Source organism: Prosthecobacter sp. (assembly GCF_044227185.1).
Lineage (GTDB): Bacteria > Verrucomicrobiota > Verrucomicrobiia > Verrucomicrobiales > Verrucomicrobiaceae > Prosthecobacter.
This window is the reverse complement of sequence record NZ_JBGAFO010000003.1, coordinates 1-226,797: the sequence shown is the minus strand read 5'-3', so window position 1 is coordinate 226,797 and position 226,797 is coordinate 1. Positions and strand designations below refer to the sequence as shown.

205 protein-coding genes (1 of these 205 only partly in view) are annotated in these 226,797 nt (G+C 62.1%); 94 read left to right on the top strand and 111 right to left on the bottom strand.

Annotated features, from left to right (window positions below; all coding sequences use genetic code 11):
* The 4 genes from ACILSQ_RS08730 to ACILSQ_RS08715 form a co-directional block, all read left to right on the top strand.
* Positions 1-757: the 3' end of a VIT domain-containing protein gene (locus ACILSQ_RS08730; RefSeq protein ID WP_395743217.1), read on the top strand. It extends 1,385 nt beyond the left edge of the window; 757 of the gene's 2,142 nt are visible here — the last part of the coding sequence; its start codon lies beyond the left edge, outside the window; the stop codon is at positions 755-757.
* Positions 758-793: 36 nt separating this feature from the next.
* Positions 794-1,957, top strand: coding sequence for a VWA domain-containing protein (locus ACILSQ_RS08725; RefSeq protein WP_395743216.1), 1,164 nt, complete (start codon positions 794-796; stop codon positions 1,955-1,957).
* 156 nt (positions 1,958-2,113) lie between these two features.
* Entirely contained in the window at positions 2,114-2,800 is a 687-nt protein-coding gene (locus tag ACILSQ_RS08720) for a response regulator transcription factor (RefSeq protein ID WP_395743215.1), read from the top strand.
* A 12-nt stretch (positions 2,801-2,812) separates the two neighbouring features.
* Complete coding sequence (locus tag ACILSQ_RS08715) at positions 2,813-5,032, top strand: sensor histidine kinase (protein ID WP_395743214.1); 2,220 nt, start codon at positions 2,813-2,815, stop codon at positions 5,030-5,032.
* On the opposite strand, the gene ACILSQ_RS08710 is transcribed toward ACILSQ_RS08715, so the two are convergent.
* Positions 5,033-5,473 (bottom strand): beta-hydroxyacyl-ACP dehydratase, encoded by a 441-nt coding sequence (locus ACILSQ_RS08710; protein WP_395743213.1) that lies wholly within the window; start codon positions 5,471-5,473, stop codon positions 5,033-5,035.
* 89 nt (positions 5,474-5,562) lie between these two features.
* Here ACILSQ_RS08710 and ACILSQ_RS08705 point away from each other — a divergent pair, with 89 nt between their 5' ends.
* Genes ACILSQ_RS08705 through ACILSQ_RS08695 form a run of 3 tightly spaced genes read left to right on the top strand, consistent with a single transcriptional unit; the run spans position 5,563 to position 8,663 of the window.
* The gene (locus ACILSQ_RS08705) at positions 5,563-6,303 is read left to right on the top strand and encodes a lysophospholipid acyltransferase family protein (RefSeq protein WP_395743212.1); all 741 of its coding nucleotides are present in this window, start codon (positions 5,563-5,565) and stop codon (positions 6,301-6,303) included.
* 31 nt (positions 6,304-6,334) lie between these two features.
* Complete coding sequence (locus ACILSQ_RS08700) at positions 6,335-7,726, top strand: sulfatase-like hydrolase/transferase (protein ID WP_395743211.1); 1,392 nt, start codon at positions 6,335-6,337, stop codon at positions 7,724-7,726.
* A gap of 40 nt (positions 7,727-7,766) precedes the next feature.
* A complete protein-coding gene (locus tag ACILSQ_RS08695) occupies positions 7,767-8,663 on the top strand; it encodes an alpha/beta hydrolase (protein ID WP_395743210.1) in 897 nt (298 codons plus the stop codon).
* Positions 8,664-8,683: 20 nt separating this feature from the next.
* Here ACILSQ_RS08695 and ACILSQ_RS08690 read toward each other — a convergent pair whose 3' ends face one another.
* Complete coding sequence (locus tag ACILSQ_RS08690) at positions 8,684-9,148, bottom strand: L,D-transpeptidase family protein (protein ID WP_395743209.1); 465 nt, start codon at positions 9,146-9,148, stop codon at positions 8,684-8,686.
* Between the two features lie 102 nt (positions 9,149-9,250).
* On the opposite strand from ACILSQ_RS08690, the gene ACILSQ_RS08685 reads away from it, so the two are divergent.
* From ACILSQ_RS08685 to ACILSQ_RS08670, 4 genes are read left to right on the top strand one after another with little or no spacing between them, the layout of a single operon-like run.
* Positions 9,251-9,838 (top strand): TetR/AcrR family transcriptional regulator, encoded by a 588-nt coding sequence (locus tag ACILSQ_RS08685; protein WP_395743208.1) that lies wholly within the window; start codon positions 9,251-9,253, stop codon positions 9,836-9,838.
* 55 nt (positions 9,839-9,893) lie between these two features.
* Positions 9,894-10,208, top strand: a complete 315-nt coding sequence (trxA, locus tag ACILSQ_RS08680) for a thioredoxin (protein ID WP_395743207.1) — start codon at positions 9,894-9,896, stop codon at positions 10,206-10,208.
* A 46-nt stretch (positions 10,209-10,254) separates the two neighbouring features.
* Positions 10,255-10,698 carry a DUF5069 domain-containing protein gene (locus ACILSQ_RS08675; RefSeq protein WP_395743206.1) on the top strand — a complete coding sequence of 148 codons (444 nt, stop codon included), beginning with the start codon at positions 10,255-10,257 and terminating at the stop codon, positions 10,696-10,698.
* A gap of 43 nt (positions 10,699-10,741) precedes the next feature.
* The gene (locus ACILSQ_RS08670; protein ID WP_395743205.1) at positions 10,742-11,500 is read left to right on the top strand and encodes an SDR family oxidoreductase; all 759 of its coding nucleotides are present in this window, start codon (positions 10,742-10,744) and stop codon (positions 11,498-11,500) included.
* Between the two features lie 66 nt (positions 11,501-11,566).
* Here ACILSQ_RS08670 and pncA read toward each other — a convergent pair whose 3' ends face one another.
* The 13 genes from pncA to ACILSQ_RS08605 form a co-directional block, all read right to left on the bottom strand.
* Positions 11,567-12,166, bottom strand: a complete 600-nt coding sequence (gene pncA, locus ACILSQ_RS08665) for a bifunctional nicotinamidase/pyrazinamidase (RefSeq protein ID WP_395743204.1) — start codon at positions 12,164-12,166, stop codon at positions 11,567-11,569.
* Positions 12,163-12,708, bottom strand: coding sequence for an endonuclease V (locus tag ACILSQ_RS08660; protein WP_395743203.1), 546 nt, complete (start codon positions 12,706-12,708; stop codon positions 12,163-12,165). The genes pncA and ACILSQ_RS08660 overlap by 4 nt, the downstream gene beginning before the upstream one ends.
* On the bottom strand, positions 12,705-14,144 hold the full coding sequence (locus tag ACILSQ_RS08655) for a nicotinate phosphoribosyltransferase (RefSeq protein ID WP_395743202.1): 1,440 nt from the start codon (positions 14,142-14,144) through the stop codon (positions 12,705-12,707). Before ACILSQ_RS08655 ends, ACILSQ_RS08660 begins: the two co-directional genes overlap by 4 nt.
* 8 nt (positions 14,145-14,152) lie before the next feature.
* Entirely contained in the window at positions 14,153-14,506 is a 354-nt protein-coding gene (locus tag ACILSQ_RS08650) for a hypothetical protein (RefSeq protein WP_395743201.1), read from the bottom strand.
* 38 nt (positions 14,507-14,544) lie between these two features.
* Positions 14,545-15,066, bottom strand: coding sequence for an O-acetyl-ADP-ribose deacetylase (locus ACILSQ_RS08645; RefSeq protein WP_395743200.1), 522 nt, complete (start codon positions 15,064-15,066; stop codon positions 14,545-14,547).
* Positions 15,063-15,557 carry an Appr-1-p processing protein gene (locus ACILSQ_RS08640; protein WP_395743199.1) on the bottom strand — a complete coding sequence of 165 codons (495 nt, stop codon included), beginning with the start codon at positions 15,555-15,557 and terminating at the stop codon, positions 15,063-15,065. Before ACILSQ_RS08640 ends, ACILSQ_RS08645 begins: the two co-directional genes overlap by 4 nt.
* The gene (locus ACILSQ_RS08635) at positions 15,554-16,099 is read right to left on the bottom strand and encodes an RNA 2'-phosphotransferase (RefSeq protein ID WP_395743198.1); all 546 of its coding nucleotides are present in this window, start codon (positions 16,097-16,099) and stop codon (positions 15,554-15,556) included. The genes ACILSQ_RS08640 and ACILSQ_RS08635 overlap by 4 nt, the downstream gene beginning before the upstream one ends.
* A gap of 7 nt (positions 16,100-16,106) precedes the next feature.
* Positions 16,107-17,048, bottom strand: a complete 942-nt coding sequence (locus ACILSQ_RS08630; protein ID WP_395743197.1) for a DUF1152 domain-containing protein — start codon at positions 17,046-17,048, stop codon at positions 16,107-16,109.
* Positions 17,045-17,977 (bottom strand): ADP-ribosylglycohydrolase family protein, encoded by a 933-nt coding sequence (locus ACILSQ_RS08625; RefSeq protein WP_395743196.1) that lies wholly within the window; start codon positions 17,975-17,977, stop codon positions 17,045-17,047. Before ACILSQ_RS08625 ends, ACILSQ_RS08630 begins: the two co-directional genes overlap by 4 nt.
* Positions 17,978-17,987: 10 nt before the next feature.
* The gene (locus tag ACILSQ_RS08620; RefSeq protein WP_395743195.1) at positions 17,988-19,019 is read right to left on the bottom strand and encodes a hypothetical protein; all 1,032 of its coding nucleotides are present in this window, start codon (positions 19,017-19,019) and stop codon (positions 17,988-17,990) included.
* On the bottom strand, positions 19,016-19,984 hold the full coding sequence (locus tag ACILSQ_RS08615; protein ID WP_395743194.1) for an ADP-ribosylglycohydrolase family protein: 969 nt from the start codon (positions 19,982-19,984) through the stop codon (positions 19,016-19,018). The genes ACILSQ_RS08620 and ACILSQ_RS08615 overlap by 4 nt, the downstream gene beginning before the upstream one ends.
* An 82-nt stretch (positions 19,985-20,066) precedes the next feature.
* Positions 20,067-20,897 carry a TIGR02452 family protein gene (locus ACILSQ_RS08610; protein ID WP_395743193.1) on the bottom strand — a complete coding sequence of 277 codons (831 nt, stop codon included), beginning with the start codon at positions 20,895-20,897 and terminating at the stop codon, positions 20,067-20,069.
* Complete coding sequence (locus tag ACILSQ_RS08605) at positions 20,894-21,589, bottom strand: NUDIX hydrolase (RefSeq protein WP_395743192.1); 696 nt, start codon at positions 21,587-21,589, stop codon at positions 20,894-20,896. The genes ACILSQ_RS08610 and ACILSQ_RS08605 overlap by 4 nt, the downstream gene beginning before the upstream one ends.
* A 340-nt stretch (positions 21,590-21,929) precedes the next feature.
* Here ACILSQ_RS08605 and ACILSQ_RS08600 point away from each other — a divergent pair, with 340 nt between their 5' ends.
* From ACILSQ_RS08600 to ACILSQ_RS08585, 4 genes are all read left to right on the top strand, one after another.
* Complete coding sequence (locus tag ACILSQ_RS08600; RefSeq protein WP_395743191.1) at positions 21,930-22,955, top strand: aspartate-semialdehyde dehydrogenase; 1,026 nt, start codon at positions 21,930-21,932, stop codon at positions 22,953-22,955.
* Between the two features lie 356 nt (positions 22,956-23,311).
* Positions 23,312-24,988 carry a sensor histidine kinase gene (locus ACILSQ_RS08595; RefSeq protein WP_395743190.1) on the top strand — a complete coding sequence of 559 codons (1,677 nt, stop codon included), beginning with the start codon at positions 23,312-23,314 and terminating at the stop codon, positions 24,986-24,988.
* Positions 24,985-25,668 (top strand): response regulator transcription factor, encoded by a 684-nt coding sequence (locus ACILSQ_RS08590; RefSeq protein WP_395743189.1) that lies wholly within the window; start codon positions 24,985-24,987, stop codon positions 25,666-25,668. Before ACILSQ_RS08595 ends, ACILSQ_RS08590 begins: the two co-directional genes overlap by 4 nt.
* Before the next feature lie 117 nt (positions 25,669-25,785).
* A complete protein-coding gene (locus tag ACILSQ_RS08585) occupies positions 25,786-26,862 on the top strand; it encodes a dipeptidase (RefSeq protein ID WP_395743188.1) in 1,077 nt (358 codons plus the stop codon).
* Between the two features lie 14 nt (positions 26,863-26,876).
* On the opposite strand, the gene rtcA is transcribed toward ACILSQ_RS08585, so the two are convergent.
* Positions 26,877-27,905, bottom strand: a complete 1,029-nt coding sequence (gene rtcA / locus ACILSQ_RS08580) for an RNA 3'-terminal phosphate cyclase (RefSeq protein ID WP_395743187.1) — start codon at positions 27,903-27,905, stop codon at positions 26,877-26,879.
* Positions 27,906-27,939: 34 nt separating this feature from the next.
* Here rtcA and ACILSQ_RS08575 point away from each other — a divergent pair, with 34 nt between their 5' ends.
* Entirely contained in the window at positions 27,940-28,131 is a 192-nt protein-coding gene (locus tag ACILSQ_RS08575; protein ID WP_395743186.1) for a hypothetical protein, read from the top strand.
* Positions 28,116-28,622 (top strand): hypothetical protein, encoded by a 507-nt coding sequence (locus ACILSQ_RS08570; protein ID WP_395743185.1) that lies wholly within the window; start codon positions 28,116-28,118, stop codon positions 28,620-28,622. The genes ACILSQ_RS08575 and ACILSQ_RS08570 overlap by 16 nt, the downstream gene beginning before the upstream one ends.
* A gap of 1 nt (position 28,623) precedes the next feature.
* Here the strand turns inward: ACILSQ_RS08570 and ACILSQ_RS08565 are convergent, their stop codons facing one another.
* The gene (locus ACILSQ_RS08565; RefSeq protein ID WP_395743184.1) at positions 28,624-30,114 is read right to left on the bottom strand and encodes an RtcB family protein; all 1,491 of its coding nucleotides are present in this window, start codon (positions 30,112-30,114) and stop codon (positions 28,624-28,626) included.
* Positions 30,115-30,373: 259 nt separating this feature from the next.
* Here ACILSQ_RS08565 and rtcR point away from each other — a divergent pair, with 259 nt between their 5' ends.
* Positions 30,374-31,969: an RNA repair transcriptional activator RtcR gene (rtcR, locus tag ACILSQ_RS08560; RefSeq protein ID WP_395743586.1), complete on the top strand. Its 1,596-nt coding sequence runs from the start codon at positions 30,374-30,376 to the stop codon at positions 31,967-31,969.
* 4 nt (positions 31,970-31,973) lie between these two features.
* Here rtcR and ACILSQ_RS08555 read toward each other — a convergent pair whose 3' ends face one another.
* Genes ACILSQ_RS08555 through ACILSQ_RS08545 form a run of 3 tightly spaced genes read right to left on the bottom strand, consistent with a single transcriptional unit; the run spans position 31,974 to position 35,359 of the window.
* Complete coding sequence (locus ACILSQ_RS08555) at positions 31,974-32,720, bottom strand: pseudouridine synthase (RefSeq protein ID WP_395743183.1); 747 nt, start codon at positions 32,718-32,720, stop codon at positions 31,974-31,976.
* Between the two features lie 9 nt (positions 32,721-32,729).
* The gene (gene rsgA / locus ACILSQ_RS08550; protein WP_395743182.1) at positions 32,730-33,854 is read right to left on the bottom strand and encodes a ribosome small subunit-dependent GTPase A; all 1,125 of its coding nucleotides are present in this window, start codon (positions 33,852-33,854) and stop codon (positions 32,730-32,732) included.
* Positions 33,842-35,359 carry a glucan biosynthesis protein gene (locus ACILSQ_RS08545; RefSeq protein ID WP_395743181.1) on the bottom strand — a complete coding sequence of 506 codons (1,518 nt, stop codon included), beginning with the start codon at positions 35,357-35,359 and terminating at the stop codon, positions 33,842-33,844. Before ACILSQ_RS08545 ends, rsgA begins: the two co-directional genes overlap by 13 nt.
* Positions 35,360-35,458: 99 nt before the next feature.
* On the opposite strand from ACILSQ_RS08545, the gene ACILSQ_RS08540 reads away from it, so the two are divergent.
* Positions 35,459-36,082, top strand: a complete 624-nt coding sequence (locus ACILSQ_RS08540; RefSeq protein WP_395743180.1) for a hypothetical protein — start codon at positions 35,459-35,461, stop codon at positions 36,080-36,082.
* Here ACILSQ_RS08540 and ACILSQ_RS08535 read toward each other — a convergent pair.
* The 5 genes from ACILSQ_RS08535 to ACILSQ_RS08515 form a co-directional block, all read right to left on the bottom strand.
* Entirely contained in the window at positions 36,072-36,677 is a 606-nt protein-coding gene (locus ACILSQ_RS08535) for a family 16 glycoside hydrolase (RefSeq protein ID WP_395743179.1), read from the bottom strand. The genes ACILSQ_RS08540 and ACILSQ_RS08535 overlap by 11 nt on opposite strands.
* The gene (locus ACILSQ_RS08530) at positions 36,674-37,273 is read right to left on the bottom strand and encodes a hypothetical protein (protein ID WP_395743178.1); all 600 of its coding nucleotides are present in this window, start codon (positions 37,271-37,273) and stop codon (positions 36,674-36,676) included. The genes ACILSQ_RS08535 and ACILSQ_RS08530 overlap by 4 nt, the downstream gene beginning before the upstream one ends.
* 10 nt (positions 37,274-37,283) lie before the next feature.
* The gene (locus tag ACILSQ_RS08525) at positions 37,284-38,282 is read right to left on the bottom strand and encodes a C-terminal binding protein (RefSeq protein ID WP_395743177.1); all 999 of its coding nucleotides are present in this window, start codon (positions 38,280-38,282) and stop codon (positions 37,284-37,286) included.
* A 5-nt stretch (positions 38,283-38,287) separates the two neighbouring features.
* The gene (locus tag ACILSQ_RS08520) at positions 38,288-39,778 is read right to left on the bottom strand and encodes a polysaccharide lyase 6 family protein (protein WP_395743176.1); all 1,491 of its coding nucleotides are present in this window, start codon (positions 39,776-39,778) and stop codon (positions 38,288-38,290) included.
* A gap of 62 nt (positions 39,779-39,840) precedes the next feature.
* Entirely contained in the window at positions 39,841-41,295 is a 1,455-nt protein-coding gene (locus ACILSQ_RS08515) for a DUF1501 domain-containing protein (protein WP_395743175.1), read from the bottom strand.
* Between the two features lie 52 nt (positions 41,296-41,347).
* On the opposite strand from ACILSQ_RS08515, the gene ACILSQ_RS08510 reads away from it, so the two are divergent.
* Positions 41,348-41,653 (top strand): type II toxin-antitoxin system Phd/YefM family antitoxin, encoded by a 306-nt coding sequence (locus tag ACILSQ_RS08510; RefSeq protein ID WP_395743174.1) that lies wholly within the window; start codon positions 41,348-41,350, stop codon positions 41,651-41,653.
* A gap of 41 nt (positions 41,654-41,694) precedes the next feature.
* Positions 41,695-41,997, top strand: coding sequence for a type II toxin-antitoxin system RelE/ParE family toxin (locus tag ACILSQ_RS08505; protein ID WP_395743173.1), 303 nt, complete (start codon positions 41,695-41,697; stop codon positions 41,995-41,997).
* Between the two features lie 2 nt (positions 41,998-41,999).
* On the opposite strand, the gene ACILSQ_RS08500 is transcribed toward ACILSQ_RS08505, so the two are convergent.
* Both ACILSQ_RS08500 and ACILSQ_RS08495 read right to left on the bottom strand, forming a co-directional pair.
* Positions 42,000-44,933, bottom strand: a complete 2,934-nt coding sequence (locus ACILSQ_RS08500; RefSeq protein WP_395743172.1) for a DUF1553 domain-containing protein — start codon at positions 44,931-44,933, stop codon at positions 42,000-42,002.
* Positions 44,930-45,631, bottom strand: a complete 702-nt coding sequence (locus ACILSQ_RS08495) for a FadR/GntR family transcriptional regulator (RefSeq protein WP_395743171.1) — start codon at positions 45,629-45,631, stop codon at positions 44,930-44,932. The genes ACILSQ_RS08500 and ACILSQ_RS08495 overlap by 4 nt, the downstream gene beginning before the upstream one ends.
* 161 nt (positions 45,632-45,792) lie before the next feature.
* Between ACILSQ_RS08495 and ACILSQ_RS08490 the strand changes: the two genes are divergently transcribed.
* Entirely contained in the window at positions 45,793-46,485 is a 693-nt protein-coding gene (locus ACILSQ_RS08490; protein WP_395743170.1) for a hypothetical protein, read from the top strand.
* Positions 46,486-46,555: 70 nt separating this feature from the next.
* Complete coding sequence (locus ACILSQ_RS08485; RefSeq protein ID WP_395743169.1) at positions 46,556-47,533, top strand: ArsR/SmtB family transcription factor; 978 nt, start codon at positions 46,556-46,558, stop codon at positions 47,531-47,533.
* On the opposite strand, the gene ACILSQ_RS08480 is transcribed toward ACILSQ_RS08485, so the two are convergent.
* Positions 47,502-49,145 (bottom strand): serine hydrolase, encoded by a 1,644-nt coding sequence (locus ACILSQ_RS08480; RefSeq protein ID WP_395743168.1) that lies wholly within the window; start codon positions 49,143-49,145, stop codon positions 47,502-47,504. The genes ACILSQ_RS08485 and ACILSQ_RS08480 overlap by 32 nt on opposite strands.
* 82 nt (positions 49,146-49,227) lie before the next feature.
* Here ACILSQ_RS08480 and lpxK point away from each other — a divergent pair, with 82 nt between their 5' ends.
* Genes lpxK through ACILSQ_RS08460 form a run of 4 tightly spaced genes read left to right on the top strand, consistent with a single transcriptional unit; the run spans position 49,228 to position 52,815 of the window.
* Positions 49,228-50,451, top strand: a complete 1,224-nt coding sequence (gene lpxK / locus ACILSQ_RS08475; RefSeq protein ID WP_395743167.1) for a tetraacyldisaccharide 4'-kinase — start codon at positions 49,228-49,230, stop codon at positions 50,449-50,451.
* Positions 50,451-51,275 carry a formate dehydrogenase accessory sulfurtransferase FdhD gene (gene fdhD / locus ACILSQ_RS08470; RefSeq protein ID WP_395743166.1) on the top strand — a complete coding sequence of 275 codons (825 nt, stop codon included), beginning with the start codon at positions 50,451-50,453 and terminating at the stop codon, positions 51,273-51,275. The genes lpxK and fdhD overlap by 1 nt, the downstream gene beginning before the upstream one ends.
* Positions 51,272-51,694 carry a hypothetical protein gene (locus ACILSQ_RS08465; protein WP_395743165.1) on the top strand — a complete coding sequence of 141 codons (423 nt, stop codon included), beginning with the start codon at positions 51,272-51,274 and terminating at the stop codon, positions 51,692-51,694. Before fdhD ends, ACILSQ_RS08465 begins: the two co-directional genes overlap by 4 nt.
* On the top strand, positions 51,691-52,815 hold the full coding sequence (locus ACILSQ_RS08460; RefSeq protein ID WP_395743164.1) for a cysteine desulfurase family protein: 1,125 nt from the start codon (positions 51,691-51,693) through the stop codon (positions 52,813-52,815). Before ACILSQ_RS08465 ends, ACILSQ_RS08460 begins: the two co-directional genes overlap by 4 nt.
* A 44-nt stretch (positions 52,816-52,859) precedes the next feature.
* On the opposite strand, the gene ACILSQ_RS08455 is transcribed toward ACILSQ_RS08460, so the two are convergent.
* Positions 52,860-54,059 carry an MFS transporter gene (locus ACILSQ_RS08455; RefSeq protein ID WP_395743163.1) on the bottom strand — a complete coding sequence of 400 codons (1,200 nt, stop codon included), beginning with the start codon at positions 54,057-54,059 and terminating at the stop codon, positions 52,860-52,862.
* Positions 54,060-54,255: 196 nt separating this feature from the next.
* Here ACILSQ_RS08455 and ACILSQ_RS08450 point away from each other — a divergent pair, with 196 nt between their 5' ends.
* Positions 54,256-56,400, top strand: a complete 2,145-nt coding sequence (locus ACILSQ_RS08450; protein ID WP_395743162.1) for a redoxin domain-containing protein — start codon at positions 54,256-54,258, stop codon at positions 56,398-56,400.
* A 5-nt stretch (positions 56,401-56,405) separates the two neighbouring features.
* On the opposite strand, the gene ACILSQ_RS08445 is transcribed toward ACILSQ_RS08450, so the two are convergent.
* From ACILSQ_RS08445 to ACILSQ_RS08370, 16 genes are all read right to left on the bottom strand, one after another.
* Entirely contained in the window at positions 56,406-57,071 is a 666-nt protein-coding gene (locus ACILSQ_RS08445) for a response regulator transcription factor (RefSeq protein ID WP_395743161.1), read from the bottom strand.
* Positions 57,068-58,177: an ATP-binding protein gene (locus ACILSQ_RS08440; protein ID WP_395743160.1), complete on the bottom strand. Its 1,110-nt coding sequence runs from the start codon at positions 58,175-58,177 to the stop codon at positions 57,068-57,070. The genes ACILSQ_RS08445 and ACILSQ_RS08440 overlap by 4 nt, the downstream gene beginning before the upstream one ends.
* An 85-nt stretch (positions 58,178-58,262) precedes the next feature.
* Positions 58,263-58,925 (bottom strand): response regulator, encoded by a 663-nt coding sequence (locus ACILSQ_RS08435; RefSeq protein ID WP_395743159.1) that lies wholly within the window; start codon positions 58,923-58,925, stop codon positions 58,263-58,265.
* The gene (locus ACILSQ_RS08430) at positions 58,922-61,573 is read right to left on the bottom strand and encodes a DUF4118 domain-containing protein (protein WP_395743158.1); all 2,652 of its coding nucleotides are present in this window, start codon (positions 61,571-61,573) and stop codon (positions 58,922-58,924) included. Before ACILSQ_RS08430 ends, ACILSQ_RS08435 begins: the two co-directional genes overlap by 4 nt.
* Positions 61,570-61,764: a hypothetical protein gene (locus ACILSQ_RS08425; protein ID WP_395743157.1), complete on the bottom strand. Its 195-nt coding sequence runs from the start codon at positions 61,762-61,764 to the stop codon at positions 61,570-61,572. The genes ACILSQ_RS08430 and ACILSQ_RS08425 overlap by 4 nt, the downstream gene beginning before the upstream one ends.
* A gap of 52 nt (positions 61,765-61,816) precedes the next feature.
* A complete protein-coding gene (gene kdpC / locus ACILSQ_RS08420) occupies positions 61,817-62,401 on the bottom strand; it encodes a K(+)-transporting ATPase subunit C (RefSeq protein WP_395743156.1) in 585 nt (194 codons plus the stop codon).
* A gap of 4 nt (positions 62,402-62,405) precedes the next feature.
* Entirely contained in the window at positions 62,406-64,427 is a 2,022-nt protein-coding gene (gene kdpB / locus ACILSQ_RS08415) for a potassium-transporting ATPase subunit KdpB (protein ID WP_395743155.1), read from the bottom strand.
* A gap of 49 nt (positions 64,428-64,476) precedes the next feature.
* Positions 64,477-65,535: a porin gene (locus ACILSQ_RS08410; protein ID WP_395743154.1), complete on the bottom strand. Its 1,059-nt coding sequence runs from the start codon at positions 65,533-65,535 to the stop codon at positions 64,477-64,479.
* 31 nt (positions 65,536-65,566) lie between these two features.
* Positions 65,567-67,279 carry a potassium-transporting ATPase subunit KdpA gene (kdpA, locus tag ACILSQ_RS08405; protein ID WP_395743153.1) on the bottom strand — a complete coding sequence of 571 codons (1,713 nt, stop codon included), beginning with the start codon at positions 67,277-67,279 and terminating at the stop codon, positions 65,567-65,569.
* A 14-nt stretch (positions 67,280-67,293) separates the two neighbouring features.
* Positions 67,294-67,377: a K(+)-transporting ATPase subunit F gene (kdpF, locus tag ACILSQ_RS08400; protein ID WP_395743585.1), complete on the bottom strand. Its 84-nt coding sequence runs from the start codon at positions 67,375-67,377 to the stop codon at positions 67,294-67,296.
* Between the two features lie 196 nt (positions 67,378-67,573).
* Positions 67,574-69,538: a potassium transporter Kup gene (locus tag ACILSQ_RS08395; protein ID WP_395743152.1), complete on the bottom strand. Its 1,965-nt coding sequence runs from the start codon at positions 69,536-69,538 to the stop codon at positions 67,574-67,576.
* 84 nt (positions 69,539-69,622) lie between these two features.
* On the bottom strand, positions 69,623-69,952 hold the full coding sequence (locus ACILSQ_RS08390; protein WP_395743151.1) for a pyrimidine/purine nucleoside phosphorylase: 330 nt from the start codon (positions 69,950-69,952) through the stop codon (positions 69,623-69,625).
* 47 nt (positions 69,953-69,999) lie between these two features.
* Complete coding sequence (locus ACILSQ_RS08385) at positions 70,000-71,004, bottom strand: hypothetical protein (protein WP_395743150.1); 1,005 nt, start codon at positions 71,002-71,004, stop codon at positions 70,000-70,002.
* A 53-nt stretch (positions 71,005-71,057) separates the two neighbouring features.
* Entirely contained in the window at positions 71,058-72,539 is a 1,482-nt protein-coding gene (locus ACILSQ_RS08380) for a hypothetical protein (protein ID WP_395743149.1), read from the bottom strand.
* A 13-nt stretch (positions 72,540-72,552) separates the two neighbouring features.
* Positions 72,553-73,245 (bottom strand): hypothetical protein, encoded by a 693-nt coding sequence (locus ACILSQ_RS08375; RefSeq protein ID WP_395743148.1) that lies wholly within the window; start codon positions 73,243-73,245, stop codon positions 72,553-72,555.
* Between the two features lie 68 nt (positions 73,246-73,313).
* Complete coding sequence (locus tag ACILSQ_RS08370; RefSeq protein WP_395743147.1) at positions 73,314-74,039, bottom strand: uracil-DNA glycosylase family protein; 726 nt, start codon at positions 74,037-74,039, stop codon at positions 73,314-73,316.
* Positions 74,040-74,129: 90 nt separating this feature from the next.
* Between ACILSQ_RS08370 and ACILSQ_RS08365 the strand changes: the two genes are divergently transcribed.
* The 4 genes from ACILSQ_RS08365 to ACILSQ_RS08350 all read left to right on the top strand — a co-directional run bounded on the left by ACILSQ_RS08365 (position 74,130) and on the right by ACILSQ_RS08350 (position 80,683).
* Positions 74,130-75,101, top strand: coding sequence for a S1C family serine protease (locus ACILSQ_RS08365; protein WP_395743146.1), 972 nt, complete (start codon positions 74,130-74,132; stop codon positions 75,099-75,101).
* Positions 75,102-75,141: 40 nt separating this feature from the next.
* Complete coding sequence (locus ACILSQ_RS08360) at positions 75,142-76,971, top strand: hypothetical protein (protein ID WP_395743145.1); 1,830 nt, start codon at positions 75,142-75,144, stop codon at positions 76,969-76,971.
* Positions 76,972-76,995: 24 nt separating this feature from the next.
* Entirely contained in the window at positions 76,996-79,251 is a 2,256-nt protein-coding gene (locus ACILSQ_RS08355; protein ID WP_395743144.1) for an FG-GAP repeat domain-containing protein, read from the top strand.
* Between the two features lie 151 nt (positions 79,252-79,402).
* Positions 79,403-80,683 (top strand): dihydroorotase, encoded by a 1,281-nt coding sequence (locus tag ACILSQ_RS08350; RefSeq protein WP_395743143.1) that lies wholly within the window; start codon positions 79,403-79,405, stop codon positions 80,681-80,683.
* Positions 80,684-80,686: 3 nt separating this feature from the next.
* Here the strand turns inward: ACILSQ_RS08350 and ACILSQ_RS08345 are convergent, their stop codons facing one another.
* A complete protein-coding gene (locus tag ACILSQ_RS08345; RefSeq protein WP_395743142.1) occupies positions 80,687-81,349 on the bottom strand; it encodes a response regulator in 663 nt (220 codons plus the stop codon).
* Between the two features lie 4 nt (positions 81,350-81,353).
* Positions 81,354-82,619, bottom strand: a complete 1,266-nt coding sequence (locus tag ACILSQ_RS08340; protein ID WP_395743141.1) for a sensor histidine kinase — start codon at positions 82,617-82,619, stop codon at positions 81,354-81,356.
* 261 nt (positions 82,620-82,880) lie between these two features.
* Between ACILSQ_RS08340 and ACILSQ_RS08335 the strand changes: the two genes are divergently transcribed.
* Complete coding sequence (locus ACILSQ_RS08335) at positions 82,881-83,765, top strand: polyprenyl synthetase family protein (RefSeq protein ID WP_395743140.1); 885 nt, start codon at positions 82,881-82,883, stop codon at positions 83,763-83,765.
* On the opposite strand, the gene ACILSQ_RS08330 is transcribed toward ACILSQ_RS08335, so the two are convergent.
* Both ACILSQ_RS08330 and ACILSQ_RS08325 read right to left on the bottom strand, forming a co-directional pair.
* Complete coding sequence (locus tag ACILSQ_RS08330) at positions 83,759-84,946, bottom strand: hypothetical protein (protein WP_395743139.1); 1,188 nt, start codon at positions 84,944-84,946, stop codon at positions 83,759-83,761. The genes ACILSQ_RS08335 and ACILSQ_RS08330 overlap by 7 nt on opposite strands.
* A gap of 66 nt (positions 84,947-85,012) precedes the next feature.
* On the bottom strand, positions 85,013-85,630 hold the full coding sequence (locus ACILSQ_RS08325; RefSeq protein WP_395743138.1) for an outer membrane lipoprotein carrier protein LolA: 618 nt from the start codon (positions 85,628-85,630) through the stop codon (positions 85,013-85,015).
* 135 nt (positions 85,631-85,765) lie between these two features.
* Here ACILSQ_RS08325 and fabF point away from each other — a divergent pair, with 135 nt between their 5' ends.
* Positions 85,766-87,010, top strand: coding sequence for a beta-ketoacyl-ACP synthase II (gene fabF / locus ACILSQ_RS08320; RefSeq protein ID WP_395743137.1), 1,245 nt, complete (start codon positions 85,766-85,768; stop codon positions 87,008-87,010).
* Positions 87,011-87,125: 115 nt separating this feature from the next.
* Here fabF and ACILSQ_RS08315 read toward each other — a convergent pair whose 3' ends face one another.
* Genes ACILSQ_RS08315 through ACILSQ_RS08305 form a run of 3 tightly spaced genes read right to left on the bottom strand, consistent with a single transcriptional unit; the run spans position 87,126 to position 88,904 of the window.
* The gene (locus tag ACILSQ_RS08315; RefSeq protein WP_395743136.1) at positions 87,126-88,322 is read right to left on the bottom strand and encodes an alpha/beta hydrolase; all 1,197 of its coding nucleotides are present in this window, start codon (positions 88,320-88,322) and stop codon (positions 87,126-87,128) included.
* Between the two features lie 27 nt (positions 88,323-88,349).
* Positions 88,350-88,487, bottom strand: coding sequence for a hypothetical protein (locus ACILSQ_RS08310; protein ID WP_395743135.1), 138 nt, complete (start codon positions 88,485-88,487; stop codon positions 88,350-88,352).
* Positions 88,488-88,523: 36 nt separating this feature from the next.
* Positions 88,524-88,904: a Uma2 family endonuclease gene (locus ACILSQ_RS08305; RefSeq protein ID WP_395743134.1), complete on the bottom strand. Its 381-nt coding sequence runs from the start codon at positions 88,902-88,904 to the stop codon at positions 88,524-88,526.
* A gap of 90 nt (positions 88,905-88,994) precedes the next feature.
* Here ACILSQ_RS08305 and ACILSQ_RS08300 point away from each other — a divergent pair, with 90 nt between their 5' ends.
* The 4 genes from ACILSQ_RS08300 to ACILSQ_RS08285 all read left to right on the top strand — a co-directional run bounded on the left by ACILSQ_RS08300 (position 88,995) and on the right by ACILSQ_RS08285 (position 93,184).
* Positions 88,995-89,915: a sugar phosphate isomerase/epimerase family protein gene (locus ACILSQ_RS08300; protein WP_395743133.1), complete on the top strand. Its 921-nt coding sequence runs from the start codon at positions 88,995-88,997 to the stop codon at positions 89,913-89,915.
* A gap of 94 nt (positions 89,916-90,009) precedes the next feature.
* Entirely contained in the window at positions 90,010-90,387 is a 378-nt protein-coding gene (locus ACILSQ_RS08295) for a four helix bundle protein (RefSeq protein WP_395743132.1), read from the top strand.
* Between the two features lie 49 nt (positions 90,388-90,436).
* A complete protein-coding gene (locus ACILSQ_RS08290; protein ID WP_395743131.1) occupies positions 90,437-92,386 on the top strand; it encodes an alpha-1,4-glucan--maltose-1-phosphate maltosyltransferase in 1,950 nt (649 codons plus the stop codon).
* 6 nt (positions 92,387-92,392) lie between these two features.
* Entirely contained in the window at positions 92,393-93,184 is a 792-nt protein-coding gene (locus tag ACILSQ_RS08285; protein WP_395743130.1) for a phosphodiester glycosidase family protein, read from the top strand.
* Positions 93,185-93,207: 23 nt separating this feature from the next.
* Here ACILSQ_RS08285 and ACILSQ_RS08280 read toward each other — a convergent pair whose 3' ends face one another.
* Complete coding sequence (locus ACILSQ_RS08280; protein WP_395743129.1) at positions 93,208-94,662, bottom strand: hypothetical protein; 1,455 nt, start codon at positions 94,660-94,662, stop codon at positions 93,208-93,210.
* Positions 94,663-94,716: 54 nt separating this feature from the next.
* Positions 94,717-96,051, bottom strand: a complete 1,335-nt coding sequence (locus ACILSQ_RS08275; RefSeq protein ID WP_395743128.1) for a glucose-1-phosphate adenylyltransferase — start codon at positions 96,049-96,051, stop codon at positions 94,717-94,719.
* A gap of 172 nt (positions 96,052-96,223) precedes the next feature.
* On the opposite strand from ACILSQ_RS08275, the gene ACILSQ_RS08270 reads away from it, so the two are divergent.
* The 3 genes from ACILSQ_RS08270 to ACILSQ_RS08260 all read left to right on the top strand — a co-directional run bounded on the left by ACILSQ_RS08270 (position 96,224) and on the right by ACILSQ_RS08260 (position 99,268).
* Complete coding sequence (locus tag ACILSQ_RS08270) at positions 96,224-97,141, top strand: c-type cytochrome domain-containing protein (RefSeq protein WP_395743127.1); 918 nt, start codon at positions 96,224-96,226, stop codon at positions 97,139-97,141.
* A gap of 36 nt (positions 97,142-97,177) precedes the next feature.
* Positions 97,178-97,714: a peroxiredoxin gene (locus ACILSQ_RS08265; RefSeq protein WP_395743126.1), complete on the top strand. Its 537-nt coding sequence runs from the start codon at positions 97,178-97,180 to the stop codon at positions 97,712-97,714.
* A 129-nt stretch (positions 97,715-97,843) separates the two neighbouring features.
* Positions 97,844-99,268, top strand: coding sequence for a class II fumarate hydratase (locus tag ACILSQ_RS08260; RefSeq protein ID WP_395743125.1), 1,425 nt, complete (start codon positions 97,844-97,846; stop codon positions 99,266-99,268).
* 284 nt (positions 99,269-99,552) lie between these two features.
* Here the strand turns inward: ACILSQ_RS08260 and ACILSQ_RS08255 are convergent, their stop codons facing one another.
* Positions 99,553-100,074, bottom strand: coding sequence for a universal stress protein (locus ACILSQ_RS08255; protein WP_395743124.1), 522 nt, complete (start codon positions 100,072-100,074; stop codon positions 99,553-99,555).
* Positions 100,075-100,185: 111 nt separating this feature from the next.
* The gene (locus ACILSQ_RS08250) at positions 100,186-100,641 is read right to left on the bottom strand and encodes a hypothetical protein (RefSeq protein WP_395743123.1); all 456 of its coding nucleotides are present in this window, start codon (positions 100,639-100,641) and stop codon (positions 100,186-100,188) included.
* A gap of 151 nt (positions 100,642-100,792) precedes the next feature.
* Here ACILSQ_RS08250 and ACILSQ_RS08245 point away from each other — a divergent pair, with 151 nt between their 5' ends.
* The 4 genes from ACILSQ_RS08245 to ACILSQ_RS08230 all read left to right on the top strand — a co-directional run bounded on the left by ACILSQ_RS08245 (position 100,793) and on the right by ACILSQ_RS08230 (position 103,425).
* Positions 100,793-101,230, top strand: a complete 438-nt coding sequence (locus tag ACILSQ_RS08245; RefSeq protein ID WP_395743122.1) for a hypothetical protein — start codon at positions 100,793-100,795, stop codon at positions 101,228-101,230.
* Between the two features lie 16 nt (positions 101,231-101,246).
* Positions 101,247-102,098, top strand: a complete 852-nt coding sequence (locus tag ACILSQ_RS08240) for a hypothetical protein (RefSeq protein WP_395743121.1) — start codon at positions 101,247-101,249, stop codon at positions 102,096-102,098.
* A 213-nt stretch (positions 102,099-102,311) separates the two neighbouring features.
* Positions 102,312-102,986, top strand: a complete 675-nt coding sequence (locus ACILSQ_RS08235; RefSeq protein ID WP_395743120.1) for a plastocyanin/azurin family copper-binding protein — start codon at positions 102,312-102,314, stop codon at positions 102,984-102,986.
* A gap of 19 nt (positions 102,987-103,005) precedes the next feature.
* Complete coding sequence (locus ACILSQ_RS08230; protein ID WP_395743119.1) at positions 103,006-103,425, top strand: OsmC family protein; 420 nt, start codon at positions 103,006-103,008, stop codon at positions 103,423-103,425.
* Positions 103,426-103,791: 366 nt separating this feature from the next.
* Here ACILSQ_RS08230 and ACILSQ_RS08225 read toward each other — a convergent pair whose 3' ends face one another.
* Together ACILSQ_RS08225 and ACILSQ_RS08220 are read right to left on the bottom strand one after the other, a co-directional pair.
* Positions 103,792-104,520 carry a hypothetical protein gene (locus ACILSQ_RS08225; RefSeq protein ID WP_395743118.1) on the bottom strand — a complete coding sequence of 243 codons (729 nt, stop codon included), beginning with the start codon at positions 104,518-104,520 and terminating at the stop codon, positions 103,792-103,794.
* Positions 104,521-104,541: 21 nt separating this feature from the next.
* Positions 104,542-105,279 (bottom strand): DUF1080 domain-containing protein, encoded by a 738-nt coding sequence (locus tag ACILSQ_RS08220; RefSeq protein WP_395743117.1) that lies wholly within the window; start codon positions 105,277-105,279, stop codon positions 104,542-104,544.
* A gap of 194 nt (positions 105,280-105,473) precedes the next feature.
* Between ACILSQ_RS08220 and ACILSQ_RS08215 the strand changes: the two genes are divergently transcribed.
* Positions 105,474-105,890, top strand: coding sequence for a VanZ family protein (locus tag ACILSQ_RS08215; protein ID WP_395743116.1), 417 nt, complete (start codon positions 105,474-105,476; stop codon positions 105,888-105,890).
* A 16-nt stretch (positions 105,891-105,906) separates the two neighbouring features.
* Here the strand turns inward: ACILSQ_RS08215 and ACILSQ_RS08210 are convergent, their stop codons facing one another.
* Entirely contained in the window at positions 105,907-107,097 is a 1,191-nt protein-coding gene (locus ACILSQ_RS08210) for an NADH-quinone oxidoreductase subunit H (protein WP_395743115.1), read from the bottom strand.
* Positions 107,098-107,204: 107 nt separating this feature from the next.
* Positions 107,205-107,588 (bottom strand): DUF4282 domain-containing protein, encoded by a 384-nt coding sequence (locus ACILSQ_RS08205; RefSeq protein WP_395743114.1) that lies wholly within the window; start codon positions 107,586-107,588, stop codon positions 107,205-107,207.
* A 193-nt stretch (positions 107,589-107,781) separates the two neighbouring features.
* Here ACILSQ_RS08205 and ACILSQ_RS08200 point away from each other — a divergent pair, with 193 nt between their 5' ends.
* The 7 genes from ACILSQ_RS08200 to ACILSQ_RS08170 all read left to right on the top strand — a co-directional run bounded on the left by ACILSQ_RS08200 (position 107,782) and on the right by ACILSQ_RS08170 (position 113,649).
* Positions 107,782-108,783: a TraR/DksA family transcriptional regulator gene (locus ACILSQ_RS08200; protein WP_395743113.1), complete on the top strand. Its 1,002-nt coding sequence runs from the start codon at positions 107,782-107,784 to the stop codon at positions 108,781-108,783.
* 23 nt (positions 108,784-108,806) lie between these two features.
* Positions 108,807-108,980: a 50S ribosomal protein L33 gene (gene rpmG, locus ACILSQ_RS08195; RefSeq protein WP_395734657.1), complete on the top strand. Its 174-nt coding sequence runs from the start codon at positions 108,807-108,809 to the stop codon at positions 108,978-108,980.
* Positions 108,981-108,998: 18 nt separating this feature from the next.
* Positions 108,999-109,238, top strand: coding sequence for a 30S ribosomal protein S18 (rpsR, locus tag ACILSQ_RS08190; RefSeq protein ID WP_395743112.1), 240 nt, complete (start codon positions 108,999-109,001; stop codon positions 109,236-109,238).
* 90 nt (positions 109,239-109,328) lie between these two features.
* On the top strand, positions 109,329-110,126 hold the full coding sequence (gene folE2 / locus ACILSQ_RS08185; RefSeq protein WP_395743111.1) for a GTP cyclohydrolase FolE2: 798 nt from the start codon (positions 109,329-109,331) through the stop codon (positions 110,124-110,126).
* Positions 110,127-110,326: 200 nt separating this feature from the next.
* Positions 110,327-111,376 (top strand): L-threonylcarbamoyladenylate synthase, encoded by a 1,050-nt coding sequence (locus ACILSQ_RS08180; RefSeq protein ID WP_395743110.1) that lies wholly within the window; start codon positions 110,327-110,329, stop codon positions 111,374-111,376.
* Complete coding sequence (murJ, locus tag ACILSQ_RS08175; RefSeq protein ID WP_395743109.1) at positions 111,373-113,043, top strand: murein biosynthesis integral membrane protein MurJ; 1,671 nt, start codon at positions 111,373-111,375, stop codon at positions 113,041-113,043. Before ACILSQ_RS08180 ends, murJ begins: the two co-directional genes overlap by 4 nt.
* 6 nt (positions 113,044-113,049) lie before the next feature.
* Positions 113,050-113,649: a hypothetical protein gene (locus ACILSQ_RS08170; protein WP_395743108.1), complete on the top strand. Its 600-nt coding sequence runs from the start codon at positions 113,050-113,052 to the stop codon at positions 113,647-113,649.
* A 48-nt stretch (positions 113,650-113,697) separates the two neighbouring features.
* Here ACILSQ_RS08170 and ACILSQ_RS08165 read toward each other — a convergent pair whose 3' ends face one another.
* The 4 genes from ACILSQ_RS08165 to aroC are packed head-to-tail and all read right to left on the bottom strand — an operon-like array spanning position 113,698 to position 119,310.
* Positions 113,698-114,960, bottom strand: a complete 1,263-nt coding sequence (locus tag ACILSQ_RS08165) for a PHP domain-containing protein (protein WP_395743107.1) — start codon at positions 114,958-114,960, stop codon at positions 113,698-113,700.
* 55 nt (positions 114,961-115,015) lie between these two features.
* Complete coding sequence (locus ACILSQ_RS08160) at positions 115,016-117,475, bottom strand: DUF4838 domain-containing protein (protein WP_395743106.1); 2,460 nt, start codon at positions 117,473-117,475, stop codon at positions 115,016-115,018.
* A gap of 49 nt (positions 117,476-117,524) precedes the next feature.
* Positions 117,525-118,220, bottom strand: a complete 696-nt coding sequence (locus ACILSQ_RS08155) for a hypothetical protein (protein WP_395743105.1) — start codon at positions 118,218-118,220, stop codon at positions 117,525-117,527.
* Positions 118,221-118,224: 4 nt separating this feature from the next.
* Entirely contained in the window at positions 118,225-119,310 is a 1,086-nt protein-coding gene (aroC, locus tag ACILSQ_RS08150; protein ID WP_395743104.1) for a chorismate synthase, read from the bottom strand.
* A gap of 74 nt (positions 119,311-119,384) precedes the next feature.
* Here aroC and ACILSQ_RS08145 point away from each other — a divergent pair, with 74 nt between their 5' ends.
* Positions 119,385-120,143 (top strand): phosphodiester glycosidase family protein, encoded by a 759-nt coding sequence (locus ACILSQ_RS08145; protein WP_395743103.1) that lies wholly within the window; start codon positions 119,385-119,387, stop codon positions 120,141-120,143.
* A gap of 6 nt (positions 120,144-120,149) precedes the next feature.
* Here the strand turns inward: ACILSQ_RS08145 and ACILSQ_RS08140 are convergent, their stop codons facing one another.
* On the bottom strand, positions 120,150-121,703 hold the full coding sequence (locus ACILSQ_RS08140; protein WP_395743102.1) for an NAD(P)/FAD-dependent oxidoreductase: 1,554 nt from the start codon (positions 121,701-121,703) through the stop codon (positions 120,150-120,152).
* 146 nt (positions 121,704-121,849) lie between these two features.
* Between ACILSQ_RS08140 and ACILSQ_RS08135 the strand changes: the two genes are divergently transcribed.
* Positions 121,850-122,728 carry a hypothetical protein gene (locus ACILSQ_RS08135; protein WP_395743101.1) on the top strand — a complete coding sequence of 293 codons (879 nt, stop codon included), beginning with the start codon at positions 121,850-121,852 and terminating at the stop codon, positions 122,726-122,728.
* Complete coding sequence (locus ACILSQ_RS08130; protein WP_395743100.1) at positions 122,725-123,540, top strand: polysaccharide deacetylase family protein; 816 nt, start codon at positions 122,725-122,727, stop codon at positions 123,538-123,540. The genes ACILSQ_RS08135 and ACILSQ_RS08130 overlap by 4 nt, the downstream gene beginning before the upstream one ends.
* Here ACILSQ_RS08130 and ACILSQ_RS08125 read toward each other — a convergent pair.
* From ACILSQ_RS08125 to ACILSQ_RS08115, 3 genes are all read right to left on the bottom strand, one after another.
* Positions 123,516-124,325 (bottom strand): hypothetical protein, encoded by an 810-nt coding sequence (locus ACILSQ_RS08125; protein WP_395743099.1) that lies wholly within the window; start codon positions 124,323-124,325, stop codon positions 123,516-123,518. The two genes, ACILSQ_RS08130 and ACILSQ_RS08125, sit on opposite strands and share 25 nt — an antisense overlap.
* A gap of 129 nt (positions 124,326-124,454) precedes the next feature.
* Entirely contained in the window at positions 124,455-125,129 is a 675-nt protein-coding gene (locus ACILSQ_RS08120; RefSeq protein ID WP_395743098.1) for a class I SAM-dependent methyltransferase, read from the bottom strand.
* Entirely contained in the window at positions 125,126-126,388 is a 1,263-nt protein-coding gene (locus tag ACILSQ_RS08115) for an AMP-binding protein (RefSeq protein WP_395743097.1), read from the bottom strand. Before ACILSQ_RS08115 ends, ACILSQ_RS08120 begins: the two co-directional genes overlap by 4 nt.
* Positions 126,389-126,424: 36 nt before the next feature.
* On the opposite strand from ACILSQ_RS08115, the gene ACILSQ_RS08110 reads away from it, so the two are divergent.
* Positions 126,425-127,648 carry a beta-ketoacyl-[acyl-carrier-protein] synthase family protein gene (locus tag ACILSQ_RS08110; RefSeq protein ID WP_395743096.1) on the top strand — a complete coding sequence of 408 codons (1,224 nt, stop codon included), beginning with the start codon at positions 126,425-126,427 and terminating at the stop codon, positions 127,646-127,648.
* Complete coding sequence (locus ACILSQ_RS08105; RefSeq protein WP_395743095.1) at positions 127,645-128,670, top strand: hypothetical protein; 1,026 nt, start codon at positions 127,645-127,647, stop codon at positions 128,668-128,670. The genes ACILSQ_RS08110 and ACILSQ_RS08105 overlap by 4 nt, the downstream gene beginning before the upstream one ends.
* 1 nt (position 128,671) lies before the next feature.
* Here ACILSQ_RS08105 and ACILSQ_RS08100 read toward each other — a convergent pair whose 3' ends face one another.
* Complete coding sequence (locus tag ACILSQ_RS08100) at positions 128,672-129,316, bottom strand: DUF4412 domain-containing protein (RefSeq protein ID WP_395743094.1); 645 nt, start codon at positions 129,314-129,316, stop codon at positions 128,672-128,674.
* 101 nt (positions 129,317-129,417) lie between these two features.
* On the opposite strand from ACILSQ_RS08100, the gene ACILSQ_RS08095 reads away from it, so the two are divergent.
* The 3 genes from ACILSQ_RS08095 to ACILSQ_RS08085 are packed head-to-tail and all read left to right on the top strand — an operon-like array spanning position 129,418 to position 132,348.
* Complete coding sequence (locus tag ACILSQ_RS08095) at positions 129,418-130,716, top strand: ABC transporter permease (RefSeq protein ID WP_395743093.1); 1,299 nt, start codon at positions 129,418-129,420, stop codon at positions 130,714-130,716.
* Positions 130,717-130,729: 13 nt separating this feature from the next.
* Positions 130,730-131,524, top strand: a complete 795-nt coding sequence (locus ACILSQ_RS08090) for a rhomboid family intramembrane serine protease (RefSeq protein ID WP_395743092.1) — start codon at positions 130,730-130,732, stop codon at positions 131,522-131,524.
* Between the two features lie 2 nt (positions 131,525-131,526).
* Positions 131,527-132,348: a phosphodiester glycosidase family protein gene (locus ACILSQ_RS08085; protein WP_395743091.1), complete on the top strand. Its 822-nt coding sequence runs from the start codon at positions 131,527-131,529 to the stop codon at positions 132,346-132,348.
* A gap of 15 nt (positions 132,349-132,363) precedes the next feature.
* On the opposite strand, the gene ACILSQ_RS08080 is transcribed toward ACILSQ_RS08085, so the two are convergent.
* Positions 132,364-132,993: a cyclase family protein gene (locus ACILSQ_RS08080; RefSeq protein ID WP_395743090.1), complete on the bottom strand. Its 630-nt coding sequence runs from the start codon at positions 132,991-132,993 to the stop codon at positions 132,364-132,366.
* Positions 132,994-133,061: 68 nt separating this feature from the next.
* On the opposite strand from ACILSQ_RS08080, the gene ACILSQ_RS08075 reads away from it, so the two are divergent.
* The 3 genes from ACILSQ_RS08075 (at position 133,062) to ACILSQ_RS08065 (ending at position 135,019) form a co-directional block, all read left to right on the top strand.
* On the top strand, positions 133,062-134,408 hold the full coding sequence (locus ACILSQ_RS08075) for a Gfo/Idh/MocA family protein (RefSeq protein ID WP_395743089.1): 1,347 nt from the start codon (positions 133,062-133,064) through the stop codon (positions 134,406-134,408).
* Between the two features lie 157 nt (positions 134,409-134,565).
* Positions 134,566-134,841, top strand: coding sequence for a transposase (locus ACILSQ_RS08070; protein WP_395743088.1), 276 nt, complete (start codon positions 134,566-134,568; stop codon positions 134,839-134,841).
* 34 nt (positions 134,842-134,875) lie between these two features.
* Positions 134,876-135,019: a hypothetical protein gene (locus tag ACILSQ_RS08065; protein ID WP_395743087.1), complete on the top strand. Its 144-nt coding sequence runs from the start codon at positions 134,876-134,878 to the stop codon at positions 135,017-135,019.
* Positions 135,020-135,169: 150 nt separating this feature from the next.
* On the opposite strand, the gene ACILSQ_RS08060 is transcribed toward ACILSQ_RS08065, so the two are convergent.
* Together ACILSQ_RS08060 and ACILSQ_RS08055 are read right to left on the bottom strand one after the other, a co-directional pair.
* Positions 135,170-136,600, bottom strand: coding sequence for a DUF1501 domain-containing protein (locus ACILSQ_RS08060; RefSeq protein WP_395743086.1), 1,431 nt, complete (start codon positions 136,598-136,600; stop codon positions 135,170-135,172).
* A 110-nt stretch (positions 136,601-136,710) separates the two neighbouring features.
* Positions 136,711-137,715 (bottom strand): hypothetical protein, encoded by a 1,005-nt coding sequence (locus ACILSQ_RS08055; RefSeq protein WP_395743085.1) that lies wholly within the window; start codon positions 137,713-137,715, stop codon positions 136,711-136,713.
* Between the two features lie 107 nt (positions 137,716-137,822).
* On the opposite strand from ACILSQ_RS08055, the gene ACILSQ_RS08050 reads away from it, so the two are divergent.
* The gene (locus ACILSQ_RS08050; RefSeq protein ID WP_395743084.1) at positions 137,823-139,805 is read left to right on the top strand and encodes a sulfatase-like hydrolase/transferase; all 1,983 of its coding nucleotides are present in this window, start codon (positions 137,823-137,825) and stop codon (positions 139,803-139,805) included.
* 46 nt (positions 139,806-139,851) lie between these two features.
* On the top strand, positions 139,852-141,336 hold the full coding sequence (locus tag ACILSQ_RS08045) for a sulfatase (RefSeq protein WP_395743083.1): 1,485 nt from the start codon (positions 139,852-139,854) through the stop codon (positions 141,334-141,336).
* A 2-nt stretch (positions 141,337-141,338) separates the two neighbouring features.
* Here ACILSQ_RS08045 and ACILSQ_RS08040 read toward each other — a convergent pair whose 3' ends face one another.
* The 4 genes from ACILSQ_RS08040 to ACILSQ_RS08025 form a co-directional block, all read right to left on the bottom strand.
* Positions 141,339-143,504 (bottom strand): M56 family metallopeptidase, encoded by a 2,166-nt coding sequence (locus tag ACILSQ_RS08040; RefSeq protein ID WP_395743082.1) that lies wholly within the window; start codon positions 143,502-143,504, stop codon positions 141,339-141,341.
* Positions 143,501-143,887: a BlaI/MecI/CopY family transcriptional regulator gene (locus ACILSQ_RS08035; RefSeq protein ID WP_395743081.1), complete on the bottom strand. Its 387-nt coding sequence runs from the start codon at positions 143,885-143,887 to the stop codon at positions 143,501-143,503. The genes ACILSQ_RS08040 and ACILSQ_RS08035 overlap by 4 nt, the downstream gene beginning before the upstream one ends.
* A gap of 115 nt (positions 143,888-144,002) precedes the next feature.
* On the bottom strand, positions 144,003-144,401 hold the full coding sequence (locus tag ACILSQ_RS08030) for a thioredoxin domain-containing protein (RefSeq protein WP_395743080.1): 399 nt from the start codon (positions 144,399-144,401) through the stop codon (positions 144,003-144,005).
* A 46-nt stretch (positions 144,402-144,447) separates the two neighbouring features.
* A complete protein-coding gene (locus tag ACILSQ_RS08025) occupies positions 144,448-145,755 on the bottom strand; it encodes a DUF2314 domain-containing protein (RefSeq protein ID WP_395743079.1) in 1,308 nt (435 codons plus the stop codon).
* Positions 145,756-145,953: 198 nt separating this feature from the next.
* Between ACILSQ_RS08025 and tkt the strand changes: the two genes are divergently transcribed.
* Together tkt and ACILSQ_RS08015 are read left to right on the top strand one after the other, a co-directional pair.
* A complete protein-coding gene (tkt, locus tag ACILSQ_RS08020; RefSeq protein WP_395743078.1) occupies positions 145,954-147,930 on the top strand; it encodes a transketolase in 1,977 nt (658 codons plus the stop codon).
* A gap of 171 nt (positions 147,931-148,101) precedes the next feature.
* Positions 148,102-149,346 carry an MFS transporter gene (locus tag ACILSQ_RS08015; protein ID WP_395743584.1) on the top strand — a complete coding sequence of 415 codons (1,245 nt, stop codon included), beginning with the start codon at positions 148,102-148,104 and terminating at the stop codon, positions 149,344-149,346.
* Between the two features lie 9 nt (positions 149,347-149,355).
* Here the strand turns inward: ACILSQ_RS08015 and ACILSQ_RS08010 are convergent, their stop codons facing one another.
* From ACILSQ_RS08010 to ACILSQ_RS07970, 9 genes are read right to left on the bottom strand one after another with little or no spacing between them, the layout of a single operon-like run.
* The gene (locus ACILSQ_RS08010; RefSeq protein WP_395743077.1) at positions 149,356-150,102 is read right to left on the bottom strand and encodes a hypothetical protein; all 747 of its coding nucleotides are present in this window, start codon (positions 150,100-150,102) and stop codon (positions 149,356-149,358) included.
* Positions 150,099-151,136 carry an SAM-dependent methyltransferase gene (locus tag ACILSQ_RS08005; RefSeq protein WP_395743076.1) on the bottom strand — a complete coding sequence of 346 codons (1,038 nt, stop codon included), beginning with the start codon at positions 151,134-151,136 and terminating at the stop codon, positions 150,099-150,101. The genes ACILSQ_RS08010 and ACILSQ_RS08005 overlap by 4 nt, the downstream gene beginning before the upstream one ends.
* A gap of 39 nt (positions 151,137-151,175) precedes the next feature.
* Complete coding sequence (locus ACILSQ_RS08000; RefSeq protein ID WP_395743075.1) at positions 151,176-151,970, bottom strand: DUF1295 domain-containing protein; 795 nt, start codon at positions 151,968-151,970, stop codon at positions 151,176-151,178.
* Complete coding sequence (locus tag ACILSQ_RS07995; protein WP_395743074.1) at positions 151,960-152,460, bottom strand: DUF2062 domain-containing protein; 501 nt, start codon at positions 152,458-152,460, stop codon at positions 151,960-151,962. Before ACILSQ_RS07995 ends, ACILSQ_RS08000 begins: the two co-directional genes overlap by 11 nt.
* Positions 152,457-152,789, bottom strand: coding sequence for a DUF1475 family protein (locus ACILSQ_RS07990; RefSeq protein ID WP_395743073.1), 333 nt, complete (start codon positions 152,787-152,789; stop codon positions 152,457-152,459). Before ACILSQ_RS07990 ends, ACILSQ_RS07995 begins: the two co-directional genes overlap by 4 nt.
* Before the next feature lie 4 nt (positions 152,790-152,793).
* Positions 152,794-154,074 (bottom strand): class I SAM-dependent methyltransferase, encoded by a 1,281-nt coding sequence (locus ACILSQ_RS07985; protein ID WP_395743072.1) that lies wholly within the window; start codon positions 154,072-154,074, stop codon positions 152,794-152,796.
* The gene (locus ACILSQ_RS07980) at positions 154,071-154,871 is read right to left on the bottom strand and encodes a DUF1365 domain-containing protein (protein WP_395743071.1); all 801 of its coding nucleotides are present in this window, start codon (positions 154,869-154,871) and stop codon (positions 154,071-154,073) included. The genes ACILSQ_RS07985 and ACILSQ_RS07980 overlap by 4 nt, the downstream gene beginning before the upstream one ends.
* Positions 154,871-156,148 (bottom strand): NAD(P)/FAD-dependent oxidoreductase, encoded by a 1,278-nt coding sequence (locus tag ACILSQ_RS07975; protein ID WP_395743070.1) that lies wholly within the window; start codon positions 156,146-156,148, stop codon positions 154,871-154,873. The genes ACILSQ_RS07980 and ACILSQ_RS07975 overlap by 1 nt, the downstream gene beginning before the upstream one ends.
* Positions 156,145-157,086, bottom strand: coding sequence for an acyl-CoA desaturase (locus tag ACILSQ_RS07970; RefSeq protein WP_395743583.1), 942 nt, complete (start codon positions 157,084-157,086; stop codon positions 156,145-156,147). Before ACILSQ_RS07970 ends, ACILSQ_RS07975 begins: the two co-directional genes overlap by 4 nt.
* A gap of 162 nt (positions 157,087-157,248) precedes the next feature.
* Here ACILSQ_RS07970 and ACILSQ_RS07965 point away from each other — a divergent pair, with 162 nt between their 5' ends.
* Together ACILSQ_RS07965 and ACILSQ_RS07960 are read left to right on the top strand one after the other, a co-directional pair.
* A complete protein-coding gene (locus ACILSQ_RS07965) occupies positions 157,249-157,974 on the top strand; it encodes an RNA polymerase sigma factor (RefSeq protein WP_395743069.1) in 726 nt (241 codons plus the stop codon).
* A 65-nt stretch (positions 157,975-158,039) separates the two neighbouring features.
* Positions 158,040-161,063 carry a protein kinase domain-containing protein gene (locus ACILSQ_RS07960; protein ID WP_395743068.1) on the top strand — a complete coding sequence of 1,008 codons (3,024 nt, stop codon included), beginning with the start codon at positions 158,040-158,042 and terminating at the stop codon, positions 161,061-161,063.
* 14 nt (positions 161,064-161,077) lie between these two features.
* Here ACILSQ_RS07960 and galT read toward each other — a convergent pair whose 3' ends face one another.
* A complete protein-coding gene (gene galT / locus ACILSQ_RS07955; RefSeq protein WP_395743067.1) occupies positions 161,078-162,073 on the bottom strand; it encodes a galactose-1-phosphate uridylyltransferase in 996 nt (331 codons plus the stop codon).
* A 152-nt stretch (positions 162,074-162,225) separates the two neighbouring features.
* On the opposite strand from galT, the gene ACILSQ_RS07950 reads away from it, so the two are divergent.
* From ACILSQ_RS07950 to ACILSQ_RS07935, 4 genes are all read left to right on the top strand, one after another.
* Positions 162,226-163,206 (top strand): hypothetical protein, encoded by a 981-nt coding sequence (locus ACILSQ_RS07950; RefSeq protein ID WP_395743066.1) that lies wholly within the window; start codon positions 162,226-162,228, stop codon positions 163,204-163,206.
* 50 nt (positions 163,207-163,256) lie between these two features.
* Positions 163,257-164,339 carry an AAA family ATPase gene (locus ACILSQ_RS07945; RefSeq protein WP_395743065.1) on the top strand — a complete coding sequence of 361 codons (1,083 nt, stop codon included), beginning with the start codon at positions 163,257-163,259 and terminating at the stop codon, positions 164,337-164,339.
* A 35-nt stretch (positions 164,340-164,374) separates the two neighbouring features.
* Positions 164,375-164,941 carry a 3'-5' exonuclease gene (locus ACILSQ_RS07940; protein ID WP_395743064.1) on the top strand — a complete coding sequence of 189 codons (567 nt, stop codon included), beginning with the start codon at positions 164,375-164,377 and terminating at the stop codon, positions 164,939-164,941.
* A 61-nt stretch (positions 164,942-165,002) separates the two neighbouring features.
* Positions 165,003-167,276, top strand: a complete 2,274-nt coding sequence (locus tag ACILSQ_RS07935) for a DUF262 domain-containing protein (protein WP_395743063.1) — start codon at positions 165,003-165,005, stop codon at positions 167,274-167,276.
* Between the two features lie 113 nt (positions 167,277-167,389).
* Here the strand turns inward: ACILSQ_RS07935 and metK are convergent, their stop codons facing one another.
* Positions 167,390-168,610, bottom strand: a complete 1,221-nt coding sequence (metK, locus tag ACILSQ_RS07930) for a methionine adenosyltransferase (RefSeq protein WP_395743062.1) — start codon at positions 168,608-168,610, stop codon at positions 167,390-167,392.
* 184 nt (positions 168,611-168,794) lie between these two features.
* On the opposite strand from metK, the gene ACILSQ_RS07925 reads away from it, so the two are divergent.
* The 5 genes from ACILSQ_RS07925 to ACILSQ_RS07905 all read left to right on the top strand — a co-directional run bounded on the left by ACILSQ_RS07925 (position 168,795) and on the right by ACILSQ_RS07905 (position 175,683).
* Complete coding sequence (locus tag ACILSQ_RS07925; protein ID WP_395743061.1) at positions 168,795-170,132, top strand: sulfatase-like hydrolase/transferase; 1,338 nt, start codon at positions 168,795-168,797, stop codon at positions 170,130-170,132.
* A gap of 68 nt (positions 170,133-170,200) precedes the next feature.
* Positions 170,201-172,705 carry a hypothetical protein gene (locus ACILSQ_RS07920; RefSeq protein WP_395743060.1) on the top strand — a complete coding sequence of 835 codons (2,505 nt, stop codon included), beginning with the start codon at positions 170,201-170,203 and terminating at the stop codon, positions 172,703-172,705.
* A 114-nt stretch (positions 172,706-172,819) separates the two neighbouring features.
* Positions 172,820-173,704: an ATP phosphoribosyltransferase gene (gene hisG, locus ACILSQ_RS07915; protein WP_395743059.1), complete on the top strand. Its 885-nt coding sequence runs from the start codon at positions 172,820-172,822 to the stop codon at positions 173,702-173,704.
* A 33-nt stretch (positions 173,705-173,737) separates the two neighbouring features.
* Positions 173,738-173,842 carry an AURKAIP1/COX24 domain-containing protein gene (locus tag ACILSQ_RS07910; RefSeq protein WP_133796641.1) on the top strand — a complete coding sequence of 35 codons (105 nt, stop codon included), beginning with the start codon at positions 173,738-173,740 and terminating at the stop codon, positions 173,840-173,842.
* A gap of 71 nt (positions 173,843-173,913) precedes the next feature.
* Positions 173,914-175,683: a tetratricopeptide repeat protein gene (locus tag ACILSQ_RS07905; RefSeq protein WP_395743058.1), complete on the top strand. Its 1,770-nt coding sequence runs from the start codon at positions 173,914-173,916 to the stop codon at positions 175,681-175,683.
* Between the two features lie 13 nt (positions 175,684-175,696).
* Here the strand turns inward: ACILSQ_RS07905 and ACILSQ_RS07900 are convergent, their stop codons facing one another.
* Positions 175,697-176,974 (bottom strand): MFS transporter, encoded by a 1,278-nt coding sequence (locus ACILSQ_RS07900; RefSeq protein ID WP_395743057.1) that lies wholly within the window; start codon positions 176,972-176,974, stop codon positions 175,697-175,699.
* A 66-nt stretch (positions 176,975-177,040) separates the two neighbouring features.
* Positions 177,041-177,823 (bottom strand): hypothetical protein, encoded by a 783-nt coding sequence (locus tag ACILSQ_RS07895; RefSeq protein WP_395743056.1) that lies wholly within the window; start codon positions 177,821-177,823, stop codon positions 177,041-177,043.
* Between the two features lie 147 nt (positions 177,824-177,970).
* On the opposite strand from ACILSQ_RS07895, the gene ACILSQ_RS07890 reads away from it, so the two are divergent.
* A complete protein-coding gene (locus ACILSQ_RS07890) occupies positions 177,971-179,389 on the top strand; it encodes a caspase family protein (protein WP_395743055.1) in 1,419 nt (472 codons plus the stop codon).
* Between the two features lie 9 nt (positions 179,390-179,398).
* Positions 179,399-179,806, top strand: a complete 408-nt coding sequence (locus tag ACILSQ_RS07885) for a hypothetical protein (RefSeq protein ID WP_395743054.1) — start codon at positions 179,399-179,401, stop codon at positions 179,804-179,806.
* A 6-nt stretch (positions 179,807-179,812) separates the two neighbouring features.
* Here ACILSQ_RS07885 and ACILSQ_RS07880 read toward each other — a convergent pair whose 3' ends face one another.
* Together ACILSQ_RS07880 and ACILSQ_RS07875 are read right to left on the bottom strand one after the other, a co-directional pair.
* Positions 179,813-180,532: a hypothetical protein gene (locus ACILSQ_RS07880; RefSeq protein ID WP_395743053.1), complete on the bottom strand. Its 720-nt coding sequence runs from the start codon at positions 180,530-180,532 to the stop codon at positions 179,813-179,815.
* A gap of 65 nt (positions 180,533-180,597) precedes the next feature.
* A complete protein-coding gene (locus tag ACILSQ_RS07875; protein WP_395743052.1) occupies positions 180,598-181,419 on the bottom strand; it encodes a TIGR00282 family metallophosphoesterase in 822 nt (273 codons plus the stop codon).
* A 60-nt stretch (positions 181,420-181,479) separates the two neighbouring features.
* On the opposite strand from ACILSQ_RS07875, the gene ACILSQ_RS07870 reads away from it, so the two are divergent.
* On the top strand, positions 181,480-182,997 hold the full coding sequence (locus ACILSQ_RS07870; protein WP_395743051.1) for a hypothetical protein: 1,518 nt from the start codon (positions 181,480-181,482) through the stop codon (positions 182,995-182,997).
* Positions 182,994-184,430 (top strand): shikimate kinase, encoded by a 1,437-nt coding sequence (locus ACILSQ_RS07865; RefSeq protein WP_395743050.1) that lies wholly within the window; start codon positions 182,994-182,996, stop codon positions 184,428-184,430. Before ACILSQ_RS07870 ends, ACILSQ_RS07865 begins: the two co-directional genes overlap by 4 nt.
* Here ACILSQ_RS07865 and ACILSQ_RS07860 read toward each other — a convergent pair whose 3' ends face one another.
* On the bottom strand, positions 184,431-187,106 hold the full coding sequence (locus tag ACILSQ_RS07860; protein ID WP_395743049.1) for an ATP-dependent DNA ligase: 2,676 nt from the start codon (positions 187,104-187,106) through the stop codon (positions 184,431-184,433). It abuts the gene before it with no gap.
* 62 nt (positions 187,107-187,168) lie between these two features.
* On the opposite strand from ACILSQ_RS07860, the gene ACILSQ_RS07855 reads away from it, so the two are divergent.
* Entirely contained in the window at positions 187,169-190,795 is a 3,627-nt protein-coding gene (locus ACILSQ_RS07855; protein ID WP_395743048.1) for an SNF2-related protein, read from the top strand.
* Positions 190,796-190,856: 61 nt separating this feature from the next.
* The gene (locus ACILSQ_RS07850) at positions 190,857-192,230 is read left to right on the top strand and encodes an FAD-binding oxidoreductase (RefSeq protein ID WP_395743047.1); all 1,374 of its coding nucleotides are present in this window, start codon (positions 190,857-190,859) and stop codon (positions 192,228-192,230) included.
* Positions 192,231-192,232: 2 nt separating this feature from the next.
* Here ACILSQ_RS07850 and ACILSQ_RS07845 read toward each other — a convergent pair whose 3' ends face one another.
* Positions 192,233-192,514, bottom strand: a complete 282-nt coding sequence (locus tag ACILSQ_RS07845) for a hypothetical protein (protein ID WP_395743046.1) — start codon at positions 192,512-192,514, stop codon at positions 192,233-192,235.
* A gap of 319 nt (positions 192,515-192,833) precedes the next feature.
* On the opposite strand from ACILSQ_RS07845, the gene ACILSQ_RS07840 reads away from it, so the two are divergent.
* Positions 192,834-194,030, top strand: a complete 1,197-nt coding sequence (locus ACILSQ_RS07840; RefSeq protein WP_395743045.1) for an FG-GAP repeat domain-containing protein — start codon at positions 192,834-192,836, stop codon at positions 194,028-194,030.
* Between the two features lie 5 nt (positions 194,031-194,035).
* Here ACILSQ_RS07840 and fmt read toward each other — a convergent pair whose 3' ends face one another.
* The 4 genes from fmt to ACILSQ_RS07820 all read right to left on the bottom strand — a co-directional run bounded on the left by fmt (position 194,036) and on the right by ACILSQ_RS07820 (position 197,199).
* On the bottom strand, positions 194,036-194,965 hold the full coding sequence (fmt, locus tag ACILSQ_RS07835; RefSeq protein ID WP_395743044.1) for a methionyl-tRNA formyltransferase: 930 nt from the start codon (positions 194,963-194,965) through the stop codon (positions 194,036-194,038).
* 8 nt (positions 194,966-194,973) lie between these two features.
* A complete protein-coding gene (locus ACILSQ_RS07830) occupies positions 194,974-195,612 on the bottom strand; it encodes an adenylate kinase family protein (protein ID WP_395743043.1) in 639 nt (212 codons plus the stop codon).
* Between the two features lie 22 nt (positions 195,613-195,634).
* Positions 195,635-196,528: a glycosyltransferase family 9 protein gene (locus ACILSQ_RS07825; RefSeq protein ID WP_395743042.1), complete on the bottom strand. Its 894-nt coding sequence runs from the start codon at positions 196,526-196,528 to the stop codon at positions 195,635-195,637.
* A gap of 80 nt (positions 196,529-196,608) precedes the next feature.
* The gene (locus ACILSQ_RS07820; RefSeq protein WP_395743041.1) at positions 196,609-197,199 is read right to left on the bottom strand and encodes a hypothetical protein; all 591 of its coding nucleotides are present in this window, start codon (positions 197,197-197,199) and stop codon (positions 196,609-196,611) included.
* Between the two features lie 491 nt (positions 197,200-197,690).
* Between ACILSQ_RS07820 and ACILSQ_RS07815 the strand changes: the two genes are divergently transcribed.
* Positions 197,691-198,245, top strand: a complete 555-nt coding sequence (locus tag ACILSQ_RS07815) for a transcription termination/antitermination protein NusG (RefSeq protein WP_395743040.1) — start codon at positions 197,691-197,693, stop codon at positions 198,243-198,245.
* A gap of 468 nt (positions 198,246-198,713) precedes the next feature.
* Positions 198,714-199,040, top strand: coding sequence for a glycine zipper domain-containing protein (locus tag ACILSQ_RS07810; RefSeq protein ID WP_395743039.1), 327 nt, complete (start codon positions 198,714-198,716; stop codon positions 199,038-199,040).
* A gap of 719 nt (positions 199,041-199,759) precedes the next feature.
* Here the strand turns inward: ACILSQ_RS07810 and ACILSQ_RS07805 are convergent.
* Both ACILSQ_RS07805 and ACILSQ_RS07800 read right to left on the bottom strand, forming a co-directional pair.
* Positions 199,760-200,896: a virulence RhuM family protein gene (locus ACILSQ_RS07805; RefSeq protein ID WP_395743038.1), complete on the bottom strand. Its 1,137-nt coding sequence runs from the start codon at positions 200,894-200,896 to the stop codon at positions 199,760-199,762.
* Positions 200,897-201,114: 218 nt separating this feature from the next.
* Complete coding sequence (locus ACILSQ_RS07800; RefSeq protein WP_395743037.1) at positions 201,115-202,608, bottom strand: hypothetical protein; 1,494 nt, start codon at positions 202,606-202,608, stop codon at positions 201,115-201,117.
* 609 nt (positions 202,609-203,217) lie between these two features.
* Here ACILSQ_RS07800 and ACILSQ_RS07795 point away from each other — a divergent pair.
* On the top strand, positions 203,218-204,828 hold the full coding sequence (locus tag ACILSQ_RS07795) for an ABC-F family ATP-binding cassette domain-containing protein (RefSeq protein WP_395743036.1): 1,611 nt from the start codon (positions 203,218-203,220) through the stop codon (positions 204,826-204,828).
* A gap of 522 nt (positions 204,829-205,350) precedes the next feature.
* Here ACILSQ_RS07795 and ACILSQ_RS07790 read toward each other — a convergent pair.
* The 8 genes from ACILSQ_RS07790 to ACILSQ_RS07755 all read right to left on the bottom strand — a co-directional run bounded on the left by ACILSQ_RS07790 (position 205,351) and on the right by ACILSQ_RS07755 (position 219,171).
* Positions 205,351-209,097, bottom strand: a complete 3,747-nt coding sequence (locus tag ACILSQ_RS07790) for a protein kinase domain-containing protein (RefSeq protein ID WP_395743035.1) — start codon at positions 209,095-209,097, stop codon at positions 205,351-205,353.
* Positions 209,098-209,184: 87 nt separating this feature from the next.
* Positions 209,185-211,389, bottom strand: coding sequence for a copper-transporting P-type ATPase (locus ACILSQ_RS07785; protein WP_395743034.1), 2,205 nt, complete (start codon positions 211,387-211,389; stop codon positions 209,185-209,187).
* A gap of 485 nt (positions 211,390-211,874) precedes the next feature.
* Positions 211,875-214,982, bottom strand: a complete 3,108-nt coding sequence (locus ACILSQ_RS07780) for a DUF1553 domain-containing protein (protein ID WP_395743033.1) — start codon at positions 214,980-214,982, stop codon at positions 211,875-211,877.
* Between the two features lie 362 nt (positions 214,983-215,344).
* The gene (locus tag ACILSQ_RS07775; protein WP_395743032.1) at positions 215,345-215,878 is read right to left on the bottom strand and encodes a hypothetical protein; all 534 of its coding nucleotides are present in this window, start codon (positions 215,876-215,878) and stop codon (positions 215,345-215,347) included.
* 12 nt (positions 215,879-215,890) lie between these two features.
* Positions 215,891-216,220: a hypothetical protein gene (locus tag ACILSQ_RS07770; RefSeq protein WP_395743031.1), complete on the bottom strand. Its 330-nt coding sequence runs from the start codon at positions 216,218-216,220 to the stop codon at positions 215,891-215,893.
* 370 nt (positions 216,221-216,590) lie between these two features.
* Complete coding sequence (gene panC / locus ACILSQ_RS07765) at positions 216,591-217,439, bottom strand: pantoate--beta-alanine ligase (RefSeq protein ID WP_395743030.1); 849 nt, start codon at positions 217,437-217,439, stop codon at positions 216,591-216,593.
* Positions 217,436-218,281: an ABC transporter permease gene (locus ACILSQ_RS07760; RefSeq protein ID WP_395743029.1), complete on the bottom strand. Its 846-nt coding sequence runs from the start codon at positions 218,279-218,281 to the stop codon at positions 217,436-217,438. The genes panC and ACILSQ_RS07760 overlap by 4 nt, the downstream gene beginning before the upstream one ends.
* On the bottom strand, positions 218,278-219,171 hold the full coding sequence (locus ACILSQ_RS07755) for an ABC transporter ATP-binding protein (protein ID WP_395743028.1): 894 nt from the start codon (positions 219,169-219,171) through the stop codon (positions 218,278-218,280). Before ACILSQ_RS07755 ends, ACILSQ_RS07760 begins: the two co-directional genes overlap by 4 nt.
* 221 nt (positions 219,172-219,392) lie before the next feature.
* On the opposite strand from ACILSQ_RS07755, the gene ACILSQ_RS07750 reads away from it, so the two are divergent.
* The 3 genes from ACILSQ_RS07750 to ACILSQ_RS07740 all read left to right on the top strand — a co-directional run bounded on the left by ACILSQ_RS07750 (position 219,393) and on the right by ACILSQ_RS07740 (position 221,799).
* Positions 219,393-220,115, top strand: coding sequence for a sensor histidine kinase (locus ACILSQ_RS07750; RefSeq protein WP_395743027.1), 723 nt, complete (start codon positions 219,393-219,395; stop codon positions 220,113-220,115).
* 112 nt (positions 220,116-220,227) lie between these two features.
* Positions 220,228-220,995 (top strand): hypothetical protein, encoded by a 768-nt coding sequence (locus ACILSQ_RS07745; RefSeq protein WP_395743026.1) that lies wholly within the window; start codon positions 220,228-220,230, stop codon positions 220,993-220,995.
* 72 nt (positions 220,996-221,067) lie between these two features.
* On the top strand, positions 221,068-221,799 hold the full coding sequence (locus ACILSQ_RS07740; RefSeq protein ID WP_395743025.1) for a hypothetical protein: 732 nt from the start codon (positions 221,068-221,070) through the stop codon (positions 221,797-221,799).
* A 195-nt stretch (positions 221,800-221,994) separates the two neighbouring features.
* On the opposite strand, the gene rpmB is transcribed toward ACILSQ_RS07740, so the two are convergent.
* From rpmB to ACILSQ_RS07720, 4 genes are all read right to left on the bottom strand, one after another.
* Entirely contained in the window at positions 221,995-222,258 is a 264-nt protein-coding gene (rpmB, locus tag ACILSQ_RS07735; RefSeq protein ID WP_395743024.1) for a 50S ribosomal protein L28, read from the bottom strand.
* Positions 222,259-222,342: 84 nt separating this feature from the next.
* Positions 222,343-223,587, bottom strand: coding sequence for a hypothetical protein (locus tag ACILSQ_RS07730; RefSeq protein WP_395743023.1), 1,245 nt, complete (start codon positions 223,585-223,587; stop codon positions 222,343-222,345).
* 525 nt (positions 223,588-224,112) lie between these two features.
* Positions 224,113-225,165 (bottom strand): agmatine/peptidylarginine deiminase, encoded by a 1,053-nt coding sequence (locus ACILSQ_RS07725; protein ID WP_395743022.1) that lies wholly within the window; start codon positions 225,163-225,165, stop codon positions 224,113-224,115.
* Positions 225,158-226,024 carry a carbon-nitrogen hydrolase gene (locus ACILSQ_RS07720; protein WP_395743021.1) on the bottom strand — a complete coding sequence of 289 codons (867 nt, stop codon included), beginning with the start codon at positions 226,022-226,024 and terminating at the stop codon, positions 225,158-225,160. Before ACILSQ_RS07720 ends, ACILSQ_RS07725 begins: the two co-directional genes overlap by 8 nt.
* A 108-nt stretch (positions 226,025-226,132) precedes the next feature.
* Between ACILSQ_RS07720 and ACILSQ_RS07715 the strand changes: the two genes are divergently transcribed.
* On the top strand, positions 226,133-226,345 hold the full coding sequence (locus ACILSQ_RS07715; RefSeq protein ID WP_395743020.1) for an antitoxin AF2212-like protein: 213 nt from the start codon (positions 226,133-226,135) through the stop codon (positions 226,343-226,345).
* A complete protein-coding gene (locus ACILSQ_RS07710; protein WP_395743019.1) occupies positions 226,308-226,643 on the top strand; it encodes a type II toxin-antitoxin system PemK/MazF family toxin in 336 nt (111 codons plus the stop codon). The genes ACILSQ_RS07715 and ACILSQ_RS07710 overlap by 38 nt, the downstream gene beginning before the upstream one ends.
* The last annotated feature ends 154 nt before the right edge of the window (positions 226,644-226,797 follow it).

Sequence of the window (226,797 nt, the reverse complement as noted above, 5' to 3'; positions counted from 1 at the left end):
CGATCTGATCCCTTCGCCGCTTCCGGATGTGTTTCAGGGAGAGCAGATTTTGCTCTCCGGCGAGTATCGCGGAGAAGCGCCTCTGCATTTTCTGCTCACCGGCGCAGGGACGGAGGGAGAACGGAAGTTCGACTTCACGTTCAACCTGGACAAGGCGAGCACGGCAAACGCCTTTGTGGCGCGGCTGTGGGCGAGCAACAAGATCGCGGTGCTGAGCGAGGCAATTCGCGACATGGGCGCGGACGGCGGAACGGGAAACACGACCGAGCTTGTCAATGAGATCGTGCGGCTGTCCACGCAGTTTGGCATTCTGACTGAATACACGGCCTTCCTGGCTGAAGAAGGAACCTCCCTGGCGGCGGTGCCGGCGAGTGCGAAGGCGGCGGACAACTACGGAAACAAGGCGATGAAAACGCGCAGCGGGCCGGCGGCGGTGTCGCAGCAGGACAATCTGAAAAAGGGCGTGGAGTCCAAGCAGCTCAATGTGCGCAACCGCTTCCTGGATGAGAAGATGCAGGCGGTCGAAATCACCAGCGTGCAGCAGTGCCAGGCCGGAGCGCTCTTTAACAAGGGCAACCGCTGGATGGATGCGAGCGCGGCGAAGGCCGGGCGCGGGCCGGACCGCACCGTGGAGATCGGCAGCGCGGAGTTTGGCCGGCTGGTCGATGAACTCGCGGCCGACAACCGGCAGGGACTGCTGGCCCTGCGCGGGGAACTGCTGGTGGAGCACCGCGGAGAGCTGGTGCTGATCCGCTGATTTTTTTCGTCAACTCACTCAACCCAACGAATATCCATGAAAACACAACACATTGTTCTGGCCGCGGCTTTGACCGCGTGCCTTGCCCATGCCAAAGACGTGCAGCCGCCCACACCGGTGGTGGAAGTCACGAAAGTCGAACCGGCTTCAGACGCTCCTCTGGTGCAGATCGCCGTGCTGCTGGACACAAGCAGCAGCATGAGCGGCCTGATCGAGCAGGCGAAGACGCAGCTCTGGAAGCTGGTGAATGAATTCATTTCCGCGAAACAAGGCGGCAAAACACCCGTGGTGCAGGTGGCGCTGTATGAATACGGCAAGTCCTCGTTGCGTGCGGAGGAGAACTGGATCCGGCAGATCCAGCCGCTGACGCGCGATCTGGACAAGGTGTCCGAGGAGCTGTTTGCGCTGACAACGAACGGCGGGGAGGAGTACTGTGGCGCCGTGATCCAGCGTGCGACGAAGGACCTGGCGTGGGATGCGAACCCGAAGGTGTACAAGGCCATCTTCATCGCGGGGAACGAGCCGTTCACCCAGGGACCGGTGGATTCCAAGAAGAGCTGCCAGAGCGCCATCGCGAAGGGGATCATCGTGAACACGATTCACTGCGGCAGCGAGGCGCAGGGGATCGCGGAGCACTGGAACGAAGGCGCGCTGCTGGCGGACGGGAAGTATCTGGTGATCGACCAGAACCAGGCGATCGTTCATGTCGAAGCGCCGCAGGACAAGGAGATCGTGAAGCTCAACGAGCAGCTCAACAGCACCTACGTCAACTACGGCAGCGCGGCGCCGGCCGCCAAGGCGCGGCAGATTGCGCAGGATGACAATGCCGCCGCGAAGGCGGAGTCTGGAGCGCAGGTGCAGCGCGTCCTCACGAAATCCAGCGCCAACTACTGCAACAGCGCCTGGGACCTGGTGGACGCGTGCAAGCAGAAGGATTTTGACATCGCGAAGGTCAAGGAGGCCGATCTTCCCGAGGAGATGAAGAAGATGAGCCTGGAGGAGCGCAAGGCCTACCTGGAAAAGAAGACCGCCGAGCGCGAGGAGATCCAGAGGAAGGTGCTGGCGCTGAACAAGGAGCGCGAGGCCTATGTGGCCGCGAAGAAAAAAGAGGCCGCCACGACGGACACGCTGGACACGGCGATGAGCAAGGCGCTGCGGACGCAGGCGGAAAAGAAGGGCATCGTGTGGGAGGAAGAATAAGCTTCGCATCCAGACGAAAAAAGCGCTGTGTCATCACAATGGTGGCGCCGAACAGGCCAATGGCCGCCCGCTTTACAAGCCGTTTACAGACACGTGGCAGGGGCAGCGGCATGATTTTAGGCGTGCATTCTCCCGACCCACCCTCGAAATTACCTCATGCCCTCCACCATTCTCGTTGTTGAAGATGACGCCGCGATCCGGCGCGGCGTTCTGGATGCGCTCAAGTTTGCCGGACACATGACCCTGGAGGCGGGGGATGGTGAGAAGGGCATGAAGCTGGCGCTGGGCTCGACGTTTGACCTCATGCTGCTGGACCTGGTGCTGCCGCATGCGAGCGGTTTTGACATTCTGAAGGCGCTGAGGCGCGAGCGGCCCGGCACGCCGGTGATCATCCTCTCCGCACGAGGAGAGGAGAACGACCGTGTGCGCGGCCTGCGGCTGGGGGCTGATGACTATGTGGTGAAGCCCTTCAGCGTGCGCGAGCTGCTGGCACGGGTGGAGGCGGTGCTGCGGCGCGCCCCGGAAAGACAGCCGGTGAGCGAGACGCTGACGCTCACCGCGGCGACGATTGACTTCGGGCAGAGCGTGGCGCGCTTTGACAATGGCGAGAGCGCGGAGCTTTCCGAGCGCGAGCGGGATGTGCTGCGATACCTGGCTTTGAACCGAGGCAGGGCGGTGTCGCGGGAGGAGCTGCTGCAACGCGTGTGGCACATCGAAAACAAGCAGACGGAGACGCGCACGGTGGACATGCACATCGCGAATCTGCGCCACAAGCTGCGGGATGACGCCGAAGCGCCGCGTGTGATCGTCACGGTGCGGGGAAAGGGCTACCAGCTCGCCTGATTTCAACATTTCATGCGCAAACCCCTCCATATCTGGGTCACCTTCATCGCCTGCCTCGGGCTGCTGCTCGCGGCGATGGCGTGGGTGAGCTGGAACACGCTGGCGCTGGAGAAAGGGCGGGAAATGGCCGCGCGTGAAGCGGACCAGCAGGAACGTGTGCGGCTGGCGCTGTGGCGGCTCGACTTCCAGGCGAGCGCGCTCATGATCCGCGAGAATGCCCGGCCACCGTATGATTTCCGGCCGTTTCATGCGCCGGAGGGGCTGGTGAACAAGACCTATGGCAATGTGGCGAAAGGAGAGGTGCTGGTGCCCTCCCCGCTGCTGGCGGAAGTGCCCGAGAATGTGCTGCTGCATTTCCAGGTGGACTCCCGCGGGCAGGTTTTTTCCCCGCAGGTGCCGCAGAACGGCGAACGCACGCTGGCGCTGGCGCAGTATATCAATGGAGACGACCTCACCCGCAGCGAGCAACGCCTGAGCGGCCTGCGCGAGCTCCTTGCCAGGCCGGTCCATGGGATCAAGCCGCAGACTCCGCGCGAAGCCCGGCCCCACCCCAACGCCCGTGCGGCGGCCGCTGCTCCGTCCTCCCCCCCCATGCTCAACCGGCAGCTCCTGGCTGAGATGGCCTGCGTGGCCCGGTTTGATTTTGATGATTCGAAAGCCGCCGAGACCGGGAATGATGCCAATCTCCCACGCAATCCCGCGTGGAACGCCCAGCAGGACAAGGTGACCACCCAGCAGATGGCTCTGAACAACACTGAAAACCTCTCCCGCAGCCGGGCGGTGAATCTGCAGGCGGAGGAGTCGATCAAGCAACAGGGCGCAATCAAACTGAAGCAGGGGGCGGGCACCCTGGCGCTAAATAGCGAGAAGGAGGGGGAGGCCAAGCCCGCCCCGGCCAAGGCTTTGAAAAAAGAGAAGGAGCCGGAAACGTCCACGACCACCAGCAGAACGGCCTCGGGCATCTCCTCATCTGGTCAGGCTCCAGTGCAGACACCGGCCCTACCGGCCGCCTCGCTGCCCGCCGCGAAGGAGCCAGTGGCGGGCGCTGCCGCGAATTCGCTGGCCGCCGTGCCTTCAGCCGGCGGCATGGCACCGGCCGATCCTTTTGCCGGAGCGCCGCAGCCACCAGCGCCCGCTCTCAAGAGCGCCGCCTCCACGAACAGCTCGCGGCCTTTTCAGGGAGTCTGGCTGGACGGCAACCTGATGCTGACCCGCGAGGCCCTGGTGGATGGTGTGCGCATGGTGCAGGGCGTGTGGCTGGACTGGCCCGCGCTCCGCGAATCCCTGCTGCGGGAGATCACGGACCTGTTTCCCGATGCCAGACTGGAGCCTGCGACAAACGCGACTGCGGGCGCGCGCCCGGAGGACGATCCGCTGCGCTTTGCCACGCTGCCGGTGCGGCTGGTCCCGGGGGCGATCCAACTGCCACCCCTTCCCTTCTGGACGCCGCTGCGCAGGTCGCTCGGCATCGCTCTGGCCTGCGTGCTGCTGGCCGCCGTGGCGGTGGGGCTGGTGCTGTTTGGCACGGTGGCGCTGAGCGAGCGGCGCGCGGACTTCGTCTCCGCAGTCACACATGAGCTGCGGACACCGCTGACCACCTTCCGCCTCTACTCGGAAATGCTGGCGGATGGCATGGTGACGGATGAAGCGCAGCGGAAAACGTATCTGGACACGCTGACCGGAGAGGCGGGACGGCTGAGCCATCTCGTGGAAAATGTGCTGGCCTATGCGCGGCTGGAACGCGGCAGCGCGAAGGCGCGGGCCGAGACCGTCACCATCGGCGATCTGCTGGACCGCATTCTGCCGCGGCTCCAGCAGCGTGCGGACGCCTGCGGAATGACCGTGCGCCTGCAGGCCAGCGATGCTGACCGCAAAACACGGCTGCACGTGGACGCGGCCGCGGTGGAGCAAATTCTCTTCAACCTGGTGGACAACGCCTGCAAATACGCCGCACCGCGCTCGGCCGAGCCGGTGATCCATCTTGAAGCAGACACCAGCGGAAAATTTGCCATGCTGCGGGTGCGCGACCACGGCGGCGGCATCTCCCGCGAGGAGCGGCGGCGGATTTTCCACCCCTTTCACAAAAGCGCGGACCAGGCGGCGCATTCGGCGCCTGGCGTGGGGCTGGGCCTGGCGCTGTGCCGCAGACTGGCCGCGGCGCTGGGCGGGGCGATCATGCTGGACGTCACGCACAAAGACGGCGCGTGCTTCCTGCTGCGGCTGCCGAAGTAATCAGCGCTCCCCGGCTAGCGTGACGGCCCCTGTGAGGATGACATTGCCCGTGTCATCGCGGATTTCGCCGCTGACCTGTCCGAGGGTGTCCAGCATGCCCTGGAGTGTACCGCTTACATGGATCGACTGACCTGGGATGATGCTGCCGAGGATTTTGATCTGGCGCACCGCCGTGAGGCGGAGATTTTTCAGCGGAGCCTCCGCGGGGCGGGTTTGAATGAGGATGCCGCCGAGCTGGGCCAGCGCCTCGATCATCAGCACGCCGGGCATGAGCGGTGAACCGGGAAAATGGCCGCGGAGAAACTCCTCATTTCCTTTGAGCTGCCACACCCCTTTGGCGGAGATTCCCGGGATGAGCTCCACAAGCTCGTCGATGAAGCGAAACTCCGAACCGTGCGGCAGGGAGGAAAGCGCTTGAACTAGGTCGGGGGAAGATGGCATTCTACGGCCTTATTATTCAAGATTCACTGACAGAGCAATCGCCAAGATGCGTCTCAGCGGCGCCGCTGATCTGTCGTCTGCTGATGCAGATGTGGCATGCAGTCGTACTGCTGCTGAGCATGGCCTACTGGGCTGTGGGCGGCCTGCTGTTTGTGCTGGCCGGGGCGCTGCTGGTGCCGGTGCTGCCGGTGGAAAAATCCCGCGCCCTGGGCCAGTGGCTGCTGAGCATGGCCTTCCGCCTCTTCCTGGCGTGCCTACGGGCCTGCGGTGTGTATGAATGCGAATACATCGGCTTTGAGGCGCTGCGCGATGTCAAAGGCGGCCTGATCATCGCGCCGAATCATCCGGCGCTGTGGGACGCGGTCTTCATCCTGTCCAAGGTCCATGGCCTGCGCTGCATTTTGAAGGCGTCGCTGATGCACAACCCGTTTCTGCGGGGCGGCGCCAAGCTGGCGGGCTTTATTCCCAACAAGCCCGCGCACAAGATGCTGCAGCATTCCATCGAGGCGCTGCGCCAGGGAGACAGGCTGCTGTTTTTCCCGGAAGGCACCCGCACGCGCAAAGAGGAGACCTGCATCAATTCTCTTCAGGGCGGGCTGGGCATCATCGCCACGCAATCAAGCGCCCCCGTTTGGCCGGTGTTCATCGAGACCAACAGCGACTACCTCTCCAAAGGCTGGCCGCTGTGGCAGCTTCCGGACAAAAAAATCCGCATGCGCATCACGCTGGGAGAGCCCCTCGCGAGCCCGCCGGATGAAGGCGCGGCGGAGTTTACCAGGCGGCTGCAGGAGGTGTTTGCAGCCACGCTTGGCGGCGGACCGAAAACGTGATGGGAGGGATGATTTGCGGCGTTATGATCCCATGCGCGCGCTGCTTCTTCTCATCCTGACCCTCGGCACCGGTCTTCACGCGGCGCCAAACATTCTGCTGATCGTGGCTGATGACCAGCGGCCTGACACGGTGCATGCGCTCGGCAATGCGCTCATTGAAACCCCCACTCTTGACCGCCTCGCCGCCAGCGGCACTTCTTTCTCGCGGGCGTATGCGGGCTACCCCATCTGCCATGTGAGCCGGGCGCAGATTCTGACTGGCAATCCAGCTTTCAAGGCACTGCCGAAATATCCCGCAGGCGCGATCGATCCCCGCCTGGCCACGCTCGGCGGCACGCTGCAGAAGGCCGGATACCACACCTGCTACACCGGAAAATGGCACAATGACGGGCACCCCACACAGCGCGGTTACACGGCGACGAGCGGGCTCTACTCCAGCGGTGGCGGAAAAGGCGCCACGCAGCCGGACGTGGATGACCGTGGCCGTCCGCTGACGGGCTACCGCGGCTGGACATTCAAGGACGAGAACAACCAGGCGGAACTCGACAAAGGCGTCGGCCTTCAGCGGGACAACAGCCGCCACATCGCGGATGGTGCCATTCACGCGATTCAAACCGCACCGAAAGACAGGCCGCTCTTTCTTCACGTGAATTTTGCCTTTCCGCATGACCCGAGGCAGTGGCCGGAGGGCATGAAGGACCGCTACGCCGCCGCGAAGATGGTGCTGCCGGCCAACTTTGCGCCGCAGCATCCTTTTGATCACGGCAACATCAACGGTCGCGATGAGCTGCTGCTGCCGACGCCCCGCACGGAGAGCGCTGTGCGGGAGGAGCTCGCGATCTACTACGCCATGATCACGGACCTGGACGCCCAGCTCGGCCGCATCCTCGCCGCGCTGCCGGCGCCGGAGGAGACGATCATCATTTTCACCAGTGATCAAGGCCTGGCGCTCGGCAGCCATGGTCTGCTGGGCAAGCAGAACGAGTATGAGCACAGCATCCGCAGCCCGATGATCATCTGCGGCCCCGGTCTGCCAAAAGGTGAGCGCAGTGCTGCGCTGGTGAATCTGAATGACATATTTCCCACGCTGTGCGAGCTGGCCGGCGTGCCGGTTCCAGCGACGGTGCAGTCGAAAAGTCTCGCGCCGCTGCTGCGGCACCAGACGGAGCGCGTGCATGAGTTTGTCACCGGCGTTTTTACGGACACGCAGCGCATGATCTGCGATGAACGCTGGAAATTGGTGCTGTACCCAAAGGCGGGGCGCGAGCAGCTCTTTGATCTGCAAAAGGATCCGGATGAGCTGCATGACCTGAGCGCTGACGCCGCGCATGCGAACAAACGCGATGAACTGAAAGCCAGACTGGCGGAATGGCGGCGCGAACAGGGCGACCCCGACCTGGCGAAGAGCGCTGTACCGCGGTGAAAGGCCGCACGTGACGTGCCGTTCCTAGCAGGCCATGCACATGCCCACGAAATCTCTCTGCCTCGCGCTGTTTCTCACCGCCACCTTGCTGAGCGCCCAAGACGCCGCACCGGGCGTCAAGCCCGCCGCCAGGAAAGCGACGCCGGATGCCACGGATCAGGCGGCCGCCAAGCTCAAACCGACGCGCGTACTGCCCTATAAGAAGATCGGCGACAATGAGCTGCAGCTTCACGTCTTTGAGCCGGAGGGATTCAAAGCCGGTGACGGCCGGGCATGCTTTCTGGTGATCCATGGAGGTGGATGGACAGGCGGCACGCCCCAGCGCATGTATCCCTTCGCCGCGCATTATGCGGAGCTGGGCCTCGTGGGCATCAGCATGCAGTACCGGCTGCACAGCCAGAAGACGGGTGTCAGTGTCTTTGACTGCGTGAAGGACGCGCGCTCCGCCGTGCGCTACATCCGCTCTCACGCGGCGGAGCTGGGGATCGACCCGCAAAAAATCATTGTGAGCGGAGGTTCCGCAGGCGGACATCTTGCGGCGGCCACGGCTCTTTTTGACGGCGTCAATGAAGACACCGATGACCTCAAAGTTTCAGCCTCGCCCAATGCGCTGGTGCTTCTGTTTCCAGTGATCGACACCTCCAAGGAAGGCTATGGCAATGCCAAGATCGGCGAACGCTGGCAGGAGCTGTCCCCGGTGCATCACGTGCGCGCGGGCCTGCCGCCCACGCTCATCTTTCACGGCACGGGAGACACCGTCACGCCCTTTGCCGGCGCCAAGGCATTCCACGAGGCGATGCTGAAGGCGGGCAACCGCTGCGAGCTGGATGTGAACGAGGGTGGAGCCCATGGCTACCTCATGCGGAGCAAGGCGCTGCTCGACGACACGATGCAGAAGACGGATGTTTTTCTGAAGTCGCTGGGACTGCTGAAGTGAAGCGCCGCCGCCGTCCTTATTTATTCCTCGATCCACACCGGAGTGCCCACTGGCACGCGGTCAAAGAGGTCGATCATCTCATGATTCCTCATGCGCACGCAGCCATGGCTGGCGGGGCGGCCGATGCTGGCCTCGTCATTGGTGCCGTGGATGTAGATGTAGCGCTGAAAGGTGTTCTCATTGCGCGGCTCGGTGCCGTGCAGCCAGAGAATGCGGGTGAGCACAAGATCGGAGCTTGTTTCCATCCCCGGCCGCCAGTGTCCGACGGGCTGGCGTGCCTTGAAGATGGTGCCGCTGTCCGCGCCGGCGCCGTGCTTTTCTTTGACGATGAACCGGCCCAGAGGCGTCTTGTTGCTGCCCTCGGTAAAGCCGATGCCAAACTTCGAGGTGCTGCACGGCCACTCATGCACGAGCCGAAGGTCATCAAACAAGCGCAGGCGCTGCGTGCCAATGCTGACTTCGAGGTGGGGATTGCGGAGGCTCATACGGGGAAGATTCACCATGCCGGCCTTTTCTGCACGCTTTTTGGCAGGGGCTGAAAAAAGACTTTGACGAATTAGACCAATCAGTCTAATCATTCTCCCATCATGAGCGACCGAACGACCAAAGAACGCATTCTCGACGCAGCCGAAGGGCTGATGCTCGAGAAGAGCTTTCACTCGGTCGGACTGACTGAAATTCTGGAGGCGGTGAAAGTGCCCAAGGGTTCCTTTTACCACCATTTCAAATCCAAGGAGCAGTTTGGTGTGGAACTGCTGAAGCATTACGTGGCCGATGCCACGGCCTACAAGAAGGAGATGCTGCTTTCTCCCACGCCTGAGCCCGATCCTCTGCGCCGGCTGCTGAGCTTCTTTGAAGGGAACATCTGCCGCGTGCTGGAAACGAAGGGGAAATGCCCCTGTCTGGTGCTCAAGCTGGCGGCCGAGGTGGCGGACATGAGCGAAGGGATGCGCGAGGTGCTCGCGGCTGGAAATCGCGAATGGATCGCCCTCCTGGCGCAGGTGCTGCAGGAGGGCATTGATAAAAAGAAGATCGCCAAAAGCGTGCGCCCTGCTGAAGCAGCCGGCATCATTCACGACCTGTGGAACGGGGCCATGCAGCGCTCCGCTGTCTCCCGTGATGCCACTCCGCCACGCGAGGCGCTGGCCTTCATTCGCAATCTGCTCACGCCGTGATTTTCTTTTTGCCGCCTAATAAACCGACCGGTCTAATCTAAACCTGAACAAACCTATGAAACCCATCGCACTCACTACCGAAACTTTTGATGCCACACTCGCCAGCACTGACCAGCCCGTCCTTGTGGACTTCTGGGCAGAGTGGTGCGGTCCTTGCAAGATGATGTCGCCCGTTCTCGACCAGCTTGCCTCCGAGCAGGCTGGACGCGCCACCATCGCAAAGGTGGACATCGACGCCTATCCCGAACTGCAGGAGCGCTTTGGCATCCGCGCGATCCCCACGCTCATCGTCTTCAAAGACGGCCAGCCCGTGAACACCATCACCGGTGTGAAGAGCAAGGGCGTCCTGGAAGCCGCGCTGACCGCCTGATTTTTTCCCACCCAAAACCAAAACCAAACTCAAACACACCACCCTCATGTCCACCGACCTCACGCAACGTCCCCCACGCAGCCCACGTGTCCGCCTTGGCGGCTATGTGCTCCTGCCCCGCCTGCTCGACAAATGCCGCGCCGAGATCGCCGGCAAAAACGGCGAGTATCACTACAACTGCCCGCTGGATCAGCGCTTTCTCAGCTTCACCGGCATCGACCACGAAGCGCTGAAGACCGAAGCGGCCAAGGGCCTGGGAGACGCCGAGATGTTCTCCTGGCTCGAAAAGAGCGCGCTGTATAAACGCAGCGACTATGAGATCGCCCAGTGGAGCCGTTTCCGCGAAAGCGCAGTGCCGGCTGACAACGAAAGCCGCGAGTACATCAGCGCGCAGATTGCCAAATCAGGCGGCGAGGCGCGTGAAGATATCGGCACCTGGTTCGATTACCTCGACTTTGACGACTATGTCAGCTTCGGCGGCAAAGCTTAAATCCATCTCACTCCCAACATCCATCCCTCAGGACCAAACCCATATGCAAACCTCATTCCAAAACAAAGTTGTTCTCATCACCGGAGCCACCAGCGGCATCGGCAAAACCAGTGCTCTCGCCTTCGGCAAAGCCGGGGCGAAAGTGGTCGTCAGCGGCCGGCGTGAAGCGGAAGGCCAGGCCGTGGTGGCCGAAATCAAAGCCGCGGGTGGCGAGGCCACCTTCGTGAAAGCAGACGTGGCCAAGGAGGCTGACGTGGCGGCGCTCGTGGCTAAAACGGTGGAAACGTATGGCCGCCTCGATGTGGCTTTCAACAACGCGGGCATCGAACTCACCGGCCCGATCGTGGACGTCAACGAGGCGGACTACCGCCGCACCTTTGACATCAATGTGTGGGGTGTGATCACCTCGATGAAGCATGAGATTCCGGTGATGCTGAAGCAGGACGGTGGTGTGATTATCAACACGAGCAGTGTCGCCGGGCATATCGGCATGGGCGGAGCCAGTGTCTATGTCGCCAGCAAGCATGCTGTGGAAGGCCTGACGAAGGCTGCAGCCATGGAATATGCCAAGCAGGGCATCCGAGTGAACGCCGTGGCACCCGCTGTGATCGAGACCGACATGTTCGAACGCTTCACCGGTGGCAACGAAGAAGCGGCCAACTACATGCGCTCCCTGCATCCTATCGGCCGCGGAGGTCGTTCGGAGGAGATCGCCAATCCAGTGCTGTTCCTGGCAAGCGATGCGGCGTCCTTCATCACGGGTGCCTCCCTGAATGTGGATGGCGGCTTCCTGGCGCAATAACACGCCACCCCTCACGCCCGCGCTCCGCAGCCATGCTGAGCGCGGGCTTTTTTGTGGCCAGGTGAATCAACTTTGGATCACGGCACCTGCGGCCCGCATTTCCGCGAGGGCGCGGTCCACATCTCCGGGCTGGAGATTGACGCCGCGGCAGGCGGAGGTGAGGACGGTGACGGCGAAGCCTTCGGCGAGGGCATCGAGGACGGTGAATTTGACGCAGTAGTCGGTGGCGACACCGGCGACGTGGAGCTCGTGGACGCCCTGGGATTTCAGCCACCCTGCCATGCCGGTCGAGGCGCGGTGGCCGTTGTCGTAAAAGCCGCTGTAGCTGTCGATGCGCGGGTTCATGCCTTTGGTGAAGACGCGGGCGATGCTTTGAGTGTCAAGACCTGGAGCGAAGAGCGCGCCGCCCGTGTTTTGCACGCAGTGCACAGGCCAGAGCGTCTGCGGCAGGCCGTCGAGAGTGATTTGGTCAAAGATGTTTTTCCCGGGATGATTGGCGGCAAAGCTGCCGTGATCCGCGGGATGCCAGTCCTGGGTGGCGACAACGAGGTGGAACTGGGGAATGAGCTGGTTGACGATGGGGATGATTTCATCGCCGCCAGTGACGGCGAGAGCGCCTCCGGGCATGAAGTCGTTCTGAATGTCGATGAGGAGGAGGGTTTTCATGGAGGAGGACGTTCGGATTCGGTGCACCCTGTGCGGCACAGGTGGTCAACAAGCTTGAGCAAAGTGGGCATGCGGAAGCTGCCGTGCATGGAGTGAATGTGCTCCACAGCCTCCTGCTGTGGCATGCCGATGGTGGTGACAAACAAGGGACGATGGCTGTCGCCACGCAGGACGTGGGCGGCATGGGGCGAACCATCAAAAGAGGTTTTGGCGACACCGATGACCGGAATACCGGTGGCTTCATGCAGATGCCAGCCCAAGCCGGGCTCGCCAGGGCGAAGCCAGACGTGGCCATCCACCACGATGATGCCGGGTGGCTGAGGCAGGCGTTTGAGGACTTCAAGCAGGCATGGAAGCTCGCGCCGGTAGAAGTGTCCCGGTTCGTATTCTGCCACCTGCGAGATCTGGCACAGCTCCTGGGAGATGGGCCTGTCATCCGCCCACTTCTCAAACAAGACGGCGGCGGCAGTCGCGCCGTGTTCATGGTAGCAAACGTCCAGAGCGGCGATGAGAGGCTGCGTGGTTTGCGCGGGTGTGTTCACGTTCTGGCCTTCTGGATGAGCTGCATCTTTTGCTCGTACAGGGTGCGCTCGATTCCCGCAGGATAGGCATGCGGATGCTGGAGGCGCTTCACCGTGTCATGAAGATGAGCGAGCTGTTCACGGCAGCGTGTTTGGATCTGCGGCAGCGTGGGCAGAGCGGCGATGAGTTTTCCGGCGCGGAAAACTGGCTGCAGCAGGTCTTCGTGGGCGGCTCCTTCAGGGATGTGCTTGCTGCGGGTGGGATCGCTGGGGTGAATGATCTCCACGGATGCGGGGCAGCCGTGCTCTTCATCAAAAATGGCGTCGCCACGAAATTCGCCGTTCAGGGTGAAGCGGCGCACCTGCTGGATGCCGGGATTGCTGACTTTGACGGCTTGCTCGCTGAGTTTGATTTTCGGCTCCCATTCGCCTGACGCATTGCGGATGGCGCCGAGCTTGTAAACGCCGCCAAGCGCGGGCTGCGAACCACCGGTGACCATCTGGGTGCCCACACCCCACACGCCGATCCTGGAGCCCTGATGCTTCAGACTTTCAATGAGGTGCTCGTCGAGGTCATTGCTGGCGACAATGAAGGCATTTGGAAAGCCGCCTTCGTCGAGGATGCGGCGGGCCTCAACGCTGAGCCAGGCGAGATCGCCGGAATCGAGGCGGATGCCGGCGAGTTCATGGCCGCGATCACGCAAATGATGGCCGGCTTCCACGGCGTGGCGCACGCCTTCCAGGGTGTCGTAGGTGTCCACGAGGAAAACGCAGTTGTTCGGCAGGGCCTGCGCGTAGGCCTCAAAGGCTGCGAGCTCGGTGTCGAAGGACATGACCCATGAATGGGCATGCGTACCACGCACCGGAATGCCATGGGTCATGCCAGCGAGAACATTCGACGTGGAGGCACAACCGCCGATGAATGCGGCGCGGCTGGCCATCACCGCGCCATCCGGACCCTGCGCACGCCGCAGGCCAAACTCCAGCACCGGCTCGCCCTGGGCAGCGAGGCAGACGCGTGCCGACTTGGTGGCGATGAGCGTTTGGAAGTTGATCATGTTCAGCAGCGCCGTTTCGACGAGCTGCGCCTGAATGAGGGGCCCTTTGATGCGAATGAGGGGCTCATGGGGAAAGACGACGGTTCCCTCCGGAATCGCATCCACATCGCAGCGCCAGTCGAGCGTGCTGAGGTAGTCGAGAAAGCCGCGCTCAAAGAGCGGCCTGCCATCCCGCCCGGGCAGCGTGGCCAGATAGTCCAGCTCCGCCGCGCTGAAGCGGAAACCCTGCAGCCACTTGACCACATCCCCCAGCCCTGCCGCGACGGCATAGCCGCCTGAGAAGGGCAGCTTGCGAAAGAACAAATGAAACACCGCCTCCTGCTCCGCCTTGCCGCATTTCCAGTATCCGGCGGCCATGGTGAGCTGATAGAGATCGGTGAGGAGGGGGGAGGTGGTCATGTCAGTGATTAAAGTGTGCCGTCGAGGTAGTCAGCAAGGCGCGGATTGATCTGGCGCGCCAAAATACCGTGGTACCATGGCGAACGGATCTGCCAGATAATGACAAGGACCGTGACTGGCAATTGAAACAGCAGCGGCGACAGCCAGTTCAGCCTGCCGAAAGCGAGGTGCGTGGCGACATTGAGCACAAACACTGCGGCCCAGAGAAGCTCCCAGCGGCGCCAAACCAGGAAGACATTGCAGAAGAGAAAGAAGTGGCCTAGCGCCGCAGGCACGATCCACCAGAGCGGGAAGGACTGAGTGGCAAGCCACCAGGATAGGCATGCACCTGCCATGAGAATCACGGCGTCGAGCGGGGACATGCGAAATCCGCAGTTTCGGCTCGCGGGTGGCCTGAAATTCATAACTGTGGTTGGATGAGAGCCTCGTAACGCTGCCGGTCCGCCTCTGCAAAGCAGCAGAAGATGACCTGCTTTAGTGAGGACGGCGTGGCGAGGAAGTCGCGAACTGTCTCCACGGCAATCTGCGCCGCCAGATCGGGTGGGAAGCGATAGACGCCCGTGGAAATGCAGGGAAAGGCGATGCTGGCGAGATGATGCTCCGCCGCGATTCGCAGCGAGTTTGCATAACAACTGCGCAGCTTCTCTGGCTCCCCTTGGGTGCCGCCGTTCCAGACGGGCCCCACCGTGTGAATGATGTGCCGCGCTTTGAGACGGTAGCCTTGAGTCATCTTCGCTTCGCCGGTGCGGCAGCCGTTCAGCATGCGACACTCGGCCAGGAGACCGGGCCCGGCGGCGCGATGGATCGCTCCATCCACACCGCCACCGCCCAGCAGCGAAGTGTTGGCGGCATTGACGATGGCATCCACATCAAGGGTGGTGATGTCTGCCTGGAGGGCTTTCAGAGTGACGGCGGTGTTCATGCTGTTAAATCGTAAATTGTCACAGGAATGCCTCGGCTGCTGAGGCGGGAGAAAATCAGGGGCTCGATCTCGTCCCAGGAACCACCGGCCAGACCGCAGCCGATGCGTGGCATGTGCACACCTGCGTTTTGCCGCGAGGCTTCCTCCGCGACGCGGATCAAAGCCTGATCGATGGCGGCGTATCGAATGGGGGGCTGACCGGCAATGCGACGAATGCCGTGCTGACCGATCATGTTGGCCACGGTGATGTTTTCGCCCACACGGACAAACTGGACTTCGCCGAGTGCAAACGGTGCGGAGCCGGCGGCTCCATCATGGCGCCACTGGCGGTACTGCTGCTCAGGCTGTTTCCAACGCTTTGACAAGGCCAGGACGAATCCTGCTCCCCAGCCACCGGTGTCATTGCAAACATGTGCAACGATCACCTGCCCGATGGCATCTGGTTGTGTGGCATCGCCAACGATGTATTGAACGGGCACGAACTGGCTCATGGAAAGCGGATGAACTGCGGCGGCACGTGGTCCACGAGCCAGACGTTGTTGGTGCTGAGGTAAAAGCTGTGGCCTGCCTTGTGCATCTTCGTGGCGAGGATGGTGAGGAGGACGGGCTTCCCATGCCGTCCGCCAACTTCCATGGTCATCTTTGTTTCTGCTGCGAGGTGCACGTGATGGCGCTGCATTTTCAGAAGGCCCTGAGTGCGGATGTTTTCGAGGAAGCGCGTGGCGGTGCCGTGATAGAGGATGGCGGGCGGGGGCTTGGGTTCGTAGTTCAGATCCACCTCCACGGAGTGTCCCTGGCTGGCGCGGATGCGGGTGCCATCGGGACTGAACTCGAAACGTTTTTTGGCGTTGGTGGCGACGATGTGATCGAGATCGGCGCGGCTCATCGTGCGCCTGGCTTTGGCGCAGCCGGTCAGCAGATCTTCGACACTCACCCAGCCTGCGGTGTCGAGGGTGATGTGAGCGGTTTCGGGCTGATGGCGCAGCACCAGGCTGAGGAACTTGCTAGTGCGGGTTGTCTGTTCAGGGTTCATTCAATTTCTAAATAGGTATGTCCATCCATGGACGGAGCTTTTGCTGATTGTGATAGTTTGAGATGCGAAAGGTCAGTTCGCTGTAGGTGTCTGTGGTTTGAATGCGATCGAGGTAGCGGCTTTTGCGGGCCACGGAGTCGAGGTCGAAGGCCCAGTGCTGGCTCATGAGCGGATTGATAAACAGACGCGAGCCTTGGGTGCGGGTGGTGGTATGGACATCCCCGAAGAGGCCTTTGACGGCGTTGACGATGCTGCCGTTTACAATGCTGGATCGCCGTGGCATGCAGCCGTGAACGAACTCCACTGCGGCGGCATATTTTTGCGCTTCTGGCATCTCCCAAAGGAGGCTCCAGGTGCCGAGATGACCACCGATGGCTGAGAGCGCTGCGGCGTTTTCGAGGAAGTGCGCATGGCAGACACCATGATAAGCATCCACGCCAAGCCCAAGACAGACGACAAATTTTCGAATGTCCGAAGGCAATGAGTGAGCGGCGGCGAGAGACGCGATGTCTTCCTGCGGGGTGCCGAGTCCACATTCGTCTCCGCGCATGAGGATGTCCGTGCCGCCATCGATGAGGATGAGGGTGTCGAAGTTCAAGGTGGCAGCGAGCCATTCATAAGCTGCACGGACGGGCCGAACGCCGCCTGGCTGGAGGGCATGAATGGGAGTATCCTGGCCTTCGGATTCCAGCCATTGCGCGAGATACTTCTCAGGGAAGTATTCGGACGAACCGGAGGTGTTGCCACGGACGACAGAGAGTTGCGGCAGGGGTTTGTTCTCGCAAAAAGAGAGATCTGAAAAGGACCAGTTTGCAAGATGCACGGTTTTGCCCTGGCTGCGGAGCCAGAAGAAGAGCGGCAGGCCAGCGAACACATCGAAGCCGCCTCCTGCGCCAGCGATGAGAACATTTTTAGCGGGTTCGAGCTGAGTGAAGAAAGGGAGTTTCATGCTTTCTCCCCTTCCCCGGTGTTGAGATTCAGAGGTTCGCGGGAGGCGAGCCATTCGTCTGGAATTCCTGCACGGCCGGTGGCGAGTGCGACCAAGCTGCCGACAATGGCGCAGTTGGTATCCATATCTCCATACACCGAAACCGCAGCCCACAGGGCTTCGGTATAGTCGTCGAGATGGCGGCACGCGCACCAGAGACAGAAAGGCACGGTATCGGAAGAAATCACCTGGGAGCCATTGCCCAAAATCAGGGCGGCTGTTTTTGGTGAAAGATCAAGCGGCAAAGTCAGTGCTTTTTTAACACGCCAGTAGGTTTCGGTTTGAGGAAGATTGGCGAGAACGAATTTGATCAATTCATGATCTTTCTTTTTGGACGCATCATGCTGTGTGACCATCCAGGCTGCGGCGAGCGCCACAGCTATGGCGCCCGTCTGACCATCTTCATGGGCATGGGTGACTTTGGCGGAATCTCGGGCATGTGAGATGAGAAGCGTCAGATCATCCGCAAAATAAGCGCCAATGGGTGCAGCACGCATGGCACCGCCATTGCCGCAGGAGCCTTCACCATCAAAGACGCGGCCTGCGGCCTCCTGCCATGGCACACCTTCACCGATGGATTGCAAGATGCCGCGTGCAGTGCCGCCGTAACCGCGATCAGGCTCTTTGGCGTATTGCGCAGCAAACTCCAAAGCAAGCCAGCCAGGGACAATACCGTCATGCTGTTGCAAGCTGCGGACGATGGCGACAGCCATCACTGTGTCATCGGTAAAGAACCATGGAGGTGGCGGAATGAAACGCCCTTCAAGCCGCTGATCCGCAGTGACTGGGGTGACAAAGAAGAAACTCTGTCCGAACGCATCGCCGACTGACAAGCCGTCGAGAGACAGCAGAGCACGCTGGAGTCGTTCGTGATTGGAAGTGGCAGTCATGGGAACAGGATCAGTTGCCGTCGCTTTGGCCCCAGCTGAAGTGGAGCTTTTCGATTTCATCGAGGATGGAAGGGAGATGAGTGAGACGGTCGTTGTTGGTGACGAGGTCGAGGAAGGCGCGGGCTTCGTCGAAGTGGAAGAGGTCGCGGTCGGGGCCGATGTGGAAGGTCAGGTGTGCGATACCGGCCATCTTTGCGGCGAGCATCTGAAGCAAAGCCATAAGGGTGCGGTTGCCGCCGAAGGCTCCGCAGCCCCACCAGCCGGTGTGGATGGTGACCTGATCTGATGAGACGTTTTGGCGGGTGGATTCAAGCACTGCAGCCATGAAGCCGCTGCCGGCGGTCTGCAGAATATCGGTGATCTGCCTGCGTGAATAAGCGCCCGTGCCGGTGGGAGCGGAGATGGCGATGATGTTGGACGACCGATTCAGAACGGTGATCGTGCGCAGCACCTCGGCGGTGCTGGCGTGCTGAAAGGCATTGCCATACAGCGGGTTCGTTTTCACCCCAGACCAAAATGGGCTGACGAGGATCTGCCACCAGGATAATGCGACGCCCTTCAGTGCAGCAGCGCCGGAGAGATCCAAGGAGCACTGGCGTGGCACATTGGAAATAAGCACGGGGGTGCTGATGCCGTTTTCGCGTGTGAGAGCGGGCTGCTGATCATGAAGCAGTGCCTCGCGCAAGGAACCGAGCACGGGATGCTCGAGCACCTGCCATTCATCCTGCGCCATGAGCGGTGAGCCATAGGCGGCGAAAAGACGCGGGTCGGCGAAGTTGAGATGCCAGATGCCGGGTGCGGAATCGCGGTAGGTGAAGAAGCCGGTCTCGGCTTTGAAGTCGCATGCATGCAGCGGTGCTTCATCTGGCAGAGGCGCCAGCTCCCAACGGGTGTAGCGCAGGGTCCCGCCCGGGGCCTCGCCTTCAGAAAGCACGAGGTCATAGACGGCCTGCTTGTGAGGATGCCGCCAGACGGGCGGGAAATCCGACGCCAGACGGGCGATGTCGAAATCGATCTGCTGCTGGAGGGCGGGAGGATTCATGAATGGTTCACGTGAGTTTTGGCAGCAGAGTTTTTTTCAAACTGGCCCACGAGAATCTTTAGATCCTGCTGGCGCGGCAGAGCCAGGCGCCACTCCGCAGGAATCGCATCGAATCCGTAATGCAGCCCGGCAAGTCCACCGGCCACGCAGCCGGTGGTGTCGGTGTCGTCGCCGAGGTTCACGGCTTTGAGTACACAGTCAGAGAAGCTGGTGGTGGACAGCAGGCACCAAAGCGAAGCGGTGAGGGTGTCGATGACGTAGCCACTGGAGTGAATGTGAATCTCTGGCCGAGATGCGAGATCACTGTGGAGGAGATCGCGGAAGGTGCCGAGCTCTTCTTCATCAGCATAGAGACGTTGAAAATCTGCCTGAGCATTTGCGAGGGCAGATTGAGGATTTGCGCCCCGCACCAAGCCGCGGACCACGAGACCGTGGAAGACGCAGGCCATCTGCGAGCGCGGGTGTCCATGGGTGATGACTGACGCCTGCGAGATGCGGGTCATGAAAGTGTTGTCATCCTGCTCAAGGCTTGCCAGCGCGACGGGCAGAATGCGCATGAGGGAGCCGTTGCCGTTGTCGTAAACGCCACGACCGCCGGCCTGAAGCGCCGGGGTGCCGTTACGGATGCGGAGCAAGGCCTGCCGGGTGGCGATGCCGATGTCAAAGACGAGGCCGTGTGCGGCCCAGTGGCCGAGCTCGAACCACTGAAGAAAGCGCTCGCCCATGTCCTGCGCATCAAAGCCTTTTTCCACGAGACTTTCGACAGCGCAGAGCAGCAGAGAGCCGTCATCGCTCCACGTGCCGGCAGGCTGGTGGTGCACACCATAGGCACGCATGCCTAGCACCGGGTCTTTTGTTCGTGCCTCGCGTCCGGCAAACTCCACGGGGACGCCGAGAGCATCACCGACCAGAGAGCCGTAGAGGCCGCCGGGAATGCGTTGCTTGTTTATTGGGTGCGGTTTCATGGTCGTTCTTCTTTGGGCCGCTGTACCTCCATCAGGGCAAAACCGAGCAGGTTCAGCCTTTTCCCGGGGCGAGCTTGCGCATTCATGCTGAAAACTGGTCTTTGAATGCCTGCAGATTGGGTCCGCTGCCTGTGGGATCAAAAACAGCGAAGGTGATTGTTTTGAAATGACCGGACCATGGGCGGCCGGGCTGAAGGAGATCTGCAAAGGCGCGGGCAACCGTGCGTGGGTCGTTTCGGAAGACGCCGCAGCCCCAGGCCCCGAGGACCAGATGATCCACCCCGCTCAGGGCGGCCGCATGCAGCACCATTTCGGCGCGGCGGCGCAGGGCAGGCTCCACCTCCGGTTTTCGGTCAGGCTCATTGGCCATCACCGCTCCGGCATTGGGAGCCGGGGCAGTGATCACGCTAACCAGCAGCGGCTCTTCGAGCAGCAGCCCTTCGTCATCGCGGAAGAACGGCACCTCCGGAGTAGCGATAATGATGTCTAGATAAATGCAGGAGTGGTTGGCGCGGTTGCGGGCATAGTAGTCAGGCGCGCAGAGCAGGCAGTCATACAAAGCGCTGGCACGAGACAGGGCCTCCTCCTGTGCCTCAGCTCCGTTTAGGAAACCGCCGCCCGGGTTTTTGGCCGAGGCAAAGTTGAGACAGCCAATGCGGGCCGCGCCTTGCAGGCGCAGACGCTGCATGGCGGCAAAGGTGCTTTCAGCGGTGACTTCGATCTTCGCTTCAGCGCCAGGCTGCGAGGGCGCGCCCAGTCCCGGAAGCGGGGGTTCGTAAATCCGCGTGCCGAGTTTCGCTGCTTGCACCGATGTGGCGATGTCCACACGCTGCCCCGAGGGAGCCGTGTAAAATCCCTGTTCAACGATTTGGACGGTCTGGCGTGCCAGTTCCTGGCGGGTGCTTCTTTTCATATCTCAAAAAGGAATCCCTTCTTTTTCAGCCGCTCGTACCGCACGGGATCAAAGCGGAAGAGCTGGGCGGGACGGTGGGGGCCGTCGCGGTGTTGTTCTTTGAGGGGGACGAGGAGGTCGTAGCTGAGGACTTTTTTGCGGAAGTTGCGCTTGTCGATCGGTGCGCCGAGGACGCTTTCGTAGAGGCGCTGGAGCTGGGTGAGGGTGAACTTGGGCGGGAGGAGCTCGAAGCCGATGGGATGATAGATGAGCTTGCCACGCAGGCGGGCGAGGGCGGCGGCGAAGATTTCGGCGTGATCGAAAGCGAGAGCGGGGATGTCGCTGACGGGAAACCAGCGAGCCTCGGCGGCGTCCGTGGAGGCGGCGGTGGTGTGGTCGGCGGGCTTGGTCAGTGCGTAGTAGGCCACGCTGACGACACGCTCGCGAGGGTCGCGATTGACACTGCCGAAGGTGTAAAGCTGCTCGAGGAAGAGATCCTTGAGGCCGGTTTCTTCTTCGAGCTCGCGGCGGGCGGCGTCATCGAGGGTTTCTTCGACGCGGACGAAGCCGCCGGGAAGGGCCCAGTGGTCTTTGAAGGGTGCGATACCGCGACGGATGAGCAGCACCTGCAAGGCAGCCTGGTTGCTGTCAAAACCGAAGACGACGCAGTCCACGGTGAGGGCGGCCCTTGGGTATTCATAAGTGTGTTTCACACACGAAGTAGTGTGTATTTTTCACACGAAGTCAAGGCTGAGTTTTTTTGGAGGAGGAAGTCAAAGAGGGAGGGGCGGGGCGATTGGGCCTGAGTCTCCAGGGAGGAGGAGGAAGATGTTGCGGGAAGAGGAGGCACTGGGTGCGGTGGGGCGACTTGATCGAGGACCCGTTCTTCGCTAAAGCTACGAAGGGCAGGCTGAGTTCGAGTAGGAGGACGAGGACGATTTTGAGCGGGCGCCGGGGTGCGCTGAGCGCTGTTACCCCCTTGCATCTCGCGGGTGAGGACCTACTATGGCGGCCCCTTTGAACCAACCCCCTCGTTAGAACCGTTAGAATACCATGAGCACCCTGAAGAATGTCGCCATCGTCGGAGCAACAGGCGCTGTGGGCGCGGAGATGATCCGCTGCCTGGAAGAGCGCAAGTTTCCCGTCGGCCAGCTTACCCTCCTCGCCTCCGCACGCAGCGCCGGGAAGAAGCTGAAGTTCAAGGGTGAGGAGATCACCATTCAGGAGCTCACCCCGGACTCCTTCAAGGGCATCGACATCGCGCTCTTCAGCGCGGGCGGCGGCATCTCGCGCGACTTCGCCCCGCACGCGGTGAAGGCCGGTGCCGTGGTGGTGGACAATTCCTCCTTCTTCCGCCAGGACCCGAACGTGCCGCTGGTGGTACCGGAGATCAATGCGGCCGATGTGAAGAACCACAAGGGCATCATCGCGAATCCCAACTGCACCACCGCCATCTCACTGATGGCGCTGTATCCGCTGCACCAGGCCTTTGGTGTGAAGCGCATCTTTGCCTCCAGCTACCAGGCGGTGTCTGGCACGGGCGCGCAGGCCATCGAGGAGCTGGCGAACCAGTCCCGCGAGTGGGCCAGCCAGAACCGTGAGTGGGATGCCGCAAAGCTGGACAGCAAGCCGCATGTGTATCCGCACCAGATCGCCTTCAATGCGATCCCGCATGTGGATTCCTTCCTCGAGTCCGGCTACACGAAGGAAGAAATGAAGATGGAAAACGAAGGACGCAAGATCATGCACCACGACAAGTTCCGTGCGTCCGTGACCTGCGTGCGCATCCCGGTCTTCCGTGCGCACAGCATCGCCATCAGCGCCGAATTTGAAAAGCCTGTCACGGTGGAAGCAGCGCGCGAAGTGCTGAGCAAGGCACCGGGCCTGGATGTGCTGGATGATCCGGCGAGCAAGCAGTATCCGCTGGCGCTGGACATCGCCGGCCGTGACAACTGCGCCGTGGGCCGCCTCCGCGCGGACTGCGCGCTGGACAACGGCCTGTGCTTCTGGGTGGTGGGTGATCAGCTCCTCAAAGGCGCGGCGCTGAATGCGGTGCAGATCGCGGAATGCCTGCTGTAAAAGCGTCCGAAATCGATGATTTAAAAGGCGGGGCCATTTGGGTCCCGCCTTTTTCATGGTTGCAGGTCGCCTTTGAAGCCGCAAAAAAGCCGTCTTACAATTTCCTTACAACCTGCTCACAAGCTGCTGACTCATTTATTTTCACGCGTGCGAATTTAGCGGCAGATCACAGGAACGCGGCGCAGGCCGCAGACCTCAAAGATCATCCCTTTCTGAAGTGTGGTTATCCTTCTGGCTGTTGGAAACACCTACAAAGTTGCCGGGGCGGACTGAAGAGTCCGCCCCGGTCCTTTTTATGGATTTTATAAAATTTAGATGACCAAATAAAGCATGAGGCTAAATTATCCGCCTCGCGCATGCTTCAACGTCGCTCCACGATCCTGTTCATCATCCTGGTCATCCTGCCCCTGGCTCTGCTGGCGTGGCTGGGCACCTACCTGATTCGCGATGCGGAAAAGCGCACGGACGCCTCCATGCAGGCCATTCTGGCTGAGCGCCTTAGCTCGGCAGACCAGCACCTGCTGCATGACATGCGGCAGCTCACGGACCGGCTGGACACCTGGGGTGCGCAGAGCATTGGCTCCGCCCGCTTGATGTCCCAGCGGCTGGCCACACACCCGTGGATCGCGCAGACGTGGTCCGTGAGCGGAGAGGGCGAAACGGCTCCCATCGAGTCTTTTGAGGGCAAGGCGGGGTATCAGCCCGGGCAGATTTTCAAGGCGGAGGACCGCATCAAAGCGATCCAAGAATCGACCCGGAACCCTGACAGCATGCCGCAGTTTGTCTCCGTGCTGGAGGATGGCGGCCCGCCTTTTCAAAGGATCTACGTTTCGAAGCTTTCCACGCTGCAGCAGCGCTCCTCCCAGTGGATGACTTACATCAAGATGTTCGGCTACCACATCGACGATCGTCCGGTGCAGTCTGAAACCCCCATGTCGTGGAGCGGCTGGCATGTGGGGGATTCCGTCTTCATGTACTGGCACCGTTTTTCTGACGGCAGCCTGAGCTGCGCGCTGATGAACCCGCAGAGGCTGATGAACTCCCTGTTTCAGCGCCTGCCGCAGCCAGGGCTGGCCATTCCGCCCGGCCGCATGATGCTGACCACGGTCAAGGGCATCCCTCTGCATGAATGGGGCAAAAAACTGCCCGGCTCCGAGGGCTCGCCTGCCGCCCACCGTGCATGCTCGGAACCTCTCTCCCAATGGGAGATGGCCTATACGCCGGCGTATGAGGAGTTTCCAAAACCCTACCTCTTTCCCATCATCCTCGGCGTGAGTTCCGGCATCGTGCTCGTGTTTGTGGTCGGCTGGCTGTACTTCCACGAAAGCGCCAGCGAGATCCGCGTGGCGCAGCAGCGCGTGACCTTTGTGAATCAAATCTCGCATGAGCTGAAGACGCCGCTGACCAACATCCGCCTGTATGCCGAGATGGCGGCGCACCGCGCGGAGTCGCAGGGGGACAGCATTGCCAAGCGCCAGCTCGGTGTGGTGGAGGCCGAGACCTCGCGCCTGGACCGGCTGATCCAAAACGTTCTGAACTATGCCCGCCAGCAGCGCGACAAGCTCACCATCCAGCCCAAGGAGCTGGCCCTGGATCAAAACGTCTCGCGCATCGTCGAATTCTGGAAGCCCCTGCTGGAGAACAAGGGCTTTGAAATCGTGACCACGCTCAACGGCCCGGAGTCGGTGATGGCCGATCCTGACGCCATCGAGCAGATCCTGGGCAATCTCATTTCCAATGTGGACAAATACGCCAATTCCGGGAAGTGGATTGCCATTCGCACCGAGTATGACGAGCGCAACACGCGGATCATTGTGGAGGATCACGGCCCGGGCATTCCCTCCGGCAAACGGCGCACAGTTTTCGAGCCCTTTGAACGCCTGCGCTCCGACCTCGCCGAGGGCGTGAGCGGCACCGGCATAGGATTGACCATCTCGCGCGAACTGGCACAATTGCATGGCGGTTCGCTCACGGTGTGTCCTAATTACCGCGACGGCGCACGTTTCATTCTCACCCTCCCCAACAAGCCATGACTAAAATACTCATCGCCGAAGACGACGACCACACGCGCGATGCCCTGCGCGAGGTACTCAGCATGGAGGGCTACGAAGTCATCCCAGCCAGCGACGGCCTGCAGGCGGTGGACTTCTTCCGCGCTGAGAATCCGGACTTCGTGTGCCTGGATGTGATGATGCCCGGCCTCAACGGCTACGAGGTGTGCAAGCAAATCCGCCGCCAGGATGAGAAGGTGCCCATCCTCTTCCTCACGGCGAAGGCCGAGGAGATCGACACGGTGCTGGGGCTGGAACTCGGAGCCGACGACTACATGACGAAGCCCTTTGGCGTGAAGGAGATCATCGCGCGCATCCGCGCCATCCTGCGCCGCACGGCCTCACGCGGCGGTGGCAAGGGAGATGATGACTTCACCATGGATGATCTGCGCATCGTGCCAACGGAGCTGCGCGCCTACCGCGACAAGACGGAGCTGCCGCTGAGCCCGCGCGACGTCAAGGTGCTGCGGCTGCTCTATGACCGCCGCGGCAAGGTGATCGACCGCAACACCCTGGCGGACGAGGTGTGGGGCGTGGACTACTTCCCCGAGAGCCGGGCGCTGGACCAGCACATTTCCCAGCTGCGCAAACGCATCGAAAAAGACCCCGCCCAGCCGCGCATCATCCGCACGGTGCATGGCGCGGGCTATCGGTTTGAATGACAGGTGCATTAGGCTGCGTAGAATGACGCTTCCGTTGATTCGCTTCGCTCACCCTTCGGGCTAGCTTCGGTCGTTTGTCTCGTTATCACTCGGGTTCATCATCCGTCATTCATTCTCATGCTCACCTTCGACGCCCACCTCGACCTCAGCCTCAACGCCCTCGGCGGATTCAATCGCGACCTGCGCCTGTCGGCGCATGAGATTCGCCGACGTGAGGCGGGCATGACGGGCAAAGGCCGTGCCGGGGGCACCACGTGTTTTCCTGACATGCGGCGTGGGCAGGTGGGCATCTGCGTGGCCACCCAGCTCGCGGGCTGCATGCCGGGGCCGTCTCCCATCGCCGGGTGGATGTCTCCCGAGCAGGCCTGGGCGGAGACACAGGGACAGCTCTCGTGGTATCGCGCCATGGAGGAGCTGGGCGAGATGCGCCAGATCCGCAACATCCGCGAGCTGGATGAAATGGTGGCGCTGTGGAATGACACTTCGATTCCTGACGAGAAGAAAGCCATCGGCTACATCCTGAGTCTGGAGGGTGCGGACTCCATCCGCACTGTGGGCCACCTGGAAAAAGCCTGGGAGCAGGGACTGCGCGCCATGGGCCCAGCCCACTACGGCGTGTGCCGGTATGCCCTGGGTCATGACAAAGTGGGTCCCCTTCCCGCTGGCGGCAAAGAGCTCATCCAGGAAATGGACCGCCTGGGCATGATTCTCGATGTCACACACCTCAGCGACGAATGCTTCTGGCAGGCGCTGGAAATTCATCAGGGGACCGTTTGGGCCAGCCACAGCAACTGCCGTGCTCTGGTGCCAGATCCGCGCCAGTTTGACGATGACCAGATCAAGGCGCTCATCGCTCGAGGTGGTGTCATGGGTGCGGCGCTGGATGCGTGGATGATGATCCCGGGATGGATCCGCGGCAAAACCACGCCGCAGGACACGGGGCTGAAGCTGGAGGTCATCTGCGATCACATTGACCACGTCTGCCAGCTCGCGGGGAATTCCCTGCACAGCGGCATCGGTACGGATCTCGACGGTGGCTATGGCATCGAGCAGACGCCGGAGGATCTGGACACCATCGCCGACCTGGCGCGCATCCCTGCCATGCTCGCCAAACGCGGTTACACGGACGAGGACATTGCCAACATCATGCACGGCAACTACCTGCGCCTGCTGCGTGAGGCCTGGGCGGAGTGATGCAGAACAGCACCTCAGCGGCAGGTGATGCTTTTCACCCCTGGAGCCGGCTCCTCCACGGCAAACTTCACCGGCAGAAACTGCTCGATCAGCGCCATGTTCGTGCGCGTGTGGTCGCTGATGGCCACCGTGTGAAAAACACCGCCGCCCGCCAGCGCCATGGGCAGCAGGAGCTGATCCGCCAGATGCACCCCCACCGGCGCGGATGAGGCCAGATAGGAGCGCAGGCCCTTCGCCGCACCGGTGGCCACGGCTTCAGATGATTTGCCGAGCTGCGCGATGCCGCTGGTGATTTCGCACACATTCGCAAAGCGCGCGCCCAGGAAAACCGCATTGCCCGGACCAATGCTTTCGCGCGCATAACGCAGCTCAATGTGATGGGCAGGCCATTCCAGCAAGGCGGAGGCTGTCATGATTTCGCGCTGCGCGATATCGGATGGCAGATGCGCGTGCAGCACGCGGCCAAAGGTTTCCACCGCCGCGCCTCGCTCGGTCAGCTCGAACTTTTTCCATTGTTTGACGGGCCAGATTTCCGCGGTGATCACGCCACCTCCCGCCTGCATGAAGCCCACCTGCTCCAGCTTTGCCTTCGCGTCCACGCCCATGCTCCAGAGCATCGGCAGATAGCAGTGCTCGATGAACTCATATGGAGGAGCCATGGGGTTGTGGGTGCCGCCTTCAATGCGTACCGTGCTGGATTTCTCCGCATGCAGCAGCGCGGGCAGCAGCGTCTGCAGCACCAGCGTGGTGCTGCCGCCGGAGCCGATGGCGAAGGAGTAATCCCCTCCCACGATCTTGCCGGGGCGAAACACAAGCTCCACCGATCCCAGCTCCGCGCCATCGACGCACGCATCGCCCACTTCAGCCGCCGCCTTCACGCAGGTGAGATGCTGGCGCATCAGCCCCGGCTTCGGCCGCTTGCCGCGGATGTTGATCATGCGAAAGGGACGCCCGGTGACCAGGGACAGTGAGAGGGAGGAGCGCAGAAGCTGGCCGCCGCCGGATTCGCCGGAGATTTGGAGGATGGGGGTGGATTTGGTCATTGCAGAAAAGGATGAAGAAAGATAGCTTCAGAACATGTCAGCCGGACTTGCCAGCATTGAGGAAAAGCGTGCCGAAGATCGGCAGCGTGTGGCCGAGTACCTCAAGAACCAACGCCCAATCACTCGTGAAAATTGGATGGCGCAGCTTCGCGTGTTTGAATCAGCCGGACGCGACACGGCTTCCGCGTTGCCATTCTGGAAACGCTGGTCATGGCGGCGGAACTGAGACAAACCACGCTTCCATCTGGCTTCGGCCAGACACGGGGTTCGGAACATGAAGTATGGCTGTCGGAGGATCGCCTGCGTGTCATCAAGGCGACTCACGCAGGTGAATTCGGCCGCAAGTATGGACCAGAACGTTTTGCAAGCTTGGAGGAGTATTTGGAACGCATCCGTCTTTTGAATGAAGTTTTCAGCATAGGGTGGCAGGTGGAGGGCTGCTGCGGAGAAAACCGGGCGTTGCGCATCATCACTTCCCAGCCCGCATACTTCGGCAAGCCGCCTGCTCTGGCGGAAATCCGCAACTTCATGCTGGATCGTGGATTTGTGTTTCATCGCACACGTTTTGGTGATGCCTGGTTTCGCAAAGAAGATGGAATGCTGGTTTCAGATGCAGAACCCAAGAATGCCGCGCTCACGGTGAACGGGATCATGCCTTTCGACTTCCTTATCGCCCGGCCCACGTCAGAATTACTGACGCAGGCCGGGATTCGATAAGTCAATCATCCGCCTCCGCCGCATCTTTGATGACGAAGCGGGCCTTCAGTTTGCACACCTGCTGGGCCAGACCGGCGGCCTCCACGCTGCGGAGGACTTCTTTGAAATCCTTGTACGCGTTTGGTGCTTCGTCGATTGGGTACTGGCGGGCATTGAAAAGGATGTCATGGGTGTCAAAGTCGGCATCGACGCTCTTTTGATCGAGCGTACGAGCAGCGGCTTTGCGACCCATGCAGCGGCCGGCGCCGTGGTTCACGCTGTAGCAGCTCTTCACGGCATCGGGCTTCGCCACCATCACCACGGACCCATCGCGCGGATTTCCCGGCAGCAGGATCGGGTGACCGGTGCTGGCAAATGGCGTGTCCTTCAGGGCGTGGTGACCGCCTGGGAAGGCACGTGTGGCCCCCTTGCGGTGCACCCAGGAGAGCTGGTTATCCACCACTTCCTGGCGGGCGATGTTGTGGCTGATGAAGTACACAAGCTGCCCCGTAGTCCCTGGCAGCACCTCCTGGAAGGCCTCCAGCACCAGCGCATTGATCAGCATGTGGTTCACCGTGGCGAAGTTCGCCCCAAGAGCCATGTCATCCAGATACGCGTCCGCCTCGGGCGTCCCCAGCGGTGCATGGACAAGCTGCTTGTCCTCGGCTGGAAACGACAGGCCCCAGGTGCGGAAGAAACCTTCCAGCGCCTTGAACTGGCGCTGCGCCAGGATGTTCCCGAACCCACGCGAACCGCAGTGGCTCAGAAAGGCGACATGATTGTCCTGCAGGCCGAAGACTTCGGCCGTCTGACGCATCGCAGGATCCTCGGCAAGCTGCACCACCTCGCACTCACCGAAGTGGTTTCCACCGCCGTAGGAGCCGAGCTGCATCATCTTGTTTTCAAATCCGGCGAAGCCATTGAACGCACGCATCTTGTCCAGGCGCTCGTGGAGCGTGGAAATCGTACCGTCGTGCCCAAAGTGCGCGCTGTCCTCGCAGCGCAGCGCCCACTCCGGCGGGATGCCGAGTGCTTCGCACACGCTTTTGCTCGCGCCTTCCGTGCACACCTGCACACCGAGAGCCTCGGAAACGCGGCGTGATTTTTTGGCTTCGCGCTGACCACGGCCAGCACCCGTAGGCGTACGCTCCACAATAGCATCGATGAGACGACGACGGACCGTTTTGTCCACGATCGCATCGGCAGGAATGTTCATCTGCAGCAGCGACATGGAGCACTTGATGTCCACGCCCACCGGACCTGGATAGATGTGCGTTGGCGAAACCATCACGCAGCCGACCGGTGCGCCGTATCCGGCGTGCGCGTCAGGGTTGAGCACCAGGTCCGTCACCCCCGGAGCCGAACGCGAGTTCAGCGCCTGGTCGATGCAGGTCTGGTCAAAGCCGGAGCGGATGGCCTCCGTACCGATCACCGTGATCGGTTTACCCGCGTTGTTACGCGCAGGCAGGAAGGCTTCGGCCTCGTTGGTGATGTGGAATGAGGAGTCTGGCATGGTTGGAAAAGTCGTTGTAGGTAGAGTTGCTGTGTATCTTCGATTGTCGTTGTGGCGCTGTTCTCGCCTGGAGTCGGAGAACAACATTCCTTAATGCTAGCGGCGTGCCAAAACCTGGCACGGCGGGGTCCGACGAGGCTGGAGGCCTTGATAAATCAGGGAAAGAAAACTTTTGCAGAGTTCTCAGCGAGCTGTTCCCGCACAATTTAAATTCCATTTATTTATCCTATCCGCTAGTTATTTATCTGTAATGCCACACATCAAGCCCATCATCGCCTTCGGCTTCATCGGATCGACTCTGGACCGGGCTTCCGGTCCCGAAAGATGGTCTAAATGGCGGCCTACAGTGGCGATGTGTCAGCAGGAAGATCTGCTCATCTCACGTCTGGAGTTGCTGGCCGAGCCCAAGTTCATCGACCTGGCGCGGCAGGTGAAGGCGGACATTGAGAAGGTCTCGCCAGAGACGGAGGTGATGGTGCATGCATTCGAACTGAAAGACCCCTGGGATTTTCAGGAGGTGTATGAACGGCTCTATGACTTTGTGCGCGGCTACTCCTTTGATCCTGACAAGGCGGACTACCTGATCCATCTCACCACCGGAACGCACGTGGCGCAGATCTGCTGGTTTCTGCTGAACGAGGCAAACTTCATTCCGGCGCGGCTGCTGCAAACCTCGCCTTCACGCGAAGGCGGGCGTGATGACAGGTCTTCCGGGCGCTATGAAATCATCGATCTCGATCTCTCAAAGTATGACCGTCTTTCCACCCGCTTTGCGCAGGAGCAGGAGCGGACGCTGGACTTTCTGAAGAGTGGCATCGCCACGAAGAGCAGGGGCTTCAACAAGCTCATCGAGCAGATTGAACTGGTGGCCGTGAACTCGAAGGCTCCCATTCTCATCACGGGCCCCACGGGCGCGGGGAAATCGATGCTGGCCTCCCGCATCTACGATCTGCGCCATTCGCGTGCCGGACTCGGCGGCAGGTTTGTCGAAGTGAACTGCGCCACGCTGCGTGGGGATCAGGCGATGTCCGCCCTCTTTGGTCACAAGCGCGGCTCCTTCACCGGCGCGCAATCGGACCGGTCAGGCCTGCTCAAAGAAGCCGACAAAGGCCTCATCTTCCTCGATGAAATCGGCGAACTCGGACTCGATGAGCAGGCCATGCTGCTGCGCGCACTCGAAGACAAAACCTTTCTGCCACTGGGCAGCGACAAAGCGGTGCAAAGCGACTTTCAGCTCATCGCGGGCACCAATCGTGATCTGCGTGCCCAGGTGGCTGCCGGGAAATTTCGCGATGACCTGCTGGCCCGCATCAACCTCTGGACTTTCACACTGCCGGGCCTGGCAGAACGCCGCGAAGACATCGCCGCAAATCTTGATTTTGAACTGGAGCGCTTTGCCAAAACAAACCGGCGCCAGGTGCGCATGAACAAGGAGGCGCGTGAAGCCTTTCTGAAATTTGCACGCAGTCCTGAAGCGAAATGGAGCGCCAATTTCCGCGACCTTAATGCGGCGGTGACACGCATGGCCACGCTGGCCCCCAAGGGAAGAATCACCGTGGCATGCGTGGAGACCGAGGCGGCACGACTGCGCGAAGCCTGGCAGGACACCGGAGCACAGCCACCCCATTCCCAAAACACCACGCTCACTGCCGCCCAGCGGGCGGCGATCGACCCCTTTGATCTGGCTCAACTCGACTACGTGCTCCAGGCATGCAGGGAGAGCAAAACGCTTTCCGATGCCGGACGCAAGCTCTTCGCCATCTCCCGCACCAAGCGCGCCAAAATGAACGACGCTGACAGGCTCAAGAAGTATTTGGCCCGCTTCAAGCTGAGCTGGGATCAGGTGACGCAGTGACCGCTCACGCCTGCGGCTCACGCGACTTCAAAACCTCGTACTTTGTCAGTTCGCGCCATTGCCCCTTCGGCAGATTCCCCAGCACCAGCATGCCGATTTTCACGCGGACGAGGCGAAGGACTTCAATGTTGAAGGCTTCGAGCAGACGGCGGATGTGGCGGTTGCGGCCCTCATCCAGCACCACCTCCAGCCACACATTCTTTTCTCCCGTGCGCAGAATTTTGACCGCCTTGGCGGAGAGATGGCCGCCCAACTCTTCGTCAACGACACCTTGCCTGATCTGCGCGAGACGCTTCTCATCCACCGTGCCGCTGATCTGCACATGGTAGGTCTTGTCGAGGTGCGTGTCGGGATTGGTGATGACATCCGCCCAGACATTGTCATTGGTGAAGAGCAGCATGCCTTCACTCGCCTTGTCCAGCCGGCCCACGGGGGAGAGATGCGGCAGCCTGGAGCCTTCAAAGCAGGAGTACACCGTCTCGCGTCCGAGTTCATCCGAGGCGCTGGTGACGAGCCCCCGGGGCTTGTTGAGCATGACGTAGAGTCGTGGTGCCTGATTGATGCTGACATCGTCCATGATGATGACGTCCTTTTTTAGGATCACCGGAAATTCAGGATTCTTCCGCACCACGAGATTTACCTTCACCTTGCCCATGCGGATCAGCTCGGTGGCGCGGCTGCGCGAGCAAAAGCCGAGCTTTGACATGGCGCGGGCAAGGCCAGTGCGGGTGGGAGGTGGTGGCTGTGACATGGCGGCAGGCTACTTGCGCGGTTTCAAATCGCGCTCGATATCCTCGCGATCCACACGATTGCGCGCTTTGATTTTATGATCGCGCTTGTTGCGGCGTTCCACGGTCACCTGGCGTTTCTTGCGCTGTTTGCGCAGCTTGGCGATTTCATCCTCCAGCTTCAGGTAGCCCTCGTAGCGCTCGGCATCCAGCGTGCCGGCCTCCACGGCGCCGCGAATGGCGCAGCCGGCATCCGTGCCGTGCTTGCAGTCGCCGTATTTGCACTGACGGGCGAGTTCATCGATGTCGGCAAAGCGCTCGCGCAGCGTGGTTTCATTCGTCCACATCTGCACTTCCTTGATGCCCGGGTTGTCGATGATGATGCCGCCCTTGTCGAGCACCAGCAGCTCGCGCGCGGTGGTGGTGTGGCGGCCTTTGCCGGTGATCTCGTTCACCTCGTCCACCCACTGCCAGTCTTCGCCTAGCAGCAGGTTCACCAGTGCGGACTTGCCCACGCCGCTGGAGCCGATCACGGCGACGCTCTGGCCGCGCTTGAAATAATCCTTCAGCACCTTGAGACCCTTGCGCTTCTTCACGCTGGTCACATGCACGTCTGCATCCGCGTTCAGATCACGGATGGCCTGCGCCGCCTCCTGGTTCTGGCTGTCGGGATACAGGTCCGCCTTATTCACCAGCACCACGGCCTTTGCGCCGCTGCGGGCGATGAGGGTGAAGTAGCGCTCCATCCGGCGAAGGCTGTAGTCCGGTCCGGAATCGGTCACGACGATGACTGCGTTCACATTCGCGGCGATCACCTGCTCCTCCGCGCTGAATCCTGAAGCTTTGCGGGAAAAACAGGTCTGCCGCGGCAGGCGGGCGCGGATGATGTTGTCGCCGTTCTCTCCGCCTACCTCCAGCGCCACCCAGTCGCCCACGGCCGGCAGGTCGGCATCCGTTTCAGCATCGTGATAAACCTTGCCGCTCAGGATGACTTCAAACTCATCGAAGCCGTTCGCGCCGTCTTCAAGCAGTGCGCCGTAGCTGATTTTGTTGTCGCGGATGAGGCGCGCAGGTTTCCACCCCTGGGCGCGGCAGGGCTCAAAATGCTTCGCAAAGAAGTCATTCCAGCCCAGGTCGATGAGACTTAGCGACGCCATTGATACATCCAGCGTTCGGAAATGACCTTCTCCTTGTCCTTCAGCTCCATCATGATTTCCAGCAGGTTGGTGCTGTCAGGGATGTCCAGCTTGAAGAAGGCGCGCCAGCCGCCGGTCTCATGGTTGCGCATCACACGTTTGTCCAGAAGCTTCGCCTCACCGGCGCTGAGCACCACGTCAATGTCGGGAGCCCAGTCCTTGGGCTTGCCTTCGCCATTCTCCAGCCCTTTGCCGAAGTCGATGACATACAGGTGGTCGTCGGAATCCATGACAAAGCCGCGCCGTGAGCTGAGCACCCTGCACAGCACCCCTGGCAGGTGCTGGTCCAGCCAGTGCAGCTTGTACTCCACCTTCATCGCCTCCGCGGGTGTTGCGGGAAGCTGGTCAGGTTTCCACATGGCCACGATGTTGTCCCAGGTCTCCTCACCGGTGGAAAGCTCCACCAGAGTCACCGCCCCTTTGCCAAAGCCGCTCACCGGTTCCACCCAGACGGCCGGGCGGCGGTGGTAGTTGGCCTCAAGATCCTGGAAGTTGTTGAAGTCGCGATCACGCTCTGCGAGGCCGAAGCCTTTGAGCTTGTCCGTTTCAAAAATACTCAGGCGCATGTCGCGGCTGACATCCAGCGGACGCCAGATGGAGGGCCCGTCCTGAATTTCCACCTGCAGACCGTCTGAATCATGCACCTCCGGCCGGAAATCATAGGGCTTGGGGTGGGAGTTCTCGCCAAACCAAAACATGCTGGAGAAAGGCGCGATGCCGAGCATTTTGACCGCCTTGCGCAGATGCAGCGTGGATTTGATCCTCATCTCGGTGCTGATTCCGGGGGTGGACTCAAACTCATACGCACCGGTGATGCTGGGGCCATTGAGCAAGGCGAGCAGCTTGAAGGACTTGTCTCCGACTTTCGGCTGCTGAAACCAGAAATGCGTGAAGTCGGGAAACTCCTCCGGTTCGCCCCCGATGGTGTTCACCGCCACACCGCGCGCGGAGATGCCGTAGCCGAGCTGCGTGGTCACCGCCCGGTAGTAGCTGGCGCCCATGAAAACCATGAATTCAAAAGGCCGCTTCACCAGCGAGTCTGGCGCCAGCACGCGAAAGCCCGCGTAGCCCACGGGATTTTTCGCATCCGCGGGCACCTTGAGTTCGCCGTAGTCAAAGTGACTGCCATCAAACGGCACGCCGACAGTCTGGGGCTCCTTGATGTCATAAAAGACCACCGGCTTCTTGAACATCCAGCCTGGATGGAAGAACTCGACACGGAAAGTATCGCCCTGGTCGGCGAACAAGGCCTTGTCCCGCAGGAAGCGGATCTGCCTGTGGCCGTCGTACTTCAGCCCCTCGAAAAACGGGTCCAGCTGCTGCGTGGGTGCCTGGTAGGGCTGCATGGCCAGTTGCGCAGCCACTTTTTCGAGATCGGCAAAGCCTTTGACCGATTCAAGGGTGACCTGAGCCGGGCTCGGCGATGCGGACAGTACCAAGGCAGCAAACGGGAGGAAGTATTTCATGCGGGAGGGGTGCGCTAGGATGCAGCACACAGGATGCCAGTCAACCGGCGTGGAAAGAAGGCCTTGCCAAAGCTTTGGCCGGCATTGCATCCTTGCAGCATGTCTCCTTCCCCTGCCCCGAAGCTGCTGCCAGTTCTTCTGTTTAACGGCGCCTACATGGTCGCAGCCATCGCTGGAGCGGTCGTTCAAGGGAACCGCGAGTTCATCTTTTACATCGTGGTCATGCTCGTGCTGATCAGCGTCATGGGTGCTGTTCATCGCCGGGTGAGGCTCACCACACCGCTGCTATGGGCCTTTTCGGTGTGGGGACTGGCCCATATGGCTGGCGGCCTTTGTCCCCTGCCCGCAGGCTGGCCGTACAACGGGGAGCAGGCGGTGCTCTACAGCTGGTGGATCTTCCCTCACTGGCTGAAATACGACCAAATCGTGCATGCCTATGGGTTTGGTGTCACCACCTGGCTGTGCTGGCACCTTCTGAGCACCAGGCTGCGCCAGTCAGACGGAGGTGCCGTACGTCCGACGTTCGGCATGCTCACTCTTTCCGCGGCGGCGGGCATGGGTTTCGGCGCGCTGAATGAAGTGATCGAGTTCATCGCCGTGCTGACGATTCCGAACACCAACGTCGGCGGTTACGAAAACACGGGCTGGGATCTGGTTTCCAATCTCGTGGGGGCCGTCATCGCAGCGGTGATCATCCGCCGCTGCCACCGGGTCAGCCGCTGACCTTCAGTGAACGAAACTCCAGGGCTCCCGCTTTTTCACCTTCGGGACCTCCTGAATCCCCACCCAGCCCGAAGGTCTGCTTTTCCTCCGCAATGCAGGGATGGCTGGCGGTGAAGGTCTTTCCATCAATGGTGGCGGTTAGGGTTTCTCCTTTGAACTCCATCTTCACATGATGCCACTCGCCCGTGGAAAGGACGTTCGACTGCTTGAGCAGCTCCACATTCTCACCCTTTTTCGGGTGGGCCAAAATACGCACTGCGTCCTTGCCCATCACCAGATGTACGATGTGCCCGCGCTCCTGAGAGCCGTTGAAAATGATCCCGGCAAACGTCGCCTTGCCCTCCAAGCGGAAATCGCATTCGAGCACAGCATCCTTGAGCACCAGCTTGCGCATTTTCACCGGGCCATGGCGGCGCGTGCCCGACTCAAAACCGCGCAGAACACCATCCTTGGAGGTCCAGGTACCCAGACCCCAGAACCAGTCTTTGGAAAGCTCCGCGGTGAACTTTTCTTCCAGCAGCACCTGCGGCTCGGCACCCGGCAGTTCACCACCAGCCACGAACAGCAGGCCGAGAAAGCAAAGAAGGCGCTTCATGGCTTTGTCTCGCCGCTGATCTTGAGATTGCGCACCTTCACGGACTTCCCTGCCGCCAGCCAGCTGCGCGCTTTTGCGGTCGCAAAATACGGATGCTGCGCCTTCAGCTCCTGCCCGTCGAGATTGGCGGCCATCTGATCCCCCTGCCATTCCACACGCAGCTTGTGCCACTCGTTGGGCTTCACCGTCATCGGCAGCTTGGCGATAGTGTGCGACGGGGCCACGGTATCTTCCGCGATGCTTAGCTGCGTGGCTGTGACCACCACGCGGCCGACGTGCTTGGCGGAATCGCACCCCACGAGAAACGTTCCCGGTCCTTCGATCATAAACTCCACTTCGATGGTGGCGCTGGCCAGCCCTACTTTGTGATGCAGCACCGGGATGTGCTTCTGCTCCGGCAGGTCCAGCACACCGAGCACCCCGTTTTCGGGTGTCCACTTTCCTTTGGCGATGCTGAAGCTTGCATCCAGCGGCCCCTTGAAATCTGGCGCGGCGAGAACCGGCAGCGGGTGGTCATGCAGCAACGGTTTGGCCTCCTGTGCCCAGGAGATTGAAATGAGTGCAAAAGAAGCGGCGAGCAAATGACGGAGTTTCATGGTGGGTGGATCAAATAGGGGTTCCAGTGGAGCAAACGCCGTTCACGACGTTTTCCAGCAGCTCATTGCGCACTGCGGCAAGAGCGATGCGTGCGGAGGTGCTGCGCATTTCGATCTTGCTCTCCACACTGCAGAAGGCCGCGTGACAGGTGGCGATGAGGTTTGACGTGGCCGCTTCCTCCACAGTCCGCAGCGGCTCATCTTCGATGACATCCAGGCCCGCACCCGCAATGCGGTTTTCACGCAGCGCAGCGAGGATGGCGTCTTTTTTTATGACCCCACCGCGGGCGGTATTGACCACGAAGGCACCGGGTTTGAGCAGCGCCAGCTCACGCTCAGAAATCAAATGCCTCGTCTCTCCATTCAGCGGGCAGTGCAATGAGAGGACATCGGTTTGCGCGAGAAGCTCATCCAGCGTGCGGACGCGAGTCAGACCCACCGCCTTGTCCGCTCCGTTCGGAAGATAGGGATCATGGAAGATGACGCGGAAGCCAAGCGCCTTGGCACGCAGCGCAGTCGCCGTGCCGATGCGCCCCAGACCCACGACGCCAAAAGCGAGGGTGCTGAGGCGGCGGAGCTTGGGCGTGACGCGGATGTTCCAGCCAAGCTGCTTTGCCTCGGCATCCAGCGGCATGATTTGACGGCACAGCGCCATGGCGAGGGCGATGGCATGGTCCGCGACTTCTTCCGTGCCGTAGTCCGGCACATTGCACACGGCGATGCCGCGCTCCCGCGCCGCAGCCACATCCACGCTGTCGAAGCCCACCCCATTGCGGATGATAGCACGGCAGTTCTTGAGCTTCGCGATGCCTTTGGCCGTGAGAGGCATGTTGTGCCAGATGATGATGGCATTGGCCCCGCAGACTTCATCCGTCAGATCCGCATCGGTTTCACAAAGCGTGCGCGAGACGCGCGCCGCGTCCCCGATGATCTGGCGTTCGATGGTGGATTCAGGATCTCCCTGCGGCGAGGTGGTCCAGTCAATGATGGCGATGTGAGGCTGAGGCATGAGATTTAAGGGGCGTCCGGACCAACTTTGTCCGCGGTCAGCATGGCGTGTTTGGCGGCTTCCTGGCTGAACTCCTCAGCGCCGATGTCGGCGGGAGTTTTCCGTGCGTGACCAAAGATGTCGTCCGAAATTTTTGCAGCAGCTTCGCTGGCGGCATCGATGGCCGGACTCTTGGCGGTCAGACGCCAGGGCCCTTCACCCTTTTTCTCCAGGAGCGATTGCGGCTCTGCGAAGCGGAACCAACCAGCCCATTCAGCCGTCGACGCCGGTTCGACCGTGGAAGCCATGTTGCCTTGCGCCTTGAGATCACGCATCATCCCAAGGTTGATGAGCGGTGTGGACATGAGCTTGGTACGCACGATCAGGTTGTTGATGAAGATGCAGGCGGTGGGAATGTGCTGCCGCCCCTTCTCTTCTTTCTCAAAACCAAACTGCAGCGGCGCACAGTCCACCCAGGTGTTGTGGGCGATCCAGCACTTCGTCGGTGAAGTCGCGGTGTTGTCGTCGTACTTTTTGCCGATGTTCTCCGTGGTGGGCGTGTCATGCATGCCGGGCACCAGGGCAAACGGCGCATCGTGGCGTCTGCCGGTCAGGCCCTGGAAGTAGTTGTTGAAGACACGATGCTCATACCCGTAGAGCTTCACGCCGCCAAATCCGGGTCCATCTTCCGTGGCGATGATGAAATTGCCGGAGACTTCGGTGCGGTTCCCCAGGCGCATGCAGATCGCCCCCCGGCAGTTGATGAGAGTATTGCGGCGCACAATGTTGTCGGAAGACTTGAGGGACATGAGCTCGTCCTCGCCGCTGCAGTGCTCCAGGAGATTGTCCTCAATGGTCGTGAAGGAGCTGCGTCCCGATGCCCCGAGATCATTGCCTCCCGTGCGGATGGTCTCATGCCCGTTCTCGCCATTGGCAAACACCACATCCCGAAAATGATTATGATCCACGCGGTCATGTTGCGAGCACACCAGCGCCTCGTCATCACCGCGCACAAACACCGGGCTGCCGCGGTTGACTTTGCGCTCAAACAAATTGTGGTCGATGCGGTTGTCGCCGCTGTTCGCACCGTCCACGGTTACCCAGTGTTCCCAGTGTTTCGGCTTCGCACGCTCGACGGGACGAAACGTGTTCCGTGTCACCCGCACATGGTGGCAGTTTTGCAGCATCACCGACTGCTGGTCGGCATCGTGGATAAAAACAAAGCCTTCGAGAAGCACATGCTCGCAGCCTCTGAGAGTGAACCCGGCCGTGCCATCGATCAGCGCCTTGCCTCGATGCTGCGCACGGATGACGATGGGCTTTTCCTCCGTGCCCTTTTTCCCCACAATCTTCATTCCGCCCTTCGCCGTGTAAGTGCCGTCCGCCACCTCAACGACTGAGCCCGGAGCCAGTGCGGAGAAGGTTTTGCTGAACGCTCCGATCGAATCCACCACCTCGGAACTGGCCGGGCTGGAAGTCAGCAGCAGAGCCGCCAGAAGTGCGTGGGAGTGTCTCATTTCCATTCAGGGATGGTCACAAACTGAGATGCGCCGCCAGGTCTTCCAGAAAATTTGCGCCTTCAGGCAAGGATGTCTTCGATGACATGCCCATGCACATCGGTCAGACGGCGCTGGATGCCGTTGTTATACACGCTGAGCCTTTCGTGATCGATGCCCAGCAGGCGCAGAGCGGTGGCATGCAGATCATAGCAGTAGGCGGGGTTCTCCGCCGCTTTGGAGCCCAGATCATCAGTGCTGCCATAGGCCGTGCCGCCCTTGACTCCGCCACCGGCCATCCAGGCGGTAAAAGCACCCGAGTTGTGGTCCCTTCCCTTCCCCTGCGCCGCAGGCTGGCGGCCAAACTCGCTGGTGCAGATGATCAACGTGCTGTCCAGCATGCCGCGTGATTTGAGATCCCGCAGCAGCGCGGCGGCTCCTGTGTCCAGCACCTGGCCCCAGTAGCCGTGATCCCTCACCAGGTCTTCGTGGCTGTCCCAGTTCGGGCGGATCTTCTTGGCCGTGGTGTTTTCCGCCCCGCAGTAGATCTGAACAAAGCGCACGCCGCGCTCCACCAGCCGCCGCGCCAGCAGGCACTGCCGCCCAAACGGGCCGATGTCTTCGTGCTCGAGCTGATAGAGCCGCTTGGTGGCGTCCGTCTCGCCACGCAAATCGGTGACTTCCGGAGCGCTGAGCTGCAGGCGCGCAGCGAGTTCATAGGCGGAAATGCGCGCCTCCAGCTCCGTATTGCCCGCACGCTCGGCAGCATGGCTTCGGTTCAGCGTTTGCAGGAGATCCCGGCTCGTCTGCTCACTTTCACCGCGCAGTTGCGCAAAGTTCTTGGGAGGAAACAGATCCGCGATCGGCGGCTTTTCGGCATCGGTTTGCAAAGTGGTGCCTTGATGCACCGCAGGCAGAAAGCCTGCGCCCCAGTTAATCACCCCGCCGGGCGGCAGACCGCGCGAATCCGGCAGCACCACGAAGGCGGGAAGGTTTACACTCTCGCTGCCCAGCCCATACGTCACCCACGCGCCCATGCTGGGGAAGCCGGGCAGGATGAAGCCGGTGTTGGCCATGAACATCGCCGGCCCGTGCAGCGCGCTTTTGCTCTGCATCGAGTGGATGAAGGCCATATCATCCACGCAGCCCCCAAGCTGCGGAAAGAGATCGCTGATCCAGCGCCCGCACTCCCCATGCTGGCGAAAGGGCCAGTAGCTTCCCTGGCAGTTGCCCGGCTTGGAGGCAAAGAACTGCATCTTTCCATCCGGATCAAAGGGCTTGCCGCTGCGCTTTGCCAGCTCCGGCTTGTAATCCCACGAGTCCACATGGCTGAGCCCGCCGGGGCAGAAAATCTGAATCACCGCACGCGCCTTGGCCGGCAACGGCGGACGCCTGGCCGCGAGCGGATTGGTGGCCGCCTGAGCGTCGCTCAGCATCGTCGAGAGCGCGACTGCGCCCAGGCCACCGCCAAGTTCCCAAAGGAAATCACGACGTGAGACGGCTCGTTTGTGACGGCGGCAGGAAAAAGGAGACTTCATGGGGTGGGAAATGTCATTGTTACCGCACATTATTCTGTGCTACGATGCAGCTATGAATCTGGTTTTCGATCAAGACATCGTCAGTCTCACCGACTTTGCCCGCCGGACGCGCGAACACACGGTTGAATTGAAAAAGCATGGCAGACCTCGTGTTCTCACCCATAACGGCAAAGCGGCGGCTGTGGTTCTCTCCGTCGAGGCTTACGAGAAGCTGGCGCATGACGCCGAGGAACGTCGGGCCGACTTGCGGCTTAAGTCCGCTCTGGACAACTATGCCAAGGGGAAACGAGGCATGCCGCTTGATCAAGCTTTTGCACAAATCCAGCGGCAGGCAGCAAAACGGAGAGCGGCGCGATGAACTGTTCTGTAACCCTCTCATCCTAGGGGCAGGCGGACATTGTGGAACAAATCGAATGGTTTGAGTCCGATGAAAACCACGGTGGTGAAGATTTGGCACAGGCATGGTTGCTGAAATTGCACAAAGCTCTGGCGGGCCTCGGTCAGATGCCAGGCAAGCATCCTCCGGCACCCGAAAACGGGAGGTGGCGGCCTGAGTTCGAAGTTCGCCAGCTGTTGTTTCGTCCGTGGAAGTCAGGCATCGGCTGGCGGGTGCTGTTTGTGATCGACGAGCCAAAACGACAGGTGACCGTGCTCCAGATTCGGCACGAACGCCGACGCTGGATGTTTGAGGTGGAAGAATAAGATCAGTCCACATACACAAACTCGTTCGCATTGAGCAGCATGCGGCACAGGGCAAAGAGTCCCTGTTCCGAAACAAGGTGAGTCGCCGCGTTGAGCTCATCCGCTTTAGGTTCACGCTGGAAGCACAACTGAAACGCCCGCCGGATCCCAGCGGCGCGTGACTCGGTTTCATTTTCGATCCGCGTGGCGAGGCTCTGCGCCTGCTGCAGCATGAACTCATTGTTGCTCAAAGTGAGCGCCTGCAGCGCGGTGGTGGTCTGCGCGCGCGCGGGGGTGAGGTTGGCCGGGTCAGGACAGTCCAGCGTGGCCATAAACTGGTGCGGAGTGGTGCGCACGACGAACCGATAAATGCTTCGTCGCAGGAGGTCAGGCTTGTCCGGTGTGATGTAGTCGTAGATCGGCGCGTAGGCTTCGGTGAAATTGAAGTCGCGGTAGCCGGGGCCGCCCATGGCCGGGTTCAGCGTTCCGGCAGTGCTAAGCACCGCATCATGCATGGATTCAGCATCGAGCCGCCGCGGATTCTGCCGCCAGAGCAGGCGGTTCTGCGCATCCACGCGGCTCGCCCCATCATTCTTCACCACCGACTGCTGCCGGTACGCGGAGCTCATCACGATGAGCTTGTGCAAGTGCTTCAAGGACCAGCCGCCGCACAGGAATTCATCCGCCAGCCAGTCGAGCAGTTCAGGATGCGAAGGTTTGTCACCGCCAAGGCCAAAGTCGCTGGGTGTGGTGACAAGACCCTGGCCGAAATGGTGATGCCACAGGCGGTTCACCAGCACACGGCGCGTCAGTGGATTGTCGCGCTGCGTGATCCACTCCGCCAGTTTGCGGCGGCGTTCACCTTCCGGCGTTGCGTTGGTGCCGAAATCGCTGCTCGCGTGCGGGGCCCACGCAAACGCACCCGGCTGCACCTCCTGCTGCAAATCCTCCGCATTGCCCCGCCGCTGCACCTGGATCACGGCCGGCTTTGGCTCGCTCACCACCGCATAGACCTTCGCCTGCTCTGGCAGGGCTTTGAGAGAAGCATCCAGTTTGACCACTTTCGCACGCAGGTGCGTGAGCCGTTCCTGCTCGGCAGCGGAAAGCCGGCTGTGCTCCACCTGAGGCACCAGCCGCGCATCTCCAAGAAACAGCAGATCGCTGCTGATGCCATCTCCGCCATCCGTGGCAATGAGCGTGAGCGTCTTCGCCGTCGCCGGAACCGCGATGTCCAGGTGGGTAAACTCATCCTTGCGCATCTTGAGCCTCTGAAAGCTGCGCTCCGCATCCACATACACGGTGAAGTCCGCGCGCGAGGCCGCGGCACCCGCGTCCGCACCGAAGCCAAGGGCCGCGGTGAGATGCATGGCGCCAAGCCCGCTGCTCTGACGGATCTTTTCGAGATCAAAGGTGATGCCGCTGTTCGCATGCAGGCCCAGGATGGAATGATCCTTCTCTGCGTAATCCACCCCGCCAATCTTCGTGCTGCGCTGCGCGTTGAGCGCGCCGTTGCGGATGACGTCCCAGGTGTGCCCGTTGGTGGCGGGCAGCCCTTTGACTTCCTGCTTGGCGGCCACGGGCACCGGGTTGCGGCCATCCGGCACGAACACCCAGGACACAAGCCGCTCCGTGTCCTTCACCTCGGCGGGCCATTCGATGCGCTGCAGCCGGTTCGTCTGAATGTCCCGGTGATAGCCCAGCTTGCCAGTCGTGAGATTCCCGGTGCGCAAGTCGATCCCACGGCCTTTGACACCGGCTCCCACCATGTCCGCCAGATCGAGACCGTCTCCAGCGAGCTTCGCGATTTCCGCCCGCGTAGCCGCCAGCTCCTCCGTGAGTCGCGCCTTTTCTCCGGCGATGTGTTTCGCCTCGGCGCTGTCCACCTCCCGGTCACCACGCTTCACTCCGGCAAACACCGCCCACAGGCGATAGTACTCCTCCTGCTTGATGGGATCCAGCTTGTGATCATGGCAGCGCGCGCAGTTGATCGTGATGCCCATCGTGGACGTGATCACCTGCGTGACCATGTCATCGAGATCGCCCGCACGGGCTGCACGCTTGAGCATATCGCTTTTCGTCTCCACCTGACCGACATAGTCCCACGGCCCGGCGGCAAGGAATCCGGTGGCGATGACAGCCTGCGGGTCATTGGCCGCGATCACATCTCCCGAGATCTGCTCGCGGATGAACTGATCGTAGGGCTTGTCGGCATTGAGCGCGGCGATGACGTAATCGCGGTAGCGCCACGCATTGGGGCGCAGCTGGTCGCGCTCAAAGCCATGCGTGTCGGCGTAATGAGCGATGTCCAGCCAGTGCCGCGCCCAGCGCTCACCGTAGTGGGGAGAGCGCAGCAGTTCATCCACCAGCTTTTCGTAGGCTTTCGGATCCGCATCCTTCGCAAACCGCTCCACCCGCTCTGGTGCAGGTGGCAGGCCGGTCAGGTCAAAGCTCAGGCGGCGGATCAAAGTGCGGCGGTCCGCCTCAGGCGACATCGTGAGATTTTTCTCAGCCAGCTTCGCCGCGATCAGAGAATCAATGGACGCGCCCTCCACCCTGCGCACGGGCTGCACCGCCCAGTGCTGCAGCCGCTTGTCCACCGCAGCAGCCTTGTCCGCCGCGTTCTCTGGCCACACGGCTCCGGCGGCGATCCAGGCACGAACCAGCGCGATCTGAGTTTCTGAAAGCGGCTCCCCCTTGGGCGGCATCCGCTCGTCATCATCGGCGGAGGCAATGCGCTGAAGCAGCAGGCTGTGGGCCGCGTCACCGGCCACAATGGCCTTCCCCTCATGTCCCCCTTTGAAGGCAAAGACCTTCGCATCCAGGCGCAGCTCGCCCTTCTGCTTTTTCTCGCCATGGCACTCCACGCAATGCCGCTGCAGCAGCGGGCGGATGTCCTGGTCGAAATCGACGGCCAGCGCAGGAATCGCGGCCGCGAGGATGAAGAGAGCGGTTTTCATCGTTTGCCCTTCGCTTTGTTCCCGAGGTCACGCGCCGCCTCGTCCATGTGGTGTTTCATTGCCTCGGCGGCAGCGGCAGCATCGTGCGCAGCCACGGCATTCAGAATGGCGGCATGGTGGTCGATGGCGCGCTGCCTGCCCACATTGCCAATCGTCACGCGGCGGCTTTCGCGACCGAGATCCGCCAGCGACTCCAGCATGAGCTTCAAGATCTCATTCCCCGCGATGCGGGCCAGCGTGCGGTGGAAATCAATGTCCGCCTCCACCGCCTCATCATGTGACTCCGCCGCCAGGAGGCGCTCATGAATGCTCCGCAGCTGCTTCACATCCGCGGCCCTGGCCTTCAGCGCAGCCTGCCTTGCGATCTCGGGCTCGATCGCGCTGCGCGCTTCGATCAATTGGCGCAGCCTCTCCGGCAGTTCCGGAAGCAGAATCGACAACGATCCGCTCAGCGGCTTGTGCAGCCGGTTCACCGCCCGGATGCCGCTGCCGTGGCGGATCTCCAGCAGCCCCTGCAGTTCCAGCCTCTTTGTCGCCTCACGCAATACGGTGCGGCTTACTCCGAGCCGCTCGGCCATCTGCCGCTCCGGCGGCAGCCTGCCATCACCGGCTTCGACTTCATCACGCAACTGCCGTGCGAGGCGCGAGCAGACCTGCTCGACGAGTGAAGGGGAGGATTTCAGCGGGGAAATGGTCATGGAATTGGTAGGAGGTCATACCAATTACGGCAAACCAGCCCGGATCTTTCTTCGTTCCGCTTTTCACGACCGGCTCTGCATTCGCTTCCTTCCCGCACTTGAAGCTTGAGCACCCGCCCGAACGCGGGACAGTGCGTCCTACCCGTCGCCGCCCGCTCCGCATGCCTTTCCGTGACACCTTGCTCAATCTCGCCATCACCTGCGTGCTGGTGCTGATCATCGTGCTCGTGGCAGTGCTGCTGAAAGAGAGCCGGCCCGCGCCGCTGCAAGCGCTGCCCGTGGCCGTGGCCCAGGTGCCGCCCGGGCAGGCGGCGCAGGAGGCCAGCCGTGCCCCGCTGCAGAAGTTCAAGATCTACCCGAAGGCGAAATTGGTCGAAAGCCGCGCCAACGAGGCAGACACGCTTCGCGTCAAACTGAGCGACACCGAGGAGGAGCACATTTTCGTGCTCTATTATGTGGATGCGCTGGACGCCTCGCTCACCCACCCGCAGCGCGTGCAGGAGCAGGCGCGCTACTTTGGCGTGAGCAGCCAGCGTGTCATCGAGGAAGGACAGCGCGCCACGCAGTATGTGACGCAGCTCCTCAAAAAGCAGCCCTTTACCGTCATGACCCGCTGGGAGGAGGTGCCCGGACTCAGCCGATATTACGCTTTCATTCTGGTGGAGGTCAGCCCCGGCAGGCCGGTGTATCTGGCAGATCTCCTGGTGCAGCAGGGCTACGCGCGGGTGGCGGGTGTCACGTCCGGCCTCCCAGCGGACTCTCGCTCGATCAATGACTACGCGCTGGAACTGCAGAACCTCCGCCGGCAGGCGCAGCAGAGCAAGGCAGGCATCTGGGCCGCCTCAAAGCTCTGAAGGTGCCCTTTTCCCGCACCAAAACTCTGGCATTGATGTATCATGATGCGTTGATACGTTACGGGTAGCCTTGGCCTCCGTCCTTAAATCCCTCAGCCTCATTGCCGATCCCACCCGGGTACGGCTGCTTCTGCTGCTCAAGCAGGAGGAGCTGAGCGTGGCGGAGCTGCAGGAGGTGCTCTCCCTGCCCCAGTCCAACATCTCCGCCCAGCTCGCCAAATTGAAGACCGCAGGCCTGGTCAGCGACCGCCGCAGCGGCAAGAACCGGATGTACCAACTGGAAAAACCTGGTGCCAAGGACCTGCCCACCCACGAGCATTTTCTGGCGCTGCTGGATGCCGCTGGTGCGGAGCTGCGTGAAGTGACAAAGGACAGCGAGGCCCTGCAAATCGTGCTGCGCAAACGGGCTCAGACCGCGAAAGCCTACTTTGACGCACTGGCGGGAAAATTTGGCCGCCACTACATCCCCGGCCGCTCCTGGAAGGGCCTCGGTGAGACATTGCTCAAGCTCATGCCGCCGCTGGTCATCGCCGACCTCGGCGCGGGCGAAGGCACGCTTTCCCAGCTCCTCGCCGAACGGGCGAAAAAGGTCATCGCAGTGGATAACAGCGAAAAGATGGTGGCCTACGGCGCAGAGCTGGCCGCAAAGCACGGCTTTACGAATCTCGAATTTCGCCTCGGCGACATCGAGGCTCCTCCAATCCCGCCGCTGAGCGTGGACCTGGTCTTTCTCAGCCAGGCGCTGCACCATGCCCAGAATCCGGAGAAGGCGCTGAAGGCCGCTCTGACCATCCTTCGGCCCGGCGGCCGCATCGTGGTGCTGGATCTCCTCAAGCACCAGTTTGAGCAGGCACGCGATCTCTATGCGGACGTCTGGCTCGGCTTCTCCGAAAGCGACCTCCACGACATGCTTAGCACGGCAGGCTTCAAAAAAATCGAGACCAGTGTGGTGCACCGCGAAAGCAAGAGCCCGCACTTCCAGACCATCCTGGCTCTCGCCGAAAAAGAAAACCGCCTCACGGCTTCGGGGCACTGGTCGGGCTCTTGACGCGCGGCGCGGGCACCGTCATGCCATTTTGCAAAAGCGTGAGGCCGTTGATCTGCTGCTTGTCATCGCGGGTAAAAACAAGCACCGCCTTCACCACATCGTATTCAAAGCGGTCTGTAGCCGTTTCAAACACCGGCATCGCCGGCTGCCCCTCAAGCTGTGCAAACAATGTGCCTGCCACCACGGTGACGGTCATCGGCTTGAGCCCCATCAGCTCATATTTCCCCGCATAAGGCTGCAGCTCTTTGCCAGGGCGCAGCTTGTAGTCCGGTGGTGGCGTCTGGCTGCGCTTCGCCGTGATTTCATTGCCGTTTTGAAACAGCGTCAGCGACTGCACCGCGCCCTCATGGCGATTGAAGGCGATCTCCGCCGCCACGGCCTTGTAAAAGAAGCGGTCCGGCGCCCTGGCAAAGGCGCGCAGAAAGGGCTGCGCGGTCAGATTGACATACAGCTTTCCATCCCGCAGCAGCACGGTGAAGCGTGAGTCGCGGTCGAGTTCATACACGCCGGGGTACTGCTTCAGCGCCTCGGCAGGCAGGGTGATTTCCTTTTGGGTGGCCGGGTCCACCGGCTTCGTGGCGGCTGTGCCGGCGATCACCTGGCTTCCAGCCAGCTCGTTGCTGCTGATCAGAGCCACGCGCACGATTCCCTTCGCCGGGAGCACCTGCAGTCCGGAGCAAAAGCCTCCCGTGCCGCCATCATGGTACAAGGCGGCCTCCCCATCAAACTTCCCCATCAGCACCCCCAGGCCGATCTGCCCGCCCAGGGAAGGTGCTTCCGCCTGCGGCCGCAAAGCCAGCGCAAAGGCCGGCTTCAACGGTGTTTTGTCAGGATGAAGCAGCGCCTCGCCGAACTTCATCATGTCCGCCGCCGTGCTCCGCAGGGCGCCACAGCCTGCCAGAGCGGCAAAATGCCAGGGCTTTGTCTCCTTCCCGCCATCATGCGGCGTGGCCAGCCGCAGTCCGGCCTGCGGCTGAACGGCCGTGTCCTGCATGCCCAGCGGCCGGCAGATTTTCTCCGCCACCGCCTGATCCCATGAAATTCCGTACCTCTCTCCCAGCAGATGCCCGAGCAGGCCCATGCCTAAATTCGAGTAGCTGAAGGTGAAAGGCCCCTCACCCTCCAGCCTGGCGGAAGCCAGATAGCTCAGCAGCAGCTTTTCATCATAGCCGGCATACGGATCGTCCTCCAGCGCACCCGCCACGGCATTGTCCGGCATGCGCGGCAGCCCGCTGGTATGAGTGGCCAGTTGCTTCAAGGTGATCGCCGCGACACGGGGATCGCCAAACTTCACGCGCTCTCCGAGCAGAGTGCCGAGCGTTGTTTCCAGCGTCGTTTTCTTATCCACCACCGCCTGCGCCAGCAGCAGGCCGGTGAAGACTTTGGAAATGGAGCCAATTTCAAAGACCAGCTTCTCGGGCGGCACGCCCGCCGCTTCAGGCGCGGCGCCAGAAATGGCATATTTCACATCGTCGCCCACGCGCTCGCCCGTGACGACACACCCGGCTTTGAGCGGCCTGGCCATCTGCGCGGCAGCCTCCGCCAGGGTGCGTCCGTGAGCGGTGCTCACGATCATGCCGAGACCCAGCAGCGCCCAGAAAATGAATTTCATATACCGCAGGCTACAAAACTCCCATGCAAACAGCAAGGCGTCTCATTGACGCGGCGCGCTTTCCCGCCTCCAATGCCCTTCTGTGAGAGACACTTTGGAAGACATCGAAAACTTCGTCATCGACGTGGTGATCAACAACCGCCGCGGCATCCGTGCTTCGCTGCTGCGGCTCGTTTTCCGTGGCCTCTCGGGCATCTACTCGGCGGCGGTGCGCACGCGTCTCTATCTCTACCGTCACCGCTACATTCACGACCACCACCTCGGCGTGCCGGTCATCAGCGTGGGAAACCTCACCGTGGGCGGCACCGGCAAGACACCTGTGGTGGAGATGCTGGCCAAGGCTCTGCATGAACGCGGCCGCCGCGTGTGCATCCTGAGCCGGGGCTACAAGAGCAAGCGGCAGAAAAAACTGCCGTTTTCCAAAAAGCTGGCCGCACGCCTGGGATTCATTCCGAAGCCGCCGGAGCCCCTGCCCCGCATCGTTTCTGATGGTGAAAAAGTCCTGCTCGACTCTCACAATGCGGGAGACGAGCCCTTCATGCTGGCGAAGAACTGCCCGGGCATTCCGGTCGTGGTGGACAAAAACCGGGTGAAGGCCGGCGCGCATGCCATCCAGCGCTTCGGCGCTGACGTGCTCGTGCTCGATGACGGCCTGCAGTACCTCAAGCTCAAGCACCGCCACGACATTGTGCTGATCGACAAAACGGCGGCCTTCGGCAACAACGGCTACATGCTGCCACGCGGCACCCTGCGCGAGCCACCGCGCAGCCTGCGCCGCGCCAGCTACATCTTCATCACCAAGTCCGACGGGGACAGCGAGGACGTCATCAAGCAGATCCGCCGCTACAACCGCGCCGCCGAGATCATCGAGTGCCGCCACAAGGCCATGCATTTTGAAAACATCCACACCGGCGAGCGCGTGCCTATCGACGGGCTGCGCGACAAGTTTGTGGGCGCGCTGTCCGGCATCGCGGTGCCGGAGAGCTTTGAAAACGGCCTGCGCAAACTTGGCGCCAAGGTCGAGGTGATCGCCCGGTTTGCGGACCACCACCGCTTTCGCGGACCCGAGCTGAAGCAGTTCGTGGACCGCTGCGTGCGGCGGGATGTGCACTGCATGGTCACCACGGAAAAAGATTTCGTGCGCTTTTCCAAGCTGCCGGAATCCGACATCCCGTTTTATTTCATGCGCGTGGAGATCGAGATCATCCGTGGACGCGACGTCTTTGACAAGATGGTGCGCCTCATCGCCGAACCACGCCGGGTGCCCGCGGGCGTGCTGCCGGCGGATTTCATGGAGGCTTCGTGATGAACAAGGAGAATCCAGCCATGGCCTCCGTGCAGGTGCTCAAGGTGGGTCCTGCCAGCCACAGCAGCGAAGTCAGCGACGTCACCGCCCGGGAGGAACCTCTCGAAATTCGCGTGGAAGGCCGTTCCGTGGCCGTGGTCATGCGCACGCCAGGGCATGATGAGGAACTCGCCGCCGGATTTCTGGTCAGCGAAGGCGTGGTGAAAAATCCGCGAGACATCCTGGAAGTCTCACAGTGTCCCAGCACGAACAACGAGCATGGAAACATCGTCGATGTGCTCCTCGGTGGCGCGGTGGTGAACTGGGACTCCCTCACCCGCCACGTCTTCAGTGCCTCAAGCTGCGGACTCTGTGGCAAGACGAGCATCGAGAGCGTGTTCCAGCAGTTTCCCGCTGTGAAGGGGGACTGGCAGGTCTCGCCTGAGTTGATCGCCACCCTGCCCGCCAAGCTGCGTGCCGCCCAGGAGGCCTTTGCCAAAACCGGCGGGCTGCATGCCAGCGGCTTGTTCGACCTCGATGGCAATCTGGTCGTGCTGCGTGAGGATGTGGGCCGCCACAATGCGCTCGACAAGATTCTCGGCCACGCCTTGCAGCGCGGGCTGCTGCCACTGGACCGCCACATTCTCCTGGTGAGCGGCCGGGTGTCGTTTGAAATTATTCAAAAGGCGCTGGCAGGGGGCATCCCGCTCGTCGCCGCCATTTCCGCGCCGAGCAGCCTCGCAGTTGATTTTGCCAGGGAGGCCGGACAGACGCTGGTCGGCTTTTTGCGCGGTGAAACGATGAATGTTTACACGCATCCAAAGCGGGTGAGAATGACCTCATGAAACAAGCGCGTGTCATCGTCTTCATCATCTGGGGAGTGCTGTGCTTTTCCCTTCTTGGGTATGCGGTCGTGCTGAGCTCCATGACTTTTCTTCCGACCAAAGGGGGCGCGAATTCGGCCTCCCTGGTGGTGGCCCTGGGTGCTGGCAGCGCCACGATGCTCAGCTTCCTGCTGCGCCTGCTGTTCCTGGGCGGATTCACCACCAGCACGCTCAACCTGGAAGATCCTCAGCAACGCGGCCGGTTTGTGGCGGGAAACATCGTGGTCTTCGCCCTCAGCGAAGGCGTTGGCGTGCTTGGGTTCGTCAACGGCATTCTCTCCAACGGCCGCGGCGAGGCCTGGCTGCCCTACCTCGGCCTCGCGTTTATTTTGATGCTGGTTCACATCCCGCTGCCAGCGCGCTTCAAGCCTGCTGCATGAACGGCTACTTTGATCACAATGCCACCACACCGCTGCAGCCCGCCGCACGTGAGGCCTGGCTGCGCGCGAGCGAAAGGCACTGGCACAATCCTTCCAGCCTCTACCGCGATGCCGGGCTCGCAAGCCAGCAGCTCGAGGCGGCACGTGAAAGGCTCGGCACGCTGATCGGCGCGGATGCCGAACGCATCGTGTTCACCTCAGGCGCCACGGAATCCAACAACGCCCTCTTTGCCTCGCTGCCCGCGGACGCCACCGTTTTGATCTCCGCGATCGAGCACCCGAGTGTGCGTGAAGCGGCGCGTGGGAAAAACGTGATGGAACTGCCAGTGAATGCAGACGGCGTCATCGAACCGGATGCGGTGAAATTCGCCATTACGGCCCGGCGGCCTGCGCTGGTTTTGGTCATGGCCGCGAACAACGAAAGCGGCGCCCTGCAGCCCTGGCGGGAGATCGCCGCGGTGTGCCGCGAAGAGGGCGTGCCGTTTCACACGGATGCCGCGCAGTGGCTTGGCAAGCTCGATGCCGCGAACCTCGGCGAATGCGATTTCATCACCGGCAGCGCGCATAAATTCGGCGGGCCCAAAGGCTGCGGGTTTCTGGTGCTGCCCGGAGAAGACTCGCGCCTCGGCTTCATCCGCGGCGGACCGCAGGAGCATGGACGGCGTGCAGGCACAGAAAACTATCCGGCCATCGAAGCCATGGTGACGGCGCTGGAGATGATCTCGCCGCGCTTGGGTGAAATCGAAACCGCCCAGAGCCGGATGCGCGATGCATTCATCGCCGGGATGCGTTCACAATTCGCCTCTCTGCGAGTGATCAGCGAATCTTCGCCCCGGCTTTGGAACACCGTGCTCATGGTGATGCCGCAGCATGACAATCTGAAATGGCTCACGCGGCTCTCGCGCCGCGGCTTCAGCATCTCGACGGGCTCCGCCTGCAGCTCGGGCAAGGAAGGTTCTTCGGTCGTGGTGACCGCCCTCGGCGCCAGTGCGGAGGAGCTGAAGCGCGTGGTGCGCATCAGCAGCGGCTGGGACTCCACCGCGGCAGACTGGCAGGCGCTCGCTGCAGCGTTTTCCGAGGTGTTTCACGAGCTGAACAGTGGAGGCAAAGGCGCGGTGTAATCAGCGAAGCGCAGACCCCCGCGCTGCATAAAGTCCGTTACGCATTACGCCGCCGGCTTCGGCCGGATCAGCAGCACCACGCCGAGCGACACCACGCATACCAGCGCGAACGCGCCGAAGATGTAGTCAATAGGAACGCCGCGATCCCGCAAGAGGCCGTAGCCCTTGTCGCCCAGGCCGCCGAAGATCATGCTGACCATGTTCATGAGGCCATAGCCGGTTGCGCGGACTTCCGGCCGGGTGATCTGACTGAGGATGGGCATGTTGTTGCAGTCGAAGAACCCCCATCCCAGGCCAAACACCGCCAGAGAAGCGATGGCGATGGCGATCGACGGCGCATGCCCCACACCAACAAGCGCCGGGAGGAAAAGGATCATGCCCAGCGCGCTGGCAAAGATGCGTCCGCGCATGGTTTTGCGCATCAGCCGGTCCGCCAGAAGCCCGCCCAGCAGGGCTCCAAGGAGGGAGGCTACCTGCACGGTGAACACGGCCATCATTCCCGCCTTGCCCTGATCAAGCGAGAACTGGTCGCGCAGAATTTTCGGACCCCAGTCACGGATGACCCATCCGGCGATGGCTGGTAATGTGAAGTAGGCGACCAGCAAAAGAAAATTTCGGTTCCACAGCAGCTCGTGCAGGCTGGCGAAAGGCGAGGCCACCGGTACCGCTGCAGGATTCGGCGGTGGATTCTTGAGCATGGCAATCAACGGAACCGCGTAGATGATCCCCACCACGCCGCAGGTACTGAACATCCACTGCCAGCCGTAGCCGTCCGCATCCGCCACAAAACCAGCCAGCCCGCCAAGCATCTGCCCGGCATAGATCCCCGACTGGTGCACTCCCACGGCAAACGAGCGGGTGCTGCCCGTGTGAAAATCAGTGATGAGGGCTAGTGCCGCAGGTATGTAAAAAGCCTCGCTGATGCCCATGGCGGCTCGCGCCCAGATGAGCTGGTCCATCGTGGTGACGAGGCTGGTGAGCGCGGTTACCGCAGACCACGCCACCAAACTGAAGCCGATCACACGACGCCGGCTGAAACGGTCCGCGATGAATCCTCCGATGGGACTTAGGAAGGCGTAGGTCCACTTGAAGGCGGCAAGCACATTGCCCCAGGACTCCTCATTGGTGATCGTGGGGATGTCATCAACCATCGACTTCTGCATTGTGGCCAGCATCTGCCGGTCCAGGTAGTTCAGCAGCGCCACAGGAAACAGCAGCCCCACGATCAGCCAGGCACGGCGCATGAGGGGAGCAGGGATGGAATCGGGCGGGGCGGAAGGCATCCGCTCATTAACCACAGGCCGCCGCAGGCGAAAAGCCGGAAATCATGCTTCATCTTGACCGGCCATGACTGGGAATGAACAAAGGCACCGGCATGCCATAATAAAACTCTGTCTCCAGACGTTTCGACAGCCGGTTACAGTCGTTTCCAACCCAGCCATGAAATCCTTCATCCCCCTGCTCTGCCTGCTGTCCTTTGCCCCCGCCCTGGCCGAAGAGGCCCGGCTGGAATGGATGTCCGAGGGGTTTTTCAGCAAAGCCCGCTACTACTCGCCCAAAGCGGTCACATTCGTGCGGGAAAAACCCGCGCAGATCGTCAAGGTGCCGGAGGGACTCGTGAATCCCGAGTATGCCCTTTTCGAGATCGGTCTGAAGGGCCCGAACTCGCTGCGCGGTTTCATCCTCGACCAGCGCTCCCCAAAGGAGGCGCACGCGTGGCTGGATGCAAATGGCGACGGCGACCTGACCAACGACCCCGAGGTAAAATGGCAGCCCAACATCCGCAAGTCGGGTGACAAAGAGCTCATCTACTGGCAGGGCGAGGCGAACTTTCCGGTCAAATACCCGGATGCAACGCTGGACATCAGCCTGGCCTTTTACCGAAACGCCACCGCCAAAGGACCCGGCCCGGTCATGTGCCGGCGTGACTATGGACGCGCTGGCAAAATCTCATTCGAAGGCAGGGAGCTCTCCGCCTTTCTCAGCGACGACTCCAACACCGGCGATTTCACGCCCGAACATTGCAAGCTGGGCCTCGACCTCAACGCGGACGACCGCATCGACCTAAGGACGGAGCTCTTTCCGCTGAGCAAGCCGCTCGTGCTGCAGGAGGCGGTGTATGAAGTGCAGAATCTCGCGTCCGATGGCTCCCGCTTTGCTTTGGTGAAATCTGACAAAACCGTGGCGGAGGTGCAGCAGGGGGCCAGCCGGCTGGCGGCCGCCCGCATGGCTGAAATGCGTCAGGAGCAGGAGGCCTTCATCGGCAAACCCGCGCCTTCCTTTGAGACTAAAACCCTCGATGGCAAAACGGTGCGCTTTCCACAGGACTACAAAGGCAAGCTGGTGCTGCTGGACTTCTGGGCCACCTGGTGCGGACCCTGCATGCACGAACTGCCGGAGCTCACGCGGGTGCACGAAGACTTTGCCCCCTACGATTTCGCGGTGCTCGGTGTCAGCCTGGATCACGACGAGGATGTGGCCGAGCTGCCTGAGTTTTTGAAATCCAAAAAAATAACCTGGCCGCAGATCTGCGATGGCGGCGGCTGGCAGGGAGACATCGTGAAACAGTACGGCGTGCACTCCATTCCCTCCTGCTGGCTCGTCGATGGCGACACAGGCCACATCATCGCGGTCCCCGCGGACCTGCGTGGTGATGCCCTGCGCGGCACCGTGGCGCGCGCCCTGGTCAAGCTGGGCAAAAAAGTTCCGAAGGACATGGTGCCCGCCGCAGGTGCGCCCCTGGCGGCGAAAAGCCCGCAGGAAGACATGACGCCCAGTCCGCTGGCGCTCCGTGTGCAGGCGCTCGCCACTGAAGGCGGGCTGACTTCCGCGGAGGATTTCCGGGCGCAGCTTGTTCATCCCACAGCCGAGCGCATTGAACTTGCTCCGCCCGAGGTCGGGCTGCTGCGTGGTCGTGAGATTGCCAGACGTGCCTCCGCAGCCCACGTGCGGGTGGGCTGGGTGTTTCAATGCACCCGCTGCAACCGCTGGCACACCAATCTGGCGGGCGGCTATGCCATTGGCCCGGACATCGTGGTCACGGCACGCCACGTCGTGGCCCCGCCGGTCTCCATGAAGTCCGGCTCCGGCCACCCCGTGGTGGTGCGGGGAGAGACTGATGTACTGAACATCGATGCCGTGATCTTCGCCGATGAAAGCGCGGACACCGCCATCATGCGGGTTTCAGTCAAGGACCTCAAGCCACTGGCCCTGAGCCGCGATGTGCAGGTGGGAGACACTGCCTACTGCTTCAGCGATCCGCGCGATGTGCTCGGCCATTTCAGCTCGGGCATGGTGAACCGCCTGCACTCCCTGGCCACCGCAGACAAACCGGCAGGCCCGCTCCTGCAGCGCATGGACGTCAGCGCAGACTGGGCTCCCGGCAGCAGCGGCTCCGCCATTCTCGATGAGTATGGCAATGTGATCGGCCATGTGGCGCGCATCCGGCCGCTGTATGGCAGCCCCCAGGCTGCGAAGCCTGCCGCCCGGTCCGCTGCCCCGGTGCCACCCACGCTCATGACTTTGAATGAAGCCGTGCCGTCCAGCGTGGTGCTGTCATTGATCGAAAAGAAGCCGGAGCAATAGCTCGCTCACTCTTCCTCCAGGCGGTAGCCGATGCCCGGCTCGTTCACGATGCGCGGGCCGGCTTCACCGAGCTTTTTGCGCAGGTGGTTGATGTGCACACGCAGGCCCTCGCTGGGGTCGCTGCTCTGCCCGGCCCACACCTGTTTCATGATCTGGTTCTGCGTGACGATGCGCCCTGCGTGCTCCGCCAGCACTTTCAGCAGGGCAAATTCGGTCGGCGTGAGCTTGAGTGCCGCGTCATCCAGAGAAACTTCGTGATGCAGAAGATCCAGCTTCAATGGGCCGACAAGGATCTCGGCGCTCTGCCGGGTGAAACGGCGGCGCTGGATGACGGTGAGGCGCGCCAGCAGCTCAGCGGTGCCAAAGGGTTTGGTCACGTAATCGTCCGCGCCGAGTTCCAGCGCCTCGACCTTGATAGTTTCCTGGTCGCGCACGCTGAGGATGAGCACGGGCACGTCGCTCCACTCGCGCAGCCGCTTCAGCACTTCGATGCCGTTCATGCCAGGCAGCCCGAGATCCAGCAGCACGACATCCGGCCGGTGAAAGGCGGCCTCCTGCAGGCCGAGCTGGCCTTCCGCGGCCTCGCAGACTTCGTAGCCGCGCGCCTCCAGCACCATGCGCAGCAGGCGGCGCATCTGCTGTTCGTCGTCAATGATGAGGGCCTTGCTCATGTGGCGCTGCGTGTTTTCACCGGGAGGTGGAGCACGAACTCCGCGCCACCCGTGGGATGAGTGTGCGCCTCCATGTCACCTTTCATGGCCCGCATCAAGCCGCGAGCGATGGCCAGCCCCAGACCCGTGCCACCGGCAGGCGAATCGGGTGCGCGGTAGAATTTTTCAAACAACTGGTCTTCCGAACCCAGCGGCAGGCCGGGACCGTGATCGCGCACACGGAGTTCCAGGCTGCCACCAGTGAGCGCGGCATGAAGTTCGATCTCGGTGCCCGCGGGTGCATACCGTGTGGCATTGTGCAGCACATTGCCCAGCACCTGGGCCAGCAGGCGGCTGTCGAGCCGGAGCAACGGCATGTCCGCGGCGCCGGTGATCCTCAGCTTGTGCGCCGCCAGCTCCTGCTGGATCGGCGCGGTGGCGGCGTGCAGCACATCGCCGATCTCGCACCAGTCCGGTTGTGGCTCCAGCGCCTCGGATTCCACCCGCGTCATCTCCAGAAAGTTTTCCACGATGCGCTGCAGGCGGCGGTTGGCGGTCTCGATTTCCGCGGCATACACATTTCCCTGCCCCAGTCCGTCCAAAGCGGTGCGGATGATGGCGATGGGAGTTTTGAGCTCATGCGCCACGCTGTCCAGCAGCGTGCGGTGCAGGCGCTCGGACTCCGCCAGCAGCTCGGCGCGGTGCTTCAGCTCCAGCAGGTGCTCGCGCTCCTCGTGCTGCTGCGCCAGCGCCGCCTCCCGCGCACGCAGCCGCGTGATGAGGTGCCCCATGCTGAGCGCCACGACGAAAAACAGGCTGAACATCACCATGTCCTGCGGCTTGTCGATGTGCAGCGTGAACTGCGGCGGGATGAAAAAGTAATTCCACACCAGGGCGCTGACCACCGCCATCATCAGCACCGGCCCGCGGTTCCACCAGGTGCCTGCCAGCACGATGGCCATCAGAAGAACCAGCGCGACAAACAGATCGCCGGTGTAGGGCAGCAGCACCCAGCAGGCGGAGGCCAGCACAAACACCAGCGTCAGCCCGCAGCTATACTGGCCCACCTCCGCCAGGGAAACCGGCGGTGCGGAGGACTTGGGGCTGGAGCTCACGGCGTCTGGCATGGCAGTTCAAACCTTCGCTGCAAAGCGTGTTCACGCCAGTGAACAGCCGCGGTCTTCGCGTTAAGAAAGTGTAAAAAGAGGGCCTTCACTTCTCCTCCAGCCGGTAGCCGATGCCGGGCTCATTCTTGATCTCAAGTGTCGAGCCCTCGAGCTTTTTGCGCAGGTGGTTGGCATACACGCGCAGGTAATGGCTCTGCTCCTCCGCCTGCGGGCCCCACACGGCGCGGAGAAGCTGCTTCAAAGTGACGACTTTTCCGGCATGCCGCACGAGTTGCGCGAGCAGGGCGTATTCCGTGGGCGTGAGCTTCAGCGGCTGGCCGGCCAGCGCCGCCTCATGATGCACGGGATCCAGCGCAAGCGGGCCAAACTGCAGATTGGCCGCGTCATTGGCGCCCTGACGGCGCTGAATGGCGGCCAGCCGCGCCATCAGCTCCGCCGTGCTGAAGGGTTTGGTGACGTAATCATCCGCTCCGGCCTCGAAGGCGGCGAGTTTGACAGCCTCCTGATCGCGCACACTCAGGATGAGCACCGGCACGCTGCTCCATTCGCGCAGCCGCTTCAGCACCTGGACGCCGTCCATGTCCGGCAGGCCGAGATCAAGCAGAATGACGTCCGGTTTGTGGAAGATGGCATCCTGCAGCCCCATCTGGCCATTCTCCGCATCCCGTACGGTGCAGCCCTTCGACTCCAGCGCCATGCGCAGCAGGCGGCGGATCTGAATTTCGTCATCGATGATCAGAACATTCATGGAGTCGGAGGTTTGAATGTCGCTGTTCGATGGAGCTCGATCACAAACTCCGCGCCTCCCTCGGGATGATTTCGTGCGATGATGTCACCGCCCTGCGCCTGGACAAACCCACGCGCAATGGCCAGCCCGAGACCGGTGCCGCCGGCCGGAGATCCCTTTACTCGGTAGAATTTTTCAAACACCCGCCGCTCCGCGCCTTCAGGCAGGCCGGGACCATGATCGCGGATGACCAGGCGGAGCTTCCCGTCACGCAATGTGGCGCTGATCTCGATGGCACTGCCTGCGGGGGTGTAGATGGCGGCATTGTGCAGAATGTTGGCCACCGCCTGCGTGAGAAGGGCGTGGTCCAGCTTCAGCAGCGGAAAGTCATCGGCCAGATGCAGCACCACCTCATGCGCTTCCAGCGGCGCCCCGACGGCGTGCTTCGCGGCGCTGATGACGTCGCGCACGTCGCACCAGTCCAGGCTGGGTTTGAGCACGTCGGACTCCAGCCTCGTCATTTGCAGCAGGCCGTCCACCACACGCTGCAGCCGCTGCGTGGCGGTGGTGATTTCGGCGAGGTAAGGGCCTGCCTGCTTCCCGTCCATCCCTTCCAGCGCCGCGGTGATGACGGCGATGGGCGTCTTCAGTTCATGCGAAACGCTGTCCAGCAAGGTGCGGTGCAGCTTTTCCGACTGCGAGAGCATCTCCGCATGGCTGACGGCCTGCATGAAATGCTCCTTTTCCAAAACCAGCGCGATCTGCAGCGCAAACGCCTCGATCATCTGCCGCGTCACGAAGTCGAGGCGTGCGCTGTCTTCAAACTGCACGCCCAGCACCCCCATGGTGGCGGTGGCGGTCTGCAGCGGGAACCAGGTGGCGGCGGACTCCGGAAGGGTATCGGTGTAGCGGCCTGCGCACTGCTTGTTTTCATAGCTCCAGGCCACCACGCCCCATTCCTTAGGCGACGGATGAAAGGTGCTGGCCCGGTGCGCGGCCTTGGGCAGCGAACGGTCCTGCTCACGGACGATGAGAGCGGTGTTCGCATTGAGCAGCTCGTTGATCGTGCGCAGCGCCTCCGCCAGCCCCTTCTCCGGCTCCGCGGCGAGCGCGGCACTTTGCGTGACGCGCAGCAGCGCGTCCGTCTGCCGCAGCCGGCGGCGTTCGGCGACCTCCCGCATGCGCAGGCGCGAGGTGAGGCTGCCCATGCTCAGCGCCACGATGAAGAACATGCCAAACATGATCCAGTCCTCCGGCTTGCTAATATGAAAGGTGAAGATCGGCGGGATGAAAAAGTAATTCCAGCACACGGCGCTCAGCGTGGCCATCGCCAGCACCGGCCCGCGGCTGAAGCGCAGCGCCGCGAGAACGATGGCCAGCAGGAACACAAGAGCGACAAACATATAGCCCGTCAGTGCCACCAATCCCCAGCACACGCTGGCGATGGCAAAGATGGCCACCATGGCCCAGCTGTATTCGCCAATGATCGAATCCGGCAGCGGCTCCTGCAGCGGCACCCTGTTGCGCGCTTTGTCAGCCGCGGCCAGAGGCCTGACCACGCACACGTCGATGTCGCCGCTGCCAATGATGAGCGTGTCCGCCAGCGATTTGCTCCACCTTCCCGCCTTCTCCGGCTTGCCGACCACGATCTGGGACACATTGCGTTCGCGGGCCACCTGCAGCAGCGCCTCGGAGATGTTTTCGCCCGTCACTGAGACGATCTCGCCGCCAAGCTTGCGCGCCAGTCCCAGCGAACGTGTGAGCCGGTCCTGCTCAACGGGGGTGAGGACGCGGGAACCCTCCACCCAGACGACGAGCCAGGGGCAGTTCAGCCGTGTGGCGGCGCGGCGGGTCCAGCGAATGAGGCTTTCCGCATACGGACTCGGCCCCACGCCCACCATGAGGCGCGCATTGGTTTTCCACGGGCTGCTGACGCGTTTGACCCGGCGGATGTCCTCCAGATCCCGGTCCACATGCTCGGCGGTGAAGCGCAGCGCGAGCTCGCGCAGGGCCGTGAGGTTGCCCTCCTTGAAGAAGTTGCTCACCGCGTGCTCCGCACGTTCTCCCAGATAAACTTTGCCATCCGCCATGCGCTCCAGCAGCTTCTCAACGCTGAGGTCGATGAGCTGGATTTCATGCGCGATGTCGAGGATCGAATCCGGCACCGTCTCGGAGATGACCACGCCGCTGATCTGCCGCACAATGTCCACCTGGCTCTCGATGTGCTGAACATTCAGGGTGGTGTAAACATCGATGCCCGCGTCAATCAGCTCCAGCACATCCTGATAGCGCTTGGCATGGCGTGAGCCCGGCACATTCGTATGTGCCAGCTCATCCACCAGCACCAGTTCGGGCCGCTGCTGCAGGACGGCGTCGATGTCGAACTCCTCCAGCATGAAGCCGCGGTGCTCCAGCTTCCTGCGCGGCAGCACCCGCAGGCCCTCCAGCAGGACCGCCGTCTCATGCCGTCCATGGGTTTCGATGACGCCCGCCAGCACGTCCGTTCCCTCCTTCAGGCGCTGCCGGGCCGCCTGAAGCATGGCGTAGGTCTTTCCCACACCAGGACACATCCCCAGAAAAATGAAGAGCCTCCCCTGCTTCACACGGGCCTCGTCACGCTGCATCTCGGCGAGCAGCGCATCAGGGTCAGGTCTGTGTTCTTCGTTCATGGAATGAATGGCCGTTCACCCGTCTGGACTTTCGCCGGGCTGTCCGGGTGCGTAAACTTTGAACAGGGCTGATTTTTCGCCAGCCTGGCAGTCAGCGCAAACAGGAGCAGAAGCAGGCCCAGCACGGAGAAGTAAGCCGCCCACACACGCAGCGGCACCCGCCCGGCCTTGGTTGCTCGTGTGAAGAACATGATTTTGAATGGTGTGACTTTTCCGAACAGAGGCCGTTGGTGAAAGGGTGGATCACCTGGCGGCGTCCAGCGCCAGATTCAGCTCAAGAACATTCACACCAGCATCGCCAAACACACCGAGGCCGGGCCTGGCGGTGCTGGCGGCGATGAGTTCTTTCACCTTCTCGATGCTGAGATTGCGCGCCTTTGCCACGCGGGCGGCCTGCAGCTCTGCATTCTTCACGCTGATGTGCGGATCAAGTCCGCTGCCGGAGGCCGTGGCGGCATCCGCCGGAACTGCGGCATCGGCGGCGAGGCCATTGGTGGAGCGATAGGCGGCGATGCGTTCTTTGATGGCGTCATTCAGCTTCTGCGAGGTGGGGCCGAGATTGCTGCCGCCGGAGCTGGCCGCATCATAGCCGCTGCCTGCGGCGCTGGGACGCGGATGGAAGTACTGAGGAGCGGTGAAGTTCTGCCCGAGGAGCGCGGAGCCGCGCACCGTGCCGTCTTTGTCCGCAATGAGGCTGCCGTGGGCTTTCTCTTTGAACGCAGCCTGGGAGATGCCGGTGACAACCAGCGGATAGACACCGCAGGTGACGGCTGCGAGCACGAGCGTGGCGGCGATGGCTGGACGGAGTTCTGAAACAAGGGCTTTCATAGAATTAAGCGAGGTGAAGGGTGGCGACGACGACATCAATGGCCTTGATGCCGATGAAGGGGATGATGACACCGCCGAGGCCATAGATGAGCAGATTGCGCTGGAGCACGGCAGCGGCGCCTGCTGCGCGGTAGGGCACGCCTTTCAGGGCCAGGGGAATGAGGGCGATGATGATGAGCGCATTGAAGATCACCGCGCTCAGGATCGCGCTCTGCGGGCTGGAAAGGCCCATGACATTCAGCGGGCTGATGGCCGGGAAGGTGGCCATAAGCATGGCGGGGATGATGGCGAAGTATTTGGCAATGTCGTTGGCGATGCTGAAGGTGGTGAGAGATCCGCGCGTCATGAGGAGCTGTTTGCCGATCTCGACGATCTCGATGAGCTTCGTCGGATTACTGTCCAGATCGACCATGTTGCCGGCCTCGCGGGCGGCCTGGGTGCCGGTGTTCATGGCCACGCCCACATCGGCCTGGGCCAGCGCGGGGGCATCGTTGGTGCCGTCGCCGGTCATCGCCACGAGGTGCCCCTCCGCCTGCTCGGCGCGAATGCGGCGCAGCTTGTCCTCGGGTGTGGCCTGGGCCATGAAGTCATCCACCCCGGCCTCGGCGGCAATGGCGGCGGCGGTGAGCGGATTGTCACCGGTGATCATGACGGTGCGGATGCCCATTTTGCGAAGCTGGGCAAAGCGCTCCTTGATCCCGCCTTTGACGACGTCCTTGAGCTCGACGACACCGAGCACCCGGCTGTTTTCACACACGACCAGCGGGGTGCGTCCGGCACGCGAGGCGCCTTCCACAGCTTTGGCGATTTCAGGCGGGTAAACACCGTTGAGGGATTCCACATGGGCCTTGATGGAATCCGCCGCGCCTTTGCGGATGCTGCGGCCGTCCAGGTCCACGCCGCTCATGCGCGTCTGCGCCGTGAAGGGAACGAAGGCCGCGTGCGGGGCGGCGAGTTCACGGCCGCGCAGATTGAACTTTTCCTTGGCCAGCACCACGATGCTGCGGCCTTCAGGAGTTTCATCGGCCAGGGAGGCAAGCTGCGCGGCGTCAGCGAGCTCCTGTTCGGTGATGCCGGGCGCAGGACGGAAGTCGGAAGCCATGCGGTTGCCGATGGTGATGGTGCCGGTCTTGTCCAGCAGGAGCACGTCGATGTCTCCCGCAGCCTCCACAGCGCGGCCGCTGGTTGCCATGACATTGCGGCGGATGAGACGATCGATGCCGCTGATGCCGATGGCGCTGAGCAGGCCGCCGATGGTCGTGGGAATCAGGCACACGAGCAGCGCGATGAGCACCGGCGTGGAAAACTCCACGCCCGAATAGATGCCAAAGGGACGCAGTGTGATGCAGACGAGCAGGAAGATGAGCGTCAGCGCCGAAAGCAGAATCGTGAGCGCGATCTCGTTGGGGGTTTTCTGCCGCTTGGCGCCTTCCACCATCGCGATCATGCGGTCGATGAAGGTGTTGCCTTTCTCCGAGGTGATGCGGATGACGATGCGGTCGCTGATGACGCGGGTGCCTCCGGTCACGGCGCTGCGGTCGCCACCGCTCTCGCGGATGACGGGTGCGGATTCCCCCGTGATGGCTGCCTCATCCACGCTGGCAATGCCTTCAATCACTTCGCCGTCCGCAGGAATCACGTCGCCGGTTTCACAGACCACCAGGTCGCCTTTTTCCAGCGCGGGGGCGGGCACCGCGCTTTCGACGCCGTTTCTCAGCCGGCGGGCGATGGTGTCCTTGCGCGCTGCGCGCAGGCTGGCGGCCTGGGCCTTGCCGCGGCCCTCCGCCACGGCTTCGGCGAAGTTGGCAAACAGCACGGTGAACCACAGCCAGATGCTGAGCTGTGTGATGAAGCCGTGGCCGGCGCTGCTGGTGAAGATGCTCACGGTGGTGAGCACCGCGCCGACCAGTGTGACAAACATCACGGGGTTTTTCACCATCAGGCGGGGGTCCAGCTTCTTGAACGACTCGCCGATGGCGGGAGCGAGGATGGAAGCATCAAACAGAGAGGTGGGTTTGTGGGACATGGAGGTGTGGCTTCGGGCCAGTGGAGTTCAATGAATGAATGAGTGAGTGTCAGGAAAAGCGGATGCTGAAGGACGCCAGGAGAGAGGTGCTGCTGCGCACCAGGGAGTCACCGCGCTGAAAGGCCGGGGTGCTGTTGCGCAGGTAGCGCATCTCCACGCGGAAGAGCAGGTTCTTGCTGATCTGGCGGTCCACGTTGAAGGACAGGCCCGTGAGGGCGGTTCTGCCGGGCAGGCTCACAATGACCCCGGAGGCATCATTGTACTGCTCCACGCGAAAGGCCGTGGACCAGCGGTCGTCCGGCTTCCACCGCACGATGACATTGGGGGACCACCACAGGCTGTTGCCGCTGGTTGCGCGCTGCTGCCAGCCGATGTCGCAGCCCAGATACATGCTCACCGTGCTGCTCAGCACCATGTGGGCATACAGGTTGTTAAAGTAGCGCATGCGGCGCTGATCGTCTGGGAACTCGCTGCCCACATAGGTGCTCCAGTTCAGCGTCAGGCGGTCATGGGGCGTCCATGCCACCTTGGTGCCAAAGCCCGGCAGGCTGTTGCCCGCCAGCGGGCGCACACGCTGCCAGCCATCCACCACCAGGAATGCCAGCTCCCACTCTTTTTTCGGCTTCCAGGTCAGGCGGCCGCCGGTCAGGAAATAGGGGGAGTTTTCCGCCATGAGGCTGCGGCTCAGCGTGTAGTTGTCCGCCGAAACGGCGCTTTCAAATCCGATGTGCGAGCTGAACTCCCCCACGTCCAGCCACAGGGTGCGGCCGCGGTTCAGCGCCACGCCGATGTAGGTGTCGTAGAAGTGCTGCAGCAGCTCCGGCTCCGCCGCCAGATTCACCCGCGAGTAAGTACCCGCCATGAGGCCCAGGCTGGCGTGATACCAGCCTCCGTTGAGGTCGGCCTGGATGAGCGCCAGATTGACCGCCGGGGCATCGGTGGTGGTGTGGTTGTAGAGAAAGCCGGGCCTGCGATGGCTGACGGGTTCGTTGAAATCGTAGCCATAGTAGGTGTCCAGAAAGCCCTTGCAGGTGACGACTTGTGTGTCGTTTTCCGCAAAACCCGCCAGGGGCGCGAGCAGGAGCAGGCTGAGCAAGTGTGTTTTCATGGCGCGAAACCTCCGTGATCACTTCAAGGGTTTAAAACAAACGACCCTGGGCCGTGAGGAAGTGCTCGACGATGGGCCCAAGGGCGAGTGCGGGAAGGAAATTGAGCGCGCCGACGAGCAGAACGGTGCCAATGAGCAGCACGGTGAAGGTGGCGCCATTGACCGGGAAGGTGCCGGCGCCCGGGGGCACGGCCTGCTTGCCAGCCAGCGAACCCGCGATGGCCATGATGGGCACGATCATGAGGAAGCGGCCGATGAGCATGGCCAGGCCGAGGGTGGTGTTGTACCAAGGTGTATTCGCGGTGAGCCCGGCGAAGGCGCTGCCGTTGTTGCCGGTGGCGGAGCTGTAGGCGTAGAGCATTTCGCTGAGGCCATGCGGCCCGCTGTTGTTCAGACCGGCCACACCCCAGGCGCTGACACAGGCCCAGGCGGTGAAGCCCAGGATGCTGAGCGTCAGGATCAGCAGGGTGAGCATGGCCAGCTTCACCTCCCTGGCCTGGATCTTCTTGCCCAGATACTCAGGGGTGCGGCCCACCATGAGACCCGCGATGAAGACCGCGAGGATGACAAAGACGAGCATGCCGTACAGGCCGGCGCCGACACCGCCGATGACCACCTCGCCCAGCTCGATCATGAAGAGCGGCACCAGCCCGCCGATGGCGGTGAAGGAGTCGTGCATGGAGTTCACCGCACCGCAGGAGGCCGAGGTGGTGATGGTGGCAAACAACGACGAATTGAAAATGCCAAAGCGCACCTCCTTGCCCTCCATGTTGCCATCCGCGGCGGCCACGCCGAGCTGCTGGTGGATGGGATTTCCCACCGCCTCATAGTGGGCGCAGACGATCACCCCACCGACAAAGAGCACCATCATCGCAGCCCACACCGCCCAGCCGTGGGCCTGGTTTTTCACCATGCGGCCGAGGTAATATGTCAGGCCGCTGCCGATGGCGAAGATGGAGAGCATCTGCACAAAATTGGAAAGCGGCGTCGGGTTTTCGAAAGGATGCGCGGCGTTCGCATTCATGAAGCCGCCACCATTGGTGCCCAGCATCTTGATGGCCACCTGGGAGGCCACCGGCCCCTGGGCGATAAGCTGGTCCGCGCCTTCAAGCGTCTTCGCGTGAGTGTAGGCGTCAAAATTTTGAATCATGCCCTGCGAGACGAGAAAGATGGCGAACACGAGGCAGACCGGCAGCAGCAGGTAGCAGGTGACCCGCACGACATCGACCCAGAAGTTTCCGAGGGTCTTCACGGAACTGCGCGCAATGCCCCGCACCAGCGCGGCGGCGATGCCGATGCCCACGGCGGCAGAGGTGAAATTGTGGAAGGTCAGAGCCACCATCTGCGAGAAGTAGGACATCGTGCCCTCACCTCCGTAGCTCTGCCAGTTGGTGTTGGTGGTGAAGCTCACCGCCGTGTTAAAGGCCAGGTGCGGGCTCAGCGCGGGAAGGCCCTGCGGATTGAGGGGCAGCACATCCTGCAGGCGCAGGATGGCGTAGGTGAACACCACGCCCACAAGGCTGAAGGCCAGCATGGCAAAGGTGTACTGCAGCCAGGTCTGCTCGCGCTTCGGGTCAACACCGAGCAGTTTGAAGGTGAGCCGTTCCAGCGGCTTGAGAACCGGATCCAGCCAGGTGCGCCCGCCGGCATCGAGCACCTGCACGAGGTAGAGGCCCATCGGCTTGGTGATGAGTGCGAGAATGCCGAGGAAGAGGATGAATTGCAGCCAGTCGGTGGAGTGCATGGCGAAAGGGGAAGTTAGAATTTTTCAGGACGCAGCATCGCCACCGTGAGGTAGGCGAGGAGGGCAAGGGCGATGAGCCCGACGAGGATGATTTCCATGGTGGTCGGAGGTTTAGAGGGTCTCGCAGCCGCGGGTGTAGAGTCCGCAAAGGACGAAGAAGACGACGGTGATGCCGAGGTAGATGAGGTCGTTCATGGCGTGATGGAGTGTATCCACCGCCAAGATGCCCACTCCTCCCATCCTGCCGAGTTAAAGGCAGGACTTGCGGCGTCAAAAAAGCGTTAACGGGCGCGTCTAAATCTCCACCTGCTGCCCCAGCTCGATCACCCGGCCCACAGGAATTTGAAAATAAGTCGCGGGCTGCTGCGCCAGCTTGCTGGCGAAGGCGAAGAGGTGCTCGCGCCACCGCACCATGCCCGGTTTGGGGCTGGGCACGATGATCTCACGACCGAGGAAGAAGGTGGCTTTTTCCGCGGTGACTTCGAGCCCTTGATTGGCGCACTGGCGGAGCAGACGCGGCACATCTGGCTTCTGCATGAAGCCAAACCGGCCGGTCACGCGCCAAAATCCGTCCGCCAGTTTTTCCACCTCCACGCGGCGGCTCGGCGGCACCCACGGCGCATCCTCGGTGATCAGCGTCATGAAGATGACGCGCTCATGAATGGCGCGGTAGTGCTTCAGGCTATGCAGCAGCGCCACAGGCGCGCGGCCCTGCGTGCTGGACATGAAGATGGCCGTGCCCGGCACGGTGACCGGCGGACTGCGCCGGAGACTTTCGCAGAGCATCTCCTGAGTGAGAGCGCTTTTTTCCATGGAGGCGCGCACCAGGCGGCGGCCGGTGGCCCAGGTCGTCATGAGGGTGAAGATGACCACGCCCACCACCAGCGGGAACCAGCCGCCGTCGAAGAATTTCACCAGATTGGCGCTGAGGAAGGCCAGTTCGATGGCGGCAAACAGCAGGCAGAGCGGCAATGTCTTGAGGCGCGACCATTTCCAAAGATGCCGTGCGGCGAAGTAAAACAGGAAGGTGGTGATGAGCATGGTCATCGTCACCGCCACGCCATACGCAGCGGCGAGATTCGTGGAGTTGCGGAAAGCCAGCACGAGAGCCAGGCAGGCAAACATGAGCAGCCAGTTCACCAGCGGGATGTAGATCTGCCCGCGCGCATGCTCAGATGTATGACGAATGCTCAGGCGCGGCAGATAGCCGAGCTGCACGGCGCTGAGCGTGAGCGAATACGTGCCGGTGATGAGCGCCTGGGAGGCGATCACCGTCGCGGCGGTGGCCAGCAGCACCATGGGCAGCGTGGCCCACCCGGGCGCCATCTGGAAGAAGGGCGCGTGCGCCAGTTCCGGCTGTTTCATGAGCAGCGCCCCCTGGCCCAGATAGTTCAAGGCCAGCGCCGGAAGGACCAGCACGAACCACGCGCGGCGGATCGGCCCCGCCCCAAAATGGCCCATGTCGGCATACAGCGCCTCACCGCCCGTGACTGCCAGAAACACGCTGCCGAGAATGACAAAGGACTTATGACCTCCATTGACCAAAAAATGCCAGCCGTGCAACGGGTTAAACGCGGCCAGAATTTCCGGCCCCCGCACGAGGTGCGCAACGCCCAGCGCCGCAAGAGAGACAAACCAGAGCCCGGTGATCGGACCAAAAAAGCGCCCCATCCGCGCAGTTCCCAAAAACTGCACGGCAAAAAGCACGATGAGAATCGCCATGGTGATGCCCATGATCAGCCACTCCATGTGCTCATCCCAGAGCAACGCTGCGGCGGCATCCGTCGGCGGGGCGCCGAGGAGTCCGCCGTCCTTGAGACCTTCGATGGCGCTCAGAACAGAAATGGCGGGCGTAATGATGCCATCCCCAAACAGCAGCGCCGCGCCAAACAGGCCCAGCAGCAGGATCACAGCACGGCGCTTCAGCGTCTCCGACATGCCGTGCGAGGCCAGCGCCATGAGGGAAAGCACCCCGCCCTCGCCCTTGTTGTCCGCCCGCAGCACGAAGACGAGATACTTGACGCAGACGAGCACGATCAGCGCCCAGAGCACCAGAGAGACGACACCCAGCAGGTTCTCATGCGTGGCGGCCACATGGTGGGGGCTGTGCGGGCTGAAGCACTCCTTCAGCGTGTAAATCGGGCTGGTGCCGATGTCCCCAAACACGACCCCGAGCGCCGCGATGACGAGGGTGGTGGTGGAAAGCTTGTGCAGGCCGGACTTGTCTGTCGTGTCGTTCATGTCGGCGGGATGATCCATGAGAATGTCCCGGCCTCCAGTGAACGCGCTTGATGACGGTGTTAAGAATGTGTGAAGGAAAAATTGCCGCCCGTTAAAACCGGATCAATCCAGGAAAGAGCAGATGTACTCGCAGATGCCCTGCCCGACGCTGATGTCGAAACCGCTGCTGGCGGGCACGTCGAAGTACTGGCCGCCGGTGTAGCTCGTCTTCGCATCGCTTCCGTCCAGCTTCACCACGCAGTCACCGGCCACGATCTCCATGCGCTCCGCCTTGGCGGTGCCGAAATGGAAATCGCCAGGATAGATCAGGCCCAGGGTCTTCTTGCTGCCATCAGGAAAGAGGATGCTGTGGCTGACGACTTTGCCGTCAAAATAGACGTTGGCTTTGGTGACGGCGGTGACTCCGGAAAATTCGGCTGGAATGGCTGACATAGGAAGCGAGGGATAGGCGCGTTTTTCGCCTGCGGCAAGCGCCGACATCACTCCGCAGGCGCCCCCTGCTTCACCGGCACCCCTTGCAGCAGGCCCAGCGTGCTCCAGGCCGTGCCCCAGTAGGAGTAGATCATGGTGGCGTCCTTGAGGGACTTGGCTTTTTCCGGCTTGCTGCGATCGGTGGAACTGATCTTGCTGTAGTCCACCGGCCATCCGCCGTCCTCCTTCTGGTTCGCCATCAGCCAGCGCTGCGCACGTGAGATGGCAGCGGTGGTCGCGGGATCGGAAGCGGGTTGCAACGCGTAAAGCGCCAGACCGGTCGCGACGGAGTCGCTTGCGGGCTCTTTGATCTGCCAGCCCCAGCCACCATCGGCATGCTGGAGTTTGGCGATCTCGCCTGAGATGGCGGCCAGCTCCTCCGGCTTGCCGAGCCGGCGCGCAAACAGCGCGCGATAGGCGAGGGTCTCCACCGAGGTGGACGCCCCATCCTTCGCGAGAAACGGGGCCGCCCTGGCCACCGCTTCGTCACGGACTTTGGGGTCCGGATCCCCGGCCGCGAGCGCCAGCAGAAAGATGCGCGTTGAATTCGCCGCGGACTCCGCCTTCACCCGCTTCTGGCCGAGGAACTGGCCGGAGGGCATCCATGAGCCATCAGGCTTCTGCCCCTCCAGGATGATCTTTGTCAGCTGTGGCTGGGGCTTGTCCGGCATGGCCAGCTTCATGAAGGCGGTCATCTCGCGTCCGGCCTTGATGTCCGTCTTGTTTTCATCTGACCACTGCAGCCATTCGTCGAACTTCTTTTCATCAATCGTGAAGCCGCGCATCCGTGCCTCACGATGGTTCCACAGCACCTGGGGCAGGTGGTGGCAGGAGTTGCAGTTCTTTTCCGCCATCCATTCATCACTGCCCTTCGCGAGATACCCCAGCCCCTTGGTGATCACCGCACGGAGTTCGGGCTCGGTCGGCGGGGTCACATCATCCGCATGGCAGATGGTGAAAGCTGCGGCCACCATCAGTGCGCAGAGCGGCACGGTGCTTCGGGGCTGGTTCATACACGCACTGAACGCCCCGGGGGCGGGCCTTGTTGCAAAAGCGGCCCGCGTCCTCAAGGCGCAGCAGTATATTGCAAATCATCCAGAAATATCTTCACCATCTGACCACCGGCCTGCGAGGTGAAGAGGCCGAAGCGGTCCAGCTTCGCGCCCTGTTTCTTCTGCCCGGGCTTCAGCGCCAGCGTCACGGACTCCGCGCCCAGCGTCACACGCATCTCACCATTGCCATTGTTTGCTTCCGGATCATAAACCAGCGACCACTCGAAGAACTTGCCAGGCGTGAGCACAGGGCCCTGCTCCACCTTGCCCTTCGTTCCCGCAGCCGTGGCAAACTGCGGGATGAAGTAGTGACCGATGCGCGTGGGCCCGCCCACATGAACGCCCACGAAATTCCCCGCCTCATCCGGTGACTTGTCCTTCGTGGCGCTGCTGAACCAGCCGATGTGCATGTCCGAATCCGGCCCCGCGGTGACAAGCTTCACCTTGCCACGGGCTTCCAGGCGCTGCTCCAGATTCAGCGGGCCCACGCGGTCTGCATAGTAGCCGTACTCACCGCTGCGCCAGAGACCTCCGCCGATTTCTCCCGGCTCGCCACCGGCATGATTGGTTGCAGCGCTGAAGCCAAAATCATGCGCGCCCACCACCTCGCGGTCCTCATACGTCGTACGGTTTCCCACCGCCGTCCAGCCGGGGTCTTTGGCAAAATCCTCATCGCGCCCGTCAAACGTCACGTCATCAAAATACATCGTCACCGCGCCGCCGCTCTTCATCATGTTCTGGATGCCGAAGCGGTCAAAGGTGGCGCCTTCTTTTTTAAATCCCGGCGTGAGGTCCACCGTGAAGGTGCTGGTGGTGGGAAACCGCGCACGCTCCTCTGCCAGCGAGGCGGCGGGCAGGTTCGGATCGATCACCGGCATGGGATGATTGTCACTGCGCAGGCTGAAAGTGAACTGTCCGTTGCCACCCGCCCCAGCGGGATCGTAGGCCAGCTTCCAGTGGTAGCGCGTGCCATCGTTCTTGATGGGCGTGGTGCGGTATTTGCCCGGCAGATAGGGAGTGATGAAGGTGCCGCAGGATTTGTTGGTGTTTGTGATCAGCCGCGTCGCCAGGCGTCCGCCCTTTCCCTCAAAGTCAAAGTCCAGCCCCAGTGAGCCGATGGGCCGCCCGCTGCCGCCGGGCTGCCGCGAATTGAAGAAGCCAAAGAATACGCCGGCACCTCCTTCCGATTTCGTGATGGCAAAGCTGCCGGAGGCGGAGAACTTGTCTTCCAGCGTCTTCACCGGAATCTCCGCCGCATACGAGGCGGGAGTGGTGGAGCGCTGGATGCGCCCGCCGATCTCACCGGCAGCCTTGCCTGCGACGTTCGTGGCGCTGAAGCCAAAGTCCTGCCTCACCGTCAGCACCTGCTTGGGCACGATGTGGTTGTTGTGCCCTTCCCAGCCCGGGTCATGCTCGAAGTCCTCGGTTTTGAGTTCGGCGGCGGCCTGCCGCAGGATCAGCAAAGCTCCAAACAGGACAAGACGGCTCGTTTTCATGGCGGAGGATGAGTTATTTGGCTTCCCAGATTTTCACGTCATCGAAGAGCGCATCCTTGCCGCTGACGGCAAAGTAGAAGTCGCTCTTCATGGGATGTGCGATGCCGGAGGACTTTAGAAAACCCACGGCCTTCCCATCGACGCTCACACTCATGACATCGCCCACAATCTCGATGCTCATTTGATACCAGCGTTGCGGATCCAGCTTCATCGGGATGCTCTTGCCGCGCCCTGCCACGAGCTTCGCCACCTCGGCCTTGCGCGCCGGGTCTTTCTTCATCTCCTCGATCTCATGGCTCAGGCGTTCCTTGTCATCGGCCAGGAAGATCTGCCGTGGGGAGAGGGACACGCGGCAGATGTGCCCGCCATGCCCCTCCTTGAAACCGCTGTCGTTGCACACGGCATTGATGCCGGTGGAAGCACCGAGTTTGAACTTGAACTCGATCACCACATCCTTCGCTCCCACCGCCGTCATGCCCACGGCGCTGTGCTGCGGTTTCTCCTGGCTGATGTTCAGCGCGCCATCCACCACCGCAAGCGCGGGCCACTGCGCGCGCCAGGCCTTGCCCACTGCGGGCGCGGAGAAGTCGTCGCTGAAAAGCAGCGCGCCTTTCCTGGCGGGAGCGGGGGCATCCTCGGCGGTCGCCACACGCCCCGAGACTAGAGCAAAGACCAAAACGGCGATGAAGCGGGCGGGAGCGTGCATGGCCCCTTCAACGCCAGATTTCGGCCCCTATTGCCGGGAAAGCATGGGCCCTCCATCCTGCCAGCTCCTCATTCCCACACCCCCAGCTTCACGAGCTGTTTGGTGGCTGCTCCTGCCCAGTCGCGGTTGGCAGCCGGGCTGGCGGGGCTGGGGTGCAGGACGCGGCCGGTTTTGAAATCGGCGCTCATGGCCTGCTTCGCACGCAGGGCGCGCTCCTCGGCAAAGGCGCCCACGCCGATGACCCACTCCGGCTCCAGGGCGGCGATGACCGCGCGCAGGTGTGCATCGCAGGCGGCCTCCATGGCCACGGTTTCCGCGGCCGGCAGCTTGTCCGGAGTGAAGTTGCGGCCGCTAGCCTCAATGAAGACCAGCGGGCAGTAGTTGGCGACGAAGTGGTCTTTGAAAAAGTTTTCCGCCTTGCCGAAGCGCTGGGCGAAGAGGCCCCAGAGCCGGCGGCCGCTCACCTCGGACTGCGGGCAGTCAAAGCCCAGCACCGGGCGCTTGCGGTGCTCGATCTCGGGTTTGCCCACGGGCTCGCGGATTCCCATCCAGTCCCGCACGGCGGCGATTTCACCGAAGGGCACGCCGGTCTGCGTCATGCCAAAGGGGCCGGGGTTCATGCCCACCAGCACCACCTTTTTCTGGCTGCCGCCAAAACGGCGCAGGTAGGCCTCATGGGGTGCCCAGGCGTAGTCAAGCGGCTGATAGACATACTCGACTGGAGCGGCAAAACGCAGGGGGCGCAGGCTTTCACGCAGGGCCTGGGCGGCGGAAATGAGGGCATTGGCTGGCATCGTCCCATGAGATGCGCGGACATTCATTGAGTCAAGATATGCAAAAAGAACTCGTATCCTTAAACTCGTCCGCTAGAGTTCACGCCCGTGATGCGAAATAAACTGAGCTTCGGAGTCCTGATGGCGGCCTGCCTTGCGGCCTCATCCTTGCTGGCGGAAAACGTCAAAATCGTCCTCAAGAACGGCGCGGAACTCCGCGGCGAAGTGCTCAAGGACCGCGAGGACGCCGTGGTGCTGGATCTGGGCCACACCGTCCTCACCGTGCCGCGCACGGAGATTTCCATCATGGAAAAGGCGCTCTCCTCCGCCACCAAGGCCGCCGCCGTGCAGGGGGAGGACATTTATTATGTGGAGCCCTCCCGTGAAGCCATGACGGTGGAGAAGAATGTGCAGCGCGTGGCGGAGTCCGTGGTGCAGATCCAGACGGCCTCGGGCCTCGGCTCGGGCTTCATCATCAACAAGCTCGGCTACGTCATCACCAACCAGCATGTCATCGCCGGAGAACGCGAGATCACCGTGGTGGTGTACCGCAAAAAGCCCGATGGCCTGGAAAAGCAGCAGTTTACGAAAGTGAAGATCATCGCGATGAACGGCTTCCTGGATCTTGCCATCCTGCAGATCGACGATGCCGGCGTGGACAAGCTGCCCTTCGTCCCCATGGGAGACTCCGACTCGCTGACCCAGGGGCAGGACGTCTTTGCCATCGGCAGCCCGCTGGGGCTGGAGCGCTCGGTGTCCAAGGGCATCGTCAGCATCCGCGCGCGTGAGAGCGGCGGACGCTGGTACATCCAGAGCACGACGCAGATCAATCCTGGCAACTCCGGCGGCCCGCTCTTCAACGCGCGGGGCGAAGTGGTGGGTGTGAACAACATGAAGGCGGCCGGAGTGGGCGTGGAAGGCCTCGGTTTTTCCATCCCTTCCAACGTGCTGAAGCTCTTCCTGAAAAACCGCGAGGCCTTTGCCTTTGACCCGCGCAATCCCAACAGCGGCTTCCGCTACCTGCCGCCGCCCGCGCCGCCACAGGAAAAAACAAAGCCGGAATCTGTAACCACCGGCGGCTGATTTTTCAGTACCTGTTGCCCCCTTCAGTCATTCACATCTCATGAAACGAACCTCCCTGCTCCTTTCCCTGCTGCTCGCCAGCGCTCTTCCCGCCTTTGCCGCCGACCGGCTGGAACAATGGTACAACCTCATGCCGAAGGACACGGTCGGCGTCATCGCCGTCAAGAACGCCCCGGAGCTGCTGGCCGACTGGGACAAGAGCACCTACGCCAAGTTCATGCAGGACGACGAGGCCAAACGCTGGATGGCCCCCATGCGCAAGAACGGCGAGGCGCCGTGGGACAAGTTCTTCAAGGACACCTACGGCAGCGGCATGTATGACACGCTGAAGGACTACCCCGGCGCCCTGGTGAGCTACCTCGTGCTCACGGACTTCAATCAGTTCGACAAAGATCCGCCCAGCATCTCCCTCTATGAAACCACCGGCAAACAAAAGGAGCTGGAGGCGCACAAGCTCGCCGAAGTGGAGTCCAAAAAGAAAGAAAACTCCGACCTCAAAGTGAGGTCCGAGGACATCGGCGGCGTGAACGTGCAGATCGCCGCGGAGTCAGACGCCGCGGATGCGCGCTGGACCACGGCCTGGGCGGTGGTGGGAGATGTGATGATCGAGGCCAACACCCGCGCGCTCATGGAATACATGATCGGCGCGCTGAAAAACAACGCCGGAGACCCGCCCGGGCAGGCGCGGGAGCACCTGGCCCGCATCGGCCAGCTCACCAACGGCGGCGGAGACATGCTGCTCTACTTCAACGGGGTGAAGCTGCTCGATCTCGGAGAGAAGGCGCTCGCCGCCGCTGAGGCCAAAAAGAAAGGCGAGGGCAAGGCCGCCGCCGGCTTCGACATCAAGCCCAAGACCATCATGGACATGCTGGGCGCGCAGGAGCTGCAGGCGATCGCGCTCACCGCGGAGCTGACAGACACCCAGACTCGCGCTGACATCACCATCCTCCATCCTGAAAAGCCCACCGGCCTCCTTTCCATCATGCGCGGCTCCGGCAATGAAGTGACGCTGCCTCCCTTCATCCCGGCCGGCATTCTGACCGCCAGCGTTTCCCGCGCGGACTTCGGCCAGGTGTATGACTCCCTGCTCGGCATGATCGGAAAACTCGGGCCCATGGCGATGATGCTCACCATGCAGATTCCCCAGTTCGAATCCCAGATCGGCTTCAAGATCCGTGATGATCTCTTCGGCAGCCTGGCAGATGAAGTCATCCAGGTGCAGGATGGCAACGGCACCAAAGAGAGCCAGGTCATGGGCTTCAAGATCAAGGACGCCGCCAAGCTGGGCGGCGTGCTCGAAGGCGTCAAACGCTACGTGGGCGCCGGCTTCGGCGCCTTTGAAGAGAGCGACTACCTGGGCTTCACCATCAACACGCTCAAGATCTCGCAGACCTCCAATGCCGCCACCGAGGTCGCCTTCTGCAACACAGGCAAATATCTCCTCATCTCCGTGGGCAGCCAGGACACGCTGAAAAAGGTTCTGGGCCGCATCAAGGATCCTTCCGGCCCGAGCATCTGGGATTCTCCGTATGTGCAGAACCTTCTCTCCCTGGCCCCCAAGAACTACAGCGGCGTCGGCATCACGGACGCAGGCCGTCTGCTGAACATGATCGCCACTGCCGCCGCCACGCTCGAAAGCAAGGCCGGCGCGTCAAAGGCCAAGGCGGCGGCCAAAAAGAAAGGCCCTGGCAAAAAAGGCCTGGCACCGGAGGAGGCCGCCGCAGCGGCGGCCGGGAGCTGGTTCGACTCCAGCGCACGCCCTTCGGATGAAACCTTCGAGCGCTACTTCGGCAGCCTGCTCAGCGCCAGCTATTCCTATCCGGACGCCCTCCAGCTTCACTACCTGACCACGCCCGTCGAGGCCAAGTAAAGCCCTCTTCCCCCCCAGCCCGCCATGCGCCTCGTTTTCCTGCCGTTGATCTTTGCGACCAGTGTTCTCGCCGACAAGCCCGCTCTGTATTTCGACGGCCCGGAAGTGGTGAAGCTCGACTGGAACACCTCCAGCCCGCGCGCCGCTGATTTCAACGGCGACGGGCTGACCGACCTGGCGATCATCAATGGCGCGCGCGCGCGCATTGAGTTCCTGCTTCAGCGCAAGGACGGGGTGCAGCCCGGTGCGCCGGAAAAATCCGCCCGCGCCGACCGCTGGAACCCCGTCCTGGAGGTCTCCCGCTTTGACAAGCAGCCGCTGGTCATCGGCCATTCCGCCATGGCCCTCGTTGTGGGGGACTGGAACGCGGACAAGAAGGCGGACATCGCCTTCATCACTGATGAGGACAAGCTCGTGCTGCGCATGCAGGATGACAAAGGCGCCTGGGCGGCGAAGCGTGAATTCACGCTCGACTCCACCGCCGATGACAGCGAGGTGCTCGTCGCACGTGATCTCAATGGCGACGGGCGCGATGACATCGCCCTGCTGACCAACACGCGGCTGATGGTGCTGCTGCAGACCAAGGCGGGCGAATGGGCGGAGCCTCAAAACTACGCGCTGGGGGATGGCGGCAGCGCCGGGCTGGCCAGCGCGGATCTCAACGACGACGGCCGCGCCGATCTCTTTTACACCGCGCCGGAAGGCGATGCTTTGCTGGTCCGCCTGCAGCACGAAGGCACCACCTTTGGCGAAGAGTGGCGGCTGGAGATTCCCACCTCCCGCCACTGGCTGCATTCCATCCGCCTCGGCCAGAAGAAATCCGGCGTGGCCTGGATCCAGGATGACACCCAGATGGTGGAGGTGGCCAGGCTGACCCAGGGCGCCGCCGAGCCTAATGCCGACCGCGCCGCCACCATCCGCTACGCGATGCCGCCCACGGAGGGCAAAAACGGCGCCGTGGCTTATGGCGACCTCACCGGCGACGGGCATCCCGACGTCGTCATGTCCGAGCCCAAGGCCGCGCGCGCGTGGCTGTTTCAGGGCAGTGCCGCCGGCACTTTCAAAGAGGGACGCGAGTTTCCCTGCCTCAGCGGCGTGGAGTCCCTCTCCATCGCCGATGTGGACGGTGACAAGAAGGCCGACCTGGTGCTGCTCAGCCCCGGCGAGCAGTCCATCGGCGTGGCCCGCTGGCAGGACAACCGGCTGCTCTACCCCGAGATCATCTATCAGGCCAAGGAGGGCGAGACGCTGCTCACCCTGACCACCGACTCGGGCGTTCTTTGTGTCAGTGAAATCAAGTCCAAGCCGCAGCTCGTGACGCTGAAAAAAGCCGCGGGAGCCAAGGCCTTCACCTCCACCACCCAGGAGCTGGCTGTCAAGACCGGCCGCATCAACGGCATCCGCGTGGTCGATGCGAACCAGGACGGCCGTGGTGACATCGCCCTGTTTTCCAATCTTGGCCCGCTGCAGCTCCTGCTGAGCACCACGGACGCCAAGACGCCCTTCAAGCGCGTGGAGGGCATCCCGGATTCCTTTGTCAGCAAGCTCACCCCCGCCGCGCTCACCACCGGAGATCTCGATGGTGACGGCAAGGCGGAGATCATCATCGCCCATCAGCAGCTCGCCCGTGCCTTCAAGGTGGATGCGGAGGGCAAGGCGGCCATCGTGGAGCAGTTCAATGCGCCAGACGCTGCCGCCGAGCTGCACAGCGCCCTGGTCTCCCGCAAGAATGGCAAGGTCACCGTGCTGCTGGTGGACGCCACGCACAGCAAGCTGCATGAGCTGACCGCCGGCGCGGATCATGTATATCGCGCCGACCACACCCATGCGCTGCCCACCATGACGCCCGAACAGTGCGTGATCATGAACTCGGAGAAAAGCGTGAAGCTGCTGCTGCTGGGCAAGACCAGCTTTCAGCTCGCCCCTCTGGACGGCAATACACTCAAACTGGAAACCGTGGCCACCTTTGACAGCGAACTGAAGGACACCGCCCCCTCAGATCTCATCGCCGCATCGTTCTCTGGCGAAGATGTCGATGACATCGCCCTGCTGGACACGGCGAAAAGCCGTGTGGTCGAAATCTTCCAGCCCGCCGCCGGCCAGAAGTGGGAGAGCGCCATGTATTTCCGGGTGTTTGAGACCGACCCACATTTCCGCGGCAAGACCGGTCTGGAAAACGAGCCGCATGACTACGCTGCCGTCGATCTCAATGGCGACGGCCGGCTGGACCTCTGCCTGCTCACGCATGACCGGGCCCTGCTTTACGTGCGGAAGAAGTGAACGTGATGCGGGCACTCCTGCCCGCAGGACGAGCGTCCTGGGTCATTCGTTGCGGGCAGGAGTGCCCGCATCACCTGCAGCATCCGCCGCTCCCCATGATCTCATTTCACAGGCTTGCGCAGGCTGAAATCATGCCTGACATCATGGCTGCATGAAACGCCTCTACCGCAATGCCCAGATCGCCAGCGAAGACAGTCCGCAGCTCCTGACGGCCGATGTGCTCGTCGAAGGCGGCCAGATCATCGGCGTGGCGGCGGGCATCAGCGGCGTTGAAAATGCCCAGGTCATCGACTGCAGCGGGCGCATCCTGCTGCCGGGTCTGTTTGACATCCACGTGCATGCCCGCGAACCCGGGCAGGAAGACAAGGAGAACATCGCCACCTGCGCGGAGGCGGCGATCAATGGCGGCGTCACCGGTTTCGTCATGATGCCGAACACCGCGCCGGCCATCGACAACGCGGGCGTGGTGCGCAGCGTGCTGGAAAGCGCCCGACGCACCCGCATCGGCCCGGGCATCCACACCAGCGGAGCCATCACCAAAGGGCGCAAGGGGGAGGAGCTCGCGGGCATCGCCGGCATGAAGGCCGCCGGCTGTGTCATGCTCACGGATGACGGCTTTGCGGTGGACAACCCGCAGGTGCTGCGCCGTGCCATGGAATACGCGCGCGACTACGACCTGCCCCTGGCCAGCCACTGCGAGGTGAAGGCGCTCAGCGGCAAAGGCTGCATGCACGAAGGAAAGATCAGCTACGCGCTGGGCCTGCCGGGCATCCCCAGCATCAGCGAGGAGATCTGCATCTCACGGGACATCCGCCTGGCGGAATACACGGGCGTGCACCTCAACATCCAGCACGTGACCACCGCCGAGGGCATGAACACCATCAAGCGCGCCAAGGACCGCGGCATCCGCGTGACCTGCGAGATCGCGCCGCATCATCTGATGTTCAACCACGAGCACATCGGCGACTACGACACGCACTACAAGATGAACCCGCCGCTGCGCACGCCGGAGGACAACGCCGCGCTGCTGCAGGGGCTCAAAGACGGCTGGTTCGACGTCATCGCCACGGACCACGCCCCGCACACGCCGTTTGAAAAGAACCAGGACTTTGCCAGCGCCCCCTTCGGCATCACCGGACTCGAGACAGCCCTTGTCTCGCTTTACGACCGCTACATTTCCAAGGACATCCTGAGCTGGCAGCTCATCGTCAGACGCTACAGCGCCGAGCCGCGCCGCCTCATGAAGCTGGCGCCCGTGCCTGTTAAAGAAGGCGCCGCCGCCGAGTTTATCGTTTTCAATCCGGCCCGCACCACCACCTTCAGCCGCGACTTCATGAAGTCGAAAAGCAGCAACACGCCCTTCCTCGACAAAACGCTGCAGGGCATGGTGGAGCGCGTAATCTATCGCGGTGAAGAGCTGCTGGCCCGGTAGCTTTCACCCCAGCCCCAGCTTTCGCGCCTTGAGCGCCGCGCTGGTGCGGTCCGGCACCCGCAGTTTTTCCAGGATGCTCGTCATGTGGTTTTTCACCGTTCCTTCGGCGATGCTCAGGGCGACGGCGATCTCCTTGTTGCTCATGCCGCGCATCAGGTGCTGGAGGATCTCCACCTCACGCTGGGAGAGCTGGCTTGCCAGGCGGCGTTCCTCGGTGCTCAGGGAACTGGACCGCGAAAGACGGTTGAACTCCGCCACCACCTGGGTGGCCACGGACGGCTGCAGGTAGGTCCCGCCTCCTGCGACGACCTTGATGGCGCTGGCCAGCCGGACCGATGGAGTTTCTTTAAGCACGTACCCAGAGGCCCCGGCACGCAGCGCCTCAAACACATCCTCCTCCTGGTCAAAGCAGGTGAGCACCAGCACCCGTATTTCCGGGTGCCGGGCACGGATGAGCCGTGTGGCCTCGGTGCCACCCATCACCGGCATGCGCAGGTCCATCAGCACCACCTGCGGCCGGTGCTTCGCGCACAGGCGCAGGGCTTCCTCGCCATCCGCGGCCTCGGCCACGACTTCAAGCCTGCTGTCGAGTTCCAGCACGGTGCGCATCGCTTCACGAAACAAAGCCTGGTCGTCCACGAGAAGTATCTTGATGGGCGGATTCATGCGTTCAGGCGGGGATGACCATTCGGCAGAAGCCGCCGCCGTGCGGATCCGTTCCGGCGGTAAATTCACCATGCAGCAGCGCCGCCCGTTCATGCAGGCCTTTCAGGCCATGGCTGCTCTCCGGAATCCGGCTGAAGCCGCGGCCGTTGTCAGCCACACTGAGGACGACGCTCATGTCTGAAGTAAAATCGAGATGCACCGTGATCTCAGACGCCGCCGCGTGCCGGCAGGCGTTGGTGATGCCCTCCTGCGCGCAGCGGTAGAGGGAGATCTCCACCAACGAGGGCAGGCTGCGGGACTTCCCGGACTGCTGCAGAACCAGCCGCAGCCCCGGCCGCTCTGCGCTCGTGATCAGGGAAGTCAGCGACTCTGCCAGCGAGCGCTCCTCCTGCCGCCTGGCGCGCAGGGAGGAGACGGAACGCCGTATCTCCGCCAGGGCTTCGCGGCTGGCGCGCTGCGCCTTGCGGATCGACTCCAGCGCATGCGGAGGCGATTGCAGGATCATGGCCTCCGCCGCTTCGAGCTGCGCTCCCACCACCGTCAGGCTGTGCCCCACCGCATCATGGATCTCCCGTGCCAGCCGGGTGCGCTCCTGCTCCACGGCCAGCACCGCCGCCTGGTCCGCCTGCAGTTCGAGGCGGGCATTGGCGGACCACAGCTCCCCCGCCAGCCGCTCCGTGTTCAGGCGTTGGCGGGAGACCTGCGTCATGGCAAAACAGCAGCCCATGATGACCACACTGGTGCTGACCTGGCCGCACATCCAAAACACCGCCGGCTGCGGACCGTTGACGGCATATTCGTGCGTTGTGGAAATGGCCAGCGTGACGCCCAGTACGGCGATCATGTGCATGAGCCGTGTCAGAAGCACTCCGGCAAAACCGCAGATGGGCATCCAAAACCAATGCTGCATGCCGATGGGGTTGAAAGCCCCGGCCAGATGGGTGCAGGCCAGCGCCAGCAGAAGCTGAAGAACGAAAATCCCGGCGATCAGCCCCGCGCTGGGAGCCGGCTCCTGTTTGGCGCCCTCCTCCTGATAAATGTCGTACAAGAACCTTCGCAGAAGATAAAGATTTGAGCAGAAGGCCAGCAGGCCGCAGGCCGCAAGCTGCACCGCGGTTGCCACCATGGAATGGCGGACCATCAAAAGGCCAATCCACACCACCGGCATGAGGCTGATCCATGCGAGAATCGTCCCCGCCACCAAGACCATCCAGCGGGCGGAGAGGTATTTGCCCCTCCCTTTAACACTCCCCTCCAATGAATTAGACACCACTTTTGAAACCATGCAGAAGTTTATCTTTCACACAGGTTCCTGCAATTTGCGACTATTCCCCGCATTCCATGACTTTAGTCATGCTCACAGACGTTTCCACCCGACATGAGCCTCAATCGCAATAGGCGTTAGGAAAAGCGCGGCTTCCAGGCCTTCACGCAGGTGCAAAATAATTCCTGAAGTGGTTCACCTCCACCCGGGCAGCCCGCCATTAATCCTGCTTGAATTGAGCCGGACTCACGGCTTCACAATGCCTCCATGTCTGATCTCAAAACCTACCTCGCCCAGCGCTGCCAGCTCGTGGACACAGCCCTCAACGGTGTCATCCCAGGCTCTGACACGCGGCCAACGGTGCTGCATCAGGCGATGCGGCACAGCGTGTTTGCCGGCGGCAAACGTCTGCGGCCCATCCTCTGCCTCGCAGCGGCGGAGGCCTGCGGCGGCACGGCGGATGATGCGATCTACAATGCCTGCGCCGTCGAGTGCCTGCACACCTACTCCCTCATTCATGACGACCTGCCCTGCATGGACGACGATGACATGCGCCGCGGCGTGCCCACCTGCCACAAGGTCTATGGCGAGGCCATCGCGCTGCTGGCAGGCGATGCGCTGCAGGCGCTGGCCTTTGAACTGGTGACGAAAACGCCGATGGCCGCGCGCCACCCCACGGCCGTGATGGTGCTGGAGCTGGCGCGCACGGCGGGCAGCCTGCACCTGGTGGGCGGGCAAGTGGCGGACCTGGAGGGCGAGGGCAAAAAACTGCCGCTCGAAGACCTACGCTTCATCCATGAAGGCAAAACCGCCGCCCTGCTGACCACCAGCGTGAAGCTGGGCGGCATGAGCGCCAACGCCAGCGCCCCGCAGATGCAGGCGCTGCATGAGTTTGGCATGGCCACCGGCCTGGCCTTTCAGATCATTGACGACATCCTCGACGTGACGCAGACGAGCGAGAAACTGGGCAAGAGCGCCGGAAAGGATGTGGCGGCGGAAAAGAGCACCTACCCCGCACTGATGGGGCTGGAAGCCTCCCGCGCGGAAGCGCACCGCCTCACCGAGGTGTCTCATCGCGCGCTGGATGTCTTCGGAGAAGCCGGCCTGCGACTGCGCCAGCTCGCGGACCACCTGCTGAACCGCGACTACTGAGCCGCGATCTTGTTTTTCTCCTTCTTTTTCGGCGGCTCCTCAGACTGTGTCTGAATCACTTCGCCACCGGAAGGGATCACCAGTTCATCACGCACCTGGGCAAAGGAGCGGCCCTCTTTTGAGGCGTGGATGTAGAGCTTTTGTTTGCGCTTCTTGAGGGTCTTGAGGATGAGCTTCATCTGGTCCGAGTCCACCCTGTCCATGAAATCGGCAAACCAGTAGATGGTATCCGCCTCCATGACCTCCTTCGACATGAGGGCCGTCGAGGCGTAGGTGATGCCGTTGAATTCGACGAACCAGGTGTTCCTGCGATTGATCATCAAGTCAAAGATCGCCTCCAGGGGCATCGGCTTGGCGGGATCGTATTTGATGTTTTTGCGTTCTTCGGCTGACATTTTGAGAGAGGCCCTCCCTTCCCAGTTCTGCCAGAAGGCGCGGAATTTGTCGCTGCTGACGGGATTGATCTCGTCTTCGAGCTTGGCGGGCGGCTTCATCAGTCCGCAGCCGAAATAGAGCACCAGCGGGCTGCCAAAGGCCACCTTGTCCAGCTCCTTGGCCACCAGGGGCAGGAACTTCGTCATGGAGCGGGAGACATCCATGACCACGGCCATCTTGCGCGTGTCCTTGAGCTCCTTGCCAAACATCATCAGGGGCTTGAAGGTCCGGCCGGACATGGCGCCCATGCCCACGCCGTTGCCAAAGCCGCCGCCTGCGCCACCAGTGCCGAAACCGCCGCTGCCCAGCTTTCCGCCGCCTGCCAGGGAGGAGATGTCCGGCATTTCCAGCGAGTCCGGCGGCGCCTCCGGCAGAGTCAGGCTGGCATTGATGCTGGTGGAGACGAGGCGCTGCTTCGGCGGGGTCTTCTGCAGTTTCTGCTGACGCTTCATCTGCACCTTGTGGGCCAGTTCCGCGGAGGCTTCCGCGCCCTGCTGCGTCCCGCCGCCGGGAAGGAAATCCACCTGCTTGTCAAAGACCTGCGAGGCCAGCACCACAAACCCGGCCAGGACGAGCAGACCGGCGTGAATCAGAATGCTCAAGGTCAGCGAGCCGCCGCCGATGGAGCGCCACAGACGAACAAAGGCATTCGGCCGCTTCACCGGCGCATAAACGGGCATGGGGACGGCGGCAGGATCAAACGATGATCCCTCCATGGACTCGGGGGTGTCAGGGGTCGGATCCATAGGCGTTGTCCGGTCTTAACGAAGCAGTCAGGTTTTTCTTGTGCTCATTTTCGCTACACCGCCAGTTCATTGATATTGAAACAGTTGCGGCAGATCACCGGTCAGTTTCTCCGGCGGACCGAAATGGAGAAGCAGGGTGGAGCCATCCCCCTGCACCACCCGGAAGCCGAGCAGCCGCCGCCCGCCGGGCTCGATCTGCATGTCGAGCTGCTTGAGGTATTTTTTGATGAGCAGCGGGCGTGGGATCATGGCCACCGTGACGAAATCCTTCTCCTGCTGGGTGACTCTGAGTGTGAAGTTGTTTGTCAGAGATTCGGCGTCCATCTCACGGCCGCTGAGAAATTTCATCCACACGCGCACCCGGCTGTCGTCCGCCTTCAGACTCTGCCAGGGGGCGTCTGTGCCCTCCTTGAGACGCACGGACTCTTTGTCAAAAAGAAGGATCATCGTGGCAGGGGAGCCGATCTCCAGGCGAAACCGGCCGTCTGCCATGCGCCAGAAGCGCCCGCTGGCGGTCACAGGCTGCTTGAGCGCGGGCGTGGTGCGCGTCTGCTGAAAGGCCACCTTGATGCTGCCGATGTCCTTTTGCACCGCCATCCACTGCCGCATGACGGGAGGGATGAGGGAAGGGTCTGGCGCCGCCTGGAGAAGCGGTGTCAGGCCAAGGGTTGCGGCGAGAAGCATGGGCCAGCGAATCACAAGGCAAGCCAGACACCAAAAAGCCCCCAGTCTCAAGCCCCTTCGCTGCCATGATTTTCCTTGCCCCCCCGTGCAAACCGTGTTCTCTGACCCTTCACCCCAACCCCAGAAACTACACACATGAGCGAACGTCGCGTCGTCATCACCGGCATGGGAGCCATCGCCCCAAACGGTAACAACAAGGATGACTTTTGGAAAAGCCTCGTGGCCGGCAAGAGCGGCATCCGTCGCATCCAGTCGATGGACACCGAGAAGTATGACTGCAAGATCGCGGGGGAAGTGGTGGACTTTGACCCCACGCCGTTTTTCAACAACCACAAGGACGCCCGCCGCGCGGACCGCTACTTCCAGTTTGCCATGGCCGCCTCCAAGATGGCCGCCAAGGACGCCGGCCTGAACCCGGACAGCCTCGACCCCCATCGCGTGGGTGTGATGGTGGGCAGCGGCATCGGCGGTCTCGGAACGCTGGAGACCCAGTATGAGATCCTGCTGAACAAGGGCCCGAACCGCGTCTCCCCCTTCCTCATCCCGATGATGATCACCAACATCGCCAGCGGCATGATCGCGGCGGAATATGGCTTCATGGGCCCGAACATGGTCATTGTGACCGCCTGTGCCACCTCCAACAACAACATCGGGGAAGCCTGGCGCATGATCAAATTTGGCGACGCCGATGTGATGATCGCCGGTGGTGCCGAGGCCTCCATCCGCCCCTGCGGCCTGGCCGGCTTTGCCAACATGAAGGCCCTGAGCCTGCGCAATGACGAGCCTGAGCGCGCCTCCCGCCCCTGGGACAAGGACCGTGACGGCTTCGTCATGGGCGAAGGCGCCGGTGTGGTGGTCATCGAAGAACTCGAGCATGCCAAAAAGCGCGGGGCCACCATCTACGCCGAGCTCGCCGGCTACGGCGCCACGGCTGACGCCTACCACCTCACCTCTCCGCATCCGGAAGGCCTTGGCGCCGCCAAGTGCATGGAGATGGCCCTGCGCCACGCCAAACTGACTGCGAACGACATCCAGTACGTCAACGCCCACGCCACCTCCACCCCGGTGGGCGACCTGTGCGAGCTGCGCGCCATCAAGCGCGTCTTTGGCGACTATGCCACCAACGGCCTCCTCGTTTCCGGCACCAAGTCCATGACCGGCCATCTCCTCGGCGCCGCCGGCGGCGTGGAGCTCGTGGCCTCCATCTACGCCATCAAGGATCAGGTGGTGCCGCCCACGATCAACGTGGACAATCTCGATCCTGAAGTGGATGTGGACATCGTGCCGAACACCGCGCGCCCCGCCAAAGTGAACGCCGTGCTCAGCAACTCCTTCGGTTTCGGCGGGCACAATGCGGCGCTGCTGATCACGAAGTTCTGAAAAGTAGTCCTCTCGCTCCTGCGAGAGGACCTCAGCGCTCCCGCAAGCTGATGTGTGGATTGCAAATGCTGCATGCTTTGCGACCACGCTCAGCTCATCTCGCGGAGCGAGATGGCTACTTTCGCGTCACCGCCAAGTCCACATCCTTCGCGCCTTCGGTGACGTCGAAAATCCACTCGCCCGCGCCAGGCTTCTGCTCTTTCGTCGTCACAGTGCCGTCCGCCGTTTCCAGACCTGGCACATCAGCGGCGCTGTAGCTCACCGTGAGCTTTACTTTGCCAACGACGGGGCCGGTCTTTTCATCGAGCTTGAAGCTGCCGCGCATGATGCGCGCACAGGCCACAGGAGCGGAAGGATCGTCCGAAGTGAAGATGACGCTGCCCCAGCTCACGGGCTGGCCGTTCACGGTGACCTTGCCGTTGATGGCGGTGCGCTTCACCGGCTTGAGGAAGCCCTGGTTCCGCAGCCAGTCGCGCAGGTGCATGCTCCAGGTGCCGAGCACGGGATCGCCCAAAAACAGGCCCACGCCGTGGGGGCCGGGGCGGTAGATGTGCAGTTCGGCGGGCACCTTGTTTTTGCGGCATGCCAGGTAGAACGCCACGGCGTTCTCCGCGGGCACCACGGTGTCTTCATCCGTCTGGAAGATGAAGATGGGCGGTGTGTTTGCGGTCACGCGGGTTTCGGTGCTCACGTGCCTTGCCAGTTCGTCGTTGTCGTTTGGCCCCAGCAGGTTTTTGCGCGAGCCTTTGTGCCCGTAGTTTTCGATCATGGAAATCACCGGATAAGTGGGCGCGGCGACATCAGGACGGGCACTGACTTGGTCAATGGCGTCATTCGTCATGCCGGCGGGTTTTTCATCAAACATCGTCGCCGCCATGGAGGTGAGATGCCCGCCGGCGGAGAAGCCGATGATGCCGATGCGATTGGGGTCGATGCCATACTCCTTGGCGTTCGCACGTACATGCCGGATGGCGCGCTGCACATCGATAAGCTGCGTGGGAAAATGGTAGCCCTGGCTGCCGAGGCGGTAGTGCAGTACAAAGGCGGAGACGCCCAGGCCATTGAACCACTTCGCCACCTGCACGCCTTCATGGTCCGCCGCCAGCCCGCCGTAGCCACCGCCCGGGCACACCACGAACGCCGCACCGTTCGCCTTGTCCTTCGCCGCCGGCCACACATTGATGAAGGGCTGGTCCTTGTCCTCCGTGCCCTTCGCTCCGGGAGCTCCTTCGGGCCAGAGCTTGACCTTGGTGGGCTCGGCTTGGAGTGACGAAATCGCGGCAGAAACAAACAGCAGGGTGATCAGCTTCATGGTGCCGCAAGAAGCCCAGCGGCACCGTTACTGCAACAAATCCTGAACGTCGATCTCAGCATCCGGAAACGCCACGGGCGCCAGCCTGCCGTCACGAATCACAGATTTCACCTCATAGCCCAGATAGTTGGGCTCGCGGTAAACTTCGATCTGCTTTTCCGGCACGTTTAAGATCCACGCTTCCTCAATGCCGGCCTTGGCCTACAGCGGCAGCTTGATCTCACGGTCCCGCCGCAGGGTGGAATCGGCAATCTCCACCAGTAAAATGACATCTTCGGGTGCCGGGTGAGACTGCTTGTATTTTTTTGCGGGAGGGCGGACGAGCATCAGATCCGGCTGCGGCTCGCTGTGTTCATCAATGCGCAGAGGATACTGGTTCCACACCAGCCAGCGCCCCTGCGCCAGGCTGGCAAACAAAGCGTTCAATTCAGAACCCGCTCCGGCATGAAAGGGACCTATCGGCAACATATCGAGAATCTCTCCTTCGATGAGTTCCACCCGTGCGTCCGGCTTCAGGATGCCCGTCTCGGCCATCCTGTAATAGTCCTCCACGGTGAAGCGGTGCGTGATTGACGCGGACATGACGGCGTCAATTTGCCAGTAGCATGATTGGGACGCAAGTGCTCAAATACCTGAGCAAATCCGCCATCCTCAGCCGTTTTTTCAACCGCCATGATCTCCCGCCGTCATTTTCTTTCCACCAGCCTGGGCGCTCTCAGCGTCTCCACCCTTCCCGCCATCGAGCCGATCAAGCGCCCCGGCAGAAGCCGCATGCAGCTCGGTGTGGCCGCATACAGCTTCCGCGAGTACTTCCAGTGGATGCGTGACAAGGAGCAGAAGCCCAAGGGTGACAAGCCGCAGTGGAGCATTCTGGACTTTGTGGACTGGTGCGCTGATCACAATGTGCCGGGTGCGGAGGTGACCAGCTACTTCTTCCCCCCTGAAGTCGATGAAGCCTACCTGCTGGAGCTCAAGCGCCATGCCTATCTCCGCGGCGTGCAGCTCGCCGGTACGGCGGTGGGCAACAACTTCGCGCTGCCGAAAGGCGAGAAGCTGAGCGAGCAGATCGCCTACACGAAGAAGTGGATCGACTACTCCGCCATCATGGGCGCGCCGCACATCCGCGTGTTTGCCGGGCCGCAGCCGAAGGACCTGAGCGAAGAGCAGGCTGTGGCAAACTGCCTCGAATCCTATCAGGAGTGCCTCGATTACGCCGCGAAGAAAGGCGTCTTCCTCGGCCTGGAAAACCACGGCGGCATCGTCGCTGAACCGGAGAACCTGATCAAGATGGTGAAGGCGGCGAAAAGTCCGTGGGCCGGCATCAATTTCGACAGCGGCAACTTCCACACCGAAGACCCCTATGCCGACCTCGCCAAGATCGCGCCCTATGCCGTGAACGTGCAGCTCAAGATGGAGATCAGCCGCAAAGGCTCCAAGAAAGGCGAAAGCGAGCCCAGCGACGTGAAGCGCGTCCTCCAGATCCTCCGCGACGCCAACTACCAGGGCTGGTTCACACTGGAGTTTGAGACCAAGGAAGACCCGTTCGTACGCGTGCCGGAGATCTGTGAGATGCTGAGGCCTCTGCTTGCTTGAGTTTGCAGTGGCTGGCGGTTGTTTGCGATGGTTTGCAGTGGTTGAATGAGTCCTCGGACGCGTGGTGCGTCTGAGATCATCATCGCTGCAAACCATGAGAAAAGAATTTCCCTTCGAGAAGTTGGAAGTCTGGCAGGACGCGCGGAAGTTGGTACGATCTGTGTATGAGTATGCCGGCTCATTTCCCTCGTCTGAGCGGTTTGGTCTGGCCAGTCAGCTCACCCGTGCGTCGGTCTCGGTGGCCAATAATCTAGCTGAAGGCAGCGGGCGCTCGAGCCTGAAAGACCAGGCGCATTTTTCCAGCCAGGCTTATAGCTCCCTTATGGAGACGGCGTGCGATCTGATTCTGTCCAACGACCTTGGTTTCACCGACAGCGAGTCCGCCGATCCCATTCTTAATCAGGCCTACGACCTTTCCGTCCGCATCCACAACCTCCGAGAATCCCAATTGCGCCGCGCCACTCAGGCTTGAAACCATGGCAAACCACTGCCAACAACTGCAAACCACCGCAAACTCCGTTATGTCCCACGCCCCTACCGTCGTCATTGAGAACTTCTATCCCTGCCTGGATGGCGGGAGGCACCCGGTCAAACGCATCGTGGATGAGCCGCTGGACATCTGGTGCGACATCTTCAAGGACGGGCATGACGTGATGAGCGCGGTGCTGCGCTGGCGCATGGCGGGCTCGCGGCGCTGGTTTGAGGCCCCGATGAAGCTGCTGGAAAACGACCGCTGGGAAGGCCAGTGCAGCTTTCCCAAAGCGGGGCGCTGGGAGTATGTGGTGGAGGCCTGGGGGGACACCTTCCGCTCGTGGAAAAAAACCTTTGCCGTACGCGTGAAGGCGCTGGATCCCGACGTGCCGGTGGAGGCGCAGGAAGGCGCGCGCCTGCTGCGCGAGGCGGGCAAACGCGCCCGGGCCGCCGGTGTGCCCACGGCGGGCACGCAGCTTGAGGATTGCGCCGATCTGCTCACCTCGGTGAAGCCCGCGGACATCATGGACGTGCTGCTCTCGGATGAAATGCAGAGCCTCATGGACCAGTATCCGGACCGCTCGCAGTCCACCACGTCTGACACTCTGCGCGTCACCGTGGAGCGCGAGCGGGCGCGTTTTTCAGCCTGGTACGAATTCTTCCCGCGAGGTGCCGAAGGCCGCAGCGACAAGCACTCCACCTTCCGCGACTGCCTGGGCCGTCTGGACCACGCGGCGCACATGGGCTTCGATGTGATCTACTTCCCGCCGATCCACCCGATCGGCGTCACCGCACGCAAAGGCAAAAACAACACGCTTACCGCCAAAGAGGGCGATGTGGGCAGCCCCTGGGCCATCGGCGGCCCGGCAGGAGGACACTACAACATCGAGCCCGCGCTGGGCACGGAGAAGGATTTCGTCTGGCTGGTGAAGGAGGCGAAGAAGCGGGGAATGGAGATAGCGCTCGACTTTGCCCTGAACTGCTCGCCGGATCATCCCTATGTCAAAGAGCATCCGGAGTGGTTCTACAAGCGCCCGGACGGCAGCATCCGCTACGCGGAGAACCCGCCAAAGAAGTACCAGGACATCTACCCGCTGAACTTCCACTGCGACGACTGGCGCAACCTGTGGAAGGAGCTGATCGAAGTGGTGCAGTTCTGGGTGGACCGCGGCGTGAAGATCTTCCGCGTGGACAATCCGCACACGAAACCCGTGGCGTTCTGGGAGGAGCTGATCTCCACCATTCAGCGCAAGGACCCGGACGTGCTCTTCCTGGCAGAAGCCTTCACCAAGCCGAAGATGATGAAGGTGCTGGGCAAGGTGGGCTTCACGCAGAGCTACACCTACTTCACCTGGCGCGAGGACCGCGCCTCCCTCACCGAATACGCCACTGAACTCACGCAAACGGACATGCGCTGGTATTACCGTGCAAACTTCTGGCCCAACACGCCGGACATCCTCCCCGGGCACCTGCAGAATGCGAACTCGCAGATGTTCCGCATCCGCGCCGCGCTGGCCGCCACGCTCTCCTCCTGCTGGGGCATGTATTCCGGTTACGAACTGTGTGAAAACGACCCGTATCCCGGCAAGGAGGAATACGACAACAGCGAGAAGTACGAGCTGAAGCAGCGCGACTACAACCAGCTCGGCAACATCACGCCCTTCATCCGCGCGCTAAATCTCGTCCGCCGCGACAACCCGGCGCTGCATCTCTACGACAACCTCCGCTTCCACAGCGCCGATCATGCGCAGACGCTCTGCTACAGCAAGGCCACGCCGGATTTCAGCAACCGCATCCTTTGCGTGATCAGCCATGACTCCTATCACCCCGCCATCGGCATGGTGCACCTGGACCTGGCGGCGCTCGGCCTGGATGGCAGCCGCCCCTTCAAGGTAACGGACCTGCTGCACAATCAAACCTACGAATGGCGCGGCGCGAACAACTACGTGGAGCTGCACCCGAACGGAATATCCATGCACATCTTCCGCGTGGAGCAGTGATGCACCATGAAAACCCCTGAGCTGCTGGTGCTGGCCCTGATGGCGTTGATGCTTGCTGGCCAGACTCCGTCGTGGCGGCTCGAGTCCACCTCCCAGGCGGCGCCGCTCGGGCATGAGGCTGTGTTTGTGGTCAAGACGATCAACGGCCCCGCGAAGGTGGAGATGAAGCTGGTCTTTTTCGATGAACAACAGTGCGCCCTGCGCGTGGGGGTCAATACCATACGCGCCACGGCAAAGCCCCTCAACCAACTCGGCGCAGAAGCAAAAGCGCTGGCCGTGTGCAATGGCGGCTACTTTCACGCGGGCGGTGATTTTGGCCCAGCCGGCCTTGAGATCGCCGGCGGCAGACGCGCGGCCACCTTTGTCAAAGACCGCGGCTGGGTGGGCGCGCTGATGGTGCGGCAGGCCAGGGCCTCGCTCATCCTGGAGCATGAGTTTCAAGACGCGCCGGACATGAGCGAATTCGTGCAATGCAGCCCGTGGCTGGTGGATCAGGGCCGCATCGCTCCGGTGCTGCTGCAGGGCCAGGATGTGCGCAATAAGCGCACCTTCCTCATGACGGATGGCTCAGGCCGCTGGGCCATCGGCATTTGCAAAGGCGCCGGCCTCCTGGAGCTGGCCCAGATCCTCCTCACGCCGGGCATCATCACGGAGATGAAAGTGAAGCGCGCGCTGAACCTGGATGGCGGCCCCTCCACCGGCCTGTGGTGCCGCAGCGCGGACGGACGCGAGCAGTTTGAAAAGCCCGGCTGGGCGGTGCGCAATGCGATCATGGTCGTGCCACGAAAGCCGGAGTGAGATGGCGGATGCGGCTCTGCAGATCAAAAGCCCACCACGTAAAAGTACTGCTGGGACACCAGCTCCGCTTCGGGGAGGGTGATCCAGCGTTCCTTGAAGCGTTCACCCCAGCTGTCGCTGAAGGCGATCTCGTTGGTTTCCTTGTTGTAGCCGATGATCAGAACCACGTGGCTGTGCTCCTTGTCCGGGCGCAGCTTGCTGGAGGCGGCCTCCGAGGTGATCTTGTTTTTCCACGTGCTCCACTCGCTGACCTGCTGGCGGTCCTTGGTGCGCTGGTTGGCGACGTCATTAAACTCGTCGGTGCTGTAGAGGCACCACATCAGCGGCACGCCTTTGTCGATGTACTTGGCAACGTCCTTCATCTTGAGCTCGCTCTTCCAGGCGTCAAAGGAGCGGCGCTTGCTGCGGATCTGCGGGGCGATGCCTTCGAGCAGGGCGGAGACGCTGGTGCCGCCGCCAAAGCCGGAGTTGCCGGCATTGGCCAGAATGTACATGTCAGCGGGCACGCCGAGGTGGCGCATGGCACGCTCGGCGGTGGCGGGGGCGCAGTAGCCTTTCGGGCCCTGGTCCACCATGGGAATGTCGCCGATGACCACGTCACCGTTCTTGCGTATTTCGAGGTCGGCCAGCACCTTCGCGCGGATGATCTTGTCCGTGGTGTCCTCCACTTTGCCGCCGGCATCGGCAAAGGCGGTGGTGACGATCTGCACGCCGACGTACACGCCCTTCGCCTCGGCCAGCAGAATGGCATGGCCGCGCCAGTCCCAGCGCTGCACGGTCAGGCGGCCGATGTTGCTCGGGCCTTCGCCAAAGCGCGCCTCCTTGGGCGCCCCGAGCTTTTTGGTAAGATTCGCAGTGATCGCCGTCAGATCCTTGTCCATGGCGGTTTTCACGATCTTCTCCGCCTCGGCGGGCGGAGTGTCCTTGTCGAAGTGCAGTTCAGCGCTGCCTTTGGAGCTGAAGAGGTCGCCCTTGTTGGCAAAAACGAGGGAGAAGCTCGTCACCTTGTCATTCTCCGCATACATGGCCACGGAGAAGGGATGCGCGCCAAACATCTGGTAGCTGTCTTCCGTGTAGGAGCGGTAGCTGCTGGTGGTCTTCGTCTTGGACTCCTGGCGGATGTTCAGGCGGGAGGCGACTTTCTCGGCGGAGGAGATGAAGAGCGGCTCCTCATCAAACAGCGGCTGCCCCACGAGTTCATTGACCGTGGCGGGATCAAGCTTGTCATTCGGCCCGGGCTTGAAGGTGTAACGCGGAGCGGCAAGGAACTGCTGGTCCGCGGCAGAAAGCGCGGTAATGGGAAAGGTCAGCCTCTGGCCGGCGGATGTTTCCAGCGTCACGTTCGGGCCGTTGACGCTGATGAGCTTGGCCTGCACCGTCTTGCCCTGGGCGCTGGTGTAGGTGCGGAGCTCCGACTGGGCAGACGCGGTGACGAGGGTCAGGCCGAGAGCGAGGAAAACATAGGTGGCATGCTTCATGGGGATGGTTGTAACGCATCCGGCCCCGGAGGTGTTAGCCTTTTTTTCAGCGGATCAAATCCACGTTCCCGAAGGGATGATGGCGTCTTTCGGCACGCAGACGATGCCGTCGCGGATGTAGAAGTTTTCGCCGTCCATGTTGTCCGGTTTGCCTTCGGGGGTGATGACCACGTTGTCGCCAATGTGCACGTTCTTGTCGATGATGGCGCGCTCGATGCGGCAGTTGCGGCCGATGCCGGGCGGCGGGCGGGTGGGGTCGGTGCCCACGGCGCCGGCGTAGTAGTCCGCCCCCATGATGATGCAGTCGCGGATGGTGGTGCCGGGCTCGATCTTGGCGCGCAGGCCGATGACGGCGGTCTCGATGTGGGCGTCCGTGAGCACGCTGCCGTCGGCAATGAGGGCGCCGCGGATGGTGGCGCCGTTGATCTTGGTGGCGGGCAGGAAGCGGGCGTGGGTGAAGATGGGCGCGGAGCTCTCGAAGAAGTCGAACTGCGGCACCAGACGGCAGAGGTCGAGGTTCGCATCGAAGAAATTGCGGATGGTGCCGATGTCCTCCCAGTAGCCCTGGAAGTTGAAGTTGAAGACGCGCTTGTTCTTGATCGCGGTGGGAATGATGTGCTTGCCGAAGTCGTTGAACGTGTTGTCCAGGCACTCGATGAGCACATCCCGGTGGAAAAGGTAGATGCCCATGGAGGCCTGGAAGCGTGCTTCGGTGGGATCAATGCCCATGGACTTCAGGGTGGAGGCCGGAATGCGCAGCTTTTCCAGCACGGCGGGATCCTTGGGTTTCTCCACAAACTCGTAGATTTTGCCGTTTTCGTCCGAATGCATGATGCCAAACGCGGTGGCGGCCTCGCCGTCCACGGGAATGGTGGCGATGGTGATGTCCGCATTCGTGGCCACGTGCTGGCGCATGAGCATGCGGTAGTCCATGCGGTAGAGCTGGTCGCCGCTGAGGATGAGGAAGTAGTCGTAGTCGCCCTCCAGGAAGTAGCGCAGGTTCTGGCGCACGGCATCCGCGGTGCCCTGGTACCAGCGCTCGCCCTCCGGCGTCTGCTGCGCGGCCAGCACCTCCACAAAGCCGCGGGTGAACTGGTCAAAGCGGTAGGTGCGGGCGAGATGGCGGTTCAGCGAGGCGCTGTTGTACTGGGTGAGCACGTACACCTGGCGCAGGCCGGAATTGATGCAGTTGCTGATGGGAATATCGACGATGCGGTACTTGCCGGCGAGAGGCACTGCCGGCTTGGCGCGGTTTTCCGTGAGCGGGAAAAGCCGCGTTCCGGCCCCGCCTCCCATCACAATGGCCAGCGTGTTTCGGCGCAGCAGCGTGTCCGCCTCGATGTGAACTTTGGAGGGTGACGGTGCCTGTGCAGTAGATGTTGTGCTCATGGTCCTGAGTGGTTGTCATTAATTCTCTGAAACAAGGAGAACAAGCAAGCGTTATCCCTGCCCCAAAAACTTAGCGGGCAGACGCGCCCCGCTCTCTTTAAGACCTATCACCCCATCCCACCTCATGTCCACCCCGGCGTTACGTTTCCCTAGCTTGATCAGTTTTTGCCTGATGGCGTCCTCACTCCAGGCGGCGGTCAACTTTGAAAAAGACCTTCTGCCCGCCATCACCAAAAAATGCATGGACTGCCACAAGGCGCCGCATGTGGAAAACGGCCAGAAGAAGGAGCCAAAGGCCGGCCTGCGCCTGGACGCCTCCTGGGCCATCCTCAAGGGCAGCGAAAACGGCCCCGTGCTCACCCCCGGTGCGCCGGACAAGAGCGGCATCTACGAGTCCGTGACTCTGCCGAAGGACGACGACGGCCACATGCCCTCCAAAGGCGAGGACATGACGAAGGAGGAGATCGCCCTGCTGAAGAAGTGGATCGAGGAAGGCGCAAACTTCGGCGGGTGGGTGGGCAGTGTGGAAGGCATGCCCGCCGGCGCGCAGACGGAGTCCGCCCGCCCCTACAAGCCCCGCCCGCATGACCTGTTTTACGCCGCGCTGGAAAAAGAGGTGAAGCCCCTCTCCGATGACGCGCTGGCCAAGGCCAGGGAAGCAGGCGCCCAGGTGGCCCCCGTGAAGGTGGAGAGCCCGCTGGTGCGGGTGGACTTTCTCACCGGTGTCTCGAAGTGCGATGACAGCAAGGTGGCCGCGATTCTGCCGATCAAGGAAAACATCGTGCAACTGGACCTGGGGCGCACCATCATCACAGACGCCGCGCTGAAGACGGTGGCGCAGATGCCTCGTCTCATCGCCCTGGACTTGCGCCAGACGAAGATCACCGACGCCGGTCTGGAAGCCCTCATCGGCCTCAAAAAGATCGAGTCGCTCAATCTTTACGGCACCGAAGTCACGGACGCGGGCTTGAAGCACCTTGCCAAGCTCAAAAGCCTCAAGAATGTCTATCTCTGGCAGTCGAAGGCCACCAAGGCCGGGGTCAAGCAGCTCACCGCCGCCATTCCCGGTCTCAAGGCCAGCATTGAATAATCCGTCCAACCTCCACCCCGTTCCCGTTTACCTTCCATGAAAACGCGCCGCCTCATTCTCACCCTCACCGCCATGTCCCTCCTCAGCTCCCTCTTTGGTACCGCCTCCGCCAGCGAGGGCAAAATGGTCAGCTATCCCGCGCCGGAGGTTTCCGGCATCAACCAGGACGGAAAAACGGTGAACTTCGCCGATGTGTACAAGAAAGGCCCCACCGTGGTCTTCTTCTACCCGAAGGCCGACACCCCCGGCTGCACCAAGCAGGCCTGCTCCCTGCGCGACGCCTTTGCCGACCTCTCCAAGCAGGGCGTGCAGGTGCTGGGCGTGAGCTTTGACAAGGCGGACGCGCAGAAAGCTTTCAAGGAAAAGTTCACCCTGCCCTATGACCTCATCGCCGATCCGGAAGGCAACATCGTCAAGGCCTTCAAGGTGGAGAAAATGGCCAAAGGCCTTCTCTCCCTGGCCAAGCGGAGCTGCTTCCTGATCAAGGACGGAAAGGTGGTGTGGGAGGACTACCAGGCCGCCACCGACCAGCAGGCCGCTGACATCAAGCGCGTGCTGGCCGAAGCGAAGTAAGGTCAGTCAGCATCGGGGCTCGAACGTCTCGCATCTGCTGCATTTGAGAACCGGAGGTCGGAAACGGCCTCCGGTTTTTGTTTGCCGACTTTGGCACACGACTCTTCCACCGCAGACGTATCCCTTTGCATGAACATGCGCACCGAGACCGACAGCATGGGGGAGATGACTGTGCCGGCGGAGGCACTCTACGGCGCGAGCACCCAGCGCGCGGTGCTGAATTTTCCCGTCAGCGGGCGCGGAGTGCCGCCGCCGGTCATTCACGCCTATGGCCTCATCAAATGGGCGGCCGCGCAGGTGCACCAGGAGCTGGGCCTGCTGCCGCAGGACAAGGCGGCGCTCATCGAGCAGGCGGCGCTGGAGGTGGCGGAGGGCAGGCACGACACCCACTTTGTGATCGACATCTACCAGACCGGCTCTGGCACGAGCACAAACATGAACGTGAACGAGGTCATCTCCAACCGCGTGTGCCAGCTCGCCGGCACAGCGCTGGGATCCAAGGACCCGGTGCACCCGAACGACCACGTCAATCTGGGGCAGTCGAGCAACGACACCTTTCCCACGGCGGTGCACATCGCCGCGGCGTGCGAGTTGAATGAGAAGCTGCTGCCCGCGCTGGCCACCCTGCAGCGGGCCCTGGCCAAAAAAGCCGTGGAGTTTTGGGACGTCCTCAAGATAGGCCGCACGCACCTGATGGACGCGACGCCGGTACGACTGGGGCAGGAGTTTCAGGGCTACTCGCGGCAGGCGGAGCTGGGGGTGAACCGCGTGCACAAGGCGATCAACGCCCTGCTGGAGCTCCCGCTGGGCGGCACGGCGGTGGGCACCGGATTAAACGCCCACCCCGAAATGCCGCGGCGCGCCATCGCCCTTCTCTCTGAAAAGACCAGCCTGTCCTTCCGCGAAGCGCAGGATCATTTTGAAGCGCAGTCCGCCAAGGACGGGCTGGTGGAGGTGAGCGGCCAGCTCAAGGCCGTGGCCACCAGCTTGTTCAAGATCGCCAACGACCTGCGCTGGCTCAGTTCCGGGCCGCAGTGCGCGCTGGGAGAGATCCTTCTGCCCGCCACGCAGCCCGGCAGCTCCATCATGCCCGGCAAGGTCAATCCCGTAATGTGCGAGAGCCTCATGCAGGTCTGCGCCCGCGTCATGGGCAACGACAGCACCGTGACCTGGTGCGCCGCCAGCGGCAGCCTGGAGCTGAACGTGATGATGCCCGCGCTCGCCGCCGCGCTGCTGGAAAGCATCGAGCTGCTGACCAACGCCACCAACCTCTTCAGCGCCCGCTGCGTCACCGGCATCCAGGCGAATCGCGAGCGCTGCCAGAGCTTTATTGAGCACAGCCTCGCCATGGTCACCGGTCTGAATTCCAAGATCGGTTACGACAAGGCCGCCGAGATCGCCAAGCTCAGCGCCAAAACCGGCACCCCCGTGCGCCAGCTCTGCCTGGAGCGCCTTAAGACTCTGGGAATCACCGAAGCCGAGCTCAACGAAGCCCTGGACCCCGCCCGCATGACCAAGCCCGACGCCACCAGCGTCGGCGGCGGAGGCGGCTGATTCCCCCTCCCGCTCCGCGTCCAACCGCGCGCCAAAAAGAAGACACCACCTTCGCATTCCCGCCACTCGGCGTCCAGCCCAACACAATCGACTGGTAATCATATCATTGAATGCGAATTGCCCCCCCCTCGATATGCCATCAAAGCGAGCGCCACCTTCTGCTAAATGCCTGGCATTTAGTTGGTATCTCGTGCATGCCTCATCATAACTTTGGGAGAGGCGCGGGATGAGGTGTTCCGGGAGTTTCCGGGCCTTTTCCTCCCCACCCCAGGCAACCCCAGTTTTCAGAGCGGAAGGGGGGCGGGCATGCCGCCGAGGGTTTTGGCCAGGGAGTCCGTCCTCTCGCGCCGGGGTTTCCGCGCCTTCACGGGGTGGCTCTGCGGCACCGTGACGCTGGGGATGACAAGCACGGGCCGGCTGGCGTGCTTGATGACGCCTTCCGTCACACCGCCGACGATCAGATGATACAGCGCACCATGACCATGCGAGCCCATGATGATGACCTCCGGATCGAGCAGGTCGATCTGCTCCAGCACGGTCTCCAGCAGCAGTCCGCCCAGCACCTGGGCCGTCGCGGTGACGTCCTGGCGGGTCAAGGTGTCACACATGGCAGACAATTGCTGCTGCCGGGAGAGGAGCACGTCCTGCGGCACGGCCGGAGGCTCAAAATCCACCACCAGGGGTTCCGGTGGCACGATGTGCATGAGCACCACGTCATGCCCGAAGGCCCTGGCAAGCCGCTGGGCTTGCTCGAGGACTTTCGTGCTGACGTCTGAAAAATCGATGAGGGCAAGAATGGTTTTCATGGCTTGAAAGGGTTGAGTGCTGCGCTCTGTGGAAGATCCTGACAGGGATACGTTTTTGTGCAGTGCCTGGGCGGCCCCTTCTGCGCCACGCAGGGGCTTCGGGTGCGCGCTTCAAAGCATGCACCAGTCCAGGCTCGTGTGCTGCGGCTTGAGCCCGGAGACCGCACGGTACGGCTGGCTGGCGAGGACGGCTTTTTCAAACTCCGCCAGATCACCCGGCAGGCTGCACTGCAGCGTGCCCTGGGTCAGCGCCTGCAGTTCCGGCGTGGGGGCGTATTCGAGCGTGAGGGAGAGCTGGCTCATGCCGTCCTCATCTTCATTGCCGGGCTCGATGAAATGGCGCACAAACTCGAGCTGGAAACTCTTCTCAGCGCCCTCCTCGTCATAAAGGCCCCACTGGCAGACGAGCGTGTCACCGTCCTCGTCCAGAATGCAGTTGTCCGCGCGCTCGTCGCGGTAGAATCCCGCCATCTGGGCCAGGGCGGCGCGGGCGTCCAGTTCCTCCACCGTCTTTCCGGTGGCGGCGACGGCCGACTGAAACGTGGCGGCTGAATCTGCGGGATGCATGGCTGCAGGATGTATCGCACTGCGAAGCAGCTCTGGCGGTATGGAAGAGAACCTGCGACCGTGCTTTTCCAGCAGGTGCCTTTTCATCCGCCGCACTCACGCCGGCTTTTTTTATCGCCTTTCCGGCCGGCATGGCCCACGCTTGGGAGAAATGAGCCTCTCGTCCCATCCCATTTTTGTGCTGGCTGCGCTGGGCATGGTGGCCACGCTGATCATGCTGGTCACGGTGTTTCGTGTGCGCAGCCGGGGCCTGAAGGTGCTGCTGGTGCTCATCGGTCTGGCGACCTTGTCTCCGGCAGTGCTGGTGCTTTACGCCATGCACCCGGAGTGGGTGGATGCGCGCTATCGCAGCTACAAGGCCTTCTACGAAGGAATCCAGATCGGCATGACGCGGGCGGAGGTGGCGGAGCTGCAGACCAGGTTTTACCCTGCCGGGGGCCCCCGGCGCACGCCCCGCATCATCATGGAGGATGACAAGAGCCTCACCTTCTTCATGGACCCGGAGCAGGCCGCCGAACCAAACTGCGAAGGCATCTTTCTGGCTTTCGCCAACGGCAAGGTGAAGTCCAAAACCTATTCACCAGACTGAACGGAACCAAAACCCCATGCCACTCTGGAAACGTCTGCTGCGCCTCGTCGCCCTGCTCATTCTCACGCCTGTGTTCTTCCTTCTTGGCTGCCAGTCCCGCCTCATCTACTTCCCGAACTCCTACCGGGCGGAATATGAGTCCCAGCTCCGCAGCGCCAAAGGTGAGCGCGTGCGCTTCACCACCTCCCAGGGTGCGCAGACGGCCTTTTACATTCCGCCGCGCACTACAGCCGGCGGGCTGCCGCAGACGGTGTGGCTCTGCTTCGCGGGAAACGGCTCCCTGGCGCTCGACTGGCTGGCATGGACCGATGACTGGGACCCGAACTTCGCCTATCTGCTGGTCGATTACCCCAGCTACGGCGAGTGTGCCGGCAAACCGAGTCCGGGGACCATCCGCGAGAGCGGCAAGGCCGCTGCGGAGGCCCTGGCCGCGCACCTCCACACCCCCATGACAGAGCTTCAGCCGCATCTGGCGGTGCTGGGACACTCGCTGGGCTCCGCGGCGGCCCTCATGACGGCGGAAGAGCTGGACGTCCACCGCGGCGTGCTGCTCTCCCCCTTCACCACGATGACGGACATGGGCCGCATCGTGCTGGGCTGGCCGCTGTGCCACCTGAACCTGCACCGCTTCGACAACCACAAGACCCTGCGCCATGCCGCCGCACGCCCGGGCGCGCGCTTTGTGATCTTCCACGGTGCGGAGGATGAGGTGATCCCCATGCGCATGGGCCAGGAGCTGGCAGCAGCGCACCCGCAGACGGTAACCTTCCACCCCGTGTCCGGCGGGCACCATAATGACCTCTTGAACCTCATCTCCCCCCAAATCGGGCGAGCCATGGAGGAAGTGACGCGCGAGGTGAAAAAGTGAGATCGGGATTCGGTCTTCCTCCCGGGCTCCGGCATGCGGCTGATGACCATTTTCGGCCCTTTACGCCCCCAATCCAAGGGAGGAGGAGCAAGAGGAAGATGGTCGGCGTGGGCCAGCAGTGCTGATCGGTGCTGACCGGAGGCATACAGGCGGTTGCTTTCAGGCGCTGCTGTGCTCTGATGACCTTTCCATCCCCCCAACCTCCAAGCCCCCATGTCCGCGCACCCCTCTTCCTCGGAAAAACCGTCCTCCATCTGGTCCCTCCTCAATGTGATCATCGGCACCGTCATTGGCGGCGTTGTCTTCCTCTGGGTGCTGGCCTTTGTGTGGGACGGTCTCGGCTCTCTGCGTCCGAAGGCGAAGGCGGAGCCCACACCCGCCGCCGCAGCAGCTCCCGCCCTGGCCGCTGCGCCGCAGGCTGTCTCCACCGCCACTGCGGCGCTTCCCACTCCGGCTGCCCCGGCCGCCGCTCCCGCCATTCCCGCCGCCGCCACCGCTCCCGCCTCAGCCCTTCCCGTGCTGGAGATCACCCTCAAGCCCGACAGCCCCAGCGGGATGGCTTATGACGTGAAAGCCATCGTCGCCAAGGCCGGCCAGAAGGTGAAGCTGACCTTCAACAACACCCATCCCGTGCCCCTGCCGCACAATGTGGTGGTCGGCAAGGCCGGTACGAAGGACAAGATGCCTGCCATCGCCACCACTGGCATGACGCAGCCGGACAAAGGCTTCATCCCTGACTCGCCGGACATCCTGGCCCACACCAAGCTGTTGCAGTCCGGACAGAGCGAGACGATCGAGTTCACCCTGCCCACCGCCGGCGAGTATCCCTATTTCTGCACCTTCCCCGGCCACTTCATGCTGATGAACGGCACCATCACCGCGCAGTAATTTTTACTCATCCCCAGCCATGGCTGTCTCCATCAGCGTTGACTACGAAGGCGGCCTGCGCTGCCGCGCCACCCACGGCCCCTCGCAGAATCAGTGCTTTACTGACGCGCCGGTGGACAATCACGGCAAGGGCGAGTCCTTCAGCCCCACCGACCTCGTGGCCACCGCCCTGGCCACCTGCATGGCCACGGTGATCGGCATCAAGGCGCAGCAAAAAGGCTATGACCTCCCCGGCATGAAGGTCAGCGTGGAAAAGCACATGAGCGCAGACAGCCCGCGCCGCATCGTGCGCCTGCCCGTCACCATCGAGATTCCCCTTCCGGAAGACCACCCCGACCGCAAAGTCCTCGAAGCCACCGCCCTCGGCTGCCCCGTGCACCACAGCGTGCACCCGGACATCGACAAGCCGGTGACCTTCGTCTGGAGCGGCGGGAAGTAGCGCAAGCGCCCCGCTCGCCTGACGGCATGGAGCAGGATGCAGCGCAACGTCCCGCTCTGTAGTGCAAGCGTCCCGTTTGCACGATGCCCGCAGCGTGTCGCAATGTCTCACAAAGCTCCCTCCCGGGACAAACCACGAGCGCCAGCGGCGCACTCTATCTCAGCTCAGGTCAACGCCCCTGGGGCGGCATGGTGAAGGACAAGGCGGAGCCCCTGAAAGCGCGGCCCAATTCACGGCGGCAGCAAGCCCCCTGCAAACGAGTCTCCACCCACGGAATGATCATGCGCGCCGAGGAGTAAGAACGCCTGGGAGCACTCCCTTGCTGCAGCGTTTTCAAAAACTGATTTGCGAAAACCTAACCTACCCCTACCGCTTCACCCAGCGCGCGCCGGTGGAAAGGCCCACATGCCAGTCGCGCAGGTGCATGTCAGAGTAGTCTGTCTTCCCTTGCGCCCCCACCATGAAGGTGCCGGTGGCGCGTTTCCAGGCCTTGCTGAAGCTCTCCGCCGTGTGGCAGCCCCAGCTCTGGCAGTAGGCCTTGCTGCTGAAGGCCCAGCGGCTGAGCTTGTGCAGATCATGCTCATGCAGCCACGCCGTGCTCGTGGCGTAGGTCTCCGAGCTGTAGTCAAACATGAAGCTGAACTTGTTGGAGTGGCCGAAGTACTCGAAGCCGGAGATCTTCAGATTGCTCCGCCCCGCCGGGCCGCCGTGGTTGATGTAATGGATCAGCTCGTCCGTGCTGCGGAACCAGACGAGGTTGATGTACGGATAGGCCTTCGGCACCGACTCCACGTTCTGCGTCAGCGGCTGGTGCTCCGCCGCGCCGCGGCGCACATAGGCGTCCCGGTACACCAGCCAGGTGATGCGGGTGCCGGGGGCCGCGCTGTTATGGATCTCCTGCATGCGCACGCGGGCGGTGCGGATGAAGTTTCCCCACCAGCGGTCGTGCTGCTCCCCGGGCCGGCGCAGATCCTCAAACTGCCTCACCGCAGGCCCGCCGCTGACGACGAGGTATTCGGTGTCTGCGGCTGCCTTGACGGCAAGGCCGAAGCTGAAAAGGAGGAGGAAAAGCGTGGGGGTGAGCAGGCGGATCATGATGCACTCAACAAAGCACGGCTACTTGGTTTCGACGAGCTTGAAGTTTTTGAACTGAACGACCATCGGCGGGCCGGCGTGGATCTGCAGCGCCAGCAGGCCTTCCTTCGGCGCATTGGCGGCGTCCTCATCCGTCACGTCGATGGTCTGCATTCCGTTGATGAAATGCTGCACATGGTTCCCTTTGGCCACGATGCGGTATTCATTCCAGCCTTCGTCCTTGATCGCGGCCTGGATGGCGGCGCTGTCTCCCACGCTGCCGGTCACTTCCACCACGGCCTTCTTGCCGCCGTCTGCGGCGGGCTTGATCACCGTCTTTTCACCGCGCTTGGCCAGGATGCCGCGGCCGCGCTCTTCGTAGAGGATGCCGCTGTAGGTCTTGCCTGCTTCGAAGTCGGCCTGATAGCCGCTGATGATGGGGCCGTTTTCACCGGCAGGCAGCTCCTTGCTGCGGTACTGCAGGCCGGAGTTTCCTTTTTCAATGCGGTACTGAAACGTCAGCTCAAAGTCGCCCACCGTGCCGCCTTTCCAGACGAGGAAGGTGTTGTGCTTGAGGATGCTCTTGACCGGGGCGTCAGGTTTGGCCGGATCAGCCGGAGCCGCCGGCGTCTTGCCGGTGATGGCGCCATCCTGCACGCTCCAGAGCTCCTTGTTACCCTCCCATCCGGTCAGATCCTTACCATTGAAGATTTCCTTTTCCTCCGCATTGACGAGGGAGATGGCGGCAAAAAAAGCGGCGAGAGCGAGGTGCGGTTTCATGAAAAAGAAGTGGGTCAGGTTGGTGAACGGGCGAGGAGTAACGCCAGCGCCGGAGCTTGTCTATCGGTTTGCAGGCAGCTGGCGGCAGCGGGCTTGGAATCGATCCCCAAACAACTGAAATGCCCGATCAGCCTGATCATTCGTCATCTGGAAATGGAAATGTCCGCGGATGCCTGCTATGGACGCCGCGCAGCATGAAACTCCCCGGCTTTCTCTTCACACCCGCTCTCTGGCGTTTTCTGGTGCTGCTGTGGTTTGGCACGCTGTACTGGCTTTCGTCCCAGCCCCACCTGCCCTCTCCCGCGTCGTTTGAAGGCGTGGACAAGCTGGAGCACACCACCTACTTCGCTCTCGGCGGCGTGTGCTTCCTGCTCAGCCTGCGCCTCGGCGGGCTCGCCCGCACACCGGTCGTCGCCATTGGGATGACCGTCCTGTTCTGCGGCCTCGTCGGCGCCTTTGACGAATGGCACCAAACCTTCACCCCAGGCCGCAGCGGCGGTGATGTGTGGGACTGGACCGCCGATCTCTCCGGCGGCTTTGTAGGCGCGTTCATCGTCCTCGCCGCCAGCCGCTGGCTGCCACGGCGGGAACCTCAGTTGCAGCACAACTGAGCAACCGTGTTCCGCCTCACTTCAGCGGAAACAGCCACATCAGAACCGCCGTCAGGAACACATTCGCCAGCGCGAGCTCGAAGAAGACCTTCCAGCCGAGGGCCATGAGCTGGTCAAAGCGGAAGCGGGGCAGCGTCCAGCGGATGACGATGAAGAAGACGATGAAGGCAAACACCTTCCCAAAGAACGTGGCGATGTGCAGGAGGCCGGTGTAGAGCGGCGTATGGCCGGGCTCGAAGTGAAGCTGAAGCGGAATGATCTTTTCCAGATACGGCCAGAAGGGAATGCTCCAGCCACCGAGGAAAAGCGTCACGGCCATGCCGGAGCCGATGATCATCGCGGCGTATTCGCCCATAAAGAAGAGGGCGAACTTCATGGAGCTGTACTCGGTGTGGTAGCCGGCCACGAGCTCCGTTTCGCACTCCGCCAGGTCAAAGGGCAGGCGGTTCGTCTCAGCAAACATGGAGACGGTGAAGATGCAGAAGGAGATGAAAACGGGGATCAGCAGCACCCAGCGGGAGAGGCTGAGGCCCTCGCCCCAGAAAGGCAGCAGCAGCCAGCCATTGGCATCCTGAAAGGCGGACATCTTGGTCATGTTCAGCTCGCCAAAGATCATCAGCACCGGGATGATGGAAAGGCCGAGCGACATCTCATACGAGATCATCTGCGCACTGGCGCGCACGCCGCCGAGGAAGGGGTATTTGGAGTTTGAGGACCAGCCTGCCAGCACGATGCCGTACACGCCGATGGAGGCGATGGCGAAGGTGAAAAGCGGACCCACGCTGAGGTCGGCAATCACCATCTTGATGGGCTCCACCACGCCGAGGAAGGAGAGGTTCAGCTCGCTGCCGAAGGGCAGCACCACGCAGGTGAGCAGGGCGGGCACCACCGTCATGCAGGGAGCCAGCCAGTAGTAAAAGGTGCGCACGTTCTTCGGCACAAAGTCCTCTTTGAGGATGAACTTCAGCCCGTCTGCCGCCGCCTGCATCAGCCCGCCGATGCCGAAGGGCTGCCAGTCCTTCTTGAAGCCAAACAAGGTCAGCGGGACGCCCACACGGTTCGGGCCCACGCGGTCCTGGATCACGGCGGAGATGCGGCGCTCAAAGTAAACGGCGATGGACACCAGCGGCAGGATGACGAGGAAGGTCAGGAAAACGATCTTCCCCAGCGAGGCGGCGAGCGCAATGAGATCGAAGGTGGCGAGCATGGGAGTGTACATCGGCAGGTCGATTATCAGGACGCAAACCAGAGGGGCAACCGCAATTTGTGAAAAATTTCACAAGCGGGCCCCCACGCCCCCTTGGGTGCCATTCCTCAGCGCACTGGGTCTGTAAACTTCCCCGACTTCGTCACAGGGCGCGCAGCGGGCTCATCGCCCAGCGGGGCCAGGTGGTCGGCGATGCGGAAGATCGCCAGGATCAGCTCAACGGTGACACGAGCCACGATGAGGTAGAGCAGGAAGGCCAGGGGGGCGGTGACCATCTGGAAGAGGCCGGTGAAGGTGCCGGTGGTGAACCCGCTGAACATGTAGGAAACAGCATAAAAGAGCGCCGCCAGCAGGCTCAGCACGTACAGCATGCGCACCAGACGGGGCGTCACGAAGCGCTTGAAGGAGAGGTCCAGCACCAGGTCAAGCACGGCGCGGATCTGCTGCCAGAGGCTGGAAAGCACGGAACTGGAGGGGGGCTCGGCGTTCATGCCGTCCAGAGTAGGCCCGGGTCCGGCGCGCGCAACCCGTCAGATCACCTGCAAACGGGAACCTTGGAACAGCGTTGGAATACTGGTTGCGTGTACTGGGAACCGCAGCCAGAATCCGCGCCTCTTTTTCCGCCCTGTGCCCAGGTGTCTTAAAATAGAGACGTTCATCGACTAACCCACCACCGTCAAAGCCATGCCTGCGAAATCCAAGAAACCCGCAGTTAAAAAGCCCGCTGCCAAGCCCGTGAAAAAAGCACCGGCCAAGGCGGTCAAGTCGAAGAGCAAAACCGTTTTGAAGAAAGCGGCTCCCAAAAAGCCCGCACCGAAGAAACCCTCCCCCAAGCCTGTGAAGAAACCCGCCCCTGCAAAAAAAGCCCCCGCCAAGAAAGCCGCTCCAGCAAAAAAAGCAGCTGCAAAAGCCGCACCACCCGCCAAGAAGCCCGCCGCCAAGGCCCCGGCTAAAGAAGTGAAAGCCGCCGCCAAGCCCGCCCCGGCACCCGCGAAGGCCGCCCCTGCGCCCGCGCCCGCCCCGGCTCCGGTCAAGGCCGGCAAGCCCGCCTCCAAGTCTGCCCCTGCGCCCCTGGCGCCCAAAGGCCGCATCTCCGGCTCCACCACCGGCACCCCGCGCTCCCGCGTGAACCGCGAAGAAGAAGGCATCACCATCGAGATCGCCAAGGGCCCGGTGAAGATGACCCCCTTCCTCAAAAAGCAGAAGCAGCGCCTGGTGGAGCTGCGCGACGCCTACCTGAACTCCATCGAAGGCGTGGCCAGCGAGACCATCCGCAATGAAAACGGCGACGCCTCCGCCTTCGGCATGCATCAGGCCGATGCCGGCAGCGACGCCTATGACCGCGACTTCGCCCTCAGCCTTCTCGGCAAGGAGCAGGACGCCCTCTATGAAATCAATGAGGCTCTCAAGCGCATCGAGACCGGCACCTACGGCGTCTGCGAAGGCACCGGCACCAAGATCCCGGAAGAGCGCCTGGAGGCCATGCCCTTCGCCCGCTTCTCCGTCGCCTACCAGGAAAAGATCGAGCGCAGCCAGATGAGCGGCCGCTGGAGCCGCCCGGTGCACTCCCTCTTCGGCCTCGACAACGCCGACGACGCCGCGGACGACGACAAGGACGAGGATGATGCCGCCCCGGCCTCCTCCAACAACAACTCCGGCGAATCGCTTGACTTCTCCAAGGAATAATCTAGCCTCCGCCCCCCAAATTTATGCCGCGAGAAATCATCACCCTTGAATGCACCGAAGCGAAAGCCGCAGGTATGCCGCCCTCCCGCTACGTGACCACGCGTAACAAGAAGAGCGTCCGCACCCCGGGCCGTCTTGAGAAGGTGAAGTTCAACCACTACATGAAGAAGCGCACGCTTCACCGCGAAACCCGCTAATTTTTACCCAAGACTGCCATGCAACCGAAGACCAAAGAACGCATGTCCAACTTCCGCCGCGCCAATCGCAAGATGCCGCGCCGCCGTGTGGACATCCCGGTGGAAAAGATTTCCTACACCAATCCTGAGCTGCTCGCCCGCTTCACCACGGAGTCCGGCAAGCTCATCCCCCGCCGCATCACCGGTCTTCCCGCCTGGCTGCACCGCAAGGTGGTGCGTGAGGTCAAGCGCTCCCGCGCCGTCAACCTCCTGCCCTGATTTGCAGGCCTGCCCGTGAAGGGTTTCTTTTGATCCGCTTCCCACTGCTGCCTTGTGCGGCAGTGGGAAGTTTCATTTCCAGCTCAGCCCATGTCCGCCCTTACCGACACCCAGAACGAACGCGATGACCGCCGTCTGCCCATCGACCGTGTGGGTGTGCGCAGCCTGCGCTTTCCGCTGAGCATCCGGGACCGCGACTCCGCCCTGCAGCACACCGTGGCCACCGTCTCCCTGGCCGTGGATCTTCCGCACCATTTCAAAGGCACGCACATGAGCCGTTTTGTGGAAGTGCTGCATTCCCACGGCAAGGAGCTCACCGTCTCCAACATCGTCGCCATGCCGCGCGAGCTCATGAAGAAGCTCCACGCTGACAAGGCGCACGTGGAGATGAAGTTCCCCTACTTCCGCGCCAAGAAAGCCCCCGTCACCGGCGCCGAGGGCCTGCTGGACTACGGCGTCATCTTTGAAGTGAACGCGGACAAAGGCAGCACTGACTTCGTGCTCACCGTGGAGGTGCCCGTGACCACCCTCTGTCCCTGCTCCAAGGCCATCAGCGCCCGCGGTGCGCACAATCAGCGCGGCACCGTGACCCTCGCCGTGCGTTTCAGCGAACCCATCTGGATCGAGGACTTGCTCGAACTCGTGGAGTCCAGCGCCAGCAGCGAGCTCTACAGCATCCTGAAGCGCCCGGATGAAAAACACGTGACCGAAGCCGCCTACGACAATCCCGTCTTCGTCGAGGACCTCGTGCGCAATGTGGCCATCAAAGCCAAGGCCCACCCGCGCATCACCTGGTTCCGCGTGGAGGCGGAAAACTACGAATCCATCCACAATCACAACGCCTGGGCGATGATTGAGGGGGGCGCCCCTCCCGCGGCGAAGGCGTGAGGACAACTGCGTTTTATGGGAGTCTTCGCACGCTCAGAAATTGTAAACTGGGAACTGAAAACTGAGAATTGTAAAATGACCTGAGGCCAGACGCTCGCGCTTTGCTCCAGTTTATTGCATCACCCTTCGTCTCCGGACCAATTTAGAATTTTCAGTTTTCAGTTCTCAATTTTCAGTCCTCCTTCGTTCTCTTCCCGCCCATGTCCACCTACGTCACCGCCGTTCTTCCCACCGACCAGCCGCCGCTCATGCACCAGGCCGTCGATGAAGCCGTGCGCCTGCTGCGCGAGGGCGAAGTCGTCGCTCTTCCGACAGAGACCGTTTATGGCCTCGCCGCGAATGCGCTGGATGCCTCCGCCGTGGCCAAAATTTTTGAAGCCAAGGAGCGTCCCACCTTCGACCCCCTCATCGTCCATCTCGCCAGCAAGGACCAGATCGACCTCGTGGCCGACATCCCGCCGGAGATCGCGCCGGCGGTGAAGAAAATGATCGAGCGCTTCTGGCCCGGCCCGCTCACCATTTTGCTGCCAAAGAAGCCCGTCGTGCCGGATCTCGTCACTGCCGGCCTGCCCACCGTGGCCGTGCGCGTCAGCTCCAACCCCATCTTCCGCCGCGTCATCACCGGTCTGGGCAAGCCGCTCGCCGCACCCAGCGCGAACCGCTTCGGCTCCATCAGCCCCACCTCCGCCAGCGCGGTGTTTGCCGAGCTGAATGAGCGCATCCACCTTATCGTCGATGCCGGCGCCTGCATGTTTGGACTGGAGTCCACCATCATCAAGATCGAGCCCGCCACGCCGAAGATGCTCATCACCGTCGTGCGTCCCGGCCCCATCACTCCGGAGGATTTGAAAGCCTACGGCAAGGTGCTCCACGCCAAACGCACCGTGGTGGATGAAGCCACCGAGGCCCCCGGCCAGCTCGCCTCCCACTACGCTCCCAAGACGCCTCTCCGCCTGCTGGAGCGCCCCCAGGATTTCATTCCCGAAGAAGGCAAGCGCTACGCCCTCATGAGCTACCGCGGCGAGGAGAAGGACGGCTACCTCAATCTCTGCGACTGGGAGGAAGTCATGATGCTCAGCCCCGGCAACGGCAAGCTCCCCGAAGCCGCCGTGCGCTTCTTCCACATCCTCCGCCGTCTCGACGAACTCGGCGTGGACGAAATCATTGCAGAACCGTTGCATGAACATGGCATGGGAATCGCCATGATGGACAAACTGCGGCGTGCTTCTGTCCGTCGCTACTCCGCATGAGTTCAGAAAAAAAAGACTCCAGCTCCCAGGCACGCTCCACCGGGATCGTCTCCATCGCCATCCTTTGCAGCCGTGTGCTCGGCCTTGTGCGGGACCAGGTGCTCACCGGCATGTTCGGCTCGTTCTTCAACGGCCTCTTCACCGCCGCCTTCCGCACGCCGAACATGCTTCGGGACCTCTTCGCCGAAGGCGCCCTTTCCACCGCGTTTGTCACCACCTTTTCCAAGAAGATCAAAAACGAAGGCGACGAGGCCGCCTGGCAGCTCGGGCGCAAGATGCTGGCCCTCTCCCTCTGCTTCATGTCCATGGTGGCCGTGGCCGGCGTGGCCCTCGCCCCCTATCTCGTGCGCCTGCTAAACATAGGCTGGGTGCTCAAAAAAGTGGAGAACCCCGTCAGTGCGCTGCCGGACGGCTGGACGCTTGAGCGCGCCACAGAGCTCACCGTCGAGCTCGCGCAGATCATGTATCCCTTCATCACCATCGTCTCCATCACGGCGCTGGTCATGGGCATGCTAAACTCCAAAAAAGTCTTCTTCATTCCAGCCGTAGCCTCCGCTTTCTTCAATCTCGGCTGCATTGTCGGCGGCCTCATCATGGCCTGGATCATCGATCCCGCTTTCCGCAATGGCGGTGTGGTGACAGACCGCGGGCTGGCCGGCTTCGCAGTCGGCACTCTGATTGGCGGCGTGCTGCAGCTCGCGGTGCAGATCCCCTCCCTGCGCCGTGTGGGCTTCCGCTTTGGGCTGGACTTCAAATGGAATGACCCGGGAGTGAAGGAAGTGCTGCATCTGATGTGGCCCTCCCTCATCGCCGCCAGCGGCACCCAGGTCTCTGTGCTGCTCAATTCCATCTTTGCCTCCTGCGTGGCCGGGCAGGGCAGCAATCTGACGTGGCTTTCCATCGCACAACGCCTGCAGCAGCTTCCGCTGGGGCTTTTTGGTGTCGCCGTGGCCACCGTCACACTGCCCATGCTCTCCCGTCTTGCCACGGAGGGGGTCACGCCCGCCTTCCGCCAGACGCTGGCCAAAGGCCTGCGCCTGGTGCTCTTCCTCACGCTGCCCTCCGCCGTGGGCATGGCGCTGCTGGCGCCGGAGATCGTCAGCGTCATTTTCGAGCGCGGAAAATTCACCAGCTTCGATGTGGCGCAGTCCGTCGGGCCGCTGCGCGCGGCCGCGTTTGGGCTGGTCTTTTACGCCTGCATCAAGGTGGTGCAGCCAGCCTTCTACACCATCGGCCGCCGCTTTGTGCCGATGCTGGCCAGCATCGGCGTCATCCTCTTCACGGCCACCGCCAACTCCATCACCGTCTTCGTTTTGGAGTGGGGGCATGCCGCCATCGCCTGGGCCACCGCCTTTGGTCTGCTGCTGAACTTCCTGACCCTTTACGTCTGCATGCGCAAGTTTGCCCATGGTCTGGAGACGGGCTCGCTCCTCGCCGGCCTGGTGCGCCTGATCATCGCCGTGGCCGCCATGGCCGGCGTCTGCCTGACCGCCAAATACACGATCCTTTCCGGCTGGAGCCACCTGCGGCTCCTGGGGCGCTGCGGAGTGCTCGGCCTTACCATCGCCGCCGCCGCCGCCGCCTACTTTGCCGTCACCCGGAAGCTGCGGGTGGAGGAATCCGGCGAATTTCTTTCGTTGCTAGGCCGCCGCTTTGGCAAAAGGTAGCCGGCCATGCCGCTCCAACGCTTCTGGTTCCAGACCGCCGCCTTCCTGATCCTCGTGTGGGCCGGCGTGGCCCTGGTCATGTGGTCCACGGAGGATTATGTGTTCTCGCCGGAGAAGACCCTGGCCCTCATGGAGAATGCGCCGTGGCATGCGAACGAAAACCTCTCCGAGGCAAAGCGCCAGGCCTACCTCGACAAGGTCATCCACTCCGTGCTCAAGCTCGACTTCAACCAGCGCAATGAGATGCGCGAGGACGGCCTGGAGACCATGGACCGCTTTTTCAAGTCCCTAAGCGTTGAGGAAAAGGGCGAATATGTGAACCGCACCGTGGAGGAAAACTTCAAGGCGGTGATGAAGGGCCTGGAGAAACTGCCTGCCGAGGACCGCAGGCGCATCATCGGCGGCATTCAGCGCGAGATGAAAAAGAAGGCTGCGAAAGACTCCGAGATGCAGATCATTCTGGACCAGAGCCCGGCGGAGTTTGAGAAATCCTTCACCAAGGACATGGGCCTCTTCTTCAAAGAAGCCCCTCTCTCCATGAAACTGGAGATGGCGCCCATGCTTGAAGGCATGCAGGGCCGCATGCAGGGCATGCGGATGCGGTGAAGCTGTCCAGTTGCGCTGCCACTGGAGTCTTGTTGCGGCGCAACAAGACTACTTCTTCCACCCCATCGGCTGCGTCCACGCCATCTGCATCTGGCCGGGGAAGGAAGGCTTCTCATACGGCTTTGAGGAAGTGATCACCGCGCGGAAGTACAGCTCCTTGCCGCTGGGCTTCCACACCACCTCCGTGCCTTCCACGGTGGCAAAGGTCTTGCCGATGTCATCGGAGTACAGCAGACGCGGCGGATGCAGGTCACCTTCCACGGGAGGGGCGGGCCGCGTCGTGGCATCAAACCCCGGCAGCGTGCCGCGGATCTCCGTGGTGTACTTGATCCCCGGCTCCGCATGAATGCGGATGCGCAGCTCGCCGTCTTTAAAGCTCACATCGTCCAGCGTCACGCCGGAGGAGGCGTAGAAGTCGCCGGCCTTCATCGCTTTCACGATCTCGGCGGGATCCAGGCTCGCCGCACGCACCATCACCCAGCCGCGGCCGGGGCCGTTTTCTTCGCCATGGTAGCGGTGGGAGTCATCCGTGCCCACGCCATACAGCGGCGGCGCCTTGAACTCGGTGATGCGCAGCGTGTTGGCCACGTCCCAGATCTTCTCATGGCCCATGCGGGAGGCATCGCCAGGGTAGTTGATGGTGGGATGGCCGTTGTAGATCTCCCAAAAGTTTTCCTCCAGCACCGCCGCGAGATCTTCCGCAGACAAGGCCCAGCGGAAGTTCGGATGATTAATATGCGCGAGCATCGGCACGCCCAGCCGTTTGGACTGCTCATTCACCATCTTCAAATTGGCCCGCATGACTTCTTGAATGCTCGTGAGGTCTTTGATGGGCGCGATCTCCTCCCGCAGATTCACCGCATTCAGATGAATCGGCACCTTGCCGATGCCGGCGCTGATCTCCTCCGCCTGGATGATGAGAAACTTCCCCGGCTCCTCAAACTTCGGGCGGTATTCCTCCAGCTTTTTCAGCCGCACCTCCGTCACGCCATCCTTCACGCGCGTGGTCACCCATTCATCGCCGAAGCGGGCGCGGTATTTTTCCATCGTGGTCTTGCCCAGGATGCGGCGGCGTTTCTCGATGGCGGGCTCGCTCATCCACACCTCTTTCGCCTGGAGCACGTTGTGGTCGGAAATGGCCAGGAAGTCATAGCCATGCTGCTTGTACCAGTCCGTGATCATCTCCGGAAAGTCATTGCCATCGCTCCACAGCGAATGCGTGTGCGTGTTGCCCTTGTACCACTTGGTTTGCTGGGCGGAGGCGGTGGAAATCAATCCGAGGGCGAGGAGGCAGAAAAAGGTGGGACGCATCCATTCCGAACGCAGCCAATCCGGCGCATCTCACGGCAAATTTGTGGCGGATTCTTTACCGCCCCCAGAGTTTTGCGAGCTTTTCGGGCACGTGGAGGTCACTCTTGCCGGTGGGAGAGAAGGCCGTGCGCTCCACCTTGCCGTCGCGCACACGGCTGCGGCCGAGATTGAAGTACCATGGGAAGAGTTCCTTGGGCCGGGAGCCATCAATGCCCGTGTTGGGATCCAGGACAAAAGCATCATCGCCAACGATCGGAAGCCTCATCTCGATGCTCCAGCGGTCCGAACCACGATGCACGGCGATCTTGGCGCCGCTGGTCCAGACGAGTCCGCGGCCGCCAGGGGCGTGGTCGATATCATACACCGCGCCGGCCGGGTTGATGGAGATCTCATAGTAGCTGCGCGAGGACGTCTCGATCAGAAGGGTCACATGGTCGCCCTTCAGCAGTTTGGGATCGTCGTTTTGGGTCGTGCTGGTTTGCAGCCCCTTCATGTCCGGCTCCAGGCAGACGATGCCGATGTGCAGGGTGCTGCCATCGCGCTGAATCTGAAAGCTGCCGCCGCATTTCGGCTGCGGATCTTCGGGCCGGAGCTTGATCAGCGGTGCGATGCGCACATCCCCCCACCAGAGTTTGTCCACATGGCCGTCGAGGGGTTTGCTGCCGAGCGGCTTTGCACCGGTGTTGGAAGTCTCAAGCACGCGGTAGGAGAGGTCGGTTTCATGCTTGCGGCTGAGCTGCAGGCGCAGGGCTGCCAGAGGTTTCATGGTGTCCATGATCTGCTGAATGCGGCGGCCCGGAAGGGTGGCCGGATCCGCGGCGGCCTTTGCCCTGGCGAGCAAGTCGAACGATTCACCGATCTTCACGGCATCAGTGTTCATGTGCATCCAATTGGCCTCGGCATGGGTCACAAACGCCCGCATCGCGTCTGCCGCCGGGCCGTAGTAGTTCGTGAAATAATCCGCCAGCATCGCATTCACATCCTGGTTCACATCCCAGTAGAGCCGCGCCGTGAGGTAGAGATTGAGGTGCTCGATGGCGAGGTCGTTGTAGCCGAAGGATTTCTCCGTCTCCGTGGGATGCGCGTAAACCTCCACCAGCTCTCCGAGGCTGATGCCTTTCAGTTCACGCAGGTCACGGCTGATCTGCTGTGTGTAAATCACCGGGCGTCCGACCTGCTCCGGGCGTGCATTGGTGCAGAAGTCCCAGCTGATGTACGTGCCGGATGGCAGCTTCTTCAGCCATTCGGCGCGCCATTGCCGGCGCTCCTGCCATTTCGCCTCGTCCCAGAACTCCTGCCGATGCCTGACATCAATGAGCGCGAGGTTGGGGCTCATTTTTTTAATCTTCAACGGCGGCTGCGTGTAAGCCCCGTAGGCCAGGGCGCTGACGAGCCGGTCTGGGTGGCTGCGGTTCAGCTCCAGAGCCACACGATTCAGGTAGCCCCACACGTGGTCGGACATTGTACCGCTCCAGCCGCGCTCCGGTGTGAGCTGCGCCATCCACGCGGGATCGTCGGAGGTCAGGCCGCTGTAGCCGTCCACGAGGTCGATGTTATGCATCGGCTCGCGAAAGTGATCAAACATCGCGCGCACATGCTTCACCTGTTTTTCAAACAGCAGTGGAGAGAGCAGATTGGGGATGCCTTCGCTGCGAGTGCTCCGTTTGCCCTCCTGAAGCAGATACATCTCCGGGTGCGCCTTTTTCATCTCATCGCGCATGATCACAAACTTCAGCCCGTGGCAGATCTGTGGGAAACCTGCGATCTCCGCGCCGAAGTTGAGGCCGAGCCGCAGATCCCAAAGAGCCCTGTCGCCAATGCCTGTGTGCTGCGTGTAGTAGGAAAAGCGGCGAAATCCGAAGTCGGGCGTCACTGTGCGGTCCACCTGCGGCAGCGGAATCGTCGTCACCTTCGGCACCACCTCGCCGATCTCCCCAGGTGCGAACCAGCGGCAGCCGAGGCCGCGCAGGAATTCATTCACGGCATTGAAGGTGCCTGCGTCATCCATTTCCCAGATGTCGAGCTCGGCGTGATAGCGCTGGTAGAGCTCGCTGGCGGCATTCCAAAAGGTGTCGCTGGTGATCTTGTCCCACTCGGCATTCACGCGGGCGGCTTCGTTTTTGTCCCGCTTCCGCCCCCAGGGCTCGATGGGCACAAAGTCCTTGTCTGCTCCCAGCAGGGCCAGCCAGCCTTCTCCTGAGGCCATCCGGAAGGCACCATGCTTCAGCGTATCTGTCGCAAGGCCGAGCGCATGGGTGTGGCGGCTCATTCCCACAAAGATCGCGGCCTTCCCAGGTGTGCGCTCCGTGACCACCGGCAGTGTCGCGCCGGACATTTTTGCCACATAGCTTTGCAGCTCTTTCGCCGCCAGCTTCGCCATCCGCGCGGGCTTTTCGCCGATGACAATTTCCGCCAGCGGCCTTCCATCTTCGACGATCAACGAATCTGCTCCATGCAGCGGGAGTGGCGAAGCAAGCAGGGCAGCGGCGAGAAAGGAGCAGACGCACTTCAGCATGAGAAAGGGTGAGATTGGGGTCTCACCAATACATCGACGAAGCAGAAATCTATCGCCTCTGTGCTTTGCGGACGATCCAAACGCTGAGCAAACCCAGCGTGACGAAACCCGCAATGATCCACAACGCGTGGCGCCGCAGCCGTGTCAGCTCCGCAAACGCCGCAGGGTCTCCGGTCACGGCAAGAAACCGCTGAGATATTAAAGGCGAGGCCTGCCGGAGCAGCGCCAGGTCGGCCTCGGTCACTTCGTCCGGCGTCAGCGCGAGGCGGCGCAGAATGTCCGGCAGCGCGGCGGTGCGTTCATTCAAAACCATGAGCTCTTCAGGATCGAAACACGGCTCCTTTTCGGAGAGGCGCAGCAGGAGCACGAGCCTCTGTCCCTTTTTGAAATGCCACAGCCTGCCCCAGTCGTCGTCGAGAGGTGCGTAGGGTGACTGCTCGTAGCCGGCCTTGAGCAGGGCTGTTTTCACACCGTCGAGCTCTGGCAGAGTGCCGAATGCGGACTCCACCTGCAGCCTGCACGATTCGGAGAGATGAGTCGCCTGCGGCTGCGGATCCACTTCAGCGGCCACCTCCATGACGGTGCCCACTAGAAAGGCACGAAACAGTTCTCCTTCCGGCACCCTCGGCGGGCCTTGGATCACCACCTCGCGCTGGCTGGTTCCCACCGCGATCTCAGGCAGGGGCCCGCCATAGCCTGCCGTGCACGCCGTCGTGCAGAGAAGGAGAAAGGCGGGCCAGCGCATCACCTCAGCCCCTCATGGCGCGCTGGCGCAGAAAATGATCTGCCAGCACCAGATGCACCATGGCCTCCACCATGGGCACGGCACGGGGCAGCACGCAGGGGTCATGGCGGCCGCGCGCAGAGAGCGTGGTGTCCTCGCCGGTGTTGGTCACCGTCTTCTGCTCCCGCAGCACGGTGGCGGTGGGCTTGAAGGCCACGCGAAAGACGATCTCCTCGCCGTTGCTGATGCCGCCCTGGATGCCACCGCTGCGGTTCGTGCGCGTGCGCACTTTGCCGTCTTCCATGTAAAACTCGTCGTTGTGCTGCAGGCCGGTCATGGTGGTGCCGGCAAAGCCGCTGCCAATTTCAAAGCCCTTCGTCGCGGGCAGGCTCATCATCGCCTTCGCCAGGTCGGCCTCCAGCTTGTCAAACACCGGCTCGCCCAGCCCGGATGGCACGCCACGCACCACGCACTCGATCACGCCGCCCACGCTGTTGCCTTCGCTGCGGATGTTCTCGATGAGCTCGATCATCTTCTCCGCAGCCACGGGGTCGCAGGTGCGGACGATGTTGGATTCAATCAGCGCGGAGGTCAGCTCCGCCGCCGCGGGCACCTTCGCCTCGATGTTCTGCACCGTCTTTACGTAGGCCAGGCATTCGTAGCCGCTGAGCGAATGCTGCAGGACTTTGCGCGCGATGGCACCTGCCGCCACACGCCCAATCGTCTCACGCGCGCTGGAGCGTCCGCCACCGGACACGGCGCGGATGCCGTACTTCGCATCATACGTGTAATCCGCATGGCTTGGGCGGTAGGCCTGCTGCATCTCGGTGTAAGCCGAAGGGCGCTGGTCCGTGTTGCGCACCAGGATGCCGATGGGAGTACCGAGCGTGAGGCCGTCCAGCACGCCGGAGAGGATCTCCGCCTTGTCGTCCTCTTTGCGCGGCGTGACGATCTTGCTCTGGCCGGGACGGCGGCGGTCCAGCTCCGCCTGGATGTCCTCCACCGTGAGCGGGATGCGCGGCGGGCAGCCGTCGATGACGACACCGACGCCGATGCCGTGGGATTCACCCCAGGTGCTGATGTGGAAAAGAGTGCCGAGACTGCTGGACATGGGCGGTCAACATGCGGCAAGACGAGGCAGGTTCAAGATGGTTGTGCGCCACCGCCAACTTGCTATCCTTTCACATGTCGCTTTTCCGCCTGTCTCTGCTCCTGGGCTGCCTCCTTCTCGCCGCCTCTCTGCATGGCGCGGAAACCATGGAATACGAGGGCGGGCGCTACCACCTCTACCGCGTGGACAAGGCGGACTGGCCGCGCCTGCAGCTCGCCTGGCTGGGGGACAACGGCAGGCCGCTGCTGGATTTCAACGGCCTGAGCCGGCAGCTCGCCGCCCATGGGCAGCGCATCGTCTTTGCCACGAACGCCGGCATCTACCAGCACGGCCCGGAGCCCTGCGGCCTGACCATCTGCGCGGGGAAGGAACTCGTGCCGCTGAATCTTGGCGCGGGCGAGGGCAATTTCTTCCTCAAGCCCAACGGCGTCTTTTACCTGGATGACAAAACCGGTCCCGGCGTGATGGAGGCGGCTGAATATTCCAGAAGCGGTCTCAAGCCACGCCTGGCGACGCAATCCGGCCCGCTGCTCCTGCGCCAGGGCGTCATGCACCCCGCTTTCCGTGAGAACTCACCCAACAAGCGCCTGCGCAATGCCGTGGGCGTGCGCAAAAAGGACGGGCAGATCCTCTTCGTGATGAGCGACCGGGACGACCGAGTGAAAGGCCGCGTGACCTTCCACCAGCTCTCACGCTTCTTCCTCCACCTTGGCTGCGAAGACGCGCTCTACCTCGATGGAGACATCTCCACCCTGCTCGTCGATCCCAAGCCGGGCGCGCAGTTCATCTCCAACACCTTTGCCGGGATGTTTTTTGTGGCGGAGCCCAAGTAGGCCGCCTCAGGCCTCCACCGGTTTTTCCTTCATCATCGGCTCCGGGGCTGTGGCCGGAGTGGGGGCCAGCCAGGTGCTGATCTCCGTCTTGATCCACATTTTGATCCCCGCCCACAGGAGCCTGGCGGCGGTGGTGTCTGGAGAGAGACTCATGTGGGGCATCCATACATGACCGTGGTTGCAGCGGCCGTAGATGCCCTTGCGCCGGCGCACCTCCGCCAGGCGCACAAAGCGGCGGTTGTAGAAAGCCATGAACCGGCCAAAAAAAGCGCCCGCCGCCCCCTCATATGGCATGAGCTTCCACTCCGACTCCGGACTCACATACACCCCCCGCACGGGACCGAGGAAGTAGGAGGAGAGGTCGAGCAAAAACGTGGCATTGATCAGCTCCGCATCGCCCATGTAGGAATATTTGTCCTTGTACAAGGCTTCGAACCACAGCCTCCAGGCCCGCGGGTAGGCGTTGTTCAGGTAGTCCGTGATCTCCTGGGTGTTTTCTCCCATCAGATTCCTTTTCACCAGGTCGGCCGCGGCAGAAACGGTGTAGCCCGCGAAGTCCAGCCCGTGGCTGTACAAAGGGTCCATGAACCCGGCGGCATCCCCCACCATGACCCAGCGGTTCCCCGCGATGCGCTCCGAGCGGTAAGCGAGGTTCTTGTAGTAGAAGGTGTCGTCCGCATCCGGCACCGCGTTTTCAAACATGAGCCTGCCGATGGGATGCGTCATCAGATGCGCCTGCAGGCGGGCCAGCAGGGACGGCCCCTCCGGCAGCGTGAAAAAACGCCGGTCCCACGTGACGCCGGCACTGTAGCTGCCGTCTGACAGCGGGATGATCCAGCACCACCAGCCATGGCCCATCAGGTGGTTCGTCGCCGTCGTGCGGAGCTGATACACGTTCTCCATCAGCTTCGGGTGCATCTTGCGGCTCTTGAAACTGTCCAGCCCGTTCACATTGCGGAAGCGGCACCAGATGGAGGAGGTGGGGTGCTCGCTCTCCATGCCGCGGTGGCACCCCAGCTTTTTCGCCAGCACGGCCGCCTTGCCGGAGGCATCGATCAGCCAGCGCGTGGTCACCGTGCGCATCTGGCCCTCCTGCGGCATGATTTCCAGCGTGTGCGGGGCTTCATCCTCGGAGAGGGTGATCGTCTTGATGGTGGCCGGGCGCATCAGTTCACAGCCGAAGTCACAGGCCTCCTTCAGCAGGTGTTCGTCCAGGATGGCGCGATCAAGCTGGAAGGTGGGCAGCCGCGACTGGTAGCGCGGGCCGATCTCGGTCAGGTCCGCCACATCGTCATGCGGAGTCTTGCAAAACCACATGCGCAGACCATGCTTCTGGTAATGAAACGCACTAAGATGGCTCCCCTGGTGCAGGACTCGGGTGAGGAAGCAGCCCGCCACTTCGGAAGTACTTTCCCCCACCTTGCGGTCAAACTGCACGGTGCGCTCCACGATGAGGATGCGCAGCTCCGGATGCTCCCGTTTGAGCAGCATCCCCGCCGCCGCGCCGGAAAATGCGCCGCCCATGATGACCACATCATAATCCGTGCTAAAAGAGGCCATGCATGCAAGTGGTGAAAAAGTCAGTTGTCGGAGGCGGTGTGACAGTCGAAACAGAACGTCTCACCCCTTCCGTGATACGCCTTTAAATAATGCCGCCCGCTGATTCTGCAACCCACGAGCCAAATGCGCACACCCCTCCCCCGCGCATGGGCCTGCATGACGCGGTCTGGACACGAGTGATCCTCTTTTTCATGCGCTGGCTGCCCGCGCCCGTCTTCACCGTGATGGCCTATCCGCTGGCGGCTCTGGTGTATGTCCTGGCCGCGGAGCCGCGTGAGGCGGTGCGCGCCAATCTCAGCGCCCTGATTCCTGGTCGGGGCGCCAGCTCGTGGGCGGGCTACCAGGTCTTCCTGCAGTTCGCCTTCACCTATCTGGACAGGTTGTGGCACCTGCATTTCCAGCGCGAGATCGACTGGGAGATCAACGGCAAGGAAGGCTTTGACGTGCTGCAAAAGCACGAGGGCGGCGCGCTCATCTTCACCGTCCACTCGGGGAACTATGACATCGGCGCCGGCCTCTTTGCGCGCAAATTCAGCCGTCCCATCCACACCGTCCGCGCGCCGGAGGCATCGGCCTCGCTGCAAGAGCTGCGCGGCGAAGAGCTGCGCGATGAAGAGCGCCGCGAGCCGAACCTGCACATTCATTACAACGAGCCCGGCGGCCATCTCGGCATGGAGCTGTGCCGGCTCCTCATGGCCGGCGAGGTGGTCTGCGTGCAGGGCGACCGCGTGATGGGAGACGTCACGCCCACCTATGTCGGCATCGACGGCGTCACCTACAAGATCCCGCGCGGCCCCCTGGTGCTGGCGGAAGTGACCAGCGTGCCCTGCTACCCGGTGTTTCTCAGCCGCCGCGGCCGCCTCGCCTACCGCATCGACATCGGCGAGCCCTTTTACATCGGCGGGCGCAAGGCCAGGGCCGCCGAGATCGGCGCCGCATGGCTGCCGGTCATGCACCGCTTTCTTTTGCAGCACTGGGACCAGTGGTTTGTGTTTGAAAGGCTCGTCACCCGCGACCCCGCATGAATGCCACCGTTCGTGCCCGCTGCCTGCGCCAGGCGTATCTCCGCTTCGCGCTGGCGCTGGCACCGCTGCCGGTGGTGGTCTGGCTGTTCTGCCACGGGCGGCTGCTGCCCGCCGTGCTGCTGTTTTGCACCGGGCTGACCCTCATCACTCTCGCCACGCTGGTGCCGCGCTGCGCCCTGTTTGGCCGCATGATCAAACGCCTGCAGCCCGCTGGAAACCAGGCGCTCCTCACCATCGATGACGGTCCGCACCCTGAGCACACGCCCGTCATTCTCGACCTGCTGGACCAGCACGGCATCAAGGCGCTGTTCTTCCTGATCGGCGATCGTGCCGCCCAGCATCCCCACCTCGTGCGCGAGATCATTTCCCGCGGCCACGAGATCGGCAACCACACACAAACTCACCCCGCCACCACCTTCTGGATGCTGCGCCCCGCGCGCATGTGGTGGGAGATCTCCACCTGTCAGGAGACGCTGGCCTCCCTCTGCCCCGGCCATGCCCCGCGTTTCTTCCGCCCGCCCGCGGGCCATCACAACATGTTCACCGCGCTGATCGCCCAGGCCCTGGGCCTGAAGATGATGATGTGGACAGCCCGCGGCTTTGACGGCGTGCAGACAGACCTGCCGGCCATCACCCGTCGCATCGCCCGGAGGTTGAAAGCAGGCGCTGTCGTGCTCATCCACGAAAACACCCCCGTCGCCATCCGCGTGGCCGAGGCCGTGACCTCCCTGCTGGCGGAAAGCGGCCTCCACTGCGGCACCCCTCCCGCCTCACTCGTCTTCGCCGGCTATTTGCCCGGCGCGAAAAACTGAAGCGCGCGCTTGGTCTTCGACTCACCGCTGGGCTCGCCCAGTTTCTGCGTTTTGGCCGTGCTGAAAAAATCTTTCACAAACGCGGCCAGCTCCTTTGCCGTCAGTTTCTTGCCCTTGGCGGAAACCTCCAGAATTTTTTCCTCAGCAGCGCCGTCTTTCGCCATGGACCAGTCTTCGACCGTCATCTTCTTCGTGATCGCGCCGGGAAACTTCACGTCCTTCCAAATGCGCGCGGCGATGGGACCGTAGCACTTCACGTCCTCCCACTTCAGGCCCTTCACTCTCTTTTCCACGAGCGCCCGCTGGGCTTCGTCGAGTGCGTCCCTGGCGCTGAGCGCACCCGTTTTCAAAGCAGCCGCCTGATCGTCGCTGAGGGGCTTTCCGCGGTCGATCGTGCGTGAGAGACGCGGCTGCACCTGGTCCACCCAGTCCTCCTCGACTTTCACATCATCGATCACGTCCGCCGCAGCCGCCTCCGCCGTCTTGTAGGTCAGCTTCACGATGGCATCTCCCGCGTTGTCCCCTTTCTTCCTCGCACGCAGGATGATGCCGGCCGCCTGCAGCTTCTGATCCGCTGTATCAAAAAAACACACCGTCTCCAGCTCAGGCTCCCCGCCGGCCGCCTCAAACTTCTCCCTCGCAGGACCCGCCAGCTCGCCGGGCACAATCAGCTTCACCTCCGCCTTGTGCAGCGGTTCAGCCGGCTCCGCTCCCAGCCGCGTCAGGCTCAGGAGGATGAGAGCGACCATTTTCACACGAAGATCAAAGCGGAATGGAAATGACATATGAGCGGGTGATTGAGGTTACGTTAAATCATTTTCAGCATTCTCAAGCCATATATACCTAAAATTTTAGCCGAGACATGCAATGTTCAGAACTGCGCTCCTCCGTGTCGAGCTTCTCGCAGGCCTGCCTTACGCTCGCTCAGCGACGATGAGGTGGTTGTTGAACGGCGTGCCACCCCACAGGGGCTGCACCCGCACCTTCAGACCTGCGCCGCCGAGCACGGTCTCAAACAATTCGCGCGTCGGATAGCACACCGGCGAGCCCTTCATCCAAAACGTCAGTTTCGCCAGCCAGTCTCCGGCCACGGTGATGCGAAAGCGGCGGGAATCATCCCGCAGGCAGGTGCGAATGATGAGCTTGCCCCCAGGCGACACGTGAGCCGCCACCGTGCTCAGCAGCGCCGTCTGCTCAGCCAGGGTGAAAAACTGCAGGATGTCCAGAATCACCGCGTGGCCGTTGCACTCGGGCAGCCCCTGGCGCGCATCTCCCGTCATGAAGCCCAGGCCGCCGTAGTCGCTGCGCGCCACCATGCTCTGCGCGCAGGCGATCTTCTTCGGATCATAGTCAAACCCTACGATGGGTGCTGCATAGCCCGATTCCCTCAGGTAAAACGCCAGCAGACCGATGCCGCAGCCGATGTCCAGCACCGGCAGGGTGGAGCCCGCCAGCTCCTGCGTCACCGCTGCATACACGGGGTCGGAGCGCAGCTTCATGATGGTGTAGCAGCGCTCCCAGCGCCTGGAGCGCAGGGTGCAAAGGCAGGCGATGCGCCACAGGGATTTGGATGGGAGGGGTGCTGTCATGGCCGGCCGATCCATTTGCGGGGCACCTCCCACGGCGCGAGCAGCGAGCAGGCCCTGATCTTGAAAGCGGGGTCGATCTCCGCCTGCGGCAGGTCCAGTTCCGCCACGATGTCCTGGCAGCGTTCCGGGTCACGGCTCCGCGCACCGTGAATGCGGACTCCGTCCAGCCGGGACGCACGCCGGATCTTCTCCGCAATCTCCGCGGGGCTCAGCTTGCGTCCCGCCACATTGATCCCGGCGCCCACGCTCTGCTCAAAGCACAGGCGCTCCCCATGCGGCTCGATCTGGTCGCAGGTGGTGAAAACTCCCGCGCCGTATCGTTCTCCCGGCAGCGGTTCATCATAGCCCAGGCCCACGGAGCTGCTCGCCACCACCAGGCGGCCCGCGTCATCCCTGCGCGCCTGCACACCGGGCAGGAGGATGCCGAGATCCCGCCCGTCTTCGCGCGGCCCGGGCGTCTCGTCCCACGAGACCGCGCCGCATTCGCTAGCACCGTAGAGGTTGTGAATCTTGAGCCCGTGTTTCTCCAGCGCCATGCGCTCCAGCCCCAGCGTGAGCGGAGAGCCCGCGGAGATCGCCAGGCTGATGTTGTCAAAGCGCACATCGCCCATCAGCCAGGACTTCCACAGGGCGGGCACACCCGGCAGAAACACCCGCGGGTGGTGCTTCATCGCATCCATCAGCGGCTGCGCAAAGGGCTGCGGCGCATGGCAGGTCGGCACGCCATTAAACAACGTCTGCAGCACCGTCATCGTCAGACCAAAGGAGTGCGCGCAGGAGATCGCCGCCACTCCCACCCCGCGGTCGCCCAGGTCCAGCGCCGCGTGGAGGCGGTCCACATCGGCGGCGATTTGATCAAAGGTGAAAAACTGGCAGCGCCGCACGCCGGAGCCGCCCACGGCCTGCTTGATCAGCGCCGTGCCGGCGGGCGGCGGGCAGGCGGGGATGCGGCGCGCGCGGTCCTTTTCCACCATTTGCACCGGCACCCCGTGCAAAAAACCCGCCAGCAGCAGGCGCAGGATCTGCGGCACATCCCCCTGCGCCAGCACGTGATCACCGCCCGGCTTCAGGGCACGCGCCTCGGCGTCCAGCTCCCGGAACGTGATGGCACGTCCGTCAGCCAGATACAGGGCGGCCTGCGCGCCGCGCTCAGCCACAATACGATCCCAGCGTTCACCAAACATTTGCAGTCCTTGTGGCGAAGCGTAAACCATGTGCAGCGCCGTGCCGTAGAATGAACACTTGCGTTGGCAGTTCAACCTTCCGCACCACGAATCTCATCCACACTTCACCTAGTGACTTTTCCCCCAGGCCAGAACATCACCATCACCGGAGCGGGGATCATCTCCCCTCTGGGCATGGGCTGGCAGGCGAACGAACGATCCATGGCGGCGGACCGCACCGCCTTCCGGCCGGTGGATCTGTTCGACACGCGTGAACTCATCGCCAAAACCGCCGGCGTGGTGAACCTCCCTGCGGAAAATCTCTTCCACCGCATCTCCGCCCACAAGCAGCCCTACATCGACCGCGGCACCCGCATGCTCCTGCTGGCGGTGCGCGAGGCCCTGGCGCAGGCGGGCCGGGAGAACATGGAGGGCATCGATGCCATGGTCATCGGCACCTCCGCCGGGGCCATGCCTCTGGGAGAAGCCTATTTTGAGCATGCCCAGCACGATGCAGGCCGCGTGCCCTCCCAGCTTTCCCGTGCGGAGCACTACCAGCCGCAGCGCCAGATGAGCAGCATCGCCGCCGAGTATGACTGGCACGGTCCGATCATCATCGTTTCCAATGCCTGCGCCTCCGGGGCCAATGCCATCGGCTGGGCTGCGGACATGATCCGCTCCGGCCGGGCCAGGCGCGTGCTCGCAGGCGGCTACGATGCGCTGGCACGGCTGGTGTTTGCCGGGTTCGACAGCCTCCACGCTCTGGCGCCCAGCGGCATCCCGCGTCCCTTTGATGCGCAGCGCGACGGCCTCGCTCTGGGCGAGGGCGCCGCCGTCATGCTGCTGGAAGCCGAGGACGCACGCCAAAGCCCCGCGCTGGGAGAAATCAGCGGCTATGCCACCGCCACCGACCTGCATCACCTCACACAGCCCGATCCCGAGGGCAAGGCCGCCATCCGCACCATGACCGCCGCCTGCACCCAGGCGGGTGTTTCGCCGGCGCAGATCGGCTACATCAATTCCCACGGTACCGGCACGCCCTTCAATGATGTGGCGGAGGCCGCCGCCATCGCCGCATGGGCGGGAGAGGCCGTGGGCCGCATTCCTGTCAGCTCCACCAAGTCCGCCATGGGCCACCTGCTCGGCGGCGCGGGCGCGGTGGAGGCCGTGATCTGCCTCATGGCTCTGCAGGGACAATGGCTGCCCGCAAGCCTGAACGTGCGCGAGGTGGACCCTGCCGTGCGCTTTGACCTGGTGCGCCAGTTCCGCCGTGCGCCGCTGGACTATGCGCTGACGAATTCCTTCGGCTTCGGCGGCACCAATGCCACCCTGGTCCTGCAAAGGAGGTCCGCATGAAAATGGCCCCGGTCCGGATCCGTGGCGTCGGCGCGGTGAGCTCCGCCGGCTGGACCGCCGCAGCCATGCATGAGGCCGTGCTGACCGGCACGCCGCTGCCCGCCACCCCCTGCGCGCGGCCCGGCGATGTGCGCGCCTGGCCCTGCGACTCACGCTTTGCCCCCGCCACGCCGCCTGAAAAAATCGCGCGCCACCCGCGCCTGCGCCGCTCCAGCGCCATCACCCGCTACTCCGTGGCCGCGGCGCTGGAGGCCCTGGCAGACGGCGGGCACGATCCCGCGGCTCCGCCAGCCAGGCTCGGCATCCTCTTCGTCATGATGAACGGCTGCGTGAACTACACCGGCCGCTTTTACCATGAGGTGCTGCAAAACCCCGCCCAGGCCAGCCCGCTGATCTTTCCGGAGACCGTCTTCAACGCGCCCGCCTCCCACCTCGCCTCCTCCCTCGGCGTGGATGGCGCGGTGAGCACGCTGGTGGGCAGCCCCAACTCCGTTCTGGAAGCGCTCAACACCGCCGCGTTCTGGATCAGCAGCGGCGTTGTGGAAGAGTGCCTGCTCATCGCCGCGGAAGAGTGCGACTGGCTCAGTGCCGAGGCGCTCACCTATTATCATCCAAAGCTCATCGCCTCCGAGGGCGCCGGCGCCCTGCTGCTCTCCGCACAGGGAGACGGCCCGCGTGTCAGTGAGGTCATCGGTCCGCTGGCCTATCTCTCCTGGCAGGAGCGCTGCGAGCTGCTGCCGGAGCTCGCAGCCCAAACACTGGCACATGTCCGCGGCCCCGCCACGCTCATCAATGATCGCACCGGCATCGCCAGGCTCGACCAGGCCGAAGAAGCCGCCTGGACCGGCACGCCCTGGAGCGCCGTGCTCAGCCCCAAATATGTCCTGGGAGAGAGCATGGGCGCCGGCAGCGCCCTCCAGCTTGTGCTCGGCGCCATGGCCGTGCGCCGCACGCGGCAGCCCGTGGTCATCTCCATGCCTGGGGCCAATACCGCGGCCTATGCTTGTGTGCTGACACCGTAGGTCACTTCCCGGCGCCGGGCATCTTCATTTCGTTGTAGTCCGCCGGCGCCACGAACTCCTTGGCGTCCACCGTCTCCTCTTTGGCGGAGACCAGTTGTGAGCTCACGCTCTTGCTCATCATGCTCACCTCGGACTTCACCACCATGCCGTCAAAGTCTGAGGCCTGCGGCGAGAGGCCGGACACCGCGCCGCCCACCACCTTGCCGAGCTTGTCGCTGATGGCGCTGATCTCCTTGTGCTTCGGAAAGTCCTTCGCCACCCAGAAGCGGCCTTTGCCCATCGGCCCTTCCCAGGTGTAGATCTCCGTGTCCCAGTCGCCGACTTTCTCTTTCTGCCCGGTCGCCACCGGTTTGGCCACCGGCTGCCCGGCGGAGCTCTGCGCGGCTTTTTCCAGGATCGCTTTCATGGTGGCCAGGTCCATCTTCATCATCGCTTTCTGGGCGTGCATCAGCATCGTCATGCCTTCCGCGCCCACGATGACGGTCATCTTGTCCCCCATGTCCACCCGTGCCTGCTCCCCTTTGATTTTCGTGGTCACCAGATTTTCCTTTCCGGCGGTTTCAGTTCGTTGTACGAGAACCCAGTCGGCCCGGGCAAAGGTGGCGGCCAGCAGCAGGACGATGAGGGAGAAGATGTTCGTTTTCATAGCGTGCCCCACGCTACTCGAAGGCGAAGCCGGTGGTCAATCTCGAACGTCTCCGGCCTTGAACTGTGTTTTTCCGTCCCGCATGATCGTTCTCTCTCCGCATGAGCCGCCTACCCGCCTTCATCCGCCATCACCTCGCCGGCTCCGGCATGCTCTTCGCGCTGCTGCTGCTCTGTGTCTTTTTCAGCATCGCCACCTGGACGCAGCAGAATCCGCAGAACGCCGCCGCGGCCAAGGACGTGGCCGGCCAGATCCCGCCGCAGGCAAAAGTGCTCATCGTCGTGCGGCCTTCCGCCGCCGACAGCGACTTCGCCGCCGCCCTGCAGGCCGAGCTCGGCGCGCGCGCTGAGATTCTCAAAGGCGAGCCCAAGGACGCCCGCGCCGCGCTCGTCCATGCCGCAGCCTCCGGCGGTGTGGATGTCATCGCCTGCAACAGGGCCACCGCCTCCTGGCTCGTCTTCAGCGATCTGGCGCATGACTTCCCCGCGCTGAAAGACACCCGCGTGGTGCAGCCCCGCCCGCATGCATGGCCGGTCTTCCTCAAGAGCGACAACCTGCTCAACATCGCCAACCAGATCGCCGTCATCGCCATTCTCGCCATCGGCATGACGCTGGTCATCATCACCGCCGGCATTGACCTCAGCGTTGGCAGCCTCATCGCCCTCTCGGCGGTCGTCACCACGATGGTGGTGCGCGACTACGGCGGTGGCGTGAAGGCTGGAGCCGGCGCCATGTTTGCCGCCTCGCTTGCCGGCATCGCCCTGTGCGGCGCCTGCGGCCTCGTTTCAGGAGCCTTTATCACACGCCTGCGCATGCCGCCCTTCATCGTCACGCTGGCGATGATGCTGGTGGGCAGCGGCCTGGCCTACCGCCTGGCGGAAAATCAGTCCGTCTATCAGGTGCCGGATTCCTTCGTCTGGCTGGGGCGTGGTGCGGACTTTCTCGGCCTGCCAAACGCCGTGGTGCTCATGCTGCTGTTGTACCTCGCCGCGCACATCCTCATGACGCAGACGCGCCTGGGCAGAAATCTCTATGCCGTGGGCGGCAATGTGGAGGCCGCGCACATCTCCGGCGTTCCCGTGCAGCGCGTCATCCTCATCGCCTATCTGCTCAGCGGCCTGCTCGCCGGCCTCGGCGGGGTGGTCACCGCCTCCCTGCTGAAAAGCGGCTCCCCCACCTATGGCCAGATGTATGAGCTCTATGTCATCGCCGCCGTCGTGGTGGGCGGCACCAGCCTCAGCGGCGGCCGCGGCACCATGCCCGGCACCCTCATCGGCGCCTTCATCATCGCCGTCATCCAGAACGGCATGAACCTCACCAACGTCGAAAGCAACACGCAGAAAATCGTCCTCGGCCTCGTCATTCTGGGCGCTGTTCTCGTGGACCGCGTGCGTAAATAGAGAAGCAAAAATCATGTTCAACTCCTGGCTCCCCGAATCCAAAGATCACCTGCCGCTGACGTGGTGGAAGCAGCAGCCCGTTTATCTGGCCGCCATCATCGCCCTCGTCGGCGCCGCGAGCATGGTGGTGTATGCCATCCTCGGCACGGGCTTCCTGGAGGCCTATGCCGCCTTCAGCTTCAAGATCGCTTTCAGGGACTGGCACGTGTGGACTCTGCTCACCTACCCGCTGGTGAATTTCCCCAGCTTGTGGACGCTGGTCGGCTGTTTCCTGCTGTGGAACTTCGGTGAGGCGGTGGAGCGACATCTGGGACGCCGCGCCTTCATCCGCCTGCTGCTCACCCTGGTGCTTTCCTCCCCGGTCTTCCTGACCTTGCTGGGCATGCACAACAGCCTCTGCGCGGGCATTCAAAACATCCAGTTCGGAGTCTTCATCGCCTTCGCCACCCTCTATCCTCGCGCCCAGATCAGCGTCATCATCCTCGCTCTCGATGCCTGGCTGCTGGCGGCGATCCTGGTCGGTGTGGATGTACTGATGTTTCTGGCCGTGCGGAGCTGGGTTTCCATCGTCCTCCTGGCCGCCAACGTGGGCACCGCCTACGCCTTCATTCGTTTTGAAACCGGAGCCTTGAAACTTCCCTCCCTGCCCAAACGGACGCCGAAGACCAAGAAGCCCGCCCCAAAGAGCAGCACTCCCACCGTCGATGACATCCTCGACAAAATCAGCCACCAGGGCATGCAGAGCCTCACCGCTGAAGAACGCCGCATCCTGGACAAGGCGAGTGAGGAGATGAAGCGCAAACGCTGACCATGAGACACCGTTCTGCCGCCGCCACCGTGCTCGCGCTGGTCCTGCTCTCGCTGGCGGCCGCGCCGGTGAATGCGCAGTCCACAGCCAGCTGGCGCAGTCTCGTGCCCGGCATTGAGCTGGGGCTTTTCCCAGCGCCAGGCGGGCAGGGGCAGATGCAGGTCGTCCGGGTGAATGTGCGCACCCATCCGTTGCGCCTGTGCTCCGCCTCGGCCGTTCAGCCCTCGCTCACCGCGGAGGAATGGGCCGCCAGGCACAAGCTCTGCCTCGTCATCAATGCGGGCATGTATGACAAGGACGGCAGCACCCACTGCGGCTACATGAAAAATCACCCGGTGGTTCCGTCGCCCACATTTCGCGGCGACTACTCGTCCGTCTGTGTCTTCTCGCCGCTCGCCAAAGAAGCCGCCCCCTTCCGGCTGCTCGACACCGATGATGCCGCCATCGAGAGGGACATCCTCTCCCGCTACGCCGTCGTCATTCAAAACCTCCGCCTCATCAAGCACCCCGGCGAAAACCGCTGGAAGCAGCAGCCCAAAATGTGGAGCGAGGCGGCGCTGGGAGAAGACAAGGATGGCAACGCCCTCTTCATCTTCTGCCGCACCCCTTCCACGATGCATGATTTCAACGAGCACCTGCTGAAGCTGCCCATCCACCTCGTCAGCGCCCAGCATCTGGATGGCGGCTCGCCCGCTTCCTTTTACTTGAACTGCGGGGGCGTCGTCATTCGTGGCATGGGCAGCTACGAATCAGGCTTCAATGAAACGAACAGCAGCCAGAAATTCTGGCTGCTGCCACATGTGATCGGCGTCCAGGCCCCTTGAGAAAGCAGGCCGCCTTCACCGCAGCACCACCCGGCATGGCGCACCGTCCGCGCCCTCCAGTTTCAACGGCAGGCAGATCAGCTCGTAGTAGCCGGGTTTGATCTCCGCCAGATTGAGGCCTTCGATCACCCAGATGCCCGCGCCGAGCATGATCTGGTGTGTTTCCACACCGTCTTTGTTGAAGCCTCCGATGCTGAGGTAGTCCACGCCCACGGTCGCCACGCCCTGCTCCACCAGATACCGCGCGGCATCCGCGCGGATGGAGACGAAGTCCTTGTCGAACTCGTTCATCGCCCAGCTTCGCGTGGAGTTGCGCGTTTTGAAGAGCACCCGCTGGCGCGGCGCCAGCTTGAGCTGTTTCAGGTCGTCTGCAGTGATCTGATCCTCGCAGTCGAGCTCAAACACGCGGCAGCGGCCGATCACAGGCTCCAGCGGCATCTGCTCCATCGTCAGGCCATCGGCCACAAAGTGCCGCGGCGCATCCATATGCGTGCCTGTATGGGCGCTCATGGAGAGGTGCGTGAGATTGCACACCGCACCGTCTTCCATGCGGCTCACGCGTTTGATCTGGCACGCGGGGTCGCCGGGCCAGTGCACCATTCCGTCGCGCAAAGCCACGGAGACGTCTTTCCAAGGTCTTTTCATAGAAATCTAATACGCGGCTCAGCGAAGACTCTACGCAAGAGCTTGATTTTGTTTGCGTTTTGCTCGGCATGTCCCAGCCCAGCCTCCCACGCCGCCAGTTTGTCAAAACCGCCGCCTCAGCAGTCTTTGGCTTTCAATTCGTTCCGCGTCACGTCATCGGCGGTCCCGGATTTACGCCACCCAGTGAGAAGGTCAATCTCGGCTGCATCGGCATCGGCGGGCAGGGCGGTGGCGACATCAGGGATCTGGATGATTCAGGCCTCGCCAACATCGTGGCGCTCTGCGATGTGGATCTCGACCACTCCGCCGGCACCATCAAAAAGTACCCGAATGCCAGGCTCTACCGCGACTTCCGCGAGCTGATCGACAAACAGAAGGACATCGACGCCGTGCTGGTGGCCACACCAGACCATGTGCATGCACCCGCGAGCATCATGGCCATGCGCGCCGGACGCCATGTGTATGTGGAAAAGCCCCTGGCCCACACCATCGCCGAAGCACGCGCCATGCGTGATGTGGCTGCGGAAACCAAACGCGTGACGCAGATGGGCAATCAGGGCCACGCCAGCGAAGGCATCCGCCTCACCCTCGAATGGATCCAGGCCGGTGCCATCGGCAAAGTGACCGAGGTGCATGTGTGGTCAGACCGCCCCGGCAAATTCTGGGACACTCAGGGCAAGGCCTATCCCACCGACACACCGCCCGTGCCCAAGAACCTCGACTGGAATCTCTGGCTCGGCCCGGCCAAGGAGCGCCCCTATCATCCCGACTTCTGCCCGCGCAGGTGGCGTGGCTGGTGGGACTTTGGCTGCGGTGCTCTGGGAGACATGGCCGTGCACAACGCCGACCCCGCATTCTACGCCCTCGATCTCGACGCCCCCGACTGGGTGGAGGCCGAGACCGGTCCAAACAACAATCAGTCTTACCCCACCTGGAGCATCATCACCTACCACTTCCCTGCCAAAGGCGACCGCCCTGCTGTGAAGATGGTCTGGTATGACGGCGGCAAGCTGCCTCCGCGTCCGGAAGGTCTCGAAGAAACCCGCAACCTCGGCGACAACGGCATCTATTTCGTCGGCGACAAAGGCTGCATCCTCGCCGGCGGCTGGTCCGGCACACCGCGCATCGTGCCTGAGACGAAAATGCAGCAGTTTGTGATCCCCGCGAAGACCATCCCCCGCTGCCTCAGCGGTCACCGCAAAGAATTCCTGGAAGCCTGCAAAACCGGCAACCCTCAGGATGCGAAGAGCGGCTTCTGGTACTCCGCCCCCTTCACCGAATCCCTCCTCGTCGGCCTCCTCGCCGTCCGCTTCGGCAAACGCGTCGAATGGGATGCGAAAGCCCTCAAGTCCCCCAACACCCCGGAGGCGGATGCGATCATCCACAAGGCGTATCGGGCAGGGTATGGGATTTGATAAAACGACTCGTCCACCGCAACCGAGATACCCGGCTCTGGAGCGCCAACGGTGCGATCTATCGCAGCCCAGGGCAACGCCCTGGGTATCAGATGACCCGCCCATCTGGGAGCCCTGAAGGGGCGGCCTAACTCCTATCGCACGTTCATCTTCTACCATGCCGCAGTCCCTCGCCAACCTTAACATCCACCTCATCTTTTCCACGAAGGAACGCACTCCTTACCTCACCCCGGCGGTGCGCCCAGATCTCCACGCGTACATGGCAACGGTTCTGGCCAATCTCAATTCCCCGGCTGTGCTCATCAACTCGATGACCGACCATGTGCACATCCTTTTCAACATGGGCCGCACGATCACTTTGGCCCAGGTGGTGGAGGACGTAAAAAAGTCATCCTCCAAGTGGGATCAAGACGCAGGCGGTCGCACTGGCTGACTTCGCATGGCAGGCGGGATACGGAACGTTTTCCGTGAGCGAATCCAACGTACCAAAGGTGGCCGACTACATCCGCGATCAGGAGGAGCACCACCGCGTGAAAACGTTTCAGGAAGAATACCGGGGATTTCTCGACAAACACAAAGTGGTGTATGATGAACGGTACGTATGGGATTGAAGTGTGGCGAAGAGGATTCTGGAGGATCGTAGCGCCGCAGGAGTTAGGCCGCCCCTTCAGGGCTCCCATGGTTTAATCCGTCATGTGCTCACAAACCCAGGGCGTTGCCCTGGGCTGCGATAGGTCGCGCCTTTGGCGCTTCAGAACGGCCTACCCCAGCAGCTTCGACACCAGCTCCCCATGCACATTGGTCAGGCGCATGTCCAGTCCCTGGAACTTCACCGCCAGCTTGGTGTGCTCAAAGCCGAGCAGATGCAGCAGCGTGGCGTGGAGATCATGCACATGCACGGGATCCTCCGTGACATTGAAGCCAAATTCATCGCTCTGCCCCAGCGTGATGCCCGGCTTCATGCCGCCGCCGGCGAACCACATGCTGAAGCAGTTCGGGTGATGGTCGCGCCCGTCGCTGCCGCCCTGCACCATCGGCGTGCGGCCGAATTCACCGCCCCAGATGACAAGCGTGTCCTCCAGCAGTCCGCGCTGCTTCAAATCCTGCACCAGCGCGGCGCAAGGCTGGTCGGTCAGGCCGCATTGATCCTTTAGGCCCTTCACCAGGCCGCCGTGATGGTCCCAAGCCTCATGGAAGAGCTGCACAAAACGAACACCGCTTTCAATCAGGCGGCGGGCGAGCAGGCAGTTGTTGGCAAAGGAGGCCTCGCCCGGCTTCGCCCCATACATGTCAAGGATGTGCTTCGGCTCCTTCGAAATGTCCATCAGCTCCGGCGCGGTCTGCTGCATGCGGTAGGCCAGTTCAAAGCTGTTGATGCGGCTGGCGATCTCCGGATCTCCCACCACGCCCAGGCGCTCCTCGTTGAGCTGCTTCAGCACATCCAGCGTGTCACGCTGCGTGGCATCGCTGACACCTTCCGGGTTGCTCAGGTAGAGCACCGGCTCGCCGCTGCTGCGGAAGGGCACGCCCTGATACACGGTGGGCAGGAAGCCGCAGCCAAAATTGCTCATGCCGCCGCTTGGCCCTTTCTGCCCGCTCTGCATCACCACATAGCCCGGCAGATCCTGGTTCTCCGTGCCAAGACCGTACAGCGTCCACGCCCCAAAGCTCGGCCGCCCGAAAATCTGCGAGCCTGTGCTCATCAGGATCTGGCCCGGGGCGTGATTGAACGCATCCGTCTTCATGGAGCGCACAATCGTCAGGTCATCCGCCATCTTCGCCGTGTGCGGCAGCAGCTCGCTCAGCTCCGCGCCGCTCTGACCATGCCGCGCAAACTTGAATTTCGGCCCCAGCAGCTTGCTGTTGGGATTGATAAACGCGGCGCGGTAGCCCTTGAGCAGATCCGCCGGCGGCAGCTTGCCATCCCACTTCGCCAGCTCCGGCTTGTTATCAAACAGCTCCAGATGACTCGGCGCACCGCCCATGAACAGATAAATCACGCGCTTCGCCTTCGCGGGATAATGCGCCCGCTTCTGCGCCAGCGGACTCACCGGCGCCGGTGCCGCGCCGGCCGTGCGCGCCACCAGATCCGCCGCCGCAATGCTCGCCAGCCCCACACCACAGTCTTTGAAAAACCAACGGCGGGTCAAGTAGCGGCCGTATTCGGCCTGAAGTTCGTGGCGGAGGGTCATGCGTGGCAGGATGAATTAACGTACAGAAATCGCTGATTGGCGACGCCGTCTATCCAGGCCAGCGGCGCAGCACAATTCGCGCGGCGGATTTGTCCATGGAAGACAGGGAATCAACGCGTAACGGGCACATCCAGCAGGAAGTCGGCCTCAGCTTCCGTGAAGCCCTGCTTCAGCAGGCCTTCCTTCACCTTCTCCACCGGCGCCCCGGGGAAGACATTGAGCACCTGCACAAAGAGCAGATAGCGCTGCCGGGGAAGAAAGGAGCGCAGTGCATTGGCGACTCCATTTTTTCGAGTTTCAGGCGTCATGCCTTCCGGTCCCCCAAACCTGGCCATACTGTTTGCCTCGCCTCCAGCGGCATCATATTGCCTTTGCAGGCTTTGCAGATTGGCGACCAAAGCATGGAGCAGATCCCAAAAGTTTTTGTCCAGCCGGCTTTGATCCTCGGTGCGGTCCAGGCATGCAGCGAGCCGCAGGGCCGTCGCCTCCGCAAACGAACGCTGGATACCTGCCCACATGGATGAGCCGGGCGCTTTGAGCGCCAGACGGTCCAGCTCGGGAAGGGTCTTGATGTAGTAGGGCAGGTCTGATGGCTGAGTCTCAGCCAGATCTTCAAAAAGCAGAAATTCCTCGGTGTAGATCTTGCTGCACAAGGCATCAAACACCCCCGGCTTGTCGGCCAGAGAGCTGAGGCTTTCGAGTTCAGCGCGCTGATTTTTCCGCTTTGTCTCAGCTTCCGCTTTCTGGTCCGCTGCCATCTTTGGCACAGGCGGGGCGGGATGCCGCGGCTCATTGATAAAAGCCCTGATCGAGACAGGCCCCTCGCCTTTGCCATACCCCACCATCAGAAGCGTGGGATTTCCGAAACGGTTGCTCACCCTGGCCGCACCTTTGATCTCCCATTCCACACTTTTGGCGCTTTCGGGCACAACGGTGAGCTCCACCCACTCGCCGGGTCCCCAATCCATGCGTATATCTGGACTGCCATCAGGCGCATGCGCCAGCGTGCGGGTTTCGATTCTCCACTTGGGCGCTTCTTCGCCAGTCAAAACTGGCTGCGCGCAGAGCACAAGCAGCAGCCCCCATGAACCAAGCAGCGCATGAATTTTCATCATCCTTCAGGTTATGCCGCATCCCCCGCCGCAGCGTCGAACTTTTTCCGCTCACACTACCTGCATCATTCCTGAAGGATCGCCACATCCGCCTTCGTTCCACCCGCCCCATGAAGCTCCTCAGCCTCTTCCTTTCGTCATTCCTCATTGCCTCACTCCGTTCGCTCCTTCGGAGCAGCACGCGCTTCGCCGTGCTGGCTGTCTCGCTTTGCTCGGCTCAGGTTTCGTCGTTCGCTGCGGAGCAGCGCCCCAACATCCTCTGGCTCACCAGCGAGGATCACGGGCCCCACATGGGCTGCTATGGCGACACCTATGCCACCACGCCGAATGTCGATGCGCTGGCGGCCAAGGGAATGCTTTTCAAGCACGCCTGGTCCTGCGCTCCGGTTTGCGCGGCGGCGCGCACCACCATCATCGCCGGCATGTACTCGCCCTCCACCGGCGGCGAGCACATGCGCAGCATGGTGGCCATGCCGAAGGGCAAGAAGATGTACCCGCAGTTTCTCCGCGAGGCGGGCTACTACTGCACGAACAACAGCAAGGAGGACTACAACCTGCAAAAACCTGAGGGCGTGTGGGATGCGTCCGCAGGCAACGCACACTGGAAAAACCGCAAGGAGGGGCAGCCATTCTTCGCCATTTTCAATGAGACGTGCAGCCACGAAAGCCAGATTCGCAAACGCCCGCACGTGGCCATTCACGATCCCGCCAAAGCGCGCGTGCCGGCCTACCATCCCGACACTCCCGAGGTGCGGCAGGACTGGGCGCAGTATTATGATCAGGTCACCCTGGCCGACGCCTCGGCTGGCAGACGCCTGAAGGAACTCGCAGACGCCGGCCTCGCGGAGGACACCATCGTCTTCTACTACGCCGACCACGGCAGCGGCATGCCGCGCAACAAACGCTGGCCCTGCAACTCAGGCCTGCAGGTGCCCATGGTCGTTTACTTTCCGCCGAAGTGGAAGCACCTCGCGCCCAAGGAATACGGAGCCGGCGTGAAGTCAGACCGCCTCGTCAGCTTCGTCGATCTCGCACCCACGCTGCTCAGCATCATCGGCGTGCAGCCGCCGGAGTGGATGCAGGGCCACGCCTTTGCCGGCCAGTTTCAGACCGAGCCGCAGCCCTACGTGTACGGCTTCCGCGGCCGCATGGACGAGCGCTACGACTGCGTGCGCAGCGTCACGGACGGCCGCTTCGTCTACCTGCGGAACTACATGCCCCACCTCTCCCAGGGGCAGCATGTGAACTATCAGTTTGAAACCCCCACCACCCGTGTCTGGCGCGCGCTCTACGATACCGGCAAAACCACGCCCGAACAGTCCATCTTCTGGAAGGTGCCGAAAGACCCCGAAGAACTCTACGACCTGAAGAGCGATCCCGATGAAGTGCACAATCTCGCTGCGCAGCCCGAGCATGCCGCCACGCTCGCCAAAATGCGCGCCGCACAGGAAAACCTCGCCCTGAAAATCCGCGACGCCGGCATGATCTCCGAAGGCGAGATGCACCACCGCTCCGAAGGCACCACGCCCTACGACATGGCGCATGATGACAAGCTCTACCCCATGGCCCGCATCCTCAAAGCCGCGGGCCAGGCCTCCTCCATGAAGGCGGACGCCATGGCCGACCTCAAAGCGGGGTTTGTCGACAAGGACAGCGCCATCCGCTACTGGTCCGCCATGGGCATCCTCATGCGCGGCGGCGATGGCCTGAGTGCGGCTCATGATGAAATCCTCCAGGCCGCCAAAGACAGCTCCAGCGACGTGCAGGTCGTGGCGAACTGGGCCCTGGCCAAATACGGCAGTGAGTCCGAGCGCAGCGCCGCGCTGCCAGCGCTCGTGAATCTCGCCAACTGGAGCCAGCACGATGTCTTCACCTCCATCAGCGCGCTCAATGCCATCGGCGATCTCGGCGACAAGGCCGGGCCTGTGGCCGCGCAGATCAAGGCGCTGCCTGCCAAGGGCGAATCTCCCGACGGCCGCTTCAATAGTTATGTGCCGCGTCTCCTCGGCGACCTGACAGGAGAAAAAATCGCCGCTGATTCTGAAGAAGCCCCGGCCGCAAACAAGAAGGCGCGGAAGAAAGGGAAGAAGTAGGTGAACCGCTTTTCTCCCGCCTCATCTTTTCATTGCCGCCATGTTCATGTCCCTGCCCCGCCTCCTCGCCTGCCTGCTGCTCTTCATCAGCTCCGCCACCGCCGCGCCCAATGTCATCCTCTTCATCGCCGATGACGTGAGCCATGACGACCTCGGCTGCTACGGCAACGCCGCCGCACGCACGCCAAACATCGACAAGCTCGCCGCGAAAGGCCGCCGCTTTGACGAGGCCATCCTGGTGGCCAGCAGTTGCAGCCCCAGCCGCTCCAGCATCATCACCGGCCGTTATCCGCACAACAACGGCCGCGCCTCGGAGCTGCACCAGCCCATCGCCGCGCATCTGCCATGGTTCCCGCGCCTGCTGCGCGAGGCAGGGTGGTATACCGCGCTGGTGGGCAAACACCACATGACCTCCGACAAACCCGCCGCAGGCGAGCAGCCGCAGCCCGCGCCCTTTGACCTCGTGGACAACGGCATCGCCCCCGGCAACAAAGGCGGCCACGCCACCTGGGTGAAAACCGTGCGGGAGCGCCCAAAAGATAAACCGTTCTTCTTCTGGTTCGCCTCTCTGGACGCCCACCGCGCCTGGGACGCTGACAAGGACTGGAATGCCGACCTCTACGGCCCCAAGCATGATCCCGCCAAGGTCATCGTGCCGCCTTACCTCAATGACGATGCCGCCACCCGCGAAGACCTCGCCTCCTACTACAACGAAATCACACGCTGGGACCACTTCATCGGCCTCGTCGTCGCAGAGCTGGAAAAGGAAGGCACGCTCGAAAACACGCTCATCCTGGTCATGGCGGACAACGGCCGCCCTTTCCCGCGTGCAAAAACACGCCTGCATGACTCCGGCATGAAGACGCCCTTCATCGCACACTGGCCCAAAGGCATCAGCAAAGCGGGCACGCCCACGCAGAGCCTCATCAGCAGCATCGACATCGCGCCCACCGTGCTCTCACTCGCCGGAGTAGCCGTGCCGCCCACCATGCAGGGCCTCAGCTTTGCCCCGGAGCTGGCAGACCCCACCGCCACCACGCGCAGGTACGCCTTCTCCGAGCACAACTGGCACGACTACGAGGCGCATGGCCGCTCCGTGCGTTCGGAGGGCTTTCTCTACATCGTCAACTCGCGCCCCAACCTCGCCTGGCAGGGCCCGGCGGACTCCGTGCACTCCCCCTCCTTCCAGAGCCTGCGCGCCGTGCGCGATGCCGGAAAGCTCACTCCGCCTCAGGCGGATGTCTTTCTCTCGCCACGCCCGCCCGTGGAGCTCTACCGCACCGACGCCGACCCGCTGCAGCTTCACAATCTGGCCGATGATCCCAACTACGCCTCCGTGAAACAGCGCCTGGCCAACGCCATGGCCGAATGGACCACCGTCACCGGCGACTCCGCCCCCGCGAACCTTTCCAAAGACTCCTTCGACCGCGAAACCGGCAACAAACTCAAGCTCAAGGAGGCTGACTACCGCGGCACCCCGGCGGGCTGGGACAAGGATGCCGCGCATATCAATGCGCCGGGGCCGAGGTGAGGTCAGCCCGCGGTTTTGGCAGGCCCTTTCTGAGCGGTTGTTGGTGTCTTTTCCGCCGCCGGTTTGGCTTCGCCCCGCCAGAGTTTCCAAATAGGGAGGAGGCCGCTTTGCACGACCTCTGTGGCAGGGCTGGCACGCTCCTGGATCGCCACGTAGTCCGTGTTTGCGGCCAGTCGTGGGTCCTGTTTGAGATGGTCGAATAGCTTTTCATAAGCTTCTCTGGCTGCCTTGGCTTGTTTGTCGAGCAGCTGATACTGAGCGATTTTCGCCCCCATATGGAGTGCCTCTTTCTGCTTCTCAGCCATCTGAGTTTGCAGGATGGTCACCCTTCTGCGGCTGTTCTCCGCCCTTTGCTCCATTTCTTCCCTTAGAGGCTCAACAAGGGCGTTGAGCAGGAACTTCGCTTTGGCGACTTTTTCTTTGGTCGCGACCACCTCCGTGTGATCTGCCTTGTGAGTTTCGAGCAGATACTTCAGCTCATTTTCGAGGCGGCGAAGTTCGCTCTGGCTCTGAACATAATCTTTTTCTGTCTGTGTCAGCGGTTGTCCGCTGCTGACCCGGGTCTGAGCGATCGTCATCGCTGCCGGAATGCTGCTCAAGGCCAGCTCTTCTTCCGCAAGATTGGTCCGGGCCTCGTTCAACTGGGAGGCAAGCTTGCCCAGAAACTGCGCGGCCATGTCATTGCCATTGGTCAGTGTCAGGAGGTTGTTGAGCTTCTGAAATTCAGCCAGCGCGGCAAGCTTGTCCTCCATCACTTTTTGCGCCTTCACTGCTTCCTCAGCGAGCTTCCGCGTGTTTTGACCGGCGGCCTGCTCACGGACGGACTGCCTGAACCCGATGAACTCATCCAGCAGCGCATCCAGGAAAATCCGGGCGTATTTTCCGCTTTCGCAACGCGTCTGCACGCGAAACAAGGTGGAGCCCTTGGTCTGCGCCGCCTGAACCTCGACATTCTTGCCTTCCAGATTTGGATTCAAGACACGCACCCGCTCCAAAGCGCGACGCTTCATTTCGGCGGACTCCAGCGTTTCAACGATGGTGCCATAGAAGTCTTCATGCTGTGCCTGCCAGTTACCGCCCGCGTCCGGGAAACCTCCCGCCACCAGTATCGCCTCGCTCTGATAAACCGGCGTTTTCGGCTTGAACTCCACCTTCGTCGCGGCCAGCACCGCAAGCACCACCGCCACAAGGGCTATCAAACTCATCGCACCGATGCCGATGCGGCCACGCCATTGATTGCTCTTCATCAGCTCACGCACGCGCCGCTGCACGGACTCGCCGCCGAACATCGTCACGCCCGGCATCTTGCGCATTCGTGAGGGCAGGCCTGCGGCGATCTCCACCAACGTGCGAGCGTAATCTTGCGTGCTGCCTCCGGCGAGCACGGCGGCATCATCGGCTGCATGCTCGGTTTCGTTGCGAAGGCTGTGCCAGGCACGCAATGCCAGCGGCTGCCACCACCACAGGCAAACGGTGAGCTGCGCCAGCCAGTGCCACGCCACATCTCCGCGCCGCAGATGCGCCAGCTCATGCTGCAGTACCGCGCCCAGCCGCTGCTCATCCCAGGTGCTCGCCTCCGGCGGCAGCCAGATGACCGGCCTGCGCCAGCCGGAAAGCATGGGCGACTGAAGGCGCTCCGCCACGCGGCAGTGCAGGCGCGCAGGCGCATTCATCTCACGCAGTCTTTTGGAGATGTGCTCTGGTGCCGGGCGGCTGTGCTGGCGCAACCAAAACAGGCCCGCCCAGGCGGTGAGGATGCGCCGGCACAGCAGCAGCAGGGCGACTGCCAGCCAAGCTTTGACACTTTCACTCTCCAGCCAGGCCAGCCCGCGCTGCCACAGCGTTTTTTCCGGCAGGACGAATGCGGGGCTTTCTGACAGCACGGGAGCCATTTCAACAGGCGGAGCAGGGAGGTTCACGCGCCACTCCATCACCGCCACCGGTGGTGCGGCCTCCGGCATCAGCCGCCATGCCGCCACCAGCAGCAGGACCATCATTGTGATTCGCCACACCAGGCTGCGTGCCCGTGCGGAGCGGCGTTGCAGTTGCAGCGCCACGCAGCCTGCCACGCAGACCACGGCGCTGCTGGTCAGAAAGGCCGACACCATCAGCCCCAAGTTCGGGTTTCGTGTGAGAAACCGCAGCAGATCTTGCATCCAGTCGTTCATGGTTCACGCGCCTCCTCGATGAGTTGAATGAGTTTTTCCGCCTCCTCCTTGGAGAGCTTCACATTCTTCTGACCCAGCAGCGCCAGCGCCGCCTCCCCTGCGGAGTTTTCAAAGAACCGGCTCACAAAGCTCTGCAGCGCGCTGACCCGCGCCTTCTTCGGAGAAACCGGCAGCGAGAACCAGTCCCTCCCCTCCGCCTGGGTTTTGAGCAGAACCCCGCGCTCCACCAGCAGCCGCAGGATGGACCGCACCGCCGAGTAAGTCGGCGCCTCCGGCAGCTTTTCCTCAATCTCACGGGCGGAGAGCCGCCCATGCTTCATCACGATCTCCATCACCTGCCGCTCACGGCGGCTGAGCTCATTGGAATGTTTGTCGTCCCACATGGGTGCTGATTTTTCAACACCCGTTGCCATCCGTCAAGCCCTATGTTGAAATTTCAACACCATGCGGCTGCAGGGCGGCCTGAGCCATTCGTTTGTGCGCGGCGCTCCGCACCGCTCAAAGCCCCAGCAGCGCCCGCATTCTCTCCTTCGGAATCCCCCCGATCTCACGCCCGATCTCGCGCCCCGATTTGAACGCGATGAAGGTGGGAATGGGCCCCACGCCATGCTCACGCGCCAGCTTGGGGTCTTCATCAATGTTGATGCGGACCACCATCGCCTTGCCCTTCAGCTCCTTTGCCAGCTCGTCCACCATCGGCCCCACCACCTTGCACGGGCCGCACCAGTCCGCGTAAAACTCCACCAGCACAGGCACTTTCGAGAGCCTCACGGCGCTGATGCTCGTGGTGCTGCCCGCGCCTCCGCCCGCGGCCGGACGCAGCATGTCAAAGGCGATCCAGCCGATGTACAGCAGGACGGCCCCGGCAACCCACAGGACGATGTTTCCTTTGTTCACGCGGTACCATCCGGGTCAGAGCGGAGTCTGGCAAGCCCTGATGGATTCAATTATCCGCGCCTTTTCCGCTTTCCCGTTTCTGTTTCGCCGCCTCCACAATGGCCTGCTGCGTGAAATTCCCCAGCGGGTTGCCCTCCGCATCCGGGCAGATCCAGTCGGACACTTCCCCGACCGCCACCTCCACCTGCGATCCCATCCGCAGTTTCGTGGTGTGCATGGGATGATTGATCAGATTGCCATGGGCATATTCGGGCTCCAGTCCAAAAACCTGCAGCCACATGTGCTCCACACGGCCGTCCTCGCCAGTGAACGGCGCCTTCACGATGAAGCGCTCGTCGTCAGGCTGGCGCTTCTTGAAGGCCTCCACAAACTCCGGCCACCGCCGCCGCGCCTCGTCAATGGCCTTTTCGATCGTGTCGCCGTCAGGCACACCGATGACGGGCGCTTTGACTTCCTCCTGCAGCGCCTCCAGCGGAGACTCGCCACACAGGGTCTTTTCCAGCTCCGGGGACCAGAGGTTGAAGAAGTGATGCTGGGGACACAGGATGGCCATCACATCGTCATCCGCCAGCGCGGAGACGGCCTTGCCGATCAGGCGATAGGCTTCGTCCTGGTCGAGCTTGGTGTCCTTGGCCTGCATGAGGTCCACCGCCAGCCAGGCGCTGTGCTCGCGGATGATCTCGGCAAAGCGCAGGTTCGGCACCCGCCCGGCCGTCTCCTCCGGATCTTCAAAGTAGGCGCTGTCACGGTTGTGCACCATGAACATCGCGAAGGTGGGCTTGTGCACCATGACAATGAACAAAGGATTCTCCCCCGCGACAAAACCATCCGCCTCCTTCACATCCTCTTCCCCGCCGGCGATCTGCAGCCCCCAGGCTTCGGAAAGCGCATTGGCCAGCACCTGCGGCTCCAGATAGCGCTGCTGGCGGCGCAGATGGACGAGGGAGATGATCGGCTTTTCATGGTCCTCCTCGCTCTGCTTTTCCTGATCCGCATCAGGCTGGTCCTCCCCGGCGAAATCATCCAGGATGCCGCTGTCTGGCTTGGTCCACAGGTGATAGGCGATCAGGCCATACAGGGCGCTCCACATCGCCTGCTTCCAGGTAAACTCACGGGCCACCAGCCCATAGGCTTTAAAGCCGGAGATCCAGATCAGCATCGCCGTGCCGACCAGCCGCGTCCACCGCAGCCGCATCAGCAGCCCCAGCGCGGTCACCGCCATGAGAGCACCCATGATCCTGGAGGATTGATTGCGCATCCATGTCCCGATCATCACCCATGCCCAGGCGTGGAAGCCCAGCAGCAGGGCGGCGCAGGTCCAGTTTGAGGTAAGCCAGTTGATGATTCTCTTCATTTTCCTTCTTGTGGCATGCTCTCTGACTGTGGAGCAAGCCATTTCGCACAAGGCGCATCACGCAAGCCCGGACAGACGGCGTCCGATTCCCCCCAGTTTTCGACCTTGAAACCGCCCCCCGCACCAGTAAGGAAGGCGTCCCGTGCCTGGCCGCATCTGGCGCGTCTTTCGACCCCCTACCGACCCCGAATCCTCTACATGAACAAAACCCTCCTCGCTCAAGCTGCCAACGAAGCCCGTGGTCTCGCCATGGATGCCGTGCACAAGTGCTCCTCCGGCCACCTCGGCCTGCCCCTCGGCTGCGCCGAAATCGGTGCCGTGCTTTTCGGCCAGAGTCTCCAGTGCGACCCCGCCGATCCGAAATGGCTGAACCGCGACCGCTTCATCCTCAGCGCCGGCCACGGCTCCATGTTTCTCTACTCCTGGCTGCATCTCAGCGGGTATGACCTTTCCATCGATGAGGTGTCCAAATTCCGCGTGATGGGCAGCCACACGCCGGGCCACCCGGAGTCCTTTGAGACCGTGGGCGTGGAGTGCACCACAGGCCCGCTGGGCCAGGGCATCGGCAATGCGGTGGGCTTTGCCCTCAGCGGCAAGATGGCTGCGGCGAAGTATAACACCGCCGAGCACAAGATTTTGGACAATCACGTCATCGTCCTCGCTGGCGACGGCTGCCTGCAGGAAGGCGTGGCACGCGAGGCCGTGGCCTTCGCCGGACACAACAAGCTGGACAACCTCATCCTCATCTATGACTCCAACGATGTGACGCTGGACGCCATGGCGAAGGTCACACAGGACGAAGACACCGCGGCCATCTACACCGCCATGGGCTGGGATGCCGTGACCATTCCCGGCAATGATCTCGACGCCATCCTCTCCGCCCTCGAAACCGCCAAGAAGAACAACAACGAGAAGCCCAAGATCATCATCGCCCGCACGCTCATCGGCAAAGGCATCCCCGAAGTGGCCGGCACTGCCAAGGCCCACGGAGAAGGTGGCGCGAAATTCGTCGATTCCGCCAAGAAGGGCCTGGGCCTGCCTGAGGGCACCCACTTCTACGTGAGCGACGAAACGAAGGCTTACTTCGCCGATCTGAAGAACAAGCGCGCCGCCATCCACGGCGAGTGGAACAAGGTCTTCCTTGCCTGGAGCGCTGCCAATCCAGAACTGGCCAAGCAGCTCGACGCCGCCCGTGCGCACAAGCAGACCGCCGCCGACCTGCTGAAGCTCATTCCTGAATACCCGGCCGAGGGCAAGGCCGCCACGCGCAACAGCGGCGGCGAGATCCTGAACCATCTGGCCAAGGCGATCCCCTACCTCGTCACCGGCAGCGCCGACCTCTTCGGCTCCACCAAGAACTACATCAAGGACGGTGGCGACTTCGGTCCCACGAATCCCACCGGCCGCAACATCTGGTTCGGCATCCGTGAGCACGCCATGGCCGCCATCTGCAATGGCATGGCCTACGACGGCCTTTTCCTGGCCAGCGGAGCGACGTTCCTCGTCTTTGCCGACTATTGCCGCCCGAGCATCCGCCTCGCTGCGCTCTCCCGCCTGCCTGTGACCTACATCTTCACGCACGACTCCGTGGGCGTGGGTGAAGACGGCCCGACCCACCAGCCGGTGGAAACCGTGAGCGGCCTGCGCGTCATCCCGAATCTAGACGTCATCCGCCCCGGCGATGCCGAAGAAGCTGCAGCCGCCTTCGCCGCAGCCTTCAGCCGCAATGACGGCCCCACGCTTCTCGCGCTGAGCCGCCAGGACCTGCCGCACCAGGGTTCCGCCAGCGCCGCCACCCGCCGCGAAGGCACGCTCAAGGGCGGCTACATCCTCGTGAAAGAAACCGCTCCGCTGGAAGCCATCGTGCTCGCCACCGGCTCCGAAGTGCAGCACGCCGTGGCAGGCGCCAAGGGCAAGCCCGGCGTCCGCGTCGTCAGCATGCCCTGCTTTGAACTCTTTGACCGCCAGTCCGAAGAATATCGCAAAGAAGTGCTGCCATGCTCCTGCAAGAAGCGCATCGCCATCGAGGCCGGCGTCTCCGCCCTGTGGTGGAAGTACGTGGGCTGCGAAGGCCAGATCATCGGAATCGACCGCTTCGGCATCAGCGCTCCCGGAGACCAGGTCTTCAAGAAGCTGGGCATCACCGGCGAAGCCGTGGCGGCAGCGCTGGCGTAATCCGCCTCACAACACGAAGACTCACGAAGAGAGGCTGGAGACAGCCTCTCTTTTTTGTACGCACGTCTTCCCGCGGGTGCACGGCGTAACCTTTTTCCACATCAGACCAGAGAGGACCATTTGAGCAGATCCATGAAAGCGTACGAAGGAGAGCAAGCGAGGCATGACACCATGACGGAGGACCAGCCACCGCATGCGCGCGAAGGCAGCAGCGCCGCTGAGAATGCGAAGCAGACGGTCTTTGCGCTGCTGTTTGCCATCAGCTTTTCCCACATGCTGAATGACACCATACAGGCCCTGCTGCCCGCCATTTATCCTGTGCTCAAGGATTCGTATGGACTCACCTTCACACAACTCGGGCTTATCACGCTGACCTTTCAGGTCACCGCTTCGCTGCTGCAGCCGCTGGTGGGCTACATCACCGACAAACGCCCTCTGCCCTACTCACTGCCGGTGGGCATGGGTCTGACTCTGACGGGCCTGCTGGCGCTTTCCAAGGCGCAGAGCTTCCCCGCCATCCTCTTTGCTTCGGGTCTCGTCGGCTCAGGCTCTGCCATCTTTCATCCGGAGGCATCTCGCATCGCCCACATGGCGGCGGGCAGGCGGCGGGGGCTGGCGCAGTCGCTGTTTCAGGTGGGTGGAAATGCGGGCTCCTCCATCGGACCGCTGCTGGCGGCGTGGTTCATCGTGCCGCACGGGCAGGCGGCACTCTCGTGGTTTTCCATCGTCGCGCTGCTGGGCGTGGCCGTGCTGTGGCAGATCGGCCTGTGGCAGGCGCGGAATCTGTACCGCATCCAGCGCAAGCCTGCGCGCTCATCCACTGCCGCACGCCCGCATCCATCCTCCCGCCGCGTGGCCTCCGCCATGGCCATCCTGGTGGTGCTGATCTTTTCCAAATACGTGTACCTCGTAAGCCTGAGCAACTACTACACCTTTTACCTCATGGAGCGATTTCACGTCTCCGTGCAAACCTCCCAGTATTATCTGTTTTTGTTCCTCTTTGCCGTGGCGGTGGGCACCATCGTGGGCGGGCCGGTGGGCGACCGCATCGGGCGCAAGCGCGTCATCTGGTTTTCCATTCTGGGCGCCGCGCCTTTCTCCCTGTGGCTGCCGCATGCAGGCCTGTGGCTCACGGCGGTGCTGACGGTCATCATCGGGCTGATTCTGGCCTCCGCCTTCTCCGCCATCCTGGTGTATGCGCAGGAGCTGATGCCTGGAAAGGTGGGCATGATCGCGGGGCTGTTTTTTGGCCTGGCCTTCGGCATCGCGGGCATCGGCTCAGCGGTGCTGGGAAAACTGGCCGACCATGAGGGCATCAACTTCGTCTTCCACTTCTGCGCTTTCCTGCCCCTGCTGGGCCTGCTGACGGTGTTTCTGCCTGAGGTGGAAAGCGAGGCCGCGAAAGCGGGCCATTGAAGGGAATGCTCAGTCGAGCGACTCCAAAGTCTTCCTTCCACGCTCCTTGGTCTCCGGATCGTCGCGGTCGCGGTTCTTCATCGCGAGTCCTTTCTCAATGTATTTCCGCGCCTCTTCCTTGCGCCCCATCAATGCGAACGTTCGGCCAAGCTCGACGCAGTGAATAAGACGTCCTGGATTAAGCGCGATGGCTTTCTGAAAACACTTCACCGACTCGTTGTACGATGCGTTGGGCAAGGCGCCATAGACGATTTTTGCCAGGGCGCGCGTCATGCCGCCGATCTGCGCCAGCTCCTGGTTCCAGCGGCCCAGCAGATGCCACGCAAAGTCATCTTTGGGATTGAGCTTCGCCGCCGTCTCCGCCTCCGTTTTGATTTTGTAAGAGGCCTCGATGCCCTCCTTGTTGCCGAGCAGCGGGGAGAGCTTGCCAAGACAGATGGCGACTGCGAGGTGCGGGTCAGATTCCTTTGGAGCCAGCTTCACCGCGCGCTCTGCGTACGCGAGCGCAGTCCGTCCTGACTTGAGCTGTTCATCCTTGGAAGACAGATCCGCCATGCGGTACACATACTGTCGTGCGATCTTCACCAGCAGCGCAGCGTCATTTGGGTTCAGCTTTTCGGCGGGCAGATAATACTGAAGCGCAGCCTCAGGCTTGAACTGCCCATCATACTCATCTCCCTGCTTCACCAGTTCGGGGAAGCCGGCAAACGCGAGCCCGGTCAGCAAAACAAAGCCGATTGTCAGGAAGGTTCTCATGGCTTGATAAAACGATAATGGGAAACGATCCATTCCTCGCCGCCGCGATAGCCCCAAAGCTCGGCGCAGGCCAGAAAGAAGAGGCGCCACCAGACCCACCACTTGGTCACCTCGTCTTTGCCGTAGGTCTCGGCAAAGAGAGGCAGGATCTCCGCCTTGTGCGCGTCCATGTTGGCCAGCCAGGCCTCGCTTGTTTTGGAATAATGCTGACCGCTGACGCACCAGTGATCCTCGATTTTGAGATCGTCCTGGAAGTAGAGCAGCAAGTCGTCGCTGGGCATCTGGCCGCCGGTGAAAAAGTACTTGGCCATCCAGTCGTCATCGCTGCGCACCTCATAGTGGTAGGCGTACTCGCGGTGCGTGAAGATGTGCACGAAGAGCTTGCCGCGCGGCTTGAGCCAGGTGGAGACGCGGCGCAGCAGCTCCTGGTAGTTTTTCATGTGCTCAAACATCTCCACCGACACGCAGCGGTCGAAGATGCCGTCTCCCACACCCGGGAAGTGCACCATGTTGGCGGTGATGATGGTGAGGTTTTTCAGCCCGCGCTTCTCCGCCTCGGCATCGATGAAAAGCTTCTGCGTGCGCGAGTTCGAAACGCTGGTGATCTGCGCATTGGGATAATGCTCCGCCATCCACAGCGAGAGCGATCCCCAGCCGCAGCCGAGTTCCAGGATGCGCTGCCCATCCTGCAGTTCCGCGCGCTCGCAGGTGCGCTTCAGCATGGCGGCCTCGGACTCATCAAAGGTCGTGTTTTCATCCGGCCAGTAGCCGGAGCTGTATTTGAGATGCTTGCCCAGCACGAGCTGGTAGAAGCGCGTGGGCACCTCGTAGTGCTGCTCATTCGCCTCATCCGTGGCGATGGCCACGGGCATCTGCTTGAGATCCTGCACGTAGCGCATGAGCGCGGCGCGCTGGGCCTCAGCAGTGGGCTGCTTGTTTTCCCGCAGCGTCTCCGCCAGCCTCTGACGGATACCCAGACGGATCATGGGATCTGGGAGGATGTTCCTGGCGAGGATGGCGTTGATGGTGCTCATGCGTGTGACGGGTTATGCGATCTGTTGGGGAAATTGGATTCAGTTTTTTGGCGGCCACGGCACAAAGGCGCTCGTGGTGCGCTGGTATTCGCGGTAGGTGTCTCCCTTGCTCTTCACCGCGCACTCTTCCGTGAGCGGGATGCCGGTGACGCGCAGCAGAAAGTGGAGCATGAGCAGCGGCGCGTACAGCGTGACCCAGCCCCAGGGCGAGCCGCAGGCAAAGAGCCAGAAGCCCCACCACACCACGGACTCAAAAAAGTAATTCGGATGCCGCGAGTAGCGCCACAGACCCACCTGGCAGACCTTGCCCTTGCTGGCGGGGTCCGCCTTGAAGCGCTGCATTTGCGCATCGCTAAGGGCTTCTCCGGAGATGCCGGTCAGCCACAGCAGCGCGCCGGCGATTTCGATGACGTTGAGCTGCGGCGCTGGGTTCAGGCAGGCCAGCAGCACGGGCACTGCCAGCAGCACGATGAGCACGGCCTGGGCCTGGAAGAAAAAGAAGAAATTGCGCGCCAGGGCATCGCGCCATTTTTCGCGCAGCACCGCGTAGCGCACGTCTTCATGCGGATGGTGGCGTTTGACGCGGAAGAAAAGGTAGGTGCCCAGACGCACGCTCCACACCACCGCCATCGTCACGGCGATGATCTTGCGCTGCGTCCACCCGCCACCTGCCAGCGACGCATAGAGCGGTGCCACCACGGCGAGCGCGTAAGACCACGTCACATCCACAAAGCTGAAATTGTCCAGCTTGAGGCTCAGCAGCCAGGTGAGGGCAAAGAGGCCCACGGCCACCGCCGTACCTACGGCGGTCAGAAACCAAAAGTCATGTGTCATGATGGGGGAGGCGGATGTGTTCGTGCAGTTTCTCCACGAAGGGCCTGCTGATGAAATAAACCGACGCGATGAGCACAGGCGCCAGCAGCAGCCACACCACCACGCCGTAGAGACCGATCATGCCAAAGTCCTTCATGAACTGCCACGGCCCAGTAAAGAAGCGCTCCATCATCATGGAAATGGAAAGCGGCACATGTTCCGCACCAAACAACGACTCACCAGCGCGCATGAAGAGCAGAATGGTGGCGAGCTGTACCGGATACACCAATTGAAGAAACACCTGGAGCACCGGCTGATTGAGCTTCAGCCAAACGCCAAGTCCCAGCCCGAGTACCGTCGTGGTGCCCAGCAGCGGGAACACCCCTGCCGTCACTCCAAACGCGATGGCCTGCGCGATCTTGGACGGTGTCGTCCCTTGCTTCAGTTGCGCCACCACCGGCTTCACCACCCAGCGGCGCCACAGAGATTCGTGCTGAACGGGGTCATTCATGCCTTGCGGAGGAGGATGTCCTCCATGCGCGCTGTGGCGGGCACACAGAAGAGCAGGATGAGCATGTAAACGGCCATGGCGATGTTTCCGAGAAGGAGAACGCCAACCAGCCAGCCGAGGCGGGACAGCCACGAGCGCTCCTTATACGCCAGCCAGCAGTAAAAAGTGAGGAAGGCCCAGTAGGTATCAAACAGCGTGGCGATGAACCACGGATGACTTCCCACAGAGCCGGGCAGAGCCCACAGCGCACACTGGGTCGAGGCCCAGCTCGTGACTCCGAGCATGGACACCAGAACGATGCTGAAAAATACTCGAAAAAACCAGATCATGGTTCTAGAAGGAACGGTGAAGAGTGGTGTTGTTCGGGCGGGTGTACACGGCCTGCACCACGCTGATGTTCCGCGTGGCAAAGGCGGCCTCGCAGTACTGCAGATAGTAGTTCCACTTGCGCATGAAGCGCTCGTCAAAGCCCAGCGCCTTGACCTCGGCGGCCTTGGCATTGAAGCGCTCAAACCACAGGCGCAGCGTCTTCGCATACGAGGCGCCGAGATCCTCCAGGCCGTGCATGAACATCTCGCTGGTGCGGTTGATGGCCTCATTCACACGGCCGACGCTGAGCAGCAGCGAGCCGGGGAAGATGTGCTTCTGGATCCAGTCCACGCCTTTGCGCAGGTTCTTGTGCTGGCAGTCGGCCACGGTGATCATCTGAAAGGCCAGCAGCCCCTCGGGCTTCAGCACCTCGGCGCATTTGGCGAAGTAGGTCTCCAGATATTTGTCACCCACGGCCTCCAGCATTTCGATGGACGCGATCTTGTCGAACTGGCCTGTGATGTGGCGGTAGTCCTGCAGGCGGATTTCCACCCGGTCTGCCAGCCCCTCGCGCGCGACGCGCTCGGTGGCGTACTTGTGCTGCTCCTGCGAGATCGTCACCGCCGTGACACGGCAGCCATGATGTTTCGCCGCATGGCAGGAAAAGCCACCCCATCCACAGCCGATTTCCAGCACGTGGTCTCCCGGCTTGAGCTGCAGCTTCTGGCAGAGCGCCTCATACTTGGAGTGCTGCGCCTCCGCCAGCGGCTGGCCCGGATGCTCAAAGCGTGCGGCGGAGTAAGTCATCGTCTCATCCAGCCAGAGGGAGTAGAATTCATTCCCCAGATCGTAGTGCTCGGAGATGTTCCGACGGCTGGTGGTCACGCTGTTGGGCCGCAGCAGATGATGCACGCGGTTCACGACATTGAGCAGGTTCACAAACGCCACCTTGCTGGAGGAGGAGCTCCCGCCCTGGGTTTTGGAGAGATTGAGGATGAACCACTCGATCACCGCTGCGATGTCGTCGGTATCCCAGTCGCCCTCCACGTAGGCCTCGCCAAAGCCCACGTTGCCAAACAGCACGCAGTGTTTGAAAAACTCGCGTCTGCGGATTCGGATCTCGGCAGTTATCGGCGCACCGGGAGCTCCCAGCATCTGCGCCCGGCCATCCGGATGCACCAGGCGCATACCGCCATGCACGAAGGGCTTGAGCGAAAGCATGAAGAGCCGCTCGTAGAAGCCTGGCTTGGCTGCCGCCGCATTGGATACCAGGAGAGGAGTGTCGCAGGTGATGGTGTCGTTCATGATTTTCCGGGTGAAATGGATGCGTGGGGCCGCAGCACTCCGAGCTGCAGCGCGGCATTGGCCGTCTTCCGATGCCAGGGGATGCGCTTGATCCACAGCAGCAGCGCATGCCAGTGAATGAGAAAGATGACGCGCAGGGTCAGCAGCGGATACTTCACCGCACACAGCAGCAGCGTGGCATCCGTGAGCGATCTGCGGCTGCCAGTGAGCGAGGTAAGCAGCACACGATCATCTTTCTGCCGGTCATCGATGTGGATCTCCAGCTTTCCATCCGGGAGCCGCAGCTTGAAATCAAAGCTCAGATCCAGCGCGAAGAAGGGCGACACATAAAAGTGCTTGGGTGTGACGAGGCGGAAGCGCTGCGCATCCTCGACCGTCTTCAGAATGTAGGGCTTCTGCTCGTGGAAGGTGTTGGTCACTTCGGCCACGGCGCACACCGGCTGACCGTCGGCATCATAGGCGTAGTAGAAGCACACCGGATTGAAGATGTAGCCCAGCACACGGGGAAAGGTGAGCAGGCGGATGCTGGCGATGCGTGTGGTGTCCACGCCGTTCTCCGCCAGGTAGCGCAGGATGTTGGCCTTCACACCCTCCGCACCGAGATCAAGATGATCGCGGTCGAAAAACGAGAAGAGATTGAAGCGGTTGCGGCTGAAGAAGCGCAGCCTGCTGGAGAGGCTGTCGATCTCGTCGAGATCCAGCCAGAGATAGAAAACGTTGTAGTTGAACCGATGCACCTTGGGCTGCAGCCGGTGGTGCATGACCTTGCATTCGTAGATGGCGGATGAGTCAGGCATTACCAGGGTTCCCTTCCGAGGAGATCGCGGCACAGGGCCACCGCCGAACCAAAGGCGTCCTCGTGGAAGCCGTAGCGGAAGTAGCTGCCGCAGAAGTAGGTGCTTTGGTCGGGCGAAATTCGGTTGAGCTCGGGAAGCTGTTTCTGTGCATCAATGGCGGCCAGATCAAAGAGTGGGTGCTCGTAGTTGATGCGCTTGAGCACCTTCTCCGGCGCAATCTCATCCGCCGCATTGATGGCCACAAAGTAGTTCGTCTTGTCAGACACGCCCTGCAGGCTGTTCATCCAGTAATGAGTACTCGGCTCGATGCCGCCGTCCGCACCCTCACGGATGCGGTAGTTCCATGAGGCCCAGCATTTCTTCGTGCGCGGCATGAAGCGCTCATCGGTATGCAGCGTGGCGATGTTGGGCTGGTATTTGAAGCAGCCGAGCAGCGCGCTCTCGCGCTCGGTTGGCTGCGCCAGCATGCGCAGGGTCTGGTCGGCATGGCTGGCAAAGACGACCTTGTCAAAGGTCTCTGCGGCGCCATCGCGCGGGTAAACCTTCACGCCGTCGGCGCCCCGCTCCACACGCACCACCGGAGAGCCGAGACGAATGCGGTCCCGGAAGGGCACGGTGAGCTTCTTCACATACGAGCGCGCGCCATCCGTCACCGTCCACCACGGATGCTGCGTGTGCAGGCCGAGGAAGCCGTGGTTGTGCCAGAACCGGATGAGCGTGAGTGCGGGGAATTCCAGCATCAGCTCCGGCGGCGTGGACCACACGGCGGAGCTCATAGGGATGATGTAGATGTTGAGGAAATCGGAGCCGTAGCCCCGCGCCTCCACATACTCGCGCAGGGTCATGCGTGCGTAGCGTGCGTCGTCCAGCGCGGCCACCGCCTCGGCGTTGAAGCGGTTGATCTGCAGCATGAAACGCCAGAAGCGCGGGCGGATCAGATTGCGCCGCTGACCAAAGAGATGGTTCAGCGAGGTGCCATTGTATTCGATGCCGCTCGGCAGATGCGTGACGCTGAAAGACATGGAGGTCGGCTTGGTGGCCACGTCCAGCTCCTTGAAGAGGCGGGTCAGCAGCGGGTAGGTCACGTGGTTGAAGACCATGAAGCCCGTGTCCACCGGCAGCTCGCGCCCGTCTTCCCGCACCGTCACCGTATTGGTGTGGCCACCTGCGTAGTCGTTCTGCTCAAAGATGGTGAGATCAAAGTGAGGGTGCAGGAAATGCGCGCAGCCCAGGCCTGCGACCCCGGTGCCGACGATGGCAAGACGCGGGCGGCTCATGCTGGATTCCTCCCGTCAGAAAGTTTGAGCTGCTGCGCCTCACGGTACACGCTCGCGGGCACCACCTTGAGGTCCCAGATCAGGCCGGTCCATGACAGCAGCTTGAGCACGTAGTAGGAGATGTCGATCTCCCACCAGTAAAAGCCCTGCCGTGCGGAGCCGGCGTAGCGGTGATGGTTGTTGTGCCAGCCCTCTCCCAGAGTCAGCAGTGCGAGCAGCAGGCTGTTGCGGCTGTCATCTTCTGTCTTGAAGCGGCGGGAGCCAAACACATGGGCCAGAGAGTTGATGAAAAAGGTGGCATGCAGCAGCAGCACCGTGCTGATGAAAAAGCCCCATACCAACATCTGCGGACCGTTGGTTCCCATGCCCGGCATGTGCTTTTCCATCCAAGACCCTGCATACCAGAGCAGAGCAGCATACAGTATCGGCACCAGCTGGTCGTGGCGGTTGAGAAACACCAGCTCGGGAAATTTCTCCAGATCGCGGATGCGGCTGTAGTCCGTGGGGAAGTTTTTGGGGCTCGTCAGCCAGCCAATGTGGGACCACAGAAAGCCGCGCATGCGGGGAGAGTGCACATCAGGCGTCTCATCCGAGTGCTGGTGGTGGTGCCGGTGCACGGAGGCCCACCACAGCGCACCGCGCTGGCAGGAGGTGTTTCCCAGCACCGCAAAGAGGAACTGCATCCAGCGCGAGGTGCGGTAGCTCCGGTGCGAAAAGTAGCGATGGTAAAAAGCTGTGATGGCAAACATGCGCACCGCATACAGCAGCAGCGCCGCCACCAGCGCCGCCCAGCTGAAGCCCACCCACAGCACCAAAAGGCAGCCCAGATGCAGCACGATGAAGGGAATGCAGCGCCGCCAGTCGATGCCATCCGTCAGCTTGTCATCTCCCTGCCAGCCCGGCGGCCGGTAGTCGGAGTCATGCCACTGCCGGAGCATCACGGCAAAATGCCAGAGGAAGCTGCGCCGCTGAGGCTGAATGACAGGATTGTCGCTTTTCACGCCCCGTATTGCGCCTGTGCAATTCCGCTGGATTCAAAAAAATAACAAATCCTGGGCGAACGGCTTGTGCTGCGCGTGCAGGCCATGCTATGAAGCCGTATGAACGACTCCATCGCCCCTGGCGCGCGCGAGTTTCACACCACACGCTGGAGTCTGGTGCTTGCCGCCCAGCAGGGTGGCGATCCTTCCCGCATGCAGCAGGCCATGTCCGCGCTCTGCCGGGACTACTGGTACCCGCTTTACGCCTTTGTGCGCCGCCGCGGCCATGCCCCGCACGATGCGCAGGATCTCACGCAGGCGTTTTTTCTTTCGCTGCTGGAAACCCAGGCCGCCGCCGATCCCGCACGCGGAAAATTTCGCTCCTATCTTCTCGGTGCTCTGAAAAATTTCCTCGCCAACGACTGGCACCGTGCGCAGACGCAAAAGCGGGGCGGGGGTCAGAAGCTGGTGGAATGGGATGCGCTGGACGCGGAGGCGCGCTACGCCCTGGAGCCCGCGGAGCAGTCTGATGCCGAGACTTTGTATGACCGCCGCTGGGCCATGGAGCTCCTCTCCCGTGCGATGGAAACGCTGCGCGCTGAATTCGCCGCGAAGGGAGACGCGGAAACCTTCGAGCTGCTCAAAGGCACGCTGAGCGGGGCGGGCCCTGAGCGCGGGCAGCTCGCGCAGCAGCTCGGCATGAGCGAGGGCGCGCTGAAGGTGGCTGTCCATCGTCTGCGTCAGCGCTATCGCGAAGTGCTGCACGCAGAGATCGCGGAAACGGTGGATTCACCTGCGGAAATCGATGCGGAAATGCGGCACCTGGTGGCGGTCCTGCGGAGCTGAAATTTTTTTGTAACCCGCCTGCCGGAAACTTTCAGGAAGTCAGTGAACTCAAACATCCGCTCACCATGACTCCTGCCCAAACCTGCCCACGCTGCGGCGCCTCCCTGCCTGCTGATGCGCCCGCCTCCCTCTGTCCCGCATGTCTGATGAGCGGCGCGCTGCCCACAGATCCCGGCGCCACGATGATCATGGCGCAGCCCAAACCTCATGCCCTGCCACGCTCTGGCGAGGTGTTTGGCGGCTACCGCATCGAGCATGAGCTGGGTCGCGGCGGCATGGGCGCGGTGTATGCCGCGGAGCATCTGGAAAGCGGAAGGCGCGTCGCTCTGAAGGTGCTGAGCCATCAGCTCGACTCGCCGGACGCGCGCACCCGTTTCCTGCGCGAAGGACGCCTCGCCGCCTCCATCAATCACCCGAACAGCGTGTATGTTTTCGGCACCGAGGAGATCGATGACACGCCCGTCATTGCCATGGAGCTCATCGCGGGCGGCACCTTGCAGGACCGCATCCAGCGCGGCGGCCCGCTGCCCGTGGGCGGAGCGGTGGACGCCGTGCTGCAAATCATCGCCGGCCTCGAAGCCGCGCACAGCGTCGGCATTCTTCACCGCGACATCAAACCCGCGAACTGCTTCGAGGACCTCGATGGAACCGTGAAGATCGGCGACTTCGGCCTATCCATCTCCACCGCAGGCCGGGGTGACTCCATGCAAACACTTGAGGGCACCTTCCTCGGCACCCCAGCGTTTTGCTCGCCGGAACAGTTGCGCGGCGAGGAACTGAACGTGCGCTCGGACATGTACTCTGTGGGCGTCACGCTGTTTTACCTGCTCACCGGCCGCACACCTTTTGAAGGCAAAAACATGGTGCAGCTTCTGGCGAACTCGCTGGAGAAACCGGCTCCCTCTCCCGCACAGTTCCGGCCTGACATTCCAAAGGGCCTCGCGCGCATCGTGCTGCGTTGTCTGAACAAGCAGCCGACCGAGCGTTTCGGCAGCTATCAGGAGCTTCAGCAGGCGCTGCGGCCCTATGCCTCCATCGCGCCCACGCCCGCCACACTGGGCCTGCGCTTTGCCGCGGCGGTGATCGATCATCTCATCCTGAGTGTGGCGAATGTCCTGGCCCCGCTGTTTTTTCTGAGCTCACCCATGGATTATCTGAACCCTCAGATTCTCCGCTCCCCGGGCTTTCACTGGCTCATGGCGGGAATGTTTATCGCGCGGCATGTATACTTCGGCGTCACCGAGGGCATCTGGGGCGCCTCCGCCGGCAAGGCGCTGCTGGGCTTGCGCGTGGCCAGGCTCGACCGCAGCGCGCCGGGCATTCCGCGCGCCTTCCTGCGTTCGCTTCTGCTGCAGGCGGTCATGCTCATCGAAATCTTCCGCTACAGGATGGTGGATCCCACTCAGATCACCACCTGGAGCTACGTGTGGCTGTTTGTTCAGATCCTGTTCTTCCTGCTGTTCTTCGTCACCGCGCGGCGTCAGAACGGCTTTGCTGGACTGCACGACCTCTGGACCGGCACACGCGTGATTCAGAAAGCCGCGTACCAGCCGCGCGTCGCCATGCCGCACGCGGAGGATGCCGTCACCACCACGGAGGGCATGCGCAAGATCGGCCCCTTCCATGTCATCGCCACGCTGGCAGACTGGGGAGACCAGGTGGTGCTGCGCGGCTACGACACGCGGCTGCTGCGCCAGGTGTGGATCCGTCAGACACCCGCTGGCTCGCCGCCGGTTTCACAGACGCTGCGCAACATCGCACGCCCCCGCCGCCTGCGCTGGCTGCAGGGTGAGCGCGGTGAAACTGAATCCTGGGATGCCTACGAAGCCGTGGGCGGCACGCCACTGACGCAGCTCGTCACCACACCGCAGCCCTGGCGCGTGGTGCGGCACTGGCTGCACGATCTCGCCGCTGAACTGGACGCCGCCACCCGCTCTGGCTCGCTTCCGAACACGCTCGCGCTGGACCGCGTCTGGATCACCTCGGATGGCCGTGCCAAGCTGTTTGACTTCCCGGCTCCCGGCAGCATCCCGCCTTCTGCCGGCCCAGCCGCCACTCCGCAGGCCTTTCTGCATGAAGTCGCCTCCGCTGCGCTCGACCCTTCTCAAAAGCCAGGGCACACCGCCGTCATCACCGCGCCGGTGCCTCTTCCCGCACGCCGGACTTTGCACGGCCTCCTCCGCATCGCCGATCTGCGCACCATTGCCGCCCAATTTCAAACCTTGACGCAGCAGCCGGCGGAGGTTTCGCGCTGGCGGCGCTTTTCGTTGTTCATCGGCACCCTGGCACCTTCGCTGTTTCTCACGGCTTTCATGGCCATGGGCATGTCCTTCTACCATGCCTGGGCGGCAAAAAACCCGGCCTTCTCCGCCATCCGCGGCTGCCTCATGTCTTACGAGTCCATGCTCAAAGGCGAGCAGCAGCCGGGACTGGAAAACGTTCCGGTGGCCCAGGCCAGGGCCGCCATGGAGACCTACCTCGCGGGCACCTACGGCCCCATCGTGCGCGATCCGCAGCAGTGGGACGGCCCCATTGCAAAAAGCATCCTTCCTCCCCACCTGCGCGCCGCGCTGGAAAAGATGGTGAAAGACCACCCGCAGCCTACGCCGGATGAAGTGGCCCGGGCCGCGGCGCTGCTGCGGCCTCTGCTGGACACCCGCGTGGCGGAGCGTGCCAGGGAGCTCAGCTTCGAAGGCAAACATCATGCTGTTGATTTCATCACCGCCTCCGTGATGTGCGTGTACCTCCTTATCACGGCCGTGCTGTGCCTCTTCTGCGCCTTTGTCTTTCGCGGCGGCCTGCTCATGCACATTCTCGGCATTGCCGTGGTCACAAACCAGGGCGCGGATGCTTCACGGCTCCGCATGCTCTGGCGCAGCTTCATCGCCTGGGCGCCTGTGCTTCTGACACCCGTCATTTTCATCTACCTCGCTCCGCTGCTGCAGAGTCCGGGCGGTCATGACATGGCGCAGAGCCTCAGCCTGAGCGCGCTGCTTGTCCTGTCCGTAGCATTTGGCGTCGCCGTCATCGCCACACGCGGCCGTGGTCTGCATGACCGCCTCGCGCGCACATGGCTGGTGCCTCGTTGAGGTCCATGGGGCGGCTACAGCGCCACTTCACGCAGCCTCTCCGCGCAGCGCTCCGGCCGCATGCTGTTGATGTAGGTGCCGCTGCCCAGCTCAAACCCCGCGAGCTGGGAGATGCGCGAGACGACGGAAAGATACCAGTGGAAGCAACCCGAAGACACCTCCCCCACCGGCGCGGAGCGGATGGTGATGTTGTAGTCCGGAGCGCCCGCCGCGGCTTTCAGGCGGCGCAGCAGCCGGCTCAGCATGCCGGCCAGCTCCACGATTTCCTCATCGCTGATCTCATCAAACGCCGTCTGGTGCTGGCACGGAAAAATCCAGGTGTGGTAGGGAGAAAGCGCGGCATACGGCATGAAGGCCACGAACGAGGCCCCGGTCTCGATGATGCGCTCCTCCGCCAGCATTTCCTCACGCATCACCGCGCAATAAAGGCAGCCGCCTTCCAGCTCATGAAAGCGCCGCGCCTCCTGCAGCCGCATGATGACCTGGGAGGACAAAACAGGCGCCGCCATGACCTGCGAATGCGAATGCTCCAACGAGCTGCCCGCCCGCTGCCCCTGGTTTTTAAAAATCACGATGCTCTCCACCAGCGGATGGCTGCGCAGCGCCTGGTAGCGCTCCCGGTACATCCGCAGCACCAGCGTCAGATGCTCCGCGGACATGTCACAGATGTCCACGTCATGCCGCGGGTGCTCCACCACCACCTCATGCACTCCGGCCGCGGCCATGGAGCGAAAGATGCCGTTCTTCTTCCGCTGCAAGTCCTGCGCGGCATTGAAGACGGAGTATTTGTTGGGCACCACACGCACCAGCCAGGAGCCGTCCGCAGCGCTCGTCCGCGCGATCTCCGCCGGAGTCAGCGCCTCATTGCCGGTGCAGAAGGGGCAGCCGTCGCGGTGCTGCGGTCTCACCAGTTTCTCCGCCGCACGAACGAAATCATCCGGCCTGAGCGCACGCTCCGGAGCCATGACGACCCAGTCGAGCGTGATGGGATTGAAGCGCATTTCAGACATGATGAGGTCGGGTGTTACTCTAACGCACGGAGCAGGAATAGCTGGCAGAAAAATGCCATGGAGAAACATGATTCGTGCAACGCACCACCCCTTCCCGCGCCCCCGGGAATGAGAAGCCTTGACGATTCGGCCAGCCGGGGTGTTTTCACAGCGTGCAGTCATGTTCCAGCCTCAAGGAAGATCTCAAGCTCCTCGACCAGCGCGCCTATGCGCCACGACGCTGGTCAGAGGAGGCCTTGCGCGCCTATCATCGCCTTTCTCGTTATCTTAAAGGGTCTGATGGAGACCGTTTGCGCAAGCTGCACGACTGGCTGCTGGCCCCGATCACCCTCTGGCCTATTGAGATAGGCGATGCGCTTAGAGCCGCTCTCAGCTCCTGGCGCAGCTGCAAATCTCTCACAGAACAGCAACGGCTGCTGGTCGATCTTCTTCCCGCTCCGCCGGACAAACAGGCTTGTGAAATCGTGGCTCGCCATGAACATGAGGTTCAGCGCGGATTCTATGAGCATGTGACAGGCCCCTCTGCCAAATACGCGCAACGGGAGGCAGAATTGAAAGCCGACCCACAATTCAACGACGACTGGACCCGGCTCAAGGCCGCTTTCAAACCCAGCCGTTATGCTGACGGCAAGGGCGTACTGCGCCGCACCATGGGGATCGAAAGAAATCTCCGCCTGGATTGGCCAGGGCGCAGGCCCGGAAAGCAGGCGGCATTCCAAACGGCCTTTGATGCCTTCTGCATGCGCTGGCACCTTTACGGCATGCAGCATGATGCCCCCCTGCTGCTCAAACTGGCGGTGAACCTGACGCCGTTTGCCACCATGATCGTGATTCCGGCCTACTGGTCTTTCGATCCCAAGCGCGACATCCGCTGGAACGAAGTCGCCCGCCTACATCGTGCGCGGGCACGCCAACGGCAGGGTGCCGCCATCAAAGAAGGCCGTGAACAGAGGCGTCAGATGGCTCAAAAGTTGGAAAAACTCGTCACCAGAGCCGCCAAGCTCGATCTGCATGGGGAAGCACGACATGCGTTCCTCGTAAAGGAACTGGGCCTTTCTCCCAACACCAGTGATCGCACCCTGCGGCGGCTGCGGCAGGAGTTTCGCGCTGGGCATGATGCGGACAAAGATTGAGGACAAAACCGCTCCTCGTCCCATCCAGGTTCCCAGCCATTCGTTCCAGCATGAACGAAGCCCCCCATTCATCACCACACTCATTCGTCGTCTGCGGCAACGCTGAAACAGACTCTTTTGCTCCGACCTATCGCGGCCCTCACACTCCGGTGCTTGCCGCCTTTGGCGGTGGCTCCATGCACCGCTTCCGCATGAACGGGCACTGGGATTTGGAACGCGCAGCTGCGGAAAACACAGGTTCTCTGCTGCGCTCTCACAAGCAGTTCGACCAGAACAAACCGCTCTGGGATGACCTGACCTTCCAGTTTTCCACGCTTTCGTTGCTCTATGCAGACGAAAACCGCCTTGAAGGCTACGCCAGCTCTGCCGCCGAAGCGGAGGCCGTCGTGCGTCAGTTTGCGAAAAATTATGCCCGTCCTCCCGAGCCAGAAGCAGGCTCCTACTCTTTGATCCGAGTGGACAAGGACATCGGTCGCGTGAACGTCCCGCTCGCTGCTGAGAGCCTGCTTTCTGACGAGATCTTCACCCTGCACTATACCGAAGCGACGGTAGTCTGGCATCGCGATTTCGTTCAACGCCTCACCACGCGGAAAAACGGTCTCGCCATCCTCGAAGGCCCGCCCGGCACGGGCAAGACTTCGTACCTACGCCATCTCATGGGCGTGCTGCGGGAGTCCCACCGCTTCTACTTCATCCCGGCCTCCACGTTGCGGGTGCTTTCCGACCCCAATTTCATCGGCTTCTGGGCCGATCAGCGCCGTAGGTATCAGGACAAGCAGTTCGCCGTGATCCTGGAGGACAGCGACGCAGCGCTCATGGCTCGTGGTGCGGACAATCGTGAACAGGTCAGCGCCATCCTCAATCTGACCGATGGCATGCTCGCCGATTTCCTCCGCCTGCAAATCCTCTGCACCATCAACGGCCGCGCCACCGACATCGACCAGGCCCTGCTGCGCCCCGGACGACTCATCACCCATCGCGTCTTCCCGCGCCTGAGCCGCGAACACGCCAGCCTCCTCGCGGCAAATCTCGGCCGCTCGCTTCCGACCGCGTGCGACTACTCACTGGCGGAGATTTTTGCCGACCCGGAAACCTGCGAGGCCCGGAAACCACGAATCGGCTTTTCTGCCTGACATGACAGTCCAGCACAGCATTGATCCGTCGAGTCATGAAAATCGTCAGCCTGGATTTTGAAACCGCCAACTACAGCCGCATCAGCGCCTGCTCCGCAGGCATCGCTTTGTTTGAAGACGATCAGCTCGTCGAATCAAAGAGCTGGCTGATCAAGCCGCCCAAAGGGCACGGCTTCTTTTTGCCAGAGTGGACGCAGGACATCCATGGGCTGAACTGGTTCAGTGTGAAGGACGCGCCCGAATTTCCAGCTGTCGCATCCGAGATCATCCCCCGCCTTGTCCAGGCCGACATTGTCATCGCTCACAACGCGAGTTTTGACATGAGCGTGCTGGAGCAAACCCTCCTGCATTTTCAGCTTCCTTGCCCTTCCTTTCGTTATCTCTGCACCTGCCGCCTCGCGAGAGCCGTCTGGCCTGAGATGCCAAACCACCGGCTCAATACCCTGGCCGCCCGCATTGGGCACACTTTCCATCATCATGAAGCAAAGTCTGACGCCGTGGCCGCCGGCCGGGTCATGCTGGCGATGATGCAGCATTTGGGAGTTACCACCTTCGAAACTCTGATGAATAACACTGGCATCTGCATAGATGCCTTCCATTAAGCACATACCTTCCAACGGGCATACCCCTTGACCATTTAAAATATTATTTGCCGCACCGACTATGCCTAAAACCACATCATCCCACTCTCTCTCGTTATATGACATTGCTGCCTGGCAATTTTCTGACCTCCCATCAATCTCTGAAGCGACCTCCCGGAAAAATCCGGATGGAAATCATCGACCAGGCATCGTCGCCGCCATTCCTTCACTGCAACGCGGAGCCGTTTGGAAACCTGGGCAGGTAGAGATGCTATGGGATTCAATACTTCGTGGCTTTCCGATCGGATCGCTTGTGGTCTGCCGAAAGTTTGAAGGGCAGCATCACCATAGTGGAAAGCATGGAGGAGGCTGGGAGGACCAGGATGTGACACACTATTTGCTGGACGGTCAGCAACGCTGCAATGCAATCGCGCTGGGATTTTTTGACGCAACTAAACTCATCAACGGGCAGGAGCCACCGGCGAGCCTCTGGATTGACCTTCAACCTGAAACACCCCGAGATTCGACACGAAAATTTGTTCTTCGCATGCTCACGACCGCGCACCCGTGGGGCTATACATTGGACGACGAAACAAAATTCATCGGAGTTGCAGCCGTTCGGTCTGCATTGAATGGCCATTACCAAGCTACCCACCAGAAGAACGATTTGCCGCATAACCGCAAACGTCCGCCTCTCACTGCATCGTGGCCGTATCATTGCAAACTTCCGATTCCATTTTCGTGGCTCACAAAGGCGGCATTCTCCAAACGAGAAGAGCATTTTTTTTGGGAGGAAGTTTTGAGATCACTGGAACTGTCGGACAAACAGCCTGGTAAATGGGCTCTGCAAGCAGGCGATATCATCCGGAAGCATGTGAGTGGCATTGAGCACATCCCCCATCTCTCTGATCTGTTCCATGGGCTGCAAAAAGCTTGTGATTTTCGTCTGATTGCCCTGGAGACTCCGCAAGATGTGCTGCTGGGTGAAGACTCTCGGGAAAAGACAATGCAGGTCGGCAAAGAGGGAATTCACAACGTAGAACACCTCTTCCAACGCTTGAACAGTGCTGGCACAGTTCTTCGTGGTGAAGAGCTTCTCTTCTCAATGATCAAAGCCTATTGGCCGGCCATTGAGACATCCTTCGGAAAAATAAGAGATCGGAATGGAAACTCATTCCTTCCCATGCCGGGGTGGCGTCTTGCAACCTTGGGAATTCGTGCGGCAAAAATGTCACTGTCTGACAAGCCCGCATTTGCCTCCCCTCTGAGCATTCCACAGATCAGAGATCTGGGCGTGCAAATCAGTGGTGAGAATGAACGCCTGAAACGTTATCTCGGCATCGCATCGGAACAATCGCACGACGGATTGACCCAGGACGCAGACTTGCATCTAAACCTCCGGCAAGTGGACGAATGGCTGTTGTATGGCGAGGAAAACAAGATTGGCATGCCGCCAGTGCTCCGCTCTGCCCTGGCCCGCGCTGATCCGGATGTTTACCTGCTTTTGCTTCAGATGGCTCAGACACATCGTAAAAGCCCGCAGATTCCTCCTGGCACGGAACTGACCAAGCGCATTCTAGGTGTCGCAACCGTGCTGCATTGGTTCGGCACTGATTCAGGTACGGCTGCACGACACATCCTCAAATCAATCAACGAAAAGGGGCTCCTGCCCACAACGTTTCGCGGCATCTTCGCCCCTGGCACTTCAGGCATTTTGCGCGTTTTAGCCCCTGAAGATGTAGCCGGCAAACACCTGCCAGCGTTTGATCACTCAAATGAAGACAGCCTGCGCGAATGGAGCTTTTGGAACTACTTTGTCGGGAATCGGAAGGATCCCGCTGAAAGAGCGCTTGCTGAAAAAGAACTCTGGCCCTTCATGCACACACTTCTTCACTGCAAGCCCCTGTTGTTGTACGCCCAAAAGGATTTCATGAACAGGGCTTTTGCCGGGTACGACCCTTCGTGCGTTGACATATGGGACGGCCATGATCGTCCCTGGGATTACGATCACATTCTTCCCTCGGCTGTTCTCTATAGAAGGCGCAACCAGACATTTAAATCTGTATGCGCCCACTGGCTGAACACGGTTGGCAACCTTAGGGCATGGCCGCTTGAAGCGAATCGCAGTAAAAGTGACGAAGAAGCCAACAAATCCATCACCACCCAGGAAGACCGAGACGCCAGCTTAATTGAAGACTTGGGTGAATGTGATGCATTTTCAATCCGCGAACGGGACATCGACAAACTGGAGAAAGTGATTCCTTTTATCAATGCAGTCAGGGCACGCATGCTGCGTCTCTACCGAGGCTGGTTCGACAACTTGGAAATTGCGTATCTTCTTACCAACCAGGAATGATACCCGCCCGATTCTTGTGGACTGCGCACTGCCGGGCGCGCCATAAAAAAAGGCCGCGCGGGCTTCCCCGCGCGGCTTCAAAGTAGCGTTGGTGCTGTGCAACAACGGTCAGCTTACTTCGCAGCCTTCTTCAGCGCGTCGGCCTTGTTGGTCTGCTCCCAGGTGAGATCGGGGTCGCCGATCTTGCCGAAGTGGCCGTAGTTGGTGCTCTTGCTGTAGATCGGGCGCAGCAGGTTGAGCTGCTTCACGATGTCAGCGGGCTTGAAGGAGAAGACCTTGAGCACGGCGGCGAGGATCTTTTCGTCGCCGATGGTGCCGGTGCCAAAGGTGTCGATGTGCACGCTCACAGGCTCAGGATGGCCGATGGCGTAGGCAAACTGCACTTCGCAGCGTGTGGCAAGGCCGGAGGCCACGACGTTCTTGGCGACCCAGCGGCCCATGTAGGCGGCGCTGCGGTCCACTTTGGAGGGGTCCTTGCCAGAGAAGGCGCCACCGCCGTGACGGCCCATGCCGCCGTAGCTGTCCACGATGATCTTGCGCCCGGTCAGGCCGCTGTCGCCCTGAGGGCCGCCGACGACGAACTTGCCGGTGGGGTTGATGAGGTACTCGGTGCCCTTGGTCAGCATTTCCTTCGGCAGCACCTTCTTGATGACCTGCTCGATGCAGAATTTTTCGATCTCGGCGTGGCTCACGTCAGCGGCATGCTGCGTGGAGATGACGACGTTCACGATACGGGTGGGCTTGCCGTCCACGTATTCCACGGAGACCTGGCTCTTGGCGTCCGGGCGCAGCCACTTGGCGGCCTTGCCAGCCTTGCGGATGCGGGTCAGCTCACGGCCCAGGCGGTGGGCGTACATGATCGGCGCAGGCATGAGCTCCGGAGTGTCGTCACAGGCGAAACCAAACATGATGCCCTGGTCGCCAGCGCCCTGTTCCTGGGTCTTCTTGCCATCCGCTGCGGCGGCGTCCACGCCCTGGGCGATGTCCGGGCTCTGGATGGTGAGGTAGTTGTTGATGAAGAGCTTGTCGGCGTGGAACACGTCGTCGTCATTCACGTAGCCGATGCCGCGCACGGCGTCACGGATGATCTTGCCGACGTTGATCACTTCGTCGATCGGCTTGGTGGTTCCGAGCTTCTTGTTCTGAAGCTTCGGGATGGTGATTTCACCGCCAACGACGACGACGTTGCTCTTGGCGAAGGTTTCGCAGGCAACGCGGCTCTTCGGGTCGATCGCGAGGCAGGCGTCGAGGATGGCGTCAGAAATGGTGTCGCAAACTTTGTCAGGATGGCCTTCGCCGACGGACTCGGACGAAAAGATGTAGCTACGGGACATGATGTGGATCGTGTGGGTTATATGAACGAATCATGATTTGATGATGCGTCCTTGAAAGCCGCATAGTATTCCCCAAACCGGGGGCGTCAATGTGGATTTAATGCCCGCCCCGGGCGTGGCCTTTGGATAGGTGAGAGCGGATTGTGGACGAAAAGCCGGGGAGCCGCGGGCGTTTACGTGCCCCATGCGTTGCCTGCTCCTCTCAGTGTTTCTCTGCTCTCTCTCCCTCTGTGGCTGGCTCCAGGCCGCCCAGAAACCCAATGTCGTTTTCATCCTCGTCGATGACATGGGCTGGGGCGACCCATCCTGTTTTGGCGGAAAAGTGTCCACCCCTCACATGGACCACCTGGCCCAAGAAGGCATGCAGTTCCGCCAGTTCTACACGGCCTCGCCTATCTGCTCCGCCTCGCGCTGCGGCATCATCACCGGGCAGTTTCCGGCGCGCCATCGAATCACCAGCTACCTGCAAACGAAGGCCGGCAACCGCGAATGCGAGCAGGCGGATTTTCTTGACCCCAAAGCCGCTTCCCTGCCACGCTCCTTTAAAGAAGCAGGCTACGCCACAGCCCACATCGGCAAATGGCACCTCGGTGGTGGCCGCGATGTGACGGACGCCCCCAAATTCGCCGCCTATGGATATGATGTCGGCCTCGGCACCTATGAAAGCCCGGAGCCTGCCGCGCCGCTCGGTCTGAAAACCACACCCTGGGAAACCAGGCGCGAGCCCCAGCAGGTGGAGCGCCATGACCGCACCCGCTGGACGGTGGATGAGACCCTGAAGTTCCTGCGCGAGCACGCCAGCCAGCCCTGCTTTGTGAATGTGTGGTTCGACGACGTCCACACACCCTACCGCCCTCTGGAGGGCAAAGATGAACGAGGGCTGCCGGAGAAGTATCGTGACGTGCTGGCGGAAACAGACCGCCAGATCGGCCGCCTCCTCGAGGCTCTCCCGGCCAGCACCTTCGTCATCCTCTGCGGCGACAACGGCCCCGAACCCACGCTGGACCACACCCGCACCAAGGGTCTGCGCGGCATGAAGTGGAGCCTTTACGAAGGCGGCATTCGCACCCCGCTCATCGTGCGTTGGCCAGGCGTGGTACCTGCAGGTGTGGTGAATGACTCCACCGTTTTCAGCAGTGTCGATTTCATGCCCACCCTCTGCGCCCTGGCGCAAATCAAAACCCCCGGTGCAGACCAGGACGGCGAAGACATGAGCGCCGCACTCCTTGGTGAGAAGGTGCTCCGCCACAAACCACTGTTCTGGGAATACGGCCGCAAACCCGGAGAGGCGGGCAAAGTGAAAAACGGCTTTCCTTACCCCAAGGAGCCGAACTCCAAATCTCCCAATGTCGCCATTCGCGACGGCGACTGGAAACTCCTCGTCAATGCCGACGGCACTCAAACCGAACTCTACAATCTGTCCAAAGATCCCAACGAGACCACCAACCTCGCCGAGAAGGAAAGAGACACGACTGAGCGCCTCAAAAGAGCTGCCTTGGACTGGCGCAAGGCGCTGCCTTGACCGCCCACCCCAAGATTCGCCGGGATTTTGCGTGCTGTTTACCAGCACATCCTCTTATGCTCCCGGCCATGAAGACTCGTCTTCTCATCCTCACCCTCACCCTGGCGGCATGCTTGCCCGCCACTGTCTCCGCTCAGCTTCCTGATGAAGCACTGAAATGCTTCAAGTGGTTCTCCACCCTCGGCTACCCGGATGTCAAAGAGGCCAGGTGGGCGGAAATCTGGAATGGCAGCTGGTCTTCCAGTGGCGGGCAGGATACGCCAAAGGCTCACACTGGCATGGGTTTCGTTACCAAGGAGACGAAGGTTGATTTCTCCACAGTGCGGCCCGATCTCACAACCGGCACCTGGAAAAAGTCGAAGCCAGGCACTCCGGACCACGAACGCGTCGGGTTTGAGGAGCGCCCGTTTCTGCCCATGATTGAGCGGAGATTAGACACACTGCGCCACCCGCCCAAGGACACGTGGAGCCGCTTTGGCGCGAAGCTGGGCGAGAAAGCGGAAGTTTTCTTCCTGGCCTATGTCTGCTGGCAGAGAGGCGAGGAAAAGCTGGCGGCACAGCTTTACACCGAGGCACAAAAACTGGCGGTCAGGCGTTCCGACACCCAGGCCGCCGTATCAATGCAGGAGGACCTGGAGATCGAGCTCTCCCACGCCGCCATGTGGGACGCTGTGCTGCGCTGCGGAGGAGGCGGGCTGAACACGAGCCTTTGGGGAGGCTCCCCGGGTGGAAAGTTTGAGCCACGCACTTCTCTGCTCGCTTCCTTCCGCCGGATTCTGAAACTGTTCCCCCACACCCTGCATGCCGAGCGGGCCAGACAATGCATCGCCATGCTGGAGCGCATGGTGAAGGAGGATGAAGAGCACCCCACGCTCACTCAGAAGCAGATCGACGAATTGCCGCAGGACAAGCGCATCGCCGAGCTGGTCTGGATGCTGCGGGACCAGAACGGCCATCAGTGGAGCCAGCCGGGCTGGTGCGATGTCTTCAGCATGGAAGAAAAAGGCACCACTCCCGCTCACCAGCTTCTCGCCATCGGCTACCCTGCCGCGCCCGCACTCATTGAAGCGCTCACCGATGACCGCTTTTCGCGGTCCGTCGGCTTTCATCGGAACTTTCATTTCTCCCACACCATTCTGACGGTCGGCGACTGCGCGCAGCAGATCCTCAGTCGCATGTCCGGCCAGAATTTCTACTCACCGGCCTCAACCTCGGGCTACATGTCCAATGAGGACAAGATGCTGGAGGTGCAGAAAGCCGCCCGCAAGTGGTGGGACGACTACCAGAAGAAGGGAAAAAAGCAGATGCTGGTGGACTCCATCGCCGCGGGCAGGACCTCTCCCGGTCCGCTCGTCCAACAGTTAAAGGAAGAAGCCCCGGAAGCAGTGGCAGATGCAGTGTTGCGCGGCACCAAAAAGGCTGACTCGGAATGGCTGCATCGCCAGTTCATCCAGCAGCTTGGCTTGCTCAAGAGCCCGGCAGCCACCGAAATGCTTCTCGAATTGATGGTGAAGAAGGGGGCCGAAACAGGAGTGCGTCTCGATGCCGCGGAACAACTTTTCAATCAGGACCATCCCAAGGCGCTGCCCGCCATCCTGCGAGAGTGGAGCCTTTTCTCCACCACCGCTCCGTATGACCCCACCAATGGCTTCGACCAGATGGCCGATCTGCTGATCGCCAGTGGCGACTCCCAGGCCATGAGCAGGCTTGTGGACCATTGGGATGACCGCCCTGTGTCGGAACGCTTTAAGATTGTGGAGAAGCTGGGCGAATCACTCGGATCTCCCGTCAGCGAACACGGATTTTCCAACCCCAAACGGCGTCCGGTCTCTCCCGAGGCGAGGGACACCGCCGTCGCGCTCCTGGCGCATGCGCTCGAAGACCACGAGAAACGCGATGGCATGAGCGGCAGCAACGGAGATTTCAGCTTCACCAATCCGCTCGTCTGCGATTTTGCCCTTTGGTCGTTGCACCGGATCGATGGCAAAAAATACGCCTTTTCCCCGAAAGCAGGCCGCCGTCAACGCGATGCGGAACGGATCGCCGCCGCAAATACATGGCGTCAGGAACACCAGAAACCGCTCTTGCAGCCACCTCCTCCGCCCAGGCCGCGGCTCACCGAAAAGGACGCTCTCAAAATCGTCGAAGTGCAGATCGAGCCAGCCAATGGTTTTGAAGAGATTCCCCTGATCAAGCAGGCCCTGGCCTTGCGCGACAGTCCGTTTGGCCCCAAGACCATCTCCGCTTTGCTGATCCGCTTTGCCAGCGAGGAAACCCCCGGCATTCGCGGCCTGCGCATCGAGGCCCTGCGCGAAGATGATCTCACTGGCGTGGAGCTTCACCTCCGCATCGAGCCAGGCAAATATCCTGCCGAGAACGGCCCGGGATGGAACACCCGGCATAGCGGCCAGATTGGGGCCAAATTCCTCAGCTCGTCCGGCGGTTCCTGCTCATTTTCCAGTGCCAGCGAGGCGGCTGCCTGGGATGACTTCGAGGAACAGCTCACCCAGGCCCTGAAATCACCGCCGGCCACCTCCTTTGAGTTTTCCGCAGGGCTCAAAGCATCCCACTGAGCCGCCCGCCCGGCTCGAAAGACCGCTCGGCGCCGCAGGGGGCCGCATTGCCGTGAAATTTCCCCTCGCCAGAGGAAAAAATGCCACTAGGATGCGCGCCCCCTTCCCCCAACCATGTCCGAACCCAAGAACATCCTCCGCCTGGGCCTGCCCAAAGGCAGCCTGCAGGAGCCGACGCTCGAACTGTTCAAGCGCGCAGGGTTCAACATCGTCGTCTCCTCCCGCTCCTACCGCCCCACGGTGGATGATGATGAGCTGGAGCTGCGCCTGCTGCGCGCCCAGGAGATCGGCCGGTATGTGGACCATGGTTTCCTGGACTGCGGCATCACCGGTCTGGACTGGATCGATGAAAATGGGGCGGACGTGGAGGTCATCACCGACCTGCGCTACAGCAAGGCCACCTCCAAGCCCACCAAATGGGTTCTGGTGGTGCCTGAGGACTCCCCCGTAAAGACCGTCAAGGATCTGCAGGGCAAGCGCATCGCCACGGAAGCGGTGGAGATGACGAAGAAATACCTGGCCAAGCACGGTGTGGAGGCCGAGGTCGAATTTAGCTGGGGCGCCACTGAAGTGAAGGTGCCCGAAATGGTGGATGCCATCGTGGACATCACTGAAACCGGCTCGTCCCTGCGCGCGAACAAGCTGCGCATCGTGGACACGCTGATGCTCAGCTACCCCCAGTTTGTCTCCAGCAAACCTGCCGCCCGTGATGAATGGAAACGGCAGAAGATGGAGACACTCTCGCTGCTGCTCAAAGGTGCGCTCGAGGCCCGCCACACGGTGGGACTCAAGATGAACGTGCCGGCCGAGCGGCTGCAGGAAGTGGTCGCCTGCCTGCCGGCCCAGCGCTCGCCCACCGTCTCCACCCTCGCCAGCCAGGAATGGGTGGCTGTGGAAACGGTCATTGACGAAGCCACCGTGCGGACAATCATCCCGCGGCTGAAGTCGCTGGGGGCCGAGGGTATCGTGGAATACCCTCTCAACAAAGTCGTCCACTAGATCAAACGCCAACCTACATAGGAGAACACGAACATGGGATCGCTCAAAAAGCGGAGAAAAACGAAGATCAACAAGCACAAGCGCAAGAAGCGCATGCGTGCGAACCGTCACAAGAAGCGTTTGCGCTACAAGTCGTAACCGCTAGCCTTCCCGGCATGGCTCCTCTTCGCAGTGCGATTCGATGGCATCGAGACGCAGGAAGCCTTGTCATGCCCGGGTACGACGCGGCTGGCAGGGCCCTGCGGCCCTGCCTGACGCTGTGCCTTGCCGTCTTGCTGGGCTCCCTGCATCCAGGCCGCGCCGCCACCGTGGCAGACCTGTCTCTGGGAGTCAAAGCGGCGGACGGCTCAGACCTCCAGCTTTCGCCAGACGCCGCCACCCGGGCGGACGTGCTGGCACACTTCAGTGCGGCGCTCCAGTTTGAGTCCGCCGGAAAACTGCGCCAGGCGCTGGATCATTACCTGGCTGTTTTCAAGGCCGATCCGGCCAACGCGGACCTCGCATCCCACACCGCTGGAATCGCCATGCAGTTCCAGGGGCGTGAGGCGGCGCTGAAAATCCTCCAAGATGCGGTGCGCGCCAGTCCACACAGCCCGGCACCGCTGCTCAATCTCGCGCGCTTTGCCAGCACCTACCCGCCCGAGGACCTCTTTGAGAAAGACGACGTCCCCTCCAAGGCCGTGGCCGAGGCTCTGGCAAAGTTCCCCTCCCATGCCGAGGTCTATGAGATGGCGGTCATGCTCCACCTCACCCACAACGAGCGGGACAAGGCCATCGAGGTCATGACTCAGGCCGCCAATCAAAACAGCCACGATCCGCAGTACTGGCTGGCCACCGGCCGCACCGCGGAGCGGGTCTGGCCGCTCGGGCAGGCGGAGTTTGGCATGGAATACCGCCAGCGCGTGGTTCCCTTCTTTGAAAACGCGCTCAAGGCTGCCACCAAGGCCAATGCCGAGCAGGTGACCCTCGAAGTCGCCCGCCAGTATCTGCTGACCAACGACCCCGAGCGCGCGCGCCAGCTCTGCGAAAAACTGGCCGCCGAGCACCACAACCTAGACGCCCGCAAGCTGCTCTACCGGCTCTACGTGGCCGCGGAGCAGAAGGAGAAGGCGCTCGCCACGCTGGAGCAGATCGTGAAGCAGGCGCCGGACGACCCCGAACAGCAGCGCCTGCTGGCCGCTGAGTACGACAAGCTCAAGCAGCCCGAGAAGGCCATTCCCCATCTCGAAGCCGCCATTCAGTACGGCGGCGGTGAAATAGGCGACTACGTCAAGCTCGGCTGGGAGCTCTACCAGACGCAGAAGTTTGACGACATGGTGCGCATGGGCCAGCGAAGCGTGCGCCTGTTCCCGGATTATCCCCTTGTCCACTACCAGCTCGCCATCGCCCATCGTGCGCGGGAGGAGTGGGGCCCTTCCGTCCAGCAGTTTGCCGAGGCCGAGAAGTCTGCCAGCTCCGCCCAGAACGAGCTGCTGGACTACCTCTTCTACTACCAGTACGGCATCACGCTCGAACGCCTGGCACGCTATGAGGACGCCTCGCGCATGCTGGAGAAATCCATCACCCTCACTCCGCGGGAGGAGTCCAAGGCCGCCGCCAACACCATGAACTTCCTCGGCTACATGTGGCTGGACGCCGGCACGCACCTGGACAAGGCGGGCGAACTCATCGCCAAGGCCAACGAGCTGCTGCCAGACCAGCCCGCCTACATCGACAGCCTCGGCTGGTTTCATTTCAAAAAGGGCAACTACCCCGGAGCGCTGAAGGAACTGCAGCGCGCCGAAGCCCTGATGAAATCCATCACTCCCGAAGACGCCGAAATTCTGGAGCACATCGGCCTCACCCATCAGGCGCTGGGAGACAAGGCGAAGGCGCTCAGCTATCTCGAACGCGCCGAAGCGCTCAAGACGCCGGACCTCAAAGCGCGGAAGCGCATCGAAGATGAGCTGAAAAAGTTCAAGAGCACGGAGCAGAAGTGAGGAATGGCCCGCTTCACTTCTCAGTCAGTCTCTCATCACTGTCGATGAACATCCAGCACAGCGCTGAGACCAGATAGGTCGCCGCTGCGACATAGAGCGGCACGTTCCAGTCGTCCTTCACCGCATCCAGGATCCAGATGACAGCCAGCGGAGCCAGCGCACCGCCAAAATTTCCCATCATGTTCATGCTGCCCGAGACGGAGCCTGCCAGTTTTCCGCCGATGTCCGAGGCCGCCCCCCAGGCACAGGGCATGGACAGGTCATTGAAGAAGCCGGAAACTCCCATCGCCAGCATGACGAAAGTCGGATCGGACTGCCGCGTCGCCACGATGATGCTAAGCCCGGCGCCCAGCATGCCCAGCACCGCCACCACTCGCCGTGGCCGGCTGCTGCTGCCGCCCCGGCGTCTCTCCAGCCTGCGCGCCATCACGCCGCCCAGATAGCAGCCGATGCCGCCGAAAAACAGCGGGGCTCCGCCGAGCACCGCGGTCATGGGATCGTCCATGTTCATCTTCAGCGCCTCCTTCATGTAAGTGGGCATCCAGGTGATGTAGAAATACCAGACGTAGCTGATGCAGAAGTAGTACAGCCAGAGCAGCAGCACCGAGCGCGTCGTCAGCAGCCGCTTCCAGGGAATCGTCGCATGGCTGTCCATGTTGTGTTTCGCCTCTTCCAGCAGCGCCAGCTCCGCCGCATTCACACGGGGATGATCTGCCGGATTGTCCCGAAACCAGCGGCTGAAAAGCACCACCCAGCCCACACCGAGGCAGGCAAACACCGCAAACGTCCAGCGCCAGCCCACCGCGCCGGAGACCGCGAACACCAGCAGCGGCGAAAGCGCGCCGCCCCAGCGTGCCGCCAGCCAGGTGATGCCCTGCGCCACGTCCCGCTCCCGGTGCGGCAGCCAGATGCTGAACATCTTTGCAATGTTCGGAAAGCCTCCGGCTTCGCCCACCCCGAACAAAAACCGGCACACAATCAGCGAGAGCCAGTTCCACACCGCTCCCGTGGCCGCGGTGAAGACGCTCCAAAACATCACGATGCGCAGCAGCACCCGCCGCGGCCCCCATTTGTCCCCCAGCCAGCCGCCGGGGATCTCAAACAAGGCGTAAGCTGCCACGAAGGCCGTAAACACCCATTTCATCTCCTGCTTGGAAATGCCCAGGTCGGATTGGATCGTGGGAGCCAGGCTCGAAATGCACACCCGGTCAATGTAATGAATGACGCCGAGCATCACGGCGAAAACGATCACGCCATAGCGCGTGCGGGAGGGGCGGAGGGTGGCTTCCATGAACGGTTGGGAAAGCGCGCATGCTGTCACGCCGCATGCCGTGCCGTCAACAACTCAAACCTCCCATCACGGCTCGCCAATCGTCGGATTTGGCACCACCGCCGCGCTCGCTTTCACCGCACGCGTCAGCACCTCCCTGGGCTGCTTGCCGCCCGGCACCCGCTCATAGGCCATGCCTTTATAGCGAAGCGGCTTGTAGCCGAGCGCCAGCAGCGCCGCCAGCGGCGCCTGCTTGAGGCCGGGCTTCCAGTAGTCGGGGGCGCCGCCGGTTTCATAATAATAGATCCACGTATGCTGCGGATCGTACCACCCCGCGCAGAGTATGACGTGCCGGTGCGGAATGTTCAGCACGTCCCCGGGCTGCAGCTCCTGCGCACTGGCCAGCTCCGTGCAGACCGCCGGCAGGTGGCTGGTGTCGTGCACGCTCGGCAGTTTCAGGCAGCGAGAAACGAAGCCGGAGCAGTCCACTCCTGCGGCCTGGCTGCTCACGGCCGCATTGTCCGCACGGCGCTTTTCGGGAGACGACACATCCCCGCCGGCGCTGCCATTGCCAATGGCGAGATCAAACGAGGCCGGATCATCAAAGCCGCCCCACTTGTACGGCACGCCGCTGTTCACCTCTCCCGGCACCCACCAGCCCTTGCGGTCCTGCTGTGGTTCGTGTGTCACATCCGGCGTGTTCACCAGCACGCCCGCCTTGTCCTTCCCGTGCAGGATGTTCCGTGCAAAGGGACGCCAGGTGTGGCTGGCATAACTTTGTGCAATCGCCATCGCCTCGTTCGGCGTGACCTGCGAGGGCGCCGTCGGATCTCCCGGAATGAGGGGAGCGGCCTCGGCGGCATGTTTCAAGCTGGAGCTGCAGCTCGTCACGAGGAGCATTAGGAAAGGGAGGGCACACTTCATCGAGGCGGATGATGCGAGGACTGTCCGGCGGGTCAAACGATTGCGCCTGTCCATTTGGTTGACCTGTGCGTTCCTGCTTGCAGACTGCCCGCCATGACCTCCCGTCTCTGCATCGCAGGTTGTCTGCTGCTGGCCGCCTTTGCCCTGCGCACAGATGCCGCACCCGCAAAGCCCGCCACCCGCACCGCCCTCGTCATTGGCAACGCGAAGTACGAAGCCGCCGTGGGTCCTCTGCGCAACACGGCCAACGATGCCAGGGCCGTGGCCAAGACTCTGCGCGAGCTCGGCTTCGCAGTGATCGAAAAACACGACGTCACCCGCGATCAGCTGCTCCGCGCCGTGGTGGAGTTCCGTGCCACGCTGCCCGGCGCTGAAGTCGGTCTCTTTTACTATGCGGGCCACGGCATCTCCGTGGCAGGCTCCAACTACCTCCTGCCGGTCAAGTCCGGCTACACCTCCGAAGGCGCCGATGATGTGACCCTGCGCCTGCTGGCCGAAACCAAGCTCTTCAATGTCGAGCAGGCCGTGGCGGACATGAAATCCGCCGGCGCTCTGTGCAATCTCGTCATCCTCGACGCCTGCCGCACCACCGCCGTCGCACGCACCGGCCGCACCCGCGATGCCGCGAATCCCGGTGGTCTCAGCGAGATGAAGCCGCCCGCCGGATCGCTCATCGCCTTTGCCACGGATGCGGGACAAACCGCGCTGGATGGCGATGGCACCAACGGCCTCTACACCGAGGAGCTGCTCAAAAACCTGCGCACTCCCGGATTGACGGTGGAGCAGGTCTTCAAACGCACCCGCGCCGGTGTGCTGGAGCGCTCCAATGGCGGGCAAATTCCCGCGGAGTACTCACGCCTCGTGGGCGATGACATCTTCCTCGCGGGTCCGGCTCCTGCGCCTGCACCGGTCGCCGCGCCCGCCGTGGCGGAGGCGCCGCCTGCGCCTTCATCTCCGCCACGCACTCCCGATTCACCACCAGCACCGCAGCTGCCCACCTTGAAGGAGATCGCAAAACTGGCCGCCGCAGGCAAAACTGCCGACTGTGTTGCTGCCATGCAGCAGTACGCCCAGGCCAAGGGTCCGGGTGACTTTGCCGCCGAGCCCATCGAAGTGATGCTGGAGCGGGTGAAGGAGGATCTCAAGGACGCCACCAGCGCAACGCCCGCCGTCGAATCCACCGCCACCACCTGCGAACTCGTCCTGCAGGCCCTGCGCGACTGCCTGCCACCGGCGCATGAAAAGAAAATTCCCTTCACCGCCAAGGCGCTTAACCGGCGCGGCGATGCGCTGCTGCTGCTCGGCCGTGCGGATGAAGCGCTGGACGCCTACAACGCCGCCCTGCCGCTCACGCCCGACGACGCCTACATCCTCTACAATCGCGGCCGCGCCTATCAGGCCCTGGGTAACAGCGACAGCGCCCGCGCAGATTTCACCGCTGCGGCGGACGACAAGGTCAAACAATCCGGTGCCCGGAAGCTCGCGCGGGAGGCGCTGGCAAAACTCAAATAATCCCACGCCATGCCGAAATCCTGGAGCGAAAAATTTGCCCACCCGCCCAAGCCGGACGTCTCCCGCCTGGGAAAGCCCTATGCCGGACATGGCGAAGGTGAAAAGATGCTGATCCCCACGCCCGCCGTGGTGGCCGCCTATGTGGCTAAAATCCCACGGGGCGAATCCCGCACCATGCCGCAGATGCGCGAGGATCTGGCCGCCGCACATCGTGCCGATTTCACCTGCCCGCTCACCGCCGGCATCTTTCTGCGCATCGCCTCGGAGCTTGCCTGGGAGCAGCATCAAAACGGCAAACCGCTCGATGAGATCACGCCCTTCTGGCGCGCGGTGGACGTGAAATCTCCCATGGCCAAAAAGCTGGCCTGCGGCGTGGATTTCATCCTCAAGCAGCGCAAGCGCGAAGGCATTGCGTGATCCTCCTCACTCCTCCCAGCCAATGCGTTCCCGGCTGGCGAGATACAGCAGGCCCATGAAGCGCGCGTGGGCGATCAGAAAATAGGCGGACACAGAGCACGCGATCAGCGCACGGACAAACGTGGCCTGCGAGGCGGGCAGCATGCCCCATACGATCTGAAATGACAGCGGCACCAGCACCAGCGTGGCCCCGCACAGCATGAAGGACGCGCCGCTTTTGATCATGGCAGGCACGATGCGGTGCGGCAGCACCTGGGAAAAATTGTTGAACACGATCAGGGCGATCGTGCCCATGCAGAAATACTCGCAGCCAAGCGCCGCCGTGATCTGGCAGACGAGTTCGCGCCACTGCGGATAGGGCGCCATCATTTCAGCCACCGCAAAGACCGGCACCCACGCGATGCACGCCAGCCCCGCCATGCTGAGCAAGGAGGACCACATGTCATCGGTGTCCATGGTGGTGTTCTGCCACTCCTCCTTGCCCCAGCCGATCAGCGTCTGCTCGATGATCGTGAAATAGCAGCGCACAACCACAGCGACGAGTGCCAGCGCCGCAAAAATGATGCGGCCCGAAATCAAAATCTTTCCCGTCTTTAAAGTGCTGACCGCCACCAGCACCAGAAACCCCGCCGCGCACAGCACCACCAGCAGAAACCAGCTGATCCTGACCAGCGGATAGCTCAAGGCATCGACAACAGCAGGAACCGGACGTTTTTCTTCAGACATGCGCGCCTTCTAGCCAGCATCCTGCGACCTGTCACTAAAAAAGAAGCTGTAAATCACCTCCACCCTCACTCATGCCACGTCCGCGCGATGCGCTCAATCTTGAGCGCCTTGCCGGTGGCGGGATCGATGGTGACCAGCGCGCCATTCACCCGCACGGCACCGCTGCCCACGCCAAACCGTGTGGGCATCATCGTGTGAAACCGCTCCAGCACCGGCTCGATCTGGCTGCCGATCACGCTGTCCATCGGCCCGCACATCCCGGCATCACTTTGAAAGGCGGTGCCTTTGGGCAGCACGCGTTCATCCGCCGTGGGCACATGGGTGTGGGTGCCGATGACCGCGGAGACCTTGCCATCCAGATGCCAGCCCATGGCGACTTTTTCGCTGGTGGCCTCGGCATGGAAGTCCACAAAGATCACCGGAGTCTCCTGCCGCAGCTTTTCCACACAGGCGGCGATGGCGGGGAAAGGATTGTCGAGCTGCTGGTTCATGAAGGTGCGGCCCTGCAGGTTCACCACGGCCACCTTGCACTTTTTGGACTCCAGCACCACGAAGCCGCTGCCAGGCGTGCCTTCCGGATAGTTCATGGGCCGCAGCATGCGCGGTTCATCGGCCAGATAGGGCACGATCTCCTTCTGGTCCCAGATGTGGTCCCCGCTGGTCACCACGGCCGCACCGGCGCGCATGAGGCTGATGGCGATCTTCGGCGTGATGCCGCGCCCGCCGGCGGAGTTTTCCCCGTTCACCACGATGAAGTCGAGCTTCAGCTCCTCCTTCAGCACGGGCAGCAGCAGGCCCACCGCCTTGCGCCCCGGCTCCCCCACCACATCTCCCAGAAAAAGCAGCCGAAAGAGTCCGTCCGCGCTGTCAGCCGTGTTGTCATTCATCGTGCCGCTACTTAGTAGATGATGAAGGCGGGGATCAAGTCTAGGATGCGATTTATGATGATGAAACGAACGTTGCGTCGCTGCCTGCTGCCAGTCATGCTCCCGCCTGTGATGGCGGTTTCGAGCGTGGCGCAGACGATCGCGCCCGTACCGGCCCCCGCTGCTCCGCTCAGTCCCGCGCAGGTGACGCCCGGCCCCATTCCTAGCCCGACCCCGGCCCCTGCAGCTCCCACGCCGCCCCCGGCCGTGCCCGCAGCTCCGCCCACAACGCCAGCCCCCCCGCCGGCCACACCTGCCACTCCGCCCGCCGCACCTGCTCCACCTGCTGCTCCACCTACAGCTCCGCCCGCCGCACCCGCTGCTCCGGCCCGCCTGGACCGCCTGAGCCCGCTCGGCTCCAAGCCCGACTGGCTCAAGCTGCAGTCATTTCACCAAACCCTTACCCGCGGCGAATTCGAAGCCGCCGTCCGGGATGTGTATTCGGATGGCTCCCCTTTTCCGCCACCATGGAAACTGGAGGCAGACGGCGTCGTCATCCAAACCGGCGATCCGCTCAAACCGGAGGCTCGCGTGGCCTTCGCCACCCATGCCGAGACTCCGCTGCCTGGCTCACGCACCTGGCGGGCTGCGGCCGAAATGCCACCGCTCAACGGCCGGCCTCTGCTGAGCGACATTCACATCGCCATCGATCCCGGCCACATCGGCGGCGCCTACGCGGTGATGGAGGAGCGCAGGCTCAGCTTTGCCCCCGGCGAGGCCATTCAGGAGGGCGACCTCACCCTCACCACCGCCCAGGTGCTGGCCGAGCGGCTGAAAACTCTCGGCGCCTATGTCTCCCTCGTGCGCGACCGGGCGGAACCCGTGACGCTGCAGCGCCCGGCCGATTTCGTGGTGCAGGCACGCCAGATCCTTGCCGATGCCGGCTTCCCGCAGCCGCAGGAAAATTACAACGGCGTCACCGGCGATGCAAAAATCCTCACGGTGCAGTGGCAGAGCGAAAAGCTCTTTTATCGTGTCAGTGAGATCCATGCGCGTGGCCAGAAGGTGAACAACACCATCAAGCCGGACCTGGTGCTCTGCCTGCACTACAACGCCGAAGCCTGGGGCGACGCCGCCGCGCCGCAGTTCTCACCGATGAACCACATGCATGTGCTGGTGAACGGCTGCTACGCGCCCGTGGAGCTGGAGCAGCAGGACGTGCGCTTCGAGATGTTTCGCCGGCTCTTCTCCCGCATCCACCAGGAGGAGCTGCCGCTGGCCGAGTCCGTGGCCAATGGCATGCGCATCGCCACCGGCCTGCCAGCCTACGTTTACACCACGCCCAATGCCCGCCACGTCGGCACAAACTCCTATGTTTATGCACGGAACCTGCTGGCCAACCGCATTTATGACTGCCCCGTCGTTTACCTGGAGCCTTACGTCATGAACAATGAGGAGACCTACCGCCGCCTGCTGCGCGGGCACTTCCTGGGCCGCACGCTCATCTCAGGACGCCTGCAGACCAGCGCCATCGAGGACTACGTGCAGGGAGTCGTCAAAGGCGTCACCGCCTACTATCAGAAACACCGCCAGCCATGAAGGTGATCATCGCAGGATGTGGGTTTGTCGGCGAGCGCACCGCTGATCTTCTGCATGCCGCAGGGCATGAGGTCATCGGTCTCACGCACTCGCCGGAATCCGCCGCACGCCTCGCCACGGTGAAGCCATGGCATACGGCAGCCTGTGATATTTCGCAATCCGCCGCCGTCACCGCGCTCGCTGGCACGCTGGCGGCAGCAAGCATCGACGCCGTGATCCATTGCGCCAGCTCCAGCCGCGGCGGGGCTGAAATGTACCAGTCGGTGTATGTGGATGGCATGCGGCATCTCGCCCAGGCATTCCCCGCCGCCTTTCTGCTCTACACCAGCAGCACCAGTGTTTATCCCCAGGCGAACGGCGAAGAAATTGATGAAACCAGCTTTGCCGATCCGGACCGCGACACCGGCCGGCTGCTGCGCGAAGCGGAAAACATCGCCCTGAATGCAAACGGCGCCGTCGCGCGCCTCGCCGGCATCTATGGCCCGGGGCGTTCCTTTGTTTTGAAGAACCTCCTCGAAGGCAAGGCCGCCGTCGAAGGCAATCACGGCCAGGGTCGCATCCTCAATCAAATCCATGCGGATGACGCAGCAGGCGCTCTCGCGCATCTCGTCACACACCGCCTCAGCGGCATCTACAATGTCGTGGATGACGCACAGATGACGCAGCGCCAGTGCCTGGAGCGTTTGTGCCCCCTCTTTGGCGTCAAGATGCCCGGCACGCGCGAGCCTGATCCCAACCGCAAGCGCGGCTGGAGCAACAAACGTGTGTCCAATGCAAGGCTGCGCGCCACCGGCTGGGCGCCGCGCTATGCCAGCTACTTCGATGCCCTGCGCGATGATCCCGAACTCGCCTCCTCGATTCTCGATCTGGTGCAAACCGCCGGCGAAGCTCCGCCGCCCCGGCAGCCCAACATTCTTCTCATCGGGCTCATGGGATCGGGCAAGACCACCGTCGGCCGCATCGTCGCGCAGATGATCGGCTTCAAGATGATCGATACCGACCACCTCATCGTGGAGGCCGCTGGAAAAAGCATTCCGGAAATCTTCGCCGCCGAAGGCGAGGCGGGCTTTCGCCTGCGGGAGTCCGCGGCCCTGCGCTCGCTGCTGGGCAAGCGCGGCTGCGTCATTGCCACCGGCGGCGGCATCGTCACCCAGCCGCGCAATCTTCCCATCCTGCGCCACCTCGGCTACACCGCCTGGCTGGAGGCGGACCCGGAACGCCTCGCACGACGCACGGCCATGAACAACAACCGCCCGCTGCTCAATGGTGAGGAGGATCCGAAAACCAAGCTGGAGCGTCTTCTCACAGAGCGAAAGCCGCTGTACAAAGCGCTGGCGGATCTGCGCATCCACACCGCCGGACTCACGCCGCAGGAGACCGCCTACGGTGTCATGGAAAGCGCCCGCGTCTTCTTTGCCAAGATGCGGAAATAGTCACGTCGTGACTCCCGCGAGCTTTCGAGCATAGGTCAGCGTGTCGATCTCTGCAGGCGTCTTGTCACGCCGGATGGCCTTGATGCGGGGGAAGCGCATCGCCAGCCCGCTGTCATGCCGGTTGCTCGCCTGCACCGAGTCAAAGGCGATCTCCAGCACGATCTCCGGCGTCACCGTGCGCACACTGCCGCGCTGGCTCACGGTGGTCTGTGTGAAGTGCTCGGTGAGCTCCTCGATCTCCGCATCCGTCAATCCGCTGTAAGCCTTGCCGATGACACGCAGCGCATTGCCGGCCTCCTCATCCCGCACGGCAAACGTGTAGTCGCTCAGCACATGGCTGCGTTTGCCATGCCCCTGCTCCGCCTTCACCACCACCACATCCAGCGTGGCAAAGGCCTTCTTCAGTTTCAGCCACGACCTGCCCCGCCGCCCTGGCGAATACGTGCTCAGTGCATCCTTGGCAATGAGTCCTTCATTCCCGCGCCGGCGCGCTGCATGGAAGGAGGTCTCGATCTCCTCCGCGCTGCGCACCTTCATCACCTCGATCAAACTCAGTCCGACGGGCAGTGCGATTCCTTCCAGCTCGGCACGGCGCGCCTCCAGCGGCTTTTCCAAAAGCGAGGCGCCATTCTTCCACAGCACATCAAACACCACGTATTTCACCGTCACATCGCTGGGCAGAAAAAGGTCCGCCTGATCCCGTCTCCCCAGACGCTTTTGCAGATCGAAAAAGGACAGCTTCTTGTCCTCCGCATGCGCAATGATCTCGCCATCCAGAATGACATCGTCAGGCAGCGCGGCGGCAGCACGCATGATCTCGGGAAACTGATTCCCCACCGGTTTGAGATCGCGGGTGAAGATTTCCACGCGCTCCGCCGTGCGGTGCATCTGCGCGCGGATGCCGTCATACTTGTCCTCCAGCCACACTTCGGAGGTGTTCAGCCGTTCCCAGATATCCTGCGAGGTTTCTTCGGGAGAGGCCAGCATCACCTTGATGGGCACAAAAGGCCGCGGTGTGGCTTCATGCAGCCGGTGCACGCTGGCCAGCGCGGCTGCATAGCCGATGTCTCCGCAGAGCATCGCAGCCTCGCGCACCGCATCCGCCGTGACCTCGAAGGCCGCCGCCACCGCTTCCTCAATGAGTCCCTCCTTGGACCCCATGCGCAGCTCGCTCGTCATCAGCCGCACCAGCCACGATCCGGCTGCAGCGGTCAGATTTCGCAGCCGGGTTTTAATGAGCGTCACGCGCTCCATCTGACCGCCCGCTTTGCTCAATTGGTCAAACAATGCCGCCACATCACTCAAAGAACAAGGCGTGGGAGAGAGCGCGGCCCGTTGCAGCACCAGAAACGCCGTACGTCCCAGGTCAGCCTGGGAACGCGAAATGACACGGTACTCCGCCTCATTCACGCCGCTAATCTCGATGAGTGCGCGTTTGATCAAAGACCATCCCGTGTTCAGCGGAGTGTCCCCGGTGCTTCCCGAAGAAAAGCGTGCGGCAAGAGGCAGTTCGTCTGCCACCGGCAGGCTGCGCAGCATCGCCGCCAGCAGCTCCACCTTCTTCAGACGAGATGCCACCTCAGCCGTCTGCGCGCAGGCCTCCGCCCATTGTGCAAAGCTTCCCTCTCCCCAGTCGTCCGCTTCCCTTTCCACTGCCGGACGAGAAACTGGAGCTGCGTTTTGCAGTGTGAGCTCAAGCTGGTCCGCCCTATCCAGCGTCCACGCTTCGAAACCTCGCAGCCGTAGATCGGCGGCAAACTCACGCGTGTAGCCATGCACCAGCCACACCCGCCGGGGCTTCACCTCCTCCACGGTCTCGATCAGCTCCGGATAATCGGCGTGATCGCTCAGCGGAAAAATTTCATCGACCTGATAACGGAACTTCGCCCCCGGCTGCAGCGCCCAGCCCGTGAGCATCGCCGTGCGGCACACCTTCAGCTTTTTGATCGCAATGGAGCGCCCGTTGCTCGGTGGGAAGAGCAGCACATGCCCCGCCGCATGCGCCGCATCAAACAGCTGGTACTCCGGCAGCCTGCCCAGCAGCGGCGCCACCGCGCGTGTCATGTCCCAGATGGACTTGTGCACCATCACCGGATGGCCGGCCTCCGCCAGCGCGCAGAGAATCTCCTGCGCCTTCCCCAGCGAGTAGCCCAGCAGCACGGGAATGCCGCCATCCTCCAGCGTTTCCTGCACAAACTTAAGCACCTGCGCCACCACCTGCGCCGTTGGCGGAAAGGTGAACTGTGGCAGACCAAAGGTGCATTCCATGATCAGCGTGTCCGCCTGCAGCAGCTCGCACTTTTCCGAGCTCAGCCCCTGGCGCAGCTTGTAGTCCCCCGTGTAAAGCAGCGTGGCCCCATCGGCCTTCCGCGTGAGATGCAGCATGGCGGAGCCGATGATGTGCCCCGCGGGCAGCAGCCGCAGCTCCCAGCCTTCCCATTCCACCACCTCGCGCATGGGCAGCACGCGCATCTCGCCTTCACTTTTGTAGCCATAGCGCGTCTTCATCAGGTCCCGCGTCACCTCGGAGCAGAAAGTCATCTCATGCCGCGCCACGTGGTCGCTGTGCGCATGCGAAATAAACGCCCGCTTCCCGCCAAAATGCGGATCCAGCCACAGGTCCGCCTCAGGCAGATAGATCCCGTTGGGGTGCGTGACTTGGATCAAGGACGGCATGCGAGTGGTGTATTTACGCTTGAGCAAGCGGTGCCGCCTTTCCATTCTGCACGCCCCCCGTCGTGTCTGTCCCGCCTCGTCTCATCCTCACAGCTCATCAAAGCGCGCTGATTGCTGAAAGCCTGCCGTACTTCACCAAGCGAAGCAGAAAGCAGGGCGCCCAGATGTTTGCGAGGCAGGCCGTACGGCAGGTGTCGTCTCCGGCACGAGACGTCATTCAGGCCGAGGTACAGGACGAAGAGCTCCACGCGGTCAGGCTGGAATTTGATGCCTCAGGTTTTAACGCCTGCTGCACCTGCCGCGAGCAAGTGGACTGCAAGCACGTGGTCGCCCTGATCTTGCAGCTTGAGATCTGGGCCGTAAGTGGTCGGGTGGCAGAGACAGGGTCGGCCAGACAACCGAAGCCACCCAAACCTGCCGCCAGCCAGCCGGACGCGGATTCCTTCGCAGGCCGCGCCGCCGCCCGGCTGGGCATCGCCCTGACCACCCCGCAGTTAAAATTTCTTCAGCAGGTCGAGGCGTGGTGGTCAGGCAGGCTGAGTGCCGTTCTGCAATCCGACCTTTTCCATCTCTGCGGCAGGCAAACTTACTGGGGCTACGGTCAGCAGCAGCTCTGGCCGCCAAAACACCCTCCCGCTGATGAGACCGAGTTCTTTGCCTGCCTGGGCGCGGCGCTGAAATCTTGCAAGCTCACGATGCCGGACGGCCTGGCAGGGCTGGTGGACGCCAGCGTCCAGGAGCGACTCATTCAAAAATGGAAACGCCTCCAACAAATCGACGAATGGCAGCAGCGTCTGGGCTCCTGGCAGGAGCCGCAGTTCGACCAGGCCACTGAAGCGCCGGAGCTGCGCCTCATGCTGCATCCCCAGAATGTCCAGATCCAGGTGCGCCACCCCGGTGACGCCGAATTCGGCAAGGTCACGCTCAAGCTGCTCAAGCAGTTTTGGGGAGCCTCCGTTTATCAGGGCAGCCTCCCGCAGAACCAGCTCAGCGCTGGATCAAATCTGGTGTTGAGAGCCGCACTGCAGGATTACGGAGACCTTCGTGCCAGCGAGATCCCGCCTCTCTCCGGCGCGCTTGCCAGGAGCTTCGGCCAGCTACTTTCCACTCCCCACTTGTTTCAAGCCCACGTCGTCACCGCCACCGGGGAACCTCTGCCCATTCTGGAGGAGCCTTTGCGCTGGGATCTGAAGCCGCCAGCCGCGGCAGGGGGCGATTACGAACTGCGCCTGCTTGATGACGAAGGCCGTACACCGCAGCCGCCGCTGGCCATCGTCTCAGGCTTCCCCCTGCGCTATGTCACACATGAGGCGGTTCACAGCGTGAATTACTGGCCCTTCGGGCGTGAAGCCCAGCGCTGGCCGGTCCGCATTCCAGCCGCGGCTCTGGAAACAAAAGAGGGCGTCAGCGCTCTTGCCAAACTCGGCGTGCCCGTGCCCCAGCGCCTCGAAGGCCGCGTTAAAATCGTTCGCGCGGAGATCGAGATCCGCTGCAAGATCCATCACTACCCCCACTCAAGCAGCAGCGAATACCTGCGGGCGCACACGCAGGCGAAATTCAGCGGTGAGAACGAAGTGCAGTTCTGGAACGGCGCAAACTGGACTCGCCCTGCCCGGTTTCTCAATCCGCGACACTCCTCGTCCCGCCCTGCCCCTGACGAAATCGTGCAGTATGATACATCTCCTCTGCCCCTCACCGGCGCGTGGCTGGCACAATGGCCCTTCAAGCTTGTTTACAACGGGGTGGCTGATCAGTGGCTCGAACAACGCATCCAGGGCAAGGACTGGCCGGAGCTTTTTCTCGCCTGGCTTGACCGGCGCCCTCAAGGCATCATTGTCGAACTCGACGCCGAGCTCGCCAGCCTGCGCGATGGTAAAGTCGCGGGCCATGTGCGTCTTGACATCGAGGAGTCCAAAACCGGCATCGACTGGTTCGACCTCAGCGTCGCCCTTGATGTCAGCGATTCCACCCTGACCCAGGACGAAATCGATCTGCTGCTGAAAGCGAAAGGCAAATGGGTGCGCCTTTCCGGCAAAGGCTGGCGCAAACTTGAATACCAGCTCAGCGAGGCGCAGTTGCAGGAGCTCGCCGACCTCGGCCTCGCGGCGCACGACTTCAGCGCGGAGAAGCAGCGCCTCCATGCCCTTCAGCTCGGCGCCCTGGCAGGAAAGGACACCACGCTGCTCAGCGCGGAGCGCGTGGCGCAGGTGAAGCGGCGTGTGGAGGAAATCCAGACCCGTGTCACGCCACCGCTGCCAGAGGGCATCACCGCCACGCTGCGTCCTTATCAAACAGAAGGCTTCCATTTCCTGGCCTACCTCACCGCCAACCGTTTCGGCGGTGTGCTGGCAGACGACATGGGCCTGGGCAAAACTTTGCAGACACTCACCTGGATCGCATGGTTGCGCAGCGAGCAGCAGGTGAAGGAGCCCCTTCTCGTCATCTGCCCAAAGTCCGTGCAGGACAACTGGCGCGGTGAGGTGGAGCGATTCTTTCCCCAGCTCAAAGTCGAAGTCTGGAACCGTGCCAGCGCTGGCAAGACCGGCCTTGGAGGCACCTCAGACCTCCTCATCATCCACTACGCTCAGCTCCGCATCCATGAAGAGCTGCTGCGCCAGGTGGAATGGGGTGCGATCATCCTCGATGAGGCGCAGGCCATCAAAAATCCCACCTCCCAAAATGCCCAGGCCGCCTGTGGCCTGAGGGCACGGCACCGCCTCGCGCTCACGGGTACGCCCATTGAAAACCGCCTGCTCGATCTCTGGTCCATCTTCGGCTTTGCCATGCCCGGCGTGCTCGGCACCCGCGCCGCTTTTGCCAGACACTTTGACGGCAAGGACGACCCGCTGGCCCGCCGCCGCCTCGCCGCACGCACCCGCCCCTTCCTGCTGCGCCGCACCAAAAACGAAGTCGCCCGCGATCTGCCAGATCGTGTGGAGGAGGACCTCCTCATTGAGCTGGAAGGCACCCAGGCCGCCCTGTATCAGGCCGAAATCAAACGGGCTCGTGCGGAGCTGCTGAAAGCCGAGACCAGCAGGCAGCTCGACAAACTTCGCTTCAACATTCTCACCAGCCTTCTGCGCCTGCGCCAGATCTGCTGCCACCCACGCCTGCTCGGTCTGGATGCCACCGAAGTTAAAAAAGGCCGCAAAAAAGCCGCCGAACCCACGAATGAAAGCGCCAAGGTCGCGGCGCTCATGGAGCTGCTGGAACCCCTCGTGGAAGAAGGGCAGAAAGTGCTCGTCTTCTCCCAGTTCGTGGAAATGCTCGCCATCATTGAGGCGGAGATTCAGGAGCGCGGCTGGCAGTCCTTCAAGCTTACCGGCCAGACCGAAGACCGGGGCACACTGGTCGGCGAATTTCAGAAGCACGTAGGGCCCGGCATCTTTCTCATCAGCCTCAAGGCCGGCGGCTTCGGACTCAATCTCACCGCTGCCAGCTACGTCGTCCTGTTTGATCCCTGGTGGAATCCCGCCGTCGAGGCTCAGGCCATCGACCGCACCCACCGCATCGGCCAGCAGCAGACCGTCTTCGCCTACCGCCTCATCGTGAAGAACAGCATCGAGGAAAAAATCCGCCAGCTTCAAAAACAGAAGGGTTCTCTGGCCAACGACATCCTCGGCGAGGAAAATTTCGCCCAGGCCCTCACCCTCGGTGATTTCCAGTTCCTCCTCGGTGGAGACGATTGAACGCCAAATGTGGCACAAGGCATGAAGTTGCAAGGCCGGGCATCCGGCCCCAAGAATGCGCATGGCTGTCCTCGCCGATCAACTCATCTCCCTCCTCGGTCCCTCGCGCGTCTCCGTGACGCAGGCCGACATCGCCACGCACAGCACGGACAAGTGGTTCGCGTCCAATCCGCCCGAGGTGGTCGTGCATGCGGAATCCACCGCCGAAGTTTCCGAAGTGCTGCGCTTTGCCAATGCGAACCGCATTCCCGTCACCCCGCAGGGTTCGCGGGTCGGCTACGTGGGAGGCTGCGTTCCGCTGAAGGGTGGCATCGCCCTTTCAGTGGCGCGCATGAACAAGATCAAGGAGATCGCCCTGGCGGACGGCGTGGCCGTGATCGAGCCCGGCGTCATCACCGGCCATCTGCAAAACGAAGTACGCAAGCTCGGCTGGTTTTATCCGCCTGACCCGGCCTCGCTCAAAGAATGCAGCCTCGGCGGCAACATCGCCACCAATGCCGGCGGTCCGCGCTGCCTCAAATACGGCGTCACACGCCACTACGTGCTCGGTCTGGAGGCCGTGCTGGCAGACGGCTCCATCGTGAAGGCCGGTGGCCGCTGCCACAAAAACAAAACCGGCTTCGACCTCGTTGGTCTAATGGTCGGCAGTGAAGGCATGCTCGGCGTCGTCACGGAGGCCACCCTTCGCCTGATCCCGCATCCACCCATGCGTGCGATGCTCTCAGCAGGTTTCAAATCCTTCGCAGAGGCCGCCAATGCCGTGCAGCGCATCCTCGGCAGCGGCTTTCTGCCCAGTGCACTGGAAATCGCCGACAAGTTCACCCTGCGCGCCGCGCGCGAATACCTCGGCGCCTCCGTCACGCCGGAGGGCGATGCCCACCTCCTCGTCGAGATCGACGGCCAGCCCGACTCCGTGAAAGGCGAGATCGATCAGCTCGCCAGCCTCGTCACCAGCCTCGGCAGCATCTGCCTGAACCAAGCCATGGGGGATGAAGCCTGCGAAGCTTTCTGGAAACTGCGCCGCGAATTCAGCTACAGCCTGCGCAACACCGGCCTCATCAAACTCAACGAAGACATCGTCGTCCCCCGCGGTCGCCTCGTGGATCTGGTGGATTTCGCCGAACAACTCCAAAGCGAAACCGGCTTCCCCGTCGCCTCCTTTGGCCACGCCGGCGATGGCAACATCCACGTCAACATCATGGTGCCCACCATGGACGACCCCGCCATCCGCGAACGCGCCGAGGTTGCCTTGGATAAACTCTTCCACCAGGTCATCGCCTGGAACGGCGCCATCACCGGCGAGCATGGCATCGGCATCGCCAAAAAACGCTGGTGGCGCGACGCCATCCCACCCGCCGCTCACGAAATGCACCTCCGCCTCAAAGCCGCCCTGGATCCCAACGGCATCCTCAATCCCGGGAAGTTTCTGGGCTGAGGCTAGTTGGGCTCTGCTTCAATGGAGAGCAGCTCCACGTCGTGTTCCGAAGCGACCACGAACCAGATGCGAACACGCAGAGGGGTTCCATCATCGCGTAGAAAGCGGGTGGATTCTGCCACACGCAGTCGTTCAGTCCCAGGAACAATGGGGAAATCATCCGCAAGCCTCGCAATCGCCCAGAGAAGACCGGCGAGGACATCATCCATCTTCTCAACCTCACCCAGCTTCGAGACCTGCCAGGCGTAAAGTTCGCTTTCGCGCAGTGTGAACAGATTAGACATTCCACCCGTGCTTGCGGATCAATTCGTGTGATCTGGCGACGGTTTCCGCACCCACTGGCTGGTCGGAGACATGCCTGACCTCTGCTGGAACTCCCTCCGTCCCGGCCCAGGCATCCGCCACGGCTTTACGCAGCCTTGCGCCCGGTTGCGAACGCCACCAAGTCTCCAGCACACCTCTTTCCTCCAGCGTGAGCTGGGAGATGGCAGATTGAATTTCACTTACGGAAGACATAATGGCAGTGTATGCCCAAGGATTGATTTTGCAAACAACTGCTGCCTGCAAGAACCTCCGTCTTCCCTCTGTTCCTTCCCTCTCACCATGACCAAACTGCTCATCCCTGCCCTGCTGCTCGCGCTTCCACTTTCCGCGGCCGATTTGAAGTTCAAAAAGTACACGCTCACCGAGGAGTTCGTGGCGGAAGGCGCGCACTTTGCAGACTTCGATCACGATGGTCAGAACGACGTCTGCTCCGGCCGCTTCATCTGGAAGGGACCGGAATTTAAGGAGCGTGTGGAGTTCGCACCCAAGTTCGAAAAGGAACCCTACGATCCTGCCAAGGGCTACAGCGACTTCTTCCTCACCTACACCTACGACTTCAACGGCGACGGCTGGAGCGACATCCTGGCCTACTCCTGGCCGGGCAAGGAGACCTGGGTGTTTGAAAATCCGCAGAACAAGGGCGGCGAATGGAAGCGCCACACCATCTTTGAAGTCACCGACAATGAGTCCCCCGATTTCAAAGACGTGAACGGCGACGGCAAGCCGGAGCTCATCTGCCACACCAATGGTCAGCTTGGCTACGCCGAGATCGACTGGAGCAATCCCTTTGGCAAAGCACGCTTCCGCCCCATCTCCCCCAAGTCTCCGGAGAACGACAAAAAATACTTCCGCTACACCCACGGCTATGGCGTGGGCGATGTGAATGGCGACGGCCGCCCCGACATCCTGGACAAGGAAGGCTGGCGCGAACAGCCTGCCGACACCAAGGCCGACAGCGACTGGGTCTTCCACCCGCAGCTCTTCACCGTGGCAGGCGGCCGTGGCGGCTCCTTCATCCTCGTCTATGATGTGAACGGCGACGGACGCAACGATGTGATCAGCAGCTACGACGCCCATGGCTACGGATTCGGCTGGTTTGAGCAAAAGGCTGACGGTGCCTTTGCGGAACACAAGCTCATGGGCGCCACGGTGGAGGAAAGCCCCGTGGGCGTCAAATTCAGCCAGCTTCACGCCATGCAGCTGGCCGACATGAATGGCGACGGCATCATGGACGTCGTCACCGGAAAGCGCCGCTGGGCCCACGGTCCGCTCAAGGATGATGAACCCAACGCTGCTCCCGTGCTCTACTGGTTTGAAATCAAACGCGATGGCAAGGAAGCGAAGTTCATTCCTCATCAGATCGACGACAACAGCGGCGTCGGCACCCAGGTCACCACCGGAGATGTGAACAAGGACGGCAAGATGGACGTCGTGGTCGGCAACAAGAAAGGCGTCTTCGTCTTCCTGCAGGAATAGACGGATCAGCCCAGCACATCACCCGCCTGCAGCGGGTGACCGCGCAAAAAGTCGGCGGCAGGCAGACGCCTGCCGCCTTCGATTTGCACCTCGCGCAGATTGAGCAGGCCCTTGCCGCAGCTCACGAGAATGCCGTCTGCATTCGCACTCACAATCGTGCCCGGCACGGGGCACGTATCGGCATCTGCAAGCACCTCAGCCTTGTGGATTTTCATCTGCGTGTCTTTGAACATGCAGGACGTGCCAGGCCATGGCGTAAACGCACGAATCAGACGGCTCAGCTCAACGGCCGTACGCGACCAGTCGAGGCGCCCATCCTGTCGCGTCAGTTTGCGCACATGAGTGACGCGGGATTCATCCTGCTTTTCACGAGGTGGATTTCCAGTGGCGAGGAGATCCAGCGCCTCCTCCAGCGCTGCGGGGGCCGCCAGTGCCAGCTTGTCATGCAGACTGCCGCCGGTGTCGTCATCAGCGATCGGCATGCGCTTCATCAGCAGGATGTCGCCGGTATCGAGTCCTTCATCCATGAACATGATCGTGACTCCCGTCTCCGTGTCACCATCACGGATCGCCGCCTGGATCGGTGCTGCGCCACGATGACGCGGCAGCAAAGAAGTATGCACATTCAGGCAGCCGAGCGGCGGCACATCCAGCACGGCGCGCGACAAAATCTGGCCATAGGCAACCACCACGGCGACATCAGCGCCAAAGGCTCTCAGGTCTTCCACTGCGTGCCGGATCTTCAGCGGCTGGATGACCGTGATGCCCGCCGCCTGCGCGCGCACTTTGACCTGAGGCGGGGTGAGCACCTGCTTGCGCCCCACGGGCTTGTCAGGCTGGGTGACGACGCCCACCACTTCGTGCTTCGGCGTTTCAAGCAGCCACTCCAGGGATGGGAGGCCGATGTCGCCGGTGCCAATGAACAGAACACGCATCGCGCCGGCTACACCTTCATCTTTTCCAGTTCCTTCCATTCCTTGAGCTGCATGACGCCGCCGAGGATGTCATACAAAACTTTGGCCGGCGCCTGGCTGGCATCAATGCCGAACACGAGGTCGCTGCCGTAATGGTCCAGGATCGGCTTCGTCTCCGCCTCGTACGTGGCAAAGCGCTGCTGGATCACGGCCTCGTTCGCATCGTCAAAGCGGTTGTCCTTCAGCGCGCGCTTGCGCAGGCGGCGGGCCAGTTCGGTGCGGTCCGGGCAGGACAGATGAAACACTTTCAGCACTTCAATGTGCGGCTCCATGAACTTGGCCTGCTCCACATTGCGCGGGATGCCATCGAGCACCAGGAAGTCGATCTCAGGCTTGAACTGATGAGCATCGATGCGCTGCTTCAGGTTTGCGTGCCAGAGCTGCACGGTGACGTCATCGGGTACGAGTTCACCGCGGCTGGAGTATTCGACGAACTTCTGGCCGATGGGTGTGCGGGTGTCGAGGGAACGGAAGACATCGCCGCAGGCGAGGTGGTGGAAGCGTGGGATGGAACCGAGGACCTTTCCCTGCGTGCCCTTCCCACTGCCGGGGGCGCCGAGGATGAGGAAGGCTTTGATGCGGGCGGCGGTGTGAAGAGCGTCAGACATGATTTTTGAGGAAGCTAGCACGTTACGATTTCGCAACAACTTGCGCGGCGGCCAAATTCACTTCTTCGACGCACAGATCGCCGATTGAATGTGTCGGATTCCGCAAAAACCGGATCCAGGGCTGCGGCGGGGCCCAGATGGCGGGGTCGGTGGGGCCGAACAGCAGGAGGGATGGGACGCCGCATGCGGCGGCGAGATGGGAGATGCCGCTGTCATGGCCGAGGAAGGCGGTGCAGGTGGCGAGGCGGGCGGCGAGTTCGGGGAGCGGGAGGGAGTGCCAGAGGGTGTGGCCGGTGGGGTGGATGTGGCGCTCGGCTTCGGCTTCGCCGGTGATGTAGATGATTTCGGCGTGGGGGAAGGTGGCGGCGACTTGCTGCCAGTTTTGGAGGGGCCAGTTCTTTTTTTCGGAGCCGCTGCCGGGGTGGATGGCGATGCGGGGGTGTGGGGCGGGGTGGTGGGGGAAGTGGGCGCGGTGGAGGTGCTCGTCTTCGAGGAACATGGCGAGCTTTTCGAGGCCCTGGGCGAGCTGGCGGGAGGCGTGGGGGCCTTCGGGCTTTACGAGGGGGGAGCACTCGATGAGGGTCTTGACGCCGATGCGCTCCATGCTGGCGCGGAAGTGGCCGTCGGGGTCGTAGAGGAAGGAGACGACGAGATTGAAGCTGCGGAGGTGTTCGGCGAGGGCTTCGTCGATGGGGGCTGTTTTGGCGAACAGCGGGGCCATGGTGCGGTGCTCGAGGCTGCGGATGGAGTCGGCGAGGCCGGCGGTGCGGGCGAGCTCGGCGATGGCGGGGTAGCCGAGGACTTCGAGATGGCAGCCGGGGATGGTTTCGCGCAGGAGGCGAAGGGCTGGGAGGGTGAGGATGAAGTCGCCGATGGCGCCGCCGCGGATGACGAGGACGCGGGGCTGGGGCTTCATCGGTAATCAGTAATCCGTAATCAGTAGCCAGTGGGCGGTTGGCAGTGATCAGGAAGGCAGAGGGCAGTGGCGGTTGCTGATCAGTAGAAAAGGATGGCGCAGGCGAGGAGGACGATGCCGTAGGTGATGCCGCTGTAAACGGCGAGGGTCCAGCGCTGGGGTTTGGCGAGGAACCAGTTCACCCAGTCGCGCATGAGGAAGGGCATGCCGATGAAGAACATGCCGACGATGATCCAGATGTAGGCGAGGATGGGCAGGAGGACGCGGCTGGCGGGGGGCTGCAGAAAGGCGGCGGTGAGGACGGGGCCGGCGATGAGGAGGAGGAGGGAGCCTAGGGCGCGGACGGCGAGGAATTCCTTCACGTAGATGAGGACGGCGACGTAGGCGCCGGCGACGATCATCATGAAGATGCGGCGCATGTTGAAGAACTCGCCCATGTCCATGTTGACGAGGGCGAACTCGGCCCAGAGGAAGCCGATGGTGAGGAGGATGGCGCCCCATTTGTAGTCGCGGGGGAAGGTTTTGAGGAAGGCCTGGGTTTTGGCGGTGTTTTTGAGGGCCCAGCCGTGGCTGAGGATGAGGGCCAGGGCGACGACGATGCCGGTGCCCTTGAGCGGGATGCCGCCGGTGGGTGCCAGGTGGTAGAGGTAGTCGTAGAGGTCTGGAAACATGCTGGGGAAAAGGGGCTGCACAGGTGGCGCAGGGGGGGCGGGGAAGCAAATGCGTTGTTCGAAGGGGAAGCTGGCGGTGGTTTGCTGTTGTTGGCGATTGTTTGCAGTGGTTGGCCGGACTTTGAGGCGGAGGGGGGGGACGGATTTTTGCACCGCGAGAGATGAGAAGACCGCAGAGATGAGGGTCTGTGTGTGTTCTTGAGGTGGGTGTCGTGGAGAGTTGCGGCTGTTTGGGGAACGGGGAGTCACTTGGGGGCTTGTTTGGGAGCCGCTTGTGCGAAGGGAGCTTCCAGATTCCGGCTGCTGCGAAGCCGCGAAGCGAACCCGGTGCTCCAATATCCGCGCGGGCTGGTTGTGAGTTTTGGATGATGCGGGGCTTCCAGAACGGGCTAAAGCCCGAACTACGTACTCAGACCAGACGAATATCCGCGAATGATCGCGAATGGTGGTTGCCTCGGCGGTGGGGTGGGGCAGTTTGGTGGGAGCTCCGCATGAAAGAGAAAGAGAAGAAAGAGAACATCCAGGCCTGGTACGTGGTGCATACGCGTCCGAAGTGCGAACACATCGCGGCTTCGCTGATGGGGGGGCTGGAGGGGGTGGAGACGTACTGCCCGCGGATCCGCTTTCAGAAGAACACGCGGCGGGGGAAGGTGTGGTTCGTCGAGGCGCTGTTTCCGAGCTACTTTTTTGCGCGGTTTGTGCCGGCGGAGTCGATGCGGGCGGTGAACTACTCGCAGAGTGTGATCAAGGTGGTGGATTTTGGGGGCAATCTGACTTCGGTGCCGGACTCGGCGATCGAGGAGCTGAAGGCGGAGATGAAGGACAAGGAGATCTGCGAGGTGGAGGTGGGGGTGAAGGTGGGGGACACGGTGGAGCTGACGGAGGGGCCGATGCGAGGGATGAAGGGGATCGTGAATGCGATGCTGACGGGGGTGGAGCGGGTGCGGATTCTTCTCGAATTCCTCGGGCGCGAAAACGCCGTTGAGGTTCCTTTGTCCAAAATTCTCACTGAGCACAAGCCGCGGGTGGTGGTGGCGCCTAGATAGTTCTTGGTTCGCTGTTCTCGGTTCGCTGTTCTTGGTTCTTGGTTCTTGGTTCTTGGTTCTTGGTTGGCGAGGGTTTGCTGGTGTTTGCAGTGGTTGAGACGTTAACAGGGGGAGAAGGGGTGTGGGGTGAGATGGGGGTGGTGGGACGTTTGATTTTGCCGCGGGGGGGCGGAGGTTGAGTTGGCAATGGTTTGCGGTGGTTTGGCGGGAGTTGCGGCGGTTTAAGGGGCCGCTTCTTAACGGGTGGGGGAAGCGGGGGGGAGCGCTTGGGGGAGGGGGCCTTTGAAGGAGGGATGCGCTGTTCTTCTGTGCACGGGTGAGTTGTTTGGGCTGATGGGGAGTGGTCAGGGGGAGGCCTTTCGTGGTTATCGGTGGGGGGCGGAAATACGACCGGGGTGGGGGCGGGGTCCGAATTTGCGGCTGAGGGCAGCGCCTTGGCGTTGTTCGAACTTCAAACCCTACACCTTTATGAAAACATTGATTCTTAACGCGATGGCGGTGATTTCTCTGGCTTCCTGCGCTACGGGGCCGGGCGCCCAGACTGGTTCTGTGCTCGGTGGCCTAGGCGGGGCGGCGGCTGGCGGCATCATTGGCAGTCAGAGTGGTCGCGGCCTGGAAGGCGCGGCGATTGGCGCGGGCCTGGGAGCGCTGGCTGGCAATGCGATGGGCAACGCGCAGGACCAACGGCGGTATTATAACGCTGGCTATGGTCCATATAACAACGGGCCGTATTACAACCAGCCCTACCGCGGGGGGCCTGCCTACTATCCGAACGGCTACTATCGTGGCTACTGAGGATGGGGCCCTGCGCTGCGGCTTGCGGCGGTTGAGCTGAATGGCGGCTGATGGGGGGCGAGGTTGTTTCAACACGCCCTTTTCAGCCTGCCTTGATTCTTGATTTTTGATTCTTGATGCATGGAGAGGCGCGGGGCTGCGTGCGCTTTCTTGATCCCATCCTGAGGGCTTTCGGTGTGGTGGGGATGAATGAGGGGAAAGGGCAAAAAGATTTTTCCGGAGGGGCAATCTTGCACCGCGGAGATTTGGAGAACGCAGAGAGGGCTGGGCGGTGGATCAAACCACGTCATACCAGAAAAATTTATTTGATTGCTTGCATTTGGGGGACCGGGCCCAATGGGTTTCTCATGAACTTGTCTGATTTGGTTTGTTTCAGCGGTGGGCCCAGGGCGTCGGGGATGAGGTCGCTGCTGGGTCAGGCGTTCGCTCTGGTGGTGCTGCTTTGCGGCCTGGGTGGCGGGTGCGTGCATGCGGCGGGGGAGATGAGGTGGAGGGCGTTTGAGGGTGGCTTGGGGAGTTCTCGAAGGGGTTCCGAGCCTGCGCAGGGGCGACGGGCGGAGGGTGAGAAGGGGCCGTGGCTGCTGCCGGCCGCCGGTGGCTTTTGCTGCGGCCTGGAGCGTGGGCGTGGCGAGAGCCTGGATGCTTGGGGGAGTTTGCCGTCGTTGAGGAGTGTGGGCACGGAGCTTGTGAAGGGACCTTATTTTGTCCCTACTCATTTGCTAAAGCTGGGGCGCGGCACCTTTTTCGGGCAGGGTTTTGATCATCCGGTCGAAGTCGGATTCGAACAGGCGATCTTGCACGATGCGGTATTTTTCAAATTCACTTTCCGCGTGGGCTTGGGCGATTTCGGCAGTCACTTTGCCGGCATCCTGCAAAATTTCCCGGTCGGTCGCGGCGATGAAGCGGTTGAGGCGGGTTTCCCAGTCCTGCATGGTCATGGGAATCTGCCGCAACGCCATGTCTTCGGCCACATCGAGGTAGGCGGAGACGAGGCGTTGCAACTGCGCCATTTCGTTTTCGGTGAGGTAGTTTTTCGCCACGCTGACATCGAACTTCTGAATTTTACCGGCGGGGGCGTCTTTCCAGGTGGTCAGGCCCATGTGGGTTTTGGCCGCATCTGCACGGGAGACGATGACCTCGGCGGCGGTGTGTCCGTGGATGGCCCAATGGAGGTTATCCCGCTGCGCGGGCTCTGCATCCAGGCTTCGCCGCTGGAATGCGCTATCGCGCCGAGCAGTGTTTTGCACGGTGGCAAAGAAGCGCTGAGTGGCTGCGGCGGTGACATCGTAGTCGATGGCGGTGGCGTAGATGTCGGTGATTTTCTGGTAGAACTTGCGCTCGCTGAGGCGGATTTCGCGGATGCGCTGGAGCTGCTCCTCAAAGTATTTTTTGCCGAGGATGGAGCCGTCGTTTTTCAGACGCTCGTCGTCCATGGCAAAGCCCTTGATGGTGAAGGATTCGATGATGCCGGAGGCCCATTTGCGGAACTGGACGGCACGTTCCGAGTTGACCTTGTAGCCGACGGCGATGATGGCGGCGAGGTGGTAGTGCTGGGTGTCGTAGGTTTTGCCGTCGGCGGCAGTTATTCGAAAATTTCGAATAACTGAATCCTCGGTTAGCTCACTGTCTGAAAACACCTTTTTCAGGTGGTAGTTGATGGTGTGGGTTTCGACATCGTAGAGCAGTCCCATCATTTTCTGGGTGAGCCAGACATTCTCATCGGCATACACGGCCTCCACGCCGCCCTGGCCGCTGGCAGCCACAAAGGTGAGGTACTCGGCAGCCGAGGAACGAACCAGCGAGGGGACGGTGTTCTTTTTGGAACGACCGCCGGGAGTTGGTTTGTTTTTGCTCATGGGTTTCTGCCGATTTTTGGCGCTGTGCCGCCTTCTTATACGCCACCGGCAGCCTTGATCTCAAGGGGCCTCTTTATCAACCGCAGAGCACTGGAACTCAAGGCGGCTTGATTGTGGGACGGAGGGTAAGGGCAGAAGCCGTGCGAAAAAGGGGACGCTGTTTTTTGGCAAAGGAATGGCCGGAGATTTGGACAGCCCACCCTTGCTATCCACTTTCGCTATCCATCCTTCGCTAAAGCTACGGAGGGCGGAGAGAGATTGGAAAGACGCAGAGAGGAGTTTCTGAAAAAGGCGGCTTGTTTTGTCAATTTTTTGCACCCTGACCCCATTTTTCCCCGTGGGCTCGGGGGTTTGAAGTGGGAAAAGACGAGGAGCCAGCGGCGTGCGTCTGCGGAGAGCTGGTCAAAGCTGGTTTTCCAGGTGATGAGGACGGGGCGTGGGGCGAGTTTGTCGGGACGCTCGTAGGAAATGGTGTGGCTGCTGAACCAGTTGAGGAGATTGGCTGCTTCTTTCTGGTAGGTCGTCACATATTGATCGAGGGTGCAGATCTGCTCATTGATGTATCCGGCGGCCTGATGCAGGGCCAGGGGCAGGCCGTCCATGAGAGTGGCGAGGGTAAGGGCCTGGGCGGGGTCGTCGTCGGCTTTGCGACGGTGATTGTCGGTGAGCTGCAGCAGGAGGGCGGTGGCGTCTGCGGGGCTGAGGACGGAGAGATCGAGCGCATGCACGTGGAGCGGCCAGAGCTTGAGCCGGGAGGTGATGAGGACGTGGCCGCTGCGGAGCTGGTCAAAGTGCGCGGTCAGGGCCTGGGCGGTGGCTTCGTCATCCACATTGTCCACGATGAGCAGCCAGCCGGAATGCGTGACCAGCCAGTGGAGGGCGATGCCCGCGCGCGCCTCTTCATCCGGCGGGAGATCGTCTGCGAGACCCAGCCCACGCACTTCGCACAGGGCGGCGAGGCTGCTCTGTAGCCGCTCTGGGGAATCGCCACGAGCAAAGAGCAGCGCCGTGTAGTCGGCGCGGTGCCGGTGCGCGTACTCCACGGCCGCATGCGTCTTGCCCAGACCGCCCAGCCCCTCCGTCACCGTGGCTGCAGGCCGCTGCACCTGCGTGATGGTCGTGGCATGCGTGCCCTGCGACTGCTTCAGCAGCGAAGAGCGCAGGTCCTGCAGAAAGGTTTCTCTTCCCACAAACGGCTGGCCGATGTAGCCGCCGGGGAGGTTGGAGGGGGGATTCGCGGTTGTGCGACTCGCCTGCGCCCCGCTCGTGTAATGATCCCTGGGCAGCTTCGCATTCAGCGCGAGCCGTTCCAAAATGAGGGTGACAAACTGCTCGGGTGTTTTTTCGTCGAGTTCGATGTAACCCGCGCCACGGAACAGTCCGGCCACCTTGGATTTGTCAAAACGGCTGAACAGCACCCTCTCGCGCTCACGCTGCTGCAGCAGATCGTGAACGGCCAGCCACTCCAGGCCGGTCCATTCCTTTTCGTCGTATTTCGGGCAAACCACCACCACGATGAGTTCGGCGTGCTCATTGTAAAGCTGAGGCAGGTAGATGCTCAGGTCATTGCGCGCAAACTCCGCCTCATGATACTTGTCGTAGAGAATGCCATCCTTTCCAAACGTCTTCGCCAGCAGCTCCGCCGTTTGCTCCACAAAGGGGCGTTTGTCTCCCGTGAAGGAGAAGGCGATGCGGAAGCGTTTGTCTGCCATGGCGCGGAAGAAATCAGCGCCTGCACCCAAGCTCGGCGCGGGGCTTTGGCGAGGAGAAAGTCAGGCCGCCCTCAGGAGGTGAAGGGAGGTACGGATGGCGTGGAAAAGGGTGGCTAGAGGGGATTTCAAAGAAGTGGAGGTGGTCGCCGCTGTTGTTTTGCTCCATGCGACGGAGGGATTCGATGTTTCCTTTCGCTAAGAGGTAACAGAGCAAGGTGCCTTGCCCGTTGTTTGTTCACGTGTGTGACGTGAATTAGGCCGCCCTTTCAGGGCTCCGGCTTTGCGTTCCGCATATCCCAGGGCGTTGCCCTGGGCTGCGATAGGACGCACCTTTGGTGCTGGCTGACGGGGAACCGCACTCGGAGAGTGCGGGCCACGCCGCGCTGGGCTTTCCTGGACCGATGTCTTTGTGGCGGAGCGCTCCTGGCGAATTCCGAAGCTGATTTCCGAAGAGGGAACTTGGGGACGTTCGTCGGCGGTTGGAGGACCAACCGCCCTACCTTTACGCTGTGCGCGGGCGCAGGGAGTCACGGGAGTGGGGCATGCTTGGCCTTGCAAGTGGCGTGGTGTGGGGTAGCTGGTCTGCTCCCTTTTTTCCTTTTTCCTGCCATGCTTACGATTCGTGATGTCACCAAGACTTTTAATGCGCGGACGCTGTTTAGTGCTGCGTCGATGACGATCAACTATGGGGAGCGGGTGGCGCTGGTGGGGCCGAATGGGGCGGGGAAGTCGACGCTGTTTTCGCTGATTTTGAAGACGGATACGGCGGATGCGGGGGAGGTGATCCGGGATGAGTGGACGACGGTGGGATTTCTGCCGCAGGAGAGCGAGCCGGTGGGGGATGAGACGGTGCTGGAGGTGGCGACGGGGAAGGCGGGGGAGATTGAGGCGCTGGAGAAGGCGCTGAGCGCGTTTGAGGCGGCGGGGGATGTTTCGAGCCCGGAGTATTTCGAGGCGCATGCGAAGCATGATGCGCTGCAGGACCCGCAGACGGAGGCGAAGGCGAAGCGGATTCTGAAGGGTCTGGGGTATAAGGAGGAGGATTTCTCAAGGCGGGCGAAGGAGTTTAGCGGGGGGTGGGTGATGCGGGCGCATATGACGCGGCTGCTGGTGATGGAGCCGGATCTGCTGCTGCTGGATGAGCCGACGAATCACCTGGACCTGCTTTCGCTGATGTGGTTCCGGAATTACCTGAAGAACTATCCGGGGGCGCTGCTGATCATTTCGCATGACCGTGACTTCATGGATGAGCTGGTGCAGCAGGTGTATGAGATCGAGGAGAGCAAGCTGATCGCCTACCAGGGGAACTACAGTGAGTACCTGAAGCAGCGGGAGGAGAACTGGGAGCGGGCGATGCAGGCGTACAAGAACCAGCAGAAGGAGATCGAGCAGATCCAGGATTTCATTGACCGGTTCAGGTCGGTGGCGTCGAAGGCGTCTCAGGCGCAGAGCCGTGAGAAGCAACTGGCGAAGATGGAGAAGCTGGAGAAGCCGCGGCCGCTGCGGAAGGGCTTCCGCTTTAACTTTCCGCAGCCGCAGCGGAGCGGGCAGCGCTTGATCGCGCTGACGGACATTTACCAGGCGTATGGGACGAAGCAGGTGTACCGGGGGCTGGACCTGGAGGTGGAGCGCGGGGAGCGGACGGTGCTGGTGGGGCCGAACGGGGCGGGCAAATCAACGCTGGTGAAGATTCTAGCGGGGGAGGTGCCTTTTCAGAAGGGTGAGCGGAAGCTGGGGACGAATGTGAAGCTGGGGTATTTTTCTCAGCACCGGGCGGATACTTTGGACCCGGACTGCAGTGTGCTGGAGGAGCTGAAGCGGGTGTCTCCGGAGCTGCGGGAGGATGAGGCGCGGAGCATCCTGGGGAGCTTTCTTTTCAAGCGTGAGGATGTGCACAAGAAGTGCCGGGTGCTGAGCGGGGGGGAGAAGAGCCGGGTGAACCTGGTGAAGTTTCTGGTGGACCCGCCGAACCTGCTGCTGATGGACGAGCCGACGACGCACCTGGACATCTGGGCGATCGAGGGGCTGATCCTGGCGCTGCAGAAGTTTGAGGGGACGCTGGTGTTCATCAGCCATGACGTGCACTTCATCCGGTCGCTGGCGACGAAGGTGCTGCACATCAATGAGGGGAAGGTGACGGCGTATGCGGGGGACTATGACTACTACCTGGAGAAGACGGGTGCGGAGGAGAATGCGCGTGCGGCGGTGATTGCGGGGTAGGGAATGACGAAATCAGAATGAGGAATGACGAATGAGGGGCGGGCGCTGGTCGATGGGCAGGAGTGACCATCGTCGTTTCCCGAGGATGCGGTGATCCTAGAGACGGAGATGGCAGCCTCCGGAATACACGGAACAAACGGAAAATCAGACAAAGCCCGTGCCTTGAGGGCTCACCTTTGGAGTGGTCGGCTGGGGAGGCCTTTTCCCCAGTATTCCGGGTGTTCGGCAGGCTATCTGTTCTCGTTTTAGGGTGATTGGTGGGAGAAGGGCTGATGAGAACCGCAGAGGATGGACGGACGCAGAGGTGTGTGTTTCGAGGACCTTTGCGCAGATGGAATCTGCGGACCACTCCAGGCTGGGCTGGCGGTGTGATTTTGACGAGAAGCGCGCGCTGGGAGACTGGCGGGCTGCGGCCACGCCCATTTTACAGGGGGTGACGTGGGAGTGGTGCGAGCTTGCGGGGGCGGTGGGCTCATCTCGGCGGAGCGAGATGAGTACTGTACGGAGCTGGCGCGCGGTGGGCTATTTGGGCGGGGTGGGGATGAGGAGTTTGGCGCGGGTGGCGGCGTCTTTGTCCTGGGGGCGGAAGCGGAGGAGTTCGCGGGCGGCGGCGGGGGAGCCCTGGCTTTTGAGGGAGGCGAGGTAATCGTCGAAGGATTGCTTCTCGAAGGGGGAGAGGGGGCGGGTGGGGGCGGGGGCGAGGAGCCAGCGGGCCCAGGTGTGGGCGGTTTCTTCGCCTTTGGCGGGGGTCTTGGGGATGGCGGCGACGGCGGCCTCGTAGTCGTCGAGGGGGACTTCCTCGATGTTGCCGGTGGGGGTGAGGCGGAGGCGGGCGAGTCCTTCCGCGAGCCTGAGGAACCACTCTGGCAGGACGGCGCCGCGGGGCGGCATGTCGGCCTTGAAAAAGCCGTGGCCGGAGACGCGGAAGAGCACGCTGGCACCGTCATCCGAAACGCGCGCGACGACGATGCCTTCCTCATCAATGCTGCTGCGGGGGGTGTTGCGGATGGCGGGAGTGAGGCAGTTTCCTGTGTGGAGGTCCCAGACGCGCATTTCGCCATCGTCCGTCACGGTGACGAGGCGCTGGTCGTCGGGGCTGAGGGCGATGACGGGCACGTAGGAGTCGTGCTGCATGGTGATGATGTTCTGGCGGGTGGCGATGTCCCAGACGCGAACGGCGCGGTCGCGCCCGGAGGTGACGAGGAGCTTTTCATCCTGGGTGAGGGTGACGGCACCGACGGCCGGGGGGTGGAGGATGGGCTTGCCGACGGGCTTGAGGGTTTTGGCGTCGTAGATGAAGACGGTGCCGTCCGGGTCCGCGGCGGCGTACATGGATTTTTGGCGGTTGGCGCCGCCGGCGTCCGACCGGCGCAACTGCTCGGGTGAGTTGTCCGGACCTTTGATGCGGGTGATGAGGTTTTTGTCGAGGACATCGACGAACTTGCGCTCTGACATGCGCTCATGGATGTTCCAGACCTGCACCGACGGGATGCCGGCGGGAGCGACGATGAGGAGGGAGCCGTCGCGGGTGAATTTGGCGTCGGTGATGGTGTTCTCGATGTGGTAGGAAAGAAGGGCGCCGGTCTGCATGTCAAAGACGCTGACATCGCCATGTCGTGAGATGGTGGTGAGGAGGCTGGTGTCCGCCGCCGGCATGGCCTTGAGGATTTCGCCGTCATGCCCGCGAGTGGGGAAGAGAAGCTTGCCGTCATTGAGATCCCAGACGTTCACGTAACCGCCGCCATCACCGACAACGATGGAGCCGCCATCCGCGCTGAAGGCGAGGGAGGTCACCGCGGAAGGATGGGAGAGCGGGGGGAGGACTTCGCCGCCGTTGCGGAAGCTGCCGATGAAGACCTCGCCTTTTTTCATGCCGAGGGCGATGAGCTCCTTGCGGGGTTCGATGGCGACATGGAGGAGGCCTTTGTCCACCTCGATGGGATCGCCGATGGACTGGCCGAGACGCAGATCCCAGGTGGTGGCAGCGCCATCGGGGCCCGCCGGATCGATGGGGTCGCCACCGAAGATGGAGGCGGCAAAGATGCCGTCGTTGTCCACGACGATCTCACTGACGACGCCCTTTTGTTTCATCACCCGTGCGGGTTCCTGGGGATTGCGCAGGTCCCAGAGCTGAATGGAGCCCATGCCGTCCTTGTCGATTTCACTGCCGGCGAGCAGCTTGGCGCCGTTGCCGGAGAATGCGATGCAGGTGACGAGGCTGGGCATGCGGGGCTGGAGGCTGCGGCGTTTGCCGTCCTTGAGGGTCCAGAGCTCCACGTTGCCGTCGTCACGCGCGACGACGACCTGCTGGCCGTCTGGCGTGACATCGAGGCAGGTGACCTCCACTCCGGGGGGAACGGGATGATCCGTGCGCTGGCCGGTTTTCATGTCCCAGGTGGAAATGACCTGGCGGCGGGGCGGAGGCACCGCACCCGGGGCCGTCTTGGTTTTAGGGTGGATGAAGCTGGCCGCCATGGCCTTGCCGGTCTCGTGGCTGACGGCCACCTTGGCGGCGTCTTTGGCGCCTTCCGGGAGGGCGAGCGGGGCGGTGTCCGGGCGGATGAGGTGGACGTTGGCGAGGAGGGAGAGGAGGTTGGTGGAGGAGAGTTCGTTGGAGGGATCCGTGCGCAGGGAGCGGGCGAGGTAGGCCACGGCGTCATTGTACTGGCCGCGCTCGGTGAACTGACGGGCCATGTGCTCGTCTGAACGGCTGAAGGACTTGCGGAGATTTTCGCGGCCGAGCTCGGCTTCGATGCGGTTGCGCTCGGCTTTGAAGTAGAGGGCGGTGCTGGTGATGCCGCCGATGAGGACGGCGAGGGAGATGGCGATGGCGGCGGCGACGCCGACGCGATGGCGGCGGACGAACTTGGTGATGAGATAACGCCTGCTGGGCGGACGCGCGGTGATGGGCTCGAAGCTGAGGTAGCGGGTGATGTCGTCTGCGAGATCGTCGGCGCTGCCGTAGCGGCGGTTGGGATCGCGCTCGAGGGCCTTGAGGGCGATCCAGTCGAGATCTCCCTGGACGGCGGGCTCGATGGTGGAGGGCTTGGGCGGGTCTTTTTCGGCGAGATCGCGGAGGAGGATGTGGATGGGCTTTGCGGCGATGTCCGCCGGAGTGATGAGGGCGCGGCCGCAGACGAGCTCGAAGAAGACGCCGCCGAGGGCATAGACGTCTGAGCGGGTGTCCACATGGGAGCTGCCATTTTCAATCTGCTCCGGGCTGATGTAGCCGGGGGTGCCGACGAGCTGATCGACGCCGGTGGCGATGGTGTGGCCGGAGCCTTCGCCTTCGAGGACTTTGGCGATGCCGAAGTCGATGACCTTGGGGACGGCCTTGCCGGCTTCGTCCATGACCATGATGTTGCCGGGCTTGATGTCGCGATGGATGATGCCTTTCTGATGGGCGTGGTTCACCGCGCGGCAGACGGGGATGAAGAGGGCGAGGCGCTGGCGGAGGTTGAGATCGTTCTGCTTGCAGTAGCTGGTGATGGAGCGGCCCTTGACCATCTCCATGACGAAATAGGGAGCGCCGATGTCCGTCTCGCCGGCATCGAGGATGCGGGCGATGTTTGGGTGCTCCATGATGGCGAGGGTGCGCTGCTCGATGGCGAAGCGGCCGAGGATGTCCTGGGAGGTGACGCCTGCCTTGACGATCTTGATGGCGACGATGCGGTGGATGGGTTTCACCTGCTCGGCGCGATAGACGACGCCGAAGCCGCCTTCGCCCAGCTTGTCGAGAAGGCGGTAGCGGTCGCCGATCCAGCCGTCATTGCCGGTGAGAGACTCCATGTGGGAGCGCGGCTTGGAAGTGGTGCCCATGGAGGCCATGGAGCCCGCGGTGGCGGCAGGGAGGCTGCCGTGGCTGTGAAGGGTGGCGGCACCGGGCAGCGTGCCCGGCTTGCCGGTGGGGATGGCAATGGTCTGATCTTCCGGCCCGAGGGTGAGGCTGCCCGTATCCATGCGGGATGACGGGGGAGGGGTGGAGCCCATGGTGGCCGCAGGCAGAGTGCGGCTGGGGTTTGGGATGGCGATGGTCTGGTCCTCAGGGCCCAGCGTGATCATGCTGGTGGCGGAGGCCGGCTCGTCTGAAGGCGGTGTGGGGGCCGAGGAAGAGGTGACGGGCCTGGAGGGCTTGACGTGGGGAACCGCGATGGTGACATCCTCCGGGCCGAGGGTGGTCATTCCCGTGGGAGTCTCTTCGGGGGACATGAATTTGGCATCGTCGCCGGAAGGGGAATGCGGTGCTGGCTTGGCCGGATCAGGATTCACGGGAAAAAGGGAATAATGGGAAATGTTTCAGAGAACGGGAGCACGGGCAAGCCTTGTGATGCCAGCGGGGCATAAATGTGAGACATGTCACTGGAACCGCCGCAGGCGCAGACTGTTCAAAATCACGGAGACGCTGCTGAGAGACATGGCCACGCTGGCGATCATGGGATTAAGCAGCCAGCCGGTGAAGGGATAAAGGATGCCGGCGGCCACGGGAATGCCCAGGCCATTGTAAACAAAGGCGAACATGAGATTCTGACGGATGACCTTCAAGGTGGCGTGGCTGAGGGCGAAGGCCTGGTGGAGGGCGCGGAGGTCCCCCTTCACCAGCGTGACGGGGGCGCTCTGAATGGCGACGTCCGTGCCGGTGCCCATGGCGATGCCGACATCCGCGGCGGCGAGAGCGGGGGCGTCATTGATGCCGTCTCCGGCGAAGGCGACGTGGCGGTCTTTGCCCCGGGCCTGATAGACGTGGAGGAGCTTTTCCTTGGGGGAGACTTCGGCGGCGACTTCGTCGATGCTGAGGTCTTTGGCGACGCGCTGGGCGGTGGCGAGGGCGTCTCCGGTGATCATCTGGAGCTTTAAGCCGAGAGCGTGAAGGGCGGTGATGGCGGAGGGGGCGGAGTCTTTGATCTTGTCCTTGATGGCGATGAGGCCGAGGGGCTTTTCATTGAGCACGACGACGACGACGGTGCAGCCTTCCGCCTGCATTTTCATGGAGTGGGAATGGCACTCCGCGCTGATGAAGACGCCGTTCTTTTTCAAGAAGGACTCCTGGCCGACGAAGACTTCGTTTTCACCCACGTTCCCGAGCACGCCGCCGCCGGTGACGGCCTGGAAATCCGTGACGGTGGCCAGCGGGATGTTGCGCTCCCTGGCGGCGGTGACGATGGCGGTGGCGATGGGGTGCTCGCTCATGGCCTCGACGGCGGCGGCGCAGGCGAGGAGATCGCGGGCGGAAAGGCCGGGCAGCGGGAAGACTTCGGCGACGGAAGGTTTGCCTTCGGTGAGCGTGCCGGTTTTGTCGAGCATGAGGATGTCGATGTCGTGGAGGCGCTCCAGGGTCCCGGCGTCTTTGATGAGAACGCCGAGCTGGGCGCCGCGGCCGAGGCCGACGGTGACGGCCATGGGGGTGGCGAGACCGAGGGCGCAGGGGCAGGCGATGATGAGGACGGCCACCGCATTGACCACGGCGAAGGCAAAGGAGGGCTGGGGACCAAAGCGCCACCAGAGGAGGAAGGTGAGCAGCGCGACACCGACGACGGCAGGCACAAACCAGGCCGAGACGCGGTCCGCGAGACGCTGAACGGGCGCGCGGCTGGCCTGCGCGGCGGCGGTCAGCTCCACGATCTGGCTGAGCATGGTGTTTGCGCCGACGCGCTCCGCACGCATGAGGAAGGTGCCGGCGCCATTGACGGTGCCGCCGGTGACTGAAGCATTTGCTTCTTTCTTTTGCGGCATGGACTCGCCGGTGAGCATGGACTCATCGACGGTGGAACTGCCTTCGGTGACGGTGCCATCGACGGGGATGCGCGCGCCGGGTTTGAGGCGGAGGACATCGCCAATCTGGATGTCGTCCACGGGCGTTTCGATTTCCTCGCCATCGCGCACGAGCAGTGCGGTCTTGGGCGCGAGATTCATCAAGGCGCGAATGGCGGAGCCGGTGGCCGTGCGGGCGCGGAGCTCAAGGAGCTGGCCGAGGAGGACGAGGACGGTGATGACGGCGGCGCTTTCGAAATACAGCACCATGCCTGCATGGCCGGCCTGGTGGGGCAGCCAGTGCGGTGCCGCCAGGGCGACGGTGCTGCAAGCCCAGGCGGCGAGCACGCCGAGGCCGATGAGGGTGAACATGTTGAAGCGCAGGGTGCGCAGCGAACTGGCAAAGCGCATCATCAACGGCCAGCCGACCCAGAAGACCACGGGCGTGGCCCAGACGAACTGCATCCAGCCGGAGGCGTCGTGAGGGATGTCGCGAATGACGGGGAGATCCATGCCCATGGAGAGCAGGAGCACGGGGACGGTCATGGCGGCGCTCCAGCGCACGCGCCACCAGAGGTCGCGCACTTCGTCCTCGCCGCCGTCGCCGCAGCATTCGGGCTCATTGCGGTGGGCGAGCGGGTTTTTTTCCAAGGCCATGCCGCACTGGGGGCAGGGCCCGGGCTTGTCGGAGCGGACGCCTTCGCACATGGGGCAGATGTAGGGCGCAGGCGGCAGCGTCTCCTTCACAGGGGCCGGCGGCTTCTTCTCATCCGAAGAGCAGTGCGGGCAGGATGTGGGTGCATTGGGAGACATTGCGGTGGGAAAATAGCCGCACAAACAACGCCATCACCAGACTATTCTTGGCGAAAGGTGATTTGGCTTTGGCTTTGGGTTTATGCGTGAAGAGCGGAGGAGGACACCAGGGGGCTGCAGAAGGACGAAAAGGACCGAAGGGACGGAAATGGCGCGCCTCTGTGGAAAAGGATGGGGCGGATGTGCTGACGGGTATCCTCCAAGTCATCCAATGCCGTTGAGCAGGGCATTAGGGACGCATCACCTGGGGCTTGGGGGAGGCGCGGAATTGAGTGAGATTGCGGAGCGACGCACAGAGACTGTGCGAACCACTTTGCTGGCGCACCTGCGGAGTTCTGTGGCGTTTTTGAGCCGGTGGTTTGGGCCGCTTGCAGATCAGGGGCGCAAAAACGGTTCCAGAACCGGAACCGGCTGAAGCTGGGACTACAAGACGGCGCTGGGTCACTCGATGCCTTCAGACCTTGAGAGGGGCATTGGGCCCGGCATCAGCCTTTGGTGATGCATTCGTCGAGGTTGAGAATGGCGCTGGCGACGGCGTACCAGGCGGCGAATTCGGCGGGGGGGAGGTTTTTGGGGAGGTCCACGCCGGTGCTGAGTTCTTTGGTGGCCTTGGCATCTGCTTTGGCGGATTCGAACTGGGTTTCCCAGAGGGTTTTGAGGACGTGGAGTTCCTGCGGCTGGGGTGCGCGGGCGAGGGCGAGGCGGAAGGCGTGCTGGAGGCGGGAGTCGAGATCGGTGCTGGGGGATTCGCTCACGATGCGTTTGGCGAAGGCCTGGGTGGCGCCCACATACACGGGGTCATTGAGCAGGGTGAGGGCCTGCAGGGGGGTGTTGCTGCGGGAGCGGCGGACGACGCAGGCCATGCGGGCGCTGGCGTCGAAATTCATGAAGCTGGGGTAGGGCGAGCCGCGCTTCAGCACGACGTAGAGACCGCGGCGGTACTGCTCGGCACCGGGGCTGACGGCGTAGTTGTACTGCTGGCCGCCGACTTTCTGCCAGAGGCCGTCGGGCTGCGGCGGACGGATGGGGGCGCCGCCTTGTTTGAGATTGAGAAGGCCGGCGATGGCGAGAGCGTTGTCGCGGATGGTTTCGGCGTCGAGGCGGAAACGAGGGCTGTGCCAGTAGAGCGAATTGGAGGGATCTAGGGAGAAGGCAGGATTTATGATTTTTGATTTATGATTTATGATTTCCTGAGCCGGAGGCGTTGCCTGAGACGGAGACGGGGGTTGTTTGGCCAAATCATCAATCGTAAATCGCAAATTATAAATGGTGCTGCTCTGCTGGTAGGTGGCGCTCATGACGATCTTCTTGATCATGTGCTTCATGTTCCAGTGGGAGTCGGCGAATTCGGTGGCGAGCCAGTCGAGGAGTTCGGGATGGGTGGGTGGGGCGCCTTTGATGCCGAAGTCTTCGAGGGTGGTGACGATCCCCTGCCCCATGAGCTCGGCCCACCAGCGATTGACGGTGACGCGGGCGACGAGGGGGTTGTCACGAGAAACGAGCCATTTGGCGAGGGTGATGCGGTTGGGCGGACCGGCGGGCTGGGTGTTGAAGATGGCGGGGACAGCGGAGGTGACGGGATCGGCGGGATCTGTGTACACACCGCGTTTGAAAATGGTGCTCATGCGCGGCTGGGGGAGCTCGCGCATGATTTCGGTGGTGGGCGCGGCGGCGGCGGTGATTTGTTTTTGCAGGGCGACCTTCTGCTTTTCGAGCCTGGCGAGCGCGGGGTCTTTGGAGAGGGGCGCGGGGGCGGCCTTGCCTTTGCGATTCTTTTTAGCGACCACGGGAGCGGCCTCGGGTTCTTCGATTTCGGGGAGGCAGGCGGCGACGCTGCCTGTGATGCTGGAGATGCGCAGGCAGCCGATGACGAGGGAGGCGCCGTAATTCTGCGCCATGTGGATGCTGAGCTTGCTGCCGGCGGGAACAGCGACGGGCTGTTTGAGTTCAAAGGCGGCCCAGTGGGGCTCATGGAAACGCTGGCCGATGGCCCAGGCGGATTTGCCGGTCTTGGCGATGAGGCTGGTGACTTCGTAACCTTTCTGCGAGTAGTCGGCGTAGGCGGTCTTGAAGGTCAGCGGCTGGGTTTTGCCGTCGGGCGTGGTGAGGGTGCAGTCGAAGGAGTGAAGGACGAAGTTGGGGCGATTGACACCGCCGCGGCCGGGGCCATCGCCGGGGATGGAGGCGTGGGTGAGGGTTTCGAGCATGAGGCCGCTGAGCTCTCCGGCGGCGAGTTCGGTCTCGAAGGTGTAGGTGTCTTTTTCGGGTGCGGGGCCGGTGAGGAGGACGCTGCCATCGGGCTGGAGCTCGGACTCGGCATCGCTCTCGGTGATGAAGGCGGTGGGCTTGAGAGGTTTGACGGCGGATGATGGGGAGGGGGTTTTGCCGGAAGATTTGCCGGTGCCGGCGACCTGCTTTTGATAAGCGGCGATCTGGGCGTCCAGGGTCTTCATCTGTGCGGCGAGCTGGGCGCGCTGGGCATCGCCGCCGGGGTCGCTGATTTTAAAGGGGGAGCCTTTGAACTGGATGGAGCCGGGGGTGGTGGGATTGGTGCGCTCGGCTTCCTTCTCGGTGTTGTTGTAGTAGGAGAGGAGGGAGTAGTAGTCGCGCTGGGTGATGGGGTCGTATTTGTGATTGTGACACTGGGCGCATTCGAGCGTGGTGCCGAGCCAGACGGCGCCGGTGGTGTTGACGCGGTCGATGACTTGATTGATGCGGCTTTCCTCGGGCTCGGTGCCGGCTTCGACGTTGGTGGGAGTGCAGCGGTGGAAGCCGGTGGCGATGATCTGCTCTGGCGTGGCGTTGGGGAGGAGATCGCCGGCGATCTGCTCGAGGGTGAACTGATCGAAGGGCATGTTGGCATTGAGGGCGTTCACGACCCAGTCGCGCCAGGCCCAGACTTCGCGGAGGTCATCGCGCTGGAAGCCGTGGGAGTCGGCGTAGCGGGCGAGATCGAGCCAGGGACGGGCCCAGCGGACGCCGAACTGGGGTGAAGCGAGGAGGCGATCCACCAGATGCTCGATGCTAGATTCTGGATGCTGGATGTAGGCTTTCGAGAACGCTTCGACCTCAGAGGGAGTGGGGGGGAGGCCGGTGAGGTCGAGGCTGAGGCGGCGGATGAGAGTTTCGGGGGAAGCGGAGGGGGATGGGGTGAGGTTATTGGCTTCGAGTTTGGCGAGGATGAAGCGGTCGATTTCGTTTTTGGGCCAGGCCTGGTTTTTGACGGCGGGGAGGGCGGGGCGAACGGGAGGGATGTAGCTCCAGTGCTTGAGGGTTTCGAGCTTGTCGGGCCACTGAGCGCCGGCGGTGATCCAGGCGCGGAGGTGGTCGATCTCGGCGGGGGTGAGGCGGTCGCCGCGCTTGGGCATGGCGTCTTTGTCTTCTTTGGGAAGGGCGACGCGGCGGAGGAGATCGGGGCCGATTTTGAGGTGCTGGGGGGACGCGGTGTCGAGGCGGAGATCGGCTTTGTGTTTTTCAGGGCCGTGGCATTCGAAGCAGGCGCGCTGGAGCACGGGATAGACGTCGCGGGAGAAGTCGGTGGGGGCGGCGTGAAGCGTGGCAGCGAGCAGCGTGATGGAGGCGAGGCGGAGCATGCGGATGGCTGTATGAACGGGGCGGAGGGCGTGGACTTTCGGGGAGGTGCGGGGGCGTGGGTCTTGAGCGAGGTTTGCGCGTGTGCGGCGCAGCGAGTTGTGATGGTTGAGTGAACGATCTCCAGACCGGCTGAAGCCGGTACTACAATACGGCGCTGGATAGGGCGGGAAGCATGAGGTAAAGCGGATTGTTCCAGAACGGGCTGAAGCCCGAACTACGTACGAAGAATGGAAATATGCCACAAGGCGAGCCAGAGGACATTCGATTTGCCGCAGAGGGGCGGAGAGGCAGAGGGAGCAGAGTCCGTGTCTCAAGGACAGTCAGATTTTTGCTTTAGGTCGTGTGCCACTCTTGCTTCGATTCAACTCAGAGAGTGCGGCTCTTTTTCGTAAGGTGACTCGAAGGATTCGAGAAAGAGCAACGGATCCTGCATGAATGAGCCGTCCGTCAGCACCGCTGAACCCAGGTAGCTGTAGTAGTCATATCCAAAGTGGATGTAGGATTCAAAAGCTCCGGAAAGCCTGCACCAAATCTCCTCTCGCATGACGGAACGTATGACTGAACCCAGGGACGCCGTCGAAACAAACAAGCCGTCGGATATGTCATGTTCCCGATCAATGGAGACCATGCCTGGAATTTGTGCGGCATCCATTTTGCGCCAGTCGGGCTCATTCATCTCCAGTGAGTCAATGACCATGCCGTCCAGATTGCATGCGGCACAAAAACTCATCATCGCTGCAACATAGGCTGACTCGATGCGCATATATTCCGCCGCAGTCAGAATGACCCCGTTGAAGGCACGTCCGATATCACTGACGCTGGTCCACTCATCCGACATGTAACAGCCGTTTTCATGACGGAACCGCGGATCGTACTTGGTGAGGCGAAAATTCATGCGCCGGACTTTTTATAAAAGGCGGCGGGCGTTGCGGAGGCCGTCGGCGGTGACGACGGCTTGATTGCGGGCGGCGACCATGAAGTCGAGGTAGTTGAGCCACTGCATGGGGCGGAGGGAGGCGAGGCCCATGCTGCGGCGGCTGTAGCCGTAGTCGGCGATCTCCCAGCCGTAGTCGGAGTGGCGGTTGCGGTAGTCAGCGCGGTGAATCCAGGCGCCGAACTCGTCTTTGCGCCAGACTTCGGGGTCGTTGCCAGGGATGACCTGGGCGAGACTCCAGACACGGCGGACGACTTCGAGATCGTAGCCTTCGGCGCTGTGGCTGGAGAGGAGTTCGGACATGGAGAACGGAGGCGCGGCAAACAAGAATGCCCGCCTTTACACCTCGGAGCAACTTAACTCAAGGGTACTGGAAGGTGGAACGTGGAGCAGCAGGGAAGGATGTTCGGGCCGTTTGTGGCGGAGGGGGGAGTGCTGTTTTTTGGCAAAGGAATGGTGGACAAAGGAATGGCCGGAAATGGAGAGCCACTCATTTGCGCCGGGCGTGTGCCGCCTGGCGAAGAAGAGAAATGAGAAAACCGCAGAGGATGGACGTACGCAGAGGTCTGGCTGGGAAAACATGACCATGCCGGAGCAGTCATTCTGGCGACGGGAACGCGGCAGAGATTTTGCTGAATGGGACTGAGGTGCATCTTATTCAGCGATTCGCTGCTTACTTCAGCTCGATGTTGTCGATGAGGCGGGTGGTGCCGAAGAAGACGGCGGCGGCGATGACGACGAGCTCGGTGGTGGCGGTGAGGGGCTGGAGGGTGGTGGCGTCCGCGGCGGCGACGTAGTCGATGCGGCCGAGGGGGGCTTTTTCCTGAATGGTGCGGGTGATGAGTTTTTCGAGGGCGGAGGGATCGCGCTCGCCGTTTTTCCAGGCGTCACGGGCGGCGACGAGGGCGGTGCGGATGGCGGGGGCCTGGGCGCGCTCTTCGGGGCTGAGGTAGCGGTTGCGGCTGCTCATGGCGAGGCCGTCGGCCTCGCGCACGGTCTCGACGCCGTGGAGAACGACATTGAAATCGAGATCGCGCACGAGGCGGCGGATGATGGCGAACTGCTGGTAGTCTTTTTTGCCGAAGACGGCGTCGTCGCACTGGACGAGATTGAAGAGCTTGGCGACGATGGTGCAGACGCCTTCGAAGTGGCCGGGGCGGCTGGCGCCGCAGAGGAGCTGGGAGAGGCTGGTCTCGTAGAGCACGATGCTGCGGTCCGGCGGGTAGAGCTCATCGGCCTTGGGGGCGAAGATCATGTCCGCGCCGTTGTCACGGCAGAGGGAGAGGTCCTCGATGAGGGTGCGGGGGTATTTGCTGAAATCTTCGCCGGGGCCGAACTGGAGGGGATTGACGAAGATGCTGACGGCGACGTTTCCATTCTGGCCGGCGATGTCGCGCGCGGCGCGGATGAGGGCGGCGTGGCCGTCATGCAAGGCCCCCATGGTGGGCACAAAGACGCAGCGCGTGCCTTTGTTGATGGTGCTCCAGGAGCGGAGCTGACGGATGTTGTTGATGACATTCATGATTTGAGGTCTCTGGATTCAAATACGGCGTAGCCCAGGGTGAAGAGTGTTATGTTTACGGCAAAGATGACGGCGTAGCCGCGCAGGACGAGGGGCCAGTCGATGGTTTCGGCGAGGATGCGCCCCCACGCGGCCATGTGCTTGGTGACGAGGAGATGCTGGTAGCTTTCCATGAAGCCGCTGGTGCGCATGATGAAGTCCACCAGGATGTAGGCGAGGGCGCCGATGGTGGCGGCGGCGGGCTTGATGCGGAAGCAGGAAAGAAAAAAGGCGATGCTGCTGATGGCGGTCATGCTGACGCCGAGATAGAGCGAGCTCAAGGCGTAGCGCTGAAGTCCGGGGCCCCAGTCATAGAATGCGACGACGGAGACCTCAGGCACGATGGCGAAATAGCCGCCGCCCCAGCCGCGCAGGATGAGACCGAGCACAAAGGAGCTCCAGGCAAAGAACTGCACGAGGAAAAATGCATAGCCGGAGCAGGTGAGGTATTTGAGCAGGAGGAGACGGAAGCGGCTGACGGGACGCGCGAGCAGCAGGCGCATGTGGCCGTCCTCTCCTTCCTTGGCGACGATGTCACCAGCGACGAGGGTGAGGAACAACGCACCGAGCAGGAAGATGGCAAAGCCCATGATGGTGCTGGCCACGGTGAGCGCGGAAAAGTAGTACTCGAAGCTTTCCCCCGAACCGACGATGGCCTTCCCAATGGGACCCAGGCCGTATTTTTTGATGAGCATGAGTAGGAGCAGCTCCAGGGCAATGAAGACACCGAAGCCGATGTAGGTGCGCCGGCGTGCGAAGAGCTTCAGGAGCTCGCCATACCACTGCTGGAAGAAGAGTGTCATGATCGGGAGGAGAGGCCCAGGTAGAATTCTTCGAGCGAGCGGCGGTGGGGCTGCCAGGAATGGACCTGCACGCGGCCGTTCACGAGAGCGGCGACGAGCTCATGCGGCTCCATGTTGAGCGGTACTTCGACGATGCCGTGCTTGTCCATGGCGGCGCCGCAGCGGTCGAGCATTTCGCGGGCCAGTCCGATGTCATTGGTTTCGAGCTGGTACATGCGGCGGGATTTTTCCTGCGAGGGGACGGGGCCTTCGAAGACTTTTCTGCCGTCCTTGATGATGACGCAGCGGTCGCACATCTGCTCGACTTCGCCGAGGAGGTGGGAGTTGAGCATGATGGTCATGCCGTGGTGTTTGCGCAGGTGGAGGATGAGCTCGCGAAACTCGCGTATGCCTTCGGGATCGAGGCCGTCGGTGGGTTCGTCGAGGAGGAGAATCTTGGGCTGGGGAAGCAGGGCCTGGGCGAGGGCGAGGCGCTGGCGCATGCCGTGGCTGTAGGTGGAGGTCTTCTGCTGGATGGCGCGGGAGAGATTGACCATCTGAACGACGCGCTTCACCTCCGCCTCATCCCACCAGCCGGAGAGAGAGCAGAGCACGCGGAGATTCTGCCAGCCGCTGAGGTAGTCGTAAAACATGGCGGCCTCATAGATGGCGCCGATCTGGCGGAGGGCCTCGCCGCGATGGGTCTGGACGCTGCGGCCGCCGATGCGGACTTCACCTTTGTCCGGGCGCACCATGCCGAGGGTGATGCCCATGATGGTGCTCTTGCCGGCGCCATTGTGGCCGAGGAGGCCGAGGATCTCCCCTTCCCTGACTTCAAAGCCGACGTCATCGAGCGCGAGGCGGCCGGTGGGCCAGCGCTTGGTGAGATGTCTGACTTCGAGAAGGGCCATGAAGCGCGATAGTGGCGAGGCGCCGCCGGGGATGCCAGTTTTTCCAGCAAATTCCGAAAGCTGATTTGTGGGAAGCGAGCGTGGCGACGCCCTGCGGCGGACTGAGGACAGCCCGCCCTGCCCTGAATCGCGTATCGCGCTGAAGAAGTCGCCAAATTCGCGTTTACACCGCCGCTGGCCGACTGCATTACTCCGTCCTGTCCACGCCCCCCTTTTCCGCCATGCAGTTTTATTTTCCCACGACCCTGAATCTCGGCCAAGAACACAGCGAAGGCTTCCACCAGGAGCTGCTGCGCGGACTGACGCACAAGCTGAACAACCTGCTGGCGGTGATCCAGGGCTTCAGCAGCCTGATCTTGATGACGGACGACCTGGACCCGGGGGTGAGCGAAAACATGCAGCACATCCGCGAGGCGTCCGTGGGCGTGACGAACCTGAGCGAGCGGATCCGCTCCGCCGGCGGCTGCGCGAAGATCACGCCGCAGTCGCTGGGGCTGAACGAGTACCTGCCCGTCATTGAAGGCGCGGTGATGGAGCCGTTTCAAAAGGAGGGCGTGCAACTGGAGGCGGATGTGCAGGCCGGGCTGCCGCCGATCCTGGTGGACCCGACGAAGTTCAAGGACATCCTGACCGAGCTGCTGAAAAACGCGGCGGAAGCCGCCGCCAAGGGTGGTGGCCGCTGCGCGCTGAAGATTTGCGGGCCGGGAACCATCACCCCCGCCGAGCAACGCCGGGTGGACATCCTGGTGAGCAACACAGGCTCGCAGATCCCGCCGGAGAAGATTCAGGAGGTTTTTCGTCCGTTCCATGGTTCCAAGAACAGCAATCATCTGGGCCTGGGGCTGACGATTGCGGCGATGCTGAGCCACCAGATGAACATCCAGCTGGGGGTGGCGTCTGAGAACAACACGACGACGTTCTGGCTGAGCTGCCCGATGGTGTGAGGCCTTGGGATGAATGTTTTTTGAGTTTTGACGTTTAATTTACGTGCAACGGGGGCCTGGCCTTCGTTGTCATAGAATTGGACATCATCATTCCTGTCTGGAGGTCATTTTCATGAAACGACTCGTTCTGTTCCTTGCCCTGCTGCTCAGCGTGGCGCCGGCGGGCGCCGCTCCGAAAAACTACGGCGTCATTGCCACCCGGGACGGCAAGATGTACTTCGACTGCCAGCTCTCGCATGTCTATCCGGACGGGGTGACCTTCACGCACCGGGAGGGGGTGACGAAGATTCCGTATGCGAACCTGCCTGAAAGCCTGCGGAGCGAGTTCCACTATGACGCCAAGGCGGAGGCGGCGTACCAGAAGGAACAGGCGGCGCTGCGCAAGGCGGAGCAGGAGCGGCAGAAGCAGAAGGAGATCGTGATGCAGGAACGGCTGATGGAGGCCAAGATGGCCGAGGCGAGCTACCTGGCGACTGCCAGCCGCCTGGCGGCAGCGGCCGCGGCTGCGCCAGCAGCGAATGCGCAGGCCACAACTCCGTCGTGGGTGGGCACACCCATTACAGGACCGGCGATGGGAGGCACGGCTTATACCAACAGCGGCTTCTCGCGGCTGGGGTATGGCTACTACGGCGGGTACTATCCGGGCTATTACTCCGGGATCGGCTACAGCTATCCCTATTACGGAGGCTACTCGTATGGCAGCTACCCGTACTACGGGGGCTACTCCTATGGCGGCTACCCGTACTACGGCGGGTACTACGGGGGCTATACTCCGACGGTGATCGGCAACTGGAATGTGGGGCATGGCATCCACATTGGAGTGGGGCTGGGTGGTGGTGGCGGCTTTGGAGGGTTTGGGGGACACCATCATCATCATTGAAAGATTGCTTCGGAGAGCCGAAGCAATAAAAGCTGGCATTGAGCGCGTTTTGGAGTCAAATCCACAAATATTATGAAAACGTTCTCACTTCTGATTGTCACGATTCAATTGGGACTTGCGGTTGCGGCGTCTGCCTTTGAGCCAACCACGATCGAAACGCTGCAAGGGAAAGTCTATGAGCGGTGCAAGATCATCAAACGGGACCCGGACGGGGTGTCGTTTTCCCACAGCCGCGGAACGGCGAAGGTGCTGTTTTCAGACCTCTCCGCGCCGATGCGCAATGCGCTGGGCTTTGATGCCGTGAAAGCGGAGGCGTATGAGAAGGAGCAGGTGGAGGCACGCAAGGCGGCGGAGCAGGCGCGGCGTGAGCGTGAGACGAAGCTGGCGGAGGCGGTGATCGCCGCGCAGGCACGCTATGCGGCACAGCAGCCGGTGGTGTATGTGCAGCAGCCCAATGGCGGCTACATGCGCAGCCTGGCACCGGTGCTGGGGCTGGGGCAGATCGGCACCGGGTACGGATTTGGGGGAGGCTTTCACCATGGGCATGGTTATTGGCGGACGGGCGGCTGGAGCCCGACGGTCAGCTCGATCGGCGCGGGCAGCGGGGGTGTGTATGTGCCGCAGGGACATGGGCTGAACTTCTATGGTTTCCCCGGGGTGAGCTGGAGCCCAACGCTGGGGTACACGAATCTGAACAACAACATGCCGGTGATCTTTGGGCCGCTGGGACAGTCGGGCACGAGCCCGGGCGTGGTGCCTGGGGTGGGGATTCCGGGGCATACGACGCTGCCGGCGCACCACTAGGCTAGGGAGTGGCGCGGGTGATCGGCGTTCCCCTCCTCTCTCCCTCAGGGAACGCGGGAATGAGGTGGAGGAGCTGGAGCTTGGCGGGAGCGCTGGGCTCATCTCGCGGAGCGAGATGAGTACTGTACGAAAAAGGCGGATCTGTGGCCAGATCCGCCTTGGGAAGGGATGAGTTGAAAAAGGAGGGCTGATCGATCAGATCAGGCCGGCTTTTTTCAGGGTGGCGTAGGCGCCGTTCTTGTCGAGGGTCTTGAGCGCGCGGGCGGTGAGCTTCACTTCGACGAACTTGTTGAGCTCAGGCACGAAGATGCGCTTGGTGCGGAGGTTCGGCAGGATGACGCGCTTCACACGCTTGGTGATGTGACGACCGATACCGCCTTCTTTCTTGGCTTTACCGCTGCGATGAATGTGGTGGCCGCGGGTGACGCCGACGCCGGTGATTTGACAGATGGTGGCCATGATGGGTTCTGGGGGAAAAATTGGGGCGCGACACTAGCCGAGGACTGGGAGGCGTCAACCAAAAGAAACTCTGCCTTTCCGGCTTTAGCGGGTGGGGCGGCCGACCATGAGGGAGGTGGTCTGGGGATTGATGAGATAGCCGATGCCGAAGTTCAGGGGCTTCACGGGGTAGCGGCCGGAGGAGTAGGCGGCGACGAGGTCCGGCTGCTGGCAGCCGGAGAAGATGCTGAGGGTGCCGCGGTAGTTGCCATAGAGCCAGAGATTCCAGCCGTAGCGGCCGAAATCACGGAAGGGAATGCCGGAGGGGTCCTGCACGATGGCGCTGCTGTGGCGGAGGAGGTAGTCGCGGATGTTGGAGAAGCCGCCTTCATGCATGAGGTAGGAGGCGCTTTTCAGGAAGGCGGGGACGCGGCCGAGACGGGAGACGAAGGTGAGGAAGGGCCCGCCGGCGCTGACGCCGCCATTGGAGAGGTCCTGGCGGAAGTAAAACACACGCTTGGAGGCGCCAAAGCCGCTGCGGCAGCGGATCATGAGGCCGGTGTTTCCCGAGGAGCCGGAGAGGGTGACATTTCCGGAGCCGTCGAGGCGCACGGTGTCCACGGACTCCACCGTGTGGCCGGTGCGGGCCATGAAGGCCATGAGGATGGGCAGCACACCGCGAAAGCGGGTGGCCTGCAGGCTGCTGCGCATCTCCGTGGTGATGAAGTAGCCGCTGTGCATGATGGTGTAGCAGGCGCGGTGCAGGCCGGTGAGGCCGGCGTCGATCTCAGACTGGGAGAGATCGCTGAGGCGTGGCAGGGGCTCGGCAGGCTCCAGGCCTGCGAGCACGTAGGTCTCCGCGGAGGGGAAGAGGGCGCTGGCGAATAGGAAGTCCGGCCCGCTGAAGGGGTAGAACATGGCATTGGCGTTCTTGAAGTCGCCCATTTCTGAACTGGCCCAGGACTGGAGGGGATTGCGGTAGGCGTTGACGTGAGTGGCCCAGAGGGTGTCCATGCGCTGCTTGTGCGCGACGACCGCAGCCGTCTGGCTGTGGGAGGAGTCCATGCCGGCAAACAAACGGGCGATGTCATTGATGGAGCCGGCGTGGCGCGGCACATTCATGGAGGCGGCACCATTGTAGAGGGGGCCATTGCCGGCGCTTTCAGCACGTTTGATGCTGGCGTTGCTCAGGGCATTCAGCACGCCGCTCCACTGACTGACCCTGCCGGCAGCGGCGTAGTTTTGCATGGCCTCGTCAGGCAAAGCACAGGCGGAAACCAGAAGCAGCGTCAGCAGAGCGCCGGTGCGGCGAATTGATTTGGAGACATCCTGATTTCGTAGAGCCATCATAGAGCTCCGAACGTACCAGACGCCCAGGAGGCTCCCAAGTAAGTGTTTGTAAATTCCGAGTGGTTTATTTACGAACGAATATGTTTATTATGGAAATTTTGAGCTTCTGTTACGGGGTGGTAGATAATCAATAAACCACTGAACCGCTTTCTTTATGCCGCGTCGTCGTGTGGAAGGTGTCTGTGAATGGCAACGCGACGTGACCTGCGGCGGCAGGACGGTGAGACGTCCGTTCTTCACTAAAGCTACGAAGGGCAGGCTGCTGGAGGGTGCGGCGCGCGAAGAAGGCCGCCGGTTTGCTTCCAGCTTCCAGAGTGGGCGCTGGCCATCCAGGGATGGCGCTCGCTTCGCGAGCTTATCCCTGGCTACCGGCTGTGATCCCATCCGGGATCATTGAAGCGCCACTAAGCGTCGCAAGTGCTGACGCCGAAACAGCGCGACCGGCTTTGCCGAGCCGAACCGCGACACGCCGAGGCGGGGAGCCGGATGCGATGAAGTATGAACCCGTTTCGATGGATCGTGGTGCTACTTCGGCTGATGCATGGCGATGCAATGGAACGCGCCACCTTCGGTGACGAGGTCCTTGGCCATCATGGAGATGATTTCACGGCCGGGGAAGCATTCGGAGATCTTGTCTTCAGCGGCGGCGTCCTTCTTCTTGTGACCGAAGAGGGGGACGAGCACGGCGTTGTTCATGATCAGGAAATTCGCGTAGCTGGCGGGCAGGCGGCTGAGGCGCCAGTCCTTCATTTCGATGGCCTGGGGCATTTCGATCTCGATGATCTCAAGCTTGCCGCCATCGGGCGCTTTGACGTCGTCGAGACGCTCGCGGATTTCCTTGAGGACCTTGTGGTTGGGGTCGGAGTCGCGGGGCTCGACCATGCAGATGACGGCGTCTTCACGGATGAAGCGCACGACGTCGTCGATGTGGCCGTCGGTGTCGTCGCCTTCGATGCCTTTCTTGAACCAGACGATGTCTTTGACGCCGAGCATGGCCTTGAGCTCTTTCTCGACTTCGGCCTTGTTGCCGGGCTTGCCGCCGTGGCGGTTGGGATTGAGGAGGACGGCCTCGGTGGTGAGGAGGGTGCCTTTGCCGTTGGTTTCGATGGCACCGCCTTCGAGGATCATCTTGGAGGTGAAGCGCTCCATCTTGAGGGCGGCGGCGGCTTTCTCAGGGATGGCGTTGTCGAGATCCCACGGCGGGAACTTGCCGCCCCAGGCGTTGTACTCCCAGTCGGTGATGGCGACTTTGCCGGTCTCGTTGTGCTTGATGAAGATGGGGCCGTGGTCGCGGCACCAGACGTCGTTGGTGTTATGCTCGTAGAGGTCCACCTGGGAGAGATCGCCTTCGTTGTCGGCGATGCTGAGGCGGATGTTCATGTGGCTGAGCATGGGCGCATTGATGCGGACGCGCTCGTAGCGGGAGATGACACTGGCGATCTCGCCAAACTTGTCCTGAAGCTTGTGGTAGGTTTTGGGGCAGCTTTCCTTGTTGGAGGGCCAGGAAAGCCAGATCGCCTCCTGCGGCTCGAATTCGGCGGGCAGACGGTAGTTTTGGGGATAGGAGGCTTTACTCATCGATGTAGCGTTTGGTCAGGGGAGCGTAGGTGTCAATGCGGCGATCACGGAAAAACGGCCAGATGCGGCGGAAATTTTCCACGGCAGACAGATCGCAGGGCACGATCAAAATCTCTTCATCGCTCACGGAGGCCTTTGCAACGATTTCTCCATAAGGATTTGCAACGAAGCTCTGGCCCCAGAATTCGCTCTGCTGCTCGGTGCCGACGCGGTTGACGGCGGCGAGGAAGCAGCCATTGGCGACGGCGTGGCCGCGCTGGACGGTCTCCCAGGCACAGTGCTGGGCGGCGCCGAGTTCTGCCTTCTCGCTAGGCAGCCAGCCGATGGCGGTGGGGTAGAAGAGGATCTCCGCGCCCATGAGGGCGGTCATGCGGGCGGCTTCCGGGTACCACTGGTCCCAGCAGATGAGGACGCCGATGCGGCCGAATTTGGTGTCCCAGACGCGGTAGCCGAGGTCGCCGGGAGTGAAGTAGAACTTCTCCTCGAAGCCGGGATCCTGGGGGATGTGCATCTTGCGGTATTTACCGAGCACGGTGCCGTCTGCATCGATGACGGCGGCGGTGTTGTGGTAGAGGCCGGGGCCGCGTTTTTCGAAGAGGGGGACGATGATGACGACGCCAAGCTCTTTGGCGAGGGGGGCGAGTTTGTCCGTGGTGGGACCGGGGACGGTCTCGGCGAGATTGAAGAGCTCGGTGTCCTGCGTGATGCAGAAATAAGGGGTGTTGAAGAGCTCCTGGAGGCAGACGATCTGCGCGCCACGAGACGCGGCCTCGCGGATGAGCCGTTCATGCTGCTGCACGCTTTCTTCCTTGCTTGAAAATGCCCGGCTTTGCACCAGGCCGAGAGTCACCTTTGCCATAAGATGTGAACGGTTCACCGCGCGGGGGGTGAATGCAAGGAAAGCTGTGGGGACAAAATGTGCGGCGGGGGTGGCTTGCATCTCTGCAGGCGGCTGTTACTTTCCGGCATGAGCACCGCTGTCGAAGCGATTTACGAAAACGGGCTGCTGCAGCTTCTGGCTCCGCTGCCGTTGCCGGAACACAGCCGCGTGCGTGTGGCCGTGGAACTCCTCGGCGACGACCCGGAGCGTTCCGAATGGCTCTCACAGTCGCAAAGTCAGCTAGAAAAGGTGTGGGACAACGATGCCGACGACGTTTTCAATGAACTGCTCGCGTCATGATGTCGTCCTTCTGCCGATTCCGTTCACGGATCTGAGCAGTCAGAAAGTCCGTCCGGCTGTTGTCATCGGAAGCGGATCATATCCAGGTGACCTTTTTGTGGTTCCGATTACCTCGCAGCTCGCGAATGCCGATTTCCCTCTGGCTGCGTGGCAGGCTGCCAGATTGAATGTTCCGTGCGGGATCAAATCACAGATTTGCACAATCGAAGACCGGCTAGTACGCAAAATTGTTGGCCGGTTGCATGCCGTCGATGTGGCAATGCTGCAAAAACACATGCGAAACTGGCTGGGACTCTGAACCGCCGCACAGCGCATCGGGTAGGAGGCGGGGTTGCCCCCGCCGTCCTCCCACACCACCGGACGTGCGGTTCCGCATCCGGCGGTTGAGATGAAGAGTTTATGTTCATGGTCGGACCTGACGTTGCCAACGTTGGATGGTTTCGAGCAGGAAC

Coding starts and splice junctions, on each gene's coding strand:
- ACILSQ_RS08640 (WP_395743199.1), bottom strand. CDS start 15,557: ATGAGCCAGTTCGTGCCCGTTCAATACATCGTTGGCGATGCCACACAA.
- ACILSQ_RS08290 (WP_395743131.1), top strand. CDS start 90,437: ATGTCCCACGCCCCTACCGTCGTCATTGAGAACTTCTATCCCTGCCTG.
- ACILSQ_RS07780 (WP_395743033.1), bottom strand. CDS start 214,982: ATGCTCCGCCTCGCCTCCATCACGCTGCTCGCTGCCACGCTTCACGCC.
- ACILSQ_RS07715 (WP_395743020.1), top strand. CDS start 226,133: ATGAGCACCGCTGTCGAAGCGATTTACGAAAACGGGCTGCTGCAGCTT.
- aroC (WP_395743104.1), bottom strand. CDS start 119,310: ATGTCCAGCAGTCTCGGCACTCTTTTCCACATCAGCACCTGGGGTGAA.
- ACILSQ_RS08230 (WP_395743119.1), top strand. CDS start 103,006: ATGGCTGTCTCCATCAGCGTTGACTACGAAGGCGGCCTGCGCTGCCGC.
- ACILSQ_RS07840 (WP_395743045.1), top strand. CDS start 192,834: ATGACCAAACTGCTCATCCCTGCCCTGCTGCTCGCGCTTCCACTTTCC.
- ACILSQ_RS07820 (WP_395743041.1), bottom strand. CDS start 197,199: ATGTTTCCAGACCTCTACGACTACCTCTACCACCTGGCACCCACCGGC.
- ACILSQ_RS08250 (WP_395743123.1), bottom strand. CDS start 100,641: ATGCATCCCGCAGATTCAGCCGCCACGTTTCAGTCGGCCGTCGCCGCC.
- ACILSQ_RS08130 (WP_395743100.1), top strand. CDS start 122,725: ATGAATGCCACCGTTCGTGCCCGCTGCCTGCGCCAGGCGTATCTCCGC.
- ACILSQ_RS08540 (WP_395743180.1), top strand. CDS start 35,459: ATGTCTCCTTCCCCTGCCCCGAAGCTGCTGCCAGTTCTTCTGTTTAAC.
- ACILSQ_RS07850 (WP_395743047.1), top strand. CDS start 190,857: ATGGCTGTCCTCGCCGATCAACTCATCTCCCTCCTCGGTCCCTCGCGC.
- ACILSQ_RS08590 (WP_395743189.1), top strand. CDS start 24,985: ATGACTAAAATACTCATCGCCGAAGACGACGACCACACGCGCGATGCC.
- ACILSQ_RS08210 (WP_395743115.1), bottom strand. CDS start 107,097: ATGCTCGCCACCTTCGATCTCATTGCGCTCGCCGCCTCGCTGGGGAAG.
- ACILSQ_RS07920 (WP_395743060.1), top strand. CDS start 170,201: ATGAAGACTCGTCTTCTCATCCTCACCCTCACCCTGGCGGCATGCTTG.
- ACILSQ_RS08595 (WP_395743190.1), top strand. CDS start 23,312: ATGCTTCAACGTCGCTCCACGATCCTGTTCATCATCCTGGTCATCCTG.
- ACILSQ_RS08075 (WP_395743089.1), top strand. CDS start 133,062: ATGTCCCAGCCCAGCCTCCCACGCCGCCAGTTTGTCAAAACCGCCGCC.
- ACILSQ_RS07910 (WP_133796641.1), top strand. CDS start 173,738: ATGGGATCGCTCAAAAAGCGGAGAAAAACGAAGATCAACAAGCACAAG.
- ACILSQ_RS07830 (WP_395743043.1), bottom strand. CDS start 195,612: ATGTCTGACGCTCTTCACACCGCCGCCCGCATCAAAGCCTTCCTCATC.
- ACILSQ_RS08035 (WP_395743081.1), bottom strand. CDS start 143,887: ATGTGGGACGACAAACATTCCAATGAGCTCAGCCGCCGTGAGCGGCAG.
- fmt (WP_395743044.1), bottom strand. CDS start 194,965: ATGCGTGTTCTGTTCATTGGCACCGGCGACATCGGCCTCCCATCCCTG.
- ACILSQ_RS07980 (WP_395743071.1), bottom strand. CDS start 154,871: ATGCCTGACTCATCCGCCATCTACGAATGCAAGGTCATGCACCACCGG.
- ACILSQ_RS08370 (WP_395743147.1), bottom strand. CDS start 74,039: ATGCCAGCCAATGCCCTCATTTCCGCCGCCCAGGCCCTGCGTGAAAGC.
- ACILSQ_RS08315 (WP_395743136.1), bottom strand. CDS start 88,322: ATGAAGCTGATCACCCTGCTGTTTGTTTCTGCCGCGATTTCGTCACTC.
- ACILSQ_RS07710 (WP_395743019.1), top strand. CDS start 226,308: ATGCCGACGACGTTTTCAATGAACTGCTCGCGTCATGATGTCGTCCTT.
- ACILSQ_RS07770 (WP_395743031.1), bottom strand. CDS start 216,220: ATGTCCGAACTCCTCTCCAGCCACAGCGCCGAAGGCTACGATCTCGAA.
- ACILSQ_RS08260 (WP_395743125.1), top strand. CDS start 97,844: ATGAACATGCGCACCGAGACCGACAGCATGGGGGAGATGACTGTGCCG.
- ACILSQ_RS08675 (WP_395743206.1), top strand. CDS start 10,255: ATGTCCACCGACCTCACGCAACGTCCCCCACGCAGCCCACGTGTCCGC.
- ACILSQ_RS08480 (WP_395743168.1), bottom strand. CDS start 49,145: ATGAAATTCATTTTCTGGGCGCTGCTGGGTCTCGGCATGATCGTGAGC.
- ACILSQ_RS08575 (WP_395743186.1), top strand. CDS start 27,940: ATGTCAGCCGGACTTGCCAGCATTGAGGAAAAGCGTGCCGAAGATCGG.
- ACILSQ_RS07860 (WP_395743049.1), bottom strand. CDS start 187,106: ATGCCGTCCTTGATCCAAGTCACGCACCCCAACGGGATCTATCTGCCT.
- ACILSQ_RS08105 (WP_395743095.1), top strand. CDS start 127,645: ATGAAAATGGCCCCGGTCCGGATCCGTGGCGTCGGCGCGGTGAGCTCC.
- ACILSQ_RS08235 (WP_395743120.1), top strand. CDS start 102,312: ATGTCCGCGCACCCCTCTTCCTCGGAAAAACCGTCCTCCATCTGGTCC.
- ACILSQ_RS08275 (WP_395743128.1), bottom strand. CDS start 96,051: ATGAGCACAACATCTACTGCACAGGCACCGTCACCCTCCAAAGTTCAC.
- metK (WP_395743062.1), bottom strand. CDS start 168,610: ATGTCCCGTAGCTACATCTTTTCGTCCGAGTCCGTCGGCGAAGGCCAT.
- ACILSQ_RS08380 (WP_395743149.1), bottom strand. CDS start 72,539: ATGAAAACGAGCCGTCTTGTCCTGTTTGGAGCTTTGCTGATCCTGCGG.
- ACILSQ_RS08445 (WP_395743161.1), bottom strand. CDS start 57,071: ATGAGCAAGGCCCTCATCATTGACGACGAACAGCAGATGCGCCGCCTG.
- ACILSQ_RS08435 (WP_395743159.1), bottom strand. CDS start 58,925: ATGAATGTTCTGATCATCGATGACGAAATTCAGATCCGCCGCCTGCTG.
- ACILSQ_RS08180 (WP_395743110.1), top strand. CDS start 110,327: ATGTCCACCTACGTCACCGCCGTTCTTCCCACCGACCAGCCGCCGCTC.
- ACILSQ_RS08270 (WP_395743127.1), top strand. CDS start 96,224: ATGGCGTCCTCACTCCAGGCGGCGGTCAACTTTGAAAAAGACCTTCTG.
- ACILSQ_RS08220 (WP_395743117.1), bottom strand. CDS start 105,279: ATGAAACCGCACCTCGCTCTCGCCGCTTTTTTTGCCGCCATCTCCCTC.
- ACILSQ_RS08655 (WP_395743202.1), bottom strand. CDS start 14,144: ATGACCACCTCCCCCCTCCTCACCGATCTCTATCAGCTCACCATGGCC.
- ACILSQ_RS08365 (WP_395743146.1), top strand. CDS start 74,130: ATGCGAAATAAACTGAGCTTCGGAGTCCTGATGGCGGCCTGCCTTGCG.
- ACILSQ_RS08005 (WP_395743076.1), bottom strand. CDS start 151,136: ATGAGCACCATCAACGCCATCCTCGCCAGGAACATCCTCCCAGATCCC.
- ACILSQ_RS08430 (WP_395743158.1), bottom strand. CDS start 61,573: ATGAACGAAGAACACAGACCTGACCCTGATGCGCTGCTCGCCGAGATG.
- ACILSQ_RS07985 (WP_395743072.1), bottom strand. CDS start 154,074: ATGAACGACACCATCACCTGCGACACTCCTCTCCTGGTATCCAATGCG.
- ACILSQ_RS07755 (WP_395743028.1), bottom strand. CDS start 219,171: ATGGCCCTTCTCGAAGTCAGACATCTCACCAAGCGCTGGCCCACCGGC.
- ACILSQ_RS08495 (WP_395743171.1), bottom strand. CDS start 45,631: ATGACCATTTCCCCGCTGAAATCCTCCCCTTCACTCGTCGAGCAGGTC.
- ACILSQ_RS07825 (WP_395743042.1), bottom strand. CDS start 196,528: ATGAAGCCCCAGCCCCGCGTCCTCGTCATCCGCGGCGGCGCCATCGGC.
- ACILSQ_RS08570 (WP_395743185.1), top strand. CDS start 28,116: ATGGCGGCGGAACTGAGACAAACCACGCTTCCATCTGGCTTCGGCCAG.
- ACILSQ_RS08500 (WP_395743172.1), bottom strand. CDS start 44,933: ATGAAAACCGCTCTCTTCATCCTCGCGGCCGCGATTCCTGCGCTGGCC.
- fdhD (WP_395743166.1), top strand. CDS start 50,451: ATGAACAAGGAGAATCCAGCCATGGCCTCCGTGCAGGTGCTCAAGGTG.
- ACILSQ_RS07815 (WP_395743040.1), top strand. CDS start 197,691: ATGAAAGAGAAAGAGAAGAAAGAGAACATCCAGGCCTGGTACGTGGTG.
- ACILSQ_RS08095 (WP_395743093.1), top strand. CDS start 129,418: ATGAGCCGCCTACCCGCCTTCATCCGCCATCACCTCGCCGGCTCCGGC.
- ACILSQ_RS07870 (WP_395743051.1), top strand. CDS start 181,480: ATGAAACGAACGTTGCGTCGCTGCCTGCTGCCAGTCATGCTCCCGCCT.
- ACILSQ_RS07760 (WP_395743029.1), bottom strand. CDS start 218,281: ATGACACTCTTCTTCCAGCAGTGGTATGGCGAGCTCCTGAAGCTCTTC.
- ACILSQ_RS08525 (WP_395743177.1), bottom strand. CDS start 38,282: ATGCCTCAGCCTCACATCGCCATCATTGACTGGACCACCTCGCCGCAG.
- ACILSQ_RS08385 (WP_395743150.1), bottom strand. CDS start 71,004: ATGAACCAGCCCCGAAGCACCGTGCCGCTCTGCGCACTGATGGTGGCC.
- ACILSQ_RS08285 (WP_395743130.1), top strand. CDS start 92,393: ATGAAAACCCCTGAGCTGCTGGTGCTGGCCCTGATGGCGTTGATGCTT.
- ACILSQ_RS08145 (WP_395743103.1), top strand. CDS start 119,385: ATGTCGCTTTTCCGCCTGTCTCTGCTCCTGGGCTGCCTCCTTCTCGCC.
- galT (WP_395743067.1), bottom strand. CDS start 162,073: ATGTCTGAAATGCGCTTCAATCCCATCACGCTCGACTGGGTCGTCATG.
- ACILSQ_RS08300 (WP_395743133.1), top strand. CDS start 88,995: ATGATCTCCCGCCGTCATTTTCTTTCCACCAGCCTGGGCGCTCTCAGC.
- ACILSQ_RS08725 (WP_395743216.1), top strand. CDS start 794: ATGAAAACACAACACATTGTTCTGGCCGCGGCTTTGACCGCGTGCCTT.
- ACILSQ_RS07720 (WP_395743021.1), bottom strand. CDS start 226,024: ATGGCAAAGGTGACTCTCGGCCTGGTGCAAAGCCGGGCATTTTCAAGC.
- ACILSQ_RS07940 (WP_395743064.1), top strand. CDS start 164,375: ATGAAAATCGTCAGCCTGGATTTTGAAACCGCCAACTACAGCCGCATC.
- ACILSQ_RS08070 (WP_395743088.1), top strand. CDS start 134,566: ATGCCGCAGTCCCTCGCCAACCTTAACATCCACCTCATCTTTTCCACG.
- ACILSQ_RS08265 (WP_395743126.1), top strand. CDS start 97,178: ATGAAAACGCGCCGCCTCATTCTCACCCTCACCGCCATGTCCCTCCTC.
- rpmG (WP_395734657.1), top strand. CDS start 108,807: ATGCCGCGAGAAATCATCACCCTTGAATGCACCGAAGCGAAAGCCGCA.
- ACILSQ_RS08225 (WP_395743118.1), bottom strand. CDS start 104,520: ATGATCCGCCTGCTCACCCCCACGCTTTTCCTCCTCCTTTTCAGCTTC.
- ACILSQ_RS08630 (WP_395743197.1), bottom strand. CDS start 17,048: ATGAAACTCCCTTTCTTCACTCAGCTCGAACCCGCTAAAAATGTTCTC.
- ACILSQ_RS07970 (WP_395743583.1), bottom strand. CDS start 157,086: ATGCTCCGGCAGTGGCATGACTCCGACTACCGGCCGCCGGGCTGGCAG.
- rtcA (WP_395743187.1), bottom strand. CDS start 27,905: ATGACCAAATCCACCCCCATCCTCCAAATCTCCGGCGAATCCGGCGGC.
- ACILSQ_RS07865 (WP_395743050.1), top strand. CDS start 182,994: ATGAAGGTGATCATCGCAGGATGTGGGTTTGTCGGCGAGCGCACCGCT.
- kdpC (WP_395743156.1), bottom strand. CDS start 62,401: ATGAAAGCCCTTGTTTCAGAACTCCGTCCAGCCATCGCCGCCACGCTC.
- ACILSQ_RS08325 (WP_395743138.1), bottom strand. CDS start 85,630: ATGCTTCTCGCCGCAACCCTTGGCCTGACACCGCTTCTCCAGGCGGCG.
- ACILSQ_RS07810 (WP_395743039.1), top strand. CDS start 198,714: ATGAAAACATTGATTCTTAACGCGATGGCGGTGATTTCTCTGGCTTCC.
- ACILSQ_RS08645 (WP_395743200.1), bottom strand. CDS start 15,066: ATGAACACCGCCGTCACTCTGAAAGCCCTCCAGGCAGACATCACCACC.
- ACILSQ_RS08390 (WP_395743151.1), bottom strand. CDS start 69,952: ATGTCAGCCATTCCAGCCGAATTTTCCGGAGTCACCGCCGTCACCAAA.
- ACILSQ_RS08440 (WP_395743160.1), bottom strand. CDS start 58,177: ATGCCAGACGCCGTGAGCTCCAGCCCCAAGTCCTCCGCACCGCCGGTT.
- ACILSQ_RS08635 (WP_395743198.1), bottom strand. CDS start 16,099: ATGAACCCTGAACAGACAACCCGCACTAGCAAGTTCCTCAGCCTGGTG.
- ACILSQ_RS08530 (WP_395743178.1), bottom strand. CDS start 37,273: ATGAAACTCCGTCATTTGCTCGCCGCTTCTTTTGCACTCATTTCAATC.
- ACILSQ_RS08700 (WP_395743211.1), top strand. CDS start 6,335: ATGCGCGCGCTGCTTCTTCTCATCCTGACCCTCGGCACCGGTCTTCAC.
- ACILSQ_RS08715 (WP_395743214.1), top strand. CDS start 2,813: ATGCGCAAACCCCTCCATATCTGGGTCACCTTCATCGCCTGCCTCGGG.
- kdpA (WP_395743153.1), bottom strand. CDS start 67,279: ATGCACTCCACCGACTGGCTGCAATTCATCCTCTTCCTCGGCATTCTC.
- ACILSQ_RS08240 (WP_395743121.1), top strand. CDS start 101,247: ATGCCACTCTGGAAACGTCTGCTGCGCCTCGTCGCCCTGCTCATTCTC.
- ACILSQ_RS08305 (WP_395743134.1), bottom strand. CDS start 88,904: ATGTCCGCGTCAATCACGCACCGCTTCACCGTGGAGGACTATTACAGG.
- ACILSQ_RS08720 (WP_395743215.1), top strand. CDS start 2,114: ATGCCCTCCACCATTCTCGTTGTTGAAGATGACGCCGCGATCCGGCGC.
- kdpB (WP_395743155.1), bottom strand. CDS start 64,427: ATGTCCCACAAACCCACCTCTCTGTTTGATGCTTCCATCCTCGCTCCC.
- ACILSQ_RS08215 (WP_395743116.1), top strand. CDS start 105,474: ATGAAACTCCCCGGCTTTCTCTTCACACCCGCTCTCTGGCGTTTTCTG.
- ACILSQ_RS08255 (WP_395743124.1), bottom strand. CDS start 100,074: ATGAAAACCATTCTTGCCCTCATCGATTTTTCAGACGTCAGCACGAAA.
- ACILSQ_RS08670 (WP_395743205.1), top strand. CDS start 10,742: ATGCAAACCTCATTCCAAAACAAAGTTGTTCTCATCACCGGAGCCACC.
- ACILSQ_RS07960 (WP_395743068.1), top strand. CDS start 158,040: ATGACTCCTGCCCAAACCTGCCCACGCTGCGGCGCCTCCCTGCCTGCT.
- ACILSQ_RS08135 (WP_395743101.1), top strand. CDS start 121,850: ATGGGCCTGCATGACGCGGTCTGGACACGAGTGATCCTCTTTTTCATG.
- ACILSQ_RS07800 (WP_395743037.1), bottom strand. CDS start 202,608: ATGGCAGACAAACGCTTCCGCATCGCCTTCTCCTTCACGGGAGACAAA.
- ACILSQ_RS08460 (WP_395743164.1), top strand. CDS start 51,691: ATGAACGGCTACTTTGATCACAATGCCACCACACCGCTGCAGCCCGCC.
- ACILSQ_RS07965 (WP_395743069.1), top strand. CDS start 157,249: ATGAACGACTCCATCGCCCCTGGCGCGCGCGAGTTTCACACCACACGC.
- ACILSQ_RS07795 (WP_395743036.1), top strand. CDS start 203,218: ATGCTTACGATTCGTGATGTCACCAAGACTTTTAATGCGCGGACGCTG.
- ACILSQ_RS08600 (WP_395743191.1), top strand. CDS start 21,930: ATGAGCACCCTGAAGAATGTCGCCATCGTCGGAGCAACAGGCGCTGTG.
- ACILSQ_RS08155 (WP_395743105.1), bottom strand. CDS start 118,220: ATGCGCTGGCCCGCCTTTCTCCTTCTCTGCACGACGGCGTGCACGGCA.
- ACILSQ_RS08080 (WP_395743090.1), bottom strand. CDS start 132,993: ATGAAAAGACCTTGGAAAGACGTCTCCGTGGCTTTGCGCGACGGAATG.
- ACILSQ_RS08695 (WP_395743210.1), top strand. CDS start 7,767: ATGCCCACGAAATCTCTCTGCCTCGCGCTGTTTCTCACCGCCACCTTG.
- hisG (WP_395743059.1), top strand. CDS start 172,820: ATGTCCGAACCCAAGAACATCCTCCGCCTGGGCCTGCCCAAAGGCAGC.
- ACILSQ_RS08455 (WP_395743163.1), bottom strand. CDS start 54,059: ATGCGCCGTGCCTGGCTGATCGTGGGGCTGCTGTTTCCTGTGGCGCTG.
- pncA (WP_395743204.1), bottom strand. CDS start 12,166: ATGAAAACCCTCCTCCTCATCGACATTCAGAACGACTTCATGCCCGGA.
- ACILSQ_RS08555 (WP_395743183.1), bottom strand. CDS start 32,720: ATGTCACAGCCACCACCTCCCACCCGCACTGGCCTTGCCCGCGCCATG.
- ACILSQ_RS08545 (WP_395743181.1), bottom strand. CDS start 35,359: ATGAAATACTTCCTCCCGTTTGCTGCCTTGGTACTGTCCGCATCGCCG.
- panC (WP_395743030.1), bottom strand. CDS start 217,439: ATGAATGTCATCAACAACATCCGTCAGCTCCGCTCCTGGAGCACCATC.
- ACILSQ_RS08520 (WP_395743176.1), bottom strand. CDS start 39,778: ATGAGACACTCCCACGCACTTCTGGCGGCTCTGCTGCTGACTTCCAGC.
- ACILSQ_RS07880 (WP_395743053.1), bottom strand. CDS start 180,532: ATGTCTGAAGAAAAACGTCCGGTTCCTGCTGTTGTCGATGCCTTGAGC.
- kdpF (WP_395743585.1), bottom strand. CDS start 67,377: ATGGAAATCATCCTCGTCGGGCTCATCGCCCTTGCCCTCCTCGCCTAC.
- ACILSQ_RS08355 (WP_395743144.1), top strand. CDS start 76,996: ATGCGCCTCGTTTTCCTGCCGTTGATCTTTGCGACCAGTGTTCTCGCC.
- ACILSQ_RS08410 (WP_395743154.1), bottom strand. CDS start 65,535: ATGAAAACACACTTGCTCAGCCTGCTCCTGCTCGCGCCCCTGGCGGGT.
- ACILSQ_RS08350 (WP_395743143.1), top strand. CDS start 79,403: ATGAAACGCCTCTACCGCAATGCCCAGATCGCCAGCGAAGACAGTCCG.
- ACILSQ_RS07775 (WP_395743032.1), bottom strand. CDS start 215,878: ATGAATTTTCGCCTCACCAAGTACGATCCGCGGTTCCGTCATGAAAAC.
- ACILSQ_RS08615 (WP_395743194.1), bottom strand. CDS start 19,984: ATGAAACCGCACCCAATAAACAAGCAACGCATTCCCGGCGGCCTCTAC.
- ACILSQ_RS08690 (WP_395743209.1), bottom strand. CDS start 9,148: ATGAGCCTCCGCAATCCCCACCTCGAAGTCAGCATTGGCACGCAGCGC.
- ACILSQ_RS07990 (WP_395743073.1), bottom strand. CDS start 152,789: ATGATCTGGTTTTTTCGAGTATTTTTCAGCATCGTTCTGGTGTCCATG.
- ACILSQ_RS08090 (WP_395743092.1), top strand. CDS start 130,730: ATGTTCAACTCCTGGCTCCCCGAATCCAAAGATCACCTGCCGCTGACG.
- ACILSQ_RS08205 (WP_395743114.1), bottom strand. CDS start 107,588: ATGAACGCCGAGCCCCCCTCCAGTTCCGTGCTTTCCAGCCTCTGGCAG.
- ACILSQ_RS07905 (WP_395743058.1), top strand. CDS start 173,914: ATGCCCGGGTACGACGCGGCTGGCAGGGCCCTGCGGCCCTGCCTGACG.
- ACILSQ_RS07805 (WP_395743038.1), bottom strand. CDS start 200,896: ATGAGCAAAAACAAACCAACTCCCGGCGGTCGTTCCAAAAAGAACACC.
- tkt (WP_395743078.1), top strand. CDS start 145,954: ATGAACAAAACCCTCCTCGCTCAAGCTGCCAACGAAGCCCGTGGTCTC.
- ACILSQ_RS07885 (WP_395743054.1), top strand. CDS start 179,399: ATGCCGAAATCCTGGAGCGAAAAATTTGCCCACCCGCCCAAGCCGGAC.
- ACILSQ_RS08200 (WP_395743113.1), top strand. CDS start 107,782: ATGCCTGCGAAATCCAAGAAACCCGCAGTTAAAAAGCCCGCTGCCAAG.
- ACILSQ_RS07900 (WP_395743057.1), bottom strand. CDS start 176,974: ATGGAAGCCACCCTCCGCCCCTCCCGCACGCGCTATGGCGTGATCGTT.
- ACILSQ_RS08510 (WP_395743174.1), top strand. CDS start 41,348: ATGAATCTGGTTTTCGATCAAGACATCGTCAGTCTCACCGACTTTGCC.
- ACILSQ_RS08375 (WP_395743148.1), bottom strand. CDS start 73,245: ATGCACGCTCCCGCCCGCTTCATCGCCGTTTTGGTCTTTGCTCTAGTC.
- ACILSQ_RS07725 (WP_395743022.1), bottom strand. CDS start 225,165: ATGAGTAAAGCCTCCTATCCCCAAAACTACCGTCTGCCCGCCGAATTC.
- ACILSQ_RS07945 (WP_395743065.1), top strand. CDS start 163,257: ATGAACGAAGCCCCCCATTCATCACCACACTCATTCGTCGTCTGCGGC.
- ACILSQ_RS07845 (WP_395743046.1), bottom strand. CDS start 192,514: ATGTCTAATCTGTTCACACTGCGCGAAAGCGAACTTTACGCCTGGCAG.
- ACILSQ_RS08625 (WP_395743196.1), bottom strand. CDS start 17,977: ATGACTGCCACTTCCAATCACGAACGACTCCAGCGTGCTCTGCTGTCT.
- ACILSQ_RS07875 (WP_395743052.1), bottom strand. CDS start 181,419: ATGAATGACAACACGGCTGACAGCGCGGACGGACTCTTTCGGCTGCTT.
- ACILSQ_RS08685 (WP_395743208.1), top strand. CDS start 9,251: ATGAGCGACCGAACGACCAAAGAACGCATTCTCGACGCAGCCGAAGGG.
- folE2 (WP_395743111.1), top strand. CDS start 109,329: ATGTCCGCCCTTACCGACACCCAGAACGAACGCGATGACCGCCGTCTG.
- ACILSQ_RS08060 (WP_395743086.1), bottom strand. CDS start 136,600: ATGACCCTCCGCCACGAACTTCAGGCCGAATACGGCCGCTACTTGACC.
- ACILSQ_RS07785 (WP_395743034.1), bottom strand. CDS start 211,389: ATGTCTCCCAATGCACCCACATCCTGCCCGCACTGCTCTTCGGATGAG.
- ACILSQ_RS08330 (WP_395743139.1), bottom strand. CDS start 84,946: ATGGATCCGACCCCTGACACCCCCGAGTCCATGGAGGGATCATCGTTT.
- ACILSQ_RS08465 (WP_395743165.1), top strand. CDS start 51,272: ATGAAACAAGCGCGTGTCATCGTCTTCATCATCTGGGGAGTGCTGTGC.
- ACILSQ_RS08335 (WP_395743140.1), top strand. CDS start 82,881: ATGTCTGATCTCAAAACCTACCTCGCCCAGCGCTGCCAGCTCGTGGAC.
- ACILSQ_RS08100 (WP_395743094.1), bottom strand. CDS start 129,316: ATGAAAACGAACATCTTCTCCCTCATCGTCCTGCTGCTGGCCGCCACC.
- ACILSQ_RS08585 (WP_395743188.1), top strand. CDS start 25,786: ATGCTCACCTTCGACGCCCACCTCGACCTCAGCCTCAACGCCCTCGGC.
- ACILSQ_RS07740 (WP_395743025.1), top strand. CDS start 221,068: ATGAAAACGTTCTCACTTCTGATTGTCACGATTCAATTGGGACTTGCG.
- ACILSQ_RS08125 (WP_395743099.1), bottom strand. CDS start 124,325: ATGTCATTTCCATTCCGCTTTGATCTTCGTGTGAAAATGGTCGCTCTC.
- ACILSQ_RS08610 (WP_395743193.1), bottom strand. CDS start 20,897: ATGAAAAGAAGCACCCGCCAGGAACTGGCACGCCAGACCGTCCAAATC.
- ACILSQ_RS08360 (WP_395743145.1), top strand. CDS start 75,142: ATGAAACGAACCTCCCTGCTCCTTTCCCTGCTGCTCGCCAGCGCTCTT.
- ACILSQ_RS08515 (WP_395743175.1), bottom strand. CDS start 41,295: ATGAAGTCTCCTTTTTCCTGCCGCCGTCACAAACGAGCCGTCTCACGT.
- ACILSQ_RS08450 (WP_395743162.1), top strand. CDS start 54,256: ATGAAATCCTTCATCCCCCTGCTCTGCCTGCTGTCCTTTGCCCCCGCC.
- ACILSQ_RS08085 (WP_395743091.1), top strand. CDS start 131,527: ATGAGACACCGTTCTGCCGCCGCCACCGTGCTCGCGCTGGTCCTGCTC.
- ACILSQ_RS08170 (WP_395743108.1), top strand. CDS start 113,050: ATGCCGCTCCAACGCTTCTGGTTCCAGACCGCCGCCTTCCTGATCCTC.
- ACILSQ_RS07745 (WP_395743026.1), top strand. CDS start 220,228: ATGAAACGACTCGTTCTGTTCCTTGCCCTGCTGCTCAGCGTGGCGCCG.
- ACILSQ_RS08015 (WP_395743584.1), top strand. CDS start 148,102: ATGACGGAGGACCAGCCACCGCATGCGCGCGAAGGCAGCAGCGCCGCT.
- ACILSQ_RS08040 (WP_395743082.1), bottom strand. CDS start 143,504: ATGAACGACTGGATGCAAGATCTGCTGCGGTTTCTCACACGAAACCCG.
- ACILSQ_RS08710 (WP_395743213.1), bottom strand. CDS start 5,473: ATGCCATCTTCCCCCGACCTAGTTCAAGCGCTTTCCTCCCTGCCGCAC.
- ACILSQ_RS08650 (WP_395743201.1), bottom strand. CDS start 14,506: ATGTCCCCGCTCGACGCCGTGATTCTCATGGCAGGTGCATGCCTATCC.
- ACILSQ_RS08345 (WP_395743142.1), bottom strand. CDS start 81,349: ATGAATCCGCCCATCAAGATACTTCTCGTGGACGACCAGGCTTTGTTT.
- rpmB (WP_395743024.1), bottom strand. CDS start 222,258: ATGGCCACCATCTGTCAAATCACCGGCGTCGGCGTCACCCGCGGCCAC.
- murJ (WP_395743109.1), top strand. CDS start 111,373: ATGAGTTCAGAAAAAAAAGACTCCAGCTCCCAGGCACGCTCCACCGGG.
- ACILSQ_RS08055 (WP_395743085.1), bottom strand. CDS start 137,715: ATGATGAAAATTCATGCGCTGCTTGGTTCATGGGGGCTGCTGCTTGTG.
- ACILSQ_RS08010 (WP_395743077.1), bottom strand. CDS start 150,102: ATGAGAACCTTCCTGACAATCGGCTTTGTTTTGCTGACCGGGCTCGCG.
- ACILSQ_RS08620 (WP_395743195.1), bottom strand. CDS start 19,019: ATGAATCCTCCCGCCCTCCAGCAGCAGATCGATTTCGACATCGCCCGT.
- trxA (WP_395743207.1), top strand. CDS start 9,894: ATGAAACCCATCGCACTCACTACCGAAACTTTTGATGCCACACTCGCC.
- ACILSQ_RS08395 (WP_395743152.1), bottom strand. CDS start 69,538: ATGGATCATCCCGCCGACATGAACGACACGACAGACAAGTCCGGCCTG.
- ACILSQ_RS08165 (WP_395743107.1), bottom strand. CDS start 114,960: ATGCGTCCCACCTTTTTCTGCCTCCTCGCCCTCGGATTGATTTCCACC.
- ACILSQ_RS08425 (WP_395743157.1), bottom strand. CDS start 61,764: ATGTTCTTCACACGAGCAACCAAGGCCGGGCGGGTGCCGCTGCGTGTG.
- ACILSQ_RS07890 (WP_395743055.1), top strand. CDS start 177,971: ATGACCTCCCGTCTCTGCATCGCAGGTTGTCTGCTGCTGGCCGCCTTT.
- ACILSQ_RS07935 (WP_395743063.1), top strand. CDS start 165,003: ATGCCTAAAACCACATCATCCCACTCTCTCTCGTTATATGACATTGCT.
- rsgA (WP_395743182.1), bottom strand. CDS start 33,854: ATGGCGTCGCTAAGTCTCATCGACCTGGGCTGGAATGACTTCTTTGCG.
- ACILSQ_RS08295 (WP_395743132.1), top strand. CDS start 90,010: ATGAGAAAAGAATTTCCCTTCGAGAAGTTGGAAGTCTGGCAGGACGCG.
- ACILSQ_RS07750 (WP_395743027.1), top strand. CDS start 219,393: ATGCAGTTTTATTTTCCCACGACCCTGAATCTCGGCCAAGAACACAGC.
- ACILSQ_RS08535 (WP_395743179.1), bottom strand. CDS start 36,677: ATGAAGCGCCTTCTTTGCTTTCTCGGCCTGCTGTTCGTGGCTGGTGGT.
- ACILSQ_RS08490 (WP_395743170.1), top strand. CDS start 45,793: ATGCCTTTCCGTGACACCTTGCTCAATCTCGCCATCACCTGCGTGCTG.
- ACILSQ_RS08120 (WP_395743098.1), bottom strand. CDS start 125,129: ATGACAGCACCCCTCCCATCCAAATCCCTGTGGCGCATCGCCTGCCTT.
- ACILSQ_RS08045 (WP_395743083.1), top strand. CDS start 139,852: ATGTCCCTGCCCCGCCTCCTCGCCTGCCTGCTGCTCTTCATCAGCTCC.
- ACILSQ_RS08050 (WP_395743084.1), top strand. CDS start 137,823: ATGAAGCTCCTCAGCCTCTTCCTTTCGTCATTCCTCATTGCCTCACTC.
- ACILSQ_RS08280 (WP_395743129.1), bottom strand. CDS start 94,662: ATGAAGCATGCCACCTATGTTTTCCTCGCTCTCGGCCTGACCCTCGTC.
- ACILSQ_RS08705 (WP_395743212.1), top strand. CDS start 5,563: ATGTGGCATGCAGTCGTACTGCTGCTGAGCATGGCCTACTGGGCTGTG.
- ACILSQ_RS08000 (WP_395743075.1), bottom strand. CDS start 151,970: ATGACACATGACTTTTGGTTTCTGACCGCCGTAGGTACGGCGGTGGCC.
- ACILSQ_RS08025 (WP_395743079.1), bottom strand. CDS start 145,755: ATGAAGAGAATCATCAACTGGCTTACCTCAAACTGGACCTGCGCCGCC.
- ACILSQ_RS08160 (WP_395743106.1), bottom strand. CDS start 117,475: ATGCTGAAGTGCGTCTGCTCCTTTCTCGCCGCTGCCCTGCTTGCTTCG.
- fabF (WP_395743137.1), top strand. CDS start 85,766: ATGAGCGAACGTCGCGTCGTCATCACCGGCATGGGAGCCATCGCCCCA.
- ACILSQ_RS07730 (WP_395743023.1), bottom strand. CDS start 223,587: ATGATGGCTCTACGAAATCAGGATGTCTCCAAATCAATTCGCCGCACC.
- ACILSQ_RS07925 (WP_395743061.1), top strand. CDS start 168,795: ATGCGTTGCCTGCTCCTCTCAGTGTTTCTCTGCTCTCTCTCCCTCTGT.
- ACILSQ_RS08245 (WP_395743122.1), top strand. CDS start 100,793: ATGAGCCTCTCGTCCCATCCCATTTTTGTGCTGGCTGCGCTGGGCATG.
- ACILSQ_RS08565 (WP_395743184.1), bottom strand. CDS start 30,114: ATGCCAGACTCCTCATTCCACATCACCAACGAGGCCGAAGCCTTCCTG.
- ACILSQ_RS07995 (WP_395743074.1), bottom strand. CDS start 152,460: ATGAATGACCCCGTTCAGCACGAATCTCTGTGGCGCCGCTGGGTGGTG.
- rpsR (WP_395743112.1), top strand. CDS start 108,999: ATGCAACCGAAGACCAAAGAACGCATGTCCAACTTCCGCCGCGCCAAT.
- ACILSQ_RS08140 (WP_395743102.1), bottom strand. CDS start 121,703: ATGGCCTCTTTTAGCACGGATTATGATGTGGTCATCATGGGCGGCGCA.
- ACILSQ_RS07975 (WP_395743070.1), bottom strand. CDS start 156,148: ATGAGCCGCCCGCGTCTTGCCATCGTCGGCACCGGGGTCGCAGGCCTG.